We start from the raw sequence: 230686 nt of genomic DNA, 5'->3' as shown, positions 1-230686 counted from the left end.
TGAGTAACGTGGATTTTCCGGCGCCGTTGGCGCCGATAAGCGCGGTGATTGAGCCACTCGTCACGTCCGGGTTGACATCATTCAGCGCCCGGATACCGCCGAACCGCATTTGCAAATTCGCCACGCGCAGTATCGACTCGGTCATGGCGCTACCCCCTTACGCGGGGTGAAACCGCTGCGGCTGACGCGAATCAGGCCTCACGGCCGCCAAATCATCATCAACACGCCAAACAACAGCACCCGATATTTGGCAAAACCACGCAGCAGCTCGGGGGCAACCGTCAGTACGAAGGCGGCAATCACCACTCCGAGGGTGGATCACAGACCGCCTAGTACCACAATGGCCAGGATCAGCAAGGATTCAAAAAACGTAAATGAGGTTGGATTGACGAATCCCTGGTAACTGGCGAAAAACACGCCCGCCAGTCCGTCGGTAGAGGCGCCGAGCGTAAAGGCCGAAAGCTTGACCAGGACATTATTCAGCCCCATCGCGCGGCAGACGATTTCATCTTCGCGCAGCACTTCCTAGGCGCGACCGACAGGCATCCTGGTGAGCCTGTGTTTGATGTAAAACACCAGCAGTACCACCAACACCAGCACCGTATAGATAAAAATAAATTTCAGATTGGGATTGTAGTTTGTGTGTAAAAACTCATGAATAGGTACGCCGCCCTCCCGGGCGCGGCGACCAAATTCCAGTCCGAAAAACGTGGGTGACGGCACCGGTACGCCGTTGGGACCGCCGGTAAACGCCAGCCAATTGTTCAGCACCAGCCTGATTATTTCGCCAAATCCCAGAGTCACAATCGCCAGATAATCACCGTGCATCCGCAGGACCGGAAAACCGAGCAACGCTCCCGCCACCGCATAATGGCGGACAGCGGCAGCATCGACCAGAAGCCCAAGCCGAGGTACTGGTATCCCAGCGCCAGACCGTAGGCGCCAATGGCATAGAACGCCACATAACCCAGATCCAGTAGGCCAGCGAGGCCCACCACGATATTTAATCCCAGGCCGAGCAGGACATAAATCAGGCCCAGGATCCCGACCGTCAGCAGATATTTGGTGGCCACAAAGGGAAACAACGCCGCCAGCAAGATTAGCAATGCTGCCATCCAGCTCAGTGGGCTTTTGGCTTCCGGCGCGCGCGCATAAAAACTCCATCCCTCTCCCCCTCGAAGCGAGACAGCCAGCGTTTGCCCGGCGCCGTCTGCCAATAAGGCTCAGCGCTGGCCGTGGAAATCAAAACGGTAACCGTTCAATACCACACCTACCATAGGGCCGAAAATAACAAGGGCCATCAGGCCCGCTCCTATACTTTGGCAACCAAAGGCCGCCCCAACAAGCCCTGGGGCCGGAAAATGAGGATTACCACCAAGAGAGAAAAGGAAAACACATCTTTGTAATCGGAATTAACCATGCCGGAAAACTGCGCTTCCGCCACGCCTAGGATCAACCCGCCGAGCACCGCGGCGGTGAAGGCTTTGATGCCGATGATAAAGCCGGCGTAGAAATCAAACGTGCCGTAGTTCATGGTAATTAACACCCCCGCCAACCCGGCCATGGCGGCCATCTTGCGGTCCTGCTGCGTCGCGCGGCACATACGGCCGAGCCGGGTATGCGTGATTACCCAGTTCAGCACCAACATCCACACCAGCGATGCCGCCAGGATAAAGACCTTGGTATAGGTCAATTGCACCACGCTGTCGCCCAGTGAAAATTTGACGACGCCATTAAGCAACGTAGGAATACCCTGCTGGCGCGGGCCTTGGCTGATTTGTGCATATTTTGCAATATCAGTGACAAACAATAGCGGAAATCAGCGGCGCCAGCCGGGTGGAATTTCGCAAGGGGCGGTAAGCAATACGCTCGATGACCCAGCCGTAGACCCCGGTGACCACCAGCGTGCCGAAAATCAGCAGTGAAAACGAGGACACGCCAAAGAAAGAGAGCAGCACCAGGCCGATGGCGCACAAATAGGCGGAGATTATATAGACTTCGCAATGGGCGAAATTGATCATGCCGATGATGCCATACACCATGGTATAGCCGATGGCGATAAGACCATAAACGGCGCCCAGGGTTAAGCCGTTAAACATTTGCTGCCAAAAAATGCTTCCATAGATAAGCGGTCCCGTCTGGCCCAACAGAACACCTCACGGCGCTCTGCGATGACAGCACGCCGGGCTTATCATGCCGGCGCGCCCCTGGAGGTATATGCCGCGCGGTTAAGGCACCTGCTGATATTTTCCCTTATTATCCCACTGATAAACCACGTAATCGGAGACTTTCAAATCCCCCTTGCTGTCCCAGCTTTTGGGACCCATCACGGTGTCCACCGAATAGGATTTCAGCCAATCGCTGGCTTTGGCGGAATCGCTGCCGCCGGTAGCTTTGAACGCGGCGGCAATCGCCCAACGAAGCGTAAGCGTAAAGGGTATAACCCTCCGGCTCGAATTTGCTGGCGCGGAAGGTTTCAATGACCGATTTGCCCGCCGGGATCAAGCGCGGGTCTTATCCAAAGGTCATTAATATCCCATCGGTATATTGCGGACCTCCCGCGGCGGTCACCAGCTCTTCGGTGACGATGCAGTCGCCGGAGAAAAACGTCACCTTCACACCCTGTTCACGCATTTGCCGCACCAGCGTCCCGGCTTCGGGATGGCATCCGCCGAAATACACCACCTGCGGATCCACCGAGCGTATTTTGGTCACCAGAGCGTTGAAATCTTTTTCGCCGCGCGATAACCCTTCATACATCACCTCTTTAACGCCCGCTTTGTTCAGCGCGACCTTGGTGGCGTCAGCCAATCCCTGGCCGTAGGTATCTTTGTCATGAATAATCGCCACTTTGGACGCTTTCAATTTGTCGATAATGTAACTGGCGGCAATAGCCCCCTGCTGATAGTCACGGCCGCACATACGAAACATAGTGTTCATACCGCGCTCGGTGATTTGCGGGTTGGTGGATCTGGGTGTGATGGCGAGAATGCCAGCATCGTCATACACCTCCGAGGCCGGCATGGTGGAAGACGAGCAGAAATGACCGATGACCGCCGCGACATGGGATTGATCGACCAGACGGTTGGCCACCGCGACCGCCTGTTTGGGCTCGCAGGCATCATTCCCCTGCACCAGGGTAATTTTTTCGCCGTTAATCCCGCCGGCGACGTTGATATCCTCCGCGGCCTGGCTGGCGCCGCGCCAGTATTGATCGCCGTACGTTGCGTTGGGGCCGGAAAACGGCCCGGCGACGGTGATATCGGCATGGGCCGCAAACGCCGTGCCAAGACAGCCTAACAATAAAGCGGCAAGCAGAGGTGCTATCGGTTTCAGAGACATTATCGTGTTTCTTAAAGCTGGTTTATTGGAACGACTTGCAGCACTCATCGGCAACAAACTCTGCAGTAACAACGTTTAACCAATGAAGACAGATGATGAACACGCAACCGCCGGTCACGATTGCTCAGGCCAGTCAGCCAAGCAATATCTCTGCCATATCGGCAAAGGGGGGCCAACCGCGGGCAGGCAATGGGGCGGCCTGATACCCCGTCGGTTTCCTAAGCGTAGAGGGACCAGCGCACCAATCCGGTGCGTGGATTCTCATTTTTTTGAAAAAATGGAAAATAAAGGTGAAAGGAAATAAATTACGACCCGCGCGCCCGTCGGCATTTTTCATTACGCCGCCGCGGCGGAAACGCTCCCACCCCCTTTCGGGGTGAGGTGGTGCAGCATCCCGTGACGTCACTCGAGCCAACGCGCCGCCTTTGAATATACCGCAGCGGCCAGAACGCCCGCAAGCGAGTGGTACAACGCGTGTTACACCACGACGACTCGCGTCTCCTGGCCCGCTAGCGCCGGAGACCACTGCCCCCATTACCGTTGCTATACCGCCGCTCGACAGCAGCGGGAGGGAGTACTGCGCCTGCCAAGGCCACACAGGCGATAAATCAGGGAGATACTCAGCAAAAACACACCGCCGACCGTCAACGACATCCGGGTGTCGGGGCTTAACGCCATTCCCAGCAGCACGCAGCACAGGAACGCCATGGTGATATAATTCACCCACGGAAACAACACCGATCGGAAAGGATGGTCGCGCATCGCCTGGTGATGTCGTCTACGAAAACGCAACTGGCTTATCAGCACCACAAACCACGGCACCATGCCCGGCAACACGATGGCGCTATAAATGTAGACAAAAACCTGGAGCGGATTGGGAATGACATAATTCAGGCAAGAGCCCACAAGCAGCACGACGATCGACACCGTCACTCCCGCCGCGGCGGTAATACCGATTTTAGCGAAGGTCAGCACGAACGTGCTTCCGTTAGCCCCGATCTGACTCCACGGAAACAGCGTGACGATGACAAAAATGGCGCCTACATAAAAGATCAATATGCGCCAAAGAATATTGCTAATGGCGCGGCGCAGCGTCACCTGCGGATCTTTTGCTTCCCCCGCCATAATGCCAACCAGCTCAACGCCTTGATATGAGGCCACCACAATGCATAGCGCAAAGAGAAAACCTTTCCAGCCGCCGGCAAAAAAACCGCCGCGCGCGGTCAGATTGGCCAGCCCTACCGGCTGGCCGCCGTTGCCTATGCCGAGAAAAATCACGCCCAGCCCGACCACAATCATGACGATGATGGTGGTGATCTTTTCAAGGCAAACCAGAACTCGATCTCGCCATATAAAAGCACCGCCGCCAATCCTACCGCCGCCAGCGCCGGGAGCCACTGGGGCAGGTGGGGAAACCAATATTGCACATAGACGCCAATCGCGGTGATTTCGGAGATCCCCACCGCCATCCACATAAACCAATAACTCCAGGCGGTCAGGTAGCCGAAGAAGGGGCTCATATAACGATGGGCGTAAACGGCAAAGGAGCCTGTTATCGGTTCCAGGTAGAGCATTTCCCCCATGGAGCGCATGATGAAAAAGATAAAGATACCGGCGATGATATAGGCCAACAAAACCGAGGGACCAGCCCATTGCAGCGTCTCGCCGCCCCCATGAACAGACCGACGCCGATGGTGCCGCCCAGCGCGATTAATTCTATGTGGCGGGCCTCAAGACATCGGCTCATCCCCTGTTGTTCTCCCCTCATAATCCCTCAATATCACCGCCGTCCGGCAGTCCCGTTAAAAAATGGCGATAAGAGTAGCCTAAATTGACCGTCAGCGCAGGTAGCGAATTCCCCGTTGCTGAAAAAATCTCCCTGCCCATCGCGTTTAGAGGACTCGGTGCGGGGTTAAGGCGCCCGCGTTCTGGTCCATCCATTGACGACCAGGGGAGCAGCCGTGGACAGCATCTGCGGCGGCGCCATGGGCATTATCCATCGCCTCGCCCACCAGATACGACTCACTCGAAGCAAGCCGCGTGACTAAGCGTTTAGTTGGCGCGGCTACAGTGTGCGCAAGCGTACCACAACAGTACGCTGTCGTAAGGGGAGGCAGTAACGAGGGGGAAACAAATAGTATTTGTCGAACACGTCGGTAAGATAGAGAGAGCTCGCGTCCGATGAGATAAAGGCAGCGCGCGTCTAGTGAAATAAAGACCGGGGAGCAGGGCGACGCAGAAGAAAACGGCGCCTGACGCAGGCGGTCGCAAGCTTGATGCATCACCGCCAGAACGCATGCCCCGCGTCTTACTCTCCGGGACCGGGACGCAAATTATTTTGCCGCAGTGGGTTTTCTGCCGTCGCCGTGGCTGTTGCGTCCCCCCTTGTATCTTGAAATTTAGTTAGCATAGTGACGAATAGATTTGGCAAGGTGTATGTAGTCTGATTCATCCCAGGGTTTATAGCCCGTAGAGAAGCTAATGACGCCTATACTGAGCCACTCATCTGAAACCCGAACAGTTGTCCGTACTCCATAACGTATTTGCAAGGATGGGTAATAATGAGTCTGCCAAATCCACTTTTTGTGGGAATTGATGTTTCTAAAGCGACACTGGACATTGCTGCCAGCAGTGATATTGCTCAGTTTACGGTCAGTAATGACTCTGACGGACGGTTTTGATGCTATTACTGATGAACTGAGAAAGTATCCGGTGGTGTTGGTTCTGATAGAGGCCACTGGTGGACTTGAAGCTGCCGTGGCCTGCTCGTTTCAGACTGAAGGCTTTGACGTCGCGGTGGTCAATCCCAGACAGGCTCGTGACTTTGCCCGCACTATGGGCTATCTGGCAAAAACGGACCATATTAATGCACGGGTGCTTGCACAAATGGCGGAGGTCACTAATCGACATCCAGGGCGGGAACGCTTTATCCGTGCCATGCTGGATGCGGAGCGTCAGGTTCTTGCTGCGATGGTAGTGCGCCGACGCCAGCTAACAGCGATGTTGATTGCTGAGCGTAACCGTCTTTATCCCGTTCATCCACAGAGCAGGAAAAGTATCAATATCATCATCAAAGCGCTGGCTGCCAGACTGAGCAGTATTAAAGGGGTTGGTACGATGACGGTTGCAGCGTTGCTGGCGGAGGTTTCCGACCTGGGTAGCCTCTCGAGACGAGCCATCAGCGCGCTTGTAGGCGTTGCTCCCATAAACCGGGACTCGGGTACCATGCGGGGCCGGCGAACCATCTTTGGCGGAAGGGGCGGAGTCCGAACAGCGCTTTATATCGCCGCACTTGTCGCAACCCGCTTTAATCCGGTGATAAAAGCATTTTATACGCGGCTGCTTGCAGCGGGAAAAGCCAAAAAAGTCGCTCTGGTTGCCTGTATACGTAAACTTCTGACTATCCTGAACGCGATGCTCAGAAAGAACGAAGAGTGGGATGAATCGTACCATCACGTTTCTCTATAATTTTATCGTTCAAGACAGTTGCTTGTATTACAAACAACATTCAAAATTACAAACAACATTCAAAGTATGACTATAATGATGATAAGACGCCATACCCTTCAGAAAACAGGACACGTATTCCCTCAGCATCAAACCGCAGACGGCACACTCAGACGTTGAGAAATAATGATGCAGCGTAACGATTTCTGTCTACGCAAGGGCTAATAGTATTGGTTCGCAAATCCGAAAACGCCAATAAATAAAATTTCATATAATTTAAATCATAATGTTAAAAATTAATAGATAGATTAAAAATAATATTACCACACACTAGCTAAACACTTATTAATGCAGTCCGTAGTTAACTTGATTTTGCAAATGCCCGGTGGCTGGCAGCGAGAGTGAGAATGGATCGCGACCCGTGACCAGATCGGTGGCGCTGTCCTCCAGCCCTATCATTGCGACAAAGGAACGGTCAATTTTCAATAAATTAATCTGCATGTTGCCCAAGTATGAGAGCCCCGAGTAGCCAGTGCCAAAATCGTCAATGGCAATGATAACGCCAAGGGCTTGTAACGAGGCAAGAACATGGCGGGTCGCGGCGTTAAATTCAATATACTGCCGCTCTGTCAGCTCCAGTACCAAAAGAATACGGCGCCGATGCACCTTATGAAGAAACTGGCGACAATCTTTGACGATGTAATCGCTTTGCAGGTGGATAGCCGCTATATTGAACGCGACATGGAGCGTTTCGTCGTCTGCACGCCAATGTTGCGCCAAATCATCCGCCACTTGCGCCATTAATTTTGCCGTCAATGGGAGAATTAAGCCAGAAGTTTCGGCCAGCGGGACAAAAACGTCGGGCGAGATAATCCCATCCACAGGGTGTCGTCGCCAGCAAACCAGAATTTCCACGCATGAACAATAGCCTCGGGCAACGTTCATGACAGGCTGGTAGTAGGCCTCGAATTCATTACGTTTCAGGCCGAGCATCATATGATGAATTAACAACGCCATCATCAGCGCTCTATGGCGGCAACCAGCAAAATCATATGTCCGTCGTTAATGAGAAAATAACTCCAGGGCACTCCCGGGGTCATCACCGCCTGCAATCGATAGGGGTAACGCGCCGAAGCGCCGGTAACAATATGCCTATGCGGGTCTTGAGCGCCGAGGGGAGTATGCGTACCGGCCGGCGTGAGTAAGGTGTCTCCTATCGCCAGAATCACCGGGCGGGACGGGCTGAGCGTATTCATTATTGTGCGCAAAGTGTGGGAATCGATGATGACCACCGCGCGCGGTTGTCCCCGGCGCTGTTGCAATACGATCTCCGCCGCAGCGGGGCCGGCATGCAAGCTTAGCGCCGCCCCTTTCCACCGGCGGGCATGGGTGCCAGCGCCTCTTTTATCACGGTTACCGGCAGCGGAGAACAATAGAGGCCATTTTGAGCCGCCAAACTGACCGAGCGGCAAAGGATACTGCCTGGCAAGGCCGCTTAACGTTTCAAGCACCGTCGCACAGGGGCACCCTGCCAGCATCAGCGCCTGTTGGGCGGCCTTATCGCCATTGTCCATTACGGTATCGATAAAACCGACCAGGCTATGGATATCATGACGCGCCTGCGTTTTACTATTTTGCTGGGAAACAAACAGCACCACCACGATGGACAAAATAAAAGAAGAGGAAAGGAATCCCCCCTACAAGATAAAACGATAATTGTTCATAACCCTCGCCGGCACCGCGATTTCAAGTATCCTGCGCATATTCTTCTTTCCTGATGTCGGTCTTGATGCGCGGGTACCTCCCAGCAAAGAGGAAGTCACCTCGATGGCATGAAGAAGTATAAAGTAAACCCGCACACCTGTCAGCCTCGCCGGGTGCGGCATGTTTGCATCATCGCGCGCCGCCAAAAAAATAGGCAGATAATTAGATTCTAAGTTCATATTATTATATATTTAATGATTATTTAAGTTACTTTTGGGTAAATACCCTCCCAACAATAAAATTTGACTTATTGTGAAAATAACATGATACTAAATAATAGATACATGATATATTTATCGACACACACATTAGCCAAAATTTTTTTCGTGTCAAGAATATAAAAAATTATTAAACAAATAAGTTAATAAAAATCTATATTTTTTTATGTACGCATAACCCTTGACGAGCATGGTTTGTCTGTTGCTCATTTTCTGTTGGCAGTCTTTGCCCAGAAAATTATCCTTTTGCGCCTCAATATACTGCCTTTATCACTTAAATCAAACGATGAGAAGCAAAATGTTCTCAATAATTAAGCCATTTACATCTCGGGAAAACGGTCTGGTCACCGCAGAAATTCATGATCTTCTCCAGCATGAAATGAATATCAATCAGCCTATCCGCTTCGCCTATTTTATTTTCAACAAATCCCAGGATGAAAAACCTGTCATTTATTCAAACTACCCGAAAGAATGGGTAGAGAAATACATGAAAAATAAATTATATAAGCAAGATCCCGTTCTATTGGTTGCCAGCCAAAAGATTATGTCTTTTCCTTGGCAAAAGAATTACTTCAAGAAGACCAAACACCAAAAAAGTAATATTTTCGCCCAAAGCTCAGAATACAACATTACTCGCGGATATACTTTCCCTCTGCACGATCATGAAAATAATCTGGCTATGCTTAGCCTGTATACTGAAAGCGATCCCGACCAGTTGATGAAATGTATTAGCGACCATGAGGATCGTTTATATCTGCTATTTCTTTCCATTCATAACCGGTTCCTGGCTGAGAAAGCGCAGCAGACCAACACATCAAATACTAAAATAGAAAAAAGACTGACCTCTCGCGAAATCGAAGCGCTGCATTGGGCAAGTATTGGTAAAACTTATCGTGAAATCGCCATTATTATGGGCATAACAGAAAGTACCGTGAAGTTCCATATTGGCAACCTTATTGTTAAGCTCGACGTCATTAATGCAAAACACGCTATCAAAAAAGCGACGGACCTGCACTTGCTTAATTTTAATGAATAGCTATCTAACGCATTGTCAATGGCTCAAGGAATATATTGCCGGACATTATTCTTTAAGGCCTCGGATAGCTCACGCCATTGACAATCAATATCTGTCATAAGTCGGTCAAGCGTTATCCATTGATGGGTATTTACAAGGAACTATTACAGATAAACCGGCCATTTCTTCAGGTAATATTCATCACAATAATGATAGCGCCGAATATATTTGATTAAATTTGCCTGGCTATCGTCATCAATGGGAAGCCGCAGCAGGTAGACAGGTTCGTCCTTTTCAGAGCTACCAATGGTTTGAACCTCTATGAGCCAGCCACTGCGTTTAAGAATGGTGTACATCGATCGGCTGCACACCGTCAATATCCCTTTCATCCCGACGGCGCGGGTGTAATTTATCATTCCCAGAAACAACAGATGGCAAAAAGGCAGCTTCGTTTCGGTCAGCGACTTGACTCTGTCTTTATCGACAAAGAAGCGGCTTGACTCAAACAGTGCATCATCGGCTGGCGCTTCGTAACGAAAAAAATCGCGAAAGGGGCCGGTAATCATGTTAGGGTATTTCATGCTGATAAACCGTACGCTGCAGATCAATTCACCGTTATAACACCCAAGCAGATAGTGAGTGTTTTCGTTATCGTACTCGTCAAATTCACGCTCTCCTTTACATGAAACCTTCCAGTTCAAACGATCTTTAAACGTCCTTTTGCGCAGGAGATATAATTCCTCCAGCCTGTCATTTATTATATCCTTGTATTCTACGTTGATTAAATTAAACATAGACAATCCTTTTATCATTATAAATAAAAATGAGCAGAAGATATTTAAAGCGTATTTATAGTATCAGTAAAGAAATTAACTAACAACCTGTACTAAAGTTCAGGTTATTAGCGTCCTTAGCGGCGAAAATGACTATATTAAATTAGGGTTCAGAGGAGAGATCGGCTGAGGAAGAAGGGAATGATAAGAACAATCACATCGATTCCATCATAGCCAAAAAACGCGCGCTGAAGCAATCTCACTTCTTTGCTTAAAATCTCTTATAGAACGCTGCCGTCGCGCTGATAATAGGGCACTTTCGTAGAAAATGCATATAAAACACATGAGATTTTTTAACCGAAAATTATTATATTATTTACTTAAGCATAATTTGGCATCGACGAATTTACTTAACCTGATAGTAATTAGAAAAATTGGCAAACATTAACTAACCTTATAGCTATCTATCAGCATAACTTTCACAACATATTGAGATAATAATGGCTGATTATGACCAATATAAAATGCAGAATCCTGTGACTCAATATTCAAAAGACGGCTTCTCCAAGCAGCAGCAAAATCCGCCCGGTCTGCAAACCGACATGACACCCGTTCCTGATTGCGGTGAAAAAAGTTATCGCGGTAGCGCTCGTCTTGAAGGCCGCAAAGCATTGGTGACCGGCGCCAACTCCGATATCGGACGCGCAGCGGCCATCGCTTTTGCCCGAGAGGGCGCCGACGTCGCCCTCGCTTATCATCCCAGCGAACATAAAGATGCCGAACAGGTAGCCGAGCTGGTGAAAGAAGCCGGTCGGAAAGTGGTCTTGCTCACCGGCGACCTGCGCGACGAATCGGTCAATGTCAAAGTAGTGGAGGACGCGCTGAATCAGTTAGGCGGACTGGATATTCTGGCGTTGGTGGCCGGAAAGCAAACCGCGGTGGAAGATATCGCCGATCTCACCACGGAATAGTTCCGTGAAACCTTTGAAACCAACGTGTTCTCTTTGTTCTGGATGATCAAGGCCACCCTGCCCCATTTGCCGCCCGGCGCGTCGATTCAAGCCTATCAACCCAGTCCGACGCTACTGGATTATGCCTCGACAAAAGCCGCCATTCTCAACTTTACCCGCGGCTTGGCCAAGTAGGTGGCGCAGAAAGGCATTCGCGTCAATTGTGTCGCCCCGGGACCCATCTGGACCGTCTTACAGGTGGCCGGCGGTCAGCCCACCGAGGCGCTCCCTTCATTAGGTACCTCGACCCCACTGGGCCGAGCCGGGCAGCCCGCGGAGCTGGCACCGATCTATGTGTATCTCGCCTCGCAGGAATCCAGCTTATGACGGCGGAGGTGCATGGCATCACCGGGGGCAATCATTTGGGGTAAGGGAAAGACCAGGAGCGGCGGCGCTCATCGCGTTTGACGGTGACATGTTTAGAAGAGAACTGGGGAATCGACAGGATAGGCTGGGTCGCCTTGTATAAGGGAAGTTGTTGCGCGCCAGGTTGACCGGCGGGGCCGTGGGCCCATCATCACATCGACCAACGGCAACGTTAGCTGTTCAGACGCCGGGCCGCGGGTGCGGCCGGCGCGTTTTGGCGAGTCAGGAGAACGCTAATAGAGACGTTGGCGACAGGGTGTGCCAGCACATTACCCCTGACCGGGGGACTCCAATCCCACCAACCCGACTTTAAAATAGCCCGCCTTGCGCAAGCTATCCATTACCGACATCAGAGTGGCGTAGTCCACGCTCTTATCCGCCTGGAAGAATATCGGCGTTTCTTTATTGCCCTGGGTCTGTTCGTCCAACATCTGGGCGAGTGTCGCCATAGTTACCGTCTTATCGCCGATATAGAGCTGTTTGTCCGCTTTAACCGATAAATATAACGGCTTGTCCGCCGGCCGCGGCTGAGGCTTCGCGGTGGAGTTCGGCAAATCCACCCTGATATCTACCGTTGCCAAGGGTGCGGCAATCATGAAAATAATCAGCAGCACCAGCATGACATCGATAAAAGGTGTAACGTTGATATCGTGCATTTCGCCGTCGGTATCAACATCCTCATTTAAATGCATCGCCATTACTTATCCAACCCGAAATTTAGTCACCTGCGCGGATACTTGGCTGCCCGCTTCGGCGGCCAGATCCAGATCGCGGCCGAGCAACAGCAGGAGTTGCGCGGCACAATCCCCTACCATCGCTTTGTAACCGGCGATGGTCCGGGCGAAAACATTGTAAATAACCACCGCCGGAATGGCGGCAAACAGACCGATGGCCGTCGCCAACAGGGCTTCAGCAATACCGGGCGCGACCACCGCCAGATTGGTGGTCTGAGTATGGGCGATACCGATGAAACTGTTCATAATGCCCCAAACGGTGCCGAACAAGCCAATAAAGGGCGAAATTGCGCCAATGGTGGCCAGAAAACCGTTACCTTTCCCCATGGCGCGGCTAACGCCGGCTACCCGACGTTCTAAACGAAACGCCACGCGCTCTTTTATCCCGTTGTTGTCGCTGAGACGGGCAGACAGATCCAATTCGTTGGCGGTTTCGGCCAGTAGACTGACGCTCAGGCTGCGGGGGGAAAAATTCGCCGCCACTGTCGTGGCCTGATCCAGACTACGCACGTCTTTCAAAAGCAGCAACTCACGGCGCAGGCGCCGTTTGACCGCCAGCAGTTCGGCGCCCTTGCCGAAAAACAATGCCCAGGTCACCACTGAAGCCAGCAGCAGGCCGATCATGACAATTTTCACCACCACATCAGCATGTTGATACATGCCCCAAACGGAGAGATCCATTTGCATCAGTTGCTGTTGCGCAGGCGTCGCCCCCACGGGAACCTGCATCGATAACGGCCCGCTGGTCGCCGGCTGTGCGGCGGCAGGCGCCGGGGTGGTATTGGCCGCGCCGGCGTCGGCCGCGGCGGCATCAGATTGCGTGGCGGCAGTGGCTGGCGCGGCGAGGGCGTTGCCCGCCACACCTGAGCCCAGAAGCAGGCTCAGGAAAATGGCGCGCAACATCGGGGCGAATACAGCGCCTTGTCCGGTTGATGCACCGCTCAATGATAAGTTCTGTTGCTTAACAGCCGATTTCACGCTGTCCTCCACCCAATACTGATCCAAGAATAATTCAGCCAGAATAATAGCAAATGAGATAAGAATTGATAGTAGTTCTCATTATTATTTGTGCTTGGCACACGTCACGCGCGGGGTAATGTCAGGGTAAATTTGTCACCGCACCATCAAACCCTATCGCGGTGGTAAAAGTGCCGTTGAGATAGCTTGGGGTGCCCGCAAGCGGTCAAGCGTGACCACAATGCCCGCAGGGATCCAATAACGAAAAGGCCGGCAAAACGTCTGCCCCGCGCCCGACATAAGTGATAACCTGAATCGGATGATCTCCGCCGCCACGTACGGCATAAAATTTCTGGCAAAAGGCAAAGCGCGCATAATGACGTCGAAGAAATTAGAAACGGTGCTGATAAGCGCCGGCAGAAAACCTGCTTTCACGCAGGGTTCAGTGAACCCGATTATCCAGCGGGCATCCTCGCTGGTATTTGATTCCGTCCAGCACAAGAAAAAGGCCACGGCGGGACGCGCCAGCGGCGAGTTGTATTACGGTCGGCGCGGTACGCTTACCCATTTTTCCCTCCAGCAAGCGATGGTGGAGCTGGAAGGCGGCGCCGGCTGCGCGTTTTATCCGTGCGGTACCGCCGCGGTCAGCAACGCGATTTTGTCTTTCGTCTCGGCGGGCGATCATATTTTAGTCACCGGTTCGGCTTATGAGCCAACACAGGACTTTTGCCGGCAAATACTCGGCAAAATGAATATCACGACCACCTGGTTCGATCCGCTCATTGGCGCGGATATCGGCGATCTGATTCAGGATAATACGCGGGTGGTGATGCTGGAATCCCCAGGATCCATTACCATGGAAGTACAAGACATTCCCGCCATTGTGCGTGCGGTGCGCGCCAAAAATCCCGATATCATCATTATGTTGGATAATACCTGGGCGGCAGGCGTACTGCTTAAGGCGCTGGATCTGGGGGTTGATATTTCTCTTCAGGCCGGCACCAAATATCTTATCGGCCATTCCGACGCCATGATCGGCACCGCCGTGGCCAACGCGCGCTGCTGGGACCAATTACGCGAGCAATCCTATCTGATGGGCCAGATGGTTGACGCCGATACCGCTTATATGGCCGAGCGAGGGCTGCGTACCCTTGGCATACGGTTAAAACAGCATGAAGAAAATGGCCTGCGCGTGGCACGCTGGCTGACGCAACGCCCGGAAGTGGCGGTCGTCAATCATCCCGCGCTGCCGGGGTGCAAAGGCCACGAAGCCTTTCTTCGGGACTTTACCGGCGCCAGCGGGTTGTTTTCCTTCGTCCTCAAACAACGATTAAGCGATGATCAACTGGCACATTATCTGGATCATTTTACACACTTTAGTATTTCTTACTCTTGGGGTGGCTTTGAATCACTGATAATGGCGAATCAGCCGGAAGAACTGGCGGCTATCCGCCCCGCCGGCGGCGTCGATTTCACCGGCACGCTGGTACGACTGCATATCGGCCTGGAGAGCTGCGAGGATTTGATCGACGATTTAGCCTCAGGCTTCGCCCGCATCGCGTCATCTAAGTGATGAAATCGCGTTTATACGCCGATTCATCGCCGGTTGACGCTTTGCTGACTAAAATAGATTAAAAAAATGTTTGGTTGGGTGATGGATCAAGGACTGCAATCCGGCGTGGCGCTAAGCTGTCGATAAAATGTGAGTAAGAAGGTTGAGATAAATCTACTAGAAGAGATTATCCGGGCGCTCTGGCATCAGGATTTTGCCGCTTTGGCCGATCCCCAGATGATTTGGGTGGTCTATGGGGTAATATTTACCACACTATTTTTGGAAAATGGACTGCTGCCGGCCTCCTTTCTGCCGGGTGATAGTCTACTGCTGCTCTCAGGTGCGATGGTTGCCAAAGGCGTTATGGCGTTCTTTCCCACGCTGATTATTCTCAGCGCGGCGGCCGGCCTTGGCTGCTGGTTTAGCTACCTGCAAGACCGCTGGCTGGGAGACACGCGTATCATGAGAAGCTGGCTGCCCCATTTGCCTGCCCATTATCATTTGCGCGCTTACACCATGTTTAATCGCCATGGCCTGACCGCGCTGCTGGTCGGTCGCTTTCTAGCTTTTGTGCGCACGCTGTTGCCCACAATGGCCGGCATCTCCGGCCTTAGCAATACCCGTTTCCAGTTGTTCAATTGGTTAAGCGCGCTAATCTGGGTCACCGTGCTGGTTTCGCTCGGCTATGCCATCAGCCATGTGCCGATGGTTAAGCATCATGAGGATAAGGTGATGATGGCATTAATTATCCTTCCCCTCGTGCTGCTGGTCACCGGCCTGATAGGCAGCGTGCTGCTGATTATCCGCCGGCGGCGAGTCAAAAACGCCTAAGCGCGTCACTGCACATGAGCGCCAACGCCTGTCGCGCGCGAGGCAGGCGAGTGGAAATCCGCTCCATAACTGGCTTTCGGCGTAACCTATTCCCTTACTCATAACCTTCGCCTCCCCGCGTGGGTGTGGCGGTTGGACAAAAAAGGAGAAATCATGACAACGCAACCCACGGTCACATTCCATGATGGACACACCATGCCACAATTGGGTTTGGGTGTCTGGAAAGCCACTAACCAGGAAGTCGTCAGTGCAGTTGAGGCGGCGCTGGATGCCGATTATCGCTCCATTGATACCGCGGCGATGTATAAAAATGAAGAGGGTGTCGGTCAGGCGCTGCAGGGTGCAACGATGGCGCGGGAAGATCTGTTTATCACCACCAAACTATGGAACGGTGATCAAACCAGAGTGCCCAAGGCTATTGAGCAAAGTCTGACCAAGCTGCGGCTGGATTATGTCGATCTTTATCTGATGCATTGGCCGGTGCCCAGCCAGGATAACTATGCACAAGCCTGGCGCGAGATGATGAGGCTTAAGGAGGAAGGGCTGGCAAAGAGCATTGGGGTGTGTAATTTTGAGCCGCATCATCTTCAGCGCCTGCTGGATGAAATCGGGGTGGTGCCGGTAATCAATCAGATCGAGCTGCATCCGCTGTTACAACAACAGGCATTGCGGACCTTTGATGCCCGCCACCAGATTTTGACCGAATCTTAGAGCCCTCTGGCGCAGGGGGGCAAAGGGGTATTTGATCAGGCGATCATCCGTGAACTTGCGGAAAAATATAGCAAAACGCCGGCGCGGATCCGCGCCAACTTTGCTGTGTTTGACTTTAATCTGGCGCAAGATGACCTGGACGCCATCGCCAAGCTGGACTGCGGCAAACGGCTGGGTTCACATCCGGATACCATGGCGGCAGTCTGATGCGAGGATTTACCTGACGCCGACCATCCAGGTTGTGCCGAACTTCGGCATAGAGAAGCCCGGTTGTACCGGACTTCGGTGGCCGAGTGATGGCAGTGATCGAGACCGGCGCAGACAGCGTCCCTGCCACGCTGGCACCGGCAGCCTTATCGGCGTGCGCCGCCCATGGCGTTCAGGCTGTACCCTGTGAACAACGGCGCAGCCTGTAGGCCGCCGTTACCCCACAGACTGGGGCCGTACCACAAATTGCCCCGCGGCGCCGCGATCGGCCATCTCCAACGTCTGGCTGTAATAGAGATAAGGAAAGTGATCCGGCGCCACCTGTGGAAACCACACCAGCAATTCAACCTCGTTATCAACCCACACGGTATCCTTCCAGCCCTGATCTTCCGGTAACGGCGTATTACCATTAACACGTTTAATCAAAAAAGCCACGCCCTGGATATGAAACGCCTGCGGGGTATTGGTGTGAACTATCCAGCGCTCAAAACTGCCCTGTAAGCTCTGGAAATCGTTACGGCTCATATTCCATAGCGCACCATTGATATCAGGCGTAGAGCCGCCGAGCGAAAACTCGCGGGTGCGGCTGATACCGCCGTCAATGAGCTGGTCGGACAGCAAACGCATGGGCAGGTTATCGGTGACCAACGGCAGCAGCCCCGTCGGTTTGAGCGTCAACACCGTGGTATTGACCAGTATTGAAGAGGGTTCAAAAAAGCCGCGAACCCTGTCCATCAGGCCGGCCGCTTCACCTGCGGTGATGGCCACCTCTTCTCCCTTGGACATATCGATAAGAATTTCACGCCGCTCGCCCGGCGCCAGCGACAGTCGGATCACCGGGACCGGCGCCGGCAGGAAACCCTGATCGCCGGCAACGACATGCATGGCGCGGCCGTCGCTCAGTTGCAGCTGATAGCACCGGGAATTTGAGGCATTGAGCAACCGCAGACGCACCCAACCGCGCGACACTTCCACAAACGGGCTCTGCGCGCCGTTCACCAGTAGCGTATCACCGAGAAAACCGCCGCTAGCGGGAGGGTTATAGACCGGCTGACCAAAGTTATCCAGCCGTTTGTCCTGGATAATGAGCGGGAAGTCATCGACGCCATAATGGTTTGGCAGCGGCAGCACTTTACTGACCGCGTCTTCCACCAGCCATAGCCCCGCCAGGCCGTTGTAGATGTGCGGCGCCATCCGGTTCGGGGTGTTGGCATGGTACCAGCAGGTGCCGGCCGTTTGCCGGATGGGCAGCACTGGCGACCAATCCGCCCCTGGCGACATCATCCTTGCCGCCCCACCCATGAGCGTGCCGGGCACCTGCAGGCCGCTGACGGTCATCGCCACGGGTTCCGTCAGGCGGTTATTATAAATGATATTGACGTCATCGCCATTGTATACCCGCACCGTCGGGCCAAGGTAGCCGCCGTTAATGCCCCAGGTGGCGGCGCGCCGACCGGCGGCAAAGGTCCAGTGCAAGCGCTGCAGCGTTAGAAATAACGGCTGGCCACGGCGCGACTCAAGCAAAGGGGGGATCGGCAGCGCAACGGGCGTTTCGGCGGCTTGCGCCTGCAGCGGCAACGCGCTGGCGGCAAGGGTAGCCCCCGTTGCCTGAATAAACCGACGCCGACTAAGTGACATATCTGCTCCATTAGACACGGCAAAGCTTTTCTCGTAGTGTCCGGCCTGGGACAGGCCGAAAAATCGTCAATCCTACCCCGGGAGCAACAGCGCTACAGGGTCTTTTTCTGGACGTACCACGGCATCAGTGTTATGGCTCCGACGGCCGCCCCGGGGGAGGCACGCTCGGCATCGGCCTGCTGCGACGCTGCACTGCGGGCCGCGTCCCCGGCGTCGCGGGTCGGGCGCGCTTAGCGCTCCAGGGATTCCCACCGAGCCACTTCCGCATTCAGTTCGTCGAGCTTGTTTTTCATTACATCCCGACAGTGTCTGGTCAACGCGCGCACCTGCTCCCGGCTGTAGCCTGACGTTTCCACCGGCGGCAAAATTTCGATAATAACCAATCCATTGGACCAGCGATTGAGTTTAATTTTGTTTGAGGTATTGGAAACACAAATCGGCACAATAGGAACTCCAGCGGCAATGGCGGTATAAAATGCCCCGGTTTTGAACGGGAGCAAACCGCGACCGCGGCTGCGGGTGCCTTCCGGAAACATCCAGATGGAAATATTGCGCTTTTTAATGCTCTGCACGATTTCGGTAAGCGTGTTGTGGGCGCGGGCGCTGTTATCGCGATCGATAAGCAGATTACCGGTGAGCCAGTAAAGCGGTCCGAATAACGGTATCCACAGCAGGCTTTTTTTTCCCACCGTGACAGTGCGGGGCTGCACCACGTACGCGGCGGTGACCATATCGTAATTGTTCTGATGATTGGCGATATAAATGCAATTTTGCGGCAGCGTCACGCCTTCAGGACGACGGACTTCCACCCGAATGCCAAACAGAGGCGACATACGGCCGAACCAGCGGCCAAAGGTAGCAACATGACGAGGGTCTCGCGGGCTGAACAAGCAATAAATCAAGCCAAAAACGCAGATCAATATCGACAACAGCATCACCAGAATGGTGCGAACAATAGCGAGCATAGTTACCTCTTAACCTTCAGCCGTCGCTAGTATACCGGCTTCCTAACAAAATACACGGTTATTCCCCCCGTGTCCGGGTGGCGGTTGAAAACAGAGAAGATCATCACCTATTCGCCTAGAGAAACCGACCGGACGTCGCCCGGTCGGTGTGCCTATCAGGCCGTTTCCTCGTCGCCGACGCCGGCCAGAGGATCGGTGATTTCCACCCGGTCGATATGTTGCAGTCCGCGCGGCAACAGCGTCCCCTTACGCCCGCGCTCGGCGCTGAATTTCTGCAAATCTTCCGGTCGCAGAGTCAGCTTGCGTTTGCCGACGTAGAACGTCACAGAAGCTTTGGTTGACAGGAGATACAGGCCGGCAAGACGATCTTTGCCCGCCGCCGCATCCGCGGAGGGGATGGAGATGATTTTATTGCCTTTACCTTTCGACAGCTGCGGCAGATCGTCGACCGGGAACATCAGCAGGCGACCAGCTTCGGTTAACGCCAATAGCTTATCGGCCGCGCCGTTTAGCCACAACGGCGGCATGACTTTGGCGTTTTCCGGTAAGGTCAACAGCGCCTTACCGGCGCGATTGCGCGCTACCAGATCGCTGAAACTGCACACAAAGCCGTAGCCGGCATCGGAGGCCATCAACAGTTTTCGCTCGTCGGCGCCGGTGAGCATCTGCTCAACCGCCGCGCCCGGCGGTAACGTCAGCTTACCGGTCAGCGGCTCGCCCTGGCCGCGCGCCGAAGGCAGGCAGGCCGGTTCCAGCGCGTAGCTGCGTCCGGTGGAATCAATGAATACCACCGGCTGATTGCTCTTGCCACGCACCGACGACAGATAATTATCGCCGGATCGGTAACCGAGCCCGCTCGGATCAATATCGTGGCCCTTGGCGCTGCGCACCCAGCCCATGGTCGAGAGGATCACCGTCACCGGCTCCGACGGCATAAGCTCATTTTCGCTCAGCGCTTTCGCCTCGCCGCGCTCTATCAGGGGCGAGCGGCGCGCGTCGCCGTAAGCGGCGTCGTCCGCCTCGATTTCTTTTTTCAGCAGGTTGCTCAGCTTGCGTTCCGAGGCGAGGATCGCCTGGATTTTGTCGCGCTCTTTCTCAAGCTCATCCTGTTCGCCGCGCAGCTTCATTTCTTCCAGTTTGGCCAAATGGCGAAGTTTCAGCTCAAGGATGGCATCGGCCTGCGTCTCGCTCAGCTCGAAGCGCTGCATCAGAACCTGTTTTGGCTCGTCCTTGGTACGGATGATGTGGATCACCTCATCCAGGTTGAGGTAAGCCACCAGAAGGCCGGTCAGGATATGCAGCCGGCGCAGGACTTTTTCCAGCCGGAAATTCAGGCGACGGCGCACGGTATCACGGCGATAAACCAGCCATTCCGACAAGATTTCATGCAGATTTTTTACCGCCGGCCGGCCGTCCAGCCCGATCATGTTCATGTTGACTCGGTAGCTGCGTTCCAAATCGGTAGTGGCAAACAGATGGTTCATGACCTGCGTCAGGTCAACGCGATTAGAGCGCGGGACGATGACCAGACGGGTCGGGTTTTCATGGTCAGATTCGTCGCGCAGATCCTCAACCATCGGCAATTTTTTTGCGCGCATCTGGTTTGCTATCTGTTCCAGCACCTTGGCGCCGGACACTTGGTGCGGCAATGCGCTGATGACCGCCTCGCCGTCCTCGACGGTCCACAACGCGCGCATCCGCACGGAGCCACGCCCGGTATGATAGATTTTGCGCAGATCATCCTGCGGGGTAATGATTTCTGCTTCGGTGGGAAAGTCCGGTCCCTTAACATGTTCCAACAATTGCTCTAGCGTAGCGGCAGGATTGCCCAACAGCGCAATCGCGGCGGCGGCCACTTCATTGACATTATGCGGCGGTATATCGGTCGCCATCCCTACCGCGATGCCGGTGGTGCCGTTAAGCAACACGTTCGGCAACCGCGCCGGCAGCATTTTCGGCTCGTCGAGCGTGCCGTCGAAGTTGGGCACATAGTCGACCGTGCCCTGCCCCAATTCACCGAGCAACACTTCGGCATAGCGGGACAAGCGGGATTCAGTGTAACGCATGGCGGCGAAGGATTTGGGATCGTCCGGCGCCCCCCAGTTGCCCTGGCCATCCACCATTGGATAGCGATAGGAGAAAGGTTGCGCCATCAACACCATAGCCTCGTAACAGGCGCTGTCGCCGTGAGGATGGTATTTACCCAGGACATCGCCGACGGTGCGTGCCGATTTTTTGTATTTCGCGTTGGCGTTCAGTCCTAGTTCCGACATGGCATAGACGATGCGGCGTTGCACCGGTTTGAGCCCGTCGCCGATAAACGGCAGCGCGCGGTCCATGATGACGTACATGGAATAGTTGAGGTACGCGTTTTCGGTAAATTTATGCAGCGCCAGGCGTTCGGCGCCGTCATGAGTCAGCTCGCTCATTGATGATTATTTCCTCTGACCGCGGTATGGCCACGTGAGCAATCACATCCCTACACCGCGGGTATGGGGTTCGTGAACATGATACTACCCTATACTCCCCCTCGCTGTCACAGTACTCGCGCGGGCGCCAAACGGTTGGCGTGGCTAAAGCGCCGACGCATTCAGTATAATAAGTGGGTCGAATCACGGGTGTGATAAAATATCACGGGCATCCGGCCCGCGTCTTTGGTTAACTATTGGCGCCCCCAAACGAATGTCAAACAGAGGAAGCGATGATCACGGTAATTGCAGAAATCAAAGTCAAACCGGGACGAAGAGAAGCGGTTTTAGCCGCTATCGAATCGCTCAGGCCAAACGTACTGGCCGAAGACGGATGCGGCGAATACACCTTGCTCACCGACTATAAAGCGCAAATACCGTGGCGTAAAACCACACCCGACTCAATCTTTATGCTGGAACAATGGAAGAGCATCCGTCATTTGGAGCAACACCAGCAAATGGCGCATATGGATGCCCACCGCGCCAATATTCGTGACGATGTGATGGATGTGACTTTTCATATTCTGGAGAAACGTAACGCCTGAAGTCGGCAGTCATGACCGAAAGGCGGTAAGCGGCAGCTTACTCTTTTTATCCCCACGTTACGCGAGGCGAAGCGGCAGGAGGCTGGCGCTAACGGGTATGCCATTAGCGCCGGTCGGCATCAGAAGATCAATTTAAACACACCGGTCAACGTCAGCAGGCCGACGATAAAAATAATGGCAATTATCCACAGAAATATTTTCATTCCCTGTTCCTTCTTGTTAAGTGAGTATCGTTTTGACCATAATTCCATGATATCGTTATTTAAGTATAGAAGAGGAATCAGGATTTATCGTATCAATAGCAAGAAAATTGTCCCTCGCGCAACGGACAGCGCCGGACAGAAAGCCATTCCGCCCATGCCGGTGCGGGCCGTGCGTGCGAGGGAAAAACCGGCGCCCGGCCCCAGGTAACGGCAGCCGCTCAGGCATGTTGACGTATGCGGGCATCCAACGTGGCGGCGTCGTGAATCTGTGGCGCAGCGAGGAGCAGCATTTTGCCCAGCGCCAGCGTCTGGCGCTGGCAGGCGTGGCGCATCCCGGCATCCTGAATGCCGTCAAGGTCGCTCACGTTCGCCGGCCCCACCGTGCGCCGGATAAGTTCGGTGCCGCAATAACCTATGGCATCTTGCAGCACTTCGCGCAAAAACAGCTGTACATAACCCGGTTCAGCCAGCGCGACATCCCGGCTCTTTTCCGCCGCCAGGGCGCGGAACCCTTCGCTAAACGCCTGCCAAACCACCTGGACGTCACGCAGACGCTGCTCGCGTCCCGCCGCGGCTTCGCGCAGCGGTAACAGCCCCGGCAAACCGCAATAATTAAGCAGCAAGTTGCCGATCGTGGTGCCGATATCAAAGCCCACCGGACCATAGTAGCCGAATTCGGCATCGATCACTTTCAGTCGTTCGTGGGCGACAAAAAGGGATCCGATGTGAATATCCCCATGCAGCAGCGATTCCGCTTTCATCAGGAAACGGTGCTTCAGCGCCGCCACCCGGAGCTTCAGTTCCCGATCGTTACGCAACGCCGCCCCGTCTTGCGCCAGCTCTGGCTCATAGGAGTTGCACTCATGGACGCGATAGGGGTCGGTAAAAAAACAGATCTTCCATTATCCGGCACATCTCAGGATTAGCGAAACGGGCAACTTCGTTTTTTTCTCTTCGGGGGGCTGATAAAAATCAGAGGTGTGAAACAGCGTCTGCGCCAGATATTCGCCCAGTTGGCGGGCGGCCTCAGGATACCAGCCGCCCTTGACCAGCTCGCTGTGCCAAATACGGTGGTCGGAAAGATCCTCCAGCACTATCGTCGCCAGTTGCGGATTATGATGCAGGACCCTCACCGTATGAGCCGGACAATAACGGCCACGAATCAACAGCGTTTCCGCCTCGATACGCGCGCGGTCAAGCGTTAACGGCCAGGACTCACCCACGCATCGGACATACGGCAGCGCCTGTTTGACGATGACCCGGCTGACGCCATCAGCATCAAGAATTTTAAACACCAAATCAAGATTGCCGTCACCGACCTCCTGCGCGGCGCAAAGCGTCTCGGGGTGGCTTAGGCCGGCAAAACGGCGGGCATAGACTACCGCGTCATCGGCGGTAAGGGTACGGTAAGCTGTCATAGCGACTTCCCTGATGAGCTGCAAAAGGCCGTAAAGGCGTAAAACCATGTGGACGTCTATACATCTTGATAGCATGTTCGCAGAATAGCAAACCAGATGCAATAACCAGATAGGGATAATAGCGATGCGGACGTTTAGCACTACCAGCCTGTAGGTGAGGGATAATCAGCTATGGATTTTGGATCAGCAGGCGCTGCCGCAGCAGCAGCGCTGGCATCCAGCGGAGAATGTGGCGCAGTTGGTAGAGCACATCCGCGCGCTGGGCGTCATCGCTCTCGCCCACCGTCAGGGCAATATCGCCCAGGTGTGGGTGGATGAAACCCGACCGCTGCTGCAGGGCGGCCGGCTTACCGCCTGGGAGCTGGGCAAACAGGGCATACCTTACCGGCTGATATGCGATGGCATGGCGGCCGACCTCATGGCGCGCGGCCAAGTGGACGCCGTCTGGGTCGGCGCCGACAGAATTGCTACCAATGGCGATGTCGCCAACAAGATTGGCACCTATAGCCTGGCCGTACTGGCCCGCTGGCACGGGGTGCCGTTTTAGTGTGGCAGCGCCCCATACCACCTGCGACGCCCGTTGCCCAGCGGCGAGGCCATCCCCATTGAGCAGCGCGACGACGCCGAGGTAACCAGCGTGGCCGGCAGCTTCGGCCAGTGCCAGTGGGCGCCGGCCGGGGCGGAGGTCTACAATCCGGCCTTCGACGTCACGCCGGCGGCGCTTATTGATGGCTGGGTGCTGGATACCGGCATCGTGACGCCGCAGCAGGTAGCAGAAGGGCTGTTCAGCCGGCCGTTAGGCTAAGGCGGTGTCGCGCCGGGGAAGCGGTTATTTTACCGGCAGACGCTGACCGAACCGGTCAGGCGGGCACTGCAGCCATGAGTAGCCCGCTACCGCTAACTTAACGCACCAAACGCGGATACTCATCAGCAATAGCATCTCCGGTAAAACGGGCAATCCACCCCTCCGGGTTGTCAAACACCCGGATAGCGGTAAAGCTGGGCGCTTCGCCCATATCAAACCAGTGCGCCGTGCCGGCCGGTACCGAGATTAAATCATTTTTTTCGCACAGTATTTGATAGATTTTTCCCTGTACATGCAGGCAAAACAGACCGGCGCCCTCGACTAAAAACCGTACTTCATCCTCGCCATGGGTATGCTCCGCCAGAAATTTGGTGCGCAGGGTCTCGCGCTGGGGATTATCCGGGCGCATGCTAATGACATCCCAGCTTTGATAGCCCTTTTCCGCCACCAGGCGATCGATCGCATCTTGATAGGCAGCGATAACCGTATCGGCGTCGGGGTTCGCCCCCAGTTCGCGATCGGTCTGCCAGCGCTCGAAACGCACGCCGATAGCGTTCAGCTCACGCTGGATGGCGTCACCCTCGTGGCTTTGCCAACGCGGTGCCGTGGCATCAGTATCAGAATAAATGGTCAGTGCTCTCATTAAACAAACTCCTGCAGGTTTATCTGATCAAAACGATGCGCCTGCGGATGGCTGCCTCCGGCGATATTCTCGTCGCGAATAAGCTGACAGGTACGCCATCCGGCAGCACGGGCTGCATCAAACTCCTGATAAACATCGGATAAAAATAAAATAGCCTCCAGCGGCAGCGCCAGTTCGGCGGCGATAGTCTGATAGGAGTCGCAGTGCCGTTTCGCGCCCACATGGGTATCAAAATATTGACTGAAGAGAGGTCGCAGATCGCCCTTGACGCTATGGCCAAACAGCAGCTGCTGCGCTTCGACCGATCCCGACGAATAAACGCCAAGCACCAGCCCCTACCGATAGCCTTCACTCCAGATAATGCCCTGCAGGGTTTTCAGCGCGGATGATTTTCGATCCTCAGCCATAAAACCGTACAGCACCGTCAACAGGTGCGCGTTGTCGGCATCATACCGACCGATCTCCGCGCGCAGCCCCTGTAAAGCCTGTGCGATCTCAGCATCAGCGGCGCGGGTTTGCACTACCTCCGCCAAACGTTCACGGACATAGGGGAACAGCACCTCTTGCACGAAGCGAATATCGCTGGTAGTGCCTTCAATATCGGTAATCACCGCCTGGATCATTGAGCCTCCAGCAGACGGCGGCGCCACTCGCACTCAAACAAAAATTCGAGACCTTCCAGATGGAGCCGGGCCTCGCGCACGTCCCGCCCCCAGCAGGTCAGGCCATGCCCGCACATCAAAAAACCATAGCGCAGGGGGGTTAGCGCATCTTGCAGGGCAATGCGCTGCACCAGCGCAGGAATATCCTGAGAATTATCAAAAACGGCAATCGCCACTTCCTCACGATGATCGGTTTGTCCCGTCAGCGATTTTTGCATCTCGTAACCGGACAATCGCAGAGTGCTTCCCTGCTCCGCCCGCGACAGCACCGTTGCGCTGACCGAATGGGTATGGAGAACGCAGCCGACCTCGGGAAATCGCCGGTAAAGGAAGGTATGTAAGCCGGTTTCAGCCGAAGGCCGGCGGCCGGGCTGCGCCGCGCCAGTCTGGATATCCACCGTGAGAAAATCGCCGGCGTCGAGGTGGCCTTTATCCAGGCCGGACTCGGTGATATAGCAGCTGTGCACGTCTCGCCGCTGCGACATATTGCCGCCGGTAGCCGGGCTCCAGCCCTTCGCCCCTATCCAACGACAGGCGGCGACCAGTTCAGCCAATTGCATGTTTTCCGCATAAGCGTCCTTGTATGATCCGCCGAAGAGGTGCCGTCCGGGAATCTAGCCATCTATATGTCTTGATAGCCAAATACTAACACCGACGCCCGACGCCAGCAACCTAACGTCGGCGCCTGCCGTGGAAGGGGAGGTTTAGCCTAAAGTGCCTGTTAAAAGCCTTTAACACCGAAATCCGGCGCTGTCAGGAGAGGACTGGGGAGGTAAAAAAACAGCTCGACGGCGTCTTGCAGGTTGCCCCCTCGGGCCACCGCCACCGCATAGCGCTGGCGATGAGCGGCTCGTAAGTATAACGTCAGAAAGCGGCTCCTAAGCATGACGCCATAAAGCGGAAACCCACGACGTCTGATGGACATGTCGGCAGTGCCAGTCGCTCAGACCTCGATTTCTGCTTCGTCGCCCTTTTCCTGCAGCCAGTTGCGACGGTCTTCCGAACGTTTCTTCGCCAGCAACATATCCATCATCGCCAGCGTCTGCTGCACGTCGTCCGCGCCGACCGTTAACTGCACCAACCGACGGGTATTGGGATCAAGCGTCGTTTCGCGAAGCTGCAACGGGTTCATTTCACCCAAACCTTTAAAACGCTGTACGTTGGGCTTGCCCTTTTTGCGCTTCAACTGCTCCAGCACACCGGTTTTTTCTTCCTCATCAAGGGCGTAATAAACTTCTTTACCCAGATCGATACGGTAGAGCGGCGGCATCGCCACATAAACATGCCCCTCTTCCACCAGCTTGCGAAAGTGTTGCATGAACAAAGCGCACAGCAGCGTGGCGATATGCAGACCATCGGAATCGGCATCCGCCAGGATGCAGATTTTACCGTAACGCAGCTGGCTTAAATCGTTGCTATCGGGATCGATACCCAGCGCCACCGAAATATCATGTACTTCCTGGGAGGCCAGCACTTCATCGGAAGAGACTTCCCAGGTGTTAAGAATCTTCCCCTTCAGCGGCATGATCGCCTGATATTCGCGGTCACGCGCCTGCTTGGCGGATCCGCCCGCCGAATCCCCTTCCACCAGAAACAGCTCCGTACGCACCAGATCCTGGGCGGTACAGTCGGCCAGCTTGCCCGGCAGCGCCGGCCCGCTGGTCAGCTTTTTACGCACCACCTTTTTCGCCGCGCGCAGGCGCCGCTGGGCGCTGGCGATCGCCAGCTCCGCCAGTTGTTCCGCCACCTGTATATTCTGGTTTAACCATAGAATAAAGGCATCTTTCACCACGCCGGAAACGAAGGCGGCGCTTTGCCGCGACGATAGACGCTCTTTGGTCTGGCCCGCGAACTGCGGATCCTGCATTTTCACCGAGAGCACATAAGTGCAGCGCTCCCAAATGTCGTCCGCCGACAGCTTGACGCCGCGCGGCAGAATATTACGGTATTCGCAAAACTCGCGCATCGCGTCCAACAACCCTTGACGCAGCCCGTTTACATGCGTTCCGCCCTGGGGCGTGGGGATCAGATTGACATAGCTCTCTGTCAGCAGTTCCCCCCCTTCCGGTAGCCATAACAGCACCCAATCCACCGTTTCGGTATCGCCGCTCACCGCACCGACAAAGGGTGTCTCCGGCAACGTGATAAGCCCGTTGATCGCTTCATTCAGGTAATCGGTCAGACCCGCCTCGTAGCACCAGCGCTGCTCGGTATTATTGACCCGATCCTGAAAAACGATTTCCACGCCAGGGCACAGTACCGCCTTCGCTTTCAGCAAATGGGTCAGGCGCGACACCGAAAAGCGGGGACTGTCGAAAAAATGTTCGTCCGGCCAGAAATGCACGCTGGTACCGGTATTACGCTTGGGACAGGTACCGACCACGCTCAGGTCTTCGACTTTATCGCCGTTTTCAAACGCAATGCGGTATACGTTGCCGTTGCGGCGCACCGTCACCTCGACCCGGGTTGACAGGGCGTTGACCACCGAGATGCCTACGCCGTGCAGACCGCCGGAAAATTGATAGTTTTTGTTGGAGAACTTACCACCGGCATGCAGCCGGCACAGGATTAACTCCACCGCCGGCACACCCTCTTCGGGGTGAATGTCCACCGGCATACCGCGCCCGTCGTCGGTGACTTCCAGCGACTGATCGGGGTGCAAAATCACATCAATGCGCCGGGCGTGGCCGGCAAGCGCCTCGTCGACGCTGTTATCGATGACTTCCTGTCCAAGATGATTGGGCCGCAAGGTATCGGTGTACATCCCCGGGCGGCGGCGGACCGGTTCCAGTCCGCTGAGTACTTCTATCGCGTCGGCGTTATAGCTTGATTGAGTCATGGCTTAAATCATATTTCGTGACAAATTGTTGGAGAGCCTACCGCAAAGGCCGGCCTTCGGGAAGCAGATATTCTGCGCCGCCCGGTTTGCGACCTCACCCGACGGTAAGCCTCAAAAAATGCACGATAGAGGAGAAATAATGGTCAAATCCCACGAATGCATGGTTACCGCCGGACTCGACGGTCTGGCGACAGTGGGTGTAGTAGGCCACCGCCTGGCGATAATCGAGGATCTCGTCGCAGCTTTGCGCCAGCAGCCAGATAAGATCCGGCGACTCCAGCACGTCGATCTGCATCACCTTTAAATCATAGATATGCCGTGGCGCCAGAACATATGTCTCGCCGGTGAAGGGGTTCAGGTTTTCCCCCAGATAGCCCGTGAGCAGATCAAACGGCCGCACCGCCGGATTGACGACCACCGCTGGCAACAAAAAGGATTGCGAGAGCCAGGTGGCGAAATAGCCACCGAGGGACGATCCGACCAGCCCCAGCGTTTCCCCGGCCCGCTCCATCACCAGGGTTTCCATCATTTCCGCCGCGTCGGCGGGATAAACCGGCAACTGCGGCACCAGCAGCTCAATCTCGGGATGATGGCGCGCAAGCCAGGCACCGAGGGCGTTGGCCTTGGCAGACAAGGGGGAACTATTGAACCCGTGGAGATACAGCAGCGTCGCCATCAGTAGCCTTCGTAATCGGTGTCGGGCTGGTGTTCGGCCCCGTCCAGCCGGTGCACTTCGGTCTGTAGCAGGCCGCCCGGCAGCAGGTCGAGATAGCGCCAGCCGGGACCAAGGGTATCAATGGTAAAATTGGTGCAGTGCGGCTTGAACTGCACGCAGGTGGAAGGCGTCGCCAGCACGCGCCGGCCCAGCCAATCAACGTCCAGTTCCTGATGAATGTGGCCGCACAGCAGGGTCTTCACCCGCTGATGGGGCTGTAGCACCTCCGCCAGCATATGGGCGTTGCGCAAGCTATGCTGGTCAAGCCAGATACAGCCGGAGGGGAAAGGATGGTGATGCAGCAACAGCAGCGTATGGCGCTCAGGCTGGCTGGCCAGCGCCCGCGCCAGCCACTCGAGCTGGTAGTCACTCAGTTCGCCGTGAGGCACGCCGTAAACCTGGCTGTCCAGCAGCAGCAATTGCCACTCGTCGCCTATCAACACCTGTTTGGCGCAGGAAATCCCGCACTCCGCCAGCACATCGACCATCGCCGGCTGAAAGTCATGATTGCCCGGCAGCCAGACACAGGGCGCAGGCAGCCGGGCTATGCCGGCGGCGAAATGCCGATAAGCCTGCGGCGAGTGATCCTGCGCCAGATCGCCCGTAGCGACCACCAAATCAAAATGCCGCTGTTCAGCCTGTACCGCCTTCAGCACCGCGCTGTAGCTGCGAAACGTTTTCACCCCGAGCAACGTCTCGTCCTCACCTGCAAATAGGTGAGTATCGGTGATTTGTAAAATCCTGATATTGGCCCCACGCGCCACAGGAAGTTTCAACAGGCTTTCCAAAGATTGTCCTTGGTTATCGAAATCTGCCTAACAAACGGGAACCGACATGGCACCATACGCCAAACAATAGCGTAGCCAGTCCGCAAGGAACTGGTTGATTTGATGTTTCTCATCACGTTGATGTAACTTTTTATTCGGATAATCATAACGCGCTTTGAAGCGAGAGATCTGCTGACTGGAACACACTTCCGCAACCATGGCGTCATGATAAAGCCTGACGGTCATCGAGGGCAGGCTCCAGTAGCTGGCGACCGGCGCAGTTTGGGTGATTTCCACAAGCGTCGTATAGCGGGTGGACTCCTGAATAGTCAGCCGGTAGCTAGCGCCATGCACCTGATAGGCGACGGTTTCGCCCACCTCATTAATCGGCGGCAGCAACCGGCGCAGCTGGGCGAAGTTTGTTTCGCACAACCGCATCATTTCAGGGAAATCGGACGTGTAGCGCTTCATCATTAATCGGCCCACTCTCTTTGCAAGGATTAATGGTGTAATGCCAGCCATTGCAGGGCAATGACAGAGGCGGCGTTATCGATCACTCCCTCCTCCACCCAGCGGTACGCCTGTTCGCGGCTTACCGCATGGAGACGGATATCTTCATTTTCTTCCACCAGTCCATGGATACCCTCGGCCTTCAGCGCGTCTACCTCCCCCACCATGACCGTCAGACATTCACTGGTGCCGCCAGGGCTGGCCAGATAGCTGAGCATCCGTTTGCAGCGGCCCACCGTGAGTCCCGTCTCCTCCACCGCCTCGCGCCGGGCAACCTGCTCCAGCAGCCAGGGGGTGGGGCTGCTGTCATAGGCGGCGATACGGATTTGCTCTAATAATATAACCTGGTCACGCCGCGCATCATAAGGTAATAGGACCACCGCATGTCCGCGCTCGAAAATTTCCCGGGTTACCATCTGGCTCATGCCGCCATTAAACAGCCGGTGGCGGAAGTGGTAAAGCTCCATCTTAAAAAAACCGTCATACAGCGTCTCGCGCGAAAGCATTTCAACATCATCACCGCCAAATATCACCGGGGTGACAAAAGATGAGGTCATTATAACGCTCCTATTAGCAAATAACGCCGCCCGGAGGCTGGCTAAATCAGTCTGCCGGAATCTGGCGGTTTATGATAGATTTTGTAAATAGCGCCGGCATGGCACGTTAAGCCACCTATTCCGTCCGGCAGTGTCTGCTAGAATTAGCCACTATTTTTCTAATAGCTCTACCATAGCAATTTTGCTGTTTCAAAAGGAATGCAAATGAAGAAACTGCTCCCCCTCCTTATTGGACTGAGTCTTGGTAGTTTCAGTGCAATGAGTCAGGCAGAAAATCTGCTACAGGTGTATCAGCAGGCCAGATCCTCCAACCCGGATCTTCGCCGCTCCGCCGCCGATCGTGATGCAGCCTTTGAAAAGATTAATGAACAGCGCGCTCCGCTGCTGCCTCAATTGGGATTGGGAGTAGATTACACCTATACCCAGGGTTTTCGCGACAACCGTGATATCAATTCTAATGAGTCAAGCACCGCGCTGCAGTTGACCCAGACCATTTTCGATATGTCCAAATGGCGTGCCCTGACCCTCCAGGAAAAAACGGCGGGTATTCAGGATGTCTCGTATCAAACGGACCAGCAATCGTTAATTATCAATACCGCTACCGCCTATTTTAACGTATTGAACGCCATTGATACACTGTCATATACCGAGGCGCAGAAGCAGGCACTTTATCGCCAGTTGGACCAAACTACCCAGCGCTTTAACGTCGGTCTGGTCGCCATTACGGATGTGCAAAATGCTCGCTCGGAATATGACACCGTTCTGGCTTCCGAAGTCAGAGCCCACAACGATCTGGATAATGCGCTGGAAGCACTGCGCCAGATTACCGGCATGGAATATCCGCAATTGGCGACGCTTAATATCGCGAGTTTCAAGACCCAACACCCCGATGCGATCACCAGCCTGTTAAAAGAAGCGGAAAACCGCAACCTCAGCCTGTTATCGGCGCGCCTGTCGCAGGATTTGGCTCGTGAAGATATCCGTTACTATCAGGCAGGCCATTTGCCGACTTTAGATCTTAACGCCTCGTCAACAGTCAGCAATAGCGACTACAATGGTTCGCGAAACAATTCTGTGACCAATCCCAATAAGCATATCGGCGGCAACGCTATCGGCCTGAGTCTGAACGTGCCACTTTATAGCGGGGGATCCGTAACCTCCCAGGTGAAGCAGGCGCAGTACAGTTTTGTCAGCGCCAGCGAACAGCTTGAAAGCGTGCATCGCTCTATGGTCATGACCCTGCGTTCATCGTTTAACAACATATCTGCCTCCATCAGCAGTATTGCCGCCTATGAACAGGCGGTGGTGTCGGCGCAAAGCTCACTGGACGCGTCGGAAGCCGGCTACCAGGTGGGCACCCGCACTATCGTTGACGTGTTGGATGCCACCACAACGCTTTATGATCGCAAGCGGAATCTCTCCCAGGCGCGCTATCAATACCTGATCAATCAATTGAACCTGAAATACGCTCTCGGCACGCTAAACGAAACGGATTTGGTGACATTGAATAATACGCTCGGTAAAACGGTGCCGACCGATCCCCAGACGGTAGCACCGGAAAATGCCTCGCAGGACGCCCGTGCCGATGGTACCGGTACGACGTCGCCTGGCGCCAGTGCTGCGCAAACGGCCTTTCAGCCGCGCGCGGCCAGCGTGACGACCGCGCCAGCCACCGGCACCGGTCGCACTAGCGGACGTAATCGTTTCCAGCATTAAGTTCTTTCCCGGCGGTCAGGGCGAACCTTTGCTTTCCCCTGACGGCCGCCGGCGCTTCCCGTTGCCCGTCACTGCCCGCGGAGACGATCACAGGGAAGTGTATAACTACGTAAAGATGCCGGCCGCAAACCTTCCATGCTTCATTTTTCACCGTTTTTCCCCTATTCTACAGTGACTTTCTCTAGGTCGATCTCATATCAATAAAGCAGGATAATAATGAAACGCACTAAACAGATTAATCACGCCAGCTTTCGCAAGCATTGGCGCGCTTACCGCATGGCGCCCGTCGCGCTGGCCGTCGGTGCCGTTTTTGTACTGGCCGGCTGTGAAAAAAGCGACGAAAACGTCTCGCTGTACATGAACAGTGACGACTGCGCCCGCGCCAATCCTTCCTTAAGCGAACAGTGCACCACCGCTTACAACGCCGCGCAGCAGGAAGCGGTGAAAACCGCGCCCAAATACGCCTCCCGCGCCGACTGTGTGGCGGAATTCGGTGAAGAACAATGTACCCAGGTCCCGGCCCAGGCCGGCATGGCGGCGGAGTCTCAGCACAGCGGCAGCATGTGGATGCCGCTGATGGCGGGCTACATGATGGGTCGCATGATGGTCGGCGGCTATTCACAGCAGCCGCTGTTCACCTCACTCGCCGCCAACAGTCCGGCGCGCGGCCAGTTTGTCGACGCCAGAGGCCGCAACTACGGGGCGTCCACCAGCGGTCGTTCGATGACGGTACCGAAGACCGCCCTGGCGCCGAAACCGGCGACCACGCAGACCATCACCCGCGGCGGCTTCGGCGAGACCGTCGCCAAGCAGAACGCCCTGCGCAGCAGCAGCGCTACGCCCCACCGCACCATGGGCGGCTAACGGGACATGAAACGAGTCACTATCGACGAACGACCGGACTGGCGGGAAAAAGCCACCGAATACGGCTTTAATTTTCATACCCTGTACGGCGAACCCTATTGGTGTGAAGATGCTTACTATCAGTTTACCCTGGCGCAAATCGAGACTCTGGAGGAGGCTACCGCTGACCTCCATCAGATGTGTTTGCAGGTAGTGGAAAAGGTCGTGGCCAGCGATGAGCTGATGACCAAATTCCGTATTCCCCGCCACACCTGGTCGTTCGTGCGCAACGCCTGGCAAACGCGTCAGCCGTCGCTGTATTCGCGCTTGGATCTGGTTTATGACGGCCAGCATCCGCCCAAACTGCTGGAAAACAATGCCGATACGCCGACCTCGCTGTACGAAGCGGCGTTCTTTCAGTGGATCTGGCTGGAAGATCAGATTAACGCCGGCAAGCTCCCAACCAATGCCGATCAATACAACAGCCTGCAAGAGAAGCTTATCGCCCGCTTCGCTGAACTTCAGTCGCAGCACGGTTTTAGCCTGCTGCACCTGGCCTGCTGCCAGGACACCGAAGAAGATCGCGGCACGGTGCAGTATCTGCAGGATTGCGCCACGGAAGCCGGGTTGCCCAATACGTTTCTTTATATTGAGGAGCTGGGGCTGGGAGAGAAAGGGCAGTTCACCGATATGCAGGATCAGGTCATTAGCAACCTGTTCAAGCTCTATCCGTGGGAATTCATGCTGCGCGAGATGTTCTCTACCAAGCTGGAGGATGCCGGCGTGCGCTGGCTTGAGCCGGCCTGGAAATGCATTTTGTCCAACAAGGCGCTGTTGCCGATGCTCTGGCAGATGTTTCCCGACCATCCCAACCTGCTGCCGGCCTATTTTGCCGAAGACGATTACCCGCCGATGGACAATTACGTGGTGAAGCCGCTGTTTTCCCGCGAGGGCGCCAACGTGCGCGTCTTCGAGCAGGGACGTGAAACCGCACGCGTAGACGGTCCTTACGGCGAGGAAGGCTCGATTGTACAGGCGTTTTGCCCTCTGCCCCGCTTTGGCGACAGCTACACGGTTATCGGCAGTTGGCTGGTTAACGATGAGCCCTGCGGCATCGGCCTGCGCGAAGACCGGCAAATCATTACCCAGGATCTCTCCCGCTTTTGTCCCCACATCATTCTTGATTGATTCTGCCTCGGCAGCGCGGTGACGCCGCGCCGCCGTTTTAGCCTACCTGCACCGACAGCATACTGATGTAGCCCAGCGTGATACCGTCCACGGGCACCGAGACGGGTTCATCGCCTATCCGGCTGCCCAACACATAGAGCAGCGGCAAAAAATGCTCCGGCGAGGGATTGGCCAGCGCCGCATCCTGGTGCTGTTGATAAGCGATCAAGGGATGCGGTTCCCATTCGTCGATGTCGGCCTGCACCGGTACCGGTGCCAATAGGGACTGCCCCCGCTGCGCCAGCGCCGGCGAACCGGGGGCCAGGTAACGTTGGTCAAACAGCGCCTGGGGAAAACCACCAAAGTCGTGCACGGTGCGCGGTTGCGCCACGGCGGTCACGGCGGTGCCCTGCCGGTACCAATGGGCCGAGATGGCCAATATCGCCTCCGGCCACGGCAGCGTCTGGCCCAGTTGCTGCCAGCTACGGGTATAGCGGTTGTCTTCCAGTACGTTCATCGGACTGCCGTGACCGAGGAAAAGGGCAGGCATGCGTGGGCTACTCATCGTGTATCCTTATTCATTGTGCGCCGCTTGCGGCGGCTGATGGCATCACATTACACCTTTTCACCGTGCAATGAACCGATATAACCATGATGAAGATAATCAGGAAAATTGAATAACTGGGGCCCCCCATGAAAACAGCATTGCTATTTGGCGCCAGCGGATTAGTGGGCGGTCACCTGCTGTCCACTCTGCTGCGCCATTCTGCCTATCAGCAGGTGACTGCGGTAGTGCGGCGCGAGCGGCCGCGCTGGCGGCGGAGGATCTGTTTATCGCCCTCGGCACCACGCGCAAAAACAGCCCGGATCCGCGGGAGTACTATCGTATTGATCACGACTATCCGCTGCTGGCGGCGCGGCTGGCGCTTGAGCATGGCGCGCACTCAATCTCGCTGGTGTCATCGGCGGGGGCCAGCGTCGGCTCGTACGCAGCCTATTTGCGCGTTAAAGGGGAAGTAGAACGGGATATCATCGCTCTGCACGCCGCCCGGACGCACGTTTTCCGACCCGGCATGAGTTCTGGGTTAGAGATCCGCTGGAGAAGGGGCTAAATCGTGTCTGGCCACGGCTTAATTTCGTATTGCGCGGAAGAGCGCAAAAATACCGCGCTATTACGGCGGCGGATATCGCCGTGGCGATGGTTGCCGCCGCTCAACTCCCTACAGGCTAAGTCAACATTTACACCTGGTCGGAAATGCAGGCATTAGTGCGGGACGCCGGCGACTATCACGCCGGATCCGCAGGACGTTAGCTCACTTCGCGCATCAGGGCGCGACGGTAGGCCACCAGATCCTCGATGGTCAGCACCGGCATGTTGTGACGCCGTCCAAAGGCGATTATCTCCGGCGCATGCGCCATAGAGCCATCGTCATTGGTCACTTCACACAGCACGCCCGCCGGTTTCAGGCCGGCGAGAGTGGTCAGATCCACCGCTGCTTCGGTGTGACCGCCACGCACCAGCACGCCGCCCGGCTGCGCGCATAGCGGGAAGACATGCCCAGGGCGGTTGAGATCGGTAGGTTTAGCGTTATCTTTGATGGCGGCCCGGATTGTTGTCAGGCGATCGGCGGCAGATACCCCGGTGCTGACCCCTTCAGCCGCTTCGATGGTGACGGTAAACGCCGTCTGATAATGACTGCTGTTACGTTCCACCATCATCGGAAGCGCCAGCTGCTGGCGGCGTTCTTCGGTCAGACACAGGCACACGATACCGCTGCCGTAGCGAATGGTCAGAGCCATCTGCTCGACGGTCATGTTTTGTGCGGCGAATATCATATCGCCTTCATTTTCACGATCTTCATCGTCCAGTACCAGCACCCCGCGACCATTCCGCAACGACTCCAGAGCGTTTTCCACGCGTTGGGACGGGGAACCGAATTCGGAAAGAAGCGTCTGATTCATGGTAAATAAAACCTCATAATTGTTATGGGTTACCAGAATCAGGGCAGACTTAGGAGCGGCCGCGAACGGGCCAAATAATAACGATATCGGGCCGTAGCCCGCCTGGACGTCGTTACTCTCTCCCATCCGGACTATTACCGTCGGCCCCGGAATTACACCGGATCTGCTGACCTCAGACTGCAATGCAACCTGAGCGCTCGCGGGCTTCCTGTGCAATACTTTAGCCAGGTTTACCGCCGGTGGGGAATTGCACCCCGCCCTGAGAATAAGCAGAAATACTATAGCTCCAACCCGCAGCCAAGGCAATTAGCAAACGCATAATTTCAATAGATTATTTTGTTTCCACTCAGGGGAAACAAACATTACACTTAACCCATTCTGACCAGTTAGGGAACCGACGATGATTGATCCAAAGAAACTTGAACAGCTTGCCCGCCAGGTACAGGAGTCGCTGCCCAAAGGCATCCGCGATCTGGGCGACGATGTGGAGAAAAAGATCCGTCAGTTGCTGCAAAACCAGTTCAGCCGTATGGACCTGGTCAGCCGCGAGGAATTCGACGTACAGACCCAGGTGCTGTTACGCACCCGGGAGAAACTGAGTCAGTTGGAACTGCGCCTGAATGCGCTGGAAACCATGCCGAAAAGCGACCCGGTCGTCAGCCCGGCGACACCTGCCGGCGGCGCCAGGGGCGGGTAAGAAGCCTGCGGGCGTGAACGGCGTAGACGACACTACCAGCGTTTCTCCCGCGGATCGCACCGCGCCGGATGCCGGGGTCGCGGACGACAAACCGGCTAAAGACACCTTTAAAAAGCTATAATCGCCGCTGCCGCTTGCTGCCACCAGCAGCAGGCATCATCGCCCGCGCGTAACTGACCGCCGTCCAGCGCGGCGCGTCTCTACCCGTGCACGGCTGACCATACCGGGCGGGTCACATCACCGCTATCAGACAACCGTTCGCTGCCCAGCGCGGCGTTTGATGGCGTTGATAATATTGGTGGTGGAACAGCCGTCTTCAAAATTCAGCACCAGCACGTCCCCGCCGTTATCCCAGACCTCCTTGCTGCCGGCGATCTGGTGCGGTTGGTAATCGCCGCCTTTGACCAGCACATCAGGCAGCACATCGGCGATGAGCCGCTGCGGCGTATCTTCGCTGAAAGGCACTACCCAATCGACCGCCTCCAGCGCCGCCAGAACGGTCATACGCTGCGCCAGGGGATTTACCGGACGGCTTTCCCCTTTCAGACGCTTCGTGGATTCATCGCTGTTTACCGCCACGATAAGCCGGTCACCCAGCCGCTGGGCATTAGCGAGATAGCTGACGTGACCCGCGTGCAGGATATCGAAAATACCATTGGTCATGACCACTTTCTCGCCGCGCTGACGCGCCACCGCCACCGCCTGCTTCAGCTCGCTTTCGGTCATGACGCCAAAGCCAGTTTCGGCGCGGCCGCGAATGGCGTTCTCCAGCTCAATTGGGCTAACGGTGGAGGTGCCTAATTTCCCAACAACCACGCCCGCGGCGGCGTTGGCCAGAAAACAGGAGTCTTCCAGACTGTTACCCGCTGCCAGCGCGGCGGCCAGCACGCCGATGACCGTATCGCCGGCGCCGGTGACGTCGTAAACTTCCTGCGCCTGCGTGGGTAAATGCAGCGGATCCTTACCCGGCTGCAACAGGGTCATCCCTTGTTCCGAGCGGGTAATCAGTAGCGCCGATAGCTGATAGTCGGCGATAAGTTTCATGCCGCGGCTCACCAGCGTTTCCTCATCTTTGCAGGGCCCGGCTACCGCTTCAAATTCTGACAAATTCGGGGTCAGCAGCGTTGCGCCCCGATAACGGTCAAAATCCGTGCCTTTGGGATCGACAAGCACCGGCACGCCAGCGGCGCGCGCCAGTGTGATCATCTCGCGCACGCGCGCCAGCGCGCCCTTCGCATAATCGGATAACACCAGCGCGCCGGTTTTTGGCAGCGCCAGCTGAATACGTTCTATCATGGGAGCTGCGTCGACATCGTCGAAACCTTGCTCGAAATCGAGACGGATCAACTGCTGATTACGCGATAACACCCGCAGTTTGGTAACCGTGGGATGGGTCGCGACGGCGACAAAATCGCAGGTCACGTCTACTTCACTGAGTCGCGCGCCCAGAGCGCGGGCGGCATCATCAATGCCGGTGAGACCGACCAGGCGCGAATGACAGCCCAGCGCGGCGATATTCATCGCGACGTTAGCAGCGCCGCCGGGACGCTCCTCAATGGCGTCCACCTTTACGATAGGCACCGGCGCTTCCGGTGAGATCCGGCTGGTGGGGCCGTACCAGTATCGGTCCAACATCACATCGCCCACGACCAGCACACCCGCCCGGCGGAAATCAGGCAAGGTCACTTTCATCCACTCGCTCCAAAGAGATCCTGTTCAAGGGTCAGAATCATATCACAGGGGGGAAAAATTCGCCCCCTGCGGCGACGGAGCCTCCGCCGCTTAATCGAGCCTTGCCAGCGGCGGGCGCGAAGTTAAGTGTGACGCTGGGGCGCGCTGCCCTTAAAGACCACTGTGCCTGCGCCGCCATTCAATCAAGCCACTGACGCCAGCAGCGGACAATCAAAGCGCGCTCGCGGGCAAACTGCGCTTCCGGCACCCGGCCGGGCAACGCCTGCAACGCCAGATGGTGCAGCGTATCGCGCAGCGTAGTGTAGCTTGCGCGCAGCCCATCGGCATCATCGCCGTCCATGATCCCCTCCCTGGCCACCAGCTCGAAGAGACGGACATTATCCGACCAGCGCGTCAGTTCAGGCTTTTCCGCGGCATAGCGCAACACCAGATACTGCGCCAGAAACTCGATATCAGTAATACCGCCCTCGTCGGTCTTGATATCAAAAACGTCTGTCTGCTTGCTGGCCAGGTGCTGGCGCATCTTGGCGCGCATCTCGCTGACCTCCCGGCGCAGCGTAGCGGGATCGCGCGGAAGACACAGCACGCGACGGCGAATGGTGTTGAAACCTTCCTGCAATTCTGGGGAGCCGTACACCATCCGCGCGCGCACCAGCGCCTGATGCTCCCAGGTCCAGGCCTCATTAAGCTGATAATCCTCGAACGCAGAGAGCGTACTGACCAGCATCCCGGCGGCGCCGGATGGCCGCAGCCGTGCGTCCACTTCATACAAAACCCCCGCCGGTGTCCGGATGCTGAACAGATGCATGACCCTCTGCGCCAGCCGCAAATAAAACTGCCGTCCGTCGATGACGCACGGTCCATCGGTCACGGCGTCATCAGGGCACTGATGCAAAAACACCAAATCCAGATCGGAGCTGTAGCCTAACTCCCAGCCGCCCAATTTACCGTAGCCGATGACCGCAAAGCCGGCGTCCTGTCCGTCATGCAGATGCGAGGGCCGCCCATGGCGCACGACCATTGATTTCCACGCCTGCCGAATCACGGCTTGGATCATGGCTTCCGCCAGATAGGTCAAATGATCGCTGACCTTCATTACCGGCAGCACGCCGGCAATATCGGCTGCCGCAATGCGCAACTGTTGCGCCTGCTTGAATTGCCGCAGCGCCTCCAGTTGCTGCTCCTCATCCTCTTCGGGCACCCGCAGCAGATATTGGCGCAGCTCGTCGCCATAGGCCGCCGGCGCCGGGGGGTGATAAAGGGTCGCGGGGTCCAGCAATTCGTCCAGCAGCAGGGGATGCCGTGCCAATTGGCTGGCGATCATAGGCGACACGGCGCAAAGACGAGTCAAGAGCCCCAGCGCGCCGGGGTACTCCAGTAACAGCTCGAGGTAGGTGGTACGAGAGACGATACTAAGCAACACCGGCGCCAGACGAGCAAACGCCTCGTCCGCCGCGTCCCGTTCGCCGATGTGCGCCAAAAGCCGCGGCATAAGCGCGTCCAGCACTTCCCTGCCCCGCGGGCCTAGCGTGCGTTTAGCGACATCGCGGCGGAAATCGGCGACATACTGCGCCAGACGCGGCCAAGGAACGCCTTCCCCGTCAACCTCCGTCGCTTGCGACATCGGCTCCTGCCACAGCACGACCGCCGGGCCGGGCGTATCATTATCTTCAGCGTCGGGGGCATCGTCGCCAATCAGCTCATCGAATACCGCCCTGACCGCTTGCATGTGGGCGTCCAGCGTGCGGGTGAGCTGCGGCCAGTCCGCCTCGTCCATTCCCCAGGCCAGGCGCGCCTGATTGAGCGCGTCGGCGGGCAACGTTTGCGTCTGCTGATCATTAATGCCCTGCAACAGATTTTCCAACCGTCGCAGGTAGAGGTAGGCCGCACTCAGACGGGCACTTTGCGCCGGCGTAAGCAGTCCCAGCGCGCCGATGGTCTCAAGCGTCGGCAATAGCGCGCGCGACTGCAGGCGCGGCTCGCGGCCGCCGCGAATCAATTGAAACACCTGGGCGATAAACTCGATCTCACGGATCCCGCCGGCGCCCAGTTTGATATTGTCCTTCAACCCGCGCCGTCGGACCTCGCGGGCAATCATTTGCTTCATATTGCGCAGCGACTGGATGACGCTAAAGTCAATGTAGCGGCGATAGATAAATGGACGCAGCATGCTGCGCAATTCCTGGCTGTAGGGATCGCCATCGCCGCCCATCAGCCGCGCTTTGATCATCGCGTAGCGTTCCCAATCCCTGCCCTGTTCTTGATAATAATCCTCCAGCGCGGCAAAGCTCAGCACCAGCTGCCCGCTATCGCCGAACGGCCGCAGCCGCATATCGACCCGATAAACAAAGCCGTCCACGGTCGGCTGGTCGAGCGCTTTAATCACCCGTTGACCCAGCCGGATAAAAAACTGGGCGTTATCCAGCTCGCGGCCGCCGCCGCGGGTAAAACCGTTTTCGGGGTAGGCGAAAATCAAATCAATATCGGAGGAAAAATTCAGCTCCCCGCCGCCCAGTTTGCCCATGCCCAGAATCAGCAGAGGCTGTGGCGTGCCGTCTGCGCCACAGGGTGTACCCCACTCGCGGCAACACGCCTGCCACAGCCAGTCGCGCGCGGCGATAATCAAGGTTTCCGCCAATTGGCTTAGCTGGGTCAGGGTTTCACGGGTATCACAGAGGCCGAGAATTTGCGCCCAACCGATACGCACCAGCATACGGCGCCGGAACAAGCGCAGCTCGCGCATCAGCGCGGATTCATCATCAACCGCCGCCAGCCGGGCGGCCAGCAGCGCGGCATAATCCCGCCATTCGCCGGGTTGCGGCACCTCCGTCACTAGCGCCTGCTGCCACGCCGGATGGCTTTGCAGCGCGTCGCTGATGAAATCACTCATGGCGAGCGCCCGAAGGGTTGCATCGTCCGCCGGCGCCGGTAATCCGGCCGCCGACTGCTGTCCTTGCTTATGCAAGAGCGGCGGTAATGGTCGCGCATTCATGGTCAATATTCCCTGGAGACAAACATGGCTCGCCGACGGAGTGGTAACACAAGGCTCTCGCTATTTTAGCCAGAACCCCACCTGCGCCAACTCCTGACGCCGCAAATGTTCCCTATCATCGGATCCTGGCTGCACGATAGACTGATGCAGCGCTGTCCAATGCATCAGATAGGCCACCACCTCGGTCGGCCGATAGGCGCCGATTAACGGCACGATATCCGCCAGCAGCCCACGGAGCTGGCTTTGCGGCTGACCAGATTCTCCAGCACGCCGGCCTTGGCCGGCGCAAGCCCGAACAACCAAAGCTCCTAATGATATTGCCAATGATCCAGCGCCATGTGCAGCGCCGCGCTCATACCTTCCTCCACCGTCGCCTGCGCGGCGGGATCAAGCTCTGGCGGCCATGTCTGTGCCGGTAACCGAGCGAGATCCAGCGTCGGCCCCGACAGCGGCACATTAAATTCTGGATGTTGATGCAAGCCGCCGATGACCTGGCCGGCGGTTTTCATTGTCATCTCACACTGTCCGTCCACCTGACGGATACGTAACCCTATGCCGTGGCGGCGCAAATCAAAGCCATCCGTCTCAAAATAGGTATTGGTCAATTGCCGGAGCGCATTACCGTCATGGCCCATCGCCAATAACCGCTGCCGCAACGCAGGCAGCATCTCGGGCTGAACGATAAATTTTAACTTGATTTCTTCATTCATAGTGTTATATGGCCATACCGGTAAAATACATTGACGCTTAAGCCATCCCTGGTGGCGACTCATCGCTTAAGATGGCAAGTGTTTAATGCCTAATCATGGCCTTAATGGACAAAACTGACAAGCCCAACGGCACTTTTCGTGTGACGAGAGGTCCAAAGATCTTATCGCTTTTGACGCGTTTTGTCATTGTCGTCCCTCCCACCCGCCGTCGGCGGCGAAGAGGGTACGCCGCGCCCGTCACCGCGCGGCGCCGGCCTGTAGACGCCGGCATCATCGGGTAGTGGGGGCAGCAACGGCTTTACGCTCCGTCCGAGAGTAAGAGTGTTCTCATTTCGGACCCGACGTTGCGTCGTCAAACTGAAGTCACTACTATCGTGCTACATTTGCTTAAAAATGACGGACTAATGCTGAAATTACGCCATATTTACTTCGTCGCGGTCGGTTTGGGTCTCGCCTGCGCCGCCAACGCCGATGAGCCACGTTATGTCTCAGACAACCTGCTGACCTATATCCATAGCGGCCCGGGTAATCAATACCGCATTGTCGGCACCTTGAATTCCGGCGACACCGTTACGCTTCTATGTCAGAATGACGACACCGGCTTCGCCCAGGTACGCGACGAAAAGGGGCGCACCGCCTGGATCCCGCAGGAGCAGCTGAGCGCTCAGCCCAGCCTGCGCACCCGGGTGCCGGCGCTGGAGCAGCAGGTGCAGGATCTGACGCAAAAGCTTAATACTATCGATGCGAGCTGGAATCAGCGCACGGCCGACATGCAGAAAAAAGTGGCCACCAGCGACGGCGTGATCAACGATCTCAAGGAACAGAATCAGGCGTTGAAGGATCAACTTTCGACCGCACAGAAAAAGGTCAATGCGGCGGCGGTCCAGCTTGACGACAAACAGCGTACCATCATCATGCAATGGTTCATGTATGGCGGCGGTGTGGCTGGCGTGGGCCTGCTGCTGGGTTTGCTGCTGCCCCATATCATTCCCCGACGCAAAAGAGACAACTGCTGGATGAACTAAGCCGCCCCCGACACGGGTGGCGATGAATCTCGTGCGAGATACGGCTACACTCAATGGACGGTACCGATAAAGGCAACACCGGCTTTGCCAGGAGAGAATTGTGAAAAAATATCTGGTCGGCGGCGCCGTGCGTGACGGTCTGTTACAGCTCCCCGTCAAGGAACGGGATTGGGTGGTGGTCGGCGCAACGCCGCAGGAGATGCTCGCGCAAGGTTATCAGCATGTCGGCAAAGATTTTCCGGTTTTTCTGCATCCCGATAGCCGCGAGGAGTATGCGCTGGCCCGTACGGAGCGCAAATCCGGTCAGGGCTATACCGGCTTCATCTGCTACGCCTCGCCGGAAGTCACGCTGGAAGAAGATCTGCGCCGCCGCGATCTCACCATTAATGCCATCGCCCGCGACGACGAGGGTAACCTGATTGATCCCTATCAGGGACAGCAGGACATCCGCCAACGCTGGTTGCGCCATGTCTCCGACGCCTTCGGCGAAGATCCGCTGCGCGTACTGCGGGTCGCCCGTTTTGCCGCGCGTTTCGCCCATTTGAATTTCCGCATCGCGCCGGAAACGATGGCGTTGATGCAGCAGATGACCGACGAGCTGCCGCTGCTGGCGCCTGAGCGTGTCTGGAAAGAGACGGAGCGGACGCTGGCAACCCGCAATCCGCAGGTCTATTTTCAGGTCCTGCGCGACTGCGGCGCGTTAAAAGCGCTATTTCCGGAGGTGGACGCGCTATTTGGCGTCCCGGCGCCGGCGAAATGGCACCCGGAAATCGATACCGGCATCCACACTCTGATGACGGTGTCGATGGCGGCCCGGTTAACGGACGATATCGCGGTACGCTTCGCTACACTTTGCCACGATGTGGGCAAGGCGCTCACGCCGCGCGAGCTGTGGCCCAGCCACCACGGCCACGGCCCGGCGGGGGTGAAGGTGGTGGAAGCGCTGTGCCAGCGCCTGAAGGTGCCCAATCCGCTGCGCGATCTGGCCACGATCGTGGCCCGCTACCATGATCTTTTGCACGGTGCCCAGAGCCTGACGCCAAAGACACTGATAAAACTGTTCAGCGCCATTGATGTCTGGCGCCGACCGGCGCGCCTGGAGCAGATGATCCTCGCCAGCGAAGCCGACGCACGTGGCCGTACCGGGTTTGAGAACCATGCCTATCCGCAGGGGGATTTTCTGCGCGACGCGTTCCGCGTAGCCAGTTCAGTCAGCGCGCGAGATGTGATGGCGGCGGGATTCAGCGGCGCGCAGATCGGCGAGGAGCTCAACCGGCGACGCCAGCAGGCGCTGGCGAGCTGGAAGCGACAGCAAGAGAATAGCGATACCGAGACCATTCAGGACTGACCCTTACTGCACCGCGTATACTGCGTCAGATACTGCATATGCCGTCAGACATGCCGTAACCATGGCGCCGGGCGGAGGCGCAGCAAAAACAGCATTAGCCAGCCAATCAGCCAATCAGCCAATCAGCCAATCAGCCAATCAGCCAATCAGCCAATCAGCCAATCAAGATCCAATACACCACCACCGCCAGAATAAAGCGGTAAATGGCAAACGGCACGAACGAAATACGCTTAATAATTTGCAAAAAGAATTTGATAGCGAGCAGCGCCACCACAAAGGCGGTAACGAAGCCGATAGCGAACATCGGAAGATCCTGCCAGGAGAGAAACGGCAGGCTTTTGTACAGATCCAGCACCGTCGCGCCCAGCATCATCGGCACCGCCAGGATAAAGGAAAACTCCGATGCGGCGTAACGGCTAACGCCGACCAGCAAGCCGCCGCTGATGGTGGCGCCGGAGCGGGAAAAGCCTGGCCACAGCGCCAGACACTGGAAACAACCGATGAGAAACGCCTGGAGATAAGTCAAATCGTCGATACCCGCCGCGCGCGGCACCTTGGGCTTCAGCCATTCCCCCGCCAGCAAAAGCACACCGCCGACCACCAGGGCATACATTACGTAAATCGGGGCAAAAATGGCTTTGATTTGCTCGTGAAACACCAGCCCCAGCACCACCGCCGGAATCATGCCCAGCAAAATATGACCGAGACGCAGGCGACCGCTGCCGATACCCTCGTGAGGCACCTGGCCAAAATGGATACCGATAAGACCAAACAGCCGGCGCCAAAATACCACCACCACCGCCAGAATCGAGCCTAGCTGGATGATGACCTCAAAGGTCTTGGCTTTATCATCCGTAAAGCCAAGCAGGCTACCGACCAATATCATATGTCCCGTCGAAGAAACCGGCAGAAACTCCGTTAACCCTTCCACTCCCCCCAGAATGAACGCGATAACCCACTCGTGCATATCCGCCATACAACGTTTCCCTCAAAGTCACGACAATAAAAAAGCGGCGGTATGTAAACAGACCAACCGCTAAATCTCCCGCAAATTGAGACAAACATACTGTAATTTGGTTGCAATCGCATGGCCAAATGATTACCGCTGCGCTATTTTCAGATTTTTCGCCGCATGCGCTCGATGATAACGCCGACGTTGGCCGCCTGCGGTACCGCGCCGGGCTTACCGATTTTGATACGTATCCAGGGCAGTTTGAACTGGGTCATCAGCCGCTCCGCCGTCTCTTCGGCGACGCGCTCCACCAGTGCGAAATGCTTGCCGCTCACCAGCGACAGCACGGCGTCGGTGACGTCCGCATAGCTCAGACAGTCGGCAACATCATCGCTACGTGCCGCCGGACGGTTGTCCCAGCCCATCTCAAGGTCGAACACCAATTTCTGCAACCGTTGCTGTTCCCAGTCATAGACGCCTATCACCGCCATTACCGTTAATTGCTCAATAAATACAATGTCCATGTGCCATACTCGGTTTTTGTGGCTATCGGATACCACTTCCTCGGGAATATGCGTATTATCCACAGATAGCGAAATAAAACGAATGTTGATAAATGGAATGTGGTTATGAATGCTATCGCGATTGGCATGATAATCTTCGCCTATCTCTGCGGTTCAGTCTCCAACGCGATTCTGATCTGTAGGCTCGCCCGCCTGCCGGATCCCCGCACTAGCGGCTCCGGCAATCCCGGCGCCACCAACGTGCTGCGGCTCGGCGGCAAGCTGGCGGCCGCGGGCGTAATGGTTTTCGATGTCCTGAAGGGGATGATCCCGGTGTGGATAGGCTACGGCCTCGGCCTGCCGCCGTTCTGGCTGGGTCTGGTGGCGATCGCCGCCTGTCTTGGCCATATTTATCCGATTTTCTTCCATTTTCGCGGTGGTAAAGGGGTCGCTACCGCGCTGGGGGCCATTGCGCCCATTGGTTATGATCTGTCCGGACTGATGATAGGCACCTGGCTTTTAACGGCGCTGCTCTCTGGCTACTCTTCGCTGGGGGCTATTGTCAGCGCCCTGATCGCGCCATTCTACGTCTGGTGGTTCAAGCCGCAGTTTACCTTCCCGGTGGCGATGCTTTCCTGTCTGGTACTCCTACGTCACCACGACAATATACAGCGCCTCTGGCACGGCCAGGAAAGCCGCATCTGGCACCGCCGGCAAAAAGATCGGGATATCGACCGGCAACAAAGCAAGCACTGACTCAGGCGCCCAGCGCCGGCAACTCCTCCAGCGGCCAGCGCGGCCGTACCGACACCGCCAGACTCGCCTGAGATCCGCCCTGCAGCCGCACCATGCCCGCGTAAGCGATCATCGCGCCATTATCCGTACAAAACTCGGGACGGGCGTAAAACACTTCTCCGCCACGTTGGCGCATCATTTCGCCCATACTCGCGCGCAGCGACTGATTGGCGCTAACGCCGCCGGCCATCACCAACCGCTGGAATCTGGTCTGATCGAGCGCGCGCCGACATTTTATCATGAGCGTATCCACCACCGCCTCCTCGAAGGCCCGTGCGACGTCCGCGCGCGTCTGGTGATCATCGGCACCGGCGCGCACGGTGTTGGCAGCAAAGGTTTTCAACCCGGAGAAGCTGAACGCCAGCCCAGGATGGTCAGTCATCGGTCGCGGAAATTTGTAACGCCCCGGCACGCCCTGCTGCGCCAGACGCGCGAGCATCGGGCCGCCGGGATAGTCCAGCCCCAGCAGCTTGGCGGTTTTATCAAAGGCTTCGCCGGCGGCATCATCGATAGACTCCCCCAGCAATTGATATTCGCCAATGCCGGTCACGGCGATAAGCTGGGTATGACCGCCGGAAACCAACAGCGCCACGAACGGGAATGCCGGCGGATTCGCCTCCAGCATCGGCGCCAGCAAATGCCCCTCCATGTGGTGGACGGCGACAGCCGGCACCCCCCAGGCATAGGCCAGCGCGCGGCCGACGGTGGCACCAACCATTAACGCGCCCACTAGCCCCGGACCGGCAGTGTAAGCCACCCCATGGATATCCGACGCCTGCAGGCCGGCCTCGGCCAGCGCCGCCTGGATGAGCGGCACAGTTTTATGGACATGATCGCGGGACGCCAGCTCCGGCACCACACCGCCATAATCGGCGTGCAGTTTCACCTGGCTATAGAGCTGATTAGCCAGCAAACCTTGTTGTTGATCGTAAATCGCCACGCCGGTTTCATCGCATGACGTCTCAATACCCAATACGCGCATAATCTTTACCACCTTTTTTGCGGCGCACAGTTTACCATATTTGCGCCATTACGTGGTCTAGGGACGGCGGCTTTGGCGCAAAGCCCTTTCTTCTCGTCGGACGTCATGCTACAAAAGCCGACCCGGCGATCGCCGGGCAAGCGGCAGGATCCCACGGTAGCCCACAGCGATCCCGCCGCTTGCCCTCGGACGGTTTTTATGAACGTCCGCGCCGCCGGATCGGGGTTTTTGCGTCGTGACACCCCGTTCAGGGCCGATTTCGTGCCCGCTTTTTTACCCAAATTTACGCCTGACATCAGCGGGTTGTGTGGCAACCGACGTGCAGCAAGTCAGATCACGCAGTGCGGCGCTTTACAAAGCAGACAGGCTTAGAGTAGAATTCCGCACCATTTTGAAAATGGCTGGCACTGGTCAGCGACAAAATCCGAATTCTATCGAGGTGAGAGGCACATGCCGGTAATTAAAGTACGTGAAAACGAGCCGTTCGACGTAGCACTGCGTCGCTTCAAGCGTTCCTGCGAAAAAGCGGGTGTTCTGGCCGAAGTTCGTCGTCGCGAGTTCTATGAAAAACCGACGACCGAACGTAAGCGCGCTAAAGCGTCCGCCGTTAAACGTCACGCCAAGAAACTGGCTCGCGAAAACGCACGCCGCACTCGTCTGTATTGATTTTCCGGGGTGCGATCAACCCCGGCCGCGTGATTAATATCCGCAGACTTAGCTGTTGCATACGAAGGCCGTGCCATCCGGAAGGATTGCGCGGCCTGTTGTCGTTCAAGTGCTTACCTGACAGGGCTTATGGCTGGACGAATCCCACGTGTCTTTATCAATGACTTGTTGGCGCGAACCGACATCGTCGATCTGATCGATGCGCGGGTAAAGCTCAAAAAGCAGGGCAAGAATTTTCACGCCTGCTGTCCATTCCATCATGAGAAAACCCCGTCGTTTACCGTGAACGGCGAAAAGCAGTTTTACCATTGTTTCGGCTGTGGCACCCATGGCAACGCCATCGATTTCCTGATGAATTACGACCGGCTGGAGTTCGTCGAATCCATCGAAGAGCTTGCCGCCCAGCACGGCCTGGACGTGCCCTATGAAACGGGCACCGGCCCGAACCAGCAGAAGCGCCACCAGCGACAAAGCCTGTACCAGCTGATGGACAAACTCAGCGGCTTCTATCAACAGGCGCTACAGGCGCAGACGGCATCGGATGCGCGCCACTATCTGCAACAGCGCGGGCTGAGCGAAGCGGTCATCAACCATTTTGCCATCGGTTTCGCGCCGCCGGGCTGGGACAACGTCGATAAGCGTTTTGGCCGTTCGGCGGAGGATCGCGCCTCGCTCAACGATGCCGGCATGCTGGTTGTGAATGACAACGGCCGCACCTACGACCGTTTTCGCGATCGCATCATGTTTCCCATCCGCGACAAACGCGGGAGGGTTATCGCTTTCGGTGGACGGATATTGGGCGAGGGTCAGCCGAAATACCTGAACTCGCCAGAAACCGATATTTTTCATAAAGGTCGCCAGCTGTACGGCCTGTATGAGGCCCAGCGGCAGCATCCGGAATTATCCCGGCTACTCGTGGTCGAAGGGTATATGGACGTCGTGGCGCTGGCACAGTTCGGTATCGACTACGCGGTGGCTTCGTTAGGCACCTCGACCACCGCGGAGCATATCCAACTGCTTTATCGCGCCACCGATCGGGTGATCTGCTGCTATGACGGCGACCGCGCTGGACGTGAAGCGGCCTGGCGCGCGCTGGAAAACGCGCTGCCCTACTTGACCGATGGCCGCCAGCTACGCTTCATGTTTCTGCCGGACGGTGAGGATCCCGATACGCTGGTGCGCAAAATCGGCAAAGAGGCATTTGAAAAGTACATCGAACAGGCGCAGCCGCTGTCGACGTTTTTATTTGAAACGCTGATGCCACAGGTGGACTTGAGCAGCCCCGACGGTCGTGCCAAGTTAAGCACGCTGGCGCTGCCGTTGATAGGCCAGGTACCAGGCGAGACATTGCGTCTCTACCTGCGCCAGCAGTTGGGCAATAAACTCGGGATCCTTGACGACAGTCAACTGGAGAAACTACTGCCCAAGGCGGCCCTTAAGGCAAATATTTCACCACAGTCGCGGATAAAACGCACAACCATGCGTATACTGATAGGATTGCTGGTGCAGCATCCGCGGCTTTCCGCCCTGGTACCTACGGTGCAGGGGCTGGAGCAGGCAATTCAGCCGGGCGTGCCGTTGTTTGTTGAATTAGTGCAGACCTGCCAGGCCCAACCGGGGTTAACCACCGGCCAGTTGCTGGAGCATTATCGGGAGAATAAATCTTACTCCCAGCTTGAAACCCTGGCGACCTGGAACCACATGATCATAGATGAGATGATCGAGGCGACATTTGTCGATACCCTGGCGAGTCTTTACGACTCCATACTTGAACACCGCCAGGAAGCGCTTATCGCCCGCGACCGGACCCACGGCCTGACGGCCGAAGAACGCCAGGAGCTCTGGTCGCTGAATCAGGCGCTGGCGAAAAAAACCTGAATGACGAGGCTTAATTGCCTATATCTGGCAGGGCAAGACCCTGCGCAATGCCGTATTGGGCTGCGGCGCGAAACAAAGCTCAGATCTCTTGTTGGTGATGCGCTTTCACCAACCAACACCGAATATTACTCTGAAGTGTGGATACCGTCTTATGGAGCAAAACCCGCAGTCACAGCTCAAGCTGCTTGTCACACGTGGTAAGGAGCAAGGCTATTTGACCTTTGCCGAGGTCAATGACCATCTGCCGGAGGATATCGTCGACTCCGACCAGATCGAAGATATCATCCAGATGATAAATGACATGGGCATCCAGGTGATGGAAGAAGCACCGGATGCCGATGACCTGCTGCTGGCCGAAACCACCTCCGACACCGACGAAGATGCGGCGGAAGCCGCGGCGCAGGTCTTGTCCAGCGTGGAGTCCGAAATTGGGCGCACCACCGACCCCGTGCGCATGTACATGCGCGAAATGGGCACCGTGGAGCTGCTGACGCGCGAAGGCGAGATCGATATCGCCAAGCGTATCGAAGATGGCATCAATCAGGTTCAGTGCTCGGTCGCCGAGTACCCTGAGGCTATCACCTACCTGCTGGAGCAGTACGACCGCGTCGAAGCCGGCGAGGCCCGCCTGTCCGATCTTATCACCGGCTTCGTCGACCCTAACGCGGAAGAAGATATGGCGCCCACCGCGACCCATATCGGTTCCGAACTCTCCGCCGACGAAATCGCCGATGACGACGACGAGGATGAAGAGGACGGCGACGACGACAGCACGGACGATGATAACAGCATCGATCCGGAGTTGGCGCGGCAAAAATTTGTCGAGCTGCGCGAGCAGTACGAAATTACCCGTAACGTTATAAAAACCAACGGGCGCAGCCATGCTAAATCAGCCTCGGAGATTTTGAATCTTTCCGATGTATTCAAACAGTTCCGCCTGGTGCCGAAGCAGTTCGATTACCTGGTCAACAACATGCGCGCCATGATGGATCGCGTGCGTACCCAGGAACGTTTGATCATGAAATTGTGCGTCGAAATCAGCAAGATGCCCAAGAAAAATTTCGTCACGCTGTTTGCCGGTAATGAAACTAGCGAAAGCTGGTTCAAAGCCGCGCTGGCGATGAACAAGCCCTGGTCGGAAAAACTGCACGAAGTCGATGATGACGTGTACCGCAGCCTGCAGAAACTGCGGCAGATTGAAGAAGAAACCGGTTTGACCATCGAGCAGGTGAAGGATATCAATCGCCGCATGTCGATCGGCGAAGCCAAGGCGCGACGCGCCAAGAAAGAAATGGTCGAGGCGAACCTGCGTTTGGTTATCTCTATCGCCAAAAAATACACCAACCGCGGCCTGCAGTTCCTGGATCTGATCCAGGAGGGCAATATCGGTTTGATGAAGGCGGTGGATAAATTTGAATACCGTCGTGGTTACAAGTTTTCCACCTACGCCACCTGGTGGATCCGCCAGGCCATCACTCGCTCTATCGCCGACCAGGCGCGCACCATCCGTATTCCGGTGCATATGATTGAGACCATCAACAAACTCAACCGCATTTCCCGACAGATGCTGCAGGAAATGGGACGCGAACCGACGCCCGAAGAGCTGGCGGAACGCATGCTGATGCCGGAGGATAAAATCCGTAAGGTGCTCAAGATTGCCAAAGAGCCTATCTCCATGGAAACTCCTATCGGCGACGATGAAGATTCGCACTTGGGGGATTTTATCGAGGACACCACCCTCGAACTGCCGCTGGATTCCGCCACCTCGGAGAGTCTGCGTTCAGCCACCCACGATGTGCTGGCCGGCCTGACCGCGCGTGAAGCCAAGGTTCTGCGCATGCGCTTCGGTATCGACATGAATACCGACCATACGCTGGAAGAAGTCGGCAAACAGTTTGACGTCACCCGCGAGCGTATCCGTCAGATCGAAGCGAAAGCGCTGCGTAAGCTGCGGCACCCGAGCCGTTCTGAGGTCCTGCGCAGCTTCCTGGACGATTAAGTTCTGGTTTTGCTGGCGGTTCTTTCCTTAAGGCGCTCAAAACATCGCCCCGCAGAGCACACCGCGGGGTTTTTTATTGCCCACCGCCCATGAGCGCTGGAAAAAGCGCTAGCCTGCGGTAAACGAATGCGGCGGGAGCGCGTCGGCCAGGTCGCGATACGCCGCCAGTAGTGCGTCAGCGCTCATGCGATTTAGCCCGCTGGGGTTAGGCAAAACCCACAACTGCGTGGCGCCAATGCGCATTTCCTGCCGCCCCCACGGCGCATTTCTCACCCCAAATGCCTAGCAGTAAGCTTGCTTGCCTAAAATCGCCAGCGACAGCTCTGAAGCTTCGGTGGTAGGCCGCGTCACCAGCATCGTGATCCCACACCCTGTTTCCAGCAGCCGCTGCTGCTGCTCCGGCGGCAGTTGGTGCGCCTAAAGCCTGCAAGATGGATGACCTTCCAAAAGCGATTGTTAGGATTGGCGAAATGTACACCTTTATACGCTCTGGATAACCCAGGATTGATACCGCAGAACACCCCCCTCAACCCCTACCGGAGAATATCTTCTATCATTGAACCCTCTCTTTCATCTCTGGCCGTGGCGCCGATAATTAACGATTTTAGCCAAAAAAACGGCGATAAATCATCCATCTGGCGGGAGGCACTATAGACCCGGTTGGCGGCATCATTTATAATCAACGCCCACTTGGCCCCTTAGCTCAGTGGTTAGAGCAGGCGACTCATAATCGCTTGGTCGCTGGTTCAAGTCCAGCAGGGGCCACCATATTTTATCTTATAAATAATACACTTAATACACTTTCAAGCCAGTTGTTTTTTTGCTGTTTTCGTGTTAGTGGCAGCAGAAATACGGGTGTAGCCCATTTTTATCCATTCTTGCCGTCTCTGCTCTTCCATGTTTTGCTACCATTTTCGCGCTATTTAGTCCAAAGACAACATTACTTTGCCAATATTTTGTTAGTAACTAAATTTTATTAACGCTAGAAATTATTCATGTGGTTTGACATGTCGGTTATAAATTCGCCTAAGGGAATTTACCCCTTCTTGGCGTACTGATTCCTAAGCTTGCGCTGCAAGACAATGTATGAGTAACTAACCTAGCTGGCTTGGTCGCTATATACTGATTAGCCTAAAACATACAAACAGAGTCATAACTATAAAAGGAAAGGGTTATGAAAAACGTTACGATTTACCACAACCCGTCATGCGGCACTTCTCGAAACACGCTTACTTTGATTCGCGATAGCGGCATTGAACCGACAATAATTCCTTATTTAAAGCAACCACCCAGCCCGGAGCAACTCCTTGAGCTTCTTAGCGTTATGGGTATGCATGCTCGTGAACTATTACGCTCCAAAGAAGCACAATACCGACAGTTAGGTTTGGACGCTCAGCATCTGAGTGAAGATGAACTGATTCAAGCAATGTGTCACCATCCAGTGTTAATGAATCGTCCGATAGTTGTTACTCCTCTTGGTACCCGCCTCTGCCGGCCTGCCGAAATCGTGCTGGAAATTTTACCTAAGGTGCAGTGAAAGAGTGATGTCAAAGTTCAATGCATACCCGCATTATTGCTGTTGAAATTTTGCATGTGCGCATCGAATCGTTGGTAGATAAACCAAAGCAATCGGTTGTGAAAAAAATTGAAAAGTCTTCTTCGCCTCCCATTAACTTGCAAGTCTCGCCATGCCTGGGTTTTCTGTAAAAGTCTGTCTTGCCTTTTCAGCCATGATTTTATGCCGCGCGCCACGTAATCCATGATTTTCCTCGTTACGTCAATGAGATGTGCTTTACGTGGGGCATCTCTCCGGCGTCAAAAATTGAAAAAAACTGAAATTCTTTTCACACTTTACAATTTTGCCTCTCGCCCAAAAGCCCAGGCACAGCGCGGGTTGGCGGGGTGATTTGCCGGTAGGCCATTTTGAAAAAATTTTACGCTGCAAAGTGTGCAGGCGGCGGGTGCAGTGTAGCGCCGTTTCCGTGGGGGATGCGTGTATTTCGTGGCGATGACGCGGCCCTGGCGCGCCGTGGTTGAACGGAGTGGAATGCGTGGCGTTTGGGATGGCTTGAGGCAAAGAGGTGCTTGGCGGGGCGCTCAGGTGCTGTGAGCGGCAGCCACAAAAAAGCCCGCGTGATGCGGGCAGGGGTGTGCGGGGAGATCAGCCGATAACGGGCGCGTACCGGCGGCGTAAGGCGTCAGACTGTGCTCCGGTTGCCGCTATCTCGCCGGCGTTCTGGGGCGCACCGGTGTTGCTGTGGGTATGCTGGCGGTTTGTTGCGCCAGCGCTTGCAGTACGTCCAGGATGTCGAGCATCAGCGCCATCACGTTAACCTGTTCACTACCCACCCAGACAACGGGTGCGATCACTTCCTGGCGCGCTGTCGCCAGACTACGGCGGATATTACCGATTTTCTCTATCAGGTCGCCGCCGATGTCCGTTGTCGCGTTTTGCCCGATGCTGGCGACATAGTTTGCGCGGGTCGCCACACTGTAATCGCCCTCGGCGATCTGCTGAATACTGCCGGCCAGAAGACGGGCTCTGCCCAGTACGGTGGTCTTGTCCGTGGCCTGTACCGTGGTGTTGCAGGCACCAGCGTCCGGTTTTCGCTATCCGCCGTGATTTCACGGTGCTGGGCGCTTTCGCGGATAGACTGATCTGTCTGACGCTCCCAGTCGCCTGCCACGGTGACACGCTGGAACACTTCCGCGCGTTGTTGCTGAAGCTGTTCGCCGGGTTTGATTCGGGCAAGGTCTGGCCATGGGTGAGGATTTGGCGCACAAAGGGCTTATCCGGGCGACCCTCGGTAAAACCGATTTCAAGGAGCGTACCCGGGGGCGGAAAATGGAATAGCCCCGATTCTACGCCGGCCATCGGCAGGGGGAGCGGCACGGTCGGATATACCGACGTATTCGCTGCCGGGTTGCCGTCCGCATCCAGTAATTGAACATCCACCGCGTAACGGGGGCGGAACGGATCGGCCAGGTCACCCCGGCTGACCGCTTCGCTCTGCCCCTGACCCGCGCAAATTTCGGCAGATGCAGCCCGGCGGACAATTCCGGGTAGGCTGCATCAATCTGGCGCTGTGCGGACGATTTGGCCGTGGTTTTTCCCGTCAGCGGGTTGACAGCCTGCCAGATCAGCGGCTTGCCGTTGACGAGCACGCCGGGGCGCAGGCTGGGCACCATGGGCAGCGTCAGGGTATTGCCTGCCGCCTGTGTCTGGCTGAATTCCGGGAGGATAGAGACCGGTTTGCCAGCAAACAGGGCGTGCGCGGCGTCGCCCAGGTAAATACCGCCGTCCGGCAGCGGTTGCCAAAGGTAGTCTTGTATAGCAAATGCCGGCCCCATAGCGGCCAGTAACTGGTAGCCGCTGCCGCTGTGGGTAAAATGGGGAATGGGGGATCGGTGTCATTTGACGCGGTCGGCAGGACCACGGTGAGGCCGCTTTGGGCCTGTATCCACTCGGCTATCTGGCGCAGGGTCGGATGCTGGAATGAACAGAGCCAGGGGCGGTCAAAGATGCCGCTCATCTCGCGGACAAAGAGGCGTTGAAAGCCTTTGCCGGCAGGCTGGGTACGTTCAACAAAACCGGTAAACCAGCGTAATACACGCTCAGGGTAGCCGATATCCAGTCGGACCAGCTTACCGCTGTAATCCTTTTCCGTCTGGACGGTGATAAATCCACGCCCGCTGGCGCTTATCTCTAATATCAGGTTAACGTCAACCAACAGCACCGTACCCCCTGACAACATCAGTCGTTTAATCGGTTTCATCCCCTTACCCCAGCGCGTCATTGACGGGTTTGAGGACTTTGCGCTCAAACCAGCTTAATTGTTCGTCGCTCTCTGCCGCCGAAGTGCTGCTTGCTAGCCCCTTGCCCGGACTTTGTTTCTGGGCGGCGGTTTAATTGCCTTCGCGCGCGTCTTTTTTCTCGGGCACACTCAGATGTTCGCGCAATGTGAACGTCACCAGCCAGGCTTGTTTCCCGTCCTGCTTCGGGGCCTCTATCGAGCCGCTAAACGTTGCCAGCCGGAAGTTAATGGCCTGGGCGGTATGATTTGCCACGAGGTAGCGCTTCAGCCTGCCGCCCTCGGTGGCTCCAGCCAGGGCAAACAGGCGCGTTAGCCCCTCGGACTCCGTAAACGGGATAACGCCAGAGACGCGCAGCTCCTTGGGCTTGATGCCCTGCTCCGCGTTGGCCGTGCTGGAGGTTTGCCACGACTGGTCTTTTTCCTGAAACTGCATGGTGGGCGTCACCATCAGGCTTTTGAGCGGCAGTGCCTCGCCATCAAGGGCCAATGTGATGATTGTCATGGACCATCGCCTCCAGTGCAGAGACCGCGTCTCCGGCAAACAGCGTCGCCAGGGTCATCACTGCATCGGGTTGCGGCACCTCTTTTTGCATGTTGGCCGCCAGGGTAGCCGCCAGTCCTTCGCCCCTAAACACCCAGGCGTTGACGCTGTTCTGACCCAGGTCTCCCAGGGCTTGACTGATAGCCTCGTGGGCCGACTGGCGCGCGTCAGACAGTGCGGTTAAGTGAGCCTGTAGTTGCGCCACACTGGCCCCGCTGGCTACCTCCGCCTTTGCCTCTGCCATGATGTTGGCCCGTTGCGCCAGACGCAGTGTGCCCGCCGATAACGGCAGCGGGGCGGGTAAGCCGCCGCTCGCTTTGGGGGGGCAACTGCAGGCAGGTGATAGACTGCGTGGCCGCTGTTTGCGCCATGCGCGAGACCTGCCCCAGCACTGGCAGGGGTAACACCGCTGAAAAGGCGGTGAGCAGGGACATAAATTCCGGCTGTGAGGTGGCGCAGAGCATCACCACCATCACGTGCAGATTGCGTCCGCCGCCAGCCAGTGCACGGCATTTTGTGGACTCAGGTAGCTTCCCGAGGCGGCAGTACGTCCCACACCCGGCGTCCAGGGATGCACTGGCAGAACCGTGCAGGTTAGAGGTGGCAGGCTATCCGCCAGTCGCAGTGTTGCCTTGCGCCACCTCATTCTGGCGTCTCCGGCCAGTCGATATCGGGCGCGGTGCTGATATCCACCCGGTTTAGCAGCACACGGTATTTTTTTCAGGCCAGCAACGCCGCTTTTTCGGCATCTGTTGCCATGTCGAGGTCTACGGCATCTTCCAGTGGTGCCATGGCACGAGTCACCTCATCCATCAGACGGCGTTTTGTGACGTCCACGCTCAGTCTAGCCTCTTCTGGCGTAGGGGGCGGTACATCAATCCATGCCGGATACCCCTGGGCATTCGCGCCACGTTGCTTTCCTGACGGGGGCGAGGCACAGAATTGCCAGAACGTGGTTTCGTCTACATCCACTAAATCATCCGGCAGCGAACCGGCTTTAATGTAGTCATTCAGCATCGACACCGGAAAAAAACTGCCTGTACGGGCGCTAAATTTATATTGTTCCATCGTCAATACCCCACTGCCATCCAGTAAACTTCTTTCTCTCTGGCACCGTGGCACCAGTCAAAGCCGTCATGCTGATCACCAAGAAAGACCACCTGCTGGTTATATTGCGTCGCATAACCTTGAGCAAAGTTTTTAATGCAGAGGGAAACATGTAATAAGCGGTTAGGGCAATGAACGTGAAGACCAATACGCTCTGTGGCGTCAGCATAGATGCCAATGCGTAAACCACCCTGAAAAATAAGCCCGCGTCGATTATCCTTGAACCACCAGTTATCACCATTTACCTAGAATTCCGAGGATTCGCGGATACGTTTTTCTACCCAGCCGCTGAGATGCCCGCCCCATACCGCTCCGTGAACATTGCCATATTCTTGATAAGTGGCCCCTGCGGCATGGAGGGCCTGCGGGGAGTAAAAATGCCCGTTTTTATTGAATACCCAATCTCCGCCGCCGTCATTGCCGTTATTTAACCGAACGCCATCACCGCCCTTGTCTTTGTAGAGCCACATGCGAATGCTACCATCCTGATTATGAAAACCCAGATGCTTGCGGTTATCCCCCTTCAGTAAGAGGTGGCTGACTTTTCGTTAGTTCAGTCCGCAGGCCGCCGATATAGCCGATACCGGCGGTGACCGTATACCGCTGCCCGCTGCGCGGGACCCGAAAGCCCTCACCAAAAAAGGCGGCCACGCCTTAATGGTCAAGGCTAATCCGGCGCTGGCGTTCATCCAGGCCGGACAGTCGGGCGGTAAAATCGGTCTGCCAGCTCTCGGCGGGCGTGGTGATACCGGTTTGTGTTGCCGCACCGCTATACTCCATCAAAAAGGAGCGGGTAATGGCATTGCCCTGCTGGCCGTTCGCGGTGGCCCACTTGCGTTGCACCGGCGCATGCACAATCATCGCCAACGTGCCGCTGGCCCGGTTCGCCAGACCAATCCAGTTAAAATCAAAGTCGCCGACCTCCGTTCCCAGCGTCACCGCATACACCACCGCATGCTGATTGACGACGCCGGTCTTGTTCACCGCCTGGCGGTGTACGATATACTCAGTGGTCGGCAAGGTTTCGTTACGGTCGATGGGCGCGGCAGGATCTAGCCCCGGCACCTGGGCAAAAACAAACTCATCCAGCACCACAGGCGTTCCCTCGGCGGCTTCCCGGGCTTTCCATTGCTCAAAGGCAAGGGTGATAATCGTTTGTGACATCAGGTTTTTTCGATGGGGGTGTCGGGGACAGGGGCCGCATGGCGCTGTAGCACTGGTAATCACCACCGACCCAACCGGCGCGCAGATGCAGGTCAGTGCCGTTTATCACCTCAAACTGGTAACGGCGGCAGGTGCGCCCGTACTGCCGGATAATCTGGCGCAGCAAATTAGGATGGCCGGCTAGCTGGCCGTCGCTGAGACGCACCCGCGCCACGTCCCAATCCAGGCCGTCCAGGCGCTCGACTATTTCCACATAGCCGATACCCAGACGCGCAAAGATGGCGATAAAACCCGCTACCGAGCCGGCGTCGCGGGCATTGATGAAGGCGTAGCGCACCCGCAAACGAAACAGCGCCAGCGGCTCACCGTCAAAGCGGCTGATATCGCGCTGCCAGGCCAGCACGTTAAGCAGTGACGCTGCGCAGGTGGTGGCGTCCAGTTGGCGCAACGGCCAGGTGAGCCAGCCATACACCTGCCGCCAAAAAGCCTGGCAGGCACGTAACAGGCGCGCCGGCTCGCCCTTGTCCATCCAGACCGGCAAACGCAATTGGTCTAATTGTTTGTAAAAATCAGGCATCCTTCACCTCAAGCGTCAGGGTTCTCAGGCGCGGGACATTCATCTCGCTGACAATATCGGACAGCGAGAACGCGACCGAATCCAGCGCCCCAAACATCTGATGCAGCGAGGAAAACGAAAAGCGGGCATGAGGCCAGGTCTTTTTCACATAATAGGCCGCATTCTCACGAAACGCGCAGTGGATGAGGGTTTCACAGCCCGCCGTCAACGTGGTCAGCGCCTCACGGGTAAAATTGGTCCTGTTCTTCACAAACAGCGTGACGGTGAGGTCGTGCCGGGTATCCGGCAGGGCAAAGCAGCGCATATCGTCGCCGTGGCCGTGGTGACCCTGGGTGGTGATGTACGCATTGACCGCCTGAATAAAGGGTTCTGACACCACCCCGGTATCCAGCAACAACCAGGCGTTGGCGGTGCCTGGCCCGCGTGGCTCATCGTGCTCAAAGAAAATACGGTCAATGCTTAGCCCTGCCACCGCTTCTATCATGCTGCGATACACCGCGTCGGTGTGATAATTCCCAGCCAGGTTATATTGGTTGCGGCAGCGCTCGCGCAGCTCGTCATCTGATTCCGCATCCGCCTCCGGCGTCAACAACCAGCCCTCTTCCGTGGTGACCTGGGCGATCCCCGGCACCGCGTGGGGTAAAATGCGGTAATACCCCGGCGCCAGATTTCTGCCCCCGCCGGTCTGCCCGGCGCTGACGTTGACCAGGGCGTCTTCCGTCCCTGTGCCAAGGGTATGATCCACCTCGGTCATCAGGCGATAAATCGTGCCGTTAAGGCGTTCGGTCTCAATAACGGTGCCGGCGGGAACGGTGACCTCGGCTTCGGCGTTTTCCTTGAAAAACCGCACCACGCCACGGGCGGCGGTGGCGGGTTTACGGGACAGGCTGACACCGGCGGCAAACGCATCAAGAAAGGCCCCGTCAGCGGTCACCAGAAACATGTTTTTTATCACCACCGACACCAGGGCATTTTTTAGCCACAGCACCGGGTGGTGACCGTCGCCTGAATCAGCCGCCAGAACGGCGACATGCGCGAGGTATTGGTCACCAGCCCGGCGGCGCTCACCTGTTCGGCAAACGCGTGATGAATAGCCTGCTCAGTGGTCGGCATGCCGCTGTCCTTTAGCGCCTGCTCGTAATCAATCATGGGTTTGTTCGTCACAGCGGGGACTCATCTCAATACGACCAAAATCATAGATTTGCGCTGTCACCCACAGCCGTTTCGGTGTTTCTTCACTGACTGACACAGTGCCGGGGATCAGCCGTTCGTCCTCTTCCAGCAGCAGGGTGACCTGCATCAGCAGATCCGCGCGCAGGGTCGGGCTACGCTCTGCCACCAGGCGGGTTAACAGGCCGCTTTCCAGCAGGGCATGGGCGCAGTCCTGAGTAATGCTCACCCAGTCGGCGCAGCGTTGCGGCTCGTGGGGCGCGTCGGCGCGGGGCCTGATGTGGTGACGCCGGCAGTGTTATCCCCCGGCAGGGCGGAGAGGGACAGGTTAACGCCAGGCAGATGATTGAGGGTTTCCGCTATGGTGTTCCAGGTGCGGGCGAAAGTGGCTTTCACCGACGCCCAGAGACCGGTAAACAGCGCGCTCACGCCGTCAATCATGCCCGCGAAGGTGTCGCTCAGGGAAAAGTCGGTAAAGTAGGCGCACAACGCCTACCAGCTGCGCTTATCCCCTCCCAGGCGCGCGTAAACAGGCTTGCCAGCCCGCTGACGTAGGCGGCAATCAGTTTAAAGGCGGTGGTCTGCATCATGGTGGCCTTGAGCGTATCCCAGTATTTGACCAGCGCAAGGCATCCCACGACTAGCAGCGCCACCGCGCCCACAATCAGCGCCAGGCCAGGACATGAAATTCATGGCAATGCCGGTCATTACGGCGGCAACACGCCGCGCATCATGCGCATCACGGCCGCCCAGGCCAGCACCTCCTTGTGATACAACCAGAGAGCCGCCACATGGAGCTTCACAATAGCGGTCAGAGCGGACCACAACCCTTTCAGGCCCACCATAACAAATGCGCTGACGCCCATGGCGATATTCACCACCGCGCCAGCCCCGGCCAGGCTGAGAAACGCCAGCACAGTATAGCCCACCACACGGGCAATATGGGGAAACAGCGTCAACCAGCGGGCCAGTTTTTGCCCGCCGTCAGCCATTTTATTGATAAACGGGGTTAACACCAGCAGCAGGGTGCGCCCCATGGCAATGCGGATCGCCGTCCAGATGGCGGTCAGCCGGTCCCAGGGCACAATCATTTTCTCGGCCATGTCGCGGGCGCGCTTCAGGCCGTCATTGCTGCCTAGCGCATGGATATGCCGATTGAGCACATCCGTGTTGCCGTAAAGCTGTTTAATGACATTGGCCCCGTCACCAAACGCCTTATCCAACTCGGCCTGGGCCTTGAGATTGCCCTCGATGCTCGCGCCGTAGCGCCTCTGAAGCTGAGTCAGCATCTCCGACAAGCTCAGCATCTGGCCGGCGCTGTTGACAAAGCTCAGCCCCAGCTGTTTCGCGCCGTCCTCAGCCACCTTGTAGAAGGCTTCATAGCTGCTGCTGGCCTCGGTGCCGAGGATTTTTCCAGCATCCCCAGCGCCGCGCTCATCCATGCTGACACCATAGTTGGCGCCGACGCCCCTTGCGCCGGCCATCAGGTCGGCAATGGTCTGCATATGGGTGCCGAACGCCTGCGCCAGATAGTCGGTTTTGCTCGCCAGCTGTTCGGCAAACGGCACGCGGCCCATTTTCTCCGCAACGCTGTCAAACTGGTGGTACATGCTGCCCATATAGTCGACGGCGTCACCCGCACTGCTTTTTACCGCCATCGCCAGCATATTGGCCGCCACCGTAAAGCGGGGCAGCTCGTCCTGGCTGAGTACCCCCACCTGGGCGCGGATAGCCTCGGTTGAGTGGATAAACTCCGTGGCCTAGCGGCCATAGTGCGCGCTAAAGGCCAGGGCGTCCTTCCCACGCGCGCCAAGGTGCTGTCATCCATACCCCTGGCCGAGGCGGATTTAAGCGCCTCATCAAACGCCATGGCAGGCCCCAGCGCGCCCTTGATGGACAAACCGGCACCGACCAGGCCCGCCGCCCCCAGCCCGATATGGGAGAATGCCGTGCGGGATTTTTCCGCAAAGTCGCTGACCGACGCCTGCGCCTGCTTCAGCGGGCGGGTCAGTTTGTCTATCAGGCTCAGGGTAAAATCCAATTGCTTCATTTAATCGCCTTTTAATGCCAGGGCAATGCCATTCGCCACCGCAATGCCGGTATGCTCCCAGTGGCGGTTATCCAGCCAGACCGGCGCGGGCAAGATTATCCGGGCTGTCATCCTCATGGGGCAGATAATAACGGCGCAGGGTTAACACCTGCTCTATCGTATTGCCGTCAATAGCCTGACACCGCCGACTCAGTTTTTTATTTCAATCTCCAGCTTGAGCGCGTACTGGCTGTTGACCACGTCTGCAATCTGCAAGGCTGCACCCTGCAGGGCCAGCAGCGCATCCAACGCCGCCTTGCTTTCCGGGACCACAATGCGGCGTATCTTGTTATCCATCGCCATATCGTTAATCAGGTTGTTGTAGGCGGTGGTGTTGGGGGCAAACGCCAGTTCCTGGCCTTTGATAGTCAAAATAATGTGGCTTGCTCTGTTGTCTTTACTCATGGGTTAACGCCTCTCGTTGATAAATTTTGTCGACTAACTGGTTATGCCGCGCCGCGCAGGGCGGGTATAACGCCAGATAATCCAGTAAAGGGCCGCTCAGCGCCTTGCCTGTCGTGCCGTCAAGGCGGGGTAATCTTTCCGGGCATTTCACCAGGAGTCCGGCCTGAAAGGGTACGCTCGGCGTCGGCGCTGGCGTGGTTATACAGCCGGACAAACTCATCAGCCACGCACACGCGAGTAAAGACCGGCTTAACCACTTCGGTACGGATTTCTTTTGGCTGTGCCTGCTGTAGTGCATCCAGTTTTTCCTCCAGCTCGCGGGCCGACCTCACTGGCCACCGCCTCCATGGCCTGCCGTGCGCGTTCGGCGGCCTGAGTAGACGCGGCGGCAACGGCGTGCGCCAGGCTGTCGTGACGCCAGGTGCTCACCTGCCAGCTGGGCCACCTTGACGGCAAAAAGATGCTGCTTTTCACTCAATGTCATGGCGACCCCGCGTAGATAACCAACGGCTGCCTTTGCGTCGCAGCCACAATTCCACCGCCTGATGGCCGGGAATGCCCAGTGCCGCCCCCAGTCCCGTTACAGCGAGTACCGGCAGGCCTGGGATCAGGATAAGCACCGCCCCCGCAGCGACGGAGATCGCCGATCCCAGCACGACACGTGCAATAAACAGCCGGGGAGTAATGGGTTCGTCTCTGTTCAGCATCCGACCAATGGCGATGGCGGCACCGATAAGCAGCAGCCACACCAGATTTTTTTCATGCTCCTGCACGGTCTTTATTACCCCGTTAACTTTTGTGTCAGCGCGGATTCCAGATACGGCACACCGCCCAGGCGGACAAAATCCGGTGAAGTGACAAGGAATTTTATTTTGTGGGTCATCACGCTGCCGCCTTTGGGATCGACGTCCAGCACATCACTGACGATAAGCTTGCAGCCAAATGCCTCCACCTTAAGCTCTTCCTCTCCGGCTTTGGCGTACCACATCAAATCCACGGGGGCGATCCCCCGCCAGCTGCCGGCGGCACGGGCTTTCGCATTGACGATGGCAAAGGCTTTTGAACTCAGCTCGATCTCTCCCTCCGCCGCAACGTCACCGCTAAGACAACCATCCGGCACACCCTGGGTCTGCGCGGCGGCGAGATTGCCGACATTCACCACCTGCCCCTGAATCTGGTCAACGTCCAGCCAGGTGATCAGATTAAGGAATGTCGAGTCCTCCAGCATGGCGTCCCGCAGCTGGGTTTCTTTGGGATCGGTCAGTGAAAAATAACGGTCGGTCCGGGTCTGACCGCACGCCTGCGCCAGTCCGTCACTGTATTTCTCCAGCAGCGCATAAGCCCGTTGATTTAATTGCATAATGGTTTTTCCTTATCGACAGGATGAACAGATAACCGCCGGTAGATCACAGAAAGTTAAAGGGCTTGCGGCCAGTGCCGGGATGTTTGTTGGGCAGCGCGGTAATACGGCTGTCCAGCTTGCTAAAGCTCTTGACGATGCCGCCAATGTTGTCACGCAGCAGTTTGAACTCCTGGGTGTCCACCACCTCTTTGACGGTTTCCACGTCTTCCTGCACTTCAGCGACATCCTGCTTGACTTCCTCTACCGCGGTTTCGGTCTGCTCTGCCTGTCCTTCCAGCGCGGCAACGCGGTTTTCCAGTGCGGCAACGGCTTCCGCCAGCGCCTGCAATTTGTCCATGTCTACCGGCGTCGGCTCTTCCAGGGAAAAGATTTTCCGCCAGCTGCCGGTTTTTTGCTTTTTCATATGATGACCTTTCAAAGTGAAAGGTTGCGTGGCGGCATAAATCAAACCCTGGTGACGAGTCTGGCTAAAGTGCAGCCGTTCGGTATAGACACTGGCGGGTTCATCAGTGACCCCTAGCCCTTCCAGATAGGATTTTTCCGTTCCCCGGAAATTAACGTCCGGGGTAAATTCTGCCGAGCAGAAAACCAGTTGGCCCTCTGCATTGGCGAGCATAAGCTTGATATTGGGACGCAGACGGGCATAGAGCCGCATAATACCGTCCTCACCCTCTTCACATTGCAGGGCCAGCATTCACCATAATTACCCTTTTCAGGGTCGCGCTCATGGTAGGGCCATATCATGGCCGTTTTTAACGCCGGATCATAAATCTCTACAGCATCCATCAACCAGGCGCGTTCAATATAGCGCCGGTCGCCAGTTTCGCCTTCAGCACAAATACAGATCCAGTCTGTCATTAATTGTGGCTCTGCCATGCTCGGTGTTTTTCACTGTCGGGTGAATAGAGGACGTCAGTATTTTTCATTTGTTGTTTTTATGCATTATGTTTAATTCGGAAATTTCGGATTTTCTAAATATTATCCGAAGGCGAACCCTTCGCTAGCCATTACTTGACAAATGAAAACGGTAAATTCCAGCTTTATTGTTATTTTCAGGATTGATTTCCATAATGGTTTTAATTGATTGAAAAATAAAATAACGCATGCAATGCAATAGCGACCATCTGGATTTTATATTTACCATTAATTTAGTTAACTTATCTTGTTTTTTGCTATTTCCCCCGTCGTCAAGCGGGGATGGGTTAATGGTTAAATCCGAATTAATCCTCTCGACACTGCCGGTCGGATGGTAATATCCCCCTTTTACACACGGCTTCCCCAATGATTCTATAATGGATAGCGATGGCTAAATATTCAGAGGAACTCATCACCGTTGCGCGCTCGCTCTATTTACGTCATATGACGCCGGGCGAAATTGCCCGTGAGCTGAATCTGCCGAATGCGCGGGTGGTGTATTACTGGGCCGATAAAGGGGGCTGGGCCGACCTGCTGAGTCATGAAAGCCTTGAAGAGGTGATTAATCGGCGCGTTCAACTGCTGACCTTACGGGATAACAAGACTGACAGCGAGTTACGTGAGCTGGACAGTTTGCTTGCGCACTACGGCAAATTACGCGTGCAGGCCAGCAAACATGCGGAAAAACTCGCAGCGTATGCCGCAGGGAGTGTGGGAGCAGAAACGGGTGCGCGGGCGGGCGTAAGAGGGACGGACGAAAAAGCGAAAATATTGCAAAAATGATATTTCCGGGTTAAGCCAGGCCGATTTTGACGACTTCGCCAGCACGGTGCTGTTTGGCTACCAGCGGCATTTACGTCTTAACATGACGCAGAATACGCGCAATATCCTGAAAAGTCGCCAGGTTGGCTTAACCTGGTATTTCGCCTTTGAAGCGCTGGAAAACGCCGTCATGACGGGCGAGCCGCACATTTTCCTTTCCGCGTCCCGTCCGCAAGCCGAGGTGTTTCGCTCTCATATCATCACGATTGCTCAACAGATTTTGGCGTTCGGCTGACCGGCAACCTATTCGTCTGAGCAACGGCGCGGAGCTGCGTTTTTTATCCACCAATTCCAACACGGCGCAATCCTACAGCGGCCATCTTTATATCGATGAGTATTTCTGGATACAGAACTTTACCCGACTTAACGAGGTGGCCAGTGCCATGGCAACACATGATCGCTGGCGCACCACCTATTTTTCGACCCTCAGCAGCAAGGCGCATCAGGCGTATCCGTTCTGGACCGGCGAAACCTGGCAGCATGGCGATGCCAAACGCAAAAAGATCGCCTTTCCGGCGTTTGATGAACTGCGCGACGGCGGGCGGCTGTGTCCTGATGGGCAATGGCGCTATGTTATTACCCTGGAGGATGCTATCGCCGGCGGCTTCAATCTGGCCAGCCTGGAGCGCCTGCGCAGCAAATACCCGCGCGATACCTTTAACATGCTCTATCAATGCCAGTTTGTGGACAGTGGTGATAGCGTGTTCAGCTTTGGCGATCTGGAGCGGTGCGGGGTCGAGACCGTACGCTGGCAAGATCATCAGCCTAACGCTGCCCGTCCCTTCGGCAACCGCGAAGTCTGGGCCGGTTTTGACCCGGCTCGTTCTGGAGACACCTCCACTTTTGTGATTATGGCGCCGCCGCAGTATGAGGGCGAACGCTTCCGGGTGCTGGTGACCTTCTACTGGCAGGGGATGAACTGGAAATACCAGGCCAGCCAGATCAAGGCGCTGTTTGCACGCTACCATATGACGCATATCGGCATTGATACCACCGGGATCGGCAGCGGTGTGTTTGAAATGGTGGAAGCCTTCGCGCCACGTCAGACCGTGGCTATCCGCTACGGGGTGGAAACCAAAAACCGCCTGGTGCTGAAAATGGTCGATTTGGTGGAAAGCCAGCGCATCGAATGGGACGGTGAGCAGAAGGAAATCGCCGCCAGCTTTCTGTCTATTCGCCGTACCAGTACTGCCCAAAGGGGGCGGCATGACCTTTATTGCCGATCGCAGCCAGTAAACCGGCCATGCGGATGTGTTTTTTGCACTTTCACACTCGGCGGATAACGAACCGCTGAACCACAAAAATCCCGCTGATCCATCTGGAAAATAAGCCAACACCCATGAAAAAACGTCAACCCCGCCGTCAGGCGGCGCGCAACAGTGGCAAGGCCGCCGTCAGCCGTCAGCGGCATATGAGCATGATCAAGACCGGCACCCTGGGCAATCCTGAACCGGTACTGACCACCGGCACCGATTACCGCGATATCTGGTACGACAACGCGGTCGATCACTATTCACTGTCCATTGACCGGCTGGCGCTGGCGCAGCTGGTGAACCTCAACGGCCAGCACGGCGGGGTGCTCTATGCCCGGCGCAATATGGTGGCCGCCGATTATCGGGATGGCGGCCTGAGCCACGAGCAGCTGAAGGCCGGCATGTTTGATTACCTGACCTTTGGCGATCTGGCCATCCTGAAAGTGCGCAACGGCTGGGGCGAGGTGATCGCCCTGGCTCCGCTGCCCTCACTCTATCTGCGCCTGCGCAAAAGCGGCGAATTCGTCATATTGCAACAGGGCGAGCCGTTAGTTTACCCGCCAGAGGACGTGATTTTCCTGCAACAGTACGATCCGCAGCAGCAAATTTACGGCCTGCCGGACTATATCGGCGGGATCCACTCGGCGCTACTTAACAGCGAGGCCACCATTTTTCGGCGTCTCTACTACCATAACGGCGCGCATACGGGCTGCATCATTTACACCAATGATCCGAACCTCAGTCCTGAAATGGAAGAACAAATCATGGCATGCGTTGAGCAGGGAAAAGGGGTCGGGAATTTTAAAACGCTGTTTGTCAGTATTCCGAAGGGCGATCCCGAGGGCATCAAATTTATTCCCATCGGCGATATCAGCGCCAAAGATGAGTTCAGCAATATCAAGAATATCAGCGCTCGGGATGTGTTAAACGCGCATCGCTACCCGGCCGGGCTGGCGGGGATTATTCCCAGCAATGCGGCGGGTCTAGGCGACCCGGTCAAGGCGCGGGAAACCTACCGGCAGGACGAGGTGATCCCGCTTCAGCGCATGCTACGGGATGCCGTCAATCATGACCCGGAGATCCCCGCGCATTTGCACCTGATGTTTGGTGAGGAGGCGGCAAAAACCGATACGAAAATGGCATTAAAAATGATATAATTCATCATGTTATCCGCATTTTAGACTGACTGGCATGGAGGGTAAAGTACGATGAAAAACTAATGAAAAGAGTGTGGCGCGTCGGCGTTTATTCAAAAAACGGCTCGACTTCATCCTGAGCTCGCGGTTCAGTATTGTGCCTGTAGCAACAAGCAATGTGGGCATACCTTTGTGCAAAATATTACGTTTTCCCACACGTTGACGCCGAGCGCAAAAACCACCGACATTTGGCTTAAAGCCGCCGTTAAAGGCATGAATTCGCAGCAGCGAAAGACGCTGATGGAATTTCTTCAACAGCCGGCGGCCTGATCAGGACACACACCTATCGCTGCATGATATTATCAGTATGTTGGATGCCCTGCCGCTATTTTCGGAGCGGGGTTCACAAAACCATTACATCCCCTAAAACAGCATAATAACGCAATGATTTTTAAAATAAAAACCTGTAACGCCCTTACCATTACAAAGCGTTACTAAAACCGTTACACGTAACGCCTTTGTAATGGTTTTGTAACGCTTTGCCGATATAAAATTCTTCTTATTTATCATAATAATAGAGTGTATTTTTGATTTTGTAACGGTTGTAACGCTTTTGCGAGCCCCCCCTAAAATTTTCAGCCCTTTTATATTTGTACGATTTATAGACTGATTTGTTGTATTTATGTTTTTATTTTGTTTGTGAATTGCTTGTCCCTTTTTGAGCCTGTTTTTCCATCAACGTCAGCATCTGTTTGCGTTCATCCGGTAGGGTATTTTAGCCAGCACCCATGTCTGGGGAATGGCGTGACTGCCGTTATGGCGGGGGGACAGGGCAGAAGGCTGGAAGAGCCACTTGGATGGGGTGGAAAAAAGAAAACGCCATACCGACATGTCTGGCCGTATGGCGCATTGACAGGCTATCTGGAAGACAATGAAATCGGTTAACCCTCGACGTCAAATATCTAGCATCGTACAACCTCGGGAAGTCGTTGAGAATGCACGAGGGGGCGAGCGCCGTTGCAAGCCGCATTAACCTTGCTCCTCACGCTTTTGATACCGCAGAATTTGCGTCACCGTCCCGTTTTGAGCAACTTCTTGATTTCCGTTATGTCAAAAGATGGCTGCCTGTGTTCGTTTGCCACCGCACGAGAGTGGTTAAAGTTGATGGCGATAGCACCTGGCTCCGGGGAATGGTTAACCCCCCAAGGGTCGTGTGCATCCAGATAATCACAGGTTTCCCAAAATTCCTGTACCTTCGGGTGATCGCTCCGTATGGCCTTTATCCACTCCACGGCCAGTTGTGTGATGGCCTCCCGTGTTTAACGCAAATGCTCTGTATCCAACGGCAGGATCATCGGCAATATTTCCAACAGGGCCGCCAGCTGTGCGGCGGTGAACGTCGCCTTAACTGGGGGAATACCTCCGGGGAAATCAATGCGCAGATATTACCAGGCTTCGTCTGTGGCATCGGATTTCTGGAAATACAAGGGGGTTGGGTAGCAATTAGCAATTTCGGCTACCGCACCGGACTCTTTCAGTGCTTTGGCTTCCCGTTCGTTTAAATGCGGCTCCGCACCCTGAATACGTTCAACCGCCTTCATATGCCGATCAATATCAAGCTTGAACTAGTACAGGCGGGAATCATGCTCAAAATGAAATTCATGTCGCTCCGTGTGCTGAAATATCAGCAACGCCTTGTCGGTCGCATTTCGGGCAATCAGCAGCACGCCATAATAGCGATAGGTCTCTAGGTCCTTCGGTGTCAGTTTTCCCTTGAGATGCAGGTCGTTCCAGTCCTCCTTGATTTTTCCATCGAGGGGGCAATGCTGCCCTGGCTTTCCACCTTCGGCCCTGCTGCGTTCGACATGCTTGCGTATTGCACGCTCTCCGGCGTTTCCCCTGTCCAGAGCCCAGACGAGCACAGGGCGCGGGCGGTTATCTTACAGCACGGCCAAAGCCTGTAACGCCTTCTCCGGGTAATTGTGGCAGGTCATCAACGATACGGCGGCCACGCCATGCTGATTCAGGCTGATGGCGTCAAAAATACCTTCAACCAGCCAGATTTCCTTTTGGTCGGTCAGCGCCTGTGCGGCCCTCGACCACCATTGCCCGGCATAACGTCCGCCAAAGTTGGCTTTGCGGTCAAATCGTTCCAGCTGGTCAATCAGGCGCTCCCAGTATGTGCCGCCGGGCAGGGAAAAACGCACCGTCCCGTTCCCAGGCCCTTCTGGTGATAGCTTTCCTGTGTGTAGCAACCGGCAATCAGGGCCATATCCAGACCGCGCCCCTCGCGTAAATACGCCTCAGCGGCGGCATGGGGCTGTTTTGTTGTGGGCAGGTAACGTTCTGACCAATGACTGAATAAATCGTCATAGTGCGCTTTAACAATGACTTCGCTGCCGCATTTGTTTTCCCGCCCGCAGCGCAGCACATAGGGTTTCTCAATACTGGTAAATAATTCGCGTTTTTTGCAATAGGGGCAAATGCCTTTTCGCAGGTATTCCCCTTGCTCGACAAACTGGAATTCCTTTATCAGGCGTTGTATAATTTCGCCATGCAGATGGCTATGCATAACAGACTCCAAAGCGCCCCCATGGGCGCTTTTATTTGGCTCATTATTTTATTCAGTGGTATTCATTGATTCAGAGGCGGCTTGTTGTCGTAGCCATTCATCACACAGACCTTTTTTCTTAATTTCCTCAAATATATCAACAATATCGTCATGAATGTAACTGAATAAATGTGGTATGTAGTCCGGGTATCTAATGTGTATTTCACGGCGTATTAAATCCTGATAGATATAAACGGATACATCACGCGAACGATTGAATTTATGGTAAGATTCAATGCTTATATGGTTTTTATGCGTGGTCTCGCTCTGGCTTTCAGGCTGCTTTTTGCCAATTTTTGATAAAGCGATGACCTGCGCTGATGAGAGCATGGGTGATTTTTTCATTATCAATTCCTCAGATAAATTAGACACTATATTGCAACTGATTTTTCCAGCTATTGATACACTAAAAATATTTTCTTCTTAGCATGCCCTTCTATAGAATCCTCTTTTGATGCAACGTGTCTTTTTCTGTTCTAAAACCAATATAACTGTCTATTAGAGAGTTCATTTTTTCGATATCATACAGTGTAGCCAAATGGCATTTCGATATTTTTATTTTTCTAAAACCTATCTGCTTTAAATAGGTTTTGACTTGACCTGTTGCCTGAATTGCAGTGATCGCCTCGACGATACAATCGCATGTCATATATTCATCGTCAGGATCGATACAGGAGAAATAGACGATATAAGGACAAGAAATAAACATATCAGCCATGTTTCACCTTCACTACCTTTACGGTGTATTCATTGTCGTCGGCGTATGTTCCATTGCAGGTAATATCATCCATTAATCTACGGGCAAATTTTGCAGCTTTTCCAGGCGAATTGTATTTTTGTGTACTCTGATATTTTTTCTTCGCCAGTGATCACATTACGAAAGATAACTAATATTTTATACATTTCTGACCTCCTCAATTCTTGCAAGGCACTCATAGGTGACGGAGCCGTCGGCCTTCGTGTACATAGGCCATTCTCTGCGCGTCTTTCCAGGCGGATTCGCGGGTCTTGTAGGGGCCGTTATGCACCATTTCGTGCCGGTCGCCGGTTGCGTGGTTAATCAGGGTGATCATGATTTTAAACATGGGTCCCCCCCTCATCGCCGTTATCGACGCTCGACGAAGACCGGGTGTGGCTATGGCGTTTGCATTCGCTCAGGGCAAAGAACACCAGGCGCACCTGAAACAGGGAAAGCAAATTGTTCAAGGAGGGGAAATCGAATTTTTTCTTTATCGTGCCCAACATGATTTCAATCGTCTTGGGGGCAACACCGCGTATTACGGCTATCTCTTTCTGCGATAGGCCCAACGAAAGCAGAATGGCTATCTCTAGCTGGTCTGGCGTCATTTCCGGGAAGACATCACTGAATTCCTGTATTTGAGACAGGTCAAAGAGGGGCTTTTTAATGCTTTGCCATGGGCCGCCTCCCGAACCAGCTTGCGGCCAGCCCAGATAAGGTGGCTATCTTTAAACATGGCGATGAAAGTACGGCGGTCTTGGCGTGTGAGCGACACTTTGCCGTAAGGCGTGGTCTCGTATTCGGGGATAATCCAGTAGGTATAATAAACTCAGGGCGAGCTTGGGTGGTAGCCATAGTGTTGTGGCCTCTTCTTCGGATCCATAAGGACCTCGCTCCTCGATGCTAAACGAGGTGGCGAGACGTATCGGGGTTAGCATACCGGTGAAGAAGATGAAGCCGGCGAGCCCGAAGGCTCCCCCGTTACGTCCCACCATTATAGGGGCGCAACGCAGGTTTCGGACGTAAAAAAACCGCACTTTGAAGCGGCATATGTTCGCTTCTTCACTCGGGATGCTAAACCCGGTTGCCCATTGAGGGGCAACGTGAATATCTTGCGATCCATAAAGCACCTTTGTCAAATATTTTTTTCAGTAAGTTTTAGAGGTAACATAACAGCCCCCGATTTAGTAGCTATATCCACTATAATTTCCGTCCATTCAGCCTCTCCGATGCTTTTTATTCACGCCTGTTAGCGGCGTGTGGATTTTAGGTACTAATCGAAATCACTCTTGAGATAAATAACTTTCTTAAGCACTGCTTTATAATAGGGGATTTTTACCTTTCCTGTGCATGCCCAGTTAGCCATAGTGGCTGAAGTAACACCGATATAGTCGGCAGCTTCTTTGCGAGTCATACGTTCTTGCAAGTTCATCTTTTCACCTAGTTAATGGGATAACATGATGAAAAAGATAATTTAAAAATCAGGCAAATAAAATGATCATTAGAATAATATGAGAATCGTTAAGGGCAAAAAAGTATACTCATTAAGCCAATGATCACTTGTTAATCAATAGCTTAAATTGTTATTAGTTTGAAGTTTTTTGTATATGGCTTACGTGGGACTTGCATCTGTTCATCGCGAATATTCTGCACCCATCGCCTTACCGTCTGTATTGATGGAATATCACGGTGCTTAGAAAGATAAGCAGATATCTTGTTTGAGAGTGAATAAGTTGAAACATCAGGATATTTAACTAGAGTAAGGTTAACAATCTTCACAACCTCACTGTAATGTTTATTCCTTGGCCCACGCTTATCTCTATCAGGAATATTCAATTCTACATTTTTATTTTTCCGTGCTTGATGTAAAACAAACACCGAGATCTCTTTATAAAACTGAGAATTAAAATAACCAATATAATTACACATCACGATTTCATCTATAATGACAGTAAGAATATCGTAGGATTGCTATGTATGTCCTATTTCCGCCAAATAAATACTTGTAGAAAATGTACTTATCTCAGCATTATTAAAAGGAATGGAGATTTTTTATTCGCATATTTTACATTTTTGATGATTGTAGGTAAGTCATAAATATTACCAGAAGGAAACTTTATTGTTATTGCATCTGAAAGCTGCTGTATTTTAAGCTTAACCTCTTTCATTGCTACACTTTTTATCCACATAAAAATAGTTTCAAAAACACCACAAACGTCCATTCTTTTATTTGCAGTTACAAGCACTGACCTATTAAAAATCTTTACAACCCCGGGAGATAAAATACCTGATAGTTTAATTTCTGACATCATTAACTTTATAATGTCATTAACATGTGGTTTTTCATTGCCACCTGTATACTCTGGATGATAGCATTTCATACCTTGTCCTTTAGTAATTTCTTAAGATCTTCCTCATTTGATAACGACTCTAGAATTTTTTCCACACTTGACATATTTCTTTCAATCCCCGCTTCGTGGAGAATTTTACATTCTATTATTTTTGCTGGCCCTATTAATTCCTCTACAGGAAAACTTATGTAACCCTGTGTAACATCAGAGGACATTCCTGATTTATGGTTCATTAAGCGTTTTAATACATACGTACCAACGCCACTTAACTCGGCAATAGTCGCAAAAGTTCTCCATGCATCGTGACAAGTAAAGTTAATCGGTTTTTCATTGTCGTTATTTTTCGATTTAATCTGCTCAATGATTTTACCTATAGCTTTACGAGGATCAGTAATTTTTCCTCCTTTTGCAGAAGCAAATACATATTTATTTTTATCTATCCAAAAATATCCACCATTAATATTCACTCTATCCCACTCTAAACCAAATACTTCACCTCTACGTAAGCCAGTAAACAAAGCCATATCAAGAGCATCACAAATAGCAGCTATATGGTCATCCCTGTTAAATTCCGCTTCTTCTCTGACGACGTCAACAGCTCGTAACCATCGCCCTAACTCATGATTACGAATACGAGTATTTTTTCTCACTAGGCCATGCCACTGGCGTTTTGTACTTAATGCAATTGTCGGAGGTTCAGGCAATAACTTGATACCCTCTTCGTCACGGTAATTGTCATAAGCAAAATTATAAACAGCCCGTAAAGCTCTTCCCCACAAATCTGCCTATGCTTTACTTCCTGCTCCCTTGCGCAATTTAGCCAGCTTAGCTCCAAACCATACCAAACCATCTGTAATAGCCTTGTGCCTGCTTTGAGTGTCATCTCTTGAAATCTTCGCTATTGGCCTGTTCAACCAATCACAGGAAAAATTAGTGAGCAAGCGCCTATACTGATTAGCAGTTGTTACTTTAAGCCTACTTCCACGTGTCTCAATATATAGCTCCAACGCTTCGCTAAGTGTTACATTTGCCCGCTGCGTTTCCTTCCGTGTTTCGTTTGGGTTCTTTCCCGTAGCTCCTATCCCACCCAACGTTTCAAGCGCCATTTCTCTGGCCTGCTCTACTGAGATTTCAGGAAACCGGCCAAGCGCTGTCCTGATGAACTTGCTCTTGACCTTCCTGACAGCGTAAAACGTCTTAAGGCCAGTGGCACCGACTCTAAGACGCAAGCCTCTCACATGGTTATCGTAATACTCGTCCTGCCGACCTTTTTGTGCAGCAGGAAGCTCGCTGAGCTTTGATTTGGTGAACTTGAAAGGCTCCATTCCCTTCCCTCAATAAAAATCGCGCTAAAATCGCTTGGTGCATGGTCAAACAAAACCAGGCTCCCTTATATCTCGATCATTGTACTCAGGGTATTATGCTCCCCGACTGATCATCGGGAAGTCGTGGGTGAGATGGAACCCTCCCTCGGGCTTCGAGCCTGTCCAATAGATTCATCCCCCACGACTTATCTCCCGCCTTCAAGACTGGACGGTATCCTGTGCCTGGAGCACGTATCTATAAGGAAGGTCATGGCGGTTTCCTGATTCACCCAGAAGGAGATAGCACGTGCAAATTCTCACCCCTGTCGGCATTGATGTTGCTTCCCAGAAATTTGACGTTGCAGTCTGGAAAGGTAAAGCAGCCTACAAATCCAAAGCCTTTTCTAACACGCCTAAGGGTTTCGATGCGCTGAAAAAATGGCTTGAGCCGTTCGGTGACTGCCATATATGCATGGAAGCAACAGGTGCTTACAGTGAGCCATTGTCTACTTTCCTGGCTGATGCAGGTTACGCTGTAAGCGTGGAAAATCCAGCACGTATAAAATCATTCGGCTGCAGTGAACTGAGTCGTAACAAGACAGATAAAGGCGATGCACGCATGATCGCACGTTATTGTAAGCTGCATGTTCCTGTGTTGTGGCAACCGTTGCCGCTGAATGAAAGAAAGCTGAAAGCGTTGGTCAACCGGCTAATAAATCTGAAGAATATAGGCAACAATCCAAGTCTTAAGCAAAACAGGGAACTGTTGGAATCGATCCCTGGGATAGCTGGCGCGTTGAGTAGCACGATATTGGGTTATTTTGGTGATATGTCACGGTTCGATAGCAGCAAAGCTGTCGTGGCTTGGGCTGGTCTGAATCCGATGTTGCAGGAGTCTGGGCTGTGGAAAGGTAAAAGTCGGATATCAAAGGTGGGCAACGCCATGATACGTAAAGCCCTGTATATGCCGGCCCTGACGGCAATGCGCTATAACCCAGCAATAATAGCGCTGAAAGAGCGTATGAATGCACGTAATAAATCAGGGAAAGTTGTCGTGTGTGCGGCAATGAAGAAACTATTGCAACAAGCTTACGGAGTGCTGAAATCAGGACAGGTGTTCGATGCTGGAATATGTCTTGCAAGATAACTGGCAAGACGGTATCTATAGGCTACCTCAGAACAGTAAAATAGGGGAATAATCGTTATTTATGGTTAGTAATCGCAAACCTGTAAATTATTAAAATAAATGAAAATGAATAAAAATAGAGCAATGATAAATTAATCGTACTTTTTCTCATAATCGCTTGGTCGCTGGTTCAAGTCCAGCAGGGGCCACCAGAATTCAGATTTAAAATCATGAAGTTAAGCCACCTCTCGCGGTGGCTTTTTTGTTATGAGCGCCTGATTGTCGCTCCCGCGCCAGGGGGTAAAAGAAGACCTGCCAGGATCGCCGCTGCGAGAGAAGGGAATTTGAAATTGAACGCTCGCCCGTTAAACGGGCGAGCGACGATTAATACTCCGCAGCCGTTGGGTGACGTGTTGGCTGATCTTTCCAGCCGTGGTGGCCGTGACTTAACAGCAATGCCCCCACCGCGGCCAGTACCGCCAGCGCAATGGCATACACAGCAATCTGCCACCATTCACCGCCGGCGCTACTTTGCAGCGCGATGGCGATAAAGGGTAATGTGCCTCCGGCGACAGCGCCGGCAAGTTCACGGCTGCTTGCCATTCCGGTATAACGGATATGGGGAGGAAAGGCTTCCGATAACATGGCCGCCTGCGCACCGAGCATGGCATCGTTGCACAAACAGTAGATCAGAAACATTCCCAGCCAGATAGGCCCCTGTTCCCCGGTATTTAACAGCAGGAAGAAAGGTACCATCACGCCAGGAAAACCTTTTTGGCGCCAAACTTATCGCTCAGCGCGCTTGTCATGCCGTACAATGTGAAATCATACCACTCGAGAGCGGTCCCGACCATAGAAGCCAGGGCAGAACGTTTCGGATCGGACATACTCTACCCCTTTAATGCCAAGTGTAACGTGACCATTGCTTTTTGCGCTGCCCCTTCAAGGGCTATCTCAAGACGTAACCATCCCCCAAACTGGGTTAATGCAATAGCGGTTAATCCTGGTTCGCTGATAAGCGTGGCGTCACCAGGCGCCTCCGTCCAATGCACGCCATCGGGGGAATTTTTTGATCTGACCAATAGATGGTCAAAGTCAGCGATCTCGGGGTGGACCGTGAGAAAAAATAACGCCTCACTTGCCCAACCGCATTCATAAGGTTCGCTGGAAAATTGCTGGCTTATCGGCTGGTGCAGCTCAATGACCGAGGTATAAAACTCTTTCATTATTATATTCCTTACTTCGTAGGATTAACGTAACCGTCGGTGGGAATGACCACAGAGTCAAGGTAAAGAAAGACCCGACGATTTGCGCCGGTTTCGATGAAGAAAACGGGATTCAATAAACCCGTAATGCCTTTATATTCTGGCGCCAGCGTCGGTTTTTTCCCCGCAAATCCATTATTTTATCCATACATTGTAATTCCACATATTCCCTCCGTGAAACATCAATAGTTAACCGAAAATACATCCAATTGATTTTGTCATCCGCTTCATTGGCGACCAGATCCTGATCTCCCCCTTCAATCCATTGAAACCCGTCCCCCACGCCATCAGCCTGACGTTGACCATACCACTGCCCATCAATGCCGACTTTGTGCCAACCGTCATGACCGTAGTTCCAACGTCGATGATCAACGCCCTCATTAACCCTGAAATATTGCCAGCGCTTGATATGTTCCCCATCAGCGCTGTTGACGTAGCGCACTCCGGGCATCCAGCGATTTCCCTGACTCTGTAAATCAACAAAACAACCAAAAGCCCTGACGTCCTTATCGCCGATGCCGGCAACAGAGGGTTCGGGCGATAGGTGAACCAGGCTTCCAGGTACCTCCATGCGTTTGATAGCCAGCCCTATACTCCCCGGCGCCGGCGGCTGGTCAATAGGGGCACTGTTGGCCCACGTGGTCAACTTCAGAGACCGGCTTCCGCTCAGCGCGCAATGGGTACCCATCATCGGAAAAGTGGCGGACGATAGCATTGTCGGCCCCCAATGAATAAGATCGATTTCTTCAGAATGTGGCGCGAAATCGGATTTAACAAAATTAGATCTCAAATCCAGCCAACCATTATGGCCATGATTGAAATTATCAAAAGTAATGATCTTTTCGAGCGGATTATATTTTGCAAGGCTGTAATCATACATGGCGCATTCTCTTATTTTAGCAATAGCGATACCGTCCATTAGCGCGAATGGCAAGGTGAATATCGGGGATCGTCGGCATGACGCCTGCGCAAATCGTCATGCTTGTTATTGAAGCGTAAAAAGATAGCCTATTTACTCTTTCTCCCTTTCCAGAGCAGAAATGATAAAATCAGCATAATAGCGGCGTTAGCGATTGGTAAAGCCGCTTGAGGTAGTTGTGTGAATTATAACACATAATTGGTCTGACTAGATTTACGAAAAAATCATTTCGGACGGACCAATTACAGAGAACTACAATCAGTCGTTCTCCAGGGGTGACGAAGAAAACATATAGCCGTCGAAATCCGCCGCCGTAGTGTCTGCCAACTTGAGCATTTTATTTTTAATATTTTCAATATGTTGCCACATTGCCCGCTTCGCTCCGCGGGCGTCTCGGCGTTGAATCGCCTGCACGATGCGTAAACGGTCTTCATACCATTCCCAGCGCGCGCTGAAATCGCTGGTGTCACGATGTTGGTTCAGCCACATACCGGACCGGTTGCGCAGTTTCCAGCTCTCCTGCATTATCGCCACCAGTGCAGCGTTCTGCGTTGCCGCCGCCACCAGATAGTGGAAATGCTCATCGGTATCGTCAGAGGAAAGTTGCTCTCGCTCCAGCTCAATCGCTTTACGCAACTCCAGAACGTCGTTTCTGTTCGCCTGCAGTGCGGCAAATGAGGCGATTTCACTTTCCATAAGCTGCCTGGACTGCAATAGCTCAAACACGCCGCAGCTCACGCTGTCCGACAATGGCTCAGGAGTCAACGTCGACTCGGGGGAAGGCAGAACATAGACGCCGGAGCCTTTGCGGATTTTGACGCACTGTTCAAGTTCCAGCAGGATGAGCGCTTCTCTGACAACGCTGCGGCTGACCTCGAATTGCGCCGCGAGATCACGTTCCGCAGGCAATTTATCGCCTGGTTTAAATGCACCTCGCTGAATAGCGTCGCGCAGTTTCTGTCCAATTTCCTGGTATAGTCTCATGCTCACCTTATCAATTCTCGATAACACTGGACTGATCAAATGTCGCCCATTTGGTCAGTCCAATAGTACAGTTATCATAACGTCTCTTGTGCCCAATAGCCAATGTCCATCACCCTGAACGTTCCCGGCGCATTTCACGCAGGATAAGGGAACGGGTGGCCTCCCGATGCCCGGGCGTCTGCCATTAAGCAGGCGGCGCGCAAAAAAGTGCAGCCGGGAGAAACGCCGCTAAAAAGCGAAGATAAAACCCATCCGTGCGGTGAGAAAAAAGAGTCGTTATCTGCGATAGCCCAAAGCGCCATAAAGGAAAAGAGTTAATGATCTTCATGTTCTGCAAGGCAGCAGCATCGAGGGATTACCCGCGATAATGGCGTCATCACGATGCCGGTACCCCACGGCCGGATATGTCTGTTTTCAGGAAGTCCATGACTACCATCTTTCTTTTCTTTCAAGGATTATGTAAGCTGGGATTGTATTAATTTATGGAGCGTTTCATTTTGACGACCCCTATGCCGCATGGCTGCCGACCGGTACGCCAGCGACCACAGTATGACGATGGCTTTATGGCCGCCGCTTTCCGTGTGTTCTTTCCTAGTAGATGGGCATCTGCGCTGATCCGCATCATAACCGTGTAATTAAGGCAAAGATGTCTATGCTGTTGATCAAAAAATATTCCAGGCTAGAAAATGTCACGCTGATCATGTTTACGGCGTTTTTATTTTTCAGCACGCTTTTTTGCAACGTCACCAAAGTTAACAACCTGTTCCATCTTTCCTGCGGTCTGCTGCTATTGAGCCTGCTATTTCGCGGTCAGCTTTACCGCGATGCGCAACAGGATCGGGTCACGCTGCGCGGATTAGGCCTGATAGCGCTGATGGCTGTCTATTTTGCCCTTAGTAATATCTGGGGGGGCGATGCGGGGGAGACCATCTCTACACTGACCCACGGCGTTTACCTGATCATCTTCACCTTGCTCGGGTCGCTGGCGCTGCAAAATATCAGCCGGCACACGCTCATGGTCGCGGCGATCGCCGGCGTCACCGTCCTGTCGGTATTTACCATCGCCACCGACGCCAGCAAGGTCATTTATTTGCGCAAAGTCTCCGAATTCAATCCCGGGCCCGACAATGTGATTGACCTGGCCGGCTATTGCGCCATCGCCATTATGCTAAGCATGATCATCGCCCGGGAACGGCGACGCGTCGGTTACCTCCTGCTGGCGGTCATCCCGGCGGTCATGCTAGTTATGACCCAAAGCCGTGGCCCCTTACTGGCTCTGGTGCTGGTCATGCTGGCAACGCTGCGCTGGCGGCGATCCACCCCGCGCGCGATGGGGTTTGCCGTGCTGCTGGCGCTACTCGCGGCGCTATTGTTGATCTTTACGCCGGTCGGCGATCTTCTGCTGATGCGGTTTGAGAGCCTGAGCAATGAATCCGGATTGCGCCTGAGTATCTGGCACCATGTTCTGGCGGAAGTGGGCTTGCGTCCCTGGCTGGGGCTGGGTTTCAATCACGAACTGAATTTCATTAATTACGATGGCACTCACATTAGCACCGCCCATAGCGTCTATCTCGGTACGCTCTACAAAGGCGGCGTCATTGGCCTGGCGCTCCTGGCGCTGCTGCTGGGTTACGGGCTGTTATGCGCTCTGCGCGCTTTCAGAGCGGGATATCGCCTGGAAGCGGCGATATATCTTTTCATGCTGCTGTTTATCGCCTCGCAGGGGATGTTTATGATTAGCAATCCCCGCGAGACATGGATCTTGTTTTGGTTACCGTTGGCGGTAGTCTTCAGCGCTGGTAGCCGCGCGGCACCGGGTTAATTCCCCATTACGGCGCTGGCGGGTGATGTCGGCCAGCTTGTCATCCACCGCCAAGCATAATGCGTCTAGCGGTAAGTCGCTTACACTCGGTTGATCGATGACCAACTGCACCGCATTGTCGTAATGGGGTGCCCAGATGTTATAGCCTACCAGCCCACTATCTTTAAGCCGCCGCGTATTGTATATCGCCACCAAGGGCGTGTTAAAGGCGCAGGCCATATGCACAATTGAAGTATCGGGACTGACGACCAGATCGGCGCTGCGCACGATCTCTACCGCCGTGTTGATGGTGCTGTCGACGATAAATGCCGCATCAGCTAACTCCCACCGCCGCAGCAAATCGCCGCGACCTATCAACAGCACGCGAAAACGCACGTTGCGCCGCCGCAAATGGGCAATCAACCCTGCCACCTGTTCACGGGAAAAATCTTTATCTTCAGACCCGGTGAAAGGATTAATGGCGATGATCCATTCGTCGGAGGGACGGGATAAGTAAGGCGCTAACGCGTCGACGGCTGAGGGATCGCGTCCGAGCGAATAGCGAAACGGCGCCGGCAGCAGGTTAAACAGCGCCAGCACCGCCCGGTGGCGTTCAGTAATATGACGTTCACTATCCCGCCAAACCAGCTGAGGCGCATAGCGCGCCGAACCCGATTTATTGAAACCGATTACATAGCGCGGCGCCAAACGATGCAAGAGCCGTAGTCTTTCGTAATTCCGCACGTCGTCAAAATCGATGACCACGTCAAAACGCTGCTGACGCAGAACGCTCAGCGACATCCGCTTATCGTAGCGATAGGTGTGGTGTACTGCATCGCTGTACGCCAGTAACGCCTCGCACACAGGGCCGGTAAGAACCGAAATGTGATACCCCTTATCAGCCAGTTGTCGGGCGGTGCCTGTCGTGATGACCATATCGCCGATTTTATCGTCCAGGCGTAACAACAGGATCCGTTTGATCTTGTCCGGTGCCCATGCCTGCGGACGGCATGTCATGTTCAGCCACGCGTTCAGTCCTTTGAATTTGAGCTGGCGCAGCGCCGCATTCTTGGCGCGGTTAAGGTGTCTCAGGATGTGCATAGCTATCCGCCGAGCTGTAACGATTCATTGATTGGGGGACAAAGATAACAAGCGCACTTACGATCCGCAAGGAAGCGGTACAGCCGCCAAGAGTTGTAGCGGTTTTGATGCAAACGGAAGCGTCTGCTAAAAATTCAGCCAAGGTTGATATCGATTCTCAACGATTAATAAACTTGGCTCATATACGCGTGCACATTTTGTCCCCTAATGTTGTGCCATCAGCTCACGTATCCTGTCTTTCCCCCGCCTCAGTCAAAAAGGCAAATCGCGGGAGGAGTGCACATCAAGGCCCGCGTCAACAGGCGGGAAAAACGGAGGTCATTGTATGCAAAGTAAAACATTAATAACGGCGTTGCTATGCCGCTGGTGGGATTTAGTGTTTATCAGATCAATCACCCCGCTGAATGCGAGCGTGCCGTGCGGGAAACCATTTCTTTAGGCTATCGCCTAATAGATACCACCGCATCATACCAAAATGAAATTCAGGTGTGCAACGCCTTAAAACAAAGCGGGTTGCAACGTCATGCGTTTTTTGTCACCACCAAACTTTGGCTGCAGGATGCCAATTATGAGGGGGAAAAAGCACAATTTGAGCGATCCCTTAATCGCCCGCAGCTCAACTATTTGGATCTCTACCTCATTCATCAACCCTATAGCGATATTCACGGCGCCTAGCGTGCAATGGAGGAACTGTATCTGGCCGGCAAGACCAGGGCGATAGGCGTTAGCAATTTCCATCCCGATCGTCTAGCCGATATCATGGCATTCAACAAAATTCCCCCTGCGGTAAATCAGGTAGAAATTAACCCTTTTTACCAGCAACCTTATGCCGCTGCCTGGATGAAAAGCAAGGGGATCCAACCTGAAGCCTGGGCCCCCTTCGCTGAAGGGCGCCAGGAGATATTCCACCATCCACGTTTGCAGGCTATTGCAGGTCATTATGGCAAAAGCGTGGCCCAGGTGATCCTGCGCTGGCTCGTGCAGCGAGGGATCGTCTCGCTGGCTAAATCAGTACGAAAAGATCATATGGCTGAGAATATTGCGCTTTTCGACTTTGAACTCGGCGAGGAAGAGATGACACATATCGAAGCGTTGGACAGCGGCGTCAGCGCGTTCTTCTCACACCGGGATCCGGCCAGAGTCGAATGGTTGACGGCACGTCAGTTAGCCGTTTAGCCCAGCCGTCACAAGGCATGTCGAGTCGCGTTTATCGATCGCATTTGCTTGACACGTCGCTGTCATCATTGCCGTTTACCTCCTGGACTTCCCTTACGCTTATCCGCACATCAAGCGTAGGTGGCACAATCCGGCGATCGGCGCCGGCGGCGTTATGGATTAATCTGCCACGGTACCGCATCATCATCGTCAGGAGATAGCGTTTACTTGCGGTCGGCGGTGACGAAGTGGAACCTTTAGCGTCCTGCCCGGACCGATAACTAACGATCGACCACGGGTACGCTGGTCAGCGCGCCACACCAGCGCAGCATTAATAAAACGTTTACGCGATACAGCCGTTGGCGACGCGGCAAAACGCGCATATCTTTCAGCGTCCCCTTTTTCTACCGCCTGGAATAAGTGCTAATTGTGCCATTTCTATTGGCAATGTATCTCTCATTGGTCGGCAACGGTAACCCAGCGGTTACCGTTATTTACCTGCAACCATTTTTTAACAAATCAATTGCAAAATCGTCTAATATAAACGCCCGGTTAAACGTAACAACCAGAGACGTTCATCTCAGTAGTACAATTTCTAAAAAGCGTGTAAATTTATTATTCACTCTAACACAGAGAGGGCGATACGGCAGAGCCCTTTCTGGCAGAAAATGACAAAAATACGGAGAGATAAATCACAAAAAATTAATTATTTCAGTGGAAAATTTATCACGAGCGCTCAGGACTTACGTCTTATTTTATACGTGTTTGGCTCATTAAGTACCTTACTGAAAAATATTAATCACTCTCGCTATAAAAGGACCAGCAAGAATAAATTATATTTCATCTTCCATCTATCAAACATGTCGAATCCCTGAGCGCAGATCAAAGAAGAGTGTTTTACTAAATAGGATTTCCTGACCAGACTAGTCCGTGCTAACACATTCGTGCGGTACCACTGCGGCCACCACGCCTGGCTTGACGATAGATCCGGTAATACTCTCCAAGGTTTTAAAGGTATGCCCACAGTTGATATTAGTACATTGATGATAACGTTCCTTCGTTGTTTCGCTCAAATAACGACTGGAACGCGTATGGGCTGAAGATTTGCAGAGGGGGCAGTGCATCATGGCAATTTCTCCTTATTGATTTAACTATCGGCACTTAAAGGATATCATCAAGGGAGCTGAATTAACAAATAGTTAATCGACTTAATACATTAACTATTCGTTGTGCCATCCTCTGACAATAAACCTATCGTCAAACCTATTCATTCAGTGAATAAGGTATGTTATTTGGCGGCTTAATTGGCCCTTAAGCGCCAAATTACCCTGCGCCTGCCCGCCAGCCTCAGGAGAATCGCCCGACCCCGCTTACCGACAGAGACCATCACTGGGTAATGAGTGCCCCATCAATGTTAAGGCGCTGTCGACAGGGCGGTTTATCGCTGACGATGCTGACAATCTTGCCTAAAAGCGTGCTGAGCGACGCTCTACTCCTTCGCCACGTCACGTAACCAGTTACGCGTAAAACACGCCCCTGTTTTCTCACGCGAGGTCATGACGACCGTATTTTAACCGATCTTTTACCCTACCGAGCGGCGTAGATGCTATATCGGCAGATTATGCGATAACCTCAGACGGCGCAAGGGCTGGTGGTTTAACGGTGAACCAATGAACGCTGACTTGAACGATGGTCCTGTTTCCCTGCCCCAGCTAGGCAACCCGCTCACCAGCCCGTTCCTGGCCGACAGCCGGACGGTCGCCATAATTAAGCGGTAGCAGGTAGAGGGCGTCCCTCCCGTCATGTAGGTCAACAGCTCGCTAACCTCCTGAAAATCGCGTCCTTACGACGAAAACGCCGATGCATAACCACCTGGCAATACCCGAACCACCACGGCCTCCTACCGATGATGGCGTGGACAATCCGCCGCTGGCCGAATCGCCGGCCGTTTCATCTGCGGCCACAGTGCCTCTTAGCCCGACGATGGGCTCCGCTAAACGAAAACGAGAGGCTCGCCTACCGCCTTTATCTCCGCCGACAACATTGCCGAAGCCCCCCGTGCGAGCGTCGCACAGAGAGGCATTGCCCTGGTATAAGCACCATGACTGGCTGTCAAAATCGCCATCCCAGTCTGCCTATTGTCTCTTTCGCCACAGCGAAACCGTTAGAAAAAGCGAGACGGAGACACTCGTTACCGCCGGCATAGCGTGTCATCATTCATTCTCCGAACACCAACTACCTTATGTGGCCCGTCAGCGATCAAATACGAATCGGTGGCTATTGAGTTGCTGGTCTCCCCTGAGCTCTTTGATGAATAAAAATGATAAATTTGCGGAAAACTTATTTTACAGGTGTAGCATCAGTAATATCGGTAATTTCATATTCAGCTTTGGCAATATAATATATTCTCTTAGCTCCTCTTCCAATAAAATCCATTTACTTTGAGGTATCAATGAATTTCGCCGGCAACATAAAATTAATTAATGGTAATATTTTACACTCACTGAATGCATTTATTAATGAGTATTGACGCGCCTATTGCTACGTGAAAATAGTCAGAATGTGCCTTTCTCCTATCGTTGAAACGAAGATCACGATGCGTGTTGGGTTTATCCGCTAACATTCCCCATCCGGACCGATGAAACAGGGAACGTAAGACGGTCTATTTACTTTGATGACATATCAATGCGCACCCTCAACTTTCTCAGGAGCAAAAAGCTGCATGACCCTGTTTAGACAATGATGAGAATATCGCCAATATGTCGATTAAAACAGATCGATAACCTGTAATAGATTATCCGGTCATGCGAGAAAATAACGGAGAGGATATTTTTCTTAAAAGGCCAATCCCTCTCTATTTTGATTCTGAACAATATCTGAATCCAGAATGCTTTGCGCGATTTCTGCTATCATCATCAAAGCTATCTCCTTGTCTCTTTCATGGCATTCTACCGTGGTGGTCAATCTGGCAATTAACTCCATTCGCTCTAACAACACCAACTTATCAAACGTGAGGTCCATTGATCCTCCTCGTTATAACATGATTTTTCTTTGTAAATTGTCGCATCGCCCCGAGAATAAAAAGAGGGTCATCCCGAATACATCAGGCGAAATATCATGTTTATAACGTTGAAATTGTAAAAGCGCAACCACTATTCATCTGTATTCCTTCATGGATAAAAAATTAGTTGCGCTTCAGCCGGGAAATCATGAGTTCCTGTTGGCGTAAATTCCTTTACAATGGAGCAAAATATTCCAAAAAAATTTCTTTATTTTCTGTATTGAGATGCGTGGAATGCCATTACCATTTCTGCTGCACTGTGCCCCCTCAACGGGTTTAATGCGCCGAAGGGTACGCCGGCAAGTCCCAGGTTACCTGCCCTATCCGCAGCCGTCAGGCGTCCCGGCAGCAACTTAAGCATAACTCCCGGTGTTGGCGGAGGCCCGCGCTCGCAACCGCGTGGTGGTGATAACCCTGTTGACCTACGGAACCCGTTCCTGTAGCGCTTTGTGAGTATGAGGAGCAGCGCCCGACAGCGCCGGAGGCACAATTTGATAATAAAGATACAGCTTCCCTGGCACCGATGGCTTTAGCTAAAACCATTGCATAGGGGGACAAGATCCACCGTCAATTAATCTCTAAGAGTAGGCGATGCTCTCCAGTCGGCATGTCGCCCCATGGCAGCCTGTTGTGCACCGTTTTTTATGGCGTCACCATTATGATTGAACACTGTAAAGCGGTTAATTGAAAATTCTAGCGGCATAAGGCATCATTCTTTATTAACAAAAAGGAAGAATAAACCGTTAAAATTAAACGTTAATATTAGTTATGCCAATAATAATTTACAAGGAATAATGTATCTTTGCGGAAACCATGCTATGTTAACTATAAATTTTAAAGCAGGAGGCGGTGCGGTCCTGGACAGAATTATCCAAGCCTATGGTTTTGATACTAAAATTGAGTATTGCAAGCACCTCGGTATCACGGCCAGCAATCTTTCCATGCGCTATAAAAGAGATTTATACCCTTCCGATTTAGTGGTCAAGTGCCTGGTGGATACCGGTGTCCGGCTGGAATGGCTCACCGGTGGTCAGGGAGATATGTTTGCCGGTCCGAACGCGCGCAATCAAAGTCAGCAGCAAACACTGGAGGTGCCGGCAAAGCACCTTCTTAGAGGTGAAATCTATGACGCCGGGACATTTTACCTTGATATCGGTTGGTTTAAACCCGAGCGGGATATCCCCGTCCGACCCGGCATGCTAATGGATGGGGCTAAACGCTATATTGTCGATTATCAGTTCAATGAAGTGAACGACGGCCGCTGGTTAACAGAAATTGAAGGCCGTCTGATGGTTCGCGATCTGTTTCGCATCCCGATCGGTCGGGTGAAAGTATGTGGGGGAGAAATGCCCTTTGAATGCGGTTTACAAGACATTCGCATCATTGCCCAAGTGATATTGAGCTGTGTATAAACTCTGTTCGGTCTCAGCCCATCGCAAATCCTGACTCCCCCGCCACCGATCGGCAAGCCGCGATAATTTCACTTAGCAAACAGTTACCTGGAAAATATCGACCGCCAGAACTTTTGTTAAAGTGAAGATTGAACCGTTTTATCTTTCAGAGGCCTGAACGGCTGTGTAGTCAATGAACACCCGTTTCATTTTCAGACTTATTTATGCTTATCGCAACAATATCAGAGAAAAAAATAAGCCGCAATAAAGATCAAAAATTCGTCTGTAACTGGCGTCATAGGCCGTGACGTTCTTCGGCAAGCATGGATAAAGTGATTAACTAAATATAAATTGCGAAGAAAGTTATTCACTGTAGACGAAAAGACAAATCTTTTTTTTGCTTATTATGTCTTCTTTATCCAGTAAAGCGTTGCCAAGCAGATCACATTACCCCCGCCAAGGTTTGCATGTAATCCGATGGGTAGGATTTTGCGTTGGCTTACATTCATTTCATTTAACCAGGGCCGCGTTTTATGCAACCCACACTTTTCGCACCCGCGATGATCACCGCTAAAATTATTCCACCGCTACCTGCGCAGAGCAGGCGCTGCAACACCGTCAGGAAGACTACTTTTACCGTTTCTCCCCCGCCGACAAAGCGGATATGATCGCCAACTTTAGGCTACGCCGCCTGAGCCTGACGTCGCGTTGAACGGTCATGCACCCGCCAGCGGGACACTGGGTCTCGGGCTTGCGCTATGCGATCGTATGGCGCAAGACGGGGAACTTACGGCGGTGCAATACCCTTTGGCGTGTGCAGCCCATAACGTTCTCCTCTCCATCGCTTCCGGCGCGATGCAGGTGCCGCAACCGCCGTTAGAGCATTTGGCGCGGTTATGCCATATGGAGTTAAAATGGCAGGTAGTACAGCCGACAAAGATCAGCGAAATCGCCCTGCGCGAGCTGTGGCAAAATTTCTGTCAATTGGCGCAGTTGCCGGCAGAGTTTGGCACCATCGCCGATTCCGGTGAGCAGGTCGACTGGCATGGCTGCATCAGAGCATTTCGCTACTGTCCGCGCCCCATGACAATGTGCTGGTGAGCCCTACCGTGCTTTACAACCCGGTGCACCAGGACAGCATCAGAGATGTTGCGCGCTATCTGCTCGATGATCTGACGCTGGGCCTCGACCAGGCGCGTGAGAAACTCCAGCATCTGTCGTCGGGACAAATGCTGCTGTTGCCGATGATGTCCACCCCCGTGTGCCCTTATGCCAGGACGGCGTTGACCGGGCATTTCAGCGCGGACGTGGTGTTAAAGAAGGACGATTATTGGCATTTCGCCGTCTTTGATAACCTGGACGATAGCGACACCGAACCGTTGAAAGAAGCGGTACTCGGTCAATTGATCCCCAAAAAGCGCGGGCGCTACTATTTCTTCCAACAGCATTTTCAACAGCGCAACGACTGTGCAGTTCATGTGTACAATTTTTTCAGCCGCTGTCTTGCCTCGAAGGAAGCCTTTTTTACCGGCCCGGCGCTATGGGGAAAGCTCTTTGATGACTATTGCCAGGAAGCCGCAGATTTGACGCAAGCGCCCGGCGAAGATAGCACCTTGAGCAGCACGATGCTGCACCGTTATTTTATGCTGGAGTGCCTGGCAACTGGCTACCGGCAGGATGAATGGGGAATGGTGCAACAAGCCATGGTAGCGCGGCCTCGCTTCTCCTTCTGTCCCGTCCCTGTCGCGGCACGGCGTGCGGAGTGCTAACCTGGGCTTTGTCGCGCCAGTGCAGAGGTATGGACGACGCAGCGGCAGATCATCAATGCGCTAACGGTCGGGAATCGGGCAAAACGATTACCTGGCCGAAGAATGCTGACACGATTGGCGAAATGCTGCGGCGTCTTTCGCCAGTGCGTCAATATGCGAACTGATAATTTTTATCTTATGCAACAATGGGGTGCGATCGGGTGAGCTGTCAAGACTATTAAGTTTGCCCACTAGCATCGCGTTATGCTCCCGCAGTCGCGCCTCGCGCGCCTGACATTGTTCCAATTGATGCTGCAACGACTTATATTCCTGCCGCCACACCTGCTGGCGCTGTAGGACGCTATTTTCCAGCAGTGAAAAAGCCGCGTCTAAACGCGTCTCTAATTCTTGCAACAACATGACTGTTCCTTTCCTCGGTCTTTGGCGCAGTATAATGATTGTCCAGCGCAGCAACAAACTCAATGTAGCGCTGGCCGCCTCTTAGCGCTCCTGGCGCGTCTTTACGCTTTTAAGCACTACGAATTTCTGATTGGCGCCCTGTTGCAGGCCCAGCGCCGGGCATCGCGGAACATTTGCCGCGCGATGTGATCCGTTATTGCCTGTTGTTGATGAAATGGCGAGTTACAGATAACGGCCTGCATGCTGTCGGCCGCCTCCCCCACCAGGCCATTGTTGACCTGAAACCGGCAGTGGAGTAAATCCGCCGGCCGGTTCTCGCTAAGATTAAGCCGGCTGGAGGCGATTGCCATGTAAGATTCATCGACAAACTGTATCGTGGCGCGCGGATTGGCCCCCAGGGCCATTAGCCCCAGGACATCGTTGCCGCAACCCAGATCCACCAGCGTCCCTTCAATATCCTGCGGCAAATACGGCAGAAAAAAACACGCACCGATATCCAGCGATGTCCGGGAGAACACATTGGCGTGATTGTAAATACGATACGGAGTGCCCTCAAGCGACCATGTCGCGGATCTTGCCGGCGGCAAAGAGGGTCGTGTCAGGACCCATAACCTGGCCTAGGGCGTACAATTGCTGCTCAAGCAGCGCCAGAGTTTTAGATATTTTCATTAATACAAGGCCGGGCGCCGGCGGCAGAGGCGCCAGGCTGTCCAGCAGTGTTATCGGTTCCGCCGCCAGGGTGTTTTGCACCAGGTTATGACGGTTCGCGAGCTGGCTCAGGTATGAATCGCTGACGCAAAAAAGCGCGCACGCCGAAGGCGTCATTGAAAATCAGCGTCGGCCCGGTTGTCGCCTGCGGCGGCGGGCGGATAACGATCCAGCCGTAGTACGCCGGCCGGGTGGTCAAAAAGGCTCATAAGCCCTACCTGATGATGAAATGAAGCGGTTAACGGTAATTAAGGGCGGCAGTATACTGTTTTTTTTCGCCGCTGCAGGAAACTTGCCTTGCCGGATGGGCATGTTACTCTGCTGTTACCCTCCCTTACCTGCAGGTTGTCGGTTCAGATGATTCGTTTCGCCGTTATAGGCACTAATTGGATCATCCGTCAGTTTATCGATGCCGCTCATGAAAGCGGTAAGCTGAAACTGACCGCCATTTATTCGCGCCAGCTAACGCAGGCCCACACCCTGGCGACGGAGTATCCGGTCGAACAGTGTTTTAGATTCCCTGGAGCAGCTTGCCCGCTCGGACCTGATTGACGCGGTGTATATCGCCAGCCCAAATGCCCTGCATTGTCAGCAAAGTTTGCTGTTTATGCTCCAGGGGAAACACGTTATCTGCGAAAAGCCCCTTGCCTCCAACCTCGAGGAATCGGAACAGATGATTGCCTGCGCACTTAAGCATCAGGTGGTGCTGTTCAAGGCGTTTAAAACCGCCTATCTGCCTAATTTTCTGCTGCTGAACTATTGTCAGTACCCCTCGCGCTACGACAAGTATTTGGCCGGCGAGAACCCGAATACCTTCAATCCTCAGTTCTCCAACGGATCCATTATGGATATCGGCTTCTATCCGCTGACGGCCGCCGTGACGTTATGGAGGGAGCCGGCGCGGGTCCAGGCCAGCGCGTCACTGCTGCAAAACGGCGTGGATGGACACGGTACGGTGATTCTCGATTACGGTGATTTTGACGTTACCTTGCTGCATTCCAAGGTGAGCCAGTCAACGCTGCCCAGTGAGATCCAGGGTGAAACCGGGTCGCTGCTGATTGAGAAAATAGGCGAATTCCAGGGTGTGACGCTGGTTGCCCGCAACGGCAATCAACAGGATCTCGGTCAGCTGCAGCATATCAATAGCATGTTGTATGAGGCTCACGCCTTTGCCGATCGGATCGCGCAACGGCAAATAGACCATTCCGGACTGGCAATAACGCGCAGCACGGCGCATCTGCTTACCGAGATCCGCCGTCAAACCGGGGTGGTATTTCCGGCCGACCACTCATTGCATGGCGAGGAAAGCTGATGAAAGATGGTATGCACTTACTTATTTTGCAGACCTTCGATGTACCTTAGTCGGTCAGACGCGAGCACGGCAATTTCGATCGGATGTTCATTGAGGCCGGCGAAGTCCACGACGCGCGCGTCGAGGTGGTCTATCTGCCCGGCGGCATGGAACTGGGCACCCACACTATCGAATTGCTGCCGGCGGCGGCAGATGACGCGCTGTTAACCGCGTTGCCCCGCTGTTTCGACGCCAATCTGGTCCACTCTCATTCAGTACTTACTTTGCCTCCAGGTGCTACCGTGCTTGGCCGCTCCGCACATGATCCTCATCAAATCCTGCGCTATCGGCCCAACGTTATCAGCACCCAGTTTCATCCGGAATTTAACGCGCCGGTCATGCACAGCTACCTGGCGCGCATGATGACGCAGGAGCCGGAACGGAGCGATCATTACCAGCAACTGGAGGAGCAAATCGCCGCCACGCCCCGCAGTCAGGGTCTGCTGGCGCGTTTTGTCCATCACTGTCTTAACGGTGCTGTTATGATATTGACGGTTGCATTTTTTTACATTAACGTAGCTTATAGCAAAGGTGAGTAACTTTCTGCCGGCCAGCCGTCAATACGATGCCAACGCATCCGGTAGCCGGGCAACTGCAGAATTTTCATGCGGGTTGTAAGTGAGACCTTGCCGGAAGGCGAGACACGCTTATAGCCCGGACCGTGAACAACGGCTGGCGCCTTCTGACGTCAGCCGTTGTTCGTTGTGGAAGGATACTCTCAGATGCATACCGTCGGAAATACCTTGCTGTGGGGCAGCTTCGCTGTCGTTGTGATTATCATGCTGGCCGTGGATCTTATGATGCAGGGCCGGGCCGGCGATAAACCGCCGTCGATGAAACAGGCGGCGCTGTGGTCGCTGCTATGGGTCGCGTTGGCACTGGTGTTCAACGTCCTGTTTTGGGCCTATTTACTGCATACCGAAAGCCGGGTGGTGGCCTATAGTCAGGCGCTGGCGTTTCTTACCGGCTATTTGCTGGAAAAAACCCTGGCGGCCGACAATGTGTTTGTCTGGCTGATGCTGTTTAGCTATTTTGCCGTACCGCTGTCGCTGCAGCGCCGCCTGCTGACCTGGGGCATCCTGGGCGCTATCGGGCTACGGGCCGTCATGGTGTTTGCCGGCAGTTGGCTTATCAGCGAGTTTCAGTGGTGGCTCTACGTGTTTGGCGCGTTTTTGCTGTTCACCGGCGTCAAAATGGCCCTGCCCGGCCATGACGAACAGGATATTGGCAAACGTCCGCTGGTGCGCTGGCTGTACTATCACCTTCGGGTGACCAATGAGCTGCACGGCGAGCGCTTTTTTATCCGCCGCAAAGGACTGCTGTTCGCCACGCCGCTGCTGCTGGCGCTGATAATGGTGGAGTTCAGCGACGTCATTTTTTCCCTGGACAGCATACCGGCGATTTTCGCCGTCACGACCGATCCGTTTATCGTGCTGACCTCAAATTTGTTTGCCATCCTCGGCCTGCGGGCGATGTATTTCCTTTTAGCGAATGTGGCCGAGCGTTTCTCGCTGCTTAAATATGGCTTGGCGGTGATTTTGGTGTTTATCGGCATCAAGATGCTCATCGTGGATTTCATCCATATCCCGGTCGCCGTTTCCCTGGCCATGGTGGCGGTCACGCTGACCGTGACGCTGCTGCTGAATGCCTGGGTCAACCGCCGGCAATCACGTATCAGGCAGGAATAGCGGCTGGCGCCTCTAGAGCATGCGCAGCGTCCGCTAGAGGCCGTGAACCTGAATCGGTACGGCGCGGTTTTCCGTCATAAAAGGGGCGATACCCTGCTTTATAAGCCGGTGAAAACGGACAATCACCAGGCCGTTCATTATGAGGAAACTGCCCTCTATCAGCGAGCCGCCGATGGAGCCGAGCCAGATATTGTGGGTGACCCAACACGCCGTGGAGCAACACATAACGCAGCGTGTGGTCAAACCGCCACAGCGAAATAGTGCCCAAGTGCTGGCCACCGTGCCGGCAATCGGCAGCAGTTCTACGCCAGCGGACTTTCGGTAAGCCGAGCCAGCGTCAGGGCGATGAAAACCAGCATTGCCCACAGGCTGCGGGTAAGGGTGGAAACCAGCGTGCGCAGCGTATTCAGCACGGCGCTCATGCCGGCGGCGTTCGCGCCCAATAAAAAGAAGTGCAGACCAATAATCAGGCTGTAGAGCGCCAGTTGCAGTTTGAACCGGCGTTCGTTGCGGTTAAAAAAGATGGTGATACCGACGACAAACGCCAGCCCACCAACCGCTTGGGCAAACCAATACAACGTCATGAAGGAAAATCTCAATCCTGCAAATGGGAAAATAAATGAAAACGTAGTTTCATATTACGAAACGCCGTGTCACAACCGAAAAAAAACCGTTAGCAAAAATTACAAGGTCACGCCGCTTTTGAAAATCGCCAATTCGCGAAAATCGTTAATCTCGTTTCAGGTTTGCTTGCCGTTGGCGATGGCGACGATGACATCAACAAACTCGGTGAGTATCGCTTCCATACTCATACCGTGAATCAGCCGGCCGGCGTCGAAATAGATCCAATGTGGTTTTTTCGCCGCCAGTTCGCTGTTCGTCGCCAATTTTACCGTCGGTACGAAGCCGCCTTAAGGCGTTCAGCGGCCGGTACTTAACAGCACCATATGACAGCCGGCGCCGGCCAGCGCGCTGGTGGCCACCGCATCGTTACCCGGCGCGCTCAGTAAGTTCAGCCCCGGTACGCTCAAACGTTCGCCATATTTCAAAACGTCGACGACCTTGCTCTGCCCGGCTTTCTGCGTACAGCCGAGGGATTTCTCCTCAAGCGTCGTGATGCCGCCGGCTTTGTTGCCGGGAGAGGGGTTTTCATAAATCGTCTGCTGATGGGCGATAAAGCACCGCTTGAAGTCATTGACCATATGCACGGTCTTGTCAAACGTCGCTTCATCGCGGCAGCGGCTCATCAGGATACGCTCGGCGCCGAACATCTCCGGAACTTCCGTCAGCACGGTGGTGGTGCCGTTGGCAATCAGGTAATCCGAAAACCGTCCGAGAATAGAGTTGGCGGTGATGCCTGAAGGCCATCGGATCCGCCGCATTCCAACCCGAATTTCAGCTCGCTGAGCTTGCCCGGTTCGCGATGGTCGTCGCGCATGCGCTGATACAGCGCGCGCAAACATTCCAGCCCGGCCCCCTTTCGTCCCGCCAGCCGCTGAACGTGAGCGCCACCCTTTCTGTGTATTGTAAAGAGCATCCAAAATGGAACCCACTGAAACCCGCAGATTATACCAGCAGCTGGCGGCCGAACTGAAACGGCGCATCGAATCCGGTAGTTATCCGGTCGGCGAGAAGCTGCCGGCGGAACGCTATATCGCCGAGGAGATGAATGTCAGCCGCACGGTGGTGCGGGAAGCGATTATAATGCTTGAAGTGGAAGGCTATGTGGAAGTCCGCAAAGGCTCGGGTATCCATGTCATCGCCAATCAGCAAAAGCACTTGTTGTTGCCCGCCGGCGAAATTCAGGCCGCTACGCCTGGTCCGTTTGAGATGCTGCAGGCGCGGCAGCTCATCGAAAGCAATATCGCCGAGTTTGCCGCGACCCAAGTGTCAAAACAGGATATTGTCCTGCTAATGGAAATTCAGGAGAACGCCCGTCATGAGGACAGATTTCGCGATTCGCAGTGGGACTTGAAATTTCACGTTCAGGTGGCGCTGGCCACCGGCAACAGCGCGATGGCGTCCATAGTGGAACAGATGTAGTCCCAGCGGGTGCATAATCCCTACTGGATCAAGCTGCATGAACATATCGACGACAAAGCGATTGAAAGCTGGTGCAAAGATCATGACCAAATTCTTAAGGCGCTGATCCGCAAAGATCCCTACGCTGCCAAACTGGCGATGTGGCAGCATCTGGAAAACACCAAGCAGATGCTGTTCCACGCCACCACCGACGATTTTGAATCGAGCGTCGACCGCTATATGTTCAACGACAACCCCGTAGTTCACCTGGATAGCGTGGCCAACAGGGTAAAATGACAGGCGTGCCGCCGCTGACTTAGGCCTCCAGCGTCAGCAGAGCGAACGTAGCCAGCCAATGCGCGCCCCATTATAGTTGGTGTCCAAATGCGCCAGCGCGGCATGCAGATGCTTCGCCGCTACCTGTTGTAGCCAGTGATCCGGCGCCGTTGCCAATTGCCGGGCCAGAGCACGCCAGCACCAGGCCCGACTAAGGTTCAACCCGCCAAGGTGGGCAATCTTGCTATCAAAGCAGTCGCTGACGAAGACCGGGGTAAAGAGCGTCGCCGGTTGACGTGCATCAAGCTGAGGCAGGAACGCCTACCACCAGGCAGCGAACTCCGCCTCCGGCAAACAGCGGGACATATACACCGCTTCAATCAGGGTCGGCGATAAAAACTCATCCCCCGCCGGCTCCCAGGCCTGACAGGCGCGATCGCCGCCAAACCAGCGGTTTGCGCCTTCCACCAGCACCGTTTCCAGCGTCGTGTCCTGCCGCCAGCGGCGCCAGCGTGGAGGATCCGGCGGGTATCAGCAGCGCGCCGTTCCAGGTCAGGCTCTTGAAGGCAAAGGTGCCGAGCATTGTCACCAGCGGAATCAGCAACATCGGAATAAATAACCGGTTGCCAAAGCGGCTGGCGCGTACTTCTCGCTGCTCCAGGGACGTTTCAGGTTTGCCGCTGCGACCAAGTCCGCCGAGCCCCGCGAGCAATACCATGACAATGACCAGTATTCTATTTGCCAGCGGTGGTAAATATCTGCCAAAAATAAAAATAATCGCATTGATGCCCCAAAAACCGGCACTTTTCCAGCGTTTGGAATTTAAACTATCACGCAGGTTGATTATTGCTGTGGCGGCAAACATAATGCCCACCAACAAATAAAGCGCGTCCAGAATTGTCATCACTTATACTCCCCGGACGGCCGCGATTTGCTTTGCGCTGCATAGCGCCGGATAAGTGCGCATTGGTAGAATGTCATGCGGCAGCTATGAATGATAAAGGCGAAAAAGGCGGTGTGTATGGCCCATACGGCGAAATTCAGCAGCTCAATAATATAATCGTTTTGCTCCATAAACCCTTTCATCAATAAGATCGAGCCGATGGCGATAAATATGTCTCCCCCCAAAAAAGACGCCGATATTATCGACCGCCGCACAGTACGCCCGGATTTTTTCCCGTTCTGCCAGGGGAAGATATCCCAAACGTTTACGTGCCGCACCCTCAGCCATAGGGGCTATCAGCGGACGCACCATCTGCGCGTGGCCACCAAGCGCGGTCAAGCCCAGCACAGCGGTCAATTGCCGCATCAGCATATACAATATCAGGATGCTCGATAGAGAAGCGGCGTGAATGCGCGTCACCAGCCGTTGCGCCTGCTCGCGCAGGCCGTTGTGCTCCAGCAGGCCGATGACCGGTAGCGCCAGCCAGATAAGCGCCATATACCGATTTTGCACATAGGCGGTGCCGAAATCACTGACCACCGCCGGTAAATCCAGGCCGCTGGTCAGCCCGGTGATAAGTACCGCGAGTGTGACGACCACCAATGGATTGAAATGCAACGCAAAGTCGAGAATAACAATGCCTATTAAAGGCCACATAATGATACCCCAAAAAGTAGTGTGAATTGCCTTCACCCGCAGATTGTAGGCTTCAGGAATAGCCCTCCCCAGGCCAGTCCGAACAACGGGTAAAATATTTACTAAGCTATTTGCGCGAATATTGTAATATTTAATTACCGATACTTATTCGACAGAATAAAAAGTGCGCACCCGCATCAAAGCATAATCTGCGTGACAGGTAGCGAAGCGCGAAATTATCGCCGCCAAGGAAAGCGGTTAGCTTCATCGTCAAGGGTCGGACACGGTGATAATTATCCCCCAAGCGAAAAAGTCTGCTGGCATAAATATCTTTACCGCTGGTGTTTTATGCTAACTTAGCAGGCCTACAGCGATGCGAATATATTATTTAAGCCCGCGCATTCGGGCCTGGCCTTCTGCCGGCTGAGGATGTTTTGTCGGCTGGGGACTCGCCGGCGGCGCTTAACCCGAGGTGCGTTGAGCCGTTCACGGACGCCGGCCTGTTGGTCTCCTCGCCTACGCCACATGCGCCATAAGGTCCGCCACCGCTCTTTTTCGCCGCCGGGAGCGTAACGGGGGCTCAGGCAAAGTCAGTAAGCGTGAGTTTATGTCAGCGGGTGTAAAACTCATGTCGCAGGACGAATTTTTAACGTCAAAAGCACTCATTACGAGGCATTTTCGGCTATATTTCACTGTCTCAATGGATTTGCTTTTGTTACAGTATGGATAGTTTTTTTACACTTTTGCCGGTTCGCCAGCCGTCGCACTACGGGCGGTTTATCCCTCACTTCAAATGCAGGGAAGGGTTTTGCCGGCGCGGAGAGGGAAGCGTTAAACCCAAATTTTGCGGCTGATAAGCGACCACGCAGAAGCGCCAACGCTAATATACCCGCTTCTTCTTTTCCGACTCGGCGGCGGGCAGCAGCATAATATGCCGTCATTGGTTGAGAATACACAATGGATATTTTTAAGGAACTGTTGCACGCCCTCTGGCAGCAGGATTTTGAAACGCTTTCCGATCCAAGTTTGGTTTGGACCATTTATTTGCTGGTGTTTGTCATCCTTTTTTTGGAAAACGGTCTTTTGCCCGCCGCCTTTCTACCCGGCGATAGTTTACTCATATTGCTCGGCGTGCTGATCGCCAAGGGGACGCTGAATTTTCCTCTGGTGCTGGTGCTTCTAACCGTCGCCGCCAGCCTGGGCAGTTGGATAAGTTATCTACAGGGGAAATGGCTGGAGAACAACCGGGTGGTGAAAAGCTGGCTGGCCCATTTGCCGGCGCACTACCATCAGCGGGCGCACCGGATGTTTCATCGCCACGGGTTGTCGGCTTTGCTTATAGGTCGCTTTATCGCGTTTGTGCGCACGCTGCTGCCGACCATTGCCGGCTTGTCCGGCCTGAGCAGTTCGCGTTTCCAGTTTTTCAATTGGATCAGCGCCTTCCTGTGGGTTTTTATCTTGACGCTGGTGGGGTTCATCCTCGGCAAAACACCTGTCTTTCAGCGTTATGAAGAGGAATTGATGCTATGTCTGATGCTGCTGCCGCTGGCGCTGCTGACGATAGGACTGGTGAGTTCGCTGGTCGTCATCTGGCGCCGCAAACGGCTTACCGATTCGGATAAAGAATAATGAAAGAGTCAGGTTGTGTTGGCTTTATTAAGCGCTTTCGCCTCGGTCTGCTGGCCGTGGCCGTGCTGGTGTCGCTGACGCTTTTATTGCCGACCCTGTGCCGTGACGACAGCACGCTGCAAATTACCGTTGCCCACGAGCGCGGATCGCTACCAGACGGCTTTTTTCTCTATCAGTTGCTTGAGGATCGCGGCATCCGCGTTAAAAGCATTACCCCCGCCAAAGACAGCATGATTATTCATTTGGACACCCCAGAACAAGCACAGGCGGCGCAGCTGGTGTTGCAGCACCATCTGCCGGAAGGTTACGCGATACTCAAAAGCCGCCGCTACAGCGGCTGGCAGTGGCTTTACCGCCCGTCCGCCGACGAGGAGCTCCTGGGATGAGCACGCCGGGTTATCCCGCATCGGCATCACACTCTGCGGCGGTGCGCCGCTGCCCTATAGCCTGTCCGGCGGCTTTGTCCGACTGCCGTGTCCCTAACCGGATTAACCCTAAGAGATTGTTACCACTTTTTTGCCCTTTGGCGGATCCGGGGCTACGCTCACCTTAAGCACTAAACATCAGAAACCCTTCTGGCTTTTAGCATGACAACCTGGCTTTATCGCACACAGTGCAGTGATCTATCACGCCGCTGCAGGCCGCGTTTTATGCCCAGACCCTGTCGCCGGATTTAAAATAATTAATGATTGGCAAGGTGGAACAAGGGATTTTTCACATAAGCCCCCAATGCCAAACCGTCGAAGGAGTTTAAAAATGGTCAAAGATGCCACTTCAGAACATTTACGTACGGAATTGAAATCACTGGCGGACACGTTAGAAGAGGTACTGCGTGGCTCCGCACAAAAGCCCAAAGCAAAGTTTGAAAAATTGCGTACCAAAGCGGAGAGCGCGCTGAAGGATACCTGCAGGCGAGCGTCTGGCGGAGCAAACGCGCGTGGTAACGACCAAGGCAGATGAATACGTACATGAAAATCCCTGGGCGGCATTGGCGTCGGCGCGGTGGTGACTTTGACCAAAGCGCGAAAATCCTAGTTGCTCGGCTCCACGCGCGAGGAGCTGCAGGTAGATCATAACATCCTTGAAAAATTGCAGGATGAAATCAAGAAAGAAGAAGCCGAACGTAAGCACGATGAAAAAGTCAAAAATAAGCAGCGCGACAGGATTGCGGAGGCAAAATGAGCGAACGCAAACCTAAACACGCCAAGAAGTTGCTGCTGTTACGCAAATCCAGCAGCAGCGGCAGGCGCTGGATACGTGTGTTAAGTCTTTGTCGTTACCTGATTGCCGGCACCAGTCTGTTGGCGTTATATAATGTTCGCCACCACAGCCGTCTGGTGCGCTGGGCCAAACGCGGCGTCGGCATTTTGGGCGCGGTCAAAATGGTGCGCAAAGCGCTCGAAAGCCGCTAATCCACAGGCTTAATCATCGTCAAAAGCGGCCCATGGCCGCTTTTTTATTGCCTGCCCTGCAACATACCTTGTCGCCACGGCCGGTCGGGAGGGAAGCGCCTCATGGTCGCCATAAACTTATGCAGCCTTCCCTGCGTTCAGGCGCTTAAGCAACAAGGCCGCCGTCGACACGGATGACACAGGGTTCTGGCCGGTTATCAGCAGGCCATCGCTCACAACATAAGGCGCCCAGTCTTCCCCCTTGCTATAAAGGCCGCCCAGCGCCTTGAGCTCATCCTCCACCAGGAACGGCACGACGTGAGTCAGCCCGACACCCTCTTCTTCTTCGGTGTTGCTAAAACCCGTGACGTTCTTGCCTTCGACCAGCGGCCGCCCTGCAGAGGTCTGAACGTGACGCAGCACACCCGGCGCGTGACAGACCAATGCAACCGGCTTGCCGGCGGAAAGAAATGACGTTAACAGCGCGATAGAGTGCGTATCGACGGGCAAGTCCCACAAGGGACCATGACCGCCCGGATAGAACACCGCGTCGAAGTCAGCCTGCGTGATGCTATCCAGACGCACGGTGGCGGCTAGTTGCGCCGTCGCATGCGCGTCGGCCTCGAAACGGCGGGTAAGCTCGGTTTAGAAAGCCGGTTCATTGCTTTTGGGGTCAAGCGGCGGCTGTCCGCCTTTGGGCGAGGCCAGCACGATCTCGGCGCCGGCATCCTGAAAGGCATAGTAGGGTGCGGCTAATTCTTCCAACCAAAAGCCGGTTTTGCGGCCGGTATCCCCCAACCGATCGTGTGAAGTCAGAACCATTACTACTTTCATTGTGCTTCTCCAACGTGTGGTTAAGTTTGTATTAGACCGGTCGTCTTGAAACTAGAGATAAAAAAACACTTCCACAGAAGTGCTGTTATCCTTTCCCCCGGTCATGGAGAAAGATGCAAGATGTGGCGCGTGGTCATTATGGCCGTGGCAAAGGGCTGGGTATGGCGGACGATCTTGACCATTACGCTGGCGCCCAGCCATAGCTGGTAAAGGCTTTGTGCAACCTTAATGGGCGAACCGTTAACGGATAACGACCCTTCCGCCATACCGCCCTCAATGGCCCGCGCCAGCCGATCGATGATACCCGAGGTCCCGCGCTGTAGCGCTTGACGCATAGCCTCAGACAGATCGGCAACCTCCGCGCCCAGCTTGACCGCCAGACATTTACCCTGACAGTCATAAAAAGACTGTGTGTCCTGCCAGTTCTGCCAATAATTCATTAGGCGCTGCGCCATGGTCAGGCCGGGAACGTCGAGCGTCGCGTCCAGTTTCGCCAGATAATCCGCAAAGTAACTGTCAAGCAATGCCTCGCCGAAGGCATCTTTGGAACCGAAATAATGGTAAAATGACCCCTTTGGCACTCCTGCGGCGGTCAGTATTTCATTAAGCCCTACGGCGGAAAAGCCCTTCCCGGCCATGATACGCATGCCGTGCGCCAGAATGCTGTCCCGAACAGGATTGGTTTCTGTGGTTGTCACGCTGTTCATAGGAGGACAATAGCACCAATTGGACCGGTCGTCTAGTACCCATTACCTTCTTATCTTTAACACTATTATGTTATCCCCTCTCTTACTTGGGCCAGGCTGATACGCCACACTTATTCAATTTTTCTGATATAAGCTGACAGTTTTACTCGCTATCAACGGCCTTACTCGCGCATTACACTGCCTGCATCCGATGAATCTTCCGCCGAAGAACTGGCCGGAAAGCATCTTTTCAAGCCCTGGCCGTGCGTCGCGCCGGCTGACCTCGTTAAAGAGATAACCATGAAAAATTAGATGATACTGCCCTGCTGGTGGCGCGTGTGTTGATGCCTATACTGTTTATAGTGGCCGGCTACGGCAAAGTGGGCGGCGGCACCTTCCGCCGGTTCCAACGTGCGATGAGCGTGGGGGCCCGGAAAGTCGACACGGTTCGCCGATTCGGGCAATCACCCGGCGTGATGGGCCAGAAAGCCGCCGCACTCCGCCGGTTCAGGTAAGTCATCGGCACGACGGTTTGGAAAGCCAGCCCCTCCGCCGGGCCGGCAATGAATAAGCCGTCTGTACACGCAGTCGAACAGCTTGACGTTGGAAGGAGTGAAGAGATGGAATTATTGGTAGAGGGGCAGTGGCAGGACAAATGGTATGATACAGCCGCCAGCGGCGGACGTTTTCAACGCTCGGCGTCCCAATTTCGCCACTGGATCACCCCCCGACGGAAGCGCCGGGTCGGAAGGACGCAGCGGCTTTCGCGCTGAAGCCGGCCGCTATCACCTTTACGTATCGCTGGCCTGCCCCTGAGCGCACCGAACCCTGCTGATGCGCCAGCTGAAAGGCCTGGACCGTTTGATTCCGGTCTCGGTGGTCCATCCGCTCATGCTCGAGAACGGCTGGACCTTCAGCCGCGGTTTCCCCGGCGCCACCGGCGATCCCCTGTTTGATAAAGCATTTCTGTATCAACTTTATTTGCAGGAGGACGCCGGCTACAGCGGCCGGGTCACGGTACCGGTACTCTGGGATAGCAGCAACAAACCATCGTTAGCAACGAATCGGCGGATATCCTGCGCATGTTCAACAGTGCGTTTGACGGTGCTGGCGCATTGGCCGGCGACTATTATCCCGCCAATCTGCGTACCGCCATTGATGAGATTAACGGCTGGGTGTATCCGCAGGTAAATAATGGCGTCTACCAAGCTGGCTTCGCTACCCGTCAGGAGGCCTATGATGAGGTTGTAGAAGGGGTTTTCGCGGCGTTGGCACGGTTGGAGATGCTCCTCGGCCGGCATCGCTATCTGACGGGTCCCCGCCTGACCGAAGCGGATTTACGCCTGTGGACTACGCTTATCCGCTTCGATGCGGTTTATCACACCCACTTCAAATGCGATCGTCAGCACTTGAGCGACTATTTAAATTTATCAGGATTTCTGCGCGATATTTATCAGCTGCCGGGCGTGACCGAAACGGTGGATTTTGCCCATATTCGCCATCATTATTTCCGCAGCCATCCGACGCTCAATCCCCACGGCATTATTTCTATCGGACCGCAGCAGGATCTTGGCGAGCCCCACGGCCGCGCGCAGCGTTTCGGCGTCGACGATGAATGATCCCCCACCGCCAGGGATGGCCGCGGGGCTTTAGCTGAACAGTTTAGGAATTTCGCGCAGAAACCAGGATTTGGATTCCCCCATGCTATCGCGGCGCCAGGCCATGATGATATCGCTCCCAGCGCTGTACTCCGGGCTTACCACCCGCAGTCGCCCGGCGGCGATATCCACCTCCACTAGATGATAAGGCATCGTCGCCACCCCCAGCCCGGCGAGCAGCGCCTTGTGTTTATCCGCCATCGTACTCACCGTCAGACGCTGCTGTTTATCCAGTAGCTGCACCGTCAGCACCGGGCGGTATCGGCGATGGCTATACCGCGATATTTGACGCGGGTAACCTCAGACAGCGGCTCCGGCTCTTGATGAATGGGGTGGTCGGGGCTGGTGACGTAGACATTAAGCAAGCGGTACGTACAGTTTGCGGCTGTTAATTTCCGACGACGCGCGGAAGTGAAGATCCCGGGCAATAACGATATCGGCCCGCCCTTGCTCCAGCCGCTCCCAGGCGCCGGCTAGTACTTCATTGATAATGGACACCTGGGTGTTGGCTTTACGCGCCAGTTTATCGATTAGCGGAAACAATTTCTCAGTGGGGACCAGGGCTTCGGTCACCAGCGTCAGGTGGGTTTCCCAGCCGCGCGCCAGCGCTTCGGCATCGGTGGTAAGCTTGTCGGCTGCTTCCAGAAACACCCGCCCGCGCTCCAGCAACATGCGTCCGACATTGGTGAATTTGGTACGGTGGCCGGAACGGTCGAACAGCACCACATCTAGCTCCTCCTCCAACTTCTGCATTGTGTAGCTCAACGCCGAAGGGACACGCCCCAGCTCATCCGCGGCGGCGGCAAAGCTTCCACGGCGGTCGATAGCGTCCATCACCCGCAAAGCTTCAAGCGTTAACGCCCGGTCTTTGGCCATCGGATCTTCTCATTCAGGATTTTTGAATATGGCTTCCAGATTAACTTGCTAACAATCCGCCGTCCAGCCGCTTACACTCTACCCAGACCCCGCGGAAACAGATTACGCCATGATTACTTGCAGAACAGCCCAACAATGCGGCCAGGCGGACTTCGGTCGGTTACAGGCTCGCTATACCTTTTCTTTCGGCCATTATTCGACCCGGCCTTTATGCACTACGCCTCGCTGCGGGCGCTGAATCAGGAAGTGCTGGCGGTCGGCGCCGCCTTTCAGCCGCGGACCTATCCGCCGGTCGATGTGCTGAATATCATCTTGCGCGGCGAAGCCGAATACCGCGATAGCAATGGCCACGCCGTCCGGGTGGCGGCCGGCGTGGGTACACCGGGTGACGCTGGCGGCTGGAGAAAGCCTGACTGCCGCTCAACGGCAGGCGTGCTTATCTGCAATCGGTCTACGGTCAGGGGGAGATTGGCGGGCCACAGGGTGCACGCGGACGGCTTGCCTGCGGCGACGGCGCCTTTGTCTATGACGAGCAACCGCTTACGCTGCGTGCCGCCGCACCGCTGCAGGCGCTATTGATTGATTTGGCCGGCGACGACCGCCCGACATCCTAAGCCGGCGTACGCCAACGGCAAAAAAACCCCGCGCCAGGATAAGGCACGGGGTTAACGCAAGAGTGGAGTTGACCGTTAAGCCGGGTTCTGTCGTGGACAGTCATTCATCTAGGCCAGCGCTCACGCGCTGGCTCAAGCAGCCTACCCGGGTTCAGTACGGGCCGTACCATGTGAACCCCTATTTGGCCTTGCTCCGGGTGGAGTTTACCGTGCCGCGAACTGTTACCAGCCGCGCGGTGCGCTCTTACCGCACCCTTTCACCCTTACCTGATCCCGCGTGCGCGGGCCATCGGCGGTTTGCTCTCTGTTGCACTTGTCGTGGGTTTGCACCCCCCAGGCGTTACCTGGCACCCTGCCCTATGGAGCCCGGACTTTCCTCCCCCCCACCTGTTTCCCCTTGCGGGGACGATGGTGAAGCGGCGACTGTCTGGTCAACTCCGGGGCGCAGTATAAGGACTTTCCCGGCACTTGTCATCTGCGATATGCGGCGCCAGGAACAGCTCAGCGCGCCGCGTTACGCTTTTTGTTGCCGATCGAGGCCATAGCGATACAGCGCATTCTTTTTTACACCGTGGATCTCCGCCGCCAGCGCCGCGGCTTTTTTCAGCGGCAGCTCGACCTGCAAAAGCGCTAAGGTGCGCAGGGCCTCGGGCGGCAGTACGTCGTCCGGAGCGTGATAGCCTTCGACAATAAGTACCATCTCGCCGCGGCGACGCTTCTCATCCTCCTGCACCCAGGCCAGAATCTCACCGACCGGCGCGCCATAAAGCGTCTCCCAGGTTTTAGTCAGCTCCCGCGCCAGCACCACATAGCGCAGCGGGCCCCAGGCGATCGTCATATCTTCCAGGCTCTCCAGCAGCCGGTGAGTCGACTCGTAGAAAATCAGCGTACGCGGCTCCTGCGTCAGCGCCTGGAGGGAATCGAGACGCGCTTTGCGCTTCGCCGGCAGAAAGCCTTCATAGCAAAAACGATCGGACGGCAGCCCGGCGGCCGATAGCGCGGTGATGGCAGCACAGGCGCCCGGCAACGGCACCACACGGATACCGGCCTCGCGGCAGCGGCGCACTAAATGATAGCCCGGGTCGTTGATAAGCGGCGTGCCGGCGTCACTAACCAGCGCTATACTCTGTCCGTCTTGCAGCTTCTCCAGTAATATGTCTGCTTTTTGCTGTTCATTGTGGTCGTGCAACGCGAACAGCCGCGCATTTATGGCAAAATGTTGTAACAATAGACCGGTATGACGAGTATCCTCAGCGGCAATAAGATCAACGCCCTGCAGGACAGACAGCGCCCGCCGGGTGATGTCCTCCAGATTACCAATGGGAGTCGGTACCACATAAAGCGTTGATGCGGAAATATCCGCTTGTTGGTGTTGATTCATTGTTTCATCCGGATTGCCGATTTAATATTGAGCAACTTGAAAAAAACATCACTGGATACAGTATGCTTTACTCTTATGTATTGGTTTTTAAAACAGGACGTCTTCTTCCTGTCGTGCTGGCCTCGTTGATTCTGGCCGCCTGTACCGCCCAGGGTCCGGAAAGCCAAACCGGCCACGCGGCCATTCCGGCCAACGCCAATGCCGACTATTATTTGCAGCAGATGCAGCAAAGTAGCAATGATACCAAGACCGACTACCAATTACTCGCCATTCGCGCGCTGATCAAAGAAGGGCGCCTGCCACAGGCGCAGCAGCAGCTTGCCGCCCTGCAGCAAATCGACAGCGCCTCCCTCGACGCACCGCAGCGTCTGCGCTATACCCAAGCGATGATCAATGCCGGCCAAAGCCGGCCTTCGCTGGATCTGGTGCGCGCCTATATAGCCCAAGCGCCGTTGCTGACCGATCCGGCGGCGCGCCAGCAAAATATCGATAAAACCTGGCAAACGCTGGTATCGCTCCCGTCCCCTCAGAGCAATCTGGTGATTAACGCCGATGAAAACATACTGCAGGGCTGGCTGGATCTGCTGCGCATATACCAGGACAATCGCCAGGATCCCACGCTGTTGCAGGCAGCCATCAAAGACTGGCAGACCCGCTATCCGCAAAACCCGGCGGCGAAAACTCTGCCTACACCGCTCAGTCAGGTGCAAAACTATTCCTCGTCCTCGGTGGGGGGCATTGCTTTGCTGCTGCCGCTTAACGGCCAGGCCCAGGTTTTCTCCAACGCGATTCAGCAAGGGTTCTCGGCGGCTAAAAACGGCCTGACGACTCAACAAAGCGCGCTGGAGCAGGACGCGAGCGCCGCAGGCCAGTCCACCGATGGCGTTCCCCAGAACGACGGTACGGCGGGGACAGAGCCGGCCGGCGGCAGCGCCAATCAGAACGGACCAGTGACCACTCCCGGCACCCGTCCTGACCCCGCTGCATCGGGCGTCGACGGGCAGGCCTCCGCCGCTGACAATGCGCCCCAGGCAACGACCCTTAGCGGGCAGAGCGCCGGCGGCCAACCGTCGGCAGCGCCCTCCGCCGCCAGCGGCGTACCGGTCAAGGTTTATGATACGTCAAGCCAGCCGCTGCCAGCTCTGCTGGCGCAGGCGCAGCGGGACGGCGCCAGCATGATAATCGGTCCGTTGCTGAAAAATGACGTTGAGCAGCTGTACAACGATAATGCTGTCGCCGCGTCCGCCGGCACGCTGAATATCCTGGCGCTTAATCAGCCTGAACACCTGCAGCCGCGGCCTAACATCTGTTATTTTGCCCTGTCTCCGGAAGATGAGGCGCGCGATGCGGCCAACCACATCCACCAGCAGGGTCGGCAGCAACCGCTGCTACTGCTGCCGCGTGGCGCTCTGGGCGATAGGATAGCGAAAGCGTTTTCCGACGCCTGGCATCAGGCAGGCGGCGCCACGGTACTGGAACAGCGCTTCGGCTCCTCCGCTGAGCTGAAACAAAACATTAACAGCGGCTCCGGCATCTCGTTGACCGGCACGCCGGTGGCCGCTGGCGCAGCGGTGACCATCGCGGGCCTGACCATCCCTGTGCCGCAGGATAATGGCGCGGTCTCGCCATCCGGCGGCGCTATCGACGCGGTTTATATCATCGCCACCCCTGTTGAACTGGCGCTGATTAAGCCCATGATTGATATGCGCGTCAGTTCGCGCTCCCGGCTAGCGCTGTATGCCAGTTCGCGCAGCTATCAGGCCGATGCCGGGCCCGATTACAGTCTGGAAATGGAGGGGCTGGAATTCAGCGATATCCCGCTGCTGACCGGCGCCCATCCGGCGCTGCTGTCGCAGATCAGTGCCCAGTTCCGCGGCGATTATTCACTGGTGCGGCTATACGCCATGGGCATAGATGCCTGGGCGCTGGCTAATCACTTCAGCGAAATGCGGCAGATTCCGGGCTTCCAGGTAGCGGGCGAAACCGGCACGCTGTCGGCAACGCCGGATTGCGTGATCAACAGGACGTTGTCATGGCTGAAATACCAGCGTGGCCAAATGATAGCGGCGCAGTAAGCGGCCGCTCACGTGGCGCACAGGCGGAGCGGTACGCGCGCTGCCGCCTTGAGCAGGCCGGCCTGCGTTTTGTCGCCGCCAATATGCGTATCCGCGGCGGCGAGATTGATTTGATCATGTTAGATCGTTTCACCTGGGTGTTCGTCGAAGTCCGCTACCGCCGCAGCGACAGCTATGGCACCGCCGCCGAAAGTGTCACGCCGCGCAAATGCCGCCGCTTGCCGTTTCGATATCATCGCCATTACCGGAAGCCGGGTTGAATGGCTGAAAGACGCCTTCGGCGCACCGTAATGGCGCCCCATTCATTTTGACTTATCAGGTTGTTAAACGTGCTGGAAAGAATAAAAGGCTGTTTTACCGAGAGTATTCAAACGCAGATTGCGGCGGCGGAGGCCCTGCCGGACGCCATTGCCCATGCCACCAACGTGCTGGCGCAGGCGCTGCTCGACGATAAAAAAATCTTATGCTGCGGCAACGGCACCTCCGCCGCGAACGCGCAGCACTTCGCCGCCTGCATGCTGAATCGCTTTGAAGCCGAGCGCCCAAGCCTGCCGGCAATGGCGCTGAATGCGGACACCGTCGTCTTGACCGCCATCGCCAACGATCGCCAGCATGACGAAATTTACGCCAAGCAGGTCCGCGCACTCGGACAGGCCGGCGATGTCCTGCTGGCGATTTCCACCCGCGGCAACAGCCGTGATATCGTGAAAGCTGTCGAAGCTGCCGTCACACGTGACATGAAGATTATAGCCCTGACGGGCTACGACGGCGGCGAATTGGCCGGCCTTCTGGGTCAGCAAGACGTGGAAATCCGCATCCCGTCCCATCGCAGCGCGCGGATCCAGGAGATGCATATGCTCACCGTGAATTGTTTGTGTGATTTGGTTGATAATAAGCTGTTTCCCCACCTGGACGATTAAGGAGCCCAGATGAAGGTACATACGCCATTACTCCTGCTGTGCACAGCCCTGATGCTGCAAGGATGCGTCGGCGCGGTGGTAGTCGGCACCGCCGCGGTCGCCACCAAAACCGCCACCGATCCCCGCACCGTTGGTACACAACTCGATGACGGCACCCTTGAGGCACGGGTTGCCAACGCGTTGGCCAAAGATCAGCAGTTGAAGAAAGACGCGCGCATCATCAATACCGCCTATCAGGGCAAAGTCCTGCTAACCGGTCAGGCGCCGACCCCCGAGCTTGCCGAACGCGCCAAGCAGATTGCGATGAGCGTCGACGGCGCGACTGAAGTGTATAACGAAATCCGCCAGGGGCAGCCGGTATCGCTCGGACGCGCGTCCATGGATACCTGGATCACCACCAAAATCCGTTCGCAGCTGCTGGCCAGCGACGCGGTCAAGTCGTCTAACGTGAAAGTGACCACCGAGAACGGCGAAGTCTTCCTGTTGGGGCTCGTGACCAATGCCGAAGGCAAAGCCGCGGCGGAAATGGCCAGTAAAGTGAACGGCGTGAAACACGTCACCACTGCCTTCACCTACTTGCAGTAGCCGCGGTTTAGCGCAGACCGTTCTGCACCAGATAGGCATCACCGCCCATTTGCAGCATCTGGCGCAGGATCAAGCGCTGCCGCTGGCGGACATAGGCGCTGGGCGCGTCGGCGCTCAAACTCAGCGGGTTGGGCAGCACCGACGCCAGCAAGGCCGCCTCTTCGGCGGTCAGCCGGCTGGCGGGTTTAAGAAAATACCCCTGCGCCGCTGGCCTCTACACCGAAAATGCCCTCGCCGAACTCTGCGATATTCAAATAAACGGTCAGGATGCGGCGCTTGGTCCATACCGCTTCAATCCCGAGCGTCAGCCCGGTTTCCAGCCCTTTACGCAGCCAGCTGCGCCCATCCCACAGCAGCAGATTTTTTGCCGTCTGCTGTGACAGGGTTGACGCCCCACGGATATGCCGGCTGCACGCATTGTGATTGAGCACATCGCGAATACCGGTGATATCAAACCCCCAGTGGCGGGAAAATTTCTGATCTTCGGCCGCCATCACCGCTAACGCCATCGGCGGCGCAATCGACCGCATCGGCACCCAGCGCGAATGGGCGACATAGTGAAACGCCGCTAAGCCAGTGGTCTGCCGCTCCGCCTGACGGCGGTGAACGGCACCGGTACGAAAGCAAATAGCACTATCGCCAACAGCTACAGAGCCATCAAGGCCAAGCAACCCCGCAATAGCCAGCGCCAGAGGCGCCGCAGCAGGAACGGATGGCTGCTGCAGCGCTTCATGGGATAAATTCCAGCACGCGCGCCACGAGCTTATCAATCCCTTTGGCCACCTCGGCGATGGAGGTTTCCTGCATATAGGCCGGCGTCGTAATGATGTTGTTATCGCCATCGATAACAATGTCGTCCACCGGACACGTCACATGGGGATAGCCCCCATGGTGTCCACCATCTCGGCGGCGTCAACATCGGTGCCCAGCGTTAACCGTAACGGAACAGCGAGTATTTTGGGCAATAACGCCGGCGCGATACAGATAAAACCCAAAGGTTTACGCTGCAAATGCAGGGCCTGCACCAGTTGCGCCAGCTCGGCATCCACTTCACAGTCGGCGCCTGTTTGCGCCAGATTGCTGAGGTTTTTTGCAACACCGAAGCCGCCAGGGACAATGAGCGCATCGAGATCTTCGGCGCTGGCCGCCGCTAACGGCTGGATTTGGCCGCGGGCGATCCGCGCCGCTTCCACCAGCACATTGCGCCGTTCGTCGGTCTGCTCGCCGCTTAAGTGATTGACGACCTGCAACTGTGGTTTGTCGGTCGCAAAACAGACCGCATCCAACCCCGTGCGATCGATGGCCAGCAGCGTCAGCACAGCCTCCTGGATTTCACTGCCGTCATTGACGCCACAGCCGCTCAGCACGACACCGATCCGTTTCATTGGCTACAATCCTTCTGTCTGGTAGATGAACTTGTTATTTCCATTGACAAAATCTGTATTACATCCCAAATTTTAATGGATTTTGTAACATTATTCTCTTGTTTTGCTATGGTTTATTCATGAATGCTGGACGTCTTTTCCCCGTCCCTCAACCGCCGTTAAGTAATGACGACGATATACAGTTTCCCTGGTGTTGGCGCAATCTTCGCGCACCCCGGCAGCATAAGTCGGGGTCATTTTTTTCTGCCTGTTGAACCCAATCACGCAATGTTTGCACATTATCACGCCATTCCTGCTTCAACTCGTCAATCCACTCCTGAACGTTATCCCACCAGGCCGGCAATTCGGGGCTTTGGATCTGCTGCGCCAACTGCTGCAAATGGCGTAAGCCCACCGACCCTGCCGCGCCCTTGATTTTGTGCCCCTCTTCCGCGATCCCCTGCTGATCGCGGGCGGTCATGTTGGAGTCCAGGATTGCCAGATAGCCGGGCATCATTTTTTCAAACATCGCCAGACTTTGATGAATCAGCGACGGTCCCACCAATTCCATGTACTGTTCCAGCATGGTAGTGTCCAGGACCTGCCGGCTTTTGTCTACGGCGCTCTGTACGGCCGGCGCCTCGACGCCGGCGCTGTCGGCAGGGTCCCAGAATGTCTTTATTACCTGGATGAGCGCCGCGACCTCCAGCGGCTTACTCAGCACATCGTCCATGCCGGCCGCCAGATACTCCCGCTTATCCTTTAGCACATTGGCGGTCAGGGCGATAAGCGGCGGCATCTGCCGTCCCTGATAACGGCGCTTGAGCTGACTGGCGATATCCAGACCGGTCATATCCGGCAATTGGATATCCAACAGCACCAGATCGAATTCGTCGGGATCGAACATTGCCAGCGCGTCCTTTCCGGTCATCGCGACCTCCACGCTGCTGCCGAGTTTTTCCAATACGGAGCAGGCCACCAGTACGTTGAGTTCAATATCCTCCACCAGCAATACATTCAGCGCCGGCAGCGGCATCTCCTCCTCGTCCTCGGTATGCGCCTGCACCTGCGCCACTTCCGGCGCCACAATCGTTAGCGTGAAACAGGAACCCTGGCCAGGATGGCTTTTGACAGTGATATCGCCGTCCATGGCCTGCGCCAGCCGCTTGGATACCGCCAGCCCGATCCCGGTACCGGTCGCTGGTTTGCCTCCATGTTGTCCCTTCACCTGGTAGTACATGGCGAAAATTTTCTCTTGTTCCTCGTCGGGAATGCCGATACCGGAATCCTGTACGTCAAAGCATAAATGGTCGGCTTGTTCACGCCAGATACGGATGACAATTTCGCCCTGACGGGTAAATTTCACGGCATTGCCGATAAGGTTCCACAAGATTTGCCGCAGGCGGGTGCCGTCGGCGATGATACTGCGGGGTAGCGGCTGGCGCGGCGCCATTACCAGCTTCAGCCCCTTCGGCTGCACCAGCAGGCCGGACAGGTTTTTCAAATCCATCAGGAAGTCGGTGAAGTCCAGCGGCTGATTATCCAGCCGTACCTTACGGCGCTCCAACTTATCCATTTCGATAATGTCGTTGAAGATATAGCCTAGGGTCACCGCGCTGACATGAATGGTTTTGAGGTAGTTGTGTTGCTCTTCCGTCAGTTGGGTATCGAGCAAGATACGGCTTAAACCTACGATGCCGTTAAGCGGCGTACGCAGCTCATGGCTGATGGTAGAGATAAAGGTGGTTTTCTCCCGGCTGGCGCTCTCCAACGCGTCCTGATAGCGCTTACGCTCGGTAATATCGCGGCAAAAACCCATCAGACCGTGTCGCTTGCCAATGCGATCGTAAAACGGCACTTTACGCAGCTCAAAACAGGCCTTGCGCCCATCAGGGTATTCCAGCCATTGCTCATAGGTGAGCGAAACATTATGGCGAAACACCTTTTCATCGGTTTCGATAACTTTTTCGGCGATCTCCGGCGAGTAAACATCGCGCGGCGTCAGCCCCACCAGCTGTTTTTCGCTTTTGCCGGTCAACAGTTCTGTGGCGCGGTTGCAACCGGAAAACTCTTTGTTTTCATTACGGTAATACACCAAATCCGGCGACGCATCGAGGAAGGAGCGCAACAGCGAAGATTGTTGCTCAAGCTCAATCTGAGCCTGTTCACGCCGTGCCATTTCCTCCGTCAGTTTTTCCATTGCCCGGCGCCGCGCCTCTTCGGCTTTTTCCCGGTCAGCCATCTCCTGGTTAAGCTGGGCGATATTATTTTGCAATTGGGCGTTTAGCTGCAAATCGCGGTTACGCATTTCCTCCAGCTTATCCACCAGGCGCGACAGCCGCTGGCGTGACGCCTCAAGCTGCTCCACCACCACCGACAGAAAATAGACCGCCCACGGGGTGATTAATAGGCCGAAGAAAATTGAGCGTACCACATCGATACTTTTCACTTCGCCTCTGAGCACCATGGTGACCACCATCTGCACGATCATTGCCAGTACCACCAGCGCCGAGGCCAGCAGTAGGGAGAAGCGCACCAGACCAAGCTTCACCATCAGGTCGACGTAATATTGGGCCAGCAGACGAATTTGCTTCATGAGAGATTCCTTTTAGGACAATAGATAAATCATACCGTAAATATTTCCTACTGAACCAGTCCGGGTGCGCCGCCGTCGGCGCTGGCGCACCCGTTCCCGGGGCCGGGATCGTGCAACGGAAAAAGGCGGGTTCTTTTGGAACTTGGCGCCGGGTCCTGGTACCACGTCTGCTTAGACAAGGGCGCAGGGTCATAAGCGGTATTTTTCAGGCAAGGCCACACAGTATTGACGTGGTGTTAATTCATGCTTGAGCGCTCGGTATGGCATCACGTTTGCAGAGGCTTTGGCGCCGTATTGACGGGACGGCGAGCATTGGCGGATACCCGATGGAAATGCAGCGGATGCAGTTTCAGGCCCGACACCCCTTGCGCCACAACCTGATGAAGGGTGTCGAGGCATGCCGTCGCATCTTCGCCGGGCAAACCGATAATAAGGTGAGTGCAAACGTTCAGTCCACGCTCCCGCGCCTTGGCAATGTGTATGTTGATAACAGGCATAATCATGGCCGCGATTGATACGCCGCAGGGTTTTATCCTGTGCACTCTGTAACCCCAGCTCCAGCCAGATTTCATACCCCCCTATCGCGGTAGCCTGCCAACAGAGCCAGCACTGAAGCTGGCACGCAATCCGGGCGGGTTCCCACGCATAAGCCGGCAATGTGGGTGTGGCTGAGCGCCTGTCGATAAAGACAGTCCAATAGCTGCACTTCTGCATAAGTACTGGTATAGGTCTGGAAGTAGGCCAGATAGCGTTTGGCGCGATCGACCCCTGCTATCTGGCCGTCACGACAGAAAAATACTGCCTCGCTGGATCGCTGAACGCCGCGACATTGCAAAAGGTGCAGCCTCCGCGTCCCCACGTGCCGTCGCAGTTGGGGCAGCTAAACCCGCCGTGCAGGCTGAGTTTATGGATCTTCTCGCCGTAGCGGCGCTGAAGATCATTGCCAAACATATTGACTAATTGGTGTAACTACATAGTCTGGAGATCCGGTATTTCTATCACCCCGCAGCTTACGCTTTTCCCCGCCGTCAAACGCTGACCGAGATCAATGACCCTGCCCAACCCGCAACTTATTCATAATTACGCATTTTAATAGAGAATTAAATCAGTTTACCCTGGATTAATAATTCTTATTCCGCCCCCATGATTCATTCAAATGCGCACTAATCCTGAAAAACAGTGCCATGCGTCGGAGAAAATGGCAATAACAGAATATCATGCTGTAAAAATGCGCCGCACTAGCATGGTGCAGAGATGGTGACGCTGCACTACAGTGAGACAGCGCATCACCCAGCCCCCTTCCACCTCTCTTACGAGGGAGTAAAAAGCATAATTTATTATTATTTATCAAAAATTTAATTCATAAATTTCCCTTATCACCGCCCTTTACATGGATATTTGACCTGCGTGGTGATTATCGTTAATTTGGAAGGCCGCTGGAAGACATCCTGACGGGGCAACGACTCGTCATATTTATGCAGTTATCGAAGACTCCTTCTTAATACTAGTCGTTTATCAGTGTCTGACCGCCACGAAAGGTATTGAGTGAGAGCGGGACAGCAAAGCGCAGAGATGGTTTCATCCTGCCATCCGCTGCCGTTCATACCGATTCGCCTCCTCGCAGCAGGTTGTGTGAGTTAGCTGGAGCCTGGGGAGGTTCACGATATGTTGTACGATACTACGCACGAGAATGACAACTGTGGCTTCGGCCTGATTGCCCACATTGAGGGCGAGCCCAGCCATAAAGTCGTACGCACCGTCATTCATGCGCTGGCCCGCATGGCAGCATCGTGGCGCGATCCTGGCCGACGGTAAGACCGGCGACGGCTGCGGGTTGCTATTGCAAAAACCCGATCGCTTCTATCGTATGGTGGCGCAGGAGCGCGGCTGGGGAGGCTGGCGAAAAATTACGCCGTTGGCATGATGTTCCTGAGTCAGGACGAAGAAGAAGCCCGCGCCAGCCGCCGCATCGTCGAAGAAGAGATGCAAAACGAGACGCTGTCCATCGCCGGCTGGCGTGAAGTCCCCATTAATGCTGACGTGCTGGGCGATATCGCGCTCTCTTCGCTGCCGCGCATCGAACAAATTTTTGTCAACGCTCCCGCCGGCTGGCGTCCGCGCGATATGGAGCGTAGCCTGTATGTGGCACGCCGCCGTATTGAAAAGCGTGTCACCGACGACAGCTTTTATGTTTGCAGCCTGTCTAATTTGGTGATCGTTTATAAAGGGCTCTGCATGCCGGCAGACCTACCGCGCTTTTACCTTGATTTGGCGGACTTACGTCTGGAATCGGCTATTTGCCTGTTCCACCGGCGCTTTTCGACCAATACCGTCCCGCGCTGGCCGCTGGCCCAGCCGTTCCGCTATCTGGCCCATAACAGCGAAATCAATACCATTACCGGTAACGGCAATAGGCGCGCGCGCCTACAAACTGAAAACGCCGTTGATCCCCGATTTGCAGGATGCCGCGCCGTTTATCAATGAAACCGGCTCGGATTCCAGCTCGCTGGATAATATGCTGAACTGTTTTTAAGCGGCGGGATGGATCTCATCCGCGCCATGCACCTGCTGGTGCCGCCCGCCTGGCAGAACAACCCCAACATGGATCCGGAGCTGCGCGCTTTCTTCGATTTTAACTCGATGCATATGGAGCCTTGGGACGGTCCAGCCGGACGAAGTGGTGGAAAAAGGCCGCATCGGGCCCAGGGAATTGATGGTGATAGACACCACCAGCGGGCGCATTCTGCATTCGGCGGAAACCGATAACGATATGAAAAGCCGCCACCCATACAAAGAGTGGATGGAGCGCAATGTGCGCCGCCTGACGCCGTTCGAGGATCTGCCGGACGACCAGATCGGATTCCGCGCGCTGGATAATGATCTGCTTGGCAGCTATCAAAAACAGTTTGGCTATACCTTTTAAGAGCTTGATGCCATCGTCCACGTGCTGGGGGAAAACGGTCAGGAAGCTACCGGGTCAATCGGCGACGATACACCGTTTGCCGTGCTCTCCAGCCGGCCGCGGGTCATCTATGACTATTTCCTCCAGCAGTTCGCCCAGGTGACCAACCCGCCTATCGATTCGCTGCGCGAGGCCCACGTGATGTCGTTGGCCACCTGCATCGGTCGCGAAATGAATGTCTTCAGCGAAGCGGAAGGCCAGGCATACCGGTTGGCCTTCAAATCGCCGATATTACTGTATTCCGACTTTACCTAGCTCACCACTCAGGCCGGCGATCATTACCGCTCAATAAACTGGATATCACCTTTGAGCCGGCGCAGGCGAGTCTGCATGACACCTTGCTGAGCTTGTGCGATCGCGCCGAAGAAATGGTGCGCCAGGGCACGGTACTGCTGGTGCTGACCGACCGGGCTATCGCACCGGACCGCATACCGGTTCCGGCGCCGATGGCGGTGGCGGTGGGCGCCATCCATACCAACCTGGTTGAAAAAAACCTGCGCTGCGATGCCAACCTGATCGTTGAAACGGCCAGCACCCGCGATTTATCCGTTCCTGGCTTATGAAAATCTGGCCGGCATGGTGGATAACGGCACCACCGATAAAGATTACCGCGCGGTGATGCTGAATTTCCGCAACGGCATCAATAAGGGGCTGTACAAGATTATGTCCAAAATGGGCATTTCGACCGTCGCTTCATACCGTTGCTCGAAGCTTTTCGAGGCGGTCGGCCTACACCGCGATCTGACAGATCTGTGCTTCCAGGGCGTGGTCAGCCGTATCGGCGGCGCCAGCTTTAGCGATTTCGAGCTTGATTTACTAAACCTGTCGAAACGGGCCTGGCTGAAACGCAAAGCGCTCGATCAGGGCGGGCTGCTTAAATATGTCCACGGCGGCGAATACCACGCCTATAATCCCGATGTCGTGAGCACCCTGCAACAGGCGGTGCGCAGCGGCGATAGGCGGGACTATCAGCCAGTATACCGATCTGGTCAATCAGCACCCAGTCGCGACGCTGCGGGATCTGCTAGAGTTAAAACCCAACGGCCAGGCGGTCGCGCTGGATCAGGTAGAGCCGGCGGAGCATCTGTATAAGTGATTCGATACCGCCGCCATGTCCATCGGCGCACTCAGCCCGGAGGCCTATGAGTCGCTGGCACAGGCAATGAACGGGCTGGGCGGCTTCTCCAACTCCGGCGAGGGCAGTGAAGATCCTGCCCGTTACCGTACCGATAAGGTGTCGCGGATCAAACAGGTGGCTTCCGGCCGCTTCGGCGTGACGCCAGCTTATCTGGTCAATGCCGACGTCATTCAGATTAAAGTGGCGCAGGGCGCCAAGCCCGGCTAAGGCGGCCAGCTACCGGGTGATAAAGTCACCCCCTACATCGCGCGCCTGCATTATTCGGTACCCGGCGTCACGCTGATTTCTCCGCCGCCGCACCACGATATCTACTCGATAGAAGATCTGGCGCAGCTGATATTCGATCTCAAACAGGTCAATGCCAAGGCGCTCATTTCGGTCAAGCTGGTGTCCGAACCCGGCGTCGGTACCATCGCCACAGGCGTGGCCAAAGCCTATGCGGATTTGATCACCATCGCCGGCTCGCCCTGGGAATTGGGTCTGGTGGAGACGCAGCAAGCGCTGGTGAAACCAAAATCGAGCGATGTGAAAGCGTTGTGGGGCCACCGCAGCCGCCGCTTCGCGGCAGAATTGCGCGTGCAAGCGCAGTAAGAGGTTAATGATGAGTCAAAATTTTTATCAATTTATTGACCTGCAGAGTGTGGATCCGCCGAAAAAGCCGCTGAAGGTACGTAAAATTGAATTTGTGGAAATCTACGAGCCGTTCTCTGACTTGCAGTCCAAAGCGCAGGCGGACCGCTGTCTCTCCTGCGGCAACCCTTACTATAAATGGAAATGTCCGGTACATAACTACATTCCCAATTGGCTGAAGCTTGCCAACGAGGGACGGATTATCGAAGCGGCCGAACTGTCCCACCAGACCAACAGTCTGCCGGAAGTGTGCGACCGGGTTTGCCCGCAGGACCGCCTGTGCGAGGGCTCCTGCACGCTGAACGATGAATTCGGCGCCGTCACCATCGGTAATATCGAGCGTTATATTAACGATAAAGCCATCTAGATGGGCTGGAAACCGAGCGTCGCCAACGTCGTTCCCACCGGCAAGCGGGTGGCGATTGTCGGCGCCGGTGCCGCGGGACTGGCCTGTGCTGATGTTCTGGCGCGCAACGGCGTGCAGGCTGGTTGTCTTTGACCGTCATCCGGAAATTGGCGGTCTGCTGACTTTCGGTATCCCCGCCTTTAAGCTTGAGAAAGAGGTGATGATAAAGCGCCGCGAAATCTTCAGCGATATGGGCATCGAGTTCCGTCTGAATACCGAAATCGGTAGAGATGTGCAGCTCAGCGATTTGCTGGGGGAATACGATGCGGTCTTTCTGGGCGTCGGCACCTATCAATCCATGCGCGGCGGGCTGGATAACGAGGACGCTCCCGGCGTATACGACGCCTTGCCGTTTCTGGTCCAATACCCGCGAGCTGATGGGCTTTGGTAACCCCGCCGACGCGCCCTACGTGAACATGAGCGGCAAGCGCGTGGTGGTGCTGGGCGGCAGCGATACCGCTATGGACTGTGTCCGCACCTCGATTCGCCACGGCGCCAGCCGGGTTATCTGCGCCTATCGCCGCGATGAGGAAAACATGCCGAGTTCGCGCCGGGAAGTGAAGAACTCGCGCGAGGAAGGGGGGGAATTCATGTTCAATCTACATCGAAGTGGGCGCCGATGGCCGGGTCTGCGGCGTGAAGATGGTGCGTACCGCCATGGGCGCACCGGATGCCCATGGCCATCGCCGCGCGGAAATCGTCGCAGGCGCTCCGAGCATATTGTTGACGCCGATGCGGTGGTCGTTGCCTTCGGCCTCCGCCCGCACGCAATGAGCTGGCTGGCTGATTTCAGCGTCGAGCTGGACGGTCAGGGCCGGATAATAGCACCGGAAGACGGCGCGGCCGCCTTCCAGACCAGCAATCCAAACATCTTCTCCGGCGGTGACGCGGTACTCGGCTCCGATCTGGTGGTCACCGCTATCGCTGAAAGCGGCGGAAGGCATCATGAATTTTCTGGAAGTGTAAACGCTCTCCTCTGCGTTAAGTCGAGAAAAAAGCCGCCCCGGCACCGCGGGTGCTTACTTCACCACGCGCAATGATGGCCGGCCACCGCCGCGCGGCGGCGAAGGCGGCTTGTCCTCGGGATCGTCAGCCTGCGCATTATCCGGCCAGTCGACATCGATCACCGACATGACGGTTTCCGTTGCCGGCTCTTCAGCACTGTCATCGTCCGCTAGCGTCAGCTGCTCGTAGGCCACCTCAGGCTCAAACATAGTACCGGCACCGTTTTCACGGGCATAGATTGCCAGTACGGCCGCCATCGGCACTACCACTTGCTGCGGTACACCGCCAAAGCGGGCATTGAACTGCACGTCGTCGTTGTCCAGCGTCAGATTCGCCACGGCGCGCGGTGCGATATTCAGCACGATTTGCCCGTCACAGGCAAATTCCATCGGCACCATCACGCCATCCACGGTGACATCCACCACCAGATGCGGCGTCAGCTGATTATCAAGCAACCATTCATAAAAAGCCTGCAGCAGGTATGGCCGGCGCGGCGAAAGCTGAGTCACCTTCATCCCATTACCCCCGCGTCTGCAGGCGCATTTCGCGCTCGGCTTCGGTCAGCGAGGCCAGGAAGGAATCGCGTTCAAATACGCGCGTCATATACCCTTTCAGCTCTTTGGCGCACACGCCGGCCAGTTCAATACCCAGCTGCGGTAAACGCCACAGCAGCGGCGCCAGGTAGCAATCCACCAGGCTGAACTCTTCGCTCATGAAGAAAGGCGCTTCATTAAATACCGGCGCCACGGCCAGCAGTTCCTCACGGAGCTGCCGACGAGCGTTGTCCGCTTCGCTGCCGCTGCTTTGCTCGATTTTGCGCATCAGCGTATACCAATCGTTCTCGATGCGGTGCATCATCAGGCGGCTGGTGCCACGTGCTACCGGATATACCGGCATCAACGGCGGATGCGGGAACCGTTCATCCAGGTATTCCATGATAATGCGGGATTCGTAAAGCGTCAGTTCGCGATCGACCAGCGTCGGCACAGTGCAGTAAGGGTTAAGGTCAATCAGGTCCTGCGGCAGATTATCCATCTCAACCTGCTCAATTTCGACACTCACCCCTTTTTCCGCCAGCACGATGCGCACTTGATGGCTGAAAATGTCGGTCGTGCCGGAAAACAGCGTCATCACCGAACGTTTGTTGGCAGCGACAGCCATGAAAACCTCCAAGTTTATTGAGAAAATACCGCGAATAACCCTAACCCAGGGTTATTTTCCTGATTTGTCCGCCGTTGACCCGTAGCCCACTTTGCCCGCTGCAACCGGAGCCGGAAAGCTTGCAACCGGTAAACAAAACGCCAGCCAAGTAAACAGGCATATAAGCGTTGGCTAGTTTATCAGATTTTGCCTGTTTTGTGGGGCACGATATGGCAAATCAGCGTGAATAACTGGGCTGTGGTTGATATTGCAGGTGGGTCAGGACGCGATAAATAAAAAAGCCCGGACGGGTCCGGGCTTTTCGCTGCAGTGAAAACTGCGGGAATTAACGTTTGGAGAACTGCGGACGACGGCGTGCTTTACGCAGACCGACTTTCTTACGTTCAACCTGACGGGCGTCACGGGTAACGAAACCGGCTTTGCGCAGATCCGCGCGCAGCGTTTCGTCATATTCCATCAGCGCACGGGTAATACCGTGGCGAATAGCGCCTGCCTGACCGGAGATGCCGCCACCCTTAACGGTGATGTACAGGTCCAGTTTGCCCACCATGTCGACCAGTTCCAGCGGCTGACGAACCACCATGCGGGCGGTTTCACGACCGAAGTACTGATCCAGACTACGCTGGTTAATAACGATGTTGCCGCTGCCGGCCTTAACGAAGACGCGAGCGGAAGAGCTTTTGCGGCGACCAGTGCCGTAATATTGATTTTCAGCCATTGCCTATAATCCCGATTAAATGTCCAGAACTTGCGGTTGCTGTGCCGCGTGGTTGTGCTCGGTACCGGCGTAAACTTTCAGTTTACGGAACATAGCACGACCCAGCGGGCCTTTTGGCAGCATGCCTTTAACCGCGATTTCAATCACACGCTCAGGGCGGCGGGCAATCATCTCTTCAAAGGTCGCTTGTTTGATACCACCGACGTGGCCGGTGTAGTGATAGTAAATCTTGTCGTTACGCTTGTTGCCGGTAACGGCCACTTTGTCAGCGTTCAGAACGATAAGATAATCACCGGTATCCACATGCGGCGTATATTCCGCTTTATGCTTGCCGCGCAGACGACGAGCCAGTTCGGTAGCAAGACGGCCAAGGGTTTTTCCTTCGGCGTCGACAACATACCAGTCACGTTTGACCGTTTCCGGCTTTGCTGTAAAAGTTTTCATTAAAAGCTTACCCAATTTAAGTTACACGTTGGTGAACACCCAAACGCTTCAATGAACAGTTATGAGGCTCACACGGCTTTCAGTCCAGCAAACCTACCCCTTCGAGTAGCAGTTGCTGGCGCAATTGAAGTTTTGGGAAAAAACCTCAATGTAACGTGGGGTCGCAAGATTATAGAAGAAGTCGTCGGCAAAGATCGACCCTTTTTTACGTCATCAAGGCTGATGCGCCAGTCTGAGGTACTCCTCGCTCTGCATTTCCTGCAAACGCGACAGGCAGCGCTGATACTCGAAGCGCAGCAGCTGTCCCTGATACAACGCCGACATCGGCACGCTGGCGCCGACCACCAGCTTGACGTGCCGTTCGTAAAACTCATCCACCAGCGCCAAAAAGCGGCGGGCGGTATTCTCCTGATCGCCGCCCATCGGCTGCACATTATGCAGCAGAACGCTGTGAAAGTGTTCTGAGAGAACAATATAGTCGTTTTGGCTGCGCGCACCGCCGCATAACTCGGCGAAATCCAACGCCACCACGCCATCGGTCACGCCTAATGTCGGCAACGGGCGATGATTGATTTCCAGGGCCGGCGCATCGCCGTCCAGGGCGAGGTGTCTCCCCGCCAGAGCGCTGAACATCTGCGCCATCGCCCGGTCGGTCTCGTTGCCGAGGTGGAGCCACAAATTGGCCTGCGTCAGGGTGCGCAGGCGGTAATCAATGCCGGCATCCACATTCATGACTGCGCAGTGGAGTTTTATTAATTCGATAGCCGGCAGAAAGCGCGCGCGCTGCAGACCGTTGCGGTAAAGATCATCCGGCGGAATGTTCGAGGTCGCCACAAGCGTAATCCCGCGCGCAAACAGCGCCTGCATCAGCGTGCCAAGCAGCATCGCGTCGGTAATATCGGTCACGAAGAATTCGTCGAAACAGAGTACGTCGGTCTCAGCCTTGAAGCCGTCGGCAATGATCTCCAGCGGATCCTGGTGGCCCTGCAGGCGCGTCATCTCCTCATGCACCCGCAGCATGAAGCGGTGGAAATGCAGCCGCAGTTTACGCTCGCCGGGCAGGCTGCGGTAAAATAAATCCATCAGCCAGGTCTTGCCTCTGCCCACCCCGCCCCACATATATAAACCCGGGACCGGTTCGTCGGTTGCGCGCTCGCTTTTGCCCAGCCATTTTTTGCCCAGCCGGCCGAGCAGGCCCGATGGGGCGCTAGCGGCGGTTTGCGCCGCGCTCAACTGCTGGTGAATTTGGTCCAGACGGGCGATGGCGGCTGCCTGGACGTCATCTGGCTGATATTCCCCTTGCGCCAGCATCTGCTGATAAAGGGATAACGGCGAAGTGGCTTGCATGTGGCTGACGTTCCCTGAATGAAAATGAAAGGTTAAAAAAACGCTTGCCGCACATCCTAAACAGCGGCGCGGCCGAACACAATAGCCCGGCGCCTCGGCTGGTAACCCGTCGTCACATTCTCCGGTTCCACTGATGGCGCGTTACCGGTTATAGTGAAGCTAACTGTGTATTAAACCCTACGGGACAACGAAGTCAAAAATAGGAGTCATTATGGCCTGGGAATATGCGCTGATCGGATTAGTAGTGGGCATGATTATCGGTGCGGTCGCCATGCGTTTCGGTAACCGTAAGCTGTGTCAGCAGCAAACGCTTAAGCACGAATTGGAAAAAAGCAAAGCCGAGCTGGACAAGTATCGCGAAGAGTTGACCAGCCATTTCGCCCGCAGTGCAGAACTGCTGGACAACATGGCCAACGATTACCGTCAGCTCTATCAGCATATGGCCAAGAGTTCCAATAGTCTGCTGCCGAACCAGCGCAGCGAAGATAATCCGTTCCGCTATCGCCTCACCGAAGCGGAAGCAGACAACGACCAAATTCCGGCGGAAATGCAGCCGCGGGATTATCCGGAAAGCGCCAGCGGCTTGCGCAAATAACGTCCCGCCCCGTGGCTGCGCCGGCATCGGCTCGCCCACAGGCTGAACTTTTCCCCTCCCGGCAGGGTCATAATGGCGATTATGATGCCATCACCGGATGCCTGGACCAGGGTATCTGATACGAAAACGAGCGAGTTAAGGTTACAATGAAAACGACACCACTCTTCAGCGCACTGGCACTCAGCATCGGGCTGAGCCTGATTCCTTTTTCGGCGCCGCAGGCGGCGCTGCCGGCCGAAGTGGCGGGGCAATCCATGCCAAGCCTGGCGCCCATGCTGACTAAAGTTCTGCCAGCGGTAGTAAGCGTTCACGTCGAAGGCTCCCAACCGGTCCGACGTCCCGCACTACCCAAGGAGTTCAAATATTTCTTCGGGCCCGACACCCCGGGCGGTAACGGTGGATCGCGCCCGTTTGAAGGGTTGGGTTCAGGGGTCATCATCAACGCCGCAAAAGGCTATGTAATTACCAATAATCACGTGGTCAACGGCGCAGACAAGATTAAAGTGCAGCTTAATGACGGCCGTGAATTCGATGCCAAGCTGGTGGGGCACGATGAGCAGACCGATCTGGCGCTATTGCAATTGCCTGCGCCGAAAAACCTCAGCGAGGTGACCATGGCCGACTCCGATACGCTGAAAGTCGGCGATTTTGCCGTCGCGGTAGGCAATCCGTTCGGTCTCGGCCAGACCGCCACGTCCGGTATTGTTTCCGCTCTGGGCCGCAGCGGCCTCAATCTGGAAGGCCTGGAAAACTTCATCCAGACCGATGCGTCCATTAACCGCGGCAATTCCGGCGGCGCGCTGGTCAATCTTAACGGCGAGCTGATTGGTATCAATACCGCCATTCTGGCACCGGGGGGTGGTAACATCGGTATCGGCTTCGCTATCCCCAGCAATATCGTCAAAAACTTGAGTCAGCAATTAATTGAATATGGCGAAGTCAAACGCGGTCAATTGGGTATCAAAGGCACCGAGCTGACCGCCGATATTGCCAAAGCCTTCAATATCGATGCTCAGAGTGGCGCCTTCGTCAGCGAAGTGCTGCCGAATTCCGCCGCCGCCAAAGCCGGTATCAAAGCCGGCGATATCATTGTTTCGGTGGAAGGCAAACCGATTCAGAGTTTCGCCGAACTGCGGGTGAAGGTCGGTACTACCGCACCCGGTAAAACCGTCAAGCTTGGCCTGCTGCGCAACGGCAAAGTGCAAACGGCCTCGGTGGTCCTGGATGACAACGCATCCGCCACCACAAGCGAAGAGATCCTCACCCAGGCGCTACAAGGGGCTTCCCTCAGCAATGGCCAACTGAAAAATGGCACCAAGGGCGTTCAGGTGGAGGAAGTGGTGAAAGACTCCCCCGCCGCCGCAATCGGTCTGCAAAAGGGCGATGTGATTGTCGGTTTGAACCGCGAACGGGTACAAAGCGTCGCGCAGCTGCGTAAAGTGCTGGAGGCCAAACCGGCGGTCATGGCGCTGAACATCGTGCGCGGTGACGCGGATATTTACCTGTTATTGCGCTAAGCATTTAAAAAACGGACGCCGGCGCTGCGGTGTCCGTTTAACTCGTGCTATCCTGCCGCTATTTTCCACTATCCCTGCGAGTCCCATGCTCCTAAAGTTGCTTCGTGCCGTGATAATCGGTTTCATTGTCGCAGCCCTGTTGCTGGTACTGGTGCCTACGCTTCGCTCCACGACCGGCCAGTTATTGCACCCCGCCGATAATAGCGATAGCGAACAGCCCGTCAGTTACAACCAGGGGGTGCGCCGCGCCGCGCCGGCGGTGGTCTATGTCTATAACCGCAGCATGAACAGCAGCGCCCACAATCAGCTGGAAATCCGCACGCTGGGCTCTGGCGTGATTATGAATCAAAAAGGCTACCTGCTAACCAACAAACATGTCATCAACGATGCCGAGCAGATCATCGTCGCACTACAGGATGGCCGGGTCTATGAAGCGCTGCTGGTCGGTTCGGACAGCCTGACCGATCTGGCGGTGCTGAAAATCGACGCCAGCAACCTGCCGGTGATTCCCATCAATCCCAACCGGCAGCCTCACATCGGCGACGTCGTCATGGCCATCGGTAATCCCTACAATTTGGGACAGACCATAACCCAAGGCATCATCAGCGCCACCGGCCGCATCGGCCTTAGCCCCTCCGGGCGGCAAAATTTCCTGCAGACTGACGCGTCCATCAATCACGGCAACTCCGGCGGCGCGCTGATTAACACGCTGGGCGAACTGGTAGGGATCAATACCCTATCGTTCGATAAGAGCAACAACGGCGAAACTCCAGAAGGCATCGGTTTTGCCATTCCTACCGAGCTGGCCACCAAGGTGATGAACAAATTGATTTGCGATGGCCGGGTGATCCGCGGTTATATCGGTATCGGCGGCCGTGAAGTAGCGCCCATGCATAATGGCGGCGGCCTCGATCGCATTCAGGGCATCATCGTCAACGAAGTGACCCCCGGCGGACCGGCGGCACAAGCCGGCATTCAGGTGGAGAATGTCATCCTGAGCGTCAACCACAAACCGGCCATCTCCGCCATTGAAACGATGGATCAGGTGGCGGAAATTCGTCCCGGCTCTCGCATACCGGTCGAGATCCTGCGTAACGGCAAGAAATTGACGGTGGAAGTCACCATTCAGGAGTACCCGGCTTCAAATTAATCTGCCGCGTCCGCAACCGTGCTGTTACGGCCGCGACAGGACCGCGTGGCAGGCAGCGCGCGCCCCCGTGAGCAAAACGGCGAGCGCGGCTTTATTCCCCACGGATTCGTTCGATATTGGCGCCCATACGCCGCAATTTTTCCTCGATGCAGTCATAACCGCGATCGATATGATAAATGCGGTCTACCACCGTTACGCCCTCGGCAATGCAGCCGGCCAGCACCAGGCTGGCGGAGGCACGCAAATCGGTCGCCATCACCTGTGCCCCCGATAACGTCTCAACGCCGTGGCAGATAACGGTGTTACTTTCGATTTCCGCATGTGCCCCCATCCGAATCAATTCGGGGACGTGCATGAAACGGTTTTCAAAGATGGTCTCGGTAATGACGCCGGTCCCGTCGGCTACCAGATTAAGCAGACTGAACTGCGCCTGCATATCGGTGGGAAAACCGGGATGCGGGGCGGTACGCACCGTAACCGCCTTTGGCCGCTGACCGTGCATATCCAGGCTTATCCAATCGTCGCCGACGGCGATATCCGCGCCCGCTTCGCGCAACTTGGCCAGTACGGCATCCAGTGTATCGGGGCGAGTGGCATGACACACCACGCGACCGCGGGAGATAGCCGCCGCCACCAGAAATGTGCCGGTCTCGATGCGATCGGGCAACACGCGATAAACACCGCCGCCGAGCCGTTCGACCCCTTCGATGGTAATTTTATCGGTACCGGCGCCGCTAATCTTCGCGCCAAGAGTAATGAGGAAATTGGCGGTGTCGACAATTTCCGGCTCGCGGGCGGCGTTTTCGATGATGGTGGTGCCGGTCGCCAGTGTCGCCGCGCTCATAATCGTTATCGTCGCACCGACGCTCACTTTATCCATGACAATATGCGCGCCGCGCAAACGGCCGTCCACCGATGCTTTGACGTAACCCTCCTCTAGCTTGATGGTGGCGCCCAGCTGCTCCAGGCCGCTGATATGCAAATCCACGGGACGCGCGCCGATAGCGCAGCCGCCCGGCAAAGAGACCTGCCCCTGTCCGAAACGCGCCACCAGCGGTCCCAACGCCCAAATCGACGCACGCATGGTTTTCACCAGCTCATAGGGCGCGCAGTAAACGTCAACGTCGCTGGCGTCCACATGCACCGATCCATTCCGTTCCACTCTGGCGCCGAGTTGGCCAAGCAGTTTCATGGTGGTGTCGATGTCTTTTAACTTTGGAACGTTTTGAATCTCCACCGGTTCTTCCGCCAGCAACGCGGCGAACAAAATCGGCAGCGCGGCATTTTTGGCGCCCGAAATGGTGACCTCGCCGCTTAACCGGGTAGGACCCTGGACACAAAATTTATCCATTACGACTGCTCTCTGTAGTTCAAGGGAAGGCTGTTGGCCGCCAGGGTCAATATTTAAAAACCGTTCAGCTTGCGATCGCGCTGCCACTCATCGGGGGTGTAGGCTTTGATCGATAAGGCGTGGATGCGGTTATCCGAAATATATTCCATCAGAGGCGCATATATCGTCTGCTGTTTTTTTACCCGGCTCATGCCGGCGAACTGCTCGCTGACCGCAATAACCTGAAAATGGCTGCCGTCGCCCCTTACGTGGGCTTCGTCCAGCGCCAGGGCTTTCATCAGAACCGCTTTGATTTCACTTGTTTCCATATAAAGTCTTTCTTTTCAGGGTCGGGAATCAGACCGCTATCTTAGAGGAATCCGCCGCGCTCGGGAACAGGCAAAGCAATTAACCGTGATTCTTTACGTCGCTCCGGCCGCGGCAACACCAGAGTTAATGATGACGGCAGATAAGGTACCGGCAATGCGACGTGACGCGAGGTCAAGCCATCGGGCGCGACATGCGCCAAAAAATAGCAGGGGCAAGCATAACGGTACCGGTGACACCGGCGGAGTAACGCTACCCCCTGTCACCAAAGCGCGCAAGGCGCCGGGGGTGCTGGATCAGGCGTCCGCAGTCGTCGTACAGGGCAGGATCGCCTGCAGCTTGTATAGCGCGATAAGCGTGCGCAGCCTATCGGTGACGCCGGTAAGCGCAAGCGTAGCGCCCCGCTGCTGCTGATAATGGTAAAAATGCAGCATGAGCGCCACGCCGGCGGAATCGACGCGCCTCAGGTTGGAGACATCCAGGAACCGGATACCTTCAAGCAATGGCTGCCGTTGCTGCCAGAGCGTCAGCAACGTGTCGCGATCCAGCTCTCCGTGCAGGATTAATGTTTGCCCCTGCGTATGCCAGCTCAATTCCTCAGCCATTACGCTGCTTATCCAGGGTAATCGGCGTCCTGGCGGCGGCCTGCAATTGCTGCGTCAGCCCATCGATGCCCTTGGTGCGCAGCGTGGAGGCCCACTCGTTTTGCTTGGTGGTAATCATACTGACCCCTTCGGCTATCATGTCGTAGGCCTGCCAGTTGCCGGAGACGCTGTTTTTACGCCACTGAAAATCAAGGCGCACCGGCGGCCGGCCACCCTGATCGATAATCGTCACGCGAATAGCCACAATCGTGGCGTCACCGAGCGGTTTTTCCGGCGCGATTTGGTAGGTCTGGTTGCTGTAAAGCGCCAGCGCCTGGCCGTAAGCCTGCTCCAGATAGTCCTGGAACGCTTTGAAATAGGCGGCGCGCTGCGCCGGCGTCGCCTCACGATAATAGCGCCCCAGCACCAGCGCGCCGGCGTATTTCACCTGCACATAAGGAAGCAGCTCTTCCCGCACCACGGTGTGCAGGTAGTTGGGATCCTGATGAATTTTGCCCTGTTCATTTTTCAGGCGAGTGAAAGTCTTGCTCGCCGCATCATTCATCAAACGATAAGGATTGCTTTGATCGGCAGCCTGTGTCAGCGGCGCAATCGCCAGCAGCGCCACCATGAATAAACGTTTAAGCATGCATTTCTCCTGTTAGGGTTGCACCGCCTCACGGGGCGGAACAACCGGGTGGCGACGCTGAAGACAGACGCGCATCGCCCGGTATCAATAATAAGACGACGGTCGGCGCTAACGCCTTTCCGGCCGCGGAGACCCTCCTACTGTCCGGCCGCACCGCCGTTGCCACGGCTCTGGCCCGCGCCGGTTCCATTGCCGCCGCTGCCGCTCTTATAGAGGAACTGACCAATCAGGTCCTCCAGCACGATAGCCGATTTGGTATCCTGGATAACACCGCCGTCTTTCAGTATCGAGGTGCCCATTTCCGGGTCATCGAAACCAATATTCAGCGCCAGGTACTGTTCACCCAACAGGCCCGAGGTACGGATCGCCAGCGAACTGGTATCGGGTATATGATTATAGGTCTGTTCGATGTCTATGGTGACTTTCGGCGTATAGGTTTTAGGATCGAGGGTAATATCCGCGACCCGGCCGATAACGACCCCTCCGACCCGCACCGGCGATCGCACTTTAAGACCGCCGATATTGTCGAAAGAAGCGCTGATTCGATAAGTTGCCGCATTACTCACCGAACGGATATCCGCCACCTTCAGACAAAGAAACACGATGGCGCAGAGGGCGATAATCATAAACGCGCCGACCCAGATTTCACTTTTTTTGGTTTGCATTCACTCAGTTCCCAAACATCAGTGCCGTCAGCACAAAATCCAATCCCAACACCGCCAGCGAAGCGTGGACCACCGTGCGGGTGGTTGCGCGGCTGATCCCCTCGGAGGTCGGGATCGCGTCGTAACCATTAAACAGCGCAATCCAGGTGACGGTGATAGCGAAAACCACACTCTTGATGACACAGTTTACCAAATCTTGCCTCCAGTCCACGGCGCCCTGCATTGCGGACCAGAAGAAGCCGCTGTCAATTCCTTTCCATTCAACGCCGACCACTGCGCCGCCCCAGATGCCGACCGCAACGAAAATCGCCGTCAGCAGCGGCATACTGATAACGCCGGCCCAAAAACGCGGCGCCACCACCCGGCGCAGCGGGTCCACCGCCATCATCTCCAGACTGGAAAGCTGCTCGGTAGCCTTCATCAAGCCTATTTCGGCGGTAAGCGCAGAACCCGCCCGGCCGGCAAACAGCAACGCGGTCACCACCGGCCCCAGCTCGCGCAGTAGCGATAGCGCGACCAGCATTCCCAGGCTGGACTCCGCGCTGTAGGTGGTGAGAATGATGTAGCCCTGTAATCCCAGTACCATACCGATAAACAGGCCAGACACCATAATAATCACCAGCGATAATACGCCAACGCCGTAAAGTTTTTTGACCAGCAGTGGCCATTGTTCGCGCAGCGCCGGTTTGCCTATCAGCGCGTTGAACAGCATGACACCGGCCCGGCCAAAACCGTGGCAAATGTTGATCCCCCGGCGTCCGAAAGACGCGATTGCTTCTCGTACCATGACTGAGGTTAACTCCCTGCGCCCAATAGTTGGGTCTGATAATCATCGGCGGGAACGTTAAACGGAACAGGCCCATCGGCGATACCGTCGAGAAATTGCCTCACCCGCGGATCCTGGTTGTCACGCAGGCTGGCCGGCGTCCCTTCCGCCACGACGTGCTGCTCGGCAACGATATAGGCGTAATCGGTAATGCTCAAGACCTCCGGCACGTCGTGGGACACGACGATACAGGTAACGCCGAGCGCATGATTTAGCTCGTCGATAAGCTTGACCAGCACCCCCATGGTGATCGGATCTTGTCCCACAAACGGCTCATCGAACATAATCAGCTCAGGATCCAGCGCGATGGCGCGGGCCAGCGCCGCACGGCGCGCCATACCGCCCGACAGCTCTGCCGGCATCAACGATGCCGCCCCGCGCAATCCCACCGCTTCAAGTTTCATCAGTACCGTGCTGCGCAGCACCGGCTCCGGTAAACGGGTATGCCGACGCAGCGGAAACGCCACATTCTCGAAGACGGTATTGTCGGTAAACAGCGCACCGGACTGGAATAGCATGCTGATTTTCTTACGCACCTCATAGAGTCGACGGCGCGACAGAGTGGGTATATTGTCACCGTCTACCCAAATTTCGCCACTGTCCGGCGGCAATTGCCCGCCGATAAGGCGCAGCAGCGTCGTTTTACCGATGCCCGACGGCCCTATGATCGCCGTCACTTTGCCGCGCGGAAACTGCATACTGATATTATCGAAAATAACGCGATCGCCCCGACGAAAGCTCAATCCGCGAATCTCGACCAGGTTATCGCTCTGGTTCATATTTTACTGTCCTTTTCTTCACGCACTCACGGTCTGCAGTGATGATAGTAAAGCAAGCAGACCAATTCATCGAACTTTTCTCGACCAATCAGGCCCGTTGCCGCGGATAACTTCATCGCCGCGTTTTACTTTTAGCCGTTAGATGGTCAAAACTAATGCCAGTTTGCGTTTATTGTCCACCTTTGGTCTTCCTTTTAGGGCTATGATGCGTCAACGGAACAGGTTTTTGCTCAAGCCAAGGATTTATCATGCTTTTTGCCACGTCATTATTCATTATTGGCCTCATTCTATTGGTTTATGGCGCGGACAGATTGGTCTATAGTGCGGCCGTGTTAAGCTGCTCGCTCGGCGTTGCGCCCTGGCTCATCGGCTGCACAATCGTCTCCTTCGGCACCTCGCTGCCGGAATTACTGGTATCGGTTACCGCCGCCCTTAACCATCAGATCGATATGGCGGTCGGCAATATCTTGGGTTCCAACATTACCAACATTATGCTGATTGTCGGCGGCGCGGCGCTTATCCGCCCGGTCACCTTCCGCTCCGATATCGTGCGGCGCGAGTTGCCGCTGTTGCTGCTCATTACCCTGTTGTGCGGCTTGCTGATGGCGGACCACAGTCTGGGCAGGCTGGACGGCGTTCTGTTACTGGCGGCGGCGGGCTACCTGCTGATAATCGTGACTATCTCCCGGCTGGCGCTGCGCGAGGGCAGCGATACGCTGACCCGCGAACAGCTGGCGGAGCTGCCGCAGGACAGCAATAATACCGTCGCCGTCCTGTGGCTGGTGCTGGCGTTTATTATTATGCCTATCTCGGCACGGATGGTGATTGATAATGCCAGCGTGCTGGCGATCGGCACCAGCCTGCCGGAGCTGACAACGCTTGTCGCCGGGGCGCTCAAGGGAGAAAATGATATTGCCCTGGGGAATGTTATTGGCTCCAATATCTTCAATAGTGTTATTGTGCTGGGCGTTCCCGCGCTGCTCTCTCCCAGCCCGTTCAATCCCGATGCCTTTGCCCGCGATTATTGGGTCATGCTGGCGGCGAGCGTTATCCTCGCCGCCCTGTGCCTGCGCAAACGGCGCCGGATAAATCGCCTGTCGGGGGCCTTACTCAGGATATGTTTTATGTCGCAGAATACATTAGCGCCGGCCTTTGATTTTATCGCCGCCGGCAAGGAAGTTCTCGCTATTGAGCGAGCGGGTCTGGCGCAGCTGGATCAATATATTAACGACGATTTCCGCCGCGCCTGCGAAGCGCTGTTTCGCTGTGCCGGCAAAGTGGTGGTGATGGGCATGGGCAAATCCGGCCATATCGGCCGCAAGCTGGCCGCCACTTTCGCCAGTACCGGCACGCCGGCGTTTTTCGTCCATCCCGGCGAGGCCAGCCATGGTGACCTGGGTATGGTGTCGCCGCAGGATATCGTTATCGCGCTGTCGAATTCCGGCGAATCCCACGAGATCCTGGCGCTGATTCCCGTGCTTAAACGTCTGCACATCCCCCTCATCTGCCTGACCGGCAAACCGGAAAGTACTATGGGGAAAGCGGCGGAAATCCATTTGTGCGTGCATGTGCCGGAAGAAGCCTGCCCGCTGGGCCTGGCGCCGACCGCCAGCACCACCGCCGCGCTGGTCATGGGCGACGCGCTGGCGGTGGCGCTCCTGCGGGCACGGGGCTTTACCGCCGAGGATTTCGCCTTGTCCCATCCCGGCGGCGCATTAGGACGCAAACTGCTGCTGCGCGTAAGCGATATCATGCACAGCGGCGACGAAATGCCGCTGACCGCCCGCACGGCCTCGCTGCGCGACGCGCTGCTGGAGATTACCCGCAAAAACCTGGGCATGACGGTGATTTGCGATGCACAAAATGTCATTGTCGGGATTTTTACCGATGGCGATCTGCGGCGGGTGTTTGATATGGGCATTGACCTCAAAGAGGCGCGTATCGCCGATGTCATGACGCCGGGGGGCGTACGCGTCGCGCCCGATACGCTGGCGGTGGAAGCGCTGAATCTCATACAGGCGCGCAACATTACTTCGCTAATGGTGGCGCAGGACGACCATCTGTTAGGCGTAGTGCATATGCATGATATGCTACGCGCCGGCGTGATATAACAAGGAATAACGTCATGCAAGAGACCCCCACCGTCGAGACATGCTACGGACCGGTAGCGCAGCAGGTGCTGGAAAGCGCCCGGACTATTCGTCTGCTGATTTGCGATGTAGATGGCGTCATGTCCGACGGTCTGATTTATATGGGCAATCACGGTGAAGAACTCAAAACGTTTAATGTCCGCGATGGCTACGGCATTCGCTGCCTGCTGACATCGGGCATTGAGGTCGCTATTATTACCGGCCGCTCCGCCAGGCTGCTGGAGGACCGTTGCACCACGCTAGGCATTACGCATATTTACCAGGGGCAATCGGATAAGACTTTGGCCTTTAGAGCGCTTCTGAGTAAACTGAAGTTAACGGCGGAACAGGTCGCCTACGTGGGCGACGACCTGATTGATGCCCCGGTCATGGACCAGGTCGGCCTGAGCGTGGCGGTGGCGGATGCGCACCCGCTATTGCGGCCCAGGGCCGATTATGTTACCCGCATCGCCGGCGGCCGCGGCGCGGTGCGGGAAGTCTGCGACCTGCTGCTGCTGGCGCAGGGAAAGCTGGAGGATGCCAAAGGGCAGTCGTTATGAGCAAGACAACGCGTTGGACCACGGCGCTGCTGGGATTATTGGTATTAGTGCTTATCGGCTGGAATTTGGCGGACACCGACACGGCGCCGGCCCAGACGCCGGTGAACGCCGGCGAGCCCACCTATCAAAGTGAATATACCACAACCGTGGTGTATAACCCGGCAGGGGGGCTCAATTACAAGCTGGTGGCCGATCATGTGGATCATTTCGCCGATCAACATATCACCTGGTTCACCCGGCCGGTCGCCACCACGTTCGATGAGAGCAAAGTGCCGACCTGGACGGTGAAGGCCGATAAGGCCAAGCTGACCCAGGACAGGATGCTTTACCTGTATGGCCACGTTCAGGTGGACAGCCTAACCGATGCCTCGCAGCTTAAACGCATAACAACAGATAACGCGGTGGTTAACCTGGTCACGCAGGACGTCTCCTCGGATGATGAGGTAACCTTATATGGTACCGGCTTTAACTCCACCGGCATGAAGATGCGCGGCAATCTGCGCAACAAGACCGCCGAGTTGATTGAAAAGGTTAAGACCTCTTATGAAATCCAGAATTCACAACGTACGCCCTAGCCTGCTTCTGGCCGGCGGCTTAATGCTGGCCAGCGCGCAGGCGCTGGCGCTGGCCAGCGACAATCAGCAGCCGATTCATATCGACTCCGCGCAGCAGGCGGTAGATATGGCGACCAATACCGTGACCTTCACCGGTGAGGTCGTGGTCAAGCGCGGTTCAATCGACATTCGCGCCGACAAGGTCGTCATCACCCGCCCCGACGGAAAGGACGGTAACGAAGTCGTGGAAAGCTACGGTAATCCAGTCACTTTCTATCAACTGCAGGACGACGGCAAGCCGGTGCGCGGTCATTCGCAGAAGGTGCGTTACGAAACCACCAACGATCTGGTGATTCTGACGGGCAATGCCTATCTGGAGCAGTTGGACAGCAACGTGAAAGGCGATCGCATTACCTATTTGGTCAAGAAACAGCGGATGGAGGTGTTCAGCGATAAAGGCAAACAGGTCACCACCGTGCTGGTACCGGCGCAGCTGCAGGATAAAAGCGGCGCCAAAGCGCCGGCGAAATAATCGGGTATAGGATCCATGGCAACATTAATCGCAGAAAATTTGGCTAAAGCCTATAAAGAGCGCCGCGTGGTGGAAGACGTCAGCCTGAAGGTAAGCTCTGGCGAGATTGTGGGATTGCTGGGGCCTAACGGGGCGGGCAAAACCACCACGTTTTATATGGTGGTGGGCATCATCCCCCGCGACGCCGGCCGGATTGTCATTGATGATGACGATATCAGCCTCCTGCCGCTGCATACCCGCGCCCGCCGCGGAATCGGCTATCTGCCGCAGGAGGCCTCGATCTTCCGCCGCCTGAGCGTGTTCGACAATCTGATGGCGGTGCTGCAAATTCGCCAGGATCTCACCCGTGAACAGCGTAACGACCGCGCGAAAGAGCTGATGGAAGAGTTCCATATCAGTCATTTGCGCAACAACCTCGGCCAGTCGCTGTCCGGCGGTGAACGACGCCGGGTAGAGATCGCGCGGGCGCTCGCCGCCAACCCCAAATTCATCCTGCTTGACGAACCTTTTGCCGGAGTCGATCCGATTTCCGTCATCGATATCAAAAAAATCATCGAACATTTGCGCGACAGCGGCCTTGGCGTGCTCATCACCGACCACAACGTGCGAGAGACGCTCGACGTGTGCGAACGAGCCTATATCGTCAGCCAGGGCAAGCTCATCGCCCACGGCTCCCCGGCCGACGTCATGCTCGACGAGCAGGTCAAACGGGTTTATCTGGGCGAAGAGTTCCGCCTCTGATAAGGTGGCGTTACCACCGTGGTTCGTGAGGATAGTTGACGCATTTTATGAAGCAAGGTTTACAACTCAGGCTGAGTCAGCAGTTAGCCATGACCCCGCAGTTGCAACAGGCCATCCGTCTGTTGCAATTGTCCACGCTTGAACTCCAGCAGGAAATTCAGACGGCGCTGGAAAGTAACCCCTTTCTTGAACAGGCCGATTTGCATGACGAGGTCGACGCGCACAACGCGCCCGACAGCGAGTCGCTCGACACCCGCGAAGCGATGGAACAAAAGGACATGCCGGAAGAGCTGCCGCTGGACGCCACCTGGGACGAGATGTACTCCGCCGGGACGCCCTCCGGCACCGGTACCGACTATCGCGACGAAGAATTGCCCGTCTATCAGGGTGAAACCACCCAGACCCTGCAAAACTACCTCATGTGGCAGGTGGAGCTTACTCCCTTTTCCGATACTGATAGAGCGATCGCCACCTCCATCGTCGACGCCGTGGACGACACCGGCTATCTGACGGTGCCGCTGGACGATATTCTCGACAGCATCGGCGATGAAAACGTCACCCTGGACGAGGTGGAAGCGGTACTAAAACGCATCCAGCGCTTCGATCCGGTCGGCGTGGCGGCACGGGATCTGCGCGACTGCCTGATGATTCAGCTCTCGCAGTTTGCGGCCGATCTGCCTTATCTCAATGAGGCGCGGCTCATCGTCAGAGATTATCTCAGTCTGCTGAGCAGCCATGATTTCCGCACCCTGCTACGTTCGACTAAGCTGAAAGAGGATGTCCTGAAACCGGCCATAGCGCTGATTCAGTCGCTGGATCCGCGTCCGGGGCAGTCCATCAATACCGGCGAGTCGCAGTATGTGATTCCCGACGTGCTGGTGCGCAAACTGCAAAACCACTGGGTGGTGGAACTCAATACCGACAGCATTCCCGCGCTGCGCATCAATCAGCAGTACGCGGCCCTGGGCAGCAACACCCGCAACGATGCGGACGGTCAGTTTATCCGCAGCCATTTGCAGGAGGCGCGCTGGCTGATTAAAAGCCTGGAAAGCCGCAATGAAACGCTGCTGAAGGTGACTCACTGCATTGTCGAGCGGCAGATGGCGTTCTTTGAACAGGGGGAAGAGTTTATGCGGCCAATGGTGCTGGCGGATATCGCCCAGGCGGTGGATATGCACGAGTCTACGATTTCGCGCATCACCATGCAGAAATATCTGCAAAGTCCACGCGGCATCTTTGAATTGAAATATTTTTTCTCCAGCTACGTCAATACCGAAGGGGGAGGCGAAGCGTCCTCCACGGCTATCCGCGCGCTGGTGAAAAAATTAATCGCCGCGGAAAACCCGGCAAAGCCGCTTAGCGACAGTAAGCTCACCGACTTGCTTTCCGAGCAGGGTATCATGGTGGCGCGGCGTACCGTAGCGAAGTACCGAGAGTCTTTATCCATACCGCCGTCGAACCAGCGAAAACAATTGGTTTGACCTCTACAGAGAAGGAAGACACTATGCAGCTGAACATTACCGGACAACATGTTGACATCACCGACGCCTTACGGGAATTTGTAACAACTAAATTCTCGAAGCTGGAACAGTTCTTCGATCGCATCAATCAGGTCTATATTGTCCTGAAGGTCGAGAAAGTTCAGAAGATTGCCGAAGCGACGGTGCATCTCAACGGTGGTGAGCTGCACGCGACTGCGGAAGCGGATGATATGTACGCCGCCATCGATTTATTAATCGATAAGCTCACGCGGCAGTTGAACAAGCATAAAGAGAAGCTGAAACAATATTAATTTAACCGTAGCCGACAACGCTACCTAAACCTCACATCGGCTCGTTATCCCTACGGTAACGGGCCGATGAGTCTTAAAGGTTAACCAGCGCCTAAGTGACCCGAAATGACTAACGATACAGCAATGCAAATCGATTCAGTGTTAAACATTGAATGTACCCGTAGCGACGTCCACTGCCAGAGCAAGAAAAGAGCGCTGGAAATTATCAGCGAACTGGCGGCGAAACAACTTAACCTGGCGCCGCAAGTGGTGTTTGACGCCGTATTGACGCGCGAGCGCATGGGCAGTACCGGTATCGGCAACGGCATCGCCATTCCGCATGGTAAGCTGGAAGAAGACACGCTGCGCGCGGTCGGGGTCTTTATCCAGCTCGAACAACCCATCGCGTTTGATGCCATCGATAATCAGCCAGTGGACCTGCTGTTCGCGCTGCTGGTGCCGGCAGAGCAGTGCAAAGTCCATTTGCACACCCTTTCGCTTGTGGCCAAGCGGTTGGCGGATAAAACCGTCTGCCGCCGTTTGCGCGCCGCGCAAAGCGATGAGGAGCTGTATCAAATCATGACCGAAACGGAAGACGGCGACTGACGCCGCGGCGCCGTCCTGAAAGCAGGATAGGTTGGGCGAAGCATGGCCGCATCGCCAGGGGATGAATAAGCAAGGCAGAGGGGTGTATCGTCATGGTGCTGATGATAGTCAGCGGTCGATCAGGTTCAGGTAAATCCGTTGCGCTGCGCGCGCTGGAGGACATGGGCTTTTACTGCGTTGATAACCTGCCGGTGGTGTTGCTGCCTCAGTTGGCCAGCGCGCTGGCGGCGAGCAATATCTCCGCTGCGGTGAGCATTGACGTACGCAATATGCCCGAATCGCCGGAGATTTTTGAACAGGCCATGGATAACCTGCCGCAGGCCTTTGCCCCGCAGTTGCTGTTTCTGGACGCCGATCGCAATACCCTCATCCGCCGCTATAGCGACACCCGCCGGCTGCATCCGCTCTCCGCCCTCAACCTATCGCTGGAAAGCGCCATTGATGAAGAGGACTCGCTGCTTGAGCCTCTGCGTTCACGCGCCGATCTGGTGATCGACACCTCGGAGATGTCGGTGCATGAACTGGCCGAAATGCTGCGTACCCGCATGCTAGGCAAGCGCGAGCGGGAACTGACCATGGTGTTTGAATCCTTCGGCTACAAGCACGGCATCCCCATCGACGCCGACTACGTGTTCGACGTGCGTTTTCTGCCCAATCCGCACTGGGATCCCAAGCTCAGACCGATGACCGGCCTGGATCGCCCCGTGGCGGCGTTTTTGGATCGCCATACCGAAGTCCATAATTTTATCTATCAAACCCGCAGCTATCTGGAGCTGTGGCTACCGATGCTTGAAACCAATAACCGCAGTTATCTCACGGTGGCGGTAGGCTGCACCGGCGGCAAACACCGTTCGGTGTATATAGCCGAACAGCTGGCGGACTATTTTCGCTCTCGCGGCAAGAATGCCCAGTCCCGCCACCGCACTCTGGAAAAGAGCAAATCATGACGGTCAAACAAACGGTAGAGATTAAAAACCGTCTGGGTATGCATGCCCGGCCGGCAATGAAGCTGTTTGAACTGGTACAAAGCTTCGATGCCGAAGTGATGCTGCGTAACGACAGCGGTACCGAGGCGGAGGCCAGCAGCGTTATCGGATTGCTGATGTTGGATTCTGCCAAAGGGCGGATGATCGAGGTCGAGGCCACCGGGCCAGACGAGGTCGCGGCGCTGGCGGCGGTGATTGAGCTATTTAACGCGGGTTTCGACGAAGACTGATGCCTTCGCTTTGAGCTCGGCACTTTAGGTGTTGGGCGTTGCATCAAGTCTACGCCTTTTTCATATTGACACACTATTTTTAGTTCACCCCCCCATTCTTATTCAGTTTCTTATTTTGGCCTTGAACTTGGTTATGATTTTAATTCCAGTACAAGGTAATAATATCTTTTTTAAGAGACGAGCTTTGCCGCTTATAGGCTGTATCGTTTTTATTTAATTTCTCCCAGCAGCCATCTTCGATATTTAATCGATATTTACCTTAATCTTGTAAAATAAATTAGCCATTCGCTACCCTAGTCATCTGTCGGCGCCTAATTTAAAAAGGAATTTTTCATAAGGGATTCATTTATGAAAACACCGTTCTCTATTATCGTCTTTTCCCTATTGCTACCCGTCAAAGCGTTGGCCGATAACCATAATCTCAGCGTCGGTTACCAGCTCAGTAATATGACAAACGATACCCATGGCAGAAGGTCGAACGATGACCGGCTGGACGGGTTTAATATCAAATATCGCTATGAATGGGGCGAACCACTCGGCCCCATAGGCTCGCTGAGCTATATGACCGCCAACGCCTCCAGTAGCTGGGCCGTCGCCAATAAAGTTCAAAATGATTTACGCTATAGCTACAGCGGGTTTTCGCTCACGGCAGGGCCCGTCTGGCGTTTCAATGACTACGTCTCTGTTTATGGCGTTATCGGTATTAATTACGATGATTATTCATCTCATTTCAGAAAATCAACTTTCAAGACCGGCGATGCGCCGGCGACAAACTATAGCCGCTCTGAGCTAAAAAAACCTCACTCGCCTATGGCGCAGGCGTACAAATCAACCCGGTAATATGGTCATCGACCTGGGTTATGAAGCCAGCCGCTTCAACCATGGCGAGCAAACCCTAACACTAAACTCACTGCTGGTCGGTGTCGGCTATCGTTTCTGAACGTTAGTAATCTTATGTCGCATTGGCCATAGCCTCATAGCGCTGTTGGCGCTATTAGCGCCGGTAGCGTTGTTACGCCGTTAACGCCAGACGATACGAAAGCGCGACGGGCATAATGTGTGACAGTTGTCCAATATTTGCACATAACATCCTGATAGTCACAGTCCTTCGTCAGGAAAATGACTAATCGGCAACTACTTGACTAGAAACATAAAAAGCCGCATTCGCTACGGCCTGCAGGTTTTTATCAACCAACCTTGGGCAAATGTAATATAGCCCTGCGTCATGGGACGGACAAGACTCATGACTGACTCAAGCTATCCGATACGAGGTCAGTCATGAGTAGCCATTCAGCCGTCGCATCCACTGTCGAACCCGAACTTATCCATCAGGCATGCCGCAGTTTTTTATACGCATTATACCGATGCTGATTATTATGCTTATTGTTAATCAGATCGATCGTTTCAATATCGGCTTTATCAAAGCCCAGCTCGCAGCGGATGCCGGCGTCAGCGCGGCAGCCTTTGGCTTGGGCGCCGGCCTGTTTTTTGTTGGCTATGCGTTATTTGAGGTGCCGAGCAATATGTTCATGGCACGCTACGGTGCCCGTATCTGGCTCACCCGCATTATAATTACCTGGGGGTTAGTGGTGTTTTGTACCGGTTTTATTACCTCTCCGGTTCAATTCTATATTTTACGTTTTCTGTTGGGCGTGGCCGAAGCCGGTTTTTTCCCCAGGATATTATTCTATTTCCGCCAATGGATCCCCAATGCTTATCGGGGCCGTGCAACTGCAATGATATGGCGTTATTGCTTCATTTATTCTGGTGTCTTCACCGCGGCAGGCCCGTTGGCTAAGCGCGCATGAACGCGATGCCCTCATCGGGTGCTGGCGGAAGAGGAAGCCACGCGAAGCCGTTTGCAGGCGAGCACGCCCTCACGCATGGCTCTGCTCTTTTATCGCCAAATGCTGTTTTACTGCGTGATTTTCTTCACCATGACGATGACCGGCTATACGCTGGTCTTTTGATTACCGCAGATTATTCACCATATCCGGGGCTTTAGCGAATTTGGTATCGGTCCTGCTGACCGCGATCCCCTGGCTTTGCGCCATTATCGCCATCAATCTGGTGGGCAAAATCAGCGACCGTTTCCGCCATATGCTGGATAAAGCGCTGGTGCTGGCGATGTTGGTCGCAACGCTCGGCACTTTCCTGGCAACCCTGGGCAATCCCTGGTTTGCCTTTGTTGCCATGTGCATCGCCTGTATTGGCTCCAAAACCAGCGCCACGTTCTTCTGGCCGTTGCCGCAAGGCTCATTGCCGGTCAGTATTGTTGCTCCTGGGATTGCACTCATCAATTCGATCGGTAATTTGGGCGGTTTTTTTGCCCCTGCCGTATTCGGTTACCTGGAGCAAAAGACCGGCAGTACCACGGGGGGTCTGTATGCGCTCACCGCGGTATAGGTTGTCGCCGCTCTCTACCTGCTTTGCCGCCGCACAAAAGGATCGCTGCACGCCATCACCCGCCATGGCGAGCAAAAAGGTCTGACGCCGCGATGTGGAACGTTTGTAAATATTCTTCCAGCCCAGGGCAGGCGTCGGCGCCAATCCCCGATTTGCGCCAGCCGGCGCGAAAACCCTGCATCGCCTCAAAGTTTTCTCTGTTGATGTAGGTTTCGCCGAACTTCAGCTTTTTAATGGCCGTCATAGCGGTATTAAGATTGGTGGTATAAATCGACGACGTGAGACCGAATTCGCAATCGTTGGCCATTTTTACCGCCTCATCGAGTGACGAGAAGGTGGTCACCGGCAATACAGGGCCAAAGGTTTCTTCATGCATGATGTCTATCTCACGACGCACGTCTACTAATAGTACCGTCTTGCCAGTTATCTTGCAAGACATATTCCAGCATCGAACACCTGCCCTGATTTCAGCACTCCGTAAGCTTGTTGCAATAGTTTCTTCATTGCCGCACACACGACAACTTTCCCTGATTTATTACGTGCATTCATATGCTCTTTCAGCGCTATTATTGCTGGGTTATAGCGCATTGCCGTCAGGGCCGGCATATACAGGGCTTTACGTATCATGGCGTTGCCCACCTTTGATATCCGACTTTTACCTTTCCACAGCCCAGACTCCTGCAACATCGGATTCAGACCAGCCCAAGCCACGACAGCTTTGCTGCTATCGAACCGTGACATATCACCAAAATAGCCCAATATCATGCTACTCAACACGCCAGCTATCCCAGGGATCGATTCCAACGGTTCCCTGTTTTGCTTAAGACTTGGATCGTTGCCTATATGATTGTCCATCGCCTGTTTTATCTCTGCTATTTGGGTATCCAGCGCAGCGATGACCGCGCAGATGGAAACCTGTACTAACGAGGGGGGCTGTTTCCAGGCGATTTTCTTCCATCTGCTTCATTTCCTGCAGATTTATTAGCCGGTTGACCAACGCTTTCAGCTTTCTTTCATTCAGCGGCAACGGTTGCCACAACACGGGAGCATGCAGCTTACAATAACGCGCGATCATGCGTGCATCGCCTTTATCTGTCTTGTTACGACTCAGTTCACTGCAGCCGAATGATTTTATGCGTGCTGGATTTTCCACGCTTACAGCGTAACCTGCATCAGCCAGGAAAGTAGACAATGGCTCACTGTAAGCACCTGTTGCTTCCATGCATATATGGCAGTCACCGAACGGCTCAAGCCATTTTTTCAGCGCATCGAAACCCTTAGGCGTGTTAGAAAAGGCTTTGGATTTGTAGGCTGCTTTACCTTTCCAGACTGCAACGTCAAATTTCTGGGAAGCAACATCAATGCCGACAGGGGTGAGAATTTGCACGTGCTATCTCCTTCTGGGTGAATCAGGAAACCGCCATGACCTTCCTTATAGATACGTGCTCCAGGCACAGGATACCGTCCAGTCTTGAAGGCGGGAGATAAGTCGTGGGGGATGAATCTATTGGACAGGCTCGAAGCCCGAGGGAGGGTTCCATCTCACCCACGACTTCCCGATGATCAGTCGGGGAGCATAATACCCTGAGTACAATGATCGAGATATAAGGGTCGGTTGGAAAAAGAAACCCTTACCTTCAGCACGTTTACCACCGGTCAAAAGCGTTGCGCCCTGGGAAACCGCGCGGTCTACCTTTTCCTGCACGCCCTTCAGGGAGACTTCATCAATGAGCGGGCCCATATCCAGCCCCCGTCCTGTTCGGCGTGGTTGCCGAAAGTCACTTGCTTGAACGCCTGGGTTAACCGGCTGATAAACGCGTCTTTGATACTCTCCTGCACATACACCCGCTCGGCGCAGTTACGCACCTGCCCGGTGTTAATCACCCGCGAGTCCACAATGACCTTTACCGCCAGATCCAAATTCGCATGGCCATGACGATAGCCGGCGCCTTACTGCCCAGTTCCAGCGACACCTTGATAATATTTTTCGCCGCGGCGGCCATCGTCTGTTCCCCCGCCGACACGCTGCCGGTCAGGCTTACCATGCCGACTTTCGGGTTGGAGGCCAGTTCATTGCCTACGACGGAGCCACGGCAGGATACCGGTAGTCACGCCGATGGCTTTTTTGAAGACAAAGATATTTTCGTCCCGCCTGTCGCTTTGTACGATTTCCCCTTCATAGCGCCGCGCCCACTCCGCCATATAATCCAGATAATCAGCGGTGAATAACACCTCGGTATTGGCCAGTGCGCGGGTCTTACCGCCTTTAGCGATGATGATGTCTGTCAGCGCCTGCTCGCGGGCGATAACCTCTTCGGTCGCAGGGTTCAGCACGTCAATCCACTTGTCGCCCTGATGGCTGACGAATTGCCCGTCGATATACATTTTCTGCTGCTTAACTGTCATGAGCGCCACTCCATTAAAGAAATGTTGGGAAAATGTTACGCGTTTACCTCACGTTTTACCGCGCCGACGTTAAGAAAGCAATCCAACGGGGGGAGGAGGCCGCAGTGTTGACCCGCCGGTCGGCAAGGGAATGTAGAGGGGCCCTGTGGAGCTACAAATTTGTCAAATCATGAGGACCATCACATTTCGTCAATGCCGTCCGTCATTGGAACCAGGCCCCGCCGCAGGTAAAGGTATTACTACTGCGCCTCTTGCCACAACGGCACTACCTTCCCGCAAGCGGAGAAGCAGGGGAGCCGGTGACATTGCCCAGTGCCGGGAACTGAGATACGGGGCAACCGCAACGGCTGCCACCCCGACGTTATCACCCCCGCTCGGCTTTGCGGCAAGGTCACTCTGCGCGGATTAAGGTATCAGCGGCGCAGTAGATGCCGTGTCGACGTTGCCGTGGTGCGGACAATCCACGGTCAACGCTATTTCCGTTTGAGATCCCGCAGTGGATCGATGGCGCCGTTACGCTCATCGCCGGCAAGACGGTCTTTGTCAATCAACAGCGGATCCTCATCCTCTGCCGATAGCGGGTCATCACCGCGCAACCCGATCGGAACCGTCGGTGCGCACCACTAGTCCTCCACGATACCGGCGGTTTTATTATTACCGGCTCTTCGCGGGTTTCAGTGACTTCGATAGTTTTATCGGACCAATCAACCTCATCCAGATAAGCAGCCTCGTCCCTGGCGCGTCGGAAGATATTGGCATGTTGCTCATGCAGCGCTACCTCAGCCTCTACATCCTCATCCACCACATAACGGTGCGCGCGGTACGGTGTGTTTCATCCTCGCCTACGCCATACGCCGGCGAGCCATCACGCGCGACATCGATACTACCCCGCGGCTGACGGGCAAAAGCGCTTCATCTTCATAGTCAGGAGCAGCAGCACCCGCCTGCGGTACGCCAAGAGGCGCAGCTGACGTGCTGTACCCTGCGACATCGCGGCCATAGCCGGTGTCGCCTGCATAGTCCGCGCCGGCACCTGCCGCTGCACCGCTCGCATCCAGAATAGTAAGCGCCTGCGGCACGTCACCTTCTTTGGTGCACAAAGTCAGAATGACACCGCCGGTATCCAGCGCCTGCGTATAAAGTTGCTCATTTTCTTTATCGACGTCGATACCGAACAGGCGCTGCCACAGGCTGGGATGACGAATCGCTTTCCCTTCCGATTGCAGATCCTCTGCCGGAGATAATGCTGATATCGTGATTAGCAAAACCGGCCGCCTCCAGTTCTCGCCGGGCATCTTTAGCTAGTTCGAAGGTATCGAACAACGTTACGATTTTTTCGTGTGCCATGATTGCTACCTCGTTAATGGGGTAAAGGTTACGGTCATTCATTATCCCGCTGTTTTTCCAAGGTAATATCTTGACTACGCAACGTCACACTCTCCTGATACGGGACGGCGGTCGTCACTTTGCGAATATGGATCTCTTCCCGTAAAACCAATGTACGCACGACTTCAACATGTTCATTCACCACCGGAATAATCATGATGTCCCCTTCCTCACGGATAGCGGGATGGGTCTCCAGCGGTGTCCCTTTGACGACACGATGTATCTCGACATTTTCGTGTTTCAGCCACACTTTAATGGCTTCCTCACGCTCGGTCGTCCTACGCGTAATCGTTACACGGCCCTGTACCACCTGCCGTTTTGCCACGTCGAGCCGCTCTTGCGCTAACGGCAGGGTCGACTGAGTGGTTGCGGACGTTTCCCCCTCTCTTTGCGAGGAAGGCGGCGAGTTATCCGCCAATTGATTGCTCATCGCTCGATTCTCCCCGTCTCCCTCTCTGGCGCTATTTGATTAATATTGCTGATATTTTCGTAATATGTCCGTGATAAATATATTAATAATAATTAAATTAATTATTAATATACTAAAACAGGCCGACTCGCCGGCGGCGAGTGAAATATGTTCACTCCTTCCCCCAACCGTCTAATCGAATCAGCATCGGCAAAACACATTAGCGATAGAAAAGTTTTTACTGTAAAAGACTGACCGAAAATAACGACGGCGGGTATCTCATTACCCCATCGGACTTTTTTGGCGACGCCTTGCGAGGGACTTTGCCGTCGGCTCTCTCTGGCTTAGGCGGGAACACACCGTCAGATCTGCATCGGGTCCGGTACTTGCGCAGGTGCGTGGAAGGTGTTTAAAAAGGAGATGCCGCGTTGTTTGGCGTCCATGGGTAATAGCACCTATGCATCTCTGGTTAAGACGCCTGGGCCGCCAGCGGGCTGAGCGTTCCGCCAAGGTAGCCAGATGCGGTGTTTTCCGCTCAATTTCACCGCCAATCTGGCCGTAAAGGCGTTTTATCCCGGCACACGGGGCAGACAGCCCATACAGAACAAACCGAAAAGTGGGGGCCGTTGCCCCCCCTACTCAAACGTAGCGGCACTGAAGGTAGTCAGTTCGCACGTGATCTTCGGGCTTTCCAGTTTGATGCCGGGCAGCCTTTCACGCGGTAAGCGTTTACCGCCACGCTCCGCCAAGGCGTAAACCTGCCGATAGAGGGCCGTTCGCTCAAAGCTTTCTTGCTCACCCTGCTGAAGCATGCGGTGGACTGCCGCAGCGCTCAATCCCAGCGCTTGTCGAACCGAAAGCAACGCCTGCTCTGTCTGCCCGGGATTGTCGGCAGCGTAATTGATCACATCGCCATCGAGAGCCAACGTTTTGCCTGTGATGCGGCTCACCGCGCTTTGAAAAGCGGCGTTGCAGCTGGCATACCAGCCGGCATTGTAATCGGCGAAGCGGTAGAGAGGCTGGGAATAACCGGCCGAATAGCCGAGCAGATGTGCGACGCCAAAATAGATCCCTCCGCGGCGGGTGAAGACCTCCTGACACAGCGACCGACATGGGATAGGGATAGTGTTGTTCGGCGTGGGCCTGCGCAAAGGCAATGCTAACCTGCATGGGCCCGCCGGTATGAACTGGATTCAGGTTGCCGAACAGCCGCTGTAACGACGACCGTCGGATGAGGGAAACAATAACGCTGCGTGCGCCACACGCCGGGATATGGAGGAGTGCCCTGGCGCGGCGATCGATTTCGCGTCGGGCGATGTTCGCCAAATCAGGCACGGTGGGATCGGCGTTAAAATTAGACTCCTGGCCGATGACCGCCAGGACGGAACAGATATTTTCCGTGCTGGGGGAAATCGCCTGGGACGACAGCGCGGTGGCGATATCGGTGGCCCAACCCGGCCTATCGCGCGCGCTCGTAGGGATCTGGCGCAGGATCTGCGCCTTCACCGCCTCCGGTCTGGCGCTGCCGTCTGGCTTCCCTTTCTGGCTGCCGCAGCCGGTGAGACCCAGCACTAAAGTCACCGTTCCAAGCGTCATCATCCGCGGCCACCGTGCCACGCCACGGCCGGCGTTGCGCCGGACGCCGTTCTGCAAAGTGCAGGCGACAAAGGTGCGAGGTAGAGGGGTAACTAAAGAAATTATAATCTTGTCAATAATGATCATAATGTGATACATACTGTCCTTACTGTTGATGCTAAACCCTTATCGGCCCCCTGGCGGTGGACGGTGCACTCTGTCCGCGGAGCGTCAGGCCGCAGGCCGCAGGCCGGCGATAGTCGCCCGGAAACGTAACGTTGCGTCCTACGCCGAAAGCAGTAGTCTTTTCGGCCGACAATGGCGCGCCGGCGTCAGCGCGCTCGCCACCGGCCCGGCCTTGATGCACGATCTGGGCCGCAGAATTAAGCGGCAAGCGCGAAATAGACCGCCGACGTTCGGCGGCGGGAGCTATCACAATCCGGAGTTCAACCGCAATGGATGATCAATTGGAGGCCATTTGCCTCTTTATCAACAAACAGCACGTACTGACGTTGTGCGCCGGCAACATGGACGATCTCTGGTGCGCCAATTGCTTTTATGTGTTTCACCCGCCGGCGATGGCGCTATGGCTGCTAACCTCGACACAAACCCGCCACGGCGAACTGATGCGGCAAAACGCGCGGGTAGCGGGAACCATTGCACCCCATCCGAAAACGGTGGTGCTTATCAAAGGTGTGCAGTACCGCGGCGTTATCACCTGTCTGGAGGGCGAGGCCGAACGGCAGGCGCGTGGTCACTACTATCATCGCTTCCCGCTGGCCAAAGCAATGCCCTACCCGCTCTGGCAACTGGATCTACTGGAGGTAAAAATGACCGACAATACGCTGGGCTTTGGCAAGAAATTACGCTGGCAGCGGGAAACGTCCTGAGATTTGCGACCCGCCGCTGTTTTCCGCTACGGGCCCCTCTGGCCGCTGCGTTAGGGTACGTCACGCCCCGCCGCCGGAGCTGACATGTTGCGTTATCGCACTGCTGCAATGCCCGGGAATACAGGAGTTCGTCTTGCCGGTTTGTGGCGACGGCCGGAAGCAATGATTAAAGCATAGAGTTTACGCGGCAGCTGCGACAGGCGAGCGCCAGGGCTTCGCGTCTGCCCATCGGGAATGTAACGCATTCCTCTTCCCACATCCTCGATAACCTTCGCCATCATATCGGCATTGTCCAGCAACACGTTGACCCTGAGCATATCATCCCGCCACACTTGCTTGATAAATGCCGCTTTACTCATCTCCCTGACGGCATTATTCTGGCGTTGCCGCACCGCCTTGTCCGTCTCATCCTGTGCCGTGCCAGGGTTGAGTAACGCCCGCCGGTAACGATTGATGAAATGCATATAGGAGTCGTAATAAACCAAATTCAGATCGCGTATATCCTCTCTGTCTTCATAGATTTCCACACATTCGTTTAGCTGTCCGTTATAGGTGCTGATGGGTGCATGCAGATAGTTTATGCTAGCGGGGCGTTGTTTGGCTTCGTGCAATAAATGCATTCTAGGCAAAACCGGAATATCATCATCAAAGCTATCGGCCAAAAGAAAGAGCTGCCGATTTTTATCGTTGCGAAAGGTAAACCCCATCAGGGAAGGCTTGTTTTTATTGTACGCACGATAAGCTTTGTGGGAAACAAACAACACTTTTTCGGCAAGCGGTGTGGCCGCGAATTCCTCCTCAATACGTTCGGTGTAATAACACAGCCAGCGCGCCGCGAACTGAATAATTTTGTCCTGTGTAGGGGTTAATCCCAGAGCATCGAGAAGATAATGATAAATGGAGCAGGTAGAGGGAAGGGCTGGCGCCTGGGATAAGGATTTCTTCGGATCATGCGGCAAAAAGTCAACCTCTGTAAATAATTGCTTGAGCGCCAGCACTGTCTCGCGGGCCTCGTCGGTTTTCGTCGTAAAACGCTGCTTATTTAAGTGTAAATAGCTCGTCGGATACGCCGCGGTGGCCTTCTGACTTTGTTTGAGATCGTCATGTGACGCCACAAAATATTGTCCAATACCCAGATTGCGATTAAGCATTGCACAAATTTTCTTTTCACTGATATATCTGAGGTGCATCGTCGAACGCAGCGATACAAAGCGCCGCAGCGGTGGAATATCGTCGGTAGCGATGCCGGCCAGATCCAGTGCGATATGGGCCAAACGCATCACCTTTGCGCCGCTCAAGGTGGAGGGAAACATAAAATAAACGTCCAACTGGCCTGGTATCTTTTCAATGAGTCCAATACGGGTTTTCTGACGCTGCTGAAGCATAAATTGAGGGCCATAGAGCACCCCCATCTCCGGCAGCGTTTTTACGTAAACACCGTGCGGACAAATGCGTTGGAAGGGGAGCGTCAATTTAAATTGTCCGCTCAGGGCGACGAGATCCGAGACCGGCGCATCCGGCAACAGGTCCAGAAAAGGCCGATCGTCCAGTTTCGCCACCGTCCCACCATTATCGTAAAGACATTCACTCGCGGCATACCCTATTGCCACAATATGGGCCACCGCGGCTTTTGACAGCGCGTAAATGCTTTCTACATCCGGATTAAGCCGACATTCAACGTCTAGCGCACGTGTGTTGCGATGCCGCGGAGCGGCTGGCTGCCCGCTGTTCGTCTCGTGGGGCAGCGGGATACACAGCACATCCTCCCCTTTTTTGGCGAGCAGTAAATCCGACCGGATACCGGTGATGACCGCGTCAATGACCGAACGCTCGGCGTCATTTTTGGCCGATGCCGCCATATTCGCCATCACCACCACTAGTAAATGCCTATTTAGGCAGCATCCGAAGTTTACGTGTGTCCCTAGCGCCGCAGGATTATCCTTAACGCCAGTGGTAAACGCCATTTTTGACACCAATGTCTGATACAACGTCGTATTGGGCACCGTTAATTTTTCATACTCCCCAAGCCGGCTGGTAAACATTTGCTGATGCCGTTGCGCGATAGCCTCAAAGAACGCGGTCAAGTTTTGCTCCTGGCTTTTCATCTGCAAAACAGGCGAAACACGGATTTCGACCTGCGCCTGTGAAACGCCCTCTACTAACTCTTCTAGATGGTCCTCTATGCTATCGATCCGCTTCACACTGTATCCGTCATACGCATTCACGGTAGCATAGCGCCGCTCCTCATCGGCCCACACTGCCGTGAAGATGTCGACATTTTCCTTCTGCCGATAAACATGCTCAGACCTGCTCCCTTCTGGACGATGCTGCGATGGCAGCAGGAATCCCAATTGTACGAGATGTATCGTCGCCTGACGGAGAAAAGCCTGCTCATCGTCAGACAAGGCATGCCAGCCCGCGGCACATAACCAGCGCGCCTGCGCCAGATAGCTTTGGCCCACCATCTCCGTGGCCGGTACGCCTCATCAAGGGGGGGAAGTCTTGCAGACTAGGGTGCGGCACAGGAGGGGTGTCAGGCGATCGGCGGACAGTGAGGTTGGCGTACGGGTAGAGATAGCGTTGCAGTGGCTCCGCGTGTTCATCCGGCGAAAGATGGGGATAATGCTTTTCCAGGATCGCTTGCGCCAACTGGCGTCGCGTCCGCCATTGACCGATCGCGTCCTGAAACGCCCCCACCAGATCATGGGCCGCGAGATGGGCGTCGCGAGCGGCAAAATAGTCATGGAGCGGGTGAGGCCGTTTTTTTACCGATTCTCCTTGCGTCCGGGGAGTATTGAAAGCCGCATGCACGATCGACGGCAGTCTGAAAAAGTAACCGTACTGGCCCGTTACGCGGCACAGAATATAAAAAATATTACCCATATCCTTCGCGAAGTTTGTATCCTTCTGAATTGCGTAATGGCGGCTGGCATAATGCAGAAAAAGCGTCCCAGCGTGTAGATCGTGCCAACTATAACTGTCGACCCGCAGGGCGCTGGTGGCTTCATCATGATGCTTCAAGAGAGGGCAATGCTCCAGCACGACAAATTGCCATAGTTGATTCACCTCGCCCCGCCGCGGTGAGCCGTCATATTCCACTTTATCCAGCAACCGGTCATACATTATTTCCCGCCATCGGCGTACAGTGAGATCCCGGCCACCCTGTTCGGGAATAAGATTATTGGCAATCCAGCGCTTCCATGTATCACCTAATATAAGTTGAGTCATCCAAAAACGAATGGCGGTCTCTTGTTGGCTAACCGGTGAAGGCTGATTGTCGCCGCCGCCATACCAATGGTTGGTTTTTCCAGCTCACGGTACAACAACGCTTTATTAACCGGATTGCGCTTAATAAAAGCCAAAGCTTTTATTGCCAATATCACCATACCTTCATCTTTTAATGTGATCTCAGAGGATATTTCTCCCTTTTATATCAGCCAATGAAGAATATTACGCCGTTGCTGGACCACGGAAGGATGAATAAAGAGCGCCGCCGCCCGTTTGTTTCTGCCTGACGCCCGCGGTAAAAAGGGTAGCCCCCTTTTTGTTGCGCTCTTACGTGCTTAACCGGAGTGGCTAACGCAATACCACCTGCCGTGGGCGTCGTAGTTTTCATGTTTAGGTTTTTATTCATAATGACCTCGAAGAGAGCCAGGTTAGGACCGTTCGCCTGATGCCTTAAGCCAGACGAGATTGCAAACACATTGAAGAGCTGGAATAAACTCACGTCGGCATTATTGGGGGTAATTATGTGGACTGATAGTTATTTTTAAATTCATCATCTCGCTGTTAACCCCACCCCTATGACCATGTAGTCACAAGGCAATATTATTATTTCTTTTTCAAATCCAAGTCGACCAACGTGTCCTATTTAAAAGGTAGTAGTGATCTACCACGCTATTTATCTCACTCTCTTTTTGTGCGCCATAATAATCAATCGTCAGGTAAGGTCATACCTTAGCGGTGTTTCTCACTTTACCATGCGCCAATGCCATCGGATCAATAAACTGCGATTATCGTTTTGGTCATGAGATGGCCAGCTATCAGTCCAGGATCGCGGGGCGCTCGTATAGGAGCGCATGCAGCGTGCTAAATTCTTCATGCTTCATCTGGCTGGCAAACGATAGTCCAAGGCGGCGTTACGCCGCCTATCCAGATCCGTCGTGCCGCCTCATGGCAGATGATAAGTTGCGCCGCCCCGTCCTCTTGACATTGCTCGGCCGCGGCAGCCAGCGACAACCAAGGCGTGGCGATTCCCGTCGGGCCAAGGACATCGTCGAGATGATGAATCAGCGTCTGAGGTGACAAACGTAGCGCCTGCTCGGTCGCGGCGGCGACCGGCCCGCTGCCCGTCAGCCAAGCATGCCGCACCGCTTTTGGTTCCAACCACGCCCATAGCAATGCTCACGATAACGCTCTGCTACAGGCCGAGGCCGGCTCTAGCTGAGGCCGATGGATCCGCGCCAGCACCAACAGTGACGGGCAACATTCGCTAATCATCACCAACCCTACCATCGACTCGATAATGCCCTCGAGCCGGTGCCTTTGTCGTTCAACGCGCAGGCCGGTGATATCGCCCGCTGTACTGTAATGACCACCAATGCGCTCGGGGCGCGTGCCGTATCATCAAGCCAATCATCCAGCGCCAGCAGCCCAACCGCGGACAAAAGGCTAAATTGCCGGTTAAAAACGGCGCCGGTTTGCAACAGTAATTGCTGCTCTTCTTCCGCTGTCAGGCCGCCGTCACACCGCATTGCAAGGTAACAGGACATAGCAGGCGGTAAAGCGCCAAGAGCAGGCCCCAGCTGCTGTGCAAGCCAGGTGAAACGGCCCGCGAGCCAGCCCGATGGCGTTATCTGCCCATGATGATCCCTCTCCGGCGTACACCTTCTGCCGGCGAGTATTTCAGAATGATATCGACCAACGGGGGGAAGGATGCCGGCCGCCAGACGCTGGCCATCTTGGTCCAGGCAGCTTGCCGCACAGTGGGTGACAAGCAGACCATAGCGCTGTCCGCGCTCGATCTCATCGCGCAGTCTCTGCACCCGCTCGCAATCCTGGGTGCTGAAATAGAGCGTATCGCAACGAACGCCGATACGGCTCAGAGCATAAAATATCCCGGCGACCACGGCGGCAACCAGCAGGCAACTGAGCCAGAACGTCTCGCCGTGCAGGTGCTCACGCCAAAAACACCAGCCGCCGAGCGCCGAGAGCGCTATATAGGCTAGATAGACTGTCGCCTTAACGCTCCGACGTATACTGATGCGCCACCGCGGGCTGAGGTTTTCCTCTTTCTCGGGCGACCGATCAATCGACATAGCTTACCTTGCTCCTGACGGTACCTGGTTCGCCGCCACGGGGCTTTGTTGAATAAATATAACTTTTAGGTGATCGTCTGCTCAGATCACTACCGTCATTTCAACTTCTGCACTCCATGGCAAAGCAAAAGTTTAAAATAACCAACTGGCCACTTACAACAAAACTCTCAAGCAGCGCGGGGCTCTAACGATATGGCTGGATGAGTCGGCAATTGTTGCATGGACGGAAAAAACAACGCCTGAACGGCGTGGCCGGCCGCTCCACTACGCAGATATAGCTATCACCACTGTTCTGATGATGAAACGCGTGTTTGGCCTTTCGTTAAGGGCTTTACAGGGCTTCGTTGACACCATTTTTAAACTGATGGTACTGCCGCTAAGATGCCCAGACTACTCGCTGATCAGCAAGCGAGCAAAGACAGTTAAGATCAGCATAAAAACGCCGACCCGTGGTGAAATCTCACCTCTAGTCATTGACGGAACCGGCCTGAAGGTCTTTGGCGAAGGCGAATGGAAAGTCCGACAGCATGGTGCCGACAGACGGAGGGTGTGGCGTAAGCTGCATATAGCCGCAGACAGTGTAACGCATGAGATTATCTGTGCTGACTTATCGATCAGCGGTACGACGGATGCTCAGGCCCTACCAGCTCTGATAAACCAGACCCTGCGGAAAATCAGGGAAGCGTCGGCTGATGGCGCTTACGATACCCGCTCTGTCATGATGCTCTGCTGAGGAAGAAAATAAGGCCTCTTATTCCTCCACGAGGTGGGGCGCAATATTGGCCAGACCGATACCATGAGCGTAACTACGCCGTTGTGAATCAGCGTCTAAGCGGCAGTAACGATGTCTGGAAAAAGCAAGTGGGCTATCATCGACGCTCAGTGGCTGAAACAGCTATATTCCGGTTCAAAACGCTTATGGGCGATCATCTAAGTCTGCGTGACTATGATGCGCAAGTAGGTGAGGCAATGGCGATGGTCAAAGCGCTTAACAAAATGACGCTGTTAGGAATGCCGAACAGCATCCGGATCGCATAACAATCGATCTGCTAGGGAGGCATAGTCACAAGTTCTGATTTATTCAACAAAGCCCCGCCACGGCTGAAAGGCGCCGTCGCTCGTAGCACCGTGCCAGACCGTCGTAAGCGCCAGGACAAGATCATGGCCAACCGGCATGCATACGTTACCCACATAACTGTTCCTTTTAATTACTTTTTATTCATCCGTCCTGGACCCTGGTCGGCATGCAAAAATAGAAAAAAACAATTGTTATATTATGCTGCATACTTATTACTGCTGATTTTCAGCTTAATATAGGGTGATTGCACTTATATTAATAAAATAGCAACGGCTAAGTTAAAAACTATTTTCCCAGAATCAGTCTTAATGAAAAGCAGCATCCCATCATTACATCGCCTGCCACGTATTTTGATGCTGGGCGTCCTGGGACCGGGTCTCATCAGCAACAGGCTAAAAAACTGAAAATATCAAATTTCATTAATATAAAAAATAATAATAAATACATGTTTTACCTATATTTAAAAACGTAATAACCAAGCGATATTTGTCCGTTCACCGACAGTTATTACTTGCAATAATAGACTTAATTTCATAAGGTGTACACTACAGCGTACTAACCCGTAAGATCACTGCGCCTTTTCGTGCGCCGCAGGCATTGACGGCAGGAGCCGTTAAGCTACAGTTGATTCAATTAGCCATATTCATTGCGCCTAAGGGAGGGGGCTCCATGAATGATTTTTTTCTTGCTTGAAAGCATGCATATTGATTTTTCTCTGGCACCGGCGGCATGATATTAGTGAGTGAGACATTACCACCAGCCGTATTGAGCAATTACCTAATAACATGATCATTATCGGGTCACTTATATTGCGCGGTTGTAATATCACCGCACTACCCAGCGGCCTGCGGGTGCTGGATTATCTCGATCTTAACGCCACGGCAATCCGCCGATTTACATGTGGGAGGGTCCCTCTATATCGAACGATCGCAATTGCGCCAGTTACCGGACAATTTCAGCCTCGACGATCATCTGGTGCTGGAAAACACCCCGATTACCGCGCTGCCGCGTAATATGTGCGTTGGAGGGTGCCTGAATATTCTCGGCACTGGTATCATCCATCTGCCGGAGGATCTTTACGTTGGTGAACGGTTATTGCTGAATGCGGAGAAGATGACCGGCAACGTCACCTGCGTACCACCGAGCTGCCGCCAAATCCGCTGTTCGGTCCCGGCATCGGCCAGCGCGACATGACGGTTTATGCGGTCTCGCTCGCCGGGGAAATTAAAATCTCCGCCGGCCGCTTCTACGGTTCGCCTTCGGCGTTTATGCGTAATAATCCTCCGCAGCCTTTTTGCCAGCGGGTTCTGGAATGAGTGGAGGAACTTAACCAGAACGCAATGACCGGTTGATTGATGGCCAGCCTTCCAGGCGCATAGCCCCTTTACCCCCCCCCCTGAAACAGCCATACTATGGGGGCGTCCGTCGCGGACGCCCCTACCCGTCACCTTGCGATGCGAAGGAGATCTTGTTGAACGGAAATCTGCCCGGATGGGGCCAACGCCTGCTGCTGCTGTTCGGACTCCTGCAACCGGCGGCGGCCCTGGCCCATCCGCACAGTTTTATCGCGATGCGCTCCACGTTTATCAACCAGGCGCAGACGTTGACCGGCGTACATATGCGCTGGACCATGGATGAGATGACCTCCACCGATCTCCTTTACGACGCCGGCGACACGCCCGCCGGTTCGGTGATCTGGAAAAAACTGGCGGCGCAGGTTATGGCCAATGTCCTGGGGCAGCATTATTTTAGCGAACTGTATCATCAGGGGAAACGGGTGAAATTTGATAACTTGCCGCCGGAATATCATTTATCCCGCGAGGGCCACAAGGCAGTACTGGATTTCGTGTTGCCGCTGGCGGAACCACAGCCCCTAACGGGCCAGACCTTTACACTCAGTACGTTTGATTCCTCCTATTTTGTGGATATGACCTACAAAGATGCCTCCGCGCTGGCGCTGCCGCCGGCAATGGCGCAAAGCTGCAAAGTGACGCTAACAACCCCTAACCCGGACGCATCATGGCAGGAATATGCCCGCTCGCTGGACAAAGCGGATGCGCCGCCGGACAAGGACTTAGGCAGGCAATTCGCCCAGACGGTGACGCTGACCTGCCGTTAAAGTGCCATAGTCGGGCAGCATTGCATCCTACATTTTATCTTTGTTTTCTAAATAGCGTTCCATAATTAAAGCACCCCCATAGACCGCCGTAGAGAGAACGAGGTTAATCCCTCTACCCTCTGCGAAAGCACGCAAAGCCACCGTTGCCGCGGCAACCGAAGGGCCTGCGTTAGAGTGTTTTCTTAGACGATAATACATCCCCATCTTGCGCCATGGGGCAGATATCACCCACGGTTAACGGCGCTTATCTCACCCTGCGAAAGAAGACGCGAAGGCTAAAGGTGGCTAATAATCTGACCACTTTACCCACGCTATATCGATTATGCCTGCTCGCGCTTACCAGCTTATTCATACCTAACAAAAAAAACTCTTTCCGGAGGAATACAGCCTCTTACTCAAGAAGTTAAATTATTTTATAGATTATCATTAACAGAAAAAATAATCTTTCTCTCTCATCTTTTCCAGAACACTATCATGGACTCGTGCCGCTTTCAGTCCCCTATCAAAACCGAGCGATTTATTTTCATGACATGGTTATTTAATTTTAAATAAATAAACTATTTTCAAATGAAATTCAATTAATGTCAAATAGTCAGTAATAAAATAGATCGAAACGATCGAATAAAGTCATTTTATTTTTAGTTCACGCTGATAAACAATCGGACTCCGGCGATTACCGCTCTGTGCGTATAACTTATTTTCTTTCCGTTTGAAAAGGACATAGAATGAAAAGCAAAAAATTAAATTCGGGATTGTTATTTTTTCTCATTTCGTAAAGTTGGATTATTTTGCAAATAATAATTCGAGGAAAAAATCAAATACCCGATATTCTTCACCTAAAAAGGTGATCTTGTCTTATGGCATTGCGGGTATGTTAGGAACGTTTTCACATTGCGCCCTGGCGGTTCATTCCAGCACCACTGGACCAGAGAGGTTAAATGTCCAGAACGTATTTGTTGGGAATAATGAGGGCACGTCAGGTGAACCCACGGGCAATGTGACGGCCCCCATGCGAACTTTGCTGATGACAGGGCTGCAAACAGATATCCAAACGCACAACCTCCTTCTGCCAGGCAACCCGCAGACACGGCGGCAACCATGGCTGCCGGAGCAGAGGGGACGAACGAATAATTTACGGCAGCGCCTACGTTGTCAGCGACGGCTGGCGCAAAGCGCGCGAGCGGACAATCTGCGCCTATTACCGCGGAAGCGCTTGGACATGCCCTGGAGGAAGTGCACGCCCGAAACATCGCTCGTTCTCTTGCCAGCAGCGTCGGCGACCTCGAAGAAGAGGCAGCAGCAATCCTTTCTAACCTGGCATAACATCGCAATAGCGCGGCGGTTTTAACACCCTATGACGACTCAAACATTGACCTGATGTTTGCCACAGATCCTGATACCAGTGTTATCTCAGTGGGTCAAAACCTGGAGGGTCATACTATTTCTATCACCGGCACGGAAGGCGATAGAATCATTTCCGGTGTAGCCCGGGATGAGAGTGATAATGATGCCGCTAATATCGCTCAGCTCAATCAAGTAAACAACACGGCAACCTCTGCAAAGGCGCTAGCGCAAAAGAATTCATCACGTATTAAAGATATTGAAAATAAGTTATCCAAAACCAATACCAAAATTGACCGCGGCCTGGCCGCCTCTGCCGCATTAACCGGTCTTTTCCAGCCCTACGGTGTAGGTAAGATTAATTTCACCGCGGGCATGGGGGAGTATGGTTCTTCCCAGACGATTACCATCGGTTCTAGTTATCGCATCGATGAGCGTACAGCCTTTAAAGCGGGGGTTGCCTATTCCGGTGGCAACAACGTTATGTACAATGCTTCATTTAATCTGGAATGGTAAGGCCGTAATCTCTTATTACACCCGCTTCGATAAACGCCAGGAATGGATCGGTTGTCACTGACTGGGTCATTGGCGCTCTTAGTCTTGTGCCTCTAAGCGCATCTCACTTGCCCGTTGCGCTTTTATTATTGGGGCTCAGGATATTATTAGGGCTGATGAATCCCTGTTATTTTTATATTGGGGGGCGCGGGATGCGTTGTGCCGTGGCCGGGCAGCTCACCCGGTCACGGCAGCGGCGTGTATTTATTTCATACTGCCTGCAAGCGTGGTGACATTATGGCGAAACGCCGCTTCATAGGTAGAAGCCGGGCCATCCGCTGCGGACAATGCTTCCGGGTAGAGTTCGCCGCCGGGTTTAGCGCCGCTGGCGCTGGCAATCTGTTTCACCAATCGCGGGTCGGTCTGGTTCTCGATGAAATAAGTGGCAATATTCTCTTGTTTAATCTGGTCGATTAATCCTGCCACATCGCTGGCGCTGGACTCGGCTTCCGTGGAAAAGCCGACCGGCGAAAGGAACTGCACGCCATATTCAGCGCCGAAATAGCCGAAGGCATCATGACTGGTTAATACTTTACGTTTCGCCTGTGGGATGGCAGCAAATTCCGCCTTGGCCCACGCGTCGAGCTTCTCCAATTTCTGAATATAAGCTTCGCCGTGCTGGCGGAAATAATCTGCGTCCTGCGGGTCGGCCGCTATCAGCGCGTTCATGATGTTGCGGGCATACAGGGCACCGTTGCGCGCGCTGTTCCAGGCATGGGGGTCGGTCACGGTTTTACCCTCTTCTTCCATTTTACGGGGATTGACTCCCGTGGAGGCGGTGAGCACCTTACCACGATATCCAGAGGCGGTAACCAGACGATCGATCCAGCCCTCCAGACCCAACCCGCTGACAAACACCACGTCCGCTTTCACCAGCGACTGGCTGTCTTTCGGCGCTGGTTCAAAGGCATGGGGATCGCCATCCGGCCCGACTAATTCGGTCACCTTGACATGCTCGCCGCCAACTTGTCTGACGATATCCGCCAGTACAGAAAAGCTGGCTACCGCGTCGACGGTCTTCGCCAGCGCCGCCGGGCTGACCATAATCAAAGCCATCGCAAATGACAGCGTAAAACGTTTCATATCTTCTCCTTGCTAATAACGACGCCACGCCGGCGCAGCAGTAAGGCAATACCGCCGCGCGGGCCTAATAATACCGAGAGGAAAAACACCAGACTGGCCGACAACACGATGGTCGGGCCGGCAGGCAGTGAAGCGTAAAAAGACCATAGCAACCCGCACCACGAACAGAACATACCGATGGCCGTCGCCAGCGCCAGCATCTTCGGCAGGCTGGTCGTCCAGCAGCGCACAGCAACCGGCGGCAGCATCATCAATCCGACCGACATCAGGGTGCCGAGAATTTGAAAACCCGCCACCAGGTTTAGCACCACCAGCGCCAAAAACAGCGCCTGGATCAGACGCGGGAAGCCCGTGGGGTTGACCCGTAAAAAGGCGGCATCAAACGCTTCGATGACCAGAGCGCGATACATCAGCGCCAAACTCATGAAGGTTATGCTGGCAATGGCGCCGACAAAACGAATGGCATCGGCATCGACTGCCAGGATCGATCCGAAGAGTAAATGCAGCAAATCGACGCTGGATCCGCGCAGTGACACCAGCGTCACCCCTAGCGCCAGCGAACCCAGGTAAAAACCGGCGAAACTGGCGTCTTCTTTCAACTGCGTCATCGAGCTGACCCAGCCGGACAGCACCGCCACCACTAAACCGGCGATAAAGCCGCCTACCCCCATGGCAATCAGCGACATGCCGGACAGCAGGTAACCGATGGCGACGCCCGGCAATATGGCATGCGATAACGCATCCCCTACCAGGCTCATGCGGCGCAGCAATAAAAAACCGCCCAGCGGCGTCGTGCTCAGGGACAAGGCGAAACAGGCCACCAGCGCCCGGCGCATAAAGCCGTAATGAACAAAAGGCTCGAACAATACATGCAACATTCTTAGACACTCAGCAGACATAGGGGAGGCATCGGGGCGGCAAAATCCGGCCATGTCGCCAAAACCCGCGACGATGGACCCCACGCGGGCTGCGACGATGACAGCCATAGCGTCTGGGGAAAATGCTGTGCCACCAGCTGATTGTCGTGCAGTACCACAATAATCGTGCGTCCCTGTCGGTGCAGTTGCTCAATGACCGTCATCAACAGGCCGCAGGTAGGTTTATCGATACCGCTAAACGGCTCATCAAGCAGAATCAGCGGCGCTTCCTGCACCAGCAGTCGGGCAAACAGCATGCGCTGAAACTGCCCGCCGGAAAGCGTGCTGATGGCGCACTGGGCCAACGTCTCCAGGCCGACGCGTGTCAGCGCCTGCCAGATAGCCGCTTGGCCGGCTCGATTGATCCGACGCAACAGGCCACTGGCCGGCCAGCAACCCATTGCCACGACATCAAACACGGTTAAAGGAAACTGGCGATCCATTTCCACCTGCTGCGGTAGATAGCCAATACGCGGCCGGCCGGCGGGACCAAAGGATAGCGACCCCTGCACTGGCGGCAGCAGGCCGGCTAAGGTTTTTAGCAAGGTAGATTTGCCGGAACCGTTGGCGCCCACGATGGCGGTCATGCTGCCGCTGTCAAAGCGGCCGTCCAGCGGAACGCCAATGCCCTGCCCCTGGTATCCCGTTACCAAATCGCGCAACATTATCATAGCAGCATCGTCGACCAGGTGATGGTGCCCCACAGCACCGCGAGAATCAACAACGCCATTAGCATCCGCGTGAGACTGGAGGCAATAAGCAACTTCCGCCCCACCGTCAGGTGCCGTAAGGGAGAATGCGAAGACATGAGATAACCTGAAATAGTGAATATTATAATATAACATATCACGCTTACGGATTTACCGGCAAACTTTTCTGTGCAGACTGAGGATTTTGTTTCTAAACATATATGCAGCGGTCAGGCGCCGCGGCCAACCTTTGCCTGACGTCGCGACAAATCCCTGCGGGCACCGCGCAGTGGCAACCTGCCTGCCTGTCTTTGAGACCGCCTAATGGCGGGCGCGGCAACGCCATTCCACTTAGCCTCGCCTGCCTTCCCGACCCATACTGCAACACATTTGGCGTCAAAATACGGCGAACAGGCTTGATAATAGTGCCATTGTTGGCCAAATCGCGCCATCCCGCGCATTTCCCACCTGCGCAGCCGTGACCGAAAGTGCGCGAAGCGTGCCGCGCTAGCTCTGCGCAACCGGAGCCCGCCGGCGGATGATATTCAGTAACACTTTCTCCAGCTCCAACAATCGCTTATTTTCCTAAGAGTGCGTTATGTCGACCGCCAAAAAAAACCTGCGCGCCCCCCCCCATGCTGGAGAAGCTGGCTGACGCCCGCTCGTTGCGCACCATGCCGATCCAAACCAACCGCGGCACCCTTACCGACCGCAACGGCGAAGTGCTGGCGCTCAGCGTCCCTTCGCGCACCCTCGTTGCCGATCCGAAAGTCATCCTGGCCACCCATCCCGATTTTAACGACGACAAATGGCGCTATCTGGCGGAAGCGTTAAAAGTGACGCCAGCGGATTTAGCGCAGACCATCGCACAGGATCCGTCCCGCCGTTATGTTGCGATCGGACGCAAAATTGAATCGGGTATCGCCCAGGATATTATGAAGCTGCATCTTAAAAGCATCAGCAGCCTGTTCGACGACAGCCTCTATTACCCGATGAGAGAGGCGGCAGCGCCGCTTATCGGCATTGTAGGAGCCGACAATCAGGGGTTGAATGGTATCGAGCGCGGTTTCGATAATTTGCTACAGGGTAAGCCGGGCATGCGGCAATATTGCCAGGACGGCGAGAATAATGAAATTGCGCTGGTCGACTATAAGGCGCCCCAGCAGGCACCCGATGTCAACTTGAGTATCGATAAATTCGATCAGTATGCGCTCTATTCCCATCTGCGCGCCGGGGTAATATTAAACAAAGCCGATTCCGGCGCGGTGGTGCTGGTCAAAGTCAGCATCGGGGAAATCCTCGCGATGGCGTCTTATCCCTCGTTCAATCCCAATAATTTTGCCGATGCAACACCGCAAAGCATGCGCGATGTGGCGATTAGCGACAGCTTCGAACCGAGTTCAACGGTCAAACCGCTGGTGGTGATGGCTGGATTGCAGCAGCATTTAATCCAGCCCAATTCGGTGCTGGACACCACCCTCATCGCATCAACGGCCATTTGATCCGCGATGTCGGCCATTGGCCGCGACTGACCATTACCGGGATTTTGTAGAAATCCAGCGATATCGGGGTTTCACATATCGCCATGGAGATGCCCACCAGCGTGCTGGTCAATCTTTATCAAGCTTTTGGTTTAGGCAAACCCACCGGGCTGGGTATCACCGGTGAAACCAGCGGCTACTTCCTCTTTAACCGCTAGCGCTGGGCGGATATTGAACGCGCCACCTTTTCTTTTGGTTACGGCTTGCGCGCCATGCCGCTGCAAATCGCACGGGAATACGCCACCATTGGCTCGTTAGGCGTTTATCGGCCGTTGTGCATTACCCGCGTGACGCCGCACGTGATGGGCAAACGGGTTATGGATGCCGGCATTGTACGTACCGTGCTACATATGATGGAGAGAGATGCATTGCCCGGCGGCAGTGGTGTACGCGCGGCGGTGCCGGGTTATCGGCTGGCGATAACCCGGCACCGCGGAGAAGATGGGACCCAGAGGCAAATACGATGGCGGCTATATCAACTATACCGCCGGCGTGGCGCCGGCAAGCAATCCGCAGGTGGCGCTGGTCATCGTCGTCAATCATCCCACTGCCTGCGATCATTTCGGCGGCTCGGTGACCTCACCGATTTTCGGCCAGGCGATGGGCGATGTGTTACGGCATATGAATATCGAGCCCGACGCCATGCCAGAGAAACCGCCGGCAAGGCCGTGGTGATGAATGGCGCACGGGCCAGCGGCGGCGCTTAACATGGGCAGCTGATAGAGGTTCCTGTGACATAGCCGAGCAACTCAACCGGGTGTGATCAGGAATGCAGACGGCTCCTGATTCCGCTCATTGATAGCTGCAACAACGGACGTAGGCAGCAACGCAGCCTGCCTGAAGTCACAAGCGTAGAGTAGCAGGTGCAAACGCAAAAAATTAGCATTAATTTGATGCCAAAAAAGCACCGAAAAGGACTCTTATGAGCACTGAACAGGTACCCCAATCGCTTCTTGCGGCCACACGGCGGACGGTCGAAAGGCCTTCCGCTTTCCACTGCCCGCGCCGGCGAAACGACCAAATCTGGCGTCATGATGCTTTGCACACGGATGAATTGGGTGAATAGTAGAACGGCTGCCGCATCCCGGCGGTGTCCCTTCGATAAGTCTCTTTGACTGTGAATTAACCTTATGGCCAGGAGTAAACAGGTACAAGCAGCGCAACGCGACGAAACCACCCCGAAAGACGATACTTCGCCCCAACAGCGCGCAACAGGGGGCATTTCGGGCATGGTGCTGCTGGTGGCAGGTGCGTTTTTTATGGAATACCTCGACGGCACGGCGATAGCCACTGCCCTGCCCCAGATGGCGCGGGATTTCGGCGTGGCGGCGGTAGATTTGAATATCGGCATGAGCGCCTATCTGATTACCCTGGCGGTACTGATTCCGGTTAGCAGCTAGACGGCGGATCGTTACGGCGCGCGCAATGTCTTCAGCCTCGCCCTGTTGATTTTCACCCTGTCATCTTTCCTGTGCGGATATTGACGCATAATATCGGCGAGTTCATCGCCATGCGCGTGCTTCAGAGTATCGGCGGCGCGATGACGGTGCCGCTTGGCGCGCAATACGCCGAAAAGTCAATTGATCGTCGCCATCGCTACCCTCACCTCACCTGGCCCGCCCTGGTCGCCCCGATCCTCAGGCGGCCCGCTGGGGGGGGGGTTATTACCAGCTACTCCAGCTGGCGCTGGATTTTCTTTATCAACATCCCGCTCGGGATAGTGGCGATCATTATCGCCTGGCTCATCATTCCCAACAGCCGAGAAAACCACCCGCAACCCTTCGACAAAATGGGCTTTGTCTCAATAGGTCTGGCAATGCTTTGTCTGGTCACCGCGCTGGAGCTTTGCAGCCAATTACCGGTCATCTGGTGGTGCCCGAACTCTGGATAGCGGCGCAGGTGCGTAAACGCGCCCAAATGATGTCCTGGACACCCGGGCTGGTAATGGATTATACCCGCGCGCTGTATTCCATCGTTCATCCTGATTCCCGTCCCTGGTTTCGTCGCCTGCCTGGTTTGATGAGGAAAAGCGTGAAGTAAATCCGGCGTCGCCCGGAGGTTGGGGACGGTTTTGTTACCGTCCAGGCCGGTCAAGCGCACCTTCAACGGCATGGATTGGTCCCGTTAACGCATTGGCGCCAGCGCAAGCACGCGGCGCTGATAGTAGCGTTAGCGCCACGCGCTGGAAAGCAGGTATAGCGTGATCCTGGTCATTGCCGCCGCGAGAGTTCACTCCGGCGGTGGCCGCTACCGGCATAACACGTCCTTTCACTGTGCCCTGATGAGTAGCATTGTCAGCGATGTTCCCCCCTGCCAGGCATATTTATTAAAAAAATATAAGGCAATAAAAATTACTAAAAATTTCATTTACATTTCCACTTCTGCTCATTATGTCTTTTATGAAATTTATTTCGTATCGATGAAATAAATTTCAAAACCACCCCGGCTCGTTTCTCCGTGTTGCTGCTGTAACGGCTGAGCCAGGAATACCAGACGTTTTCCGGGGAAGATAATAATGAAAAAATCTTACGCTGTTGCCGCCTGCCTGCTCTGTACCCTCACGTTAGCTCCCGCCGTCAAAGCAGCGGACGAGACGCCACAGTTTCGCTGCAAGCCGGGCGAAACCTATTACATGAATGTCATGAACACCGGCGTGGAATATTGGTTCCCGGTGTACGAGATGTTTAAACAGGCCTCCCATCAATTGGGATGTAAAACCGTTTACGGCGGCACGCCGGCCTACTATGTCAACCAACAGTTGTCCAGTTTCGAGCAGGTGCTGGCGCAAAAACTCGCCGGCATCTTTCTCCATCCCATAAACCCTGATCCCTTTATTGAACCGATCAATCGCGCCGCAGAGATGGGCATTCCGGTCGTCACCTTCGCCGCCGATTCCCCCAATAGCAAACGCGTTGCCTATGTGACCTCGGACAACTTCCGCGAAGGCAAGCGGCCGTGGACGAAATGGGCAAGGTTATGCAGGGGAAAGGCGAGTATACCGTGCTGGAGAATCCGGGTCAGGATAACCACGATCGCCGCGTGATTGCCTTCATCAACGAGATGAAAACCGCTTTCTCGGACACCAAACTGGTGGCGCTGGTGGCGACCAACCAGGATCCGTCGAAAGTCTATAACGCCGTATTATCCATGCTGCAGGCGCACCCCAATCTGGCGGTATTGTTTATGCCCTAGGACAGCTCGGCTATCGGCGCGGCCCAGGCGAGCTAGCGGACGTACTGGTCAAAGCCGCGGCGTTCATGGCCCAGGGCGCCTCGGGCATGGTGTACGGGCGCAACGTCTATCAGCATGCCAACCCTTCACTCATGGTGAAAGCGCTGATAGCCATTATCCATCAGGGCGCCAGCGGGCAACAGGCGCTGGCGATTTACCAGCAGGCCTGACCTGCAACGGCGCTTGTGCAGTACGCCGCATCCCTCCTGCGTTGCGGAGATAAATTTATGAGCCACTGTTTGCTGGGAATCGATGCCTGCAATACCATGATTAAAGCGGTCTTGTTCAGTCTGGACGGCCACGTGTTGTCGGTTGCCGGCCGCGCCGGCGCCACCCACCAGCCACGGGCGGGCTACGCCGAACGTCCAATTGAAGCGATGTGGCACGATGTGTCGGGGGCAATTACCGACTGCCTACAGCAGGCCGGCGACGCCGGACGCCGGGTGATCGCCATGGGTGTCGCAGGGCACGGCAACGGCCTGTACGCCCTTGACCCCCGGCAGCAGCCCGTCATTGGCATACAGTCCATCGATAGCCGGGCCGACGCTCTGGTGCGTGAACTGGAGCGGCAAGGAAAGCACGAGGCTATCTATCAGCGCTCATTGCAAACCCCCTGGGCCGCCGCCACACCGTTACTGATGAGCTGGCTAAAGCGCCATGACGCCGCGCTATACCGCCGCATCGCTCACGTGCTGTGCGCTAAAGATGTCATCAGTCATTTTTTGTGCGGCTCGCTGACGGGGGATTATTCCGATGTCGCCGGCGCCGGTCTTATTGACTATCGGCGGCGCGGCTATGACCGCGAGCTGATGGCGTTATATGATTTGCCCGACGCGCTTGCGCTGCCGCCCGTTTGACCGGCCTGCCCCGGCATACCGGTAGTAGCCGGCATCTTCGACGTGGTGGCCAGCTCTATCGTCTCGGGGGTTTTTGCCAGCGGCGACGCTTCCATCGTCGCCGGTACCTGGAGTAGCAATCAGGTGGTCGTGGATAAGCCGGATTACCTGCGTCCGGTATTCATGAATTCTATTATTGAACAGGATCGCTACATGGCGATCGAGGCCAGCGCCACCTCCGCCGCCAACCTCGACTGGTTTGTGCACGAGTTAGCCGACGGCCGCGGCGGCCAGGGGGCGGCGCGCAGTAGCGAAGAGGTCGTGTCGGTGCTGCCCGACGATCGTTTGCCCCTTTATCACCCCTACTTGTATTCGGGGCGCAAGGCGGGGCCCGCCAAAGCCGGCTTTTACGCCTTGGCCGGCTGGCATACCCGGGCCGACATGTTGTTTGCGCTTTTCGAGGGCGTCACCTTTGCTCACCGCGCCCATATCGACCGGCTACGTGCGGCTGGCATCCCGTTTACCCACGCGACGCGCAGCTGCAGCTGGCCGCAGATGTTTGCCGACGTGCTCAATATTCCTATCCGTACGGCGCAATGCGCGGAGACCGGTGCGCTGGCGCCAGGCGATGAGGTTTTTCTGATTCTGGCATGACGCGGAGGAACCGGTATGATCATTAACTGGCCACAGGCCACCGCCGTCGCGCAATCCATTGTCGACGACTGGCAGCGTGACGAGGAGCCGGGTGGCGCTATTGCACTGTTTGACGCTACCGCCATACACGCATTTTGCTGCGGGGGACTGGCCAACCTGGCGCAGCGCACCCTATTTAGTCCTGACAGCGTGGTGCGCTTCACCTCGGTGACAAAACACCTGTTTGCCGCGCTGGTAACCGGTCCGGCGGCGGAGGCTATCGCACTCGAGATCCGCTGGCCAAACATTTGCCGCAGCTGACCGGCGCCAACGGCCGGGTCAGCGTTGGACATGACCGGGGGGTTGCCCGACGTGCGCGAAACGCTCTCTTTGCTGGGGCTGTCCGTCTACAGCGCAACCCGACAAGAAGATTTGCTGCACTTTTTCACCGACTGCGGGACGCTTAATCATCCCACCGGTAGCGAAATCGCCTACTCCAATACCGGCTGGTAGAAGAGGCGTTAAACGCCAAGGGCATCATCTTCACCGACCTCTTGCAGCGCCACATCTGCGCCCCGCTGGGGATTCGACTGCATGCGCCGGCGACCTGGTTCGATATCGTTCCCGGACTGGTGCCCGGCTATTGGCGCGGGCGCGAGGGCTGGCAGACCGCCTGCGCGGGTTTGCCGCTGTCCGCCTCGGGCAGCCTGCGCGATCTCACCCGGTGGCTGCAATCTCTGTTGGGAGAAGACGGTGAGAATATATTGGCCCGCCTTGGCGCGCCGCGCCGGCTGGTGGATGGCCAACAGACCGGTTATGGTCTGGGCCTTGCCCACCTGCATTGGGACTCCACCCATCTGCTGGGCCACGGCGGCTCATCGGTTATAAAACCCATTTTTTGCTCGATCCCGACCAGTGGGTCGGGATGGCGCTGGTCGCTAATCGGGAAGATGTGGCGGCGCAAAAGGGTGCGCTACAGGTAATGGCCGCACTGATGGGCCGGTCCTTGCCGCCGAGCGGACATAGCCTGATACCGGGTCTGTACTTCGTTGAGCACGGCGAAGAGTGGCTGAAGGTGACGGAAGACGCCGTGAGTTGGCCTTGACGCCGAGGAAACGCTTTATTGCGACGCAGGATCCGACACGGCCTATTCGCTGACCAGCCACTTGCCGATACGTCTGCGCCAAAACAGCGCGGCGGTAGAAGGAGACATCTGCCACCGCAGCCGTCGCTTTGTGCCGGCGGATGCGGATGCCAGCACGATGGCGGCTGACGCAGTGGCGTAGCGAACTGACGATCGATGGCGACCGCCCGCTGCTGGGACCCGCGGTCCCTCGCCGCTCGTCGCGACGCTACGCTACGCCCGCTCGGAGCGGGGCGGCGGCTGGCAACGACACAGGATGGCCCCTGGCGCAAACGTATCCTGCTTTCTCTCCAGGACGATCAATTGGCGCTGACGACTCATCGCAGACGGATAGTGCGCTATCGTCGGGCCTGATCGCTGGTCGATTCTCTGACCGGAGAATGGCAGCAACGCCGCCGCGCGATGCATCAGACCGCGCGACGGCGCCGAACGTTATTGGGCACCCTGTTCAACCGTCTACCCGCAGGCCATAGGTTTGGAATTTTTCCAGCACCCGCGCCATTTCCTGCCCTGACAGTACCGGTACAGGATCAATCACCGGCAGGATCGTCAGATAGAGCCTGGCAAGGATCTCAACCTCCTGCGCCAGCCAAAGCGCCCGGGCCAGATTCTCGCCGCAGGTAACTAAACCGTGGTGCTGCAACAGCGTTGCTCTACGGTTTCGCATCGCTAACGCCACATGCGCCGCCAAATCGCGGCTGCCAAATGTGGCATAGGGCGCGCAAGGCACATCGTCGCCGCCTGCAGCGGCAATCATGTAATGAATGGCGGGAATGGGCCGGTTGAGAATAGACACCGCCGTACTGTAGACAGCATGATTATGAACGACCGCGTGACAATCTGGTCGTATACGGTATACCGCCTGATGAAAGCGCCATTCGCTCGAAGGAATTTTGCCTGAGTCAGTCCTGCCATCGGCATCCACAAACACGATGTGTCTTTCGATCAAATGTTCATAGGGAATGCCGGTAGGTGTGATCAACATCCCGGTGTGATAACGTACGCTGACATTGCCGGCCGTGCCCTGATTTAACCCCATTTTCCCCATTCGCAAGCAGGTAGCAATGATATCGCGCGCCAGCGCCGTTTTATTCATAATAACATCCTCTTCCACCTGTCATTGACCCCATATTTACCTGCCGCCGGCACCGGGCAAATAATAAATTCGGTTCTGTGATCTCCATCATGACTAAGCTGACTTCCTAATCATTAGTTAGATTAAAATTTCGCTAAAACCTGTCCGTTTGTCAATTGCGGTCGATAAACGGGCAACGTCGCCTTTTTTATTTGCCCGTTTCACTTCAAATTAAAATATACGGTCAACGAACACCTAAAATTTCCTTGCCCCGTTGGAAAAACGGGCATTATTTTTGTTTAATTGGGGTGATTAAACCCCCAAAATTCCGGGCAATTATTTTTAATGTGAGCTGACGCATATTTTTGCCGTTTATGAATTTTGACAATAGCCCCATCGATTGTTCCAGCGGCGGGTGCCCCGCCGTTGATAAGCAGTGTAAGGGGCGCCGGCGTGTCCCGGCCTGAACAGCCAATACCACGACTTTCACTTCATCGCCGCAGTACGGGCCAGACGAGGATGATATGGGAAATACGCTACTGCCGTCAGAAAAATACCGCGTCACTTCCGGTCCCCGGAACAATAATAACCTTCTCCCCTTCACATTACTCTGCTCATTATTTTTTCTTTGGGCAGTTGCCAACAATCTGAACGACATTTTGCTACCGCAGTTTCAACAGGCATTTGATCTTAATAACTTTCAGGCAGGTTTAATTCAATCCTCTTTTTATTTTGGCTATTTTATAATCCCCATACCGGCCGGAATATTAATGAAGAAGATTAATTATAAAGCTGGAATAATTACCGGACTGATTTTTTATGCCGCCGGCGCCGCCCTGTTTTGGCCCGCCGCCCAGACAATGAATTATTCCCTGTTTCTGGCCGGGCTGTTTATTATCGCCGCCGGCCTGGGTTGCCTGGAGACCGCCGCCAATCCGTTCGTCACGGTGCTGGGGCCGGAGGAAAGCGGCCATTTTCGCATCAATCTGGCGCAAACCTTCAACTCTTTCGGCGCGATTATCGCGGTCGTATTCGGCCAAAGCTTTATTCTGGCCCACGTCCCGCATCAGCCTCCCGAAGTGCTGGATACCATGACCGCCGAAGCGTTGGCCTGCTATCGCCACAGCCTGGTGATGGCGGTACAAACGCCTTATATGCTGGTCGTGGCGGTAGTACTGACGGTGGCGCTGCTGATTCTGCTTACCCCTTTTCCTTCCATTCCCAGCGAGAGCGGCGGTGGAAAGTCCGGCGGCTTCTATTGCGCCGCGCGCCGGCTGCTGGGCTATCGCCACTGGCGCTGGGCGGTGCTGGCCCAATTTTGCTATGTCGGGGCGCAAACCGCCTGCTGGAGCTATCTCATCCGCTACGGCGTCGAGGAAGTACCAAATATGACTCCCGGGTTTGCCGCCAACTATCTGACCGCCACGATGGTGTGTTTCTTTGTCGGACGTTTCAGCGGCACCTGGCTCATACGCCGTTTCGCGCCACAGGATGTCCTGGCGGTCTGCGCCCTGGCAGCAATGTCGACCTGTCTTATCGCCGCCGCCGGTGGCCATCGCGGTCTGGTGGCGCTAACACTGTGCAGCCTGTTCATGTCTATCCAGTACCCCACCATTTTTTCGCTTGGCATTCGTCAGCTTGAGCACGATACCAAATACGGCGCGTCGATCATCGTGATGACCATCGTCGGTGGCGGCATCGTCACGCCGGTGATGGGTTATGTCAGCGACGCCGCCGGCGCGATTGCGCCCGCCGAGCTGATCCCCGCGCTGTGCTTCGGCGTGATTTTTTTCTTTGCTCGGTTCCGCTATGGCGTCAAGCCTGAGGCAGGCGTAGCCACAGCGTCCCATTAACCGATTCGTAAAAGGATTTACTATGTCTGAAACGAAAAATCTGCCCAGGGTTGGCATCCGGCCGGTGATCGACGGACGCAGAATGGGTGTGCGTGAGTCCCTGGAGGCGCAGACCATGGCAATGGCCCGCGCCACTGCGGCGCTTATCAGTACGCGCTTACGCCATGCCTGCGGTACGCCGGTGGAGTGTGTTATCGCCGAACAGTGCATCGCCGGCATGGCGGAAGCAGCGGCCTGCGACGCGCAGTTCGAGACCTGTCAGGTCGGCCTTACGTTAACCGTGACACCCTGCTGGTGCTATGGCAGCGAAACCATCGACATGGCCCCGTTGCGCCCAAAAGCCATCTGGGGCTTTAACGGGACAGAGCGCCCCGGCGCGGTATACCTGGCCGCAGCCCTCGCCGCCCACAATCAAAAAGGGTTGCCGGCATTCTCGATTTACGGACGCGAGGTGCAGGATGCAGGCGACCATCATATTCCAACAGACGTGCAAACTCGCCTACTGCGCTTTACCCGAGCCAGCCTGGCGGTCGCGGCGATGAAAGGTCGGAGCTACCTGTCACTCGGCGGCGTCTCAATGGGCATTGCCGGCTCTATCGTCGACCATCACTTCTTTGAGGCCTGGCTCGGGATGAAGGTACAGACGGTGGACATGACCGAGCTGCGCCGCCGCATCGAAAACGAGATCTACGACAGAGACGAACTGGCGCTGGCGCTGGCGTGGGCTGAGGCAAACTTCCGCTTCGGCCAGGATACCAACGCCGCCGAACATCGCCGCTCGCCGGAAGGCTATCGCGGCGTGCTGCGCGAGAGCCTGCAAATGACGCTTTGCATCCGCGATATGATGCAGGGTAATCCGCGGCTGATAAGTCTAGGTTTTACTGAGGAAGCGCAGGGGTATGACGCCATCGCGGCCGGTTTTCAAGGACAGCGGCATTGGACCGATCAATATGCCAACGGCGATATCGCCGAGGCGCTGCTCAATAGCGCTTTCGACTGGCGAGGCGTTCGTCAGCCCCTCATCGTCGCCACCGAAAACGACAGCCTCAATGCGGTGGCGATGCTGTTCGGTCACTTATTGACCGGCAGTGCGCAGGTATTTACCGACGTACGCAGCTACTGGTCTCCGGAGGCCGTGAAAAGGGTTACCGGTCAGACACTCGAAGGTAACGCTGCGCCGGGGGTTATTCACCTGATCAACTCCGGCTCCGCCGCCCTTGACGGCGCCTGCCGCCAGCGGGATGCGCAAGGCCGTCCTACGATCAAACCCCATTGGGAAATCACGCAGCAGGAAGCGGCTACCTGCCTGGCCGCGACTGAATGGTGTCCCGCTATCCACGAATATTTCCGCGGCGGCGGTTTCTCTTCCCGTTTCCTTACTTTGGGTGGAGTGCCCTTTACTCTGTCGCGCATCAACCTGATTCGCGGCCTGGGCCCGGTCATGCAAATCGCCGAAGGCTGGAGCGTCGATCTGCCGCCGGCGATCCATAAACACCTGGACAACCGCACCAACGCCACCTGGCCTACTACCTGGTTTGTACCGCGGCTGACCGACCGCGGACCATTTAAGAATGTCTGGTCAGTCATGGCCCATTGGGGCGCAAATCATGGCGTGCTGACCGCCGGCCATGTGGGCGCCGATTTGATGACGCTGGCGGCGATGCTCCGCATCCCAGTGTGCATGCACAATGTCGCCGAGGAGCATATCTTCCGTCCTTCCGCGTGGGCGTCGCACGGGATGGATTTGGAAGGACAAGATTACCGCGCCTGCCGCAATTATGGCCCGCTTTATCGGAACTGAATGCATTACGCGGCGCCCCCGCAGACAGGAGAAATTATGAATCGTGATGTTGTCATCGTGCTGGATTGCGGCGCTACAAGTATCCGCGCCATCGCGGTAGACGCCGAAGGCCGGCTTGTCGCCCAGGCTACCACCCCCAATGCCACCGCGCCGGCGGCAGAAAACCCTCAATGGCATATCTGGCCGCTGGAACCTTTAATGCAGCGCTTCGCCTATTGCTGCCAGCAGATTATGCCGCAGCTCAGACAGGACCATATACACGCCCTCACCGTGACGGCCTTTGGCGTCGACGGCGCGCCAGTGGACCAGCAGGGGGAACTACTGTATCCCGTCATCAGTTGGAAATGTCCGCGCACCGCGACGGTTATGGAGCAAATTGACCGCTTTATCAGCCCCACCGAGCTACAAGTGCTATCAGGCATTGGCCAATTCAGCTTCAATACGCTTTATAAGTTACTGTGGTTGAAACAGAATCATCCGCGTCTAATGGAACAGGCGCACTGCTGGCTGTTTCTTTCGTCACTGATTAACTATCGCCTGACGGGGGAATTTACCACTGACCGCACCATGGCGGGCACCAGCCAATTGCTCGACGTGCGCCAGGAAAAATTCAGCGATACCATTTTACAGCGTACCGGCCTGTCGTCCGATCTTTTTCCTCGCCTGGTGGCCGCGGGCGAAGTCATCGGCACGCTGCGTGCGTCAATGGCGGCACGGCTCGGTTTACCCGTGGGATTACCGGTTATCGCCACCGGGCACGACACGCAGTTTGCGCTGTTTGGTTCGGGAGCGGCGCTCGATCAGGCCGTCCTCAGCTCCGGCACCTGGGAGATCCTGATGGTACGTACACCCCAGGTAGATACCAGCCTGCTGCCGCGCTATGAAGGTTCCACCTGCGAGCTGGACAGCTGTCGCGGTCTGTTTAACCCCGGTTTGCAGTGGCTGGCGTCGGGCACGCTGGAATGGGTACGCCAGCTTTACTGGCCCGACGATCCATTACCTGCCGCCTATGATCTTATGATTTCCGAGGGCCGGACCATCCCGCCGGGCTGTCAGGGCGTCCGTTTACAGGGCCAATTGCTGGACTGCAGGCGCCAGACCAGCTGGACCGGTTTATCGCTGTATTCCAGCCGCGGTCATTTTTACCGCGCCGCGCTGGAGAATCTCGCCTGGCGTCTGCGTCATCATCTAAGCGTACTGCAAAATATCGGCGGCTTCCGCGCCACCGGTTTGTTGCTAGTCGGCGGCGGCAGCCGCAATCCCTTGTGGAATCAAATCAAGGCTGACGTCCTTAACATGCCGATCAACGTGCTGAAGGACGCCGAAACCACCGTACTCGGCGCCGCCATGTTCGCCTGGAGCGGCGCCGGTTTCTATGATTCGCCGGAAACCGCGCGCCAGCAGGTCAACTATCGTTACTACCGCTACTATCCCGGCGAACAGTGCGCCAATTATCAACAAATGGTGGAACAACTCGACGCAATGACGGAAGGAGAGTGATATGTTGAAAATCCTTTCTCCCCTGATCAGTCCCGATCTGCTCAAGACGCTGTCAGAGATGGGGCACGGTGATGAAATTATCTTTGCCGATGCCCATTTTCCGGCGCATCGTCTCAACCCGCACGTCATTCGGGCGGACGGTCTGCGCATCGCCGACTTGCTTGCGGCGATCGCGCCGCTGTTTGCCTTGGACAGTTACGCCCCGCCGGTGGTGATGATGGCGCCAGTCGACGGCGACGTGCTGGATCTTTCGGTAGAGCTGCGCTACCGCCAGGCACTGTTCAGCGAGAAATCTGGCGCAGCGACGGAGTGGATCAATCGTGAAGCCTTTTATCAGCGTGCCGGGACCGCCTACGCCTTAGTGGTAACTGGGGAAGCCGTCCGCTACGGCAATATTTTGCTGAAAAAAGGCATTACGTTTTGATTTTCGGGTGATTATCCGGCCCTGTGCGGCCAGCGCGAAGGATGTGTGCGGTGAAAACAACGCGTCAACAGGATCTGGTGCAATTGCTACATCAGCACGGCAGCCTCACCACAGAACAGCTGGCCACCATGCTGAATGTGAGTCGCGAGACTATCCGTCGCGATTTGAACGCCCTGCAAAGCCAGGGCAAAGTGTTGCGTCAGCATGGTCGGGCACGCTGCGTGATAGGCGACAGTGAGGATAACGGCGATCCTTTTCTTACCCGGCTGAAAATCCAGCTCAATAGCAAGGCTGAGGTCGCCCGGCTGGCGTTGCGCTGGATCGATCCCGGCATGTGTATCGCACTGGATGCCAGCTCGACCTGCTGGTATCTGACTAAGCAGTTGCCCGACATGGATATTACGGTATTTACCAATAGCGTGCGTGTCTGTCAGGCATTAATCAAACGCCAGCATATCCGGCTTATCTGCTCCGGCGGTACCCTGCAGCGCAAATATGCCTGTTATGTGAATGCGGCCATTTTGTCGCAGCTGAAAAATTTGGAGGTCGATTTGTTCATATTCTCCTGCGAAGGGATCGACCAGGCGGGTGTGATGTGGGATTCCAATTTGTACAATGCGGGGTTCAAATCTCTGCTGCTTAAACGAGCCGCGCAATCGCTATTGCTGATCGATAAAAGTAAAATGCACCGCACCGGCGAAATTCGCCTTGGCGACATTAGTCAGGTGACGGAAATCATTACCAACAAAGAGTAGCGCTATACCTTGCCGCTAGCAGCCGGCTAACGAGGTGTATTACCTGCGAGTTATCGCTCTTCACCTCACCGGCATCTGCTTAAGGAACACGGATTTTACCCGTCAGGCACTGTCGAGTCCGCCTCCTCCGCCCTGGCGGAACGGCAAGGCGCCACGCGCCTCCTCCAGCCAGCCCTGCACGGCTTCGCTCTCCTGCACGAGAAACGCGGCGACCGCCTCCTGCAACCCCGGATGGCGCAAATAGTGCCAGGAGTGGGTCAGCACCGGCTCAAAGCCGCGAATGAGCTTATGTTCACCTTGTGCTCCGGCGTCGAATCGTGCCAGGCCGGCGGCGATGGCATACTCAATGACCTGATAAAAACAGGTTTCAAAATGCAGGCCATCAAATTCCTCCAGACAGCCCTAGTAACGGCCGAATAAGCTGACGCCGCCCGTCAGATAGAACGCCATCGCGACGGGCTTCCCCTGCCGACGGGCCAATACCACCCGAATGCATTGCGACAACGCCGCCAGCAGGCTGAAAAAATCGCGGGTCAAATAGGGCAGTTGACCACGCACGGCATAGGTATTCGCATAGCAGCCATAGATAAAATCCCACTCGGCTTCGCTAATCCGGTCGCCGTCGAGCCAATCGAAACTAAACTCCTGCTCCGCCACCCGCGCGCTCTTTGCGCATCTGCTTACGCTTGCGCGAATTTAGCGTATCGAGAAAATCCTGGAAATCCCGGTAGCCCCGATTGTGCCAGTGATACTGGCAGCCGAGCCGCATCAACCACTGCGGTTGTGCAGCCAGCAGGCGGGCGGCTGCCTCGGGCTTTCCCAACAGACGCGGGCCGGTAAAAGGGCTGAAGGGCAACGCTCCCCCAGCCATTTAGGATAATAGTCAATCCCCGCGCGACGGCAGGCCTCGGCCTAGCCCTGATCGAACACATACTCGCCGCAGGAGTGCATTTTGCGATAGCCTGGAATGGCGGCCAGAACGTTACCCTGCTCCAGCCACACTAGATGCTCGCTTTGCCAGCTGCACCGGGCACCCAGGCTGCCGCTTTCCTCCAGCGCCAGCAAAAAGGCATGGCGCAGGAAGGGCTGGTCTTCAGGCAACAGAGCATACCACTGGTCGGCGGACACATCGGTGACTGCGCCAGAGGGGTTAATGACATGGGCGTTCTCCGCGTTTAACCCCCCTGTTGTCTAAATTTTTTTCAGGCGGTATTTTGCCCGGGTCGGGTAGCTGGCTACCCGCCTTAAACATCAGGAGAAGAACTCTACCTTACCACCGACCAGATGATACATACTGCCGACCAGCTTGATCTTACCTTCTTCCTCAAGCGCTGTCAGAACCGGGCTCTTTTTACGAATATCTTCCAGCGTCATAATAACGTTAGTTTTGGCGACCGCATCAACAAAACCATAATTTTTGGCGGAACGCTCGCCTTCATATTCCGTTCTGGCGATAGCGGGTTTGATCATATTCAGTAAACCGGTAAGGTTACCTAATTCGGTATTATCGATAACACCGCGCCACAGGAAGTATGCCCCATGACCAGCACAACTTTGGCGCCGGCCAGGACGCAGGCGAATTCAATACTGCCCAGAATATCCGCACTGGGAATATTCCCCGCCACTCGGCAATTAAACGTTTCGCCAATCCCGGCATCCAGGAGAATTTCCGCCGGCGCGCGTGAATCTATACAGCTTAAAATGACCGCGCCGGTATATTGCCCCGCCTGGCTGGCCTGCTTCTGCGCCAGATAATCGTGGCACAGCATTTTTCCTGCGCGGAAGCGGGCATTGCCCTGTTTGAAACTCTCGATAATATCATCCGGCGTCATGGCGTCGCGCTGCGCTCTGGTCATCGCGGCGGCAAAGGACAATGAAGGGGTCATGAAGCCCGCAATCCCGGTCATGGCCAATAACTAACAGGCGATAGTGGCTTTTAATAACGTGCGGCGGGACGGCTTTACAGCGGCACAACCGATCATAACATATTACCTCTGGCGTGATGAAATAAAAAAGTGAAGATGATTGCGGATTTACGCCGCTCTCGCCGGCCAAATACGCAAGCTAACTGAGTACTCACAACTTAGTGACAATACTTATCATCAGCCCCGTCGCCAACGGCGATGGCGCCGACGCTTATCAGCGTATGACTCCACAGCCACAGCGCCAGTCCGGTAGCGCTGACAATCAATAAGCCGTTCAACGTCGTGATCGTGACGTCCATACTGCTGACCATCCGCCCGGCGCGCCGGCTTTTGTCGGTCTGATCGCTTATCGCCTCGCGGGCGTACTGTTGTTCCAAATCGGTATGGGCGAACAACTTCAGGGTCGTGATATTGGTGTAGCCATCGACGATACACCCCATCAGGTGGGAGCGGGCATCTGAAGACTGCACCGAACGGCGCTTGACCCGCGGTACAAAGTAGGCCAGGCAGAGGATATAGCACAGGATCCAGACGAGAAGCGGGATCATCAGCCGCCAGTCGGCCTGGGACAACAGCACCAACGAGGTGACGGCATAAATGACCACGTGCCACAGCGCATCTACCCCTGTACCGCCGAATCACGCAAGGCATTGCCGGTCTGAATGATACGTTGTGCGATGCGGCCCGAGAAATCGCTTTGGAAAAAATGCAGGCTTTGCTTGAGGATATTGTTATGGTTCTGCCAGGTGATCATACTGGTCATGCCGGGGTTGATCGTTTGATGGATCAACAAATCGTGCAGACCAATAAACACCGGTCGCAATAGCAATGCGACCTACCGCCATCCAGATCAGAATCTGGCGCGTGGGCGCTGAAGAAACCGGCGGCAGGGGTCGTGTTGACCATATCGATGATGCAACTCAGGTAGTCGAACAACGCCACTTCGATCAGGGCGCCGATCAGTCCCACCATCAGGAGCGCGGCAAAGCTCGGCCAGACCTGGCGCAGATAGTAAAGATAAAACGGTAACAGTCGGTTGGGCGGCGGCGATGACGGCACGGGTTGGAAAATGTCGATCATGCGCTCGAAGCGACGGTAAAGCATACATAAGCCTCTCAGGGTTTTCTGACCGTGATTCGTTCCGCCGGCGCGCGGCGCTGGCTCCCGTTGATGGTCGCGCTACTCCTGTGCTACGGGCGTCAAACCGGCGCAACGGTTTCCGCCTGCGAGCGCAGCACGTTGAAAACAACGCAAAACGTCTGAGAAAGCTTAGTGCATTTTTGAGCGTATCAGGACGCCGGGCACCAATTCACGTCTGGCCCGGCGTTGTCGGCGCCCGCTTGGGCAATGGCTTACAACTTGCCGATACTCCGCAGATGCGCATTTTTTCACGCACCATCGCCATTTTGCCAGGCGAGATATATTTACGGGGATCGTTGGCGTCGGGATGCGTCTGGAAGTACGCCTTTACCGCATCGGCGAAAGCAATTTTCAAATCGGTGGCAACGTTGACTTTACAGATGCCCAGCCCGATACTGCGCCGCACCATCTCTTCAGGAATGCCCGAGGCGCCATGCAGCACCAGCGGCAGAATCACCTGTTCGCTGATTTGCGTGAGACGTGCGAAATCCAGCTTCGGCTCACCTTGATAAAGGCCATGGGCTGACCCGATCGCCACCGCCAGCGAATCAATCCCGGTTTCCTCGACAAATTCCGCCGCTGCGGCCGGATCGGTGAAGAAGCTATCGCCCTCGGCCACCACAACGTTATCTTCCGCACCGCCGAGCCGGCCCAGTTTCGCCTCGACGCTGGCCCCATAACGGTGGCAGAGCTTCACCGCACGCGCACCAGCGCAATGTTCTGCTTAAACGGCAGGTGTGAACCATTAATCATTACCGACCGCACGCCCTGACGCACTTTGGCGCTAATGTCGTCGAGCGTCTCGTGATGATCCAGGTGGTGCAGCGCCAGCGGGAGATTATAACGCCGTGCCGCAGTCTGGCAGATCTCTACCAGATAGTCGGTGCTGGCATAGCTGAAGGTTCCCGGCGTGCCGGCCATGATGACCGGCGACTGTAACTCGGCCGCCGTTTCCGCGACCACTTGCACCGTTTCCAGGTTGTGAACATTAAAAGCAGGCACGGCGAAACCCGAGCACTGAGCATGGTGCAACATTTCGCGGTTGGAAATCAGATACATGCTGTCCTCCCCTCTACAGAAGGCCCACGGGCGAGCGCAGGCGCGCCAGCATAGGGATAAACAGAAACACCTTGCACCACTCGATTCACTTTGCCGCTGGGGTTATCGGGGGTAATACCCAGTGCCAGCGAGGTTTCAAACGCCAACATTTGGCACAACAGTAAATAGGGGAACATGAGCCAGGCATCGTTGTCTTCCTGAGAAAGCGCTTCCACCTCCGGCAGGGTTTCGCCGGCACCGCTGAAGGCGCACAGCCGGCCGGCGACACCATCGTGTCGCAATTCCTGCCACAGGTCCCGATCGTATTGGCGGGTATAAGGATCGGAGGAAAACAACGCCACTAAGAGCGTTTGACCGTCGATCATGAATTTCGGGCCGTGGCGCAGCCCCAGCGAAGAATCGTAACGGGTGGCGACTTTGCCCGCGGTCAGCTCAAGCATTTTTAGCGCCGCCTCTTCCGCCAGCGCTTTCACCTGGGGCTGACGGCGTATTAACAACTGTTGGCATTCGTCGGTCATTCGCGCCAGCGGCGCCGCAGTCTGCGTGATGTCCTGCGGACCCAGCAGCAGCCCGGCGAGGAGCATACTGCTGAAGCTGGAGGTCATGGCAAAGCTTTTATCGTGCGTTCCTTTATCGTGCGTTCCTTCGGGCATCACCTGTGTGCAGACATGGGCTTTACCGGCGGCCCAGTCGCACAGTTGGCTGTCGGGATTGCACACCAGCAACAGATGGTGACAGGCCGGCACGCACTGATCCGCCAACGCTACCGCGGCCACGCTTTCGGGGCTGTTGCCGGAACGGGCAAATGACACCAACAGTAGCGGCCGCGTCGGGTCGAGATAGTGGTGCGGTTGGGCAACGATATCGGTGGTGCCGTAAGCCTGTACATCGCGCCCGGTCTGCTGACGCAGCCAGGGCACCAGAGCGCGACCGGCAAACGCCGAACTGCCGGCGCCGGTCAGTACGATCTGCAAACGCGGGTCTGCCAGTAAGGGCGACAGGAACGCTTGCAGCGTGGGCGGTCCGCCGCCAATTGCTGGTGTAACGCACGCCACATTGCAGGCTGCTGCCAGAGATTTCACGGGCGGTATGCTGCGCCTGATGCTCGCTTAGCCAGGCGGCAGAATAGCCAAAAAATTCAGTCATGTTTAGGGCTTCTTGATGAAGGCTGACAGGCATCCGCATAATCGGCCAACACTTCGCCGATTTTGTGCATGACCCAGTCAAGTGGATCGGCGGAAAGCTGACCCGCGGCCATCGCCCGCGCTTGGGTCGGCAAATATTGACTCAGCAGCGTCATTAGCGCCGGGTGGGCGCGCAGATTGTCTAAAAGCCTCTCTACCGCCTGCACCACCTCAGGTCGTGGCCAGTAATATCGCACCCGATCGCTCAGACTGTAGCGCCGGTGCAACTGTTGTTGTTGGGGGATACCGGGATAATAACGTTACCAATAGCCGGGATGATCGCCCATTACCTACTCCAGGGTGGCGCAAAGGTGGGCCGCGCGATGCTCGCCTTGCCATTCCCGCTCAATGCGGTCCAGCGCAAATAGCGCTTCACACAGTGCGCAGGCCCGACTTTGAGGATATCGAAGTGATCGCGCACTAACTCCTGATACATCTGCGGCGACTGATAGTCGGTGGAGTGCGCTTCATAAACCATATGCGGCCATTGCTCGATAAAACGGCTCAGCGCAGCGTCGCGCTCAGGCCGATAGCGCTCTACGCTTTGGTGATCGAATTCCACACCCGGTTGCACCACCAATTCGATAACTCGCGGCCACACCGCCTCCAGACCGGCCGCTCGCCACGCCTGACGGTGGGTACTTAGCGTCTGTTCTACCGCCTGCGGCGTTGTCATCGCTAACCCGTCAAGGGCTTCATGCGCGCCGCCGGGCACCGGGACTTCCGTGCCAATGATGCAGACCGGCGGTTCGCCGCCATCCAGCCGCCAGCACCGTTCCACCACCGCGCATAGCCTGGCGGCGCGCTGCGACAACTGTCCATAGTCCAGCTGCGCCGAGTCATCTTGGCAACGCATTGAGCAATCAAGATGAATTTTACGAAAGCCCACCGCCACATAATCGTCAATCAACGTCTCGGTCAGGGCCATCGCCTCCGCCACCGGTCGATCCTGCCAAGCGTTAGGACCCAGGTGATCCCCCCCTAGCCAGACCCTGTACCGCGGCAACCCGCATTCATTCGCCTGATGCCAGACCGCATCGCGAAATTGCGCCGGCGTCATGCCGGTATAGCCGCCGAACTGATTGACCTGGTTAGACGTGGCTTCAATCAATACAGGTTCGCCACGTCGTACCGCCTGCGCTAAAGCGGCGCGGATCACCCAGGGATGGGCGGAACACACCGAGAAAATGCCCACCGACTCGCCCGCTTTGTGTCGTTCAATTCGTGCTATCAGTTGTTGCATTGGCACTCCTGGAATACGCGGTTAACGATCAGCGATAATGACTTCAACGCCGAGATCGCGTAAGGCGCGCAAATAGTGGTCGGGGATCCCGCTGTCGGTGATAAGACGATGTATCTGACCCACTTCGCGGATCATGCAGAAACTGGTACGGCCGAATTTGCTAGCATCGGCCACGGCGATAAATCTCCCGCGACACGTCGCACATAGCGCGATTCAGCTGTGCTTCCCCCGCATGGGGCGTAGTAATACCGCAGGCCAGGTCCAGCCCGTCGACGCCGAGAAACAATTTGCCGAACCGGTACTGCCGGATATGCTGTTCGGCCGTAGGGCCACTTAGCGACCACGACTGACCGCGAACGCTGCCGCCGATGACCATCAATTCAAGGTGCTCCCGGCCCGCCAACGCATAGGCGATGTTGAGCGCATTGGTCATGACCACCAGCCCCCGTTTGCCCTGCAGCGGCCCTGTCATCAAACTGTTGGTGGAGCCGGAGTCGAGAATGATCGTATCGCCGTCGTTCACCAGCGCGGCGGCGGAGCAGGCGATCGCGGTTTTGACATCGCGGTTGATGCGGCCCTTATCTTTCAGCGGCCGATCGAAAACGAACTGTTTATTGAGCCGCGCGTCGGCTCGTCGAGGATCAGGATTTGTGGATTGAGCAATAAACATCGGGCCAAAATCGCTTTTTGATGATTACCGCCGCTCAGACGGCCGATCGCCAGCGTCGGCGAAGCGGTTTTCACCTTCAGACGCTTGAGGGCATCATCGATCATCAGCTGCTCTTGCGACCCGTCTATCACGCTTAAAGGGCCACTGAATTGATCCAGCGCCGCCAGGGTGATATTGGCGCCGACTCCCATCACCGGCACGATGCCATCTTTTTTGCGATCCTCAGGCACCATGGCGAGCCCCTGGCGCATCGCCTGCCGACAGTGGCTAAAAAACGCACCTTGCGGCTGTTAAGGGTAATGTCACCATCCCAGCGGCCAGGATGCATCATCTCCGTGCGTCCCGACCCCACCAGGCTGGCGATACCCAGGATCTCCCCCTGCCGCAGCGTAAAACCGGCATTATCTACCCGCTTGATATGCTGATTAATCGGATGCCAGGCGTTGAGCCCCGCCACACGTAAAATTTCCTTACCGGGAGTGTGCGGCGCACGCGGATAAAGCTCGGTCAGCGCCCGGCCGACCATCAGGGTAATCAGCCGATCCTCGCTGATTTCCCCGGCCGGGCACGTCGCAATATGTTTACCATCGCGGATAACCGCGATCACATCAGAGATAGCCTTGACTTCGTTTAACTTGTGGGAAATATAAATACAGGCGATAGCGTGGTTGCGCAAATCGTTGATGATCGCCAGTAATAGCGCGGTTTCCTTTTCCGTCAACGAGGCGGTCGGCTCATCCAGAATGAGCAGCCGCACCTGCTTGTTTAACGCTTTGGCGATTTCCACCAATTGCTGCTGTCCCAGCCCCAATTCACCCACCGGGGTATCAGGATCGACATCCAGCTTTACCTGCGCCAGCATTCGCAGGCAGCACGCATACATTCCCGCACCGTCATTGACTTCACCAGCGCTAGCTCCTGATGAATAATGGCAATACCTTTTTGCTCGGTATCGCGAATTCCCTGCGCCCTGAGCGGCTCGCCGCCGAACAGGATTTCGCCCTCGAAGCTTCCTTAGGGATAGATGCCGGCCAGCACCTTCATCAGCGTGGACTTCCCCGAGCCATTTTCCCCGCACAGCGACAGAACCTGTGCCGACGCTTGCGATGCTACAGGGTGGATATAGAAGTTACTTCAGCTCGTCACGGCTGTGGAAACCATCCGCGATAACGGTGCTGTCGATATTGGTGTTATCTACCGTAATCGGCGTCAATAACCAGGCGGGAACCTCCTTCAGGCCATTATTCAATTTGGCATTACTTTTCGGCGTTTCCCCTTGCCCCAATTGGACCGCGATCTCCGCCGCTTCGCTGGCCAACTGCTTGATAGGTTTATACACCGTCATGGTCTGGGTGCCCTGCTGGATCCGTTTGATAGCCGCCAGATCGGCATCCTAACCGGAGATGGCAACTTTCCCTACCAGCCCCTGAGCCGCCAGCGCCTGGATAGCCCCGCCCGCCGTCGCGTCGTTAGAGGCACTACCGCGTCAATATGGTTATTGTTGGCAGTTAATGCGTTTTCCATAATTTTCAGCGCATTCTCCGGAAGCCAACCGTCGGCCCATTGATCGCCTACCACTTTGATTCTTCCGCTGTCGATAAGCGGCTTGAGCACATTCATTTGCCCGGCGCGGAATAATTTGGCGTTATTGTCTACCGGCGATCCGCCCATGAGGAAGTAATTGCCCTGCGGAACCCGCTTGACCAAACTGTTGGCCTGTAACTCCCCGACCCGCTCATTATCGAAGGAGATATAAAAATCCACATCGGCATTATTAATTATGCGGTCGTAGGCCCGCACTTTAATTCCCTCCTGTTTGGCTTCGGCGATAACATTTGTTAACACCTGGCCGTTATAGGGAATAATGACCAGAACGTCCATGCCGAAATTAATCATATTCTCTACCTGCGACATTTGTGTTTCTTCATTGCCGTTAGCAGACTGGACAAACACGCTGGCGCCCAATAATTCCGCTTTACTGACGAAAATATCGCGGTCTTTTTGCCAGCGCTCCAGACGCAGGTCGTCCACCGCCATACCTATCTTCAATTGTTTGGCCAACGCAGGTTGACATGCAAGTACCCCTATTGCACAGACGGTCAGAAGCAGGTTGTTGAGTTTCATCTTTCATTCCTAATGATGTTATTATCAGAATTGACGCAGCGACGGACGACGCTGCGCGGGCAACGCCGTGATCCAGGTCATTGCGGACGGCGATTCAGGTAAGAAATGACGATCTTCATCTTCAATATTCATTGCCGTAGTGGATCCGGCAATTGCAAATTTTCACAATGCTATTACAAAATTTCGTAGACGTTAAAAATTGTGAGCCACGCCCTATTTCCCCTGCCTCTCATACCTCTTAACGCAAGAGCATCATCGCAACGAAAACGCCGGCTTTATTCATCCGGGCGTGATCCTACGCACAATTAATAATTTCATGAATGACGTTGTGAAATAACATAATTGATCCACGCCGGCGTTTATTACCACAATATTGGCAACCAAAGGTTAACGCCTGCGGACCTCATGGGTCTGTCGCGTCGTCCTCTTCCTTTCCATATCCTCACCACAGGGTTTACCAGGAGCCGAATCATGTCCCATTATTTCGACAAAATTGACAAAATCCGTTACGAGGGTCCGCACAGCACCAATCGCTTCGCCTACCGCCATTACAACGCCGATGAACGGGTGCTGGGAAAACGGATGGAGGATCACCTGCGGCTGGCGGTCTGTTACTGGCACAGCTTCTGCTGGGGTGGGACCGATATGTTCGGCACCGGCGCTTTCGCGCGTCCGTGGCAAGGCCAGGGGGATGCGCTGGTGATGGCGCAGCTGAAGGCGGATGTCGCATTTGAATTCTTTGCTAAGCTCGGCGTGCCCTATTACTGTTTTCATGATGTGGACGTCTCGCCGGAGGGCAATTCCCTTGCCGATTACCGTCATAATCTGGCGGCGATGACCGACGTGCTGGCGCAAAAACAGCAGCCAACCGCGTCAAACTGCTGTGGGGCACTGCCAATTGTTTCAGCCATCCGCGCTACGGCGCCGGCGCCGCGACCAATCCCGATCCGGCGGTTTTCGCCTGGGCGGCGGCGCAGGTCAACGGCGCCATGGAAGCGACCAAATCGCTGAGCGGCGAGAATTACGTGCTCTGGGGGCGGACGCGAAGGCTACGAAACGCTGCTCAATACCGATTTGCGTCAGGAAAGAGAACAAATCGGCCGCTTTATGCGCATGGTGGTGGAACACAAACATAAAATTGGTTTTCAGGGCGCGCTATTGATTGAACCCAAACCCCAAGAACCGACCAAATACTATCAGGGGTTGGAAACCACCGCCGACAATTGGCAGCATGCGCAGAACAGACTTGCGAACTGGGTACAGTCGCTGCCGCCGCAGACCGGAATCATCGCCGTCACCGATGCCCGCACCCGCCATTTATTGCAGGTTTGCGAACATCTCAACATCGCGGTGCCGGAAACGCTATGCGTTATCGGCATCAACAATGAGGAGCTGGCCCGATGTCTGTCGCGAGTGCCGCTGTCCTCGGTAGCCCAGGGCACGTGCCAAATGGGGTATCAGGCGGCGAAGCTGCTGCATCAATTACTGAATAATGCCCAACTGCCTCTGGCGCGGATCAAGGTACCGCCGGTCCGCGTGGTGGAGCGCCGCTCGACGGATTTCCGTTCGCTCAACGATCCGGCGGTGATACAGGCCATGCATTACATCCGTTACAATGCCTGCAAAGGCATTAAAGTCGAACAGGTGCTGGATGCGGTGGGGATGTCACACTCGAATCTAGAGAAACGCTTCAAGGATGAAACCGGTAACACTATTCATAATATGATCCATCAAGAGCGGCTTAACAGCGCCCGCAATTTGCTGACCTCCACCTCATTGACGATCAATGAGGTGTCGCAAATGTGCGGCTATCCCTCGCTACAGTATTTCTATCTAGTGTTCAAAAAAGCCTTTGATACCACCCCGAAAGAATATCGCCAGCGCCACGGGGAAACCGCTTTCGGGCCACCTTAAAGTGATCTTTGCCAGCCTGTTTGACGGGTCAGGGCCGGTAAACCCGTGTCATCAGGCTTGGGATGATATTCCCATTTCCGACCGTGAGCTTGAACGAGGGCCAAGGGGAGCCAGCGCAAATACCGGCCTATGAAACGGCCGGTTTGGTCGGTGAAATCACGGCCGCCAGGACGGCCGCAGCGCATATCGGCAAGGGATCCCGATGTCAGACCGCCACGCCGCGGTCGTTATCAGCGCATATGCTGCAAGATAATCAGACCGTGGGTCACGATTAACAGCCCAAGAAAATACAGCACGATAAGGCCATCCACCTTTTGCTTTTTCACCGTCAATCCCTCCCTCAGAACTAGCGGCCGAAACGGCGGATATACAGCTGCTTCACACCTTGCGCCAGCAGACAGTAACCCAGCAGGATGGCGACCAACCACGGGAAATACTGCCAGGGCAACGGTACCAGCCCTACCGCCTCGCCCAGCGGCGAGAAGGGAATAGCGATGCCCGCCGCCATGATCAGAAGCGTCATCAGCATTACCGGCAACGCGTCGCGGCTCTGAATAAACGGAATTTTCTGCGTGCGCAACATATGCACCACCAGCGTTTGCGACAACAGTCCCTCGATGAACCAACCGGACTGGAACAACGACTGATGCGCCGCCGAATTGGCGCCAAACACTTGCCACATGAGCCAGAACGTCGCAATATCAAAAATGGACGACGTGGGCCACATCCACAACATGAAGCGCCCGATGTTTTTGGCATCCCATTTGCGCGGCTGGCGTAAAAACGCCTTGTCCATCTTGTCCCACGGCAGCGCCAGTTGGGAAATGTCGTACATCAGATTCTGTATCAATAGATGGATTGCCAACATCGGCAGAAACGGAAGGAACGCGCTGGCGATCAGAACCGAAAAGACATTGCCGAAATTAGAGCTGGCAGTCATGTTCAAGTATTTGATGATATTGCCAAAGGTTTCCCGGCCTTTGATAACCCCTTCTCTAACACCAGCAGTTTTTTTTCCAGCAAAATGATATCAGCAGACTCCTTGGCGATATCGGCGGCGCTATCCACCGAGATACCGATATCCGAATAGTGCAATGCCGGCGTATCATTGATACCATCGCCCAAAAAGCCGACGGTATGCGCATTTCGCTGCAGCGCCTGCACCACGCGGGATTTCTGTTGCGGCGTCAGGCGACAAAATACGGTAGTGGTTTCCACGGCGCACGCCAGTTCATCATCATCATCAAGCCGGGCGATATCCCCGCCACAAAGCGGCGTTCTCGGCGTCAGACCGACATCACGGCAAATTTTGCCGGTTATCACCGCGTTATCGCCGGTCAGTACCTTCACCGACACACCATTCTCCTGCAGCGCCCGAATAGCCTCGGCGGCGCTTTCTTTCGGCGGATCCAGGAATGTCAGCAGCCCCAAAATGACCAGATCACGTTCATCGTCTGCGCACAAAGGTGCGGTCAGCGCGCCTTCGTCCAAATGGCGCTTGGCCACCAGCAGCACGCGAAATCCCTGTTGATTGTATTGTTCTACCTGCTGCTGCCAGTGCGCACGCGCCGCCTGATCCAACTCCCGCCGCGTATCACCTTCCATCCAATAGCGTGAGACCGCCAGCATTTCATCCACCGCCCCCTTGCAAATCAGCGTTTGCTGACCGTTTTCATCGGCCACGACGATGGATAAGCGATGGCGTTCAAAATCAAACGGCAACTCATCGATTTTACGATAACGCTGCAAACCGGCTATGGCAGGATTATCGCCGCCGAAGTGGATGATGGCCCGGTCCATCAGATTCTTGATTCCGCTCTGATGATGACTATTCAGCCAGGCCATTTGCAGCACCCGATCGTCATTGTGACCATAGAGATCCAGATGCTGCTCAAGGATGATTTCATACCGGGTCAATGTTCCGGTTTTCGGTACACAGTACATTCATGGAGCCGAAGTTTTGGATGGCGTTCAGACGCTTGACCACCACTTTACGGTGCGACATGGCAATCGCCCCTTTCGCCAGATTGGAACTGACGATCATCGGCAACATTTCCGGCGTTAATCCTACCGCTAACGCAAACAGCAGCGCATCGGTCCAATCAGCCCTTGGTGAACCCGTTCAGGAACAGCACAATAGGCACCATGACAAGCATGAAGCGGATCAGTAACCAACTTACGCTATTAACGCCGCGATCGAAGGTAGTCTGCGGCCGGCGCCCGACCACCTATTTCGCCAGCGAACCAAACCAGGTATAACCTGTCCTGTCGCCACCACGACCTCGCTCGCGCTACCGCTGGCGACATTAGTGCCCATCAGGCAGATTCCCAGGCTGGCTAAGCAAATCGCCGTCTTCGCGGGACTCAGCGATTGTCTTGGCGCTAACGTTGGCGAGCAGGTCATACTCTTCAACGGGAATCGCTTCGCCGCTTAACGCCGTCTGGCTGACAAACAGATCGCGCGATTTCAGTAAACGCACATCCGCGGGCACCATATCGCCGGCGGACAGGAAAATAATGTCTCCCGGTACGACATCCTCCAGCGCGATCTCCTGCTTTTCCGGATGGGCCGAGGGCGACGCACGGCGGATAACCATGGCCGTAGTGCGCACCAGCGTTTTCAGCATTTCCGCGGATTTGTTGGTGCGATATTCCTGCCAGAAGCGCAGCAAACCGCTCAATGTCACCATTAACAGCATAATGGCAACGCCGGTGATATCGGTCTCTTCACCCCGGCGCAGCGGTAGCCAATAATCGGTAACAAAACTGATGGCCGCCAGCACCATGAGTACCCAAATAAAGGGATTGTTAAAGGCGCCCAGCAGTTGAATTAGCGCCGGCTGCGCCTTTTCCGTCGCCACCCGATTTTTACCGTAGTGGAGTAAACGTTGTTCCGCTTCATCGTCGGTTAATCCGCTGCGCTGGGTATCCAGGCGCTCAAGGGTGGTATCTAGGCTCTGCGACAGCGCGCTGGCAATAGCCAGTTCACGGGCGGTGGCTAATTTGGCGTGTGTCATTTTCATTGCCAATTCCTCGCAGTCATCAAAATGGACGCTCGGCCCGTTTTTGCGATAAAGGGAAGCGGACCATGCAAAATCGGAATTCAGGAGGCGGGCAGAGGGAATTCGCTGCGGGGATTACAAGGGTATTGCTCTCCTGGAATCACACTGCCTTTCCCGCCCGTCGCCTGAATGGGGGTTCGTTCATTGTTTTCTCCTGCTCATCAATCGGATTGGGGGAGTGCGATAGACCAGTTAACCACGCTGACGCTTTTTTCCAGGCTGATGCAGCAAACCATGTTTTCGATGTCTTTTTGCGCAGCGGGTAGGCCAAAATATCCGCGTTCACTTCCAGATGGCCTGGACGGGCGATATCGGAACTGTGCAACGCCTGCAACCGCAGGGCGACGTGATTTACCGCCTGCAAAATAAGCGTACGCACCAGAATCTCATCATCGCTGCCGCAAACGATGCGAATGCGGAAACGTTGCTCGACATCGTTATCCGGCGCTTTCGGCTGCATATTGATGCGTTGGGCCGCTTCACGCAGCAGAATGTTGGCGCACAGCAGCACCAGCGTCGCGACGCAGGCATTGGCAAATTGACCCAGTCCGCACAGCAAGCAGGCCAACGGCGGCGGAACACCAGAGCGTCGCCGCGGAATTGAGGACCGAGATATTCATTCCCTGACGCATGATGACGCCGGCGCCTAAAAATCCGACGCCGGACACGATCTGCGATGCGATGCGATGCGGGCTAGATTATCGGCGGCCGTACCGAGCGAACTCATAATAAAAATCGCCGCACCGGTGGCTACCAAGGTGTTAGTGCGCAAGCCGACCATGCGCGAGCGCCACACTGACGCTTAGCGCCGATAATAGCGCCCAGCAGTGCCGCCAGCGACAAATGCAGGATAAAGGAAGTCCATACCATAACGTTTTCCTCATGTATGGCGTAAAACAGGTTTTCTTTTCAGGCGCGCGTTATTTACGCAGCAAAATCACACGCGGAAAACCCGGAGGAAATAGATGATGGCGTTGAGGGATAAGCAATAACATAAACATAACCCGTCTAAGCACGGTTCAAGTAACCCGCACGCTGAGAAAATTCAGTTCGGGTATGTGACAGCTCTAAGAGGTGAGATGAAACATTGCCCGCCGTTTTAAGGCAAGCAAACGATGAAGTTGGCTGGCCTTATAAGTTGTCACTCAAAGGGTGAATGTCCAATTCATTACTCCATCTATTAAAATTACCGCTACTACAGCCGCACGCTTTAGGATTGTAAACCGCAAAAATATGGATGACCCCTAACAATAAAAACCCTAAAAACATATTAAAAACATATTAAAAACATATTAAAAACATATTAAAAACATATTAAAAACATACAGATAATAACACTTACTTTTCTGCACGTCCGTTCTTATCTTAAATGCTTTATCAACGATAAGTGATTTCCTTCATCCCGCCGCGTCTTGCCGTATTTTAATATTGCACTGCGGCAACCTAATCCTCTAAACGTAACCAGCCGGACGGGGGATCTTGGGAGCGTTTATTACTCCACCCCTGCCCTGTTTCTCCGACAATGATCTCCTGGAGAGCACTTATTTGAAAGATTCAGGTTTATTAGTGCAATAACGGCGCCAACGCCTAACGTTATGGATTGTGGTCCACCCTATCGGGCGCCTTGATACTTTGACCTTAACAAGATCCCGCATTTTGCCGCTGAAGCAGCACTCATTGGTGCTCATCGCGCATAATCACGATATGAGCCGATAGACATTGGCGCTAATACTCCCGGCAATGAAGTACGTTGACATTTAGCCGTCCCGCGCCAGGCCGGTGGCATGTTGATAAAAGGTGATAGCCAAGCCTGCTGATGACCTTGTCGTGCGGCCAGGCGCATCCGATGCTGCGCTTGGTTTAACCCTGCGAGTACGAACCGCCACACCCCTGCCGACACCAATGCAGGTCCAGATAGAAAGAGGTAATGACAGAGACAGAGACAGAGACAGAGACAGAGACAGAGACAGAGACAGAGACAGAGACAGAGACAGAGACAGAGACAGAGACAGAGACAGAGACAGAGACAGAAATAAATATAGAGATAGAGCGATCTTGTACGGCACAATTATTGCACTAAAAAGACATCATAATTACACCATTAAACCACCTTTCTGGTGCCTTATTTGTACCTTATATACCTCCACCCGCTTTCGTTTACTATCGGTATCACGCGTTATTCATGCAAGTTTTTTCCACAATAGCAGCGTTAAATTGGCATCAGTTCCGTTCCTGTTCGACGTCCCCCTTGGCCTGTTTAATGCCGTGCCTTAATGGCCCTCTTCAATGCCTGTTCACCGCCGCGTCGATGCTTCTTAGCATTCTTGGGCATCATTACGCCACTACATGAGCACCCCTATGCGACCAGTCTAAAACCATTTAAGCACAGCTTCAGTACCTGTAAAGCACCAAAATAGACTCTATAATTTCCGATACTAGGTTGACCGCCGCGCAGATAAATCGTTAAGTCACCGATAAATTTCCATTTTATGAAATAATTATTTTCAATTTATTTCCTTTCAACCTGCCAACCCATTTATAGTTAACTAGTCATTAATCAAATAATTTGTTGAATAGCGAGACATCCCCGTCTGTCCGCATTCATTCCCTTTCCCTACCAGCATCTTAGGCTGCCGATTTTGGTCAACCACCTTCACGGTTGCAAACCCGCTTTATTACCTTTTATCCTGACGCTGTGTCTGGGTGCGGCATCGCCCCCAACAGCGGAACCGCAATTAAGCCATAGCGCCGGCTCCAACCCTTTCGCGACAAAGTCAGACGGCCCTACCACTCAAACCCGGAACCCGCAGCTCAACGCGCCGCAGCCCCCGGATAGCCTTTTCGGCCCGCTGTTTGACGCCGTGCAGCACGCCAAACTTTACCCCGACCAGAAAACCTTTGCCGATGCGGTACCCCGTCAGGCGCCGGCAGCGATCCTTGCCGCCTATCAGCAACAAAAACAACAGGCGGGATTCGATTTAAAACGCTTTGTCGCTGCGCACTTTGATTTGCCTGAAGCAAGCCAAGGCTGGCAGCCAGCCAGAGAGTCTGCGCCAGCATATCGACGGGCTGTGGCCGATTTTGACGCGCAAAACGGATACTGTACGTCCCTTTGATTCCTTACTACCGTTGCCAGAAAGTTACGTAGTGCCGGGAGGACGTTTTCGCGAAATCTATTATTGGGACAGTTATTTTACCATGCTCGGGCTAGCGGAAAGCGGGCATTGGGTGTTGGAAAAAACATGACCGATAACTTTGCCCACGATATAGAGACGTATGGGCATATCCCGAACGGCAACCGCTCTTATTATCTTAGCCACTCGCAGCCGCCGTTTTTCTCTTTATGGTAACGTTGCTGGCGCAACATGAAGGTGCCGGCGTCTACGCCTCCTATCTACCCCAGTTAAAACAAGAGTACGCCTACTGGATGCAGGGCAGCGCAGAACTTCTGCCCGGACAGGCAAGCGAACGCGTCGTCTGCCTCGATGACGGCAGCCTGCTCAACCGTTATTGGGACGATCGTAACGTGCCGCGTACCGAATCCTACAGCGAAGATATCGCTACCGCCGCCAAGGCGCACAGTCGTTTAGCAGCCGACGTCTACCGCGATTTACGGGTCGGCGCGCATCCGGATGATGGGACTTCAGCTCCCGCTGGCTGCGATCCCCATGACCTTTCCACCATCCGCACCACTTCGCTGCTACCCGTCTATCTGAACGCGCTGCTGTACCATCTAGAAACGACGCTGGCCGAGGGCAGCAAGGCACTCGACGCACACCAGGACGCCACCCGCTACACCGCGTTGGCGGAGCAGCGCCGGCAGGCGATTAATCATTATCTGTGGAACGAGCAGGACGGTTATTACACTGATTACGACTGGGCAGCAGCGACAAATAACCCACCCGGTCACCGCCGCCACGGTATTCCCGTTATGGGTGAAAATAGCGCCAAGGGACCGCGCCGCCCGGGTTGCCGCGACCGTGCGTAATCTATTGCTTAAACCCAGCGGGCTGGTCACCACCACGGTTAATAACGGTGAGCAATGGGACGCCCCGAACGGTTGGGCGCCGCTGCAATGGATTGCCGTACAAGGCTTTGGCTATTACGGTCAGGAAGCGGCCATAGGCAATCGCTTTTTGAACAACGTTCAGACGCTTTATGAAAAAGAGCATAAGCTGGTGGAAAAATATGTGGTGGAAGGCGAAGGTCTGGGCGGCGGCGGCGAATATGCCCTGCAGGACGGCTTTGGCTGGACAAACGGTGTCACGTTGATGCTACTGGATACGTATTGTGCCTGTACGCCCGGCTGATAACCCTGCCCCGCTCAGCGCTCATGGCAAAACCGGCGCTAACGTAGCCGAGGGCCAAAGGTGACTTAACGCCAATGGCGACGCAGCCCTAGGATTACGCCGCGTGCAGCCGTATTTTCTCCTAGTCCGGGACGACCCTCGCGGCCTGAAGTCAGCCAGCGGCGTGTGGCGCTGGCTAATACCTTCTTCCAAGCGCCGTCGACAGCATCGCTGCCGACGGTATCAAGCGGCGGCGGGGGGTGGACATATGGCCCGCGCTTAGGGATAAAGCCCCCGCTCGCGGCGGGCCATCAGTATCCGTTCGCAGGCCACAGCATATGCGGCAGTGCGTAACGTCACATCCAGCGCATCCGCTTTTTGCCACACCGTCTCCAGCGCGTCGCGCATGATGCGATCCAGTCGATCGTTTATCTCCTGCTCGCTCCAGAAGAAACTGGAGAAATCCTGGACCCATTCAAAGTAACTCACCGTAACGCCGCCCGCATTGCAAATCACATCCGGCACCACCGTGATGGCGCGCTGGCGCAGAATATCGTCCGCGCCCGGTAAGGTAGGCCCGTTGGCGCCCTCCAGCACCAGACGGCATTGCAACGCGCGTGCACGTTCGGGCGTAATCACTCCCTCCAACGCGGCGGGCAGAAAAATGTCGTACTCCTGGTGCCAAAATTCATCTTCCTTCAGCTGTGTACCGCCCGTAAAACCGGCGATAGCGCCATGCTGACGCTGATACTCCGCCAGCGCAGGGATATCCAGCCCGCGGGCCTCAAACAATGTGACGCTGTGATCCTGCACCGCCACGACTTTAGCTCCTGCACGGTGAAACAGCCCGGCCGCCACACTGCCGACATTGCCGAATCCCTGCACCGCCACACGGCAATCCTCTACTTTTAGGCCTATCCGCTCCGCCGCGCTGCTGCCGGTGACAAACACCCCGCGACCGGTCGCGTTCACCCGACCGAGAGAACCGCCTAAATGAATGGGCTTACCGGTAACCACACCGGTGGCGGTCGAGCCGATATTCATGGAATAGGTGTCCATCATCCATGCCATGACCTGCGCGTTAGTGCCGACGTCGGGCGCTGGTATATCCTGCTGTGGACCGATAATGGTACCGATTTCGCTGGTATAACGCCGGGTCAGGCGTTCCAGCTCCTTTTCCGATAACTCGCGCGGATCGACGCGAATACCCCCTTTAGCGCCGCCAAAGGGCAAATTCAGCGCGGCACTTTTCACCGTCATCCACGCCGACAGCGCCATGACCTCTTCCAACGTGACATCCGGGTGAAAACGCACGCCGCCTTTGCCCGGCCCACGGGATAAATTATGCTGCACCCGAAAACCTTCAAAATGACGGATGGTGCCGTCATCCATTTCAAGGGGAATGTCCACAATCAGCGCCCGCTTGGGATGACGCAGCGTATCCGCCCAGAGGGCCAGATCGCCTAAATAGGGTAACACGCGCTCCACCTGAGCCAGGAAGGTAGCCCACGCGGAATTGTTATCTGTAGAAACATAGGAAAGGGCACTCATAAAACAACCTCTATCAAGCTAAGCGATGGGGCGGCAAGGGAGAATCGCTACGGCCTTACCGGCGGGAAATTGACTTCCGTTTTTGTTTTACTCTGCTGCGGTTCCAGTTTACCAGTGCAAAACACTGTGAACCTTGCCGGCGCTAGCAATTCCGTCTTATTCTCCGTCGCTTATAGGCATAAGTGGAAGTTGGACCGTTTGCTGCCAGCGGCCCTTACACCGCAGCACGATAGCGCGTCGGCTTTTTTTCATCTGCCCGTTAAGCACGGCGTCGGTCGACAATACCTTCCACCGTTAACGGCAGCCGGGGGCGCTACAGCCGGGTAGGCTCAATGTCCATCTCCCGCGCCGGCGTGAGCTGGGTAACGCTTTCGGCGGCACGATGGCGGCAAACCATCAGGCTGAACAAAAAAACAATCAGCGCCACGACGCCCGTCATCAACGCCTCATAACGGTATGACGGCGCGCAGGCCATGTAACCTAGCACGGAGGCAATAATCCCGATACTCAGCCAATTAAGCCAAGGAAACAGCCACATTTTAAATTGGGGCGGCTGCCCTTGGCGTTCCAAAATGCCGCGCATGCGCAATTGGGAGACCGCGATAAAGAGATAAACCAGCAGCGCGACCGCGCCGGTACTTGAGAGCAGGAAACCAAATACTTTGCCGGGAAACAGATAATTGACCAGACAACCCAGAAAACCGGCCAACGTAGAGGCTAATACCGCGATACACGGCGTCCCATGTCTGGAAACGCGCTTACCCAACGCGGGGGCATCCCCCCGGCGGGCCAACGCGTAAAACATGCGCGAGGCGGTATACAGAGCGGAATTCATGCAGCTGCTTACCGCTATCAGCACCACAAAATCCATAATCCGTTTGGCGCCGGGGACGTTCAGCACCGACAGAACATATTGGAAAGTTCCCTGCCGGGGAAGCGCGGGATCGTCCCAGTCAACCAAACAGACTACCAGAAAAATCGATAAGATATAAAACAGCGCGATACGATAGATAATAAGGTTGGTGGACTTGCGGATTTGCCTTGCCGGCTCCTGTGATTCCACCGCCGCGATACTCAGAATCTCCGCGCCAAAGAAAGAGAATATCGTCACCAACACACCGCCCAACACCGCGCCTGGACCGTTGGGCATAAAGCCGCCATGGCTAAAAAGCCGCGCCGTTCCGCTAACGTCCGCCAGCGGCCAAAATCCCATCACGGCCAACGTACCGATGACGATAAACGCGATGATTGCCAGCACTTTGACTAACGAAAGCCAGAACTCGAATTCGCCGAAATGCCTGACGTGGCAAAGGTTGGTCAAGGTCAGCAGCGCCATAATACCTACCGCGAACACCCAGGGAGCCACAGAGGGAAACCAGGCGTGTAAAATATCCGCGCCAGCAATGGCTTCGACGGGAATGACCAACACCCAGAACCACCAGTAAAGCCAGCCGATGGTAAAGCCCGCCCAAGGGCCAATCGCCCGGGCTGCATAGGTGGAAAATGAACCGGAGTCCGGCTGGGCAACGGCCATTTCGCACAGCATGCGCATCACCAGTAACACCAGTAAGCCCGCAATGGCATATGAAATAAGGATTGCGGGGCCGGTAATAGCAATGGCGTTTGCAGAGCCGATAAATAACCCGGCGCCGATAATACCGGCAATTGAAATCATGGTGACCTGACGGTTGGAAAGCCCGCCACCCAGCGAGGGCGAAGCTCCCGATGCTTTTACGTTTTTCATACGTCATCCCGCTAAACTTAGCTTTTAAAAGCGCTGTTCTCGGCAAGGTGCCGAACGTGCCCGAGATACGCTTTTACCTTCGTCGTCATCATTGCGAAAGGTTTACGTCTCCCTTATGTCAATTACTGCCCCTTGTTACGTGTTTTGGCAGCATGGTGTTAACCTTGGGTTAATTTCTATAACATATCATTTTCTTCTTGTTCACGACCAGCGCATATGCGCTGAAACAGCGATTAATATTGCATTTTTAGTCATTGATCACATCCTGGGTATGCAATTGTCGACGACGTTGCTGAAAAAAGTGAGCATATTCATGCACTTTTCTATCAACGGGACCCGGTCTCATGCAAGTTGTAACATCGAAACACCTCTCTTCGATGACCGTTTGTGGCGCTGTCGTTTAAAAGCAAACGCGGCAAAAGTCTTAGGCGTGGTATCGAGGGAGAGCCATCCGTCTTGCGGGCTTGCTTCACACCCGCCGTTGTGATTGCCCACCTTGCCATTCACCAACATCAGGGTCGATGGGGTAAAGGACTGACTCGCCGTTGCGGCAGCCCCGCGCGATGCTTACCGGTTACCGTTTTTTCGCACCAGACATATCGGTGACGAGGAATTAATTTTATTTTAAATTAGTAATTACCTATTTAATTGACTCTAATTTTTGCTTTCCCGCCGTGAACAAGGGACAATCATGCCAGGCATGCTGTCGTCGGTTTCTCACACACCTGCGCCCTCCTCGGAACGCTGCGCCCGGCAACATCTTTCCGCCGTAAAGACGCCGGTGCCGCGTCATGGCACGCCGGCGGTGATGGAGAAAAACGATGGCGATGACCTGGGTAAATGTCAGATGTTCGGAAAGCGTGATGAAAGCAATAATCGCCACGATCGCGGGCTCCATACTGACCAGAATACCGAAGGTTTTATGCGGTAGGCGTTTCAGCGCGGCCATTTCCAGCGACATTGGCACCGAACTGGAGAATAGCGCGATTAACAGCCCCATCAACAACAGATACGGATGCGCCATAATATTACCGGAATCGATGATCCCGACCGGAAAGCTTTGTTGAATAAATATAACTTTTAGGTGATCGTCTGCTCAGATCACTACCGTCATTTCAACATCTGCACTCCATGGCAAAGCAAAAGTTTAAAATAACCAACTGGTCCACTTACAACAAAGCTCTCAAGCAGCGCGGGGCTCTGACGATATGGCTGGATGAGTCGGCAATTGTTGCATGGACGGAAAAAACAACGCCTGAACGGCGTGGCCGGCCACTTCACTACGCAGATATGGCTATCACCACTGTTCTGATGATGAAACGCGTGTTTGGCCTTTCGTTAAGCGCTTTACAGGGCTTCGTTGACACCATTTTTAAACTGATGGTGCTGCCGCTAAGATACCCAGACTACTCGCTGATCAGCAAGCGAGCAAAGACAGTTAAGATCAGCATAAAAACGCCGACCCGTGGTGAAATCTCACCTCTAGTCATTGACGGAACCGGCCTGAAGGTCTTTGGCGAAGGCGAATGGAAAGTCCGACAGCATGGTGCCGACAGACGGAGCTTGTCGCCGTAAAGCCTTATTCACCCAACATCAGCGAAAGCGCCATGGAGAAACAGCCCGCATGAGCTGCACCGATCAGTTCTTCAGGATTGGTCCCCGACGCGCTTTCAAAACGCGTATTAAAGCCATAGGGTTGCTGCTTCAAGGCACCGCTCGGTGCTAATGGTTCCCTTACCCCGTTTGATATCGCCTTCCCAGTGGGCCTGTCCTTTCTTATGAATCGTCATACGCTCCTCCTGTTTTTCAAAACATAAAGTTAAGTATAGAAGGAATTTCGGCCCGCGCCAAAGCGGTTCTCGCCGAAGCCACAAGTGTCGCCTGTCCGCTACTTCACCCGTGCTATGCAAAACACCGCAGCCGTCCCGCGCGGCGCCAAGACCATTGCACAACGGGGCGCGATACCCTAAATTCATGGACATGAACACTGTCCCTGCCGGAGGGAAAATGGACGTTATCGCACTTAAGAAAGTGACCCTCACCGAACAGATAATGGAGCAAATCGCCTCGCAAATTACCTCAGGCAAGCTCAAACCCGGTCAGCGTCTGCCAAACGAACGCGCAATGGGCGAAATGTTTAACGTTACCCGTAGCCGCGTGCGTGAGGCGCTACGTGCCCTTTCGTTGATTGGCTTAATCGAGATAAAACCCGGCGATGGCAGCTATGTCTGCGAAAACAAGCCGCATTTACCGGAAGAAACCATAACCTGGATTTTCAACAAGGAAATTCATAATCTGGATGAAGTCTATGCCGCCCGTAAATTGATAGAAGAAGAGGTCTTCCTCACGGCGGTAGACACCGCCAGCAATGATGACATCATCCGCCTGCAGTCCATTATGGACAACATGACGGAAGTGCCGCTAGCGGGCGGCAAGCCGGAAGATTATCATCTTCTACTGGACGAGTATGATCTGTTAATGGGCAGGATCTTCGGCAACCAGATCTACGACAAGCTGATGCAAACCATTATCATGTTGCGCAAGGACTTTTCCCACAAGCTCTTAAAGGCAGAGGACGCGATGGCGCATAGCCTGAAACTTCGCCTGAAGATTCATGACGCGTTTGTCGAGCGCGATAAAGCGCAATTGAAAAAAAACTTGCACACCTTTTTTCAGTCATCACGCAAATTCTACGACAAGATGGCGGACAACTAAGAAAACGCTATGGCTAAAGTAAAATCGGCGGAAAGAACCTTCCGGCTCGTGGAACTCATCGCCAGCCATCGCGAGGGGCTGACTTTTTCTCAGTTGCAGGCCAGCCTGGTCATCCCACGTAGTTCAGCCCACAGTCTGATCCAGGAGTTTCTGGATAACGACTATTTACTCTATGTCGCGGCCAACTGCATCGAAAGCACCGATTTAATCCGCGATTTAAGGTTACTGACCGCTTTTTTGAGCAAAAAACTCAGTAAAACCACCCATGCCGCTATTCTGGACGGCACTCAGGTGATCTATCTGGTGAAAGCTCATGCGCAGTAAGACCTGTCGCTGATGCGCAATATTGGTAACCATCTGCCCGCGCATTGTACGGCGGTGGGCAAGGTGCTGCTCAGTCAGTTCAGCGATGAGCACATCACGCATCTGTATGGCGACCCCCCCTTGAAAAAATGACCATTAACTCTATTGGTACGCTGCCGGTGCTGCTGGCGGAATTAAAACAGGTACGCTAGCAAGGCTATGCGCTTGATCAACGCGAAGCGAATGAGCGTGCCGCCTGTCTTGCCCTGCCGCTGTACTCCACCGGCGGTAAGATGATCACGGCATTCAGCGTGACGTTCCTTGCCTACGAGTGGCAAGCCTGCCGATAGAAGAGGTGTTGCAGGTAATGAAAGAAAGCCGGGTGATGGTGCGTTAACCCTCACCCGGCAATAAGCCTCCGTTAGACGGGATTGTCGGCGCCCAGCGGCGGCGCCCCTACGGGGCTTACAAAAATTTCACCGTCTATTCGGATGGGACAGCGGGTCGTCAGTAGCGTCTTGCCGCTATGCAATGTCAACCGTTGCACCATCTCCAGCGCTTTAAATCCCTCACTGGCGATTAGCTGCTCCCAGTCCAGCACGTTGGCACACCATATATCTTCCTTTTCCAATACCGTCAGCCAGTGGGCGCTGGTCTGCTGTCGTAAATGATGCAATAACAGCGTCTTTATCTCATAGCGGCGGTCAAAGGCGCTTTGCGGCTCGGAATACACCGCTAATGGCGGACAGCCCAACAGTTCCCCCAGACGCGGCAGCGGCGCCATCGCCAGCGCGAGAAATCCGTCGGGTAGATGCCATAGGGAGCCGCGACATACGCGTTGGCATTATTGACCGCGCTCCTGATGGGATCTCTCTGCCATCGTTGAGCCACGTAGTCAACACTTCAAATTGTAAATCCAGCAGCGTCTCCAGCAAGCTGACCTGTACCAGACAACCGCTGCCGGCGTGAATGCGGTGTACCAGCGCGGCGATGATCCCCTGTACCAGATAGTCGCCGGCAAAAATATCGGAGACCGACAGGCCCAGCGGCAACGGCGGCTGCGAAGCGTTGCCGTTGAGACAACAAATGCCGGACAGCTCCTGTACCAGCAAATCTTGACCAGGGCGCGAAACCCAGGGACCTCGATCGCCATATCCAGAAATCTCGCCGTAAATCAAACCCGGATTCATCGCTTTCAACGACGGATAATCCAAACCGAGACGTTGCGCCACGCCGGGGCGGTAATTGAAGATGACAACATCGGCCTGCTCAATGAGCGGGCGCAGCGCTGCACGTGCCGCGCAATCTTTCAGGTCGACCGTGATACTTTTCTTATTACGGTTAATGGCGTGAAACAGCGTACTCTCGCCATCAATCCGCCATTCTGAAATATACAGGCTGCGGCAGATATCTCCCCCCGCCGGATTTTCGATTTTAGTGACGCTGGCGCCCAGGTCGACCAAGCCGCAGAGCCACCGATGGTCCGGAAAGAAATTGGCTGAAATCGAGGACATTGATTCCTGCAAGTGGTTTCATACATCGGCCTCTTTCAAATTCAGTTCCGCGCTCATGCGCGTCGTATCCGCCCCTAAACGCGGTGCGGGACGGCCTATTTCGGGCCGTACGCCATTGAAACGTAGCGGGCTGCGCAACAGCGTTATCTCTCCCCCCGCCGGCAGCCTGACGCGTTGGGTCATTTCCAGCGAGTGAAATCCTTCGCTGGCGCATAGCGTTCAGTCATTGACCTCGGCAGCCTAATAGCCCTGCTGCTGCCGCAGTGTTAACCAATGTGCGGTGGAACGTTGTCGCGTGCAGTTGGCGATAATGGCTTTAATGTCATCGCGGCAGCGAAACCAGCTGGTCGGGTCGTGATAGGCTGCAAGGCGATCCGAGGCAAAGATACGCGCCAAATCGGTGACCGAGCCCATCGCCAGCGCGATATAACCATCCGCCGTCTGGTAGATACCATAGGGGGCGCTCAGCCAGGCATGCGCATTATTTTTTGCGCAGCGGCGCGGAGGCTGATGACCATCATTAAGCCAGGTGGTCAGCACCTCAAATTGCATGCCGAGCAGAGATTCCATCAGGCTGATGTCGACTCGCCCGCCCTGCTGCGTCCGGCCCCGGCGAAATAGGCAAGCCAGGATCCCTTCCACCAGATGCGCGCCGGCCAGAGAATCCGCGACTGATAGCGTGAAAGGCGTGGGCGGTTGATCAAAATCGCCGTTCAACCAGGTCAGGCCTGACATCGCCTGAATCAACAGGCCGGCTTTCTTGGCCCACCGGCCACGCGTGCCGTAGCCCGTGACCGAGGCGTATACCAAACGGGAGTTAAGCATTTTCACCGCGTCATAGCCCAGGCCGATGTTGTCCATCACGCCCGGCCGAAAGTTTTCAATCAGCACATCGGCCTGGGCTATGAGTTGTTTAACGCGCACCAAGGCCCGTGAGTCTTTCAAATCGGCCATGAAGCTTTCTTTACCACGGTTAATGGTATGAAACAACACACTGTCGTCGTCCACCCACTGGTTCCGTAAATTCAGCCGTCGACTGCCGTCACCTCTTCCCAGTCGTTCCACTTTAATGACCCTGGCGCCCATATCGGCGAGGCGCAAGGCCGCCGACGGGCCTGCCAGGTACTGGCTGAAATCAAGTACCATCAAACCTGCAAGAGGAAGCATAACTACTCCGTTTCGCGCAACTCTTCCAGCGCCTCGATACCGGTTTCACGATCGGCAATCGTTTCACCGTCAAACCAGGCGCCGCCGCGGATGGCGCACAACATGAGAAAATCCATCAGCATATTGATTGGGATCCCGGCATAAATCACCCGTCCTTCTTGCGCCAGAGCGAGCAACTGACCCCAGGTGGCGGGCAGCGTCAATCGTCCAGCCGACAGATGATCCGGACGGTACACGGCCACCAGCGTGGCTGCATCAATGGCCAGCGCGCTCTGAAACCCCTGAAAATCATAACTTTCATGGGAACCGCCCACGGAATTCGCCGCCTGATCGGCCAAGTATGCCGCCGACAAATAATCCTGTAGCGGTAGCACTTTCTCCGCGACAAATCCGGCCCAGGGATAATAACCAGCAAATCATACTGCTGCGCCAGAGCGTCAAGATCGCCGTCAGCAAACGCCTGTAGCGAACGTTTCTCCCACTGGATATCAATGTCTGGATGCAGCTCTCCAAACCGTTGCCCCGTCGCAACCACCGATGTATACCCCCGGCTATGCCCCCAGGTGATTCCCTTTAACGTCGCCATAAATGCTCCTTTTGCAATGAACATCACATAAAATTGGTACTACTAAGATACCACTGAGGCACAGTGTTAGCCGATTTTGTAGTAATAACGAGTAAAAATTTGATCGCGGCTGAAAAAAATAAGCAGGTTAATTTTTAAGTTGAATATCGAAAAAATGAGGATTAGCTTCCCTGTTAGTTCCAAATGAAGAACTTTATTTCATATATGAGAACAATTATCTATACAAGGTGTTCTCTAAACATCGAAGATAATTAACATGAGAGACACTATGCTGGCGGGATTTATTGTTTTAATGATCGCTTGTCTGTTCCAGGGAAGTTTCGGCCTCGGAATGAAAAATTACCGGCCTTTCTCATGGGAAGCCTTTTAGATCATTTTATCCATTATCGGGATACTGCTCATCCCCCTATTCTGGACCTGAGTCGAAGTCCCGGGATTTGTGCGTTATATCCTGGCAACACCCACCTGGGTGCTGGCTATTGCGGCCACCTGTGGGTTCCTGTGGGGAATCAGCGCTATCTGGTACGGTAAAGGCATCGATAGCATCGGCCTGTCGTTGACCGTCGGTATCAATACCAGCGTGGGATGCTCCCTTGGCTCGCTGATCCCGTTATTTATTCTGGGCACTCTTCTTCCGGCCCGTTCGCTTAGCTGGCTACTGGCGGGCATGGCGGTAATGATCGTCGGGGTCAGCATTATCACACACGCGGGTATCTTAAAAGATCAACAGTCAAAGCTTGAAATTTCGCGAGTAAAAAATGAAAAATTTGTCAGCATATTGCTCATGGCGCTGGCATCCGGCTTCAGCACCGCGGCCATGAACATCGTCTAAACCTACGCCAGCCGCGCCAGCACGCTTGCCGTCGCTGACGGCATTAACCCGGTTAGCGCCAGCCTGATAGCTTATGTGATCGTCTTTGCCTCCGGTGGGTTTATTTCCAATATAGGTTACGCGCTGTGGATGCTGAACAAGAACCACACCTTCAGCGATTTTTCACGCCCCGGATCGTCCTTTGCCTGGTTCAAGGCGCTGCTACACCGGCTGCATCTGGTTCGGTGCGCTCGGTCTATATGCCAAAGACCGCCCTGCTGGGTAATCTGGGGCCGGTTATCGGCTGGATTGCTTTCCTCTCAGGGGCTTTGATCATCTCTAACGCCTGGGCTTTAAAAACCGGCGAGTGGCGCGGCTACGAGAGACCCAAAAAAGTGATGCTCTTGGGAAGTGTGGTGCTTGTACTCTCGGTCGCTCTCGTCGGTTATGCCAACGGACTCGCCTAATAAAGGAGAAAAATATGCCTATATCAACGAAACACCCCTTACCTGTTAACCCCAAAGCGATTGCCATTATCGGCGCCGGCGGTATCGTCACCGATTCGCATTTGCCGGCTTACCGCAAAGCGGGTTTTAAGGTATTCGCCCTTTACGATCGCGATAAACAAAAAGCGCACAGCGTGGCCAGACAGTGGCAAATCCCCCACTGTTGCGACACCCTTGAGGACTTGATAGCACAGGGCGTGGCGGAAGAATGCGTGTTTGATATTGCCGTGCCGGCTTCGGAAATCCTGGCTATCCTGCAAAAACTGCCCGAACGCGTTGGCGTGCTCATTCAAAAGCCAATGGGCGAAAGTCTTACGCAGGCAAAAGCTATTCTCGACTGCTGCCGGCAAAAAGGACTCATTGCCGGCATCAATTTTCAGCTACGCCGCGCACCCTTTATGATGGCCGCTAAACAACTGGTCATGGAAAACCGATTGGGCGAAATTCACGATGTGGAAATGCGTGTTATTTGTCAAACGCCTTGGAATCTGTGGCAGTTCCTGTTTGAAAAGGAAAGAATGGAAGTTAATTACCACAGCATCCACTACATTGATGTTATACGCTTTTTCCTTGGCGACCCTCAAGCGGTTTACTGTAAAACTATGAAACATCCCAAAATTCTGGAACTGGCGCAGACGCGATCGTCCATCATTCTGGATTATGGCGACATTGTACGCGCTAATATTCATACCAACCACGGCCATGACTATGCGCCGGATAAACAAGAATGTTTTTTCAAAATAGAGGGAACCCGGGGCGCGATCAAAATTCAGATTGGCGTCATCCTGAATTACCCTAAAGGCTCTGTCGATAAATTTGAATATGTCCTCGATGACGGTAAAGGGTGGCGAGAAATCTCCATTGACGGAACCTGGTTTCCTGACGCCTTTATCGGTCCCATGGCCGGCCTGCAATGTAAGATTGAAGACGATAATTATCACTACCTGAATAGCGTCGAAGATGCCTGGAAAACTATGTGCGTGGTGGAGGCCTGCTACCGTTCATCCGCTAAGGGCGCCATCCCGGTAACCTATCAAGACAACCATTAGGAGACCCGGCGTGCTGCACATTACCGATACACATCTTCATTTATGGGATCTGTCCCGCTTCCGGTTACCGTGGCTGGATGCGGTACCAGCGCTGCAGCACGATGTGGCGTGGGCAGATTATCCGACCTGCGCCCCTGACGGGCATTGGTGCATCGACCGGGCGCTGTATGTGGAAGTGGATGTCGCCCCGGTTCAACGGCAACAGGAGGCGCGCTATCTGCGTGAACTGTGCGAGGAGCCCGCCAACGCTGTCTGCGGCGGCATCATCTCTCTGGATTTACAGCAGCCTGACGCTGTCGCCCGCTGCCGTGAAGCGAACACGATTCATCGCTGGGTGAAAGGCGTCCGACACGTTCTGCATGTACCAAGCTAGCCGCCCGGTAGCTGCCTGACGCCCGTCTTCATCCAGAATGTCAACGCGCTCGGCGACGCCGGGCTGTGCTTTGAGGCCTGCGTAGGCAATGCTGAGTTGGGCGATGTGGCCCACCTTGCGCGCCATGCGCCCGCAACCAACATTGTATTGAATCATATGGGTATGGTGGATGCCATGCGACTGGCGCAAGAAACAGATCATGCTCTGCGCTAGCGGCAAAATCTGCACGCGCTGACCGCGTGCGACAACGTTTATTGCAAGGTGTCCGGTGTCATTATTCCCTCCGAAGGCGATATAGGTCTTGTTCGCCCCGCTGTCGAGATTGTCCTTAAGACGTTCAGCCGCGACAAGGTCATTTTTGCCAGCAATTTCCCCGTCTGCGATCTGGGGACGGGAATGGTGCCCTGGATCGATGTGATGATGGATATTACGCGCGCATTCGGCCACGTGTATCAGACCCACTTATTCAGCGACAATGCCGTGCGGCTTTATCGATTGTCATGAATGGGCTAGCCCTTCCGGCCCCGGGAGACGACGGCGCAGTTTCATTAAAGCAGGAGAAAAAATATGTCCTTATAGTTCAAAGGGATCATTCCACTAGTTCCCACGTTATTTGATGAGCAGGAGCAGTTTGACGAAGCGGCGATGGGACGGCTTATCGATTATTTGCTTACCACCGAAGTGGACGGGCTGTTTTTTCTCGGCAGCGCCGGCGAATTCGCGCACATGTCGGACGCCCTGCGTGTGCAGGTGATGAAGTTTTGTATCACCCATGTTGCCGGCCGTAAACCCGTGTTGGTCGGCATTGCCCATTCAGGCACACAGGCGACATTGGCCTTCGGCCGGCTGGCGCAAGAGTACGGCGCGGACGGCGTGGTAGTCGTCAATCCCTGGTATAATCCGCTGGCGGAAGAGTACCTCTTTGAGCATTATCGCTATATTGCTGAATATCTTCCGCTACCCATCTTGCTTTATAATTTCCCGGCGCTGACGGGACAATCAATCCCGGTCGCGTGTATCGTGCGCCTGGCGCAGGCGTGTCTGAATATTGTCGGCTTGAAAGATACCGTCGATACCCTGAGCCATATTCGCGAAGTGATCCATGCCGTTAAACCCGTGCGTCCCGACTTTGCCGTGTTTGCCGGTTACGACGAATACCTGCTCGGCACGTTAATCCTCGGCGGCGATGGCGCCATTCCTGCAAGAGCCAATTTTGCTCCTCAGCTCACCTGCGGGATTTATCGCCATTGGCAACAGAAGGAATTCGACCAGGCCAATGCGCTACAAAGCCGACTGTCGTAGATCCCGGCACTCTACAGCCTGGATGTACCGTTTTACAATGTCGTGAAATATGCGCTGACCCAGTCGGACTGGATATTCCAGTTCATTCGCTGCGCCCCACCGGGCCGCTCAACCAACAGCGCAGAGTTCAAATTCGTGAAACGCTGGCACGCAGCCGTATTATTTAATAGGGAGGATTTGCCATGAAGTCAATTCGGCGTTTTGGAGGCGTGATAAAAGTTAAGCCGGACAAATATGCCTATTATGCACAATTACATGCTAATCCTTGGCCCGATGTTAATGCCATGATCAAAAAATGTAATATTGCCAACTATTCTATTTACTTTAAGGATGGCTATCTATTTAGTTATTACGAATATCATGGCGACAATTATCAAGAAGACATGAAAAAAATGGCTGTGGATCCGGTTACTAAGAAATGGTGGGCGGAATGCGTCCCTGCCTGACGCCGCTTGCAACACGTACGCCAGGGGAATTATGGACGAATATGGAAGAAGTCTACCACCTGGATTAACCGTCGGCCCGGAGTAGAGTTATGTTTATCGATAAATATTTCGAGGAATTTGTGCTGGGCGAAACCCGCACCACAACGGGACGCACCATCACTGAAAGCGATATTGTATTACACGCCGGCATGACCGCGGGTGATATTAATTCCCGCGCCATGACCTATGGCTATGAAAAATTAAATTTTCCTGAACCAGTTTTTATTGGTGATACCTTGCAGGTGAAAGTGTCCATCAGCGAAAAAAGGACCATCCGCGTAGACCGGGCTACGGCCTGGTGACGGAACAGCTTGAAGTAGTAAATCAACGGGGCGGCTGCGTGCTGGCAACACAACACTTATTATTAGTCGAAAAAAGCAGCCAGTCATAAACATTCCTATCCATTATTTTTTTCAAGGAGAATAAAATGGCTTACAGAATAATTTTAAATGAAACGGCCTGGTTTGGCGCCGGCGCTATCGCACATATCGTCGAGGAAGTTACTCGGCGCGGCTACCGTAAAGGCCTGGTGGTGACGGATAAAGTCCTGCGCGACTGCCGGGTAGTGGATAAAATCACCACGCTCCTGCAAGAAAATAATCTCGATTACGCGCTCTTTGATGAGGTTATGCCCAATCCAACCATCGTGGTGTTAAAAAGGGGTCTTGAAGCTTTTCGCCAAAGCCGCGCCGATTATTGCCGTGCCTACCACGGCGGGCACCGCCGCTGAAGTGACTATTAATTATGTCATTACCGATGAAGAGAAACGGCGTAAATTCGTTTGTATCGACCCCCATGATATTCCGTTCGTATCGATTGTCGATGCCGATATGATGGCCAGTATGCCCGCTTCATTGAAAACCGCCACCGGATCGATGCGCTCACCCACGCAATTGAAGGTTATATAACACGCGGCGCCTGGGAAATGACCGACATGCTGCATTTGAAAACCATCGAACTCATTGCCCGTTCCTTGAGAGACTCCGTCGCCGGTCATGCCTCGGGAGGAGAAGGTATGGCCCTGGCGCAATATATCGCCGGCATGGGCTTCTCCAACGTCGGTCCTGGACTGGTGCACGGCATGGCGCACCCCTTGGGCGCGTTTTATAATTTACCGCACGGCGTGGCGAATGCCATTTTACTGCCGCATGTTATGGCCTGGAACGCAGAGAACACCGGTGAAAAATATCGCCATATCGCGATAGCTTTGGGAATAAGCGATGCTCAGAGTGTGGATATAGCGCAGGCACGCCAGATGGCGGTCGAGGCAGTGAAAACACTGTGCCGCGATGTCGACATTCCCCGAGGGTTAGGCCAGGTCGGGGTGAACCCCGAGTATATTCCCCAGCTCGCCCAGCGGCCCTGGAGGACGTTTGTACCGGCGGTAATCCCCGCACAGCCGGCATCGACGATATCAAACAATTATATTCACGCGCCCTGTAAGGCTTAAGAGAACCGGCCCGCTAAGCAGCGGGCGAGCGGCAAGGAAAAGGGCCTAGAGGCGGCAGAGGTAATAACGTGATGCACAAAGCATCGCGTTGCTCCGGGCACCGTCAGTTTTTACCTGGGCAATCTGTCGGAGGCGAATAAATTATCAGGAGCAGAAACTGGCTTTAGCGGAGTTTGCACATCGCTACCCCAGCAAAGCAGGCTATCCGTGAGATAACGGGACTTCCGGCCATAAGCGGCGAAGTGCGTTCCTCCTGCTGGCGATTGTATTGGACGGGTGATAACCGCAATCTTATCGCCATAGAAAGTCATCGATGAAGCAGAGAATAGAGGCACGCTCGACGCTGACTGTCGCCTCGCGCCTGTATAGGTAGTGGCACACTGAATTTGGCCACCTGAACAGAGGTGATATGCTCACCTCAGAACTACACCGTTTCAGATGCGGCCAGTGCTATGGATGTTGGACTTTCTACCATGACACGATGGGTGAAGCAGCCGCGTAATGAATGACGGGGAAAAACATCAAAAGCCTACCCCATAACTCCGGAACAAATCGAAATACGCGAGCTGAAGAAATGACACAGCGTATTGAAGTGAAAATGAAATAGCAAAAAAGGCTACCGCGCTCTTGATGTCAGATTACCTGAACAGTTCTCGTTAATCGGGAAACTCAGGGCGAGTTATCCTGTGGTCATATTCTGCCACGTGTTCGGGGTTAATCGCAGCAGCTACAAATACTGGAAAAACTGTTCTGAAAAGCCAGACGGCAGGCGGGCTGTATTACGCAGCCAGGTTCTGGAGGTGCATAACATCAGCCATGGTTCTGCCGGCGCAAGAAGTATCGCAACTATGGCAACGATGATAGGCTTTCGGATGGGACGATGGCTTGCCAGCAGGCTCATGAAAGAGCTGCGGCTGTTAAGTTGTCCGCAGCCTACTTGTAAGCATACCGCTGCTTTCGCCGGCATTGGGCGCAGTGACAATCATGTTCACCACCTGGCGCGCGGTTTTTGCCATCATGCTGGGTTATGCCTTGCTAACAATGGCAACGCTGTGGTTAATGACGCATGAAACGCTCAACCGGCGCGCGCCGCTGCGATTACTGACGACGTTTGATCATTATTATCGCCTGCTAATGCAACGCCACTTTGTACTGCCGGCGCTATCCATCGGTAGCGGCGTGGGTGGAATTTATACGCTTTCCATTGCGCTGCCGTTTGTCTTGATCTATCGGCTCAGACTTTCCACTTTCAGCTTCGGATTAGTGATGATGTTCCAAACGGGCTCGTACATTACCGGTTCTCTGCTCGCCAACCGTTTGTTACGACTCCATTCATTGACTTCTATTATCCGGCTAGGGGTATCGGTCATTGCGCTCGGCGGGATACTGTTTTTACTACTGCCTCACCTGTGCGTCCCCGCGGTCTGGGTATGGATAAGTCCCGCGGCGATTTGGGTCTTTGGCAACGCACTGGTGGCACCGGGTCTAACCAGCTTTGCGATGGAAAGGCAGGCGGAGAAGGCAGGCAGTGCCTCGGCGCTGCTGGGATTTATACAAATTGGTATTGGTTTTCTCGACAATACGCTGCTGGGCAGCTTTTATACCGATGTTGCGCAGGGAACAGCTTGGTTAGTTCCCATGTCCGCGTTCATCGCCGTGAGCTGCGGGTTGGCCAGTAAACGCGCGTGATGTTTACTATTGGCCTTGACCCAACATCTTGCGCCACCGATGCCTTAAGGAACAGAACTCAGACATCCTTAGTCGAAGCTGTTTAAAATCAACAATGGTTCGCGATTTGCCAAAACAATAGTGGGCAGATAATTGAATTATGTCCGGATCCCAATTTGCTTTAACGTGTGCCGGTTGACAGAACATCTTGGCTGATTAAGGCATGGTAATGCCCGAAGTCTATCGGTAATGGTTACATTGGCGTCAAGAACCCTTTTTGCTACTGCATATCAGATTCGTTAGTCGTTCCAACTTCCCCTTTGGTATCAGGATCCATTGCACGAGAAACAGCCGCCGAACTTGGCGCCTATATTTTACGGCGTAAGCGAAAAACGGGTGTAACGATAGATATCTTGAGTCTCGTTCTGAGCGTCCTTCTCAATGCCATTATGAACAAGTGTGAGGGAGGTAAATATTTCATCGAACTATAAGACAACGCTTCTAATATCAGCCATTGATAGCGTAGGGGATAACCTGATTGTTGAGTGAGTAGAGAATAGGCGATAGGGAATAAAGGGGCGCCGGGGGTGGCATCCACTATATTATAAACAGATATAAATTTATCTACATCAGTGATCGCATTCATCGCATTCAGTGGCGAGAGAGCGATGGCCATTAGCTGATTATGCTAAATCGAGGCAGGGGGCCTTTTCAAAGTTATGCTGTATCGTCGGTGCACATTATATAATAAAATATCAGAATTTTGGGATGAGCTAAACCCAAAAAAAATCATGCTCGGGACGGCTTTGTTGAATAAATCAGAACTTGTGACTACACCCCCCTAGCAGATCGATTGTTATGCGATCCGGATGCTGTTCGGCATTCCTAACAGCGTCATTTTGTTAAGCGCTTTGACCATCGCCATTGCCTCACCTACCTGCGCATCATAGTCACGTAGACTTAGATGAGCGCCCAGAAGCGTTTTGAACCGGAATATAGCTGTTTCAGCCACTGAGCGTCAATGATAGCCCACTTGCTTTTTCCATACATCGTTACTGCCGCTTAGACGCTGATTCACAACGGCGTAGTTACGCTCATGGTATCGGTCTGGCCAATATTGCGCCTCACCCCGTGGAGGAATAAGAGGCCTTATTTTCTTCCTCAGCAGCGCATCATGACAGTAGCGGGTATCGTAAGCGCCATCAGCCGACGCTTCCCTGATTTTCCGCTGGGTCTGGTTTATCAGAGCTGGTAGGGCCTGAGTATCCGTCGTACCGCTGAGCGATAAGTCAGCACAGATAATCTCATGCGTTACACTGTCTGCGGCCATATGCAGCTTACGCCACACCCTCCGTCTGTCGGCACCATGCTGTCGGACTTTCCATTCGCCTTCGCCAAAGACCTTCAGGCCGGTTCCGTCAATGACTAGAGGTGAGATTTCACCACGGGTCGGTGTTTTTATGCTGATCTTAACTGTCTTTGCTCGCTTGCTGATCAGCGAGTAGTCTGGGCATCTTAGCGGCAGCACCATCAGTTTAAAAATGGCGTTAACGAAGCCCTGTAAAGCCCTTAACGAAAGGCCAAACACGCGTTTCATCGATCAGAACAGTGGTGATAGCCATATGCGTAGTGAAGCGGCCGGCCACGCCCCGTTCAGGCGTTGTTTTTTCCGTCCATGCAACAATTGCCGACTCATCCAGCCATATCGTCAGAGCCCCGCGCTGCTTGAGAGCTTTGTTGTAAGTGGACCAGTTGGTTATTTTAAACTTTTGCTTTGCCATGGAGTGCTGATATTGAAATGACGGTAGTGATCTGTTCGCCAAAACACGACGCATCTCATAAAACATATATTAGATCACGTTTCCTTACCCTAACCTGGTTCAGCATGCTGAACTAAGCGTATTTTTGCATTTTTATATGCGATAAACTTATTGTCATAGAATCAGGAGTTATCATAGGTGGTAAAGGGTGTAATTCTTTAGTCCGTGCAGACAAAATACTAACCTATATCGCTTATGTGGGGAGTTATGCTCATTTCTGGTGTATGAGGTTTCGGAGAGGGTGGCGTATCCTGCTGATTGATTCCGTGGATGATTTCAACAACAGAGAAATGATACGCCATGAAAAAGTCTACCCTACAGGTGTCTCCGCAGAACCAGATATTACCAGTGAGCCCTTGCATGAACTCATCCGTCATGGTGCCAGACAACTGATGGCCGCCGTCGTTGAGGCTGAGCTCGAAGCCATGCTGAACGCCGTCTTGACGATGGGCGTCATGCCGTCGTCCGTAACGGTTATTTACCACAGCGAACCATACAGACGGGTATTGGCGATGTTGAAATTAAAGTGCCTAAGGTCAGGGATCGCAGCGGCGACGGAATATGCTTCAACAGCGCGTTGCTGCCATGGCTGTACCTGCGAGACATATCCACCGGTGATTTTCATGAAGCCCTGGGGCGCTACTCGGTGAAAAAGCCCACGGCCTCTCCGCGAGTACCATCAGCAGACTAAAACAGCAATGGCTTGAAGAGCACAGGCAATGGTGCCTGCGTGATTTAAGCGATACGCGCTACGTTTGCGACTGTGAGGCTACGAAGCAGACGCGCAAAGAAGTGTGGTTCGAGAGAAACCACCCTGTCAATGGTATTTAAGCTGCTCCAGTCTGCTCAGAAAAGCTGGAACCGGCTAAGAGGATTTGACCTGCTGACCCTGGTGGTAAACAACGTCCAATTTCAGGATGGAGAACAGATTCACGAAGCATCAGAGCAGAGCGTAGCCTGATCGCCATACACCAGATTTGATAATAACTCTTAACGACTTCGGTATTTACAGAGCAATTTTCTTTCAATTATATGATAGCGCTGTAAGACTAAACCTTACTTGGATTTTTATGGAAACAATATTTCCGCGCGGCTTTTTTCTTAGCCTGAGAGCGATAACAATTCAGAATCACCCTAATTCAGTTTTGGTTTTCGGTTATTCCGATGTTATTAATAATTATTAAGTAAAACTAATTATTCACGATTAACAGAATGAAGGCGCCTTCCCATTTTAACGGAGAATGGAATAAGGTAAAGAACCTATTAAACTAATTTTATGAAATATTCCGCATGCAGATGCTTAGCGTGGCTTGTCTGCGACCTTCTTTCTTGCCTTCCAACCTGCCCTTGTCCATGCCCTCCAGCAACCCTTCAAGCATCCCTTTGCGCATGCCTTCCATCAATCCCTCCAGTCTGCCTTTTTTCATGCCCTGCAATTCGAGATAATGCGCAATATTCATTGTTTCCTCACTGTCTCCTATGGTTTACTACGACGCTAACTACTTGAGGCCATACACGCGTGCGATGACATCTCTTCCATGGGTCATCAGCTCCCCAGCACAATAGTATTATCAGCCGTTTGAGTTTAACAAAAGGGGGTTGCCACGGGAATATGGTGGCACTTATTACATTTGTTACATGAAAAACATGCGATCCATTTTTTATTCATCGATCACCTTGTGACATACATAAATCAATACCATACTAATTAAATATCGTCACGACCCGATAGCGCTGATAACGGCTAGCGGCACTGTCTGGAGACAGCCGGTTGCCGCCGCCAAAATCCTGGCGACAGGCAGGCCACGTGGGCGTTTGGCTGCGACGACATTTTTGTTATGGCGCTAATAGTTTGGCGAGGCTAGGTTTAACTATTATTCGTGTTATCTGTTATTAACAACAGAACATCTTTCAGGGGGTACAGTGACACATTCGGCTATTCTCATCAGCGATGCCCAAGCAACGGATCTGCTTGCTATCCGTGATATTTATGCCTGGCATGTGCAACACGGTATCGCCAGTTTCGAGACCGAGCCGCCGTAGCTAAATGATATGATGGGCCGCTATACCGCGCGGTAAAGGCGCAAGGGCTGCCTTGGCTTGCGGCCCGGCAAGACGGCGAACTGCTGGGCTATTGTTATCTTTCCCCTTATCGTCCCCGTTACGCCTACCGTTTCACCGTCGAGGATTCCGTGTATATTCATCCGGCCAAATCCGGACGCCGACTCGGCTCGTTACTGCTGCGCGAGGCCATTATTCGGGCGGAACAGGGTGGCTGGCGTCAGATGTTGGCGATTATCGGCAATGCGGAAAATCATGCCTCGTTACGTTTGCATCAAAAGCTTCAATTGATAGGACAGCTGACGGCGGTGGGCTTTAAACATGGCCGTTGGGTAGATACCCTGTTGATGCAGAGTAGTCTGGGAGAAGGCCAGCAAACTACCGCCCCATGATGGCTAACGCCGTCACAGACGGCGCCGCGCCCGCAGCACCCTGCTTATAGCGCCGGCCTGTGCAGGCCCGCTCACAGGTCGGCGAGGGAAGGATCAGGCTTCGGTCGGCGTCGCAGAGGTAACGTTGGCGTTCTCTACAATCATTTTTTGCGGCATCGACAGCGTAATGCCGTCGGCACGCAGGCGCTTTAGGATCTCGAACAGCAGATCGCTTTTGGTTTATGCCACTACGCGCGGACTGCTGACGAAACCGGTCACGCTCAGTACGATACCCAACGGCGTCAACTGGCTGAAAGTGACCGAGGGCGCCGGCGCGCTTTGGATAGCTTCGTGCTCGCGAGGCCTCCAGCAGACCAAAACCGATCCCCACCGACAGCGCGCTGAAGATCCAGGCCAGATTATTCCACTGTATGCCGAGGGTGGACAGCGCCAGCAGGATCCCAACACATAGCCAACATTGCTAAACAGCGTCACCAGCGAGAAACGCATTCCCGGTTCCATCATGGTCTTCGGCAGGAAATTTTTTTCCAGCCAGCGTCTGGCGGAGCGCAGGACATAGAGGGCGATTGCCAGAAAGATCAGGGCGTTCAAAACATGGGCGGGGACGATATTGAGCTTTTCAAGCCCTTTGCCGTCCCAAACTTCGAGCACTTTATGCAACAACGCCAACGGCGTGGTGGAGCCGAAATTACCGTTGATCAGGGCCACGGCGCCAAACACAATCAGCAGCGTTTTGCCGATAGCCGCGAGCAGCGCCGAAAGCCCATAGCCGAAAATGGGTCGTGGACACGCTGGTGCCGACGCTGCTGTTGAGCTGCTCAATAGCGCCTGAAATCAACACGAACGTGGCCAGCAGCGGCGGCAGCTTCATGGCAAGCGCAATGGCGTCAAGGATCGCCGGCAGGCGCCAGGAAGGTCGATGGTTGGATAAAAACGCACGGCCCAGCCCGGCGATGAGCGAGGCAAAAAACGTTAAACGCAGCACGCCATCGGCAAAATCCACCAGTTCGTCGGACACATCCGGCAGACGGGTGAGCAGCCAATAAAGCAATTACGCCCCTACCCCTACGCTCAACACGGTGACCAGCGCGGTGGAGCAGGCGAGAAAGCTGCGGCGCAGGCGACCTTCGGGCAGAACATGGATACTGAACCAGCCAAGGGGTTTATCCAGCCAACGCGAGCTGAACCCCCACACCAGCAGCACCAGCAATGCGGCGGAGCCGAAGCGCCATTCCGGGGACCAGGCTTGCTGCCAGGCGTCGGCCACATCGTCGGAGAAACTGGCCAGCCGGCGGCGGCCCCAGCACGTCCAGCTGTCCCTGTAGCTGCGTGCGATCGGGCTGCAACGCTGTCATCAGGGTATCGGCGTCGCTGGCTAATTGCAGGGCGCTGTCGCCGGCGGCCTCCGGCGCGTCATCCGCACGCGCCCCGGTTGAGAGAGTGCCAAACGCCAGCATGACGCTGAAAAGAAGGATCCAAAAAGCCTTCATACAACAATTGGAAAACCTAGGCATAGCGTAATTTATCTCGTAATCGTTAAGCAGCAGCCACACGTGCCGGGGACCGGTCGCGTCGCAAATCTTCCATCGCCGGCGAATGCAGGGTGGCGTCAACAATCTTACCAGCTTATTATGTTTTTAGCGTCATCGTCAGCCGACAGTCAGCACCTTCGGGGATCGCGCCCTTTATTGAAAACGGCCTTAGGCATATTCAGTCCCTCACTATCCGCCCGTCTGTACTACAATCGTAGCAACTGTCTACCCTGGCACACGCCGGTGCCCGCCGGCTCCTATTATCAACAAAGACCGAGGTAAAAAACTATGAGAAACTTTATCTTTTCGTCACCGGTAAAGTATGTTCAGGGTAGCGGCATCCCGGATGAATTGGGTAATTACCTGTCCGCTTTGGGCAGCAAAGCCTTTCTCATTGCGGACGATGTGGTGTGGGGCATTACCGGGGAACGGGTGCAGGCCACGCTGAAAACAGCCGACATCTCCTACCGTTATGAACGTTTTAACGGCGAGGCATCGGGCAACGAAATCCTCCGTCTGGCGAAGGTGGCTCGCGATGAGCAAACCGCCGTTGTGGTCGGTCTCAGCGGCGGCAAAACGCTGGATACCGCCAAGGCGGTCGTGGATGAATGAAACATCCGGTGGCCATTGTGCCGACCGTCGCCTCCACCTATGCTCCGTGCTGTCGGTCATTTATAGCAACGACGGCGTGTTCGACAGTTACCGTTTTTACACTAAAAATCCGGAATTGGTGCTGGTGGATACCGCCGTCTGCGCCCAGGCGCCGGTGCGACTGTTTGCCTCGGGCATCGCCGATGGCCTGGCGACCTACGTGGAAGCCCAGGCGGTTGCGATGCGCAAGGTCACGCCCGCGGTGGAGGCGGTGGTGGAAGCCAATACTCTGCTTTCCGGGCTGGGTTTTGAAAACGGCGGTCTGGCGGGCGCCCATGCGATTCACAACGGCTTTACCGCCATTCAGAGGAATATTCATCACCTGACCCACGGCGAAAAAGTCACTTACGGCACGCTGACGCATATGGTGCTGGAGCGCCCGGATAATGCCCTACGACCGCTGGGACAAAGCCCGTGCCACCACCCGCCACGGCAAAGATTTGGACACATCGATGTTGCTGATGCCGCTGTTCCGCTTTGTCAGCGCCACCGATCCCGACTGTTTGGCAACCCTGGACGCCATCCGCGCCCATCTGGTGCATGATGGTCTGGTAAGGCGCTATATCGCCGAAGAGTTTAACCGACGCGGCTACGCGCTAGGTAATACGCCGCAGGCGCTAACGCATCTGGCGCTGATAAGCGCCGCCTTCTTCCTCGATCGCAAAACTTGACGGTAAAGATCCGCTGTGGCAGCCCTGACGCGACCGCGGCGCGGGTCAGGGCATTTCGCCCTCGGTTGCGATACGCGCGCGATCGCTTTATGTTAGCAATTAATGGCAATGAAAAATTTGGCGGCGGGTCGCCTCTTTTCGGCTGGATAAGGTGAGGGCAATGCGCATATTAGTGGTAGGCGCCGGCAGCGGGCGCAAACGCTGCGGCAGAACGGCCTGCATATCTTAAGCCCCAGCGGCAATGTGACGCTGCAGCCAGCGCTGGTGGAAGCCGGCAGCCTCACTAGTCATTATGATCTGATCCTGTTATCGGTAAAAGCCTTCTCGCTGGCGGCGGCAATGGACGAGCTGCATCAGCTCTGTTATGGCGAGCTGGATGATAGGCGTACGGAACGGCTGGCGCGCGTCGACGCGGCCCCTGGGCAACGCCGGTTTTGACGCCTGCGCCATCCCGTCAATTACCACCGCGCTATGGGAAAAGTGGATACTGTTATCGAGCCTGGGCGGCATCACCTGCCTGATGCGCGGCACCATCGGCCAGGTCGCGGCGGCGCCCGGCGGGCCAGCCTTCGCGCGCGCTGGTGGCGGAGGTGGTGTCGATCGCAGAGGCCGGCGGCTACCGGCGGCGTGATGATGTCATCGCGGAAACCACCGACCTGCTGAGCCAACAGGGGTCGCCCATGACCTCTTCCCTTTATCGGGATTTGATAGCCGGTAACGCCGTGGAGGCCGATCAGATCATCGGTGATCTGAAAGCCCGTGCCAACCACGCCGGCCTGCCCGTTCCGCTGCTGAGTGCAGTATGGACGCAATGGACGCACCTGTCGGTTTATCAGCAAAACCGGGAATAACGTGACGGGCCCAATTTAGCGAAACTTGGCATGATTCTCATCGCGGGTCTGCTTGAACTGGCCCGCGACCTGTTTCGCGCCCTCTATATCGCCTTTCTCCACCTTTGCCTGCGCCTGCTCAATTTGTCCAAGCAACGTATCGATACCCCGCCGATAGTCCTGCATTTGCGGGCTTTCCGGCGCTTGCCCGCGTAGTTTCGGCGGGGTCGCGTCGCGAGCATCCGCGGCCGCAGCGTACATATCCGCCAGCGCCTGTTTCAGAGTGGCCGGATTATCGGTGTGAAGGACCGCGCTGTAATTGGCGGCAATCATATCCATATCTTCGCTCAGCTCCCGCGCCGTCGCCGCGGTGACGAACGAAACGGCCAGAAGCGGCAACACCGCGAGGAATAACCTTCTCATACCGGTGGCGACAAGGATCATGGTGAGTATCCGTTATTAACAGGTGATGGTAGGCCGAAGCCAATTATCGGTATCATTGGCCGGCGATCTTCGTCTGCGAGTAAAAATCTCATCGTTGACCGACAATTCAGTCATCGAAGCATGATTATTCTCACCGGCCAACAAGGTTGAGCATGGCACAAAGCTTGCGTCATTGACCGGCGATTTTCATCGCCGACAGCAGCACTGAACCGCATTGGATATTGCTGCGGGTCTCGGTATCGCTGCCGATGCTGACGATATTGCGCAGCATCTCTTTCAGGTTGCCGGCGATGGTTATCTCTCTGACCGGGTATTGAATTTCGCCGTTTTCCACCCAGAAACCGGCGGCGCCACGGGAATAATCGCCGGTGATGGCGCTGACTCCCCTGCCCCATCAGTTCCGTCACGACCAATCCGCGCCCCATCTGTTTTAACAGGCCGGCGAAATCGATCACCTGATGTGTTATCCGACAATTGTGTATACCGCCGGCATGTCCCGTGCTCTCAAGGCCGAGCTTGCGCGCCGCGTAACTGCCGAGCAACCAGGTGTTGAGCACGCCGTCCTGCACGATGGCACGATCGCTGGTTCTCACCCCTTCACTGTCAAATGGCGACGAGGCCAGTCCTTTGCGCAGATGAGGTCACTTCTGAATGGAGAGCCAATCGGGCAAAATGGCCTTACCAAGCGAATCGAGCAGGAAAGTCGACTTACGATACACATTACCGCCGCTGATGGCCCCGACGAGATGGCCAAACAATTCGGTGGCAACTTCGGCGGCAAACAGTACCGGCGCCTCCATGGTCGGCAGTTTACGTGGATTAAGGTGCGCCAGCGTGCGGCGCGCGCACTCCTCACCCACCCACTGCGGCGAGCGCAAATCGCCGAAGGCGCGGCCAAGGGTATAGGCATAATTGCGCTCCATATCGCCGCCGCTTTCGGCGATGACGCTACAGGAGAGAGAGTGACGTCTGCTGCTGTAGCTTTGCAACATGCCGTGACTATTGCCGAACACACGGGTGCTGAAATGGCTGTTGAAGCTGCCCCCTTCGGTATGGGTAATACGCTTATCGCTTTTAAGGGCCGTCTGTTCGGCCTCGGCGGCCAGGGCAATCCCGCGTTCGGCGTCCAGCTCGGCGGGGTGGAATAAATCCAGATCCTGCGCCTCGAACGCCAGCAGCGTTTTTTCCGCCGGCCCGGAGGCGGGATCAGGTGAAGTGTAACGAGCAATGTCCAGCGCGACGACGACGGTGCGGGCAATAGCATCCTGACTGAGATCAGTGGAGGAAGCGCTGCCTTTGCGCTGCTGATAATAAACGGTAATCCCCAGAGCGCCATCGCTGTTGAATTCGACATTCTCCACCTCGCCATAGCGGGTGCTAATGCCGATACCGGTCGTTTTGGTCACCGCCACTTCCGCCCCGTCCGAACCGGCGCGCTCCAGCGCCTGAGCGACCGCGTTTTCCAAAAGTGTGCGTTACTGGGCGACCTGGGTGACTAAATTCATAGTTCCGCTATTATTCATAGAGCATTATCCGCTAGAGGGAATCTCGCCGCACGCCCGGCAAAATCAAATTATGCGGTCAGCCAATCTGATACCGCTTTGCATCATGCCTTCAGTCTAACAGTCCGTACTGCATTTGGCACTGTGTGCGCGAAGGAAGAACGGCAGGCGGAGACCGCCGGCAAACCACCCTCAATGCGCGGATTAGGCTCGCGCTCGCCGCTCGTCCTTCGCCGTGACGGCGCTCCTGACCCTCGCAGTCGGGCTCATCCGGCGCTTATGGGCGGCCTTGACATCGTGCGGTAACAGGCAGAGAAAATTGGCGTTTAAACGTCGCACGGTGAAATAATGCCGTTGAGAATCCGAGGCAACCTGCTAGGATGAGCCTCTTTTTGAGGAACACCTATGAATAAACAGCCGGAAGAGTGGCAGGACCCACAGTCTTTGCAGCAGCAGGACGATGAGCAAGATGAAATAATCTGGGTCAGCAAGAGTGAAATCAAACGCGACGCCGAGACGCTAAAACAGTTAGGCGTTGAGCTGGTGTCACTCGGTAAAAATGCGCTGGAAAAAATCCCGCTGGACGATGACCTGCGCTGCGCCATCGCGCTGGCGCAGCGCATCAAGCGCGAAGGGCAGCGCCGGCAAATTCAGCTTATCGGGAAGATGCTGCGCGCCCGGGATCCGGAGCCTATCCAGCAGGCGCTGGATAAACTGAAGAATCGCCATAACCAGCAGATCACCTTGTTTCATAAGCTTGAAATACTACGCGACAAGCTGCTTGCGCAGGGCGACGACGCCATTGCACAAGTGCTAGAACATTATCCGCAGGCCGACCGCCAGCAGTTACGGGCGCTGGTACGCAATGCCCAGAAAGAGAAGGCGGCCAAAAAACCGCCAAAAACCGCGCGCCAACTTTACCAATACTTGCACACCCTGTCCGAGGCGGACTAACGCCGCGTCCCTTGGCGTCAGGCGCAGCTGCCGTCTGTCAGCACATTGAGATGCAGAAACTCAATTGCCACCGGCAACGGCAAATGGCTCATTACCGTCCGCCATAGGCCGTCAAGATTGGCATCATAAGGCTCGCTAATGGCGAATTGGCGATAAAAAGCCGGAAGATCGGCTATGTGATTAAAATCGAAGGATACTTTCTCCATAAGGCGCTCTCCGCTAAGCCGGTTATTCTCTCCCCGTACGGGCGCATAGGCGGTGTCCGCCGGCAAGGGTGGGCGGACACCGGCACCCTCAGAGTCCGCCGATGTGCAGAGTTTTGACTTCCAAATAATCTTCCATGCCCAGCACCGATCCTTCTCGCCCCAAGCCAGACTCTTTTACGCCGCCAAACGGCCCAAGCTCGGTAGACACCGCGCATTCATTAATGCCCACCATGCCGCTCTCAAGCGTCGCCGCCACGCGAAACACCCGCGCCAGATCCCGGGTGTAAAAGTAAGCGGCCAAACCATAGGGGGTGTCATTGGCACGCCGGATCACCTCTTCTTCGTCGATAAAACGGAAGCAGGCGGCAACCGGGCCAAAGGTCTCCTCGCGCGCCAGCTGCATGTCGTCGGTCACCTCGGCCAGCACCGTGGGCTGGAAAAAATTGCCGCCCAGCGGGTGGCGTTTACCGCCCGTTATCACACGCGCACACCCTTCGCCAGCGCATCATTCACATGTTCCTAGGCTTTTTCCACCCCGGCGCGATTAATGAGCGGCCCGACTACCACTCCGTCCTAGGCGCCATTGCCCACGGTCAGTTTTTCCACTTCCTGCGCCAGCTGCGTAACGAATCGATCGTAGACGCCGTCCTGAATAAAGAAACGGTTGACACTGACGCACACCTGCCCCGCATTACGAAATTTGTTGGCCATGGCGCCGGCCACTGCGGCTGTAATATCAGCTTCGTCAAACACAATATACGGGGCATTACCGCCCAGCTCCATGGAGATTTTTTTCATGGTATCGGCCACATTGCGCATGAGCGTTTTGCCGACGTCGGTCGACCCGGTGAGCGTCACCTTACGCACGGTGCTGCTGGCCATAATGGCATCGCTAATCGCATGTGTATCGCCAGCAACCCCGTTGAGAACCCCGTTCGGCACGCCGGCCTGCTGCGCCAGCGCCGTACAACCTGCTGCCAGTGCCGGGCCGAGCTTGCGGGTAAGCATCGCCATCGGGAAGTTCCAGGGGGTAATAGCCGCGACTACGCCTACCGGCTCGCGGGTGGCGAATATGCGCGAGTGGGCTTTGGCGGGCGGAATGATTTCGCCGTTGACCCGCTTGGCCTGTTCGGCAAACCACTGAATAAAGCTGGCGGCATACGCTACTTCGCCGGCGGCTTCCTTGACAGGCTTGCCCTGCTCGGCGCTCATCAGTTTCGCCAGATAGGGTTGATTCTCCATGATGGGCTGATACCAGCGGTAGAGCACCTCTGAACGCTCTTTCGCGGTTTTGGCGTGCCAGGCTGGAAAGGCCGCCGCGGCAATGGCAATGGCAATGGCCGCATCGGTTTCTGTTTTGCCCGCTTTGGCAACCCGGGCAAGGACTTCGCCGGTGGCCGGATTTTCCACATCAAAGGTGGTGTAGGACGTATGCCATTGGCCATTGATAAAATAGCCGGTATGGAACAAAGTATGCGCCTGAAGCGTTGCGTGATCTGTCATGGTGTCCTCGCGATGAAAAGAGGTCCCTGCCGGGGAGAAAAACGCTGTTAGCTATCAGTATAGTTGCCGGCGCCGGGTTCGCGCGGGTGCGGCAGGAGGAAATGAGCCAGCGGCGCTGGTGCTACCTGCATGAGTAGTGGGACTCGTTGTCGCCCTATCCCGCACGGTCGCGAGGATAACACCCTGTCCGCGGATACCAGCGCCGCGTTAACCGCTCAGGGCGTGGCGGTAGCGCCGGAGAATATCGGTCAGGCGCTCTACCTAGGCGATGATGTCCGGTGCGACCTGATACACCTCCAGCTTATGCCGGTAAACGCGCATCTCTTCGAGCAGTTGATCGAATTTACGGCTGCGGCGCGGATCGGAGCGCGAGACCAGGACCTGATCGGCAATCGCACGAATCTGACGGTGCCAGGCCGACAAATCCTCATTGACCGGGATATCCGCTCTGCGTAGCCGCTGATGCGCCACAATCAGCAGCAGCGCCAGGCGATATTTGGCCACATCTCCGGGAAAGATCGCCATCAGGTGAAACAGCTGCTGATACAGCAACGGCAAGTGATTGACCCGCCGTCGCGTCTTATTGGTGGACATTGCCGAAACCGCACCATAGACAAAGCGGTTGAGCAGGATACGTCCCGCGCGCTGCTTCGTGGCGTCGCGAATCAGTAAAATGACCAACATCGCCAGAACACAACCGATAAGCTGGCCGATGGCGCTGTCGAGAAAGGTGCTGATATTGAAGGACATCGGGTTCGACAGCACCAGAACATTGATAGTGCCTGCCAGGGTGCCTAGCGTCCCGAGACGCCGTTTTGGGACTTCGATACCGATGATGAAAGCCAAAATGCCCAGGGCAATACAGAGCAATAACAAGCTCTGCTGGGTCGAGGGCATGATCAACATGTAATACAGCGCGCCGGTGGGCAGCGCCGCCGACATGCCGATCACAAAATCTTTCGCCACCAGAAGCGGGTTGGCAGCCGAGCGCAGTGGCGATACCGGTACGCAAGCCGTTGATCATCCGCATGCCGCCCTTCGTGGGAGGGGGCGCTCACCTCTTGTTGAGTGGCAAGTACCGACGCCTCAACGCCGCTTATCCGTGCGTTGGTCTTCACTCCCTTCATCAGCAGCAGGTAGCGCGTCGCGCTACCCACCCAAGTATAAAGAGTTTGCGGTGTATCCCGCGTTGGCGTGGCGGCGATCACCTGACGCATCAGCTTCATCCGGCGATGAATTGCACCCACCGTATCAGCCGGCTCGCTCAGTAGCAACAGGAGATGAGACTTTACATAGTCGGGATGATTTTGCAGGATCAACAGCGTTTCGCACGCCTGGGTAATCAGCGTGAGCGACAGGGTATTGATGGCGATAAGCCGCTGATTGCTGGCCTACCAGTGGGCCTATTCCATCATCAAGTTGCTGCGCATGCCCGATAAGGCATTGGTAGCTTTCACCAGCGCGCCCCAGGCATTATCCATCTCTTCTTTCGGCGCGTTGCTCACACACAGTTGCAGCAGGCGATAATGGTCAATCAACAGCTTATACAGCGCATGAGCGATATCGCGCTTGATGGAACGGTGTGAAAAGAGGATATCGGCCAAAATGGCGCAAACAATGCCCAGAACAATTTCGCTAACGCGTTCCACGGCGAACTGCGGTTCCATCTGCGGGAAGCTTTGAATGCCGACGATAATAATCAGTGTGGTGTAGCCCGCCAGGCCGAAGGCATACGAGTTCTCCACTTTCACCAGCGAGTAAATCCACATGCACAGACCGGCCCAGATGCAGCTCAATAATAGCATCACCACCGGCGCGCGGATGGTCAAAATAATAATCACCAGCGCACCCAAGCAGCCGATAAACGTACCGATAATTCTCAACATACCGCGGTGGCGGATGGCGCCGGCGGCAAAGGCCGGGCCGGCGGTAACGATGGCTGCGGTGAGAACCGACCAGCGCGGCGTTTGCAGCTGAAAATGAAAACCGAGTACCAACGCCAACAGAATGGCAAACGTCAGCTTGCAAGCGAAGCGCCAGTGGAAAAAGAGAGGTTGCAGCATTAGCGGGCCACCGGTTAACCGAACTCGCTCAGGCGGTGAATCAGCTGCATCAAAGGAGACACTCGCCCGGGCTGGCCGTCGCGCCGGCCGGTAATGACCACCGTCGCGATCGTCCCTGCCGGGTAGAGATCGCCTTGCTGCTTATCAAGCAGAATTTTTACCGGGACCCGCTGCGCCAGGCGCACCCATTCCAGATTGGAATCCACGCTGGCGAGGCCTTTACTGTCCACCGCACTGCTGCTGTTGTTGACCCCGGAGGCGATACTGTCGACGGTACCGGTGAGGATGCGGTTACTGCCAAGCGGCATGATTTCCACACGATAGCCCGGCCGCACCCTTTCCAGCTTGGTCTCTTCCATATAGGCCAGCAAATAGAAGGTGTTTTTTTCACCAAAGCAACCGCTACCGAGCCGCGGGTGATGAACTCGCCGGCGTGTACATTCAGATTGGTGACCCAACCGTCCGCCGGTGCCCGCACCTCGGTGCGCGCCAGATCCAGCCTGGCCAGATTCCGCACCGCGATGGCTTTGGCCAGTTGATGGCTGACGGTCGAAAAATCGTTGCTGGCCTGATCGATTTGTTCCTGGGACATGGCATTGGTTCCGAGGCTGCGCTGCCGCGACGCTTCGCGTTTTTTCTCCTCCTCCAGCGCCTGATAGTAACTCACGTCCGCTTGCGCCAGCGCTTCCTGATACCGCGGCTTATCGACGACCAACAACAAATCGCCTTTTTTACCGGTTGATTATCACGAATAGGCACGG

185 protein-coding genes, 1 tRNA gene, 1 other RNA gene, 78 pseudogenes and 1 riboswitch (2 of these 266 running past the window's edge) are annotated in these 230686 nt (G+C 55.0%); of the genes and pseudogenes, 116 read left to right on the top strand and 149 right to left on the bottom strand.

The genetic code is table 11. The annotated features are described in order from the left end of the window. The 5 pseudogenes from SGP1_RS02640 to SGP1_RS35520 form a co-directional block, all read right to left on the bottom strand. Positions 1-145: pseudogene (locus SGP1_RS02640) on the bottom strand (ABC transporter ATP-binding protein); it reaches 507 nt to the left of the window's first position. 53 nt (positions 146-198) lie between these two features. Next, a pseudogene (livM, locus tag SGP1_RS02635) lies at positions 199-1192 on the bottom strand (high-affinity branched-chain amino acid ABC transporter permease LivM); the annotation flags it as partial. A gap of 120 nt (positions 1193-1312) precedes the next feature. Then, positions 1313-2099 (bottom strand): annotated as a pseudogene (locus SGP1_RS02630) (ABC transporter permease subunit). A gap of 129 nt (positions 2100-2228) precedes the next feature. Further along, a pseudogene (locus tag SGP1_RS02625) lies at positions 2229-3342 on the bottom strand (branched-chain amino acid ABC transporter substrate-binding protein). Between the two features lie 543 nt (positions 3343-3885). Further along, a pseudogene (locus SGP1_RS35520) lies at positions 3886-5110 on the bottom strand (amino acid permease). Positions 5111-5903: 793 nt separating this feature from the next. Between SGP1_RS35520 and SGP1_RS02610 the strand changes: the two are divergent. Then, positions 5904-6810: pseudogene (locus tag SGP1_RS02610) on the top strand (IS110 family transposase). 324 nt (positions 6811-7134) lie between these two features. On the opposite strand, the gene SGP1_RS02605 reads toward SGP1_RS02610, so the two are convergent. Both SGP1_RS02605 and SGP1_RS02600 read right to left on the bottom strand, forming a co-directional pair. Beyond that, complete coding sequence (locus SGP1_RS02605; RefSeq protein ID WP_050747363.1) at positions 7135-7809, bottom strand: EAL domain-containing protein; 675 nt, start codon at positions 7807-7809, stop codon at positions 7135-7137. Then, positions 7809-8444 (bottom strand): CSS-motif domain-containing protein, encoded by a 636-nt coding sequence (locus SGP1_RS02600; RefSeq protein ID WP_158302315.1) that lies wholly within the window; start codon positions 8442-8444, stop codon positions 7809-7811. Before SGP1_RS02600 ends, SGP1_RS02605 begins: the two co-directional genes overlap by 1 nt. Before the next feature lie 625 nt (positions 8445-9069). Here SGP1_RS02600 and SGP1_RS02595 point away from each other — a divergent pair. Further along, on the top strand, positions 9070-9807 hold the full coding sequence (locus SGP1_RS02595) for a LuxR family transcriptional regulator (protein WP_011410148.1): 738 nt from the start codon (positions 9070-9072) through the stop codon (positions 9805-9807). 143 nt (positions 9808-9950) lie between these two features. Here the strand turns inward: SGP1_RS02595 and SGP1_RS02590 are convergent, their stop codons facing one another. Beyond that, positions 9951-10580, bottom strand: a complete 630-nt coding sequence (locus tag SGP1_RS02590) for an acyl-homoserine-lactone synthase (protein WP_011410147.1) — start codon at positions 10578-10580, stop codon at positions 9951-9953. Between the two features lie 479 nt (positions 10581-11059). On the opposite strand from SGP1_RS02590, the pseudogene SGP1_RS02585 reads away from it, so the two are divergent. After that, positions 11060-11940, top strand: a pseudogene (locus SGP1_RS02585) (SDR family oxidoreductase). 264 nt (positions 11941-12204) lie between these two features. Here SGP1_RS02585 and exbD read toward each other — a convergent pair. After that, positions 12205-12633 carry a TonB system transport protein ExbD gene (gene exbD, locus SGP1_RS02580; protein ID WP_011410145.1) on the bottom strand — a complete coding sequence of 143 codons (429 nt, stop codon included), beginning with the start codon at positions 12631-12633 and terminating at the stop codon, positions 12205-12207. 3 nt (positions 12634-12636) lie between these two features. Next, a complete protein-coding gene (gene exbB / locus SGP1_RS02575; protein ID WP_424141135.1) occupies positions 12637-13647 on the bottom strand; it encodes a tol-pal system-associated acyl-CoA thioesterase in 1011 nt (336 codons plus the stop codon). Between the two features lie 355 nt (positions 13648-14002). Between exbB and metC the strand changes: the two genes are divergently transcribed. From metC to SGP1_RS02560, 3 genes and pseudogenes are all read left to right on the top strand, one after another. After that, complete coding sequence (metC, locus tag SGP1_RS02570; RefSeq protein ID WP_011410143.1) at positions 14003-15199, top strand: cystathionine beta-lyase; 1197 nt, start codon at positions 14003-14005, stop codon at positions 15197-15199. A gap of 147 nt (positions 15200-15346) precedes the next feature. Then, on the top strand, positions 15347-16009 hold the full coding sequence (locus SGP1_RS02565; RefSeq protein WP_041867343.1) for a DedA family protein: 663 nt from the start codon (positions 15347-15349) through the stop codon (positions 16007-16009). 153 nt (positions 16010-16162) lie between these two features. Beyond that, a pseudogene (locus SGP1_RS02560) lies at positions 16163-16927 on the top strand (aldo/keto reductase). Between the two features lie 216 nt (positions 16928-17143). On the opposite strand, the gene ftsP reads toward SGP1_RS02560, so the two are convergent. The 3 genes from ftsP to parC all read right to left on the bottom strand — a co-directional run bounded on the left by ftsP (position 17144) and on the right by parC (position 21959). Then, positions 17144-18565: a cell division protein FtsP gene (gene ftsP / locus SGP1_RS02555; RefSeq protein ID WP_011410140.1), complete on the bottom strand. Its 1422-nt coding sequence runs from the start codon at positions 18563-18565 to the stop codon at positions 17144-17146. A 230-nt stretch (positions 18566-18795) separates the two neighbouring features. Then, on the bottom strand, positions 18796-19530 hold the full coding sequence (locus SGP1_RS02550) for a 1-acylglycerol-3-phosphate O-acyltransferase (RefSeq protein WP_011410139.1): 735 nt from the start codon (positions 19528-19530) through the stop codon (positions 18796-18798). A gap of 155 nt (positions 19531-19685) precedes the next feature. Then, the gene (gene parC, locus SGP1_RS02545) at positions 19686-21959 is read right to left on the bottom strand and encodes a DNA topoisomerase IV subunit A (protein ID WP_011410138.1); all 2274 of its coding nucleotides are present in this window, start codon (positions 21957-21959) and stop codon (positions 19686-19688) included. A 272-nt stretch (positions 21960-22231) separates the two neighbouring features. Here parC and SGP1_RS02540 point away from each other — a divergent pair, with 272 nt between their 5' ends. Next, complete coding sequence (locus tag SGP1_RS02540; RefSeq protein WP_011410137.1) at positions 22232-22543, top strand: putative quinol monooxygenase; 312 nt, start codon at positions 22232-22234, stop codon at positions 22541-22543. A gap of 421 nt (positions 22544-22964) precedes the next feature. On the opposite strand, the pseudogene mtnK reads toward SGP1_RS02540, so the two are convergent. Then, positions 22965-24164: pseudogene (mtnK, locus tag SGP1_RS02535) on the bottom strand (S-methyl-5-thioribose kinase). A 154-nt stretch (positions 24165-24318) separates the two neighbouring features. Here mtnK and SGP1_RS02530 point away from each other — a divergent pair. Continuing rightward, positions 24319-24969 (top strand): annotated as a pseudogene (locus SGP1_RS02530) (hypothetical protein). A 97-nt stretch (positions 24970-25066) separates the two neighbouring features. Here SGP1_RS02530 and SGP1_RS02525 read toward each other — a convergent pair. The 8 genes and pseudogenes from SGP1_RS02525 to nudF all read right to left on the bottom strand — a co-directional run bounded on the left by SGP1_RS02525 (position 25067) and on the right by nudF (position 31662). Further along, positions 25067-25612: a 1,2-dihydroxy-3-keto-5-methylthiopentene dioxygenase gene (locus SGP1_RS02525; protein WP_011410136.1), complete on the bottom strand. Its 546-nt coding sequence runs from the start codon at positions 25610-25612 to the stop codon at positions 25067-25069. After that, positions 25612-26235 (bottom strand): annotated as a pseudogene (locus SGP1_RS02520) (acireductone synthase). The gene SGP1_RS02525 and the pseudogene SGP1_RS02520 overlap by 1 nt, the downstream one beginning before the upstream one ends. Next, complete coding sequence (locus tag SGP1_RS02515; protein ID WP_011410135.1) at positions 26232-26834, bottom strand: methylthioribulose 1-phosphate dehydratase; 603 nt, start codon at positions 26832-26834, stop codon at positions 26232-26234. The pseudogene SGP1_RS02520 and the gene SGP1_RS02515 overlap by 4 nt, the downstream one beginning before the upstream one ends. Positions 26835-27217: 383 nt before the next feature. Continuing rightward, positions 27218-29113, bottom strand: coding sequence for a DNA topoisomerase IV subunit B (gene parE / locus SGP1_RS02505; protein ID WP_011410134.1), 1896 nt, complete (start codon positions 29111-29113; stop codon positions 27218-27220). Positions 29114-29207: 94 nt separating this feature from the next. Beyond that, complete coding sequence (yqiA, locus tag SGP1_RS02500) at positions 29208-29789, bottom strand: esterase YqiA (protein ID WP_011410133.1); 582 nt, start codon at positions 29787-29789, stop codon at positions 29208-29210. After that, positions 29789-30616: a 3',5'-cyclic-AMP phosphodiesterase gene (cpdA, locus tag SGP1_RS02495; protein WP_011410132.1), complete on the bottom strand. Its 828-nt coding sequence runs from the start codon at positions 30614-30616 to the stop codon at positions 29789-29791. The genes yqiA and cpdA overlap by 1 nt, the downstream gene beginning before the upstream one ends. 27 nt (positions 30617-30643) lie before the next feature. Then, positions 30644-31069: a DUF1249 family protein gene (locus tag SGP1_RS02490; protein WP_011410131.1), complete on the bottom strand. Its 426-nt coding sequence runs from the start codon at positions 31067-31069 to the stop codon at positions 30644-30646. Positions 31070-31095: 26 nt separating this feature from the next. Continuing rightward, the gene (gene nudF, locus SGP1_RS02485) at positions 31096-31662 is read right to left on the bottom strand and encodes an ADP-ribose diphosphatase (RefSeq protein WP_011410130.1); all 567 of its coding nucleotides are present in this window, start codon (positions 31660-31662) and stop codon (positions 31096-31098) included. A 204-nt stretch (positions 31663-31866) separates the two neighbouring features. On the opposite strand from nudF, the gene tolC reads away from it, so the two are divergent. From tolC to SGP1_RS02470, 3 genes are all read left to right on the top strand, one after another. Next, on the top strand, positions 31867-33378 hold the full coding sequence (gene tolC, locus SGP1_RS02480; protein WP_011410129.1) for an outer membrane channel protein TolC: 1512 nt from the start codon (positions 31867-31869) through the stop codon (positions 33376-33378). Between the two features lie 216 nt (positions 33379-33594). Continuing rightward, positions 33595-34242: a DUF1190 family protein gene (locus tag SGP1_RS02475; RefSeq protein WP_011410128.1), complete on the top strand. Its 648-nt coding sequence runs from the start codon at positions 33595-33597 to the stop codon at positions 34240-34242. Positions 34243-34248: 6 nt separating this feature from the next. Next, the gene (locus tag SGP1_RS02470; protein ID WP_011410127.1) at positions 34249-35409 is read left to right on the top strand and encodes a glutathionylspermidine synthase family protein; all 1161 of its coding nucleotides are present in this window, start codon (positions 34249-34251) and stop codon (positions 35407-35409) included. Between the two features lie 37 nt (positions 35410-35446). Here SGP1_RS02470 and SGP1_RS02465 read toward each other — a convergent pair whose 3' ends face one another. Beyond that, positions 35447-35953, bottom strand: coding sequence for a dioxygenase (locus tag SGP1_RS02465; protein WP_041866569.1), 507 nt, complete (start codon positions 35951-35953; stop codon positions 35447-35449). Positions 35954-36696: 743 nt separating this feature from the next. Next, on the bottom strand, positions 36697-37350 hold the full coding sequence (ribB, locus tag SGP1_RS02460; protein ID WP_011410126.1) for a 3,4-dihydroxy-2-butanone-4-phosphate synthase: 654 nt from the start codon (positions 37348-37350) through the stop codon (positions 36697-36699). A gap of 110 nt (positions 37351-37460) precedes the next feature. Further along, a riboswitch (FMN riboswitch) is annotated at positions 37461-37621 on the bottom strand. Between the two features lie 129 nt (positions 37622-37750). Between ribB and ubiK the strand changes: the two genes are divergently transcribed. Further along, positions 37751-38047 (top strand): ubiquinone biosynthesis accessory factor UbiK, encoded by a 297-nt coding sequence (gene ubiK, locus SGP1_RS02455; protein ID WP_011410125.1) that lies wholly within the window; start codon positions 37751-37753, stop codon positions 38045-38047. 246 nt (positions 38048-38293) lie between these two features. Here the strand turns inward: ubiK and hldE are convergent, their stop codons facing one another. From hldE to SGP1_RS02440, 4 genes are all read right to left on the bottom strand, one after another. Beyond that, positions 38294-39739 carry a bifunctional D-glycero-beta-D-manno-heptose-7-phosphate kinase/D-glycero-beta-D-manno-heptose 1-phosphate adenylyltransferase HldE gene (hldE, locus tag SGP1_RS02450; RefSeq protein WP_011410124.1) on the bottom strand — a complete coding sequence of 482 codons (1446 nt, stop codon included), beginning with the start codon at positions 39737-39739 and terminating at the stop codon, positions 38294-38296. Positions 39740-39917: 178 nt separating this feature from the next. After that, a complete protein-coding gene (glnE, locus tag SGP1_RS02445) occupies positions 39918-42731 on the bottom strand; it encodes a bifunctional [glutamate--ammonia ligase]-adenylyl-L-tyrosine phosphorylase/[glutamate--ammonia-ligase] adenylyltransferase (protein WP_011410123.1) in 2814 nt (937 codons plus the stop codon). Positions 42732-42791: 60 nt separating this feature from the next. Further along, positions 42792-43034 (bottom strand): hypothetical protein, encoded by a 243-nt coding sequence (locus SGP1_RS23180; protein ID WP_050747361.1) that lies wholly within the window; start codon positions 43032-43034, stop codon positions 42792-42794. A 5-nt stretch (positions 43035-43039) separates the two neighbouring features. Continuing rightward, positions 43040-43441: an inorganic triphosphatase gene (locus SGP1_RS02440; protein ID WP_050747360.1), complete on the bottom strand. Its 402-nt coding sequence runs from the start codon at positions 43439-43441 to the stop codon at positions 43040-43042. A 404-nt stretch (positions 43442-43845) separates the two neighbouring features. On the opposite strand from SGP1_RS02440, the gene SGP1_RS02435 reads away from it, so the two are divergent. Both SGP1_RS02435 and SGP1_RS02430 read left to right on the top strand, forming a co-directional pair. Beyond that, positions 43846-44466 (top strand): TIGR04211 family SH3 domain-containing protein, encoded by a 621-nt coding sequence (locus SGP1_RS02435; protein ID WP_011410122.1) that lies wholly within the window; start codon positions 43846-43848, stop codon positions 44464-44466. 100 nt (positions 44467-44566) lie between these two features. Next, the gene (locus tag SGP1_RS02430; protein ID WP_011410121.1) at positions 44567-45814 is read left to right on the top strand and encodes a multifunctional CCA addition/repair protein; all 1248 of its coding nucleotides are present in this window, start codon (positions 44567-44569) and stop codon (positions 45812-45814) included. Positions 45815-45968: 154 nt separating this feature from the next. Here the strand turns inward: SGP1_RS02430 and bacA are convergent, their stop codons facing one another. Next, on the bottom strand, positions 45969-46790 hold the full coding sequence (gene bacA, locus SGP1_RS02425) for an undecaprenyl-diphosphate phosphatase (protein ID WP_011410120.1): 822 nt from the start codon (positions 46788-46790) through the stop codon (positions 45969-45971). Positions 46791-46930: 140 nt separating this feature from the next. Further along, positions 46931-47290: a bifunctional dihydroneopterin aldolase/7,8-dihydroneopterin epimerase gene (gene folB / locus SGP1_RS02420; protein WP_011410119.1), complete on the bottom strand. Its 360-nt coding sequence runs from the start codon at positions 47288-47290 to the stop codon at positions 46931-46933. A 105-nt stretch (positions 47291-47395) separates the two neighbouring features. Between folB and plsY the strand changes: the two genes are divergently transcribed. Then, complete coding sequence (gene plsY, locus SGP1_RS02415) at positions 47396-48025, top strand: glycerol-3-phosphate 1-O-acyltransferase PlsY (protein ID WP_011410118.1); 630 nt, start codon at positions 47396-47398, stop codon at positions 48023-48025. Position 48026: 1 nt separating this feature from the next. On the opposite strand, the gene tsaD is transcribed toward plsY, so the two are convergent. Beyond that, positions 48027-49046, bottom strand: a complete 1020-nt coding sequence (gene tsaD / locus SGP1_RS02410) for a tRNA (adenosine(37)-N6)-threonylcarbamoyltransferase complex transferase subunit TsaD (RefSeq protein ID WP_011410117.1) — start codon at positions 49044-49046, stop codon at positions 48027-48029. A gap of 450 nt (positions 49047-49496) precedes the next feature. Between tsaD and rpsU the strand changes: the two genes are divergently transcribed. From rpsU to rpoD, 3 genes are all read left to right on the top strand, one after another. Next, positions 49497-49712, top strand: a complete 216-nt coding sequence (rpsU, locus tag SGP1_RS02400) for a 30S ribosomal protein S21 (RefSeq protein ID WP_001144069.1) — start codon at positions 49497-49499, stop codon at positions 49710-49712. A gap of 129 nt (positions 49713-49841) precedes the next feature. Beyond that, positions 49842-51590: a DNA primase gene (gene dnaG / locus SGP1_RS02395; RefSeq protein ID WP_011410116.1), complete on the top strand. Its 1749-nt coding sequence runs from the start codon at positions 49842-49844 to the stop codon at positions 51588-51590. A gap of 151 nt (positions 51591-51741) precedes the next feature. Continuing rightward, entirely contained in the window at positions 51742-53589 is a 1848-nt protein-coding gene (gene rpoD, locus SGP1_RS02390) for an RNA polymerase sigma factor RpoD (RefSeq protein ID WP_011410115.1), read from the top strand. Positions 53590-53697: 108 nt separating this feature from the next. On the opposite strand, the pseudogene SGP1_RS02385 reads toward rpoD, so the two are convergent. After that, positions 53698-54119, bottom strand: a pseudogene (locus SGP1_RS02385) (uracil-DNA glycosylase family protein). A gap of 162 nt (positions 54120-54281) precedes the next feature. Between SGP1_RS02385 and SGP1_RS02380 the strand changes: the two are divergent. Together SGP1_RS02380 and arsC are read left to right on the top strand one after the other, a co-directional pair. Then, positions 54282-54357 (top strand) — tRNA-Ile (locus SGP1_RS02380). A 406-nt stretch (positions 54358-54763) separates the two neighbouring features. Then, on the top strand, positions 54764-55126 hold the full coding sequence (gene arsC / locus SGP1_RS02375; protein WP_011410114.1) for an arsenate reductase (glutaredoxin): 363 nt from the start codon (positions 54764-54766) through the stop codon (positions 55124-55126). Positions 55127-55750: 624 nt separating this feature from the next. Here arsC and SGP1_RS26405 read toward each other — a convergent pair. From SGP1_RS26405 to SGP1_RS02285, 21 genes and pseudogenes are all read right to left on the bottom strand, one after another. Beyond that, a pseudogene (locus SGP1_RS26405) lies at positions 55751-57365 on the bottom strand (hypothetical protein). A 4-nt stretch (positions 57366-57369) separates the two neighbouring features. Next, positions 57370-57906: pseudogene (locus SGP1_RS02360) on the bottom strand (hypothetical protein). After that, positions 57881-58189 carry a hypothetical protein gene (locus tag SGP1_RS32495; protein WP_243466149.1) on the bottom strand — a complete coding sequence of 103 codons (309 nt, stop codon included), beginning with the start codon at positions 58187-58189 and terminating at the stop codon, positions 57881-57883. Before SGP1_RS32495 ends, SGP1_RS02360 begins: the two are co-directional and overlap by 26 nt. Before the next feature lie 398 nt (positions 58190-58587). Next, positions 58588-58962 (bottom strand): annotated as a pseudogene (locus SGP1_RS02350) (tail fiber assembly protein). Between the two features lie 335 nt (positions 58963-59297). After that, entirely contained in the window at positions 59298-59522 is a 225-nt protein-coding gene (locus SGP1_RS02340) for a hypothetical protein (protein ID WP_050747357.1), read from the bottom strand. Between the two features lie 70 nt (positions 59523-59592). Further along, positions 59593-60216, bottom strand: a pseudogene (locus tag SGP1_RS02335) (phage tail protein); the annotation flags it as partial. Next, positions 60185-60793, bottom strand: coding sequence for a phage tail protein (locus SGP1_RS02330; RefSeq protein WP_011410110.1), 609 nt, complete (start codon positions 60791-60793; stop codon positions 60185-60187). The pseudogene SGP1_RS02335 and the gene SGP1_RS02330, both read right to left, overlap by 32 nt. Further along, positions 60786-61957: pseudogene (locus tag SGP1_RS02325) on the bottom strand (baseplate J/gp47 family protein). The gene SGP1_RS02330 and the pseudogene SGP1_RS02325 overlap by 8 nt, the downstream one beginning before the upstream one ends. Continuing rightward, entirely contained in the window at positions 61935-62192 is a 258-nt protein-coding gene (locus tag SGP1_RS02320; protein ID WP_341532837.1) for a DUF2590 family protein, read from the bottom strand. The pseudogene SGP1_RS02325 and the gene SGP1_RS02320 overlap by 23 nt, the downstream one beginning before the upstream one ends. Next, positions 62189-62452 carry a hypothetical protein gene (locus SGP1_RS23165; RefSeq protein ID WP_148203342.1) on the bottom strand — a complete coding sequence of 88 codons (264 nt, stop codon included), beginning with the start codon at positions 62450-62452 and terminating at the stop codon, positions 62189-62191. The genes SGP1_RS02320 and SGP1_RS23165 overlap by 4 nt, the downstream gene beginning before the upstream one ends. Beyond that, positions 62422-62625 (bottom strand): hypothetical protein, encoded by a 204-nt coding sequence (locus SGP1_RS23160; RefSeq protein WP_050747355.1) that lies wholly within the window; start codon positions 62623-62625, stop codon positions 62422-62424. Before SGP1_RS23160 ends, SGP1_RS23165 begins: the two co-directional genes overlap by 31 nt. 45 nt (positions 62626-62670) lie before the next feature. Next, positions 62671-63681, bottom strand: coding sequence for a phage tail tape measure protein (locus SGP1_RS23155; protein ID WP_050747354.1), 1011 nt, complete (start codon positions 63679-63681; stop codon positions 62671-62673). Next, positions 63612-64013, bottom strand: coding sequence for a hypothetical protein (locus SGP1_RS30555; RefSeq protein ID WP_158302314.1), 402 nt, complete (start codon positions 64011-64013; stop codon positions 63612-63614). The genes SGP1_RS23155 and SGP1_RS30555 overlap by 70 nt, the downstream gene beginning before the upstream one ends. Next, a complete protein-coding gene (locus tag SGP1_RS36050; RefSeq protein ID WP_424141134.1) occupies positions 64014-64106 on the bottom strand; it encodes a DUF6890 family protein in 93 nt (30 codons plus the stop codon). It abuts the gene before it with no gap. Next, positions 64081-64161, bottom strand: a complete 81-nt coding sequence (locus tag SGP1_RS36045; RefSeq protein WP_424141149.1) for a DUF6890 family protein — start codon at positions 64159-64161, stop codon at positions 64081-64083. The genes SGP1_RS36050 and SGP1_RS36045 overlap by 26 nt, the downstream gene beginning before the upstream one ends. A 41-nt stretch (positions 64162-64202) precedes the next feature. After that, positions 64203-64457, bottom strand: a complete 255-nt coding sequence (locus SGP1_RS02310) for a putative phage tail assembly chaperone (protein ID WP_041866564.1) — start codon at positions 64455-64457, stop codon at positions 64203-64205. A 119-nt stretch (positions 64458-64576) separates the two neighbouring features. Continuing rightward, positions 64577-64789: a hypothetical protein gene (locus SGP1_RS32485; RefSeq protein ID WP_243466328.1), complete on the bottom strand. Its 213-nt coding sequence runs from the start codon at positions 64787-64789 to the stop codon at positions 64577-64579. 138 nt (positions 64790-64927) lie between these two features. After that, on the bottom strand, positions 64928-65230 hold the full coding sequence (locus SGP1_RS02295; RefSeq protein ID WP_041866562.1) for a phage holin family protein: 303 nt from the start codon (positions 65228-65230) through the stop codon (positions 64928-64930). A gap of 8 nt (positions 65231-65238) precedes the next feature. Continuing rightward, entirely contained in the window at positions 65239-65685 is a 447-nt protein-coding gene (locus tag SGP1_RS02290; protein ID WP_041867339.1) for a phage protein, read from the bottom strand. Then, positions 65662-65817, bottom strand: a pseudogene (locus SGP1_RS36040) (major capsid protein); the annotation flags it as partial. The gene SGP1_RS02290 and the pseudogene SGP1_RS36040, both read right to left, overlap by 24 nt. Positions 65818-65863: 46 nt before the next feature. After that, positions 65864-66514, bottom strand: a complete 651-nt coding sequence (locus tag SGP1_RS02285; RefSeq protein ID WP_341532836.1) for a GPO family capsid scaffolding protein — start codon at positions 66512-66514, stop codon at positions 65864-65866. Positions 66515-67122: 608 nt separating this feature from the next. On the opposite strand from SGP1_RS02285, the pseudogene SGP1_RS23145 reads away from it, so the two are divergent. From SGP1_RS23145 to SGP1_RS32480, 4 genes and pseudogenes are all read left to right on the top strand, one after another. Beyond that, positions 67123-68886, top strand: a pseudogene (locus tag SGP1_RS23145) (terminase large subunit domain-containing protein). Between the two features lie 10 nt (positions 68887-68896). Further along, the gene (locus SGP1_RS02270; RefSeq protein ID WP_041866560.1) at positions 68897-69967 is read left to right on the top strand and encodes a phage portal protein; all 1071 of its coding nucleotides are present in this window, start codon (positions 68897-68899) and stop codon (positions 69965-69967) included. A 90-nt stretch (positions 69968-70057) separates the two neighbouring features. After that, positions 70058-70276, top strand: a complete 219-nt coding sequence (locus SGP1_RS02265; protein ID WP_050747352.1) for an ogr/Delta-like zinc finger family protein — start codon at positions 70058-70060, stop codon at positions 70274-70276. Between the two features lie 665 nt (positions 70277-70941). Next, a complete protein-coding gene (locus SGP1_RS32480) occupies positions 70942-71508 on the top strand; it encodes a hypothetical protein (RefSeq protein WP_050747351.1) in 567 nt (188 codons plus the stop codon). A gap of 63 nt (positions 71509-71571) precedes the next feature. Here SGP1_RS32480 and SGP1_RS28995 read toward each other — a convergent pair whose 3' ends face one another. The 11 genes from SGP1_RS28995 to SGP1_RS35510 form a co-directional block, all read right to left on the bottom strand. Next, positions 71572-71868, bottom strand: coding sequence for a hypothetical protein (locus SGP1_RS28995; RefSeq protein WP_050747350.1), 297 nt, complete (start codon positions 71866-71868; stop codon positions 71572-71574). 18 nt (positions 71869-71886) lie between these two features. Next, complete coding sequence (locus SGP1_RS28990) at positions 71887-72153, bottom strand: toprim domain-containing protein (protein ID WP_050747349.1); 267 nt, start codon at positions 72151-72153, stop codon at positions 71887-71889. Beyond that, positions 72111-72518 (bottom strand): hypothetical protein, encoded by a 408-nt coding sequence (locus SGP1_RS30545; protein WP_050747348.1) that lies wholly within the window; start codon positions 72516-72518, stop codon positions 72111-72113. The genes SGP1_RS28990 and SGP1_RS30545 overlap by 43 nt, the downstream gene beginning before the upstream one ends. A 48-nt stretch (positions 72519-72566) precedes the next feature. Beyond that, a complete protein-coding gene (locus SGP1_RS02255) occupies positions 72567-72902 on the bottom strand; it encodes a hypothetical protein (protein ID WP_050747347.1) in 336 nt (111 codons plus the stop codon). Positions 72903-72993: 91 nt separating this feature from the next. Continuing rightward, positions 72994-73275 (bottom strand): hypothetical protein, encoded by a 282-nt coding sequence (locus SGP1_RS02250; protein ID WP_041866559.1) that lies wholly within the window; start codon positions 73273-73275, stop codon positions 72994-72996. A 214-nt stretch (positions 73276-73489) separates the two neighbouring features. Continuing rightward, positions 73490-73642, bottom strand: a complete 153-nt coding sequence (locus SGP1_RS30540; RefSeq protein ID WP_158302312.1) for a hypothetical protein — start codon at positions 73640-73642, stop codon at positions 73490-73492. Continuing rightward, complete coding sequence (locus SGP1_RS02245) at positions 73635-73904, bottom strand: helix-turn-helix transcriptional regulator (RefSeq protein ID WP_050747346.1); 270 nt, start codon at positions 73902-73904, stop codon at positions 73635-73637. Before SGP1_RS02245 ends, SGP1_RS30540 begins: the two co-directional genes overlap by 8 nt. 665 nt (positions 73905-74569) lie before the next feature. Beyond that, positions 74570-74728, bottom strand: a complete 159-nt coding sequence (locus tag SGP1_RS02240) for a helix-turn-helix domain-containing protein (protein WP_041866558.1) — start codon at positions 74726-74728, stop codon at positions 74570-74572. Between the two features lie 586 nt (positions 74729-75314). Further along, positions 75315-75677, bottom strand: a complete 363-nt coding sequence (locus tag SGP1_RS02235) for a hypothetical protein (protein WP_041866557.1) — start codon at positions 75675-75677, stop codon at positions 75315-75317. Beyond that, positions 75674-76426: a tyrosine-type recombinase/integrase gene (locus SGP1_RS35515; protein ID WP_341532835.1), complete on the bottom strand. Its 753-nt coding sequence runs from the start codon at positions 76424-76426 to the stop codon at positions 75674-75676. Before SGP1_RS35515 ends, SGP1_RS02235 begins: the two co-directional genes overlap by 4 nt. A gap of 6 nt (positions 76427-76432) precedes the next feature. Next, positions 76433-76972 carry an Arm DNA-binding domain-containing protein gene (locus tag SGP1_RS35510; RefSeq protein ID WP_341532834.1) on the bottom strand — a complete coding sequence of 180 codons (540 nt, stop codon included), beginning with the start codon at positions 76970-76972 and terminating at the stop codon, positions 76433-76435. Positions 76973-77258: 286 nt separating this feature from the next. Between SGP1_RS35510 and SGP1_RS02225 the strand changes: the two genes are divergently transcribed. Next, entirely contained in the window at positions 77259-78098 is an 840-nt protein-coding gene (locus SGP1_RS02225) for an IS110 family transposase (RefSeq protein WP_011410107.1), read from the top strand. Positions 78099-78461: 363 nt separating this feature from the next. Here SGP1_RS02225 and SGP1_RS02220 read toward each other — a convergent pair whose 3' ends face one another. The 4 genes and pseudogenes from SGP1_RS02220 to SGP1_RS02205 form a co-directional block, all read right to left on the bottom strand. Next, a complete protein-coding gene (locus SGP1_RS02220; RefSeq protein WP_148203340.1) occupies positions 78462-78836 on the bottom strand; it encodes an MHS family MFS transporter in 375 nt (124 codons plus the stop codon). Between the two features lie 131 nt (positions 78837-78967). Beyond that, the gene (locus SGP1_RS02215; protein WP_041866555.1) at positions 78968-79303 is read right to left on the bottom strand and encodes a hypothetical protein; all 336 of its coding nucleotides are present in this window, start codon (positions 79301-79303) and stop codon (positions 78968-78970) included. An 11-nt stretch (positions 79304-79314) separates the two neighbouring features. After that, a pseudogene (locus SGP1_RS02210) lies at positions 79315-80222 on the bottom strand (DUF6772 family protein). 297 nt (positions 80223-80519) lie between these two features. Continuing rightward, entirely contained in the window at positions 80520-81245 is a 726-nt protein-coding gene (locus tag SGP1_RS02205) for a GntR family transcriptional regulator (protein WP_041866554.1), read from the bottom strand. 646 nt (positions 81246-81891) lie between these two features. Here SGP1_RS02205 and SGP1_RS02200 point away from each other — a divergent pair. Further along, positions 81892-83067, top strand: coding sequence for an O-antigen ligase family protein (locus tag SGP1_RS02200; RefSeq protein ID WP_011410104.1), 1176 nt, complete (start codon positions 81892-81894; stop codon positions 83065-83067). On the opposite strand, the gene SGP1_RS02195 is transcribed toward SGP1_RS02200, so the two are convergent. Continuing rightward, positions 83017-84147, bottom strand: a complete 1131-nt coding sequence (locus SGP1_RS02195) for a glycosyltransferase family 9 protein (protein WP_011410103.1) — start codon at positions 84145-84147, stop codon at positions 83017-83019. The two genes, SGP1_RS02200 and SGP1_RS02195, sit on opposite strands and share 51 nt — an antisense overlap. Before the next feature lie 357 nt (positions 84148-84504). Between SGP1_RS02195 and SGP1_RS02190 the strand changes: the two are divergent. Then, a pseudogene (locus tag SGP1_RS02190) lies at positions 84505-85323 on the top strand (aldo/keto reductase). A 902-nt stretch (positions 85324-86225) separates the two neighbouring features. On the opposite strand, the gene SGP1_RS26390 reads toward SGP1_RS02190, so the two are convergent. Both SGP1_RS26390 and SGP1_RS02185 read right to left on the bottom strand, forming a co-directional pair. Continuing rightward, a complete protein-coding gene (locus SGP1_RS26390; protein WP_074013219.1) occupies positions 86226-86429 on the bottom strand; it encodes an ogr/Delta-like zinc finger family protein in 204 nt (67 codons plus the stop codon). Positions 86430-88137: 1708 nt separating this feature from the next. After that, on the bottom strand, positions 88138-88323 hold the full coding sequence (locus SGP1_RS02185) for a hypothetical protein (RefSeq protein WP_041866553.1): 186 nt from the start codon (positions 88321-88323) through the stop codon (positions 88138-88140). 702 nt (positions 88324-89025) lie between these two features. On the opposite strand from SGP1_RS02185, the gene SGP1_RS02180 reads away from it, so the two are divergent. The 3 genes from SGP1_RS02180 (at position 89026) to SGP1_RS02170 (ending at position 91523) form a co-directional block, all read left to right on the top strand. Then, positions 89026-89775 (top strand): phage repressor protein CI, encoded by a 750-nt coding sequence (locus SGP1_RS02180; RefSeq protein WP_148203338.1) that lies wholly within the window; start codon positions 89026-89028, stop codon positions 89773-89775. A gap of 687 nt (positions 89776-90462) precedes the next feature. Continuing rightward, positions 90463-90855: a hypothetical protein gene (locus SGP1_RS28980; protein ID WP_148203337.1), complete on the top strand. Its 393-nt coding sequence runs from the start codon at positions 90463-90465 to the stop codon at positions 90853-90855. Between the two features lie 8 nt (positions 90856-90863). Further along, positions 90864-91523, top strand: coding sequence for a hypothetical protein (locus SGP1_RS02170; RefSeq protein ID WP_158302311.1), 660 nt, complete (start codon positions 90864-90866; stop codon positions 91521-91523). Between the two features lie 87 nt (positions 91524-91610). On the opposite strand, the gene SGP1_RS02165 is transcribed toward SGP1_RS02170, so the two are convergent. Together SGP1_RS02165 and SGP1_RS26385 are read right to left on the bottom strand one after the other, a co-directional pair. Then, positions 91611-91922, bottom strand: coding sequence for a hypothetical protein (locus SGP1_RS02165; RefSeq protein WP_041866551.1), 312 nt, complete (start codon positions 91920-91922; stop codon positions 91611-91613). Positions 91923-92074: 152 nt separating this feature from the next. Next, positions 92075-92766: pseudogene (locus tag SGP1_RS26385) on the bottom strand (methyltransferase); the annotation flags it as partial. 221 nt (positions 92767-92987) lie between these two features. Here SGP1_RS26385 and SGP1_RS02155 point away from each other — a divergent pair. The 3 genes and pseudogenes from SGP1_RS02155 (at position 92988) to SGP1_RS02145 (ending at position 95669) form a co-directional block, all read left to right on the top strand. Further along, positions 92988-93942, top strand: a pseudogene (locus tag SGP1_RS02155) (Gfo/Idh/MocA family protein). Between the two features lie 83 nt (positions 93943-94025). Further along, positions 94026-94520, top strand: a complete 495-nt coding sequence (locus SGP1_RS02150; RefSeq protein WP_011410100.1) for a glutamine amidotransferase-related protein — start codon at positions 94026-94028, stop codon at positions 94518-94520. Between the two features lie 183 nt (positions 94521-94703). Next, the gene (locus SGP1_RS02145) at positions 94704-95669 is read left to right on the top strand and encodes a TerC family protein (RefSeq protein WP_011410099.1); all 966 of its coding nucleotides are present in this window, start codon (positions 94704-94706) and stop codon (positions 95667-95669) included. 33 nt (positions 95670-95702) lie between these two features. Here the strand turns inward: SGP1_RS02145 and SGP1_RS02140 are convergent. Together SGP1_RS02140 and SGP1_RS02135 are read right to left on the bottom strand one after the other, a co-directional pair. After that, positions 95703-96253 (bottom strand): annotated as a pseudogene (locus SGP1_RS02140) (YgjV family protein). A 156-nt stretch (positions 96254-96409) separates the two neighbouring features. Then, positions 96410-97143, bottom strand: a pseudogene (locus SGP1_RS02135) (altronate dehydratase); the annotation flags it as partial. A 68-nt stretch (positions 97144-97211) separates the two neighbouring features. On the opposite strand from SGP1_RS02135, the pseudogene exuR reads away from it, so the two are divergent. Beyond that, positions 97212-97988 (top strand): annotated as a pseudogene (exuR, locus tag SGP1_RS02130) (transcriptional regulator ExuR). Between the two features lie 33 nt (positions 97989-98021). Here exuR and SGP1_RS26375 read toward each other — a convergent pair. From SGP1_RS26375 to SGP1_RS02120, 4 genes and pseudogenes are all read right to left on the bottom strand, one after another. Next, positions 98022-98435 (bottom strand): annotated as a pseudogene (locus SGP1_RS26375) (DUF2891 family protein). Further along, a complete protein-coding gene (locus SGP1_RS02125) occupies positions 98368-98871 on the bottom strand; it encodes a 5-oxoproline transporter, DUF979 family subunit (RefSeq protein ID WP_050747343.1) in 504 nt (167 codons plus the stop codon). Before SGP1_RS02125 ends, SGP1_RS26375 begins: the two are co-directional and overlap by 68 nt. Beyond that, positions 98871-99053 (bottom strand): hypothetical protein, encoded by a 183-nt coding sequence (locus tag SGP1_RS34895; protein WP_279379433.1) that lies wholly within the window; start codon positions 99051-99053, stop codon positions 98871-98873. The genes SGP1_RS02125 and SGP1_RS34895 overlap by 1 nt, the downstream gene beginning before the upstream one ends. Next, the gene (locus SGP1_RS02120) at positions 99016-99567 is read right to left on the bottom strand and encodes a 5-oxoproline transporter, DUF969 family subunit (RefSeq protein ID WP_279379432.1); all 552 of its coding nucleotides are present in this window, start codon (positions 99565-99567) and stop codon (positions 99016-99018) included. The genes SGP1_RS34895 and SGP1_RS02120 overlap by 38 nt, the downstream gene beginning before the upstream one ends. Positions 99568-100503: 936 nt before the next feature. Between SGP1_RS02120 and SGP1_RS02115 the strand changes: the two genes are divergently transcribed. From SGP1_RS02115 to SGP1_RS02100, 5 genes and pseudogenes are all read left to right on the top strand, one after another. After that, positions 100504-101175, top strand: a complete 672-nt coding sequence (locus tag SGP1_RS02115) for a DedA family protein (RefSeq protein ID WP_011410094.1) — start codon at positions 100504-100506, stop codon at positions 101173-101175. After that, on the top strand, positions 101175-101561 hold the full coding sequence (gene mzrA / locus SGP1_RS02110) for an EnvZ/OmpR regulon moderator MzrA (RefSeq protein ID WP_050747342.1): 387 nt from the start codon (positions 101175-101177) through the stop codon (positions 101559-101561). The genes SGP1_RS02115 and mzrA overlap by 1 nt, the downstream gene beginning before the upstream one ends. 370 nt (positions 101562-101931) lie before the next feature. Continuing rightward, a pseudogene (locus SGP1_RS02105) lies at positions 101932-102210 on the top strand (DUF883 family protein). After that, a complete protein-coding gene (locus SGP1_RS30535; protein WP_158302310.1) occupies positions 102211-102357 on the top strand; it encodes a hypothetical protein in 147 nt (48 codons plus the stop codon). Further along, a complete protein-coding gene (locus SGP1_RS02100) occupies positions 102354-102587 on the top strand; it encodes a YqjK family protein (RefSeq protein ID WP_041866550.1) in 234 nt (77 codons plus the stop codon). The genes SGP1_RS30535 and SGP1_RS02100 overlap by 4 nt, the downstream gene beginning before the upstream one ends. A gap of 117 nt (positions 102588-102704) precedes the next feature. Here SGP1_RS02100 and SGP1_RS02095 read toward each other — a convergent pair. Together SGP1_RS02095 and SGP1_RS02090 are read right to left on the bottom strand one after the other, a co-directional pair. Then, positions 102705-103400, bottom strand: a pseudogene (locus SGP1_RS02095) (type 1 glutamine amidotransferase domain-containing protein). Positions 103401-103501: 101 nt separating this feature from the next. Next, positions 103502-104107: a TetR/AcrR family transcriptional regulator gene (locus tag SGP1_RS02090; RefSeq protein ID WP_041866549.1), complete on the bottom strand. Its 606-nt coding sequence runs from the start codon at positions 104105-104107 to the stop codon at positions 103502-103504. A gap of 599 nt (positions 104108-104706) precedes the next feature. On the opposite strand from SGP1_RS02090, the pseudogene SGP1_RS02085 reads away from it, so the two are divergent. Then, positions 104707-105705: pseudogene (locus SGP1_RS02085) on the top strand (glutathione S-transferase family protein). A gap of 30 nt (positions 105706-105735) precedes the next feature. On the opposite strand, the pseudogene SGP1_RS02080 reads toward SGP1_RS02085, so the two are convergent. Then, positions 105736-106620, bottom strand: a pseudogene (locus tag SGP1_RS02080) (LysR family transcriptional regulator). Between the two features lie 109 nt (positions 106621-106729). On the opposite strand from SGP1_RS02080, the pseudogene SGP1_RS26370 reads away from it, so the two are divergent. Continuing rightward, positions 106730-107234 (top strand): annotated as a pseudogene (locus SGP1_RS26370) (pirin family protein). Positions 107235-107294: 60 nt separating this feature from the next. On the opposite strand, the gene rnpB reads toward SGP1_RS26370, so the two are convergent. Beyond that, positions 107295-107673, bottom strand: an RNA gene (rnpB, locus tag SGP1_RS25230) — RNase P RNA component class A. A gap of 75 nt (positions 107674-107748) precedes the next feature. After that, positions 107749-108615 (bottom strand): 16S rRNA (cytidine(1402)-2'-O)-methyltransferase, encoded by an 867-nt coding sequence (gene rsmI, locus SGP1_RS02070; protein WP_011410090.1) that lies wholly within the window; start codon positions 108613-108615, stop codon positions 107749-107751. A gap of 62 nt (positions 108616-108677) precedes the next feature. Here rsmI and SGP1_RS02065 point away from each other — a divergent pair, with 62 nt between their 5' ends. The 4 genes and pseudogenes from SGP1_RS02065 (at position 108678) to dolP (ending at position 112195) form a co-directional block, all read left to right on the top strand. Next, positions 108678-110690 (top strand): penicillin-binding protein activator, encoded by a 2013-nt coding sequence (locus tag SGP1_RS02065; RefSeq protein WP_041867331.1) that lies wholly within the window; start codon positions 108678-108680, stop codon positions 110688-110690. Continuing rightward, positions 110648-110981: pseudogene (locus SGP1_RS02060) on the top strand (YraN family protein). Before SGP1_RS02065 ends, SGP1_RS02060 begins: the two are co-directional and overlap by 43 nt. A 38-nt stretch (positions 110982-111019) precedes the next feature. Beyond that, the gene (diaA, locus tag SGP1_RS02055) at positions 111020-111610 is read left to right on the top strand and encodes a DnaA initiator-associating protein DiaA (protein WP_011410088.1); all 591 of its coding nucleotides are present in this window, start codon (positions 111020-111022) and stop codon (positions 111608-111610) included. A 9-nt stretch (positions 111611-111619) separates the two neighbouring features. After that, on the top strand, positions 111620-112195 hold the full coding sequence (gene dolP, locus SGP1_RS02050; RefSeq protein WP_011410087.1) for a division/outer membrane stress-associated lipid-binding lipoprotein: 576 nt from the start codon (positions 111620-111622) through the stop codon (positions 112193-112195). A 7-nt stretch (positions 112196-112202) separates the two neighbouring features. On the opposite strand, the pseudogene mtgA reads toward dolP, so the two are convergent. The 4 genes and pseudogenes from mtgA to SGP1_RS02030 form a co-directional block, all read right to left on the bottom strand. Further along, positions 112203-112841 (bottom strand): annotated as a pseudogene (mtgA, locus tag SGP1_RS02045) (monofunctional biosynthetic peptidoglycan transglycosylase). Positions 112842-112924: 83 nt separating this feature from the next. Next, positions 112925-113580, bottom strand: a pseudogene (gene elbB / locus SGP1_RS02040) (isoprenoid biosynthesis glyoxalase ElbB). Between the two features lie 148 nt (positions 113581-113728). After that, positions 113729-116155, bottom strand: a complete 2427-nt coding sequence (gene arcB / locus SGP1_RS02035; protein ID WP_011410084.1) for an aerobic respiration two-component sensor histidine kinase ArcB — start codon at positions 116153-116155, stop codon at positions 113729-113731. A gap of 284 nt (positions 116156-116439) precedes the next feature. Beyond that, positions 116440-117106, bottom strand: a pseudogene (locus SGP1_RS02030) (TIGR01212 family radical SAM protein); the annotation flags it as partial. Positions 117107-117820: 714 nt separating this feature from the next. On the opposite strand from SGP1_RS02030, the gene SGP1_RS36035 reads away from it, so the two are divergent. The 7 genes and pseudogenes from SGP1_RS36035 (at position 117821) to SGP1_RS02015 (ending at position 122257) form a co-directional block, all read left to right on the top strand. Beyond that, entirely contained in the window at positions 117821-117970 is a 150-nt protein-coding gene (locus tag SGP1_RS36035) for a hypothetical protein (RefSeq protein WP_424141133.1), read from the top strand. After that, entirely contained in the window at positions 117921-118079 is a 159-nt protein-coding gene (locus SGP1_RS34890; protein WP_279379431.1) for a hypothetical protein, read from the top strand. Before SGP1_RS36035 ends, SGP1_RS34890 begins: the two co-directional genes overlap by 50 nt. Continuing rightward, a pseudogene (locus tag SGP1_RS32475) lies at positions 118076-119078 on the top strand (hypothetical protein). Before SGP1_RS34890 ends, SGP1_RS32475 begins: the two are co-directional and overlap by 4 nt. 21 nt (positions 119079-119099) lie before the next feature. Beyond that, positions 119100-119372: a glutamate synthase central domain-containing protein gene (locus SGP1_RS34885; protein ID WP_279379430.1), complete on the top strand. Its 273-nt coding sequence runs from the start codon at positions 119100-119102 to the stop codon at positions 119370-119372. Beyond that, positions 119273-120209: pseudogene (locus tag SGP1_RS32470) on the top strand (glutamate synthase central domain-containing protein). The gene SGP1_RS34885 and the pseudogene SGP1_RS32470 overlap by 100 nt, the downstream one beginning before the upstream one ends. Before the next feature lie 19 nt (positions 120210-120228). Continuing rightward, positions 120229-120846 (top strand): annotated as a pseudogene (locus SGP1_RS32465) (glutamate synthase-related protein). Positions 120847-120856: 10 nt separating this feature from the next. Then, positions 120857-122257 (top strand): annotated as a pseudogene (locus SGP1_RS02015) (FAD-dependent oxidoreductase). A gap of 53 nt (positions 122258-122310) precedes the next feature. Here SGP1_RS02015 and sspB read toward each other — a convergent pair. From sspB to zapE, 5 genes are all read right to left on the bottom strand, one after another. Then, positions 122311-122811, bottom strand: a complete 501-nt coding sequence (gene sspB / locus SGP1_RS02010) for a ClpXP protease specificity-enhancing factor (RefSeq protein WP_011410083.1) — start codon at positions 122809-122811, stop codon at positions 122311-122313. 4 nt (positions 122812-122815) lie between these two features. Beyond that, a complete protein-coding gene (sspA, locus tag SGP1_RS02005; protein ID WP_011410082.1) occupies positions 122816-123457 on the bottom strand; it encodes a stringent starvation protein SspA in 642 nt (213 codons plus the stop codon). A gap of 325 nt (positions 123458-123782) precedes the next feature. Further along, positions 123783-124175, bottom strand: a complete 393-nt coding sequence (gene rpsI / locus SGP1_RS02000; protein WP_011410081.1) for a 30S ribosomal protein S9 — start codon at positions 124173-124175, stop codon at positions 123783-123785. 15 nt (positions 124176-124190) lie between these two features. Continuing rightward, positions 124191-124619 carry a 50S ribosomal protein L13 gene (gene rplM, locus SGP1_RS01995; protein ID WP_011410080.1) on the bottom strand — a complete coding sequence of 143 codons (429 nt, stop codon included), beginning with the start codon at positions 124617-124619 and terminating at the stop codon, positions 124191-124193. A 213-nt stretch (positions 124620-124832) separates the two neighbouring features. Beyond that, the gene (gene zapE, locus SGP1_RS01990; RefSeq protein WP_011410079.1) at positions 124833-125966 is read right to left on the bottom strand and encodes a cell division protein ZapE; all 1134 of its coding nucleotides are present in this window, start codon (positions 125964-125966) and stop codon (positions 124833-124835) included. Positions 125967-126177: 211 nt separating this feature from the next. Here zapE and zapG point away from each other — a divergent pair, with 211 nt between their 5' ends. The 3 genes from zapG (at position 126178) to degS (ending at position 129228) form a co-directional block, all read left to right on the top strand. Beyond that, complete coding sequence (gene zapG, locus SGP1_RS01985; RefSeq protein ID WP_011410078.1) at positions 126178-126561, top strand: Z-ring associated protein ZapG; 384 nt, start codon at positions 126178-126180, stop codon at positions 126559-126561. Between the two features lie 146 nt (positions 126562-126707). After that, positions 126708-128078: a serine endoprotease DegQ gene (degQ, locus tag SGP1_RS01980; protein ID WP_011410077.1), complete on the top strand. Its 1371-nt coding sequence runs from the start codon at positions 126708-126710 to the stop codon at positions 128076-128078. Between the two features lie 85 nt (positions 128079-128163). Continuing rightward, entirely contained in the window at positions 128164-129228 is a 1065-nt protein-coding gene (gene degS / locus SGP1_RS01975) for an outer membrane-stress sensor serine endopeptidase DegS (protein WP_011410076.1), read from the top strand. Between the two features lie 91 nt (positions 129229-129319). Here degS and murA read toward each other — a convergent pair whose 3' ends face one another. The 7 genes from murA to mlaF all read right to left on the bottom strand — a co-directional run bounded on the left by murA (position 129320) and on the right by mlaF (position 134388). Continuing rightward, entirely contained in the window at positions 129320-130579 is a 1260-nt protein-coding gene (gene murA, locus SGP1_RS01970; protein ID WP_011410075.1) for a UDP-N-acetylglucosamine 1-carboxyvinyltransferase, read from the bottom strand. Between the two features lie 53 nt (positions 130580-130632). Next, on the bottom strand, positions 130633-130887 hold the full coding sequence (gene ibaG / locus SGP1_RS01965; RefSeq protein ID WP_011410074.1) for a BolA family iron metabolism protein IbaG: 255 nt from the start codon (positions 130885-130887) through the stop codon (positions 130633-130635). Positions 130888-131181: 294 nt separating this feature from the next. After that, on the bottom strand, positions 131182-131490 hold the full coding sequence (gene mlaB, locus SGP1_RS01960; protein WP_011410073.1) for a lipid asymmetry maintenance protein MlaB: 309 nt from the start codon (positions 131488-131490) through the stop codon (positions 131182-131184). Next, on the bottom strand, positions 131483-132118 hold the full coding sequence (gene mlaC, locus SGP1_RS01955) for a phospholipid-binding protein MlaC (RefSeq protein ID WP_011410072.1): 636 nt from the start codon (positions 132116-132118) through the stop codon (positions 131483-131485). The genes mlaB and mlaC overlap by 8 nt, the downstream gene beginning before the upstream one ends. A 137-nt stretch (positions 132119-132255) precedes the next feature. Then, the gene (mlaD, locus tag SGP1_RS01950) at positions 132256-132783 is read right to left on the bottom strand and encodes an outer membrane lipid asymmetry maintenance protein MlaD (RefSeq protein WP_011410071.1); all 528 of its coding nucleotides are present in this window, start codon (positions 132781-132783) and stop codon (positions 132256-132258) included. 4 nt (positions 132784-132787) lie between these two features. After that, positions 132788-133570, bottom strand: coding sequence for a lipid asymmetry maintenance ABC transporter permease subunit MlaE (mlaE, locus tag SGP1_RS01945; protein WP_011410070.1), 783 nt, complete (start codon positions 133568-133570; stop codon positions 132788-132790). 8 nt (positions 133571-133578) lie between these two features. Then, positions 133579-134388 carry a phospholipid ABC transporter ATP-binding protein MlaF gene (gene mlaF / locus SGP1_RS01940; protein ID WP_011410069.1) on the bottom strand — a complete coding sequence of 270 codons (810 nt, stop codon included), beginning with the start codon at positions 134386-134388 and terminating at the stop codon, positions 133579-133581. Positions 134389-134636: 248 nt separating this feature from the next. Here mlaF and SGP1_RS32460 point away from each other — a divergent pair. The 13 genes and pseudogenes from SGP1_RS32460 to SGP1_RS35505 form a co-directional block, all read left to right on the top strand. Then, positions 134637-135455: pseudogene (locus SGP1_RS32460) on the top strand (calcium/sodium antiporter); the annotation flags it as partial. Positions 135456-135512: 57 nt separating this feature from the next. Then, complete coding sequence (gene kdsD, locus SGP1_RS32455; protein WP_011410068.1) at positions 135513-136499, top strand: arabinose-5-phosphate isomerase KdsD; 987 nt, start codon at positions 135513-135515, stop codon at positions 136497-136499. Between the two features lie 14 nt (positions 136500-136513). Continuing rightward, the gene (gene kdsC, locus SGP1_RS01930; RefSeq protein ID WP_011410067.1) at positions 136514-137077 is read left to right on the top strand and encodes a 3-deoxy-manno-octulosonate-8-phosphatase KdsC; all 564 of its coding nucleotides are present in this window, start codon (positions 136514-136516) and stop codon (positions 137075-137077) included. Further along, positions 137074-137652 carry an LPS export ABC transporter periplasmic protein LptC gene (gene lptC, locus SGP1_RS01925; protein ID WP_011410066.1) on the top strand — a complete coding sequence of 193 codons (579 nt, stop codon included), beginning with the start codon at positions 137074-137076 and terminating at the stop codon, positions 137650-137652. The genes kdsC and lptC overlap by 4 nt, the downstream gene beginning before the upstream one ends. Then, on the top strand, positions 137621-138163 hold the full coding sequence (lptA, locus tag SGP1_RS01920; RefSeq protein ID WP_041866547.1) for a lipopolysaccharide ABC transporter substrate-binding protein LptA: 543 nt from the start codon (positions 137621-137623) through the stop codon (positions 138161-138163). The genes lptC and lptA overlap by 32 nt, the downstream gene beginning before the upstream one ends. 15 nt (positions 138164-138178) lie before the next feature. Continuing rightward, positions 138179-138904, top strand: coding sequence for an LPS export ABC transporter ATP-binding protein (gene lptB / locus SGP1_RS01915; RefSeq protein ID WP_011410064.1), 726 nt, complete (start codon positions 138179-138181; stop codon positions 138902-138904). Between the two features lie 47 nt (positions 138905-138951). Beyond that, positions 138952-140385: an RNA polymerase factor sigma-54 gene (gene rpoN / locus SGP1_RS01910; protein WP_011410063.1), complete on the top strand. Its 1434-nt coding sequence runs from the start codon at positions 138952-138954 to the stop codon at positions 140383-140385. Between the two features lie 23 nt (positions 140386-140408). Beyond that, a complete protein-coding gene (hpf, locus tag SGP1_RS01905; RefSeq protein WP_011410062.1) occupies positions 140409-140696 on the top strand; it encodes a ribosome hibernation promoting factor in 288 nt (95 codons plus the stop codon). Positions 140697-140801: 105 nt separating this feature from the next. Then, positions 140802-141281 carry a PTS IIA-like nitrogen regulatory protein PtsN gene (ptsN, locus tag SGP1_RS01900; RefSeq protein ID WP_011410061.1) on the top strand — a complete coding sequence of 160 codons (480 nt, stop codon included), beginning with the start codon at positions 140802-140804 and terminating at the stop codon, positions 141279-141281. A 92-nt stretch (positions 141282-141373) separates the two neighbouring features. After that, positions 141374-142228: an RNase adapter RapZ gene (gene rapZ, locus SGP1_RS01895; protein ID WP_011410060.1), complete on the top strand. Its 855-nt coding sequence runs from the start codon at positions 141374-141376 to the stop codon at positions 142226-142228. Then, complete coding sequence (gene npr / locus SGP1_RS01890; protein WP_011410059.1) at positions 142225-142497, top strand: PTS phosphocarrier protein NPr; 273 nt, start codon at positions 142225-142227, stop codon at positions 142495-142497. Before rapZ ends, npr begins: the two co-directional genes overlap by 4 nt. A gap of 348 nt (positions 142498-142845) precedes the next feature. Then, positions 142846-143337 carry an Ail/Lom family outer membrane beta-barrel protein gene (locus tag SGP1_RS01885; RefSeq protein WP_011410058.1) on the top strand — a complete coding sequence of 164 codons (492 nt, stop codon included), beginning with the start codon at positions 142846-142848 and terminating at the stop codon, positions 143335-143337. 494 nt (positions 143338-143831) lie between these two features. Further along, positions 143832-144900: pseudogene (locus tag SGP1_RS35505) on the top strand (MFS transporter); the annotation flags it as partial. 58 nt (positions 144901-144958) lie between these two features. Here SGP1_RS35505 and SGP1_RS01875 read toward each other — a convergent pair. The 9 genes and pseudogenes from SGP1_RS01875 to SGP1_RS01850 form a co-directional block, all read right to left on the bottom strand. After that, positions 144959-145312: pseudogene (locus SGP1_RS01875) on the bottom strand (aldehyde dehydrogenase family protein); the annotation flags it as partial. 14 nt (positions 145313-145326) lie between these two features. Beyond that, the gene (locus SGP1_RS32435; RefSeq protein WP_243466146.1) at positions 145327-145758 is read right to left on the bottom strand and encodes a transposase; all 432 of its coding nucleotides are present in this window, start codon (positions 145756-145758) and stop codon (positions 145327-145329) included. Further along, positions 145724-146290, bottom strand: a complete 567-nt coding sequence (locus SGP1_RS32430) for an IS110 family transposase (RefSeq protein ID WP_243466145.1) — start codon at positions 146288-146290, stop codon at positions 145724-145726. The genes SGP1_RS32435 and SGP1_RS32430 overlap by 35 nt, the downstream gene beginning before the upstream one ends. A gap of 216 nt (positions 146291-146506) precedes the next feature. Then, a pseudogene (locus SGP1_RS26345) lies at positions 146507-147309 on the bottom strand (aldehyde dehydrogenase family protein); the annotation flags it as partial. A 473-nt stretch (positions 147310-147782) separates the two neighbouring features. Continuing rightward, positions 147783-147905 carry a hypothetical protein gene (locus SGP1_RS34880; RefSeq protein ID WP_279379476.1) on the bottom strand — a complete coding sequence of 41 codons (123 nt, stop codon included), beginning with the start codon at positions 147903-147905 and terminating at the stop codon, positions 147783-147785. Further along, positions 147857-148117, bottom strand: a pseudogene (locus SGP1_RS26340) (DUF2382 domain-containing protein); the annotation flags it as partial. The gene SGP1_RS34880 and the pseudogene SGP1_RS26340, both read right to left, overlap by 49 nt. Positions 148118-148151: 34 nt before the next feature. Further along, positions 148152-148574: a hypothetical protein gene (locus SGP1_RS01860; protein ID WP_041866545.1), complete on the bottom strand. Its 423-nt coding sequence runs from the start codon at positions 148572-148574 to the stop codon at positions 148152-148154. Between the two features lie 116 nt (positions 148575-148690). Then, on the bottom strand, positions 148691-149125 hold the full coding sequence (locus tag SGP1_RS01855; RefSeq protein ID WP_083764639.1) for a YsnF/AvaK domain-containing protein: 435 nt from the start codon (positions 149123-149125) through the stop codon (positions 148691-148693). 614 nt (positions 149126-149739) lie between these two features. Continuing rightward, positions 149740-150703 (bottom strand): annotated as a pseudogene (locus tag SGP1_RS01850) (DUF1615 family protein). A 431-nt stretch (positions 150704-151134) separates the two neighbouring features. Between SGP1_RS01850 and SGP1_RS01845 the strand changes: the two are divergent. After that, entirely contained in the window at positions 151135-151569 is a 435-nt protein-coding gene (locus SGP1_RS01845) for a YhbP family protein (RefSeq protein WP_011410056.1), read from the top strand. 92 nt (positions 151570-151661) lie between these two features. Here SGP1_RS01845 and SGP1_RS01840 read toward each other — a convergent pair whose 3' ends face one another. The 5 genes from SGP1_RS01840 to SGP1_RS01820 all read right to left on the bottom strand — a co-directional run bounded on the left by SGP1_RS01840 (position 151662) and on the right by SGP1_RS01820 (position 156887). After that, positions 151662-154034, bottom strand: coding sequence for a hypothetical protein (locus SGP1_RS01840; RefSeq protein ID WP_011410055.1), 2373 nt, complete (start codon positions 154032-154034; stop codon positions 151662-151664). Then, the gene (locus tag SGP1_RS01835) at positions 153967-154797 is read right to left on the bottom strand and encodes a hypothetical protein (protein ID WP_011410054.1); all 831 of its coding nucleotides are present in this window, start codon (positions 154795-154797) and stop codon (positions 153967-153969) included. The genes SGP1_RS01840 and SGP1_RS01835 overlap by 68 nt, the downstream gene beginning before the upstream one ends. Then, positions 154794-154955 (bottom strand): hypothetical protein, encoded by a 162-nt coding sequence (locus SGP1_RS30530; RefSeq protein ID WP_158302309.1) that lies wholly within the window; start codon positions 154953-154955, stop codon positions 154794-154796. The genes SGP1_RS01835 and SGP1_RS30530 overlap by 4 nt, the downstream gene beginning before the upstream one ends. Positions 154956-155667: 712 nt before the next feature. After that, positions 155668-155940, bottom strand: a complete 273-nt coding sequence (locus SGP1_RS01825; RefSeq protein WP_148203336.1) for a hypothetical protein — start codon at positions 155938-155940, stop codon at positions 155668-155670. 137 nt (positions 155941-156077) lie between these two features. After that, complete coding sequence (locus tag SGP1_RS01820; RefSeq protein WP_011410053.1) at positions 156078-156887, bottom strand: hypothetical protein; 810 nt, start codon at positions 156885-156887, stop codon at positions 156078-156080. 116 nt (positions 156888-157003) lie between these two features. On the opposite strand from SGP1_RS01820, the pseudogene SGP1_RS26335 reads away from it, so the two are divergent. The 4 genes and pseudogenes from SGP1_RS26335 to SGP1_RS23100 all read left to right on the top strand — a co-directional run bounded on the left by SGP1_RS26335 (position 157004) and on the right by SGP1_RS23100 (position 161941). Further along, positions 157004-157925: pseudogene (locus SGP1_RS26335) on the top strand (IS5 family transposase). A 940-nt stretch (positions 157926-158865) separates the two neighbouring features. Beyond that, the gene (locus SGP1_RS01805; protein ID WP_041866540.1) at positions 158866-159159 is read left to right on the top strand and encodes a hypothetical protein; all 294 of its coding nucleotides are present in this window, start codon (positions 158866-158868) and stop codon (positions 159157-159159) included. A 277-nt stretch (positions 159160-159436) separates the two neighbouring features. Next, a complete protein-coding gene (locus tag SGP1_RS01800; protein WP_011410052.1) occupies positions 159437-160084 on the top strand; it encodes a DUF1007 family protein in 648 nt (215 codons plus the stop codon). Positions 160085-161461: 1377 nt separating this feature from the next. Further along, the gene (locus SGP1_RS23100) at positions 161462-161941 is read left to right on the top strand and encodes a YadA C-terminal domain-containing protein (RefSeq protein ID WP_050747339.1); all 480 of its coding nucleotides are present in this window, start codon (positions 161462-161464) and stop codon (positions 161939-161941) included. A gap of 243 nt (positions 161942-162184) precedes the next feature. Here SGP1_RS23100 and SGP1_RS01790 read toward each other — a convergent pair whose 3' ends face one another. From SGP1_RS01790 to SGP1_RS30525, 4 genes are read right to left on the bottom strand one after another with little or no spacing between them, the layout of a single operon-like run. Continuing rightward, on the bottom strand, positions 162185-163063 hold the full coding sequence (locus tag SGP1_RS01790; protein ID WP_011410051.1) for a metal ABC transporter substrate-binding protein: 879 nt from the start codon (positions 163061-163063) through the stop codon (positions 162185-162187). Continuing rightward, positions 163060-163941 (bottom strand): metal ABC transporter permease, encoded by an 882-nt coding sequence (locus tag SGP1_RS01785; RefSeq protein WP_083764638.1) that lies wholly within the window; start codon positions 163939-163941, stop codon positions 163060-163062. Before SGP1_RS01785 ends, SGP1_RS01790 begins: the two co-directional genes overlap by 4 nt. Before the next feature lie 2 nt (positions 163942-163943). Next, the gene (locus SGP1_RS01780; RefSeq protein ID WP_041867326.1) at positions 163944-164651 is read right to left on the bottom strand and encodes a metal ABC transporter ATP-binding protein; all 708 of its coding nucleotides are present in this window, start codon (positions 164649-164651) and stop codon (positions 163944-163946) included. Next, the gene (locus SGP1_RS30525; protein WP_158302308.1) at positions 164648-164788 is read right to left on the bottom strand and encodes a hypothetical protein; all 141 of its coding nucleotides are present in this window, start codon (positions 164786-164788) and stop codon (positions 164648-164650) included. The genes SGP1_RS01780 and SGP1_RS30525 overlap by 4 nt, the downstream gene beginning before the upstream one ends. Before the next feature lie 516 nt (positions 164789-165304). On the opposite strand from SGP1_RS30525, the pseudogene SGP1_RS26330 reads away from it, so the two are divergent. The 10 genes and pseudogenes from SGP1_RS26330 to SGP1_RS36030 all read left to right on the top strand — a co-directional run bounded on the left by SGP1_RS26330 (position 165305) and on the right by SGP1_RS36030 (position 172408). Continuing rightward, positions 165305-166885 (top strand): annotated as a pseudogene (locus tag SGP1_RS26330) (penicillin-binding transpeptidase domain-containing protein). A gap of 455 nt (positions 166886-167340) precedes the next feature. Further along, positions 167341-167610, top strand: coding sequence for a hypothetical protein (locus SGP1_RS32425; RefSeq protein ID WP_243466144.1), 270 nt, complete (start codon positions 167341-167343; stop codon positions 167608-167610). Positions 167611-167720: 110 nt separating this feature from the next. Then, on the top strand, positions 167721-168101 hold the full coding sequence (locus SGP1_RS32420) for an MFS transporter (RefSeq protein WP_341532854.1): 381 nt from the start codon (positions 167721-167723) through the stop codon (positions 168099-168101). Beyond that, a pseudogene (locus SGP1_RS28970) lies at positions 168083-168250 on the top strand (MFS transporter); the annotation flags it as partial. The gene SGP1_RS32420 and the pseudogene SGP1_RS28970, both read left to right, overlap by 19 nt. A 475-nt stretch (positions 168251-168725) precedes the next feature. Beyond that, a complete protein-coding gene (locus SGP1_RS01760) occupies positions 168726-169253 on the top strand; it encodes a substrate-binding domain-containing protein (protein ID WP_011410048.1) in 528 nt (175 codons plus the stop codon). Then, the gene (locus tag SGP1_RS31845; protein WP_198408765.1) at positions 169211-169402 is read left to right on the top strand and encodes a hypothetical protein; all 192 of its coding nucleotides are present in this window, start codon (positions 169211-169213) and stop codon (positions 169400-169402) included. Before SGP1_RS01760 ends, SGP1_RS31845 begins: the two co-directional genes overlap by 43 nt. 20 nt (positions 169403-169422) lie before the next feature. Next, a pseudogene (locus tag SGP1_RS26320) lies at positions 169423-169611 on the top strand (aldolase); the annotation flags it as partial. A gap of 57 nt (positions 169612-169668) precedes the next feature. Further along, a complete protein-coding gene (locus SGP1_RS32415) occupies positions 169669-170298 on the top strand; it encodes an FGGY family carbohydrate kinase (RefSeq protein ID WP_050747335.1) in 630 nt (209 codons plus the stop codon). 42 nt (positions 170299-170340) lie between these two features. Further along, entirely contained in the window at positions 170341-170931 is a 591-nt protein-coding gene (locus SGP1_RS32410) for an FGGY-family carbohydrate kinase (protein ID WP_050747334.1), read from the top strand. Positions 170932-170946: 15 nt separating this feature from the next. Continuing rightward, a pseudogene (locus SGP1_RS36030) lies at positions 170947-172408 on the top strand (serine hydrolase domain-containing protein). 94 nt (positions 172409-172502) lie between these two features. Here the strand turns inward: SGP1_RS36030 and SGP1_RS01745 are convergent. Beyond that, positions 172503-173150, bottom strand: a complete 648-nt coding sequence (locus tag SGP1_RS01745; RefSeq protein ID WP_011410047.1) for an L-fuculose-phosphate aldolase — start codon at positions 173148-173150, stop codon at positions 172503-172505. A gap of 503 nt (positions 173151-173653) precedes the next feature. Between SGP1_RS01745 and fucP the strand changes: the two genes are divergently transcribed. Genes fucP through fucR form a run of 5 tightly spaced genes read left to right on the top strand, consistent with a single transcriptional unit; the run spans position 173654 to position 179462 of the window. Then, a complete protein-coding gene (gene fucP, locus SGP1_RS01740) occupies positions 173654-174982 on the top strand; it encodes an L-fucose:H+ symporter permease (protein ID WP_011410046.1) in 1329 nt (442 codons plus the stop codon). A gap of 22 nt (positions 174983-175004) precedes the next feature. Then, a complete protein-coding gene (locus SGP1_RS01735) occupies positions 175005-176783 on the top strand; it encodes an L-fucose isomerase (RefSeq protein ID WP_011410045.1) in 1779 nt (592 codons plus the stop codon). Positions 176784-176819: 36 nt separating this feature from the next. Then, positions 176820-178283, top strand: a complete 1464-nt coding sequence (fucK, locus tag SGP1_RS01730; RefSeq protein WP_011410044.1) for an L-fuculokinase — start codon at positions 176820-176822, stop codon at positions 178281-178283. Between the two features lies 1 nt (position 178284). After that, the gene (fucU, locus tag SGP1_RS01725) at positions 178285-178707 is read left to right on the top strand and encodes an L-fucose mutarotase (protein WP_011410043.1); all 423 of its coding nucleotides are present in this window, start codon (positions 178285-178287) and stop codon (positions 178705-178707) included. A 50-nt stretch (positions 178708-178757) separates the two neighbouring features. Then, positions 178758-179462 (top strand): L-fucose operon activator, encoded by a 705-nt coding sequence (fucR, locus tag SGP1_RS01720; RefSeq protein WP_011410042.1) that lies wholly within the window; start codon positions 178758-178760, stop codon positions 179460-179462. A gap of 102 nt (positions 179463-179564) precedes the next feature. On the opposite strand, the pseudogene SGP1_RS01715 reads toward fucR, so the two are convergent. The 3 pseudogenes from SGP1_RS01715 to SGP1_RS28960 form a co-directional block, all read right to left on the bottom strand. Further along, positions 179565-180622, bottom strand: a pseudogene (locus SGP1_RS01715) (GNAT family N-acetyltransferase). A 91-nt stretch (positions 180623-180713) separates the two neighbouring features. Continuing rightward, positions 180714-181369 (bottom strand): annotated as a pseudogene (locus tag SGP1_RS01710) (carbonic anhydrase family protein). Positions 181370-181550: 181 nt separating this feature from the next. After that, a pseudogene (locus SGP1_RS28960) lies at positions 181551-182491 on the bottom strand (ABC transporter transmembrane domain-containing protein); the annotation flags it as partial. 27 nt (positions 182492-182518) lie between these two features. Here SGP1_RS28960 and SGP1_RS34875 point away from each other — a divergent pair. Continuing rightward, the gene (locus tag SGP1_RS34875; protein ID WP_279379429.1) at positions 182519-182650 is read left to right on the top strand and encodes a hypothetical protein; all 132 of its coding nucleotides are present in this window, start codon (positions 182519-182521) and stop codon (positions 182648-182650) included. A gap of 46 nt (positions 182651-182696) precedes the next feature. Here SGP1_RS34875 and SGP1_RS01695 read toward each other — a convergent pair. The 6 pseudogenes from SGP1_RS01695 to xylF all read right to left on the bottom strand — a co-directional run bounded on the left by SGP1_RS01695 (position 182697) and on the right by xylF (position 188807). Next, positions 182697-183586: pseudogene (locus SGP1_RS01695) on the bottom strand (tagatose-bisphosphate aldolase subunit GatY). Further along, positions 183577-184732, bottom strand: a pseudogene (locus SGP1_RS01690) (SIS domain-containing protein). The pseudogenes SGP1_RS01695 and SGP1_RS01690 overlap by 10 nt, the downstream one beginning before the upstream one ends. Further along, positions 184725-186013: pseudogene (locus SGP1_RS01685) on the bottom strand (D-tagatose-bisphosphate aldolase, class II, non-catalytic subunit). Before SGP1_RS01685 ends, SGP1_RS01690 begins: the two co-directional pseudogenes overlap by 8 nt. 21 nt (positions 186014-186034) lie before the next feature. Further along, positions 186035-186638: pseudogene (agaR, locus tag SGP1_RS01680) on the bottom strand (transcriptional repressor AgaR); the annotation flags it as partial. After that, positions 186632-187781 (bottom strand): annotated as a pseudogene (locus SGP1_RS31840) (ATP-binding cassette domain-containing protein); the annotation flags it as partial. The pseudogenes agaR and SGP1_RS31840, both read right to left, overlap by 7 nt. A 31-nt stretch (positions 187782-187812) precedes the next feature. Then, a pseudogene (gene xylF, locus SGP1_RS01670) lies at positions 187813-188807 on the bottom strand (D-xylose ABC transporter substrate-binding protein). Positions 188808-189278: 471 nt separating this feature from the next. On the opposite strand from xylF, the pseudogene SGP1_RS36025 reads away from it, so the two are divergent. Continuing rightward, positions 189279-190721: pseudogene (locus SGP1_RS36025) on the top strand (substrate-binding domain-containing protein). A 346-nt stretch (positions 190722-191067) separates the two neighbouring features. On the opposite strand, the pseudogene mgtA reads toward SGP1_RS36025, so the two are convergent. Next, a pseudogene (gene mgtA, locus SGP1_RS01650) lies at positions 191068-193744 on the bottom strand (magnesium-translocating P-type ATPase). Between the two features lie 200 nt (positions 193745-193944). Beyond that, positions 193945-194653, bottom strand: a pseudogene (locus SGP1_RS01645) (MgtC family protein). A 2118-nt stretch (positions 194654-196771) separates the two neighbouring features. Here SGP1_RS01645 and SGP1_RS34870 point away from each other — a divergent pair. Together SGP1_RS34870 and SGP1_RS36020 are read left to right on the top strand one after the other, a co-directional pair. Then, positions 196772-197771 (top strand): annotated as a pseudogene (locus SGP1_RS34870) (trehalase family glycosidase). Further along, entirely contained in the window at positions 197719-198093 is a 375-nt protein-coding gene (locus SGP1_RS36020; RefSeq protein WP_243466143.1) for a trehalase family glycosidase, read from the top strand. Before SGP1_RS34870 ends, SGP1_RS36020 begins: the two are co-directional and overlap by 53 nt. Before the next feature lie 258 nt (positions 198094-198351). On the opposite strand, the gene SGP1_RS01635 is transcribed toward SGP1_RS36020, so the two are convergent. The 3 genes from SGP1_RS01635 to SGP1_RS01625 all read right to left on the bottom strand — a co-directional run bounded on the left by SGP1_RS01635 (position 198352) and on the right by SGP1_RS01625 (position 202391). Then, complete coding sequence (locus tag SGP1_RS01635; RefSeq protein WP_011410039.1) at positions 198352-199623, bottom strand: Glu/Leu/Phe/Val family dehydrogenase; 1272 nt, start codon at positions 199621-199623, stop codon at positions 198352-198354. A 313-nt stretch (positions 199624-199936) separates the two neighbouring features. Further along, the gene (locus tag SGP1_RS01630; protein WP_011410038.1) at positions 199937-201367 is read right to left on the bottom strand and encodes an amino acid permease; all 1431 of its coding nucleotides are present in this window, start codon (positions 201365-201367) and stop codon (positions 199937-199939) included. A 640-nt stretch (positions 201368-202007) separates the two neighbouring features. Beyond that, positions 202008-202391 carry an EamA family transporter gene (locus tag SGP1_RS01625; RefSeq protein WP_041866536.1) on the bottom strand — a complete coding sequence of 128 codons (384 nt, stop codon included), beginning with the start codon at positions 202389-202391 and terminating at the stop codon, positions 202008-202010. Between the two features lie 107 nt (positions 202392-202498). Between SGP1_RS01625 and SGP1_RS01620 the strand changes: the two are divergent. After that, positions 202499-202927: pseudogene (locus SGP1_RS01620) on the top strand (IS5 family transposase); the annotation flags it as partial. 22 nt (positions 202928-202949) lie between these two features. Here the strand turns inward: SGP1_RS01620 and SGP1_RS01615 are convergent. After that, a pseudogene (locus SGP1_RS01615) lies at positions 202950-203157 on the bottom strand (OsmC family peroxiredoxin); the annotation flags it as partial. A 217-nt stretch (positions 203158-203374) separates the two neighbouring features. Between SGP1_RS01615 and SGP1_RS01610 the strand changes: the two are divergent. The 4 genes from SGP1_RS01610 to SGP1_RS36015 all read left to right on the top strand — a co-directional run bounded on the left by SGP1_RS01610 (position 203375) and on the right by SGP1_RS36015 (position 204735). Continuing rightward, positions 203375-204082: a FadR/GntR family transcriptional regulator gene (locus SGP1_RS01610; protein WP_011410037.1), complete on the top strand. Its 708-nt coding sequence runs from the start codon at positions 203375-203377 to the stop codon at positions 204080-204082. A gap of 9 nt (positions 204083-204091) precedes the next feature. Continuing rightward, a complete protein-coding gene (locus SGP1_RS01605) occupies positions 204092-204406 on the top strand; it encodes a helix-turn-helix domain-containing protein (protein ID WP_041866535.1) in 315 nt (104 codons plus the stop codon). Positions 204407-204418: 12 nt separating this feature from the next. Further along, entirely contained in the window at positions 204419-204538 is a 120-nt protein-coding gene (locus SGP1_RS34865; protein ID WP_083764633.1) for an IclR family transcriptional regulator domain-containing protein, read from the top strand. A 113-nt stretch (positions 204539-204651) separates the two neighbouring features. Then, a complete protein-coding gene (locus SGP1_RS36015) occupies positions 204652-204735 on the top strand; it encodes a hypothetical protein (RefSeq protein ID WP_424141148.1) in 84 nt (27 codons plus the stop codon). Positions 204736-204806: 71 nt separating this feature from the next. Here the strand turns inward: SGP1_RS36015 and SGP1_RS34860 are convergent, their stop codons facing one another. From SGP1_RS34860 to SGP1_RS23035, 5 genes are read right to left on the bottom strand one after another with little or no spacing between them, the layout of a single operon-like run. Further along, the gene (locus SGP1_RS34860) at positions 204807-205118 is read right to left on the bottom strand and encodes a CoA transferase (protein ID WP_279379428.1); all 312 of its coding nucleotides are present in this window, start codon (positions 205116-205118) and stop codon (positions 204807-204809) included. Then, on the bottom strand, positions 205090-205899 hold the full coding sequence (locus SGP1_RS01600; RefSeq protein WP_198408763.1) for a CoA transferase: 810 nt from the start codon (positions 205897-205899) through the stop codon (positions 205090-205092). Before SGP1_RS01600 ends, SGP1_RS34860 begins: the two co-directional genes overlap by 29 nt. A gap of 18 nt (positions 205900-205917) precedes the next feature. Then, a complete protein-coding gene (locus SGP1_RS31830) occupies positions 205918-206082 on the bottom strand; it encodes a hypothetical protein (protein ID WP_198408762.1) in 165 nt (54 codons plus the stop codon). Positions 206083-206139: 57 nt separating this feature from the next. Further along, a complete protein-coding gene (locus tag SGP1_RS01595) occupies positions 206140-207066 on the bottom strand; it encodes a CaiB/BaiF CoA transferase family protein (RefSeq protein ID WP_011410036.1) in 927 nt (308 codons plus the stop codon). Between the two features lie 2 nt (positions 207067-207068). Continuing rightward, the gene (locus SGP1_RS23035) at positions 207069-207440 is read right to left on the bottom strand and encodes a hypothetical protein (protein WP_050747326.1); all 372 of its coding nucleotides are present in this window, start codon (positions 207438-207440) and stop codon (positions 207069-207071) included. A 651-nt stretch (positions 207441-208091) separates the two neighbouring features. Between SGP1_RS23035 and SGP1_RS31825 the strand changes: the two genes are divergently transcribed. From SGP1_RS31825 to SGP1_RS01550, 11 genes and pseudogenes are all read left to right on the top strand, one after another. Beyond that, positions 208092-208484, top strand: a complete 393-nt coding sequence (locus SGP1_RS31825; RefSeq protein WP_050747325.1) for an L-rhamnose/proton symporter RhaT — start codon at positions 208092-208094, stop codon at positions 208482-208484. A 125-nt stretch (positions 208485-208609) separates the two neighbouring features. Continuing rightward, positions 208610-208930, top strand: coding sequence for a hypothetical protein (locus SGP1_RS31820; protein ID WP_198408761.1), 321 nt, complete (start codon positions 208610-208612; stop codon positions 208928-208930). Positions 208931-208944: 14 nt separating this feature from the next. Beyond that, positions 208945-210018, top strand: coding sequence for a Gfo/Idh/MocA family protein (locus tag SGP1_RS01580; protein WP_011410035.1), 1074 nt, complete (start codon positions 208945-208947; stop codon positions 210016-210018). A 10-nt stretch (positions 210019-210028) separates the two neighbouring features. Continuing rightward, positions 210029-210391, top strand: a complete 363-nt coding sequence (locus tag SGP1_RS26280; protein ID WP_050747323.1) for a hypothetical protein — start codon at positions 210029-210031, stop codon at positions 210389-210391. 261 nt (positions 210392-210652) lie between these two features. Continuing rightward, positions 210653-210895 (top strand): amidohydrolase family protein, encoded by a 243-nt coding sequence (locus SGP1_RS26275; protein ID WP_050747322.1) that lies wholly within the window; start codon positions 210653-210655, stop codon positions 210893-210895. A gap of 84 nt (positions 210896-210979) precedes the next feature. Continuing rightward, positions 210980-211693 carry a dihydrodipicolinate synthase family protein gene (locus SGP1_RS01570; protein ID WP_341532853.1) on the top strand — a complete coding sequence of 238 codons (714 nt, stop codon included), beginning with the start codon at positions 210980-210982 and terminating at the stop codon, positions 211691-211693. Between the two features lie 182 nt (positions 211694-211875). After that, positions 211876-212139: an L-rhamnose mutarotase gene (locus SGP1_RS01565; protein ID WP_011410034.1), complete on the top strand. Its 264-nt coding sequence runs from the start codon at positions 211876-211878 to the stop codon at positions 212137-212139. An 89-nt stretch (positions 212140-212228) separates the two neighbouring features. Beyond that, the gene (locus tag SGP1_RS01560; protein WP_050747321.1) at positions 212229-212480 is read left to right on the top strand and encodes a MaoC/PaaZ C-terminal domain-containing protein; all 252 of its coding nucleotides are present in this window, start codon (positions 212229-212231) and stop codon (positions 212478-212480) included. Positions 212481-212605: 125 nt separating this feature from the next. Further along, positions 212606-213621 (top strand): annotated as a pseudogene (locus tag SGP1_RS01555) (iron-containing alcohol dehydrogenase). Positions 213622-214032: 411 nt separating this feature from the next. Beyond that, positions 214033-214575, top strand: a pseudogene (locus SGP1_RS26270) (IS3 family transposase); the annotation flags it as partial. Between the two features lie 37 nt (positions 214576-214612). Further along, a complete protein-coding gene (locus tag SGP1_RS01550) occupies positions 214613-215317 on the top strand; it encodes an MFS transporter (RefSeq protein ID WP_041866534.1) in 705 nt (234 codons plus the stop codon). 835 nt (positions 215318-216152) lie between these two features. Here the strand turns inward: SGP1_RS01550 and SGP1_RS26265 are convergent. After that, positions 216153-217077 (bottom strand): annotated as a pseudogene (locus tag SGP1_RS26265) (IS5 family transposase). A 339-nt stretch (positions 217078-217416) separates the two neighbouring features. Between SGP1_RS26265 and SGP1_RS26260 the strand changes: the two are divergent. Further along, positions 217417-218077, top strand: a pseudogene (locus SGP1_RS26260) (transposase). 313 nt (positions 218078-218390) lie between these two features. Here SGP1_RS26260 and SGP1_RS01525 read toward each other — a convergent pair. Then, positions 218391-218576, bottom strand: coding sequence for a hypothetical protein (locus SGP1_RS01525; RefSeq protein ID WP_041866530.1), 186 nt, complete (start codon positions 218574-218576; stop codon positions 218391-218393). 630 nt (positions 218577-219206) lie between these two features. Here SGP1_RS01525 and SGP1_RS01520 point away from each other — a divergent pair. Beyond that, positions 219207-219569, top strand: coding sequence for an N-acetyltransferase family protein (locus tag SGP1_RS01520; protein ID WP_424141147.1), 363 nt, complete (start codon positions 219207-219209; stop codon positions 219567-219569). 93 nt (positions 219570-219662) lie between these two features. Here SGP1_RS01520 and SGP1_RS36010 read toward each other — a convergent pair. Both SGP1_RS36010 and SGP1_RS36005 read right to left on the bottom strand, forming a co-directional pair. Continuing rightward, positions 219663-220746, bottom strand: a pseudogene (locus SGP1_RS36010) (hypothetical protein); the annotation flags it as partial. Continuing rightward, entirely contained in the window at positions 220733-221059 is a 327-nt protein-coding gene (locus SGP1_RS36005) for a hypothetical protein (protein WP_424141132.1), read from the bottom strand. The gene SGP1_RS36005 and the pseudogene SGP1_RS36010, both read right to left, overlap by 14 nt. Positions 221060-221389: 330 nt before the next feature. On the opposite strand from SGP1_RS36005, the pseudogene SGP1_RS26255 reads away from it, so the two are divergent. The 5 genes and pseudogenes from SGP1_RS26255 to SGP1_RS01490 all read left to right on the top strand — a co-directional run. Further along, positions 221390-222146, top strand: a pseudogene (locus SGP1_RS26255) (iron-containing alcohol dehydrogenase); the annotation flags it as partial. Beyond that, positions 222112-222451: pseudogene (locus SGP1_RS26250) on the top strand (glycoside hydrolase family 15 protein); the annotation flags it as partial. The pseudogenes SGP1_RS26255 and SGP1_RS26250, both read left to right, overlap by 35 nt. 140 nt (positions 222452-222591) lie before the next feature. Next, complete coding sequence (locus tag SGP1_RS01495) at positions 222592-222861, top strand: 2-dehydropantoate 2-reductase N-terminal domain-containing protein (RefSeq protein ID WP_083764631.1); 270 nt, start codon at positions 222592-222594, stop codon at positions 222859-222861. Continuing rightward, complete coding sequence (locus tag SGP1_RS30505; RefSeq protein WP_158302303.1) at positions 222800-223054, top strand: hypothetical protein; 255 nt, start codon at positions 222800-222802, stop codon at positions 223052-223054. The genes SGP1_RS01495 and SGP1_RS30505 overlap by 62 nt, the downstream gene beginning before the upstream one ends. Further along, the gene (locus SGP1_RS01490) at positions 223017-223274 is read left to right on the top strand and encodes a ketopantoate reductase C-terminal domain-containing protein (protein ID WP_158302302.1); all 258 of its coding nucleotides are present in this window, start codon (positions 223017-223019) and stop codon (positions 223272-223274) included. The genes SGP1_RS30505 and SGP1_RS01490 overlap by 38 nt, the downstream gene beginning before the upstream one ends. Before the next feature lie 15 nt (positions 223275-223289). Here the strand turns inward: SGP1_RS01490 and cybC are convergent, their stop codons facing one another. Both cybC and pmbA read right to left on the bottom strand, forming a co-directional pair. Next, a complete protein-coding gene (cybC, locus tag SGP1_RS01485; RefSeq protein ID WP_243466142.1) occupies positions 223290-223697 on the bottom strand; it encodes a cytochrome b562 in 408 nt (135 codons plus the stop codon). A gap of 169 nt (positions 223698-223866) precedes the next feature. After that, a pseudogene (pmbA, locus tag SGP1_RS01480) lies at positions 223867-225163 on the bottom strand (metalloprotease PmbA). A gap of 441 nt (positions 225164-225604) precedes the next feature. Between pmbA and yjgA the strand changes: the two are divergent. Beyond that, entirely contained in the window at positions 225605-226153 is a 549-nt protein-coding gene (gene yjgA, locus SGP1_RS01475; protein WP_011410029.1) for a ribosome biogenesis factor YjgA, read from the top strand. A gap of 44 nt (positions 226154-226197) precedes the next feature. Here yjgA and SGP1_RS01470 read toward each other — a convergent pair. The 4 pseudogenes from SGP1_RS01470 to aaeA form a co-directional block, all read right to left on the bottom strand. Beyond that, positions 226198-226359: pseudogene (locus tag SGP1_RS01470) on the bottom strand (barstar family protein); the annotation flags it as partial. 88 nt (positions 226360-226447) lie between these two features. Continuing rightward, positions 226448-227862 (bottom strand): annotated as a pseudogene (locus SGP1_RS01465) (NAD-dependent succinate-semialdehyde dehydrogenase). 261 nt (positions 227863-228123) lie between these two features. Then, positions 228124-229925: pseudogene (locus SGP1_RS01460) on the bottom strand (FUSC family protein). 14 nt (positions 229926-229939) lie between these two features. Next, a pseudogene (gene aaeA, locus SGP1_RS32375) lies at positions 229940-230686 on the bottom strand (p-hydroxybenzoic acid efflux pump subunit AaeA) (it continues 130 nt past the right edge of the window).

This window comes from Sodalis glossinidius str. 'morsitans', assembly GCF_000010085.1.
In the GTDB taxonomy this organism is placed as follows: domain Bacteria; phylum Pseudomonadota; class Gammaproteobacteria; order Enterobacterales; family Enterobacteriaceae; genus Sodalis; species Sodalis glossinidius.
This window is presented reverse-complemented; position numbering and strand designations above follow the sequence as displayed.

Excerpts from the sequence above, each read along its gene's own strand:
- SGP1_RS02605 (WP_050747363.1), bottom strand. The coding sequence starts at position 7,809 with ATGATGGCGTTGTTAATTCATCATATGATGCTCGGCCTGAAACGTAAT.
- SGP1_RS02595 (WP_011410148.1), top strand. The coding sequence starts at position 9,070 with ATGTTCTCAATAATTAAGCCATTTACATCTCGGGAAAACGGTCTGGTC.
- SGP1_RS02590 (WP_011410147.1), bottom strand. The coding sequence starts at position 10,580 with ATGTTTAATTTAATCAACGTAGAATACAAGGATATAATAAATGACAGG.
- exbD (WP_011410145.1), bottom strand. The coding sequence starts at position 12,633 with ATGGCGATGCATTTAAATGAGGATGTTGATACCGACGGCGAAATGCAC.
- metC (WP_011410143.1), top strand. The coding sequence starts at position 14,003 with ATGACGTCGAAGAAATTAGAAACGGTGCTGATAAGCGCCGGCAGAAAA.
- ftsP (WP_011410140.1), bottom strand. The coding sequence starts at position 18,565 with ATGTCACTTAGTCGGCGTCGGTTTATTCAGGCAACGGGGGCTACCCTT.
- SGP1_RS02550 (WP_011410139.1), bottom strand. The coding sequence starts at position 19,530 with ATGCTCGCTATTGTTCGCACCATTCTGGTGATGCTGTTGTCGATATTG.
- parC (WP_011410138.1), bottom strand. The coding sequence starts at position 21,959 with ATGAGCGAGCTGACTCATGACGGCGCCGAACGCCTGGCGCTGCATAAA.
- SGP1_RS02540 (WP_011410137.1), top strand. The coding sequence starts at position 22,232 with ATGATCACGGTAATTGCAGAAATCAAAGTCAAACCGGGACGAAGAGAA.
- SGP1_RS02525 (WP_011410136.1), bottom strand. The coding sequence starts at position 25,612 with ATGAGAGCACTGACCATTTATTCTGATACTGATGCCACGGCACCGCGT.
- SGP1_RS02515 (WP_011410135.1), bottom strand. The coding sequence starts at position 26,834 with ATGCAATTGGCTGAACTGGTCGCCGCCTGTCGTTGGATAGGGGCGAAG.
- parE (WP_011410134.1), bottom strand. The coding sequence starts at position 29,113 with ATGACTCAATCAAGCTATAACGCCGACGCGATAGAAGTACTCAGCGGA.
- yqiA (WP_011410133.1), bottom strand. The coding sequence starts at position 29,789 with ATGGCGACGCTGCTGTATCTCCACGGGTTCAATAGTTCCCCCTTGTCT.
- SGP1_RS02490 (WP_011410131.1), bottom strand. The coding sequence starts at position 31,069 with ATGATGAAGCGCTACACGTCCGATTTCCCTGAAATGATGCGGTTGTGC.
- nudF (WP_011410130.1), bottom strand. The coding sequence starts at position 31,662 with ATGACCTCATCTTTTGTCACCCCGGTGATATTTGGCGGTGATGATGTT.
- tolC (WP_011410129.1), top strand. The coding sequence starts at position 31,867 with ATGAAGAAACTGCTCCCCCTCCTTATTGGACTGAGTCTTGGTAGTTTC.
- SGP1_RS02475 (WP_011410128.1), top strand. The coding sequence starts at position 33,595 with ATGAAACGCACTAAACAGATTAATCACGCCAGCTTTCGCAAGCATTGG.
- SGP1_RS02470 (WP_011410127.1), top strand. The coding sequence starts at position 34,249 with ATGAAACGAGTCACTATCGACGAACGACCGGACTGGCGGGAAAAAGCC.
- SGP1_RS02465 (WP_041866569.1), bottom strand. The coding sequence starts at position 35,953 with ATGAGTAGCCCACGCATGCCTGCCCTTTTCCTCGGTCACGGCAGTCCG.
- ribB (WP_011410126.1), bottom strand. The coding sequence starts at position 37,350 with ATGAATCAGACGCTTCTTTCCGAATTCGGTTCCCCGTCCCAACGCGTG.
- ubiK (WP_011410125.1), top strand. The coding sequence starts at position 37,751 with ATGATTGATCCAAAGAAACTTGAACAGCTTGCCCGCCAGGTACAGGAG.
- hldE (WP_011410124.1), bottom strand. The coding sequence starts at position 39,739 with ATGAAAGTGACCTTGCCTGATTTCCGCCGGGCGGGTGTGCTGGTCGTG.
- glnE (WP_011410123.1), bottom strand. The coding sequence starts at position 42,731 with ATGAATGCGCGACCATTACCGCCGCTCTTGCATAAGCAAGGACAGCAG.
- SGP1_RS02440 (WP_050747360.1), bottom strand. The coding sequence starts at position 43,441 with ATGAATGAAGAAATCAAGTTAAAATTTATCGTTCAGCCCGAGATGCTG.
- SGP1_RS02435 (WP_011410122.1), top strand. The coding sequence starts at position 43,846 with ATGCTGAAATTACGCCATATTTACTTCGTCGCGGTCGGTTTGGGTCTC.
- bacA (WP_011410120.1), bottom strand. The coding sequence starts at position 46,790 with ATGGCGGATATGCACGAGTGGGTTATCGCGTTCATTCTGGGGGGAGTG.
- folB (WP_011410119.1), bottom strand. The coding sequence starts at position 47,290 with ATGGACATTGTATTTATTGAGCAATTAACGGTAATGGCGGTGATAGGC.
- plsY (WP_011410118.1), top strand. The coding sequence starts at position 47,396 with ATGAATGCTATCGCGATTGGCATGATAATCTTCGCCTATCTCTGCGGT.
- tsaD (WP_011410117.1), bottom strand. The coding sequence starts at position 49,046 with ATGCGCGTATTGGGTATTGAGACGTCATGCGATGAAACCGGCGTGGCG.
- rpsU (WP_001144069.1), top strand. The coding sequence starts at position 49,497 with ATGCCGGTAATTAAAGTACGTGAAAACGAGCCGTTCGACGTAGCACTG.
- dnaG (WP_011410116.1), top strand. The coding sequence starts at position 49,842 with ATGGCTGGACGAATCCCACGTGTCTTTATCAATGACTTGTTGGCGCGA.
- rpoD (WP_011410115.1), top strand. The coding sequence starts at position 51,742 with ATGGAGCAAAACCCGCAGTCACAGCTCAAGCTGCTTGTCACACGTGGT.
- arsC (WP_011410114.1), top strand. The coding sequence starts at position 54,764 with ATGAAAAACGTTACGATTTACCACAACCCGTCATGCGGCACTTCTCGA.
- SGP1_RS32495 (WP_243466149.1), bottom strand. The coding sequence starts at position 58,189 with ATGGCAGAGGCAAAGGCGGAGGTAGCCAGCGGGGCCAGTGTGGCGCAA.
- SGP1_RS02340 (WP_050747357.1), bottom strand. The coding sequence starts at position 59,522 with ATGTGGCTCTACAAAGACAAGGGCGGTGATGGCGTTCGGTTAAATAAC.
- SGP1_RS02330 (WP_011410110.1), bottom strand. The coding sequence starts at position 60,793 with ATGCCTGATTTTTACAAACAATTAGACCAATTGCGTTTGCCGGTCTGG.
- SGP1_RS30555 (WP_158302314.1), bottom strand. The coding sequence starts at position 64,013 with ATGAAGCAATTGGATTTTACCCTGAGCCTGATAGACAAACTGACCCGC.
- SGP1_RS02310 (WP_041866564.1), bottom strand. The coding sequence starts at position 64,457 with ATGAGTAAAGACAACAGAGCAAGCCACATTATTTTGACTATCAAAGGC.
- SGP1_RS02290 (WP_041867339.1), bottom strand. The coding sequence starts at position 65,685 with ATGCTGGAGGACTCGACATTCCTTAATCTGATCACCTGGCTGGACGTT.
- SGP1_RS02285 (WP_341532836.1), bottom strand. The coding sequence starts at position 66,514 with ATGCTGGCCCTGCAATGTGAAGAGGGTGAGGACGGTATTATGCGGCTC.
- SGP1_RS02270 (WP_041866560.1), top strand. The coding sequence starts at position 68,897 with ATGAAAAAACGTCAACCCCGCCGTCAGGCGGCGCGCAACAGTGGCAAG.
- SGP1_RS32480 (WP_050747351.1), top strand. The coding sequence starts at position 70,942 with ATGCACGAGGGGGCGAGCGCCGTTGCAAGCCGCATTAACCTTGCTCCT.
- SGP1_RS30545 (WP_050747348.1), bottom strand. The coding sequence starts at position 72,518 with ATGCATAGCCATCTGCATGGCGAAATTATACAACGCCTGATAAAGGAA.
- SGP1_RS02255 (WP_050747347.1), bottom strand. The coding sequence starts at position 72,902 with ATGAAAAAATCACCCATGCTCTCATCAGCGCAGGTCATCGCTTTATCA.
- SGP1_RS02250 (WP_041866559.1), bottom strand. The coding sequence starts at position 73,275 with ATGGCTGATATGTTTATTTCTTGTCCTTATATCGTCTATTTCTCCTGT.
- SGP1_RS30540 (WP_158302312.1), bottom strand. The coding sequence starts at position 73,642 with ATGTTTAAAATCATGATCACCCTGATTAACCACGCAACCGGCGACCGG.
- SGP1_RS02245 (WP_050747346.1), bottom strand. The coding sequence starts at position 73,904 with ATGACGCCAGACCAGCTAGAGATAGCCATTCTGCTTTCGTTGGGCCTA.
- SGP1_RS02240 (WP_041866558.1), bottom strand. The coding sequence starts at position 74,728 with ATGAACTTGCAAGAACGTATGACTCGCAAAGAAGCTGCCGACTATATC.
- SGP1_RS02235 (WP_041866557.1), bottom strand. The coding sequence starts at position 75,677 with ATGAAATGCTATCATCCAGAGTATACAGGTGGCAATGAAAAACCACAT.
- SGP1_RS35510 (WP_341532834.1), bottom strand. The coding sequence starts at position 76,972 with ATGGAGCCTTTCAAGTTCACCAAATCAAAGCTCAGCGAGCTTCCTGCT.
- SGP1_RS02215 (WP_041866555.1), bottom strand. The coding sequence starts at position 79,303 with ATGAAAGAGTTTTATACCTCGGTCATTGAGCTGCACCAGCCGATAAGC.
- SGP1_RS02205 (WP_041866554.1), bottom strand. The coding sequence starts at position 81,245 with ATGAGACTATACCAGGAAATTGGACAGAAACTGCGCGACGCTATTCAG.
- SGP1_RS02200 (WP_011410104.1), top strand. The coding sequence starts at position 81,892 with ATGTCTATGCTGTTGATCAAAAAATATTCCAGGCTAGAAAATGTCACG.
- SGP1_RS02195 (WP_011410103.1), bottom strand. The coding sequence starts at position 84,147 with ATGCACATCCTGAGACACCTTAACCGCGCCAAGAATGCGGCGCTGCGC.
- SGP1_RS26390 (WP_074013219.1), bottom strand. The coding sequence starts at position 86,429 with ATGATGCACTGCCCCCTCTGCAAATCTTCAGCCCATACGCGTTCCAGT.
- SGP1_RS02185 (WP_041866553.1), bottom strand. The coding sequence starts at position 88,323 with ATGGACCTCACGTTTGATAAGTTGGTGTTGTTAGAGCGAATGGAGTTA.
- SGP1_RS02165 (WP_041866551.1), bottom strand. The coding sequence starts at position 91,922 with ATGTTGTTGCAAGAATTAGAGACGCGTTTAGACGCGGCTTTTTCACTG.
- SGP1_RS02150 (WP_011410100.1), top strand. The coding sequence starts at position 94,026 with ATGTTCATTGAGGCCGGCGAAGTCCACGACGCGCGCGTCGAGGTGGTC.
- SGP1_RS02145 (WP_011410099.1), top strand. The coding sequence starts at position 94,704 with ATGCATACCGTCGGAAATACCTTGCTGTGGGGCAGCTTCGCTGTCGTT.
- SGP1_RS02125 (WP_050747343.1), bottom strand. The coding sequence starts at position 98,871 with ATGACAATTCTGGACGCGCTTTATTTGTTGGTGGGCATTATGTTTGCC.
- SGP1_RS34895 (WP_279379433.1), bottom strand. The coding sequence starts at position 99,053 with ATGAAAGGGTTTATGGAGCAAAACGATTATATTATTGAGCTGCTGAAT.
- SGP1_RS02120 (WP_279379432.1), bottom strand. The coding sequence starts at position 99,567 with ATGTGGCCTTTAATAGGCATTGTTATTCTCGACTTTGCGTTGCATTTC.
- SGP1_RS02115 (WP_011410094.1), top strand. The coding sequence starts at position 100,504 with ATGGATATTTTTAAGGAACTGTTGCACGCCCTCTGGCAGCAGGATTTT.
- mzrA (WP_050747342.1), top strand. The coding sequence starts at position 101,175 with ATGAAAGAGTCAGGTTGTGTTGGCTTTATTAAGCGCTTTCGCCTCGGT.
- SGP1_RS02100 (WP_041866550.1), top strand. The coding sequence starts at position 102,354 with ATGAGCGAACGCAAACCTAAACACGCCAAGAAGTTGCTGCTGTTACGC.
- SGP1_RS02090 (WP_041866549.1), bottom strand. The coding sequence starts at position 104,107 with ATGAACAGCGTGACAACCACAGAAACCAATCCTGTTCGGGACAGCATT.
- rsmI (WP_011410090.1), bottom strand. The coding sequence starts at position 108,615 with ATGAATCAACACCAACAAGCGGATATTTCCGCATCAACGCTTTATGTG.
- SGP1_RS02065 (WP_041867331.1), top strand. The coding sequence starts at position 108,678 with ATGCTTTACTCTTATGTATTGGTTTTTAAAACAGGACGTCTTCTTCCT.
- dolP (WP_011410087.1), top strand. The coding sequence starts at position 111,620 with ATGAAGGTACATACGCCATTACTCCTGCTGTGCACAGCCCTGATGCTG.
- arcB (WP_011410084.1), bottom strand. The coding sequence starts at position 116,155 with ATGAAGCAAATTCGTCTGCTGGCCCAATATTACGTCGACCTGATGGTG.
- SGP1_RS36035 (WP_424141133.1), top strand. The coding sequence starts at position 117,821 with ATGTTGTACGATACTACGCACGAGAATGACAACTGTGGCTTCGGCCTG.
- SGP1_RS34890 (WP_279379431.1), top strand. The coding sequence starts at position 117,921 with ATGCGCTGGCCCGCATGGCAGCATCGTGGCGCGATCCTGGCCGACGGT.
- sspB (WP_011410083.1), bottom strand. The coding sequence starts at position 122,811 with ATGAAGGTGACTCAGCTTTCGCCGCGCCGGCCATACCTGCTGCAGGCT.
- sspA (WP_011410082.1), bottom strand. The coding sequence starts at position 123,457 with ATGGCTGTCGCTGCCAACAAACGTTCGGTGATGACGCTGTTTTCCGGC.
- rpsI (WP_011410081.1), bottom strand. The coding sequence starts at position 124,175 with ATGGCTGAAAATCAATATTACGGCACTGGTCGCCGCAAAAGCTCTTCC.
- rplM (WP_011410080.1), bottom strand. The coding sequence starts at position 124,619 with ATGAAAACTTTTACAGCAAAGCCGGAAACGGTCAAACGTGACTGGTAT.
- zapE (WP_011410079.1), bottom strand. The coding sequence starts at position 125,966 with ATGCAAGCCACTTCGCCGTTATCCCTTTATCAGCAGATGCTGGCGCAA.
- zapG (WP_011410078.1), top strand. The coding sequence starts at position 126,178 with ATGGCCTGGGAATATGCGCTGATCGGATTAGTAGTGGGCATGATTATC.
- degQ (WP_011410077.1), top strand. The coding sequence starts at position 126,708 with ATGAAAACGACACCACTCTTCAGCGCACTGGCACTCAGCATCGGGCTG.
- degS (WP_011410076.1), top strand. The coding sequence starts at position 128,164 with ATGCTCCTAAAGTTGCTTCGTGCCGTGATAATCGGTTTCATTGTCGCA.
- murA (WP_011410075.1), bottom strand. The coding sequence starts at position 130,579 with ATGGATAAATTTTGTGTCCAGGGTCCTACCCGGTTAAGCGGCGAGGTC.
- ibaG (WP_011410074.1), bottom strand. The coding sequence starts at position 130,887 with ATGGAAACAAGTGAAATCAAAGCGGTTCTGATGAAAGCCCTGGCGCTG.
- mlaB (WP_011410073.1), bottom strand. The coding sequence starts at position 131,490 with ATGGCTGAGGAATTGAGCTGGCATACGCAGGGGCAAACATTAATCCTG.
- mlaC (WP_011410072.1), bottom strand. The coding sequence starts at position 132,118 with ATGCTTAAACGTTTATTCATGGTGGCGCTGCTGGCGATTGCGCCGCTG.
- mlaD (WP_011410071.1), bottom strand. The coding sequence starts at position 132,783 with ATGCAAACCAAAAAAAGTGAAATCTGGGTCGGCGCGTTTATGATTATC.
- mlaE (WP_011410070.1), bottom strand. The coding sequence starts at position 133,570 with ATGGTACGAGAAGCAATCGCGTCTTTCGGACGCCGGGGGATCAACATT.
- mlaF (WP_011410069.1), bottom strand. The coding sequence starts at position 134,388 with ATGAACCAGAGCGATAACCTGGTCGAGATTCGCGGATTGAGCTTTCGT.
- kdsD (WP_011410068.1), top strand. The coding sequence starts at position 135,513 with ATGTCGCAGAATACATTAGCGCCGGCCTTTGATTTTATCGCCGCCGGC.
- kdsC (WP_011410067.1), top strand. The coding sequence starts at position 136,514 with ATGCAAGAGACCCCCACCGTCGAGACATGCTACGGACCGGTAGCGCAG.
- lptC (WP_011410066.1), top strand. The coding sequence starts at position 137,074 with ATGAGCAAGACAACGCGTTGGACCACGGCGCTGCTGGGATTATTGGTA.
- lptA (WP_041866547.1), top strand. The coding sequence starts at position 137,621 with ATGAAATCCAGAATTCACAACGTACGCCCTAGCCTGCTTCTGGCCGGC.
- lptB (WP_011410064.1), top strand. The coding sequence starts at position 138,179 with ATGGCAACATTAATCGCAGAAAATTTGGCTAAAGCCTATAAAGAGCGC.
- rpoN (WP_011410063.1), top strand. The coding sequence starts at position 138,952 with ATGAAGCAAGGTTTACAACTCAGGCTGAGTCAGCAGTTAGCCATGACC.
- hpf (WP_011410062.1), top strand. The coding sequence starts at position 140,409 with ATGCAGCTGAACATTACCGGACAACATGTTGACATCACCGACGCCTTA.
- ptsN (WP_011410061.1), top strand. The coding sequence starts at position 140,802 with ATGACTAACGATACAGCAATGCAAATCGATTCAGTGTTAAACATTGAA.
- rapZ (WP_011410060.1), top strand. The coding sequence starts at position 141,374 with ATGGTGCTGATGATAGTCAGCGGTCGATCAGGTTCAGGTAAATCCGTT.
- npr (WP_011410059.1), top strand. The coding sequence starts at position 142,225 with ATGACGGTCAAACAAACGGTAGAGATTAAAAACCGTCTGGGTATGCAT.
- SGP1_RS01885 (WP_011410058.1), top strand. The coding sequence starts at position 142,846 with ATGAAAACACCGTTCTCTATTATCGTCTTTTCCCTATTGCTACCCGTC.
- SGP1_RS32435 (WP_243466146.1), bottom strand. The coding sequence starts at position 145,758 with ATGGACAATCATATAGGCAACGATCCAAGTCTTAAGCAAAACAGGGAA.
- SGP1_RS01855 (WP_083764639.1), bottom strand. The coding sequence starts at position 149,125 with ATGAGCAATCAATTGGCGGATAACTCGCCGCCTTCCTCGCAAAGAGAG.
- SGP1_RS01845 (WP_011410056.1), top strand. The coding sequence starts at position 151,135 with ATGGATGATCAATTGGAGGCCATTTGCCTCTTTATCAACAAACAGCAC.
- SGP1_RS01840 (WP_011410055.1), bottom strand. The coding sequence starts at position 154,034 with ATGGTGGGCCAAAGCTATCTGGCGCAGGCGCGCTGGTTATGTGCCGCG.
- SGP1_RS01835 (WP_011410054.1), bottom strand. The coding sequence starts at position 154,797 with ATGACTCAACTTATATTAGGTGATACATGGAAGCGCTGGATTGCCAAT.
- SGP1_RS30530 (WP_158302309.1), bottom strand. The coding sequence starts at position 154,955 with ATGGTGATATTGGCAATAAAAGCTTTGGCTTTTATTAAGCGCAATCCG.
- SGP1_RS01820 (WP_011410053.1), bottom strand. The coding sequence starts at position 156,887 with ATGTCGATTGATCGGTCGCCCGAGAAAGAGGAAAACCTCAGCCCGCGG.
- SGP1_RS23100 (WP_050747339.1), top strand. The coding sequence starts at position 161,462 with ATGTTTGCCACAGATCCTGATACCAGTGTTATCTCAGTGGGTCAAAAC.
- SGP1_RS01790 (WP_011410051.1), bottom strand. The coding sequence starts at position 163,063 with ATGAAACGTTTTACGCTGTCATTTGCGATGGCTTTGATTATGGTCAGC.
- SGP1_RS01785 (WP_083764638.1), bottom strand. The coding sequence starts at position 163,941 with ATGTTGCATGTATTGTTCGAGCCTTTTGTTCATTACGGCTTTATGCGC.
- SGP1_RS01780 (WP_041867326.1), bottom strand. The coding sequence starts at position 164,651 with ATGATAATGTTGCGCGATTTGGTAACGGGATACCAGGGGCAGGGCATT.
- SGP1_RS30525 (WP_158302308.1), bottom strand. The coding sequence starts at position 164,788 with ATGTCTTCGCATTCTCCCTTACGGCACCTGACGGTGGGGCGGAAGTTG.
- SGP1_RS32425 (WP_243466144.1), top strand. The coding sequence starts at position 167,341 with ATGGCCAGGAGTAAACAGGTACAAGCAGCGCAACGCGACGAAACCACC.
- SGP1_RS32420 (WP_341532854.1), top strand. The coding sequence starts at position 167,721 with ATGCGCGTGCTTCAGAGTATCGGCGGCGCGATGACGGTGCCGCTTGGC.
- SGP1_RS01760 (WP_011410048.1), top strand. The coding sequence starts at position 168,726 with ATGAAAAAATCTTACGCTGTTGCCGCCTGCCTGCTCTGTACCCTCACG.
- SGP1_RS32415 (WP_050747335.1), top strand. The coding sequence starts at position 169,669 with ATGAGCCACTGTTTGCTGGGAATCGATGCCTGCAATACCATGATTAAA.
- SGP1_RS01745 (WP_011410047.1), bottom strand. The coding sequence starts at position 173,150 with ATGAATAAAACGGCGCTGGCGCGCGATATCATTGCTACCTGCTTGCGA.
- fucP (WP_011410046.1), top strand. The coding sequence starts at position 173,654 with ATGGGAAATACGCTACTGCCGTCAGAAAAATACCGCGTCACTTCCGGT.
- SGP1_RS01735 (WP_011410045.1), top strand. The coding sequence starts at position 175,005 with ATGTCTGAAACGAAAAATCTGCCCAGGGTTGGCATCCGGCCGGTGATC.
- fucK (WP_011410044.1), top strand. The coding sequence starts at position 176,820 with ATGAATCGTGATGTTGTCATCGTGCTGGATTGCGGCGCTACAAGTATC.
- fucU (WP_011410043.1), top strand. The coding sequence starts at position 178,285 with ATGTTGAAAATCCTTTCTCCCCTGATCAGTCCCGATCTGCTCAAGACG.
- SGP1_RS01635 (WP_011410039.1), bottom strand. The coding sequence starts at position 199,623 with ATGAGTGCCCTTTCCTATGTTTCTACAGATAACAATTCCGCGTGGGCT.
- SGP1_RS01630 (WP_011410038.1), bottom strand. The coding sequence starts at position 201,367 with ATGAAAAACGTAAAAGCATCGGGAGCTTCGCCCTCGCTGGGTGGCGGG.
- SGP1_RS01625 (WP_041866536.1), bottom strand. The coding sequence starts at position 202,391 with ATGGCGCATCCGTATCTGTTGTTGATGGGGCTGTTAATCGCGCTATTC.
- SGP1_RS01610 (WP_011410037.1), top strand. The coding sequence starts at position 203,375 with ATGGACGTTATCGCACTTAAGAAAGTGACCCTCACCGAACAGATAATG.
- SGP1_RS01605 (WP_041866535.1), top strand. The coding sequence starts at position 204,092 with ATGGCTAAAGTAAAATCGGCGGAAAGAACCTTCCGGCTCGTGGAACTC.
- SGP1_RS34865 (WP_083764633.1), top strand. The coding sequence starts at position 204,419 with ATGCGCAATATTGGTAACCATCTGCCCGCGCATTGTACGGCGGTGGGC.
- SGP1_RS01600 (WP_198408763.1), bottom strand. The coding sequence starts at position 205,899 with ATGTCCTCGATTTCAGCCAATTTCTTTCCGGACCATCGGTGGCTCTGC.
- SGP1_RS31830 (WP_198408762.1), bottom strand. The coding sequence starts at position 206,082 with ATGACCCAACGCGTCAGGCTGCCGGCGGGGGGAGAGATAACGCTGTTG.
- SGP1_RS01595 (WP_011410036.1), bottom strand. The coding sequence starts at position 207,066 with ATGCTTCCTCTTGCAGGTTTGATGGTACTTGATTTCAGCCAGTACCTG.
- SGP1_RS01580 (WP_011410035.1), top strand. The coding sequence starts at position 208,945 with ATGCCTATATCAACGAAACACCCCTTACCTGTTAACCCCAAAGCGATT.
- SGP1_RS01565 (WP_011410034.1), top strand. The coding sequence starts at position 211,876 with ATGAAGTCAATTCGGCGTTTTGGAGGCGTGATAAAAGTTAAGCCGGAC.
- SGP1_RS01560 (WP_050747321.1), top strand. The coding sequence starts at position 212,229 with ATGTTTATCGATAAATATTTCGAGGAATTTGTGCTGGGCGAAACCCGC.
- SGP1_RS01550 (WP_041866534.1), top strand. The coding sequence starts at position 214,613 with ATGTTCACCACCTGGCGCGCGGTTTTTGCCATCATGCTGGGTTATGCC.
- SGP1_RS01525 (WP_041866530.1), bottom strand. The coding sequence starts at position 218,576 with ATGAATATTGCGCATTATCTCGAATTGCAGGGCATGAAAAAAGGCAGA.
- SGP1_RS36005 (WP_424141132.1), bottom strand. The coding sequence starts at position 221,059 with ATGAAGGCTTTTTGGATCCTTCTTTTCAGCGTCATGCTGGCGTTTGGC.
- SGP1_RS30505 (WP_158302303.1), top strand. The coding sequence starts at position 222,800 with ATGATAGGCGTACGGAACGGCTGGCGCGCGTCGACGCGGCCCCTGGGC.
- cybC (WP_243466142.1), bottom strand. The coding sequence starts at position 223,697 with ATGATCCTTGTCGCCACCGGTATGAGAAGGTTATTCCTCGCGGTGTTG.
- yjgA (WP_011410029.1), top strand. The coding sequence starts at position 225,605 with ATGAATAAACAGCCGGAAGAGTGGCAGGACCCACAGTCTTTGCAGCAG.